Below are 185,462 nucleotides of genomic sequence, written 5' to 3'. Positions count from 1 at the left end.
CTTCCGGGGGCAACACCTGCGGCCCGGCAAAGCCGGTTCCGCGGTGTTCCACGAAAGGTCAGTGGGGCAGCAAAGGCAGCAGCAACAGCTGCCACGCCAGCCCCAGCAGGGCCGAGGCGAGCACCACCGGGATCACACCGGCCTTGAAGCGCAACAGCGCCACGGCGGCGATCAGCCCGATCGCCGCCGATGCCGCGTCGAAGCCCCCGCCGGCTCCCCTGGGCCACAGCACGTGCCAGGCGAAGAACACCGCCAGGTTGACGATCACGCCCACCACCGCCGCGGTGATGGCCGTGAGCGGCGCGGTGAGCTTCAGGTTGCCGTGCGTCGACTCGATGAAGGGCCCGCCCAGCAGGATGAAGAGGAACGACGGCAGGAAGGTGAAAAAGCACACCACCGTCGCCGCCACGGCCCCTGCCGCGAAGAGCGGGTCACCGCCGGAGAGCGCCTGGTTCCAGCCGCCGACGAAGCCCACGAAGGACACCACCATGATCAGCGGCCCCGGCGTGGTCTCGCCGAGCGCGAGGCCGTCGATCATCTGCGTGGCGCCCAGCCAGCCGTAGTGGTCGACCGCGCCCTGGAACACGTAGGGCAGCACCGCGTAGGCGCCGCCGAAGGTCATGAGCGCAGCCTTGGTGAAGAACCAGCCCATCTGCGTGAGCGTGCCCTGCCAGCCGTACAGGGCGACGAGCGCGCCCATGGCACCCAGCCACAGCACGAGGAACACGCCCAGCACGCGCCAGAAGCGGCCCCAGCCGAAGCGCGCGTGCGCGGGTGTGGGCGTGTCGTCGTCGATGAGCGCCGGGCCGATGGCCGCCGCCCCTGCCGCACCATGCCCGCCGCCGCCCGGCGCGAAGCGCTGCGGCGCCACCCGGCTGCCGAAGTAGCCGATGGCCGCCGCCGCAAGCACGATCAGCGGAAACGGCAGCTGCAGCGCGAAGATCGCCACGAACGCCGCCGCGGCGATCGCCCAGAGCCAGGCGTTCTTCAGCACCCGCGAGCCGATGCGCCAGGCCGCGAACAGCACGATGGCCGTGACCGCCGGCTTCACGCCGTACAGCAGCCCCGCCACCGCCGGCACCTGCCCGTAGGCCATGTAGATCCAGGAGAGCGCGATCAGGATGAAGAGCGAGGGCAGCACGAACAGCACCCCCGCCGCGACGCCGCCCCAGGTGCGGTGCATGAGCCAGCCGATGTAAGTGGCCAGCTGCTGGGCCTCGGGGCCGGGCAGCAGCATGCAGTAGTTGAGGGCGTGGAGAAAGCGCTTCTCCGAGATCCAGCGCCGGCGCTCCACCAGCTCCTGGTGCATCAGCGCGATCTGCCCGGCAGGCCCGCCGAAGCTGATGAAGCCCAGCTTGAGCCAGTAGACGAAGGCCTGCCAGAAGCTGACGGGAGCGGGCCGCTCGACGGGATCTTGGGCAGAGGGCATCGGGCGACTTTCTCGTTGCGCTATTTAAGGAATGCGTCGTAGGCGGTCTTCAGAATCAGCGCGCTCACCACCACGATGAACACCACCCGCACGAAGCCCGCGCCATGCCTGAGCGCAACCCGCGTGCCCAGGACGCTGCCGGCCACGTTGGCCACCGCCATCACCAGCCCGTAGTGCCACCAGACGTGGCCCTTGGCCGCCAGCAGGATCAGCGCGGCAGCGTTGGTCAGGGTGTTGATGATCTTGGCCGAGGCCGAGGCGTTGAGGAAGTCGTAGCCCATCCAGCGCACGAAGAGGAACACCAGGAAGCTGCCCGCGCCCGGGCCGAAGAAGCCGTCATACAGCCCGATCGTGAGCCCGATGGTGCAGGCCGCCAGCGTCTCGGCCCGGCCGGTGAAGCGTGGCGCGTGCATGCGGCCCATGTCCTTGCGCGCCAGCGTGTAGAGCAGCACGCCCAGCAGGATGAGCGGCAGCGCCTTGCGCAGGAAGTCTCCGGGGAACATGGTGACGCCCCAGGCGCCCAGCATCGAGCCGGTGAAACCGAGCAGCGCGGCCGGCCACAGCGCACCCCAGCGCATCTGCACCCGCTGGCTGAACTGGGCCGCGGCGGCGGCCGTGCCCCAGATGGAAGCACTCTTGTTGGTGCCCAGCAGGGTCGCCGGCGGTGCACCCGGGAAGACGGCGAACAGCGCAGGCACCAGGATCAGGCCGCCTCCACCCACGATCGAATCGACAAAACCCGCGAGCGCAGAGGCGCCCGTGACCACCAGCATTTCCATAGGGCCTGGATTGTCTCACCCCGGTGCTATCGAAAAAGTAGCTGCGAAGGCCGATGCCCCAAGCCTCCGCGCAAATAAAAAAGGCGCCGACCAGCGGCGCCTTCAAGGTTGGACAGGCATCTCGTACGGAGCCTTTGAAGAATTTTTATTGTTGCTTGGGGGGTTTGTCTCCTCGGACCCTCGGCACACGAGCAGGGCCCGTTCGCGAGTGCGCAGACTTTAGGGGCACGCACCGCCTCAGTGCATAGGGAATTACCCGCTTTGCCTTACCAATAAAGCCCGATCTGCAAACCAAAGTGTTTCTGATAGTTAACAAAGTGGCACGACTTGTGCACGGGGCGCCTGAGTCCACCACTTGAAGAAGAAAGCGACCATGGCCCTGGCACCACAAGCCTCGATCAACGCGGCAGACACCGCATGGATGATGACCTCGACCGCGCTGGTGCTGCTGATGACGCTGCCCGGCATCGCCCTCTTCTATGCCGGCATGGTGCGCCGCAAGAACGTGCTGGCCACCATGGCGGCGGTGGTGGCGATCGCCGCCGCCGTCTCGCTGACGTGGTTCGCGGTGGGCTATTCGCTCGCCTTCACCGAGGGCTGGCCCTGGCTCGGGGGCGCCGGCCGCCTCTGGTTCTCGGGCTTCGACTACCTGAAGGAGGCCGGCCAGCTGGCTGTGAGCCACGTGGCTCCCAACGTGCCCGAATCGGTCTACGCGATGTTCCAGCTGACCTTCGCGATCATCACCACGGCCCTGGTGCTCGGCGCCTTCGTCGAGCGCATGCGCTTCTCGGCGATCCTGTGGTTCGCGCTGCTGTGGAGCGTGCTGGTGTATGCGCCCATCGCCCACTGGGTGTGGGAGCCGGGCGGCTGGCTCGCGCAGATGGGCGCGCTCGACTTCGCGGGCGGCTCGGTGGTGCACGTCAACGCCGGCATCGCGGGGCTGGTGTGCGCCTACGCCCTCGGCTCGCGCAAGGGCTACGGCCGCGAGGCCTTCGAGCCCTACAACCTGGCCTTCACCATGACCGGCGCGGGCCTGCTGTGGGTGGGCTGGTTCGGCTTCAATGCCGGCTCGGCGGTGGCGGCCGACGGGCGCGCGGGGCTGGCGATGCTGGTCACGCACATCGCGGCGGCTGCCGGCGCCATGAGCTGGATGCTCGGCGAATGGATCGTGCGGCGCAGCCCCTCGCTGCTGGGCCTGTGCTCGGGCCTCGTGGCCGGGCTGGTGGCCATCACGCCCGCGGCCGGCTTCGTCACGCCGCCGGCCGCGCTGGCCATCGGCGCCATCGCGGGGCTGGCCTGCTATTGGGGCGCCACCGGCCTGAAGCACCTGCTGGGGGCGGACGACTCGCTCGACGTGTTCGGCGTGCACGGCATCGGCGGTATCGTGGGGGCGCTGCTGACCGGCGTGTTCGCCGACCCGCGCGTCTCCGGCGCCACCGGCGACGTGCTCACGCAGGCGATCGCGGTTGGCAGCGTGGCCATCTTCAGTGCGACGGGCACGGCCGTGGTGCTGTTCCTGGTGCACGTCATCGTCGGCCTGCGCGTCGATGCCGACAGCGAGCTGCTGGGCCTCGATCTTGCACAGCACAGGGAACATCTCGGGAGCAGTTGACCCACCGACGGAGGAAACAAGCCATGTCGCCATCCATGTCCGAAAGCGAACGCATCGCCCTCGCCGCCCGCCTTCACGTGGCGCTGCGGCGAAAGCACGGCCGCGTGACCGACACCGAATGGATGGCGACCAATGCCGAGTACGCCGCCGAGATCGTGCGCATGACCCGCGCGCACGCGGCCGACACCAAGGACGAGGAGCTCTACCTGCTCGCCACCCGGCTGGAGCAGGCGATGGAGCCGCTGGCGCGCGCCGCGCGCCTGGCGGCACGCCAGCCCGACGGCCAGCCGCCCACACCCCCACCCCGGTACGTCGGCGGCCTGCGCTGATACGCAGCCAGTTCGCGGGACACCGCGGAACCGGCTTTGCCGGGCCGCGGGTGTCGCCCCCGGCGAGGGGGTTGGCGAAGCGACACGAAGTGCGCAGAGCCTGGGGGAGAACTTAGCCTCCGCGGAACCGGCTTTGCCGGGCCGCAGGTGTCGCCCCCCGGCGAGGGGGTTGGCGAAGCGACACGAAGTGCACACAGCCCTGGGGGAGTGCTCAGTCCGCCTGAGCGGCCTTGCGGATCGACTGCAGCGTGCTGCCCGGCGTGATGGCCTCCGGGTCCAGCAGGCAGTGCAGGATCGACGGCTTGCCGCTGGCGCGTGCGCGGGCCAGCGCAGGGCCGAATTCTTCGGTGCTGGCCACGCGCTCGCCGTGGCCGCCGAACACCTCGGCGTAGCCGCGGAAGTCGGGGTTCTTCAGCTGCGTGGCACTGATGCGGCCCGGGTAGTGCCTTTCCTGGTGCATGCGGATGGTGCCGTACATGCCGTTGTCCAGCAGCACCACGATGATCGGCAGGCCGTACTGCACGGCGGTCGCGAATTCCTGGCCGTGCATCATGAAGTCGCCGTCGCCGGCGAACACCACCACCTCGCGCTGCGGCCACAGCCGCTTGGCGCCGACGCCGGCCGGCAGGCCGTAGCCCATCGAGCCGCTGGTGGGCGCGAGCTGGCTGGCATACGCGCGGAACGGCCAGAAGCGGTGCACCCAGGTGGCGAAGTTGCCCGCGCCGTTGCAGAAGATGGTGTCGGCCGGAAGCACCTCGCGCAGGTGCTTCATGAGCTCGCCCATCTGCAGCGGGCCCGGAATGCGGACCAGCGACGGGTCGCTCCAGCGCAGGAAGTCTTCGCGTGCGGCCTTCGTCTCCGCCTGCCAGGCCGGCACCTGTGCGGGGCGCAGCGTGGAAACGGCCTCGGCGAAGGCCTGCGGCGTGGCGTGGATGCCCAGCGCCGGGCGATACAGCCTGCCCAGCTCGTCGGCATCGGCATGCACGTGCACCAGCGCCTGCTTCGGCTGCGGGATGGACAGCAGCTCGTAGCCCTGCGAGGGCACTTCCGACAGACGCCCGCCGACCAGCAGGATCAGGTCGGCATTGCGGATGCGCTCCAGCATCCTGGGGTTGACGCCCAGGCCGAGGTCGCCCGCATAGCAGGGGTGATCGGCCGACATCAGCATCTGCCGGCGGAACGAGCAGTACACGGGCAGCGAGAACGCCGCCGCGAAATCCGCGAACTGGCGCGACGCCTTCTCCGACCAGCGGCTGCCGCCCAGGACGACCACCGGCCGCTGCGCCTGCGACAGCCGCTGCTGCAGCTCGGCGAGCTGCGCCGCGCCGGGATGGGTCTCGGTGACGGCGTACGGCTGCGCGTCGGCCACCGTCGCGGCCTCGGTCAGCATGTCTTCCGGCAGCGCGATCACCACCGGGCCGGGCCGGCCCGAGGTGGCGACATGGAAGGCGCGCGACACCAGCTCGGGCACGCGCGCCGGGTCGTCGATCTGCACCACCCACTTGGCCATGGTGCCGAACACCGCGCCGTAGTCCAGCTCCTGGAAGGCCTCGCGGCCCAGCGCGTCGCGCGCGACCTGGCCGACGAAGAGCAGCAGCGGCGTCGAGTCCTGGTGCGCGATGTGCACCCCGGCCGACGCATTGGTGGCGCCCGGCCCGCGCGTGACGAAGCACACGCCCGGCCTGCCGGTGAGCTTGCCCTGCGCCTCGGCCATCATCGTCGCGCCGCCTTCCTGGCGGCACACGGTCACTTCGATGGAAGCGTCGTGCAGCGCGTCGAGCACGGCGAGAAAGCTTTCGCCGGGCACGCAGAAGAGCTGCTCGACGCCGTGGGTGACGAGCTGGTCGACCAGGATCTGGCCGCCGGTGCGGGGTGTTGAAGTCATGCTGTATCCAATGGTCTGAAGGTGTTCGGTATTGCTCCTTCCCCTTCTGGGGGAAGGCGGGGATGGGGGCAAGCGGCGCCGGACGGACCGGCGGCAATGGATGCGCCGCCTGCCCCCACCCCAACCCGCCCCCGGAAGGGGAGGGAGAAAAGCGGAGTCATTCCAGCGCCTCGCAGGCAGCCTGGATGCGCTCGCAGGCCTCCCGCAGCTGCGCCATCGAGGTCGCATACGAGATGCGGAAATACGGCGCCAGCCCGAACACGCTGCCCGGCACCACCGCAACCTCGAAGTCCTGCAGCAGGTAGCGGCAGAAGTCGCTGTCGCTGCGCAGCAGCATTCCGCCGCGGGTGCGCCGGCCGAGCACGCCGGCGCAGCTCGCGAAGGTGTAGAACGCGCCCTCGGGCACGCGGCAGCGCAGGCCCGGCGCGCGATTCAGCGCGGCGACCACGAAGTCGCGCCGCGCCTGGAAGTCGGCGCAGCGCTCGGCCACGATGTCCTGCGGACCGGTCAGCGCCTCGATGGCGGCTGCCTGGCTGACCGACGAGGGGCATGACGTGGTCTGGCTCTGCACCACGGCCATGGCCGCGATCAGCGCTCGCGGACCGGCGCCGTAGCCCACGCGCCAGCCGGTCATCGCATAGGCCTTGGACACGCCGTTCACCGTCAGCGTGCGTTCGCGCAGGCGCGGCTCCAACGCCGCCGGCGTGGCGAAAGCCAGTCCGTCGTAGAGGATGTGTTCGTAGATGTCGTCCGCCAGCACCCAGACCTGCGGATGGCGCAGCAGCACCTCGCACAGCGGTTTCAGCTGGTCCGCGCTGTAGGCGGCACCGCTCGGGTTCGACGGCGAGTTCAGGAACAGCCAGCGCGTGCGCGGCGTGATGGCCGCCTCGAGCTGCGCGGCATCGAGCCGGAAGCCGTTGGCCTCGGTGCCGGCCACGGGCACCGGCACGCCGCCGCAGATCTGCACGATGTCGGCGTACGAGGTCCAGTACGGCGCGGGCAGGATGACTTCGTCGCCCGGGTCCAGGCTGGCCATCAGCGCGTTGAAGATCACCTGCTTGGCGCCTGCGCTCACGCTGATCTCGTCGAGCGCGAAGTCCAGCGCGTTGTCACGCCTGAACTTGAGCTGCACCGCCGCCTTCATCGCCGGGCTGCCGTCGAGCACGGTGTAGCGCGTGTCGCCTCTGCCGATGGCTTGCACGGCAGCGTCGCGCACGTTCTGCGGCGTGTCGAAGTCGGGCTCACCCGCGCCCAGCACGATCACCGGGCGGCCGGCGCGCTTGAGCGCGTTGGCATGGTCGGTGATGCGCAGGATCTCCGAGACGCCGATGGCGCGCACGCGCCGTGCGGGCTCGAAGACGATGGAAGTGGCGGTAGCGGCGGTCACTTGGCGTAGGCCTCCAGCGGCTTGTCGTTGGGTTCGGCGATGAGCTGCTTCAGCGTCGCGCTCATCGGCAGGTTCAGGCTGGTGTTCTTCGGCGGGATGGCCGCCACGAACCACTTGGTGTAGATCTTCTCGAGCTCGCCGCTCTTCATCATGCGGCGCAGCGAATCGTCCACCGCCGACTTGAAGGCCGGGTCGTCCTTGCGGAAGAGCAGCGCGATCGGCTCCGAGCCCAGCGGCTCGCCCACGATGCGGTAGGCCGAGGGGTTCTTCGAGTTCGCGATGATCCCGGCCAGCAGGTTGTCGTCGAGCACGAAGGCATCGGTGCGGCCCGACTCCATCAGGAGGAAGCTCTCGAGGTGGTCCTTGCCGAGCATGGTGTTGTACGAGACGTTCTGCGTGCGCTCGCGCTTGCGCAGCAACTGCACCGCCGTGGTGCCGGTGGAGGCCGACACGTTGCGGCCCGCGAGCTGGTCGAGGTTGGCGATGCCCGAGTCGACCCTGGTGGCCATGCGCACCTCGCTCACGTAGGTGGTGAGCGCGAAGGCCACCTGCTGCTGGCGCGCGGTATTGTTGGTGGTGGGGCCGCAGCCGATGTCGAGCGTGCCGTTCTGCACCAGCGGGATGGTGTTCTGCGCGGTCACGGCCATGTACTCCAGCTTCGCCTGCGGCGCGATCTCCTTCAGCACGCGCTCGCACAGCTCGACGTGGTAGCCCACGTACTTCTCGCCCGCGCCCAGCATGTAGGCCATGGGCGGCGAGGCCTCGCGCACGCCGAGGACCACCTTGCCGCTGGACTTGATCTTGTCGAGCGTGCCGCCGGTGGCTGCCGCGGTCTGCGCGGTCTGCGCGGTGGCGCCGATCGAAAGCGCGAGCAGGCCGGCTGCTGCAATGGTCCTGAAGGGGATATTCATGTGCTCTGTCTCCTGATGGTTGTTTTTGACGGGAGGCGAAGGCCGTCCTGGCCTCGCACGGCCCTTTCGCGGGACATCGCGGAACCGGCTTTGCCGGGCCGCCGATGTCGCCCCCGGTGAGGGGGTTGGCGTAGCGACACGAAGTGCGCCAAGCCTGGGGAGAGACTCAGTCCCCGATGTCGAAGGTCACGCCCTGCGCGAGCGGCAGCGCGGTCGAGTAGTTGATGGTGTTGGTGGCGCGGCGCATGTACGCCTTCCAGCTGTCGGAGCCCGCCTCGCGGCCGCCGCCGGTCTCCTTCTCGCCGCCGAAGGCACCGCCGATCTCGGCGCCGCTCGGGCCGATGTTGACGTTGGCGATGCCGCAGTCGGAGCCCGAGCTCGACATGAAGCGCTCGGCCTCGCGCATGTTCAGCGTGAAGATCGACGACGACAGGCCCGCGCCCACCGCGTTGTGCTGCTCGATGGCCTCGTCGAGCGAGCTGTAGCGCACCACGTAGAGGATGGGCGCGAAGGTCTCGCGCAGCACCGGGCCCTCGTGCGACTTCAGCTCCACCAGCGCGGGGCGCACGTAGTAGGCGTCGCTCGTGCCGATGCCCTCCACGCGCTGGCCGCCGTGCACCTTGGCGCCGATCTCGCGGCTTTCGGAGAGCGCCTTCTGCATGCCGTCGAAGGCCGCGCGGTCGATCAGCGGACCGACCAGCGTGCCGGCCGCGCGCGGATCGCCCACCTGCACGTTGCCATAGACCTTGGCGAGCTTGGGCACCAGCTGTTCGTACACGCTCTCGTGCACGAACAGGCGGCGCAGCGTGGTGCAGCGCTGGCCGGCCGTGCCCATCGCGGCGAAGGCGATGCCGCGCAGCGCGAGGTCGAGGTCGGCCGAGGGCGTGACGATGGCGGCGTTGTTGCCGCCGAGTTCGAGGATGGCACGTGCGAAGCGCGCGGCCAGCTTCGGGCCCACCTGACGGCCCATGGCGGTCGAGCCGGTGGCCGACAGAACGGGCACGCGGTGGTCGTCCACCAGCACCTCGCCGATGTCGCGCTGGCCCAGCAGCAGGCCCAGCAGGCCTTCGGGCGCGTCGCCGAAGCGTTCGAGGGCGCGCTGCGCGATGGCATGCACGGCCAGCGCGGTCAGCGGCGTCTTCTCGGAGGGCTTCCACACCACCGGGTCGCCGCACACCAGCGCCAGCGCCGCGTTCCACGACCACACGGCCACCGGGAAGTTGAAGGCCGAGATCACGCCGCACACGCCCAGCGGGTGCCAGGTTTCCATCATGCGGTGCTCGGCACGCTCGGTGGCCAGCGTGAGGCCGTAGATCTGGCGCGAGAGTCCGACCGCGAAGTCGCAGATGTCGATCATCTCCTGCACCTCGCCCGCGCCTTCGGACGGAATCTTGCCGGCCTCCAGCGTGACGAGGCGGCCCAGGTCGGTCTTGGCGGCGCGCAGTTCCTCGCCCAGCAGGCGCACCAGCTCGCCGCGGCGCGGCGCCGGCACGTTGCGCCAGGCCTTGAAGGCCTCGTGCGCGCGGCCGATGACTGCCGTGGCCTCGGCCGGCGAGGTCTGCGGCACCTGCGCCACCACCTCGCCGCTGACGGGCGAACGCACCGTCAGCTCGCCGCCGGTGTGGGCCGAGCGGGGCACGCCCAGGCGCTGCAGCAGCTGCGCGACTTCGGTGGCGACGGGAAGGGAGGTTTGGGCTTCGGACATGAGCGCTCCGGGGGACAGATGAAGGGAAAGACGGGAAGGCGGCGAGAGGCCTGATCCGCCCAATATCAGCGAATCGAACCCGATCGCCAAATGAAAATATCGAAGGATCTGGTGCGTTTCAGGAAGGACCTCAGCCTTTTGACGTGCGTCTAGCGCACCAACCTGGCTGCCGCCAGGACCCACAGCGCCACCAGCACCCCATTGCTCGCCGCGAACACGCCCAGCCGGTGCAGCACGTGGTTGTAGGTCAGGTGCACCGCGGTGTGCAGCGCCCGCAGCCCCACGTAGGCCCAGGCCAGCCACACCGCCGCGGGCGTCGGCTGCACCGCCACGTAGAAGAGCAGGCACACCACATAGAACAGCACCGGCAGCTCCAGCAGGTTCATGTAGTTGCGGTTGGGGATGCGCACCGCGTCCGGCACCGCCGCCGACTCGCCCAGCCTGAAGTCGGCCGTCCGGACTTCGCGGCGCAGCAAGGCACGCACGCGCGTGAAGGGGATCAGCAGCAGCACCATGCCGGTGAGGGCCGCGAGGGCGAAGACGGGGTAGAGGATCGAGGGGTTGTTCATGGTCGCCTCCCTGCTCAGTCCGGCCGCGAGGCCTCGGGCAGCGGAATCTTCTGCCCCGCCGGCGAGCTCGCCAGGCTCTGCGCCGGCCGCCTCAGGGTCGCATCGAAGGGATTGATCCTCGGCCCGATCGCCGCCGCCTCGCGTTTCAGCAGCTCGACCACGGTCGGCATGCGGTCGGCGTTGAGCCGGTCGGCGATGGTGCCCACGCTCAGCGCGGCCACCGCGCGGCCTTCGCGGTCGAGGATGGGCACGGCCACGCCGGCCATGCCTTCGAGCAGGCCGGTGTTGCGGCCCGCGTAGCCCGCCTGGCGCACGCGCTCGATCTCGGTGCGCAGGTAGACCTCGTCGTACACGCCGTACTCGCGCACCCGCGAAAGGTTGAAGCGGATCACCTCCTCGCGCTCGGCCTCGGGCAGGAAGGCCAGGATCGCCAGCGCGCCCTGCCCCACGCCCAGCGCGATGCGCCCGCCGATGTCGCCGGTGAAGGAGCGGATGGGAAAGGGCCCTTCGCTCCTGTCGAGGCACACGGCGTCGAAGCCGCTGCGCGCCAGAAGGAAGATGCTGTCGCCGAGGCTCGCGCACAGGCGCAGCAGCACGGGCCGGCAGATGGAGCGCAGGTCGCCGGGATTGCCTGCGCTGGCGGCAAGCGCGAAGAAATCGATGCTCAGGCGGTAGAGCTTGCTGCGCTCGTCCTGCTCGACCATGCCTTCGGCCATGAGCGACTGCAGCAGCCGGTGCGTGGTGGCCTGCGTGAGGCCCACGGAACGCGCGATCTGGGTCACGCGGCCGCCCTCGGCCTGCACCGCGCCGAGTGCGCGGATCACCGAAAAGACGCGCGGCACGCCGCCGCTGGCCGCCGCTGCCGCCCCGGCACCGGCCGGGGTGTTCGCCGAAGAGCTCTCCATACCTTCCTCCTGCGGAATTAGATTCATCGATCGAAGCCATGATATTCCATTGAACGGAATAAATTGAAGAAAGATTCTGATTAATGGAATACCCGAGGCGATCTGGCGCAATCGTTGCAATAGAGTGAATTAAGGACAGCAAGCTGTCCATGGCCCGCACCAAGTCGAAGCAAGGTGCCCGGAGCCATCTTTTCGCCCCCGAAGAAAGGCCCGTTCCATGTCATTCCTGCGGCTCACCGACGTGACCAAGTTCTATGGCGCCACCCGCGCGGTGGCGGACATGAATCTCTCGGTGGAAAAGGGCGAGTTCGTCTCGCTGCTCGGGCCCTCGGGCTGCGGCAAGACGACCACGCTCCAGATGATCGCGGGCTTCGAGGCGGTGAGCGGCGGCCGCATCGAGCTCGCAGGCAAGGACATCACGCACGCCAAGGCCAACACGCGCGGGCTGGGCATCGTGTTCCAGACCTATGCCCTCTTCCCGCACATGACGGTGGCCGACAACGTGAGCTTCGGCCTCGAGATGCGCAAGATGCCGAAGGCCGAGCGCACCGAGCGCGTGAAGCAGGCGCTGGCGCTGGTGCATCTCGAGCAGCACGCCGCGCGCTACCCGCGCGAGCTTTCGGGCGGCCAGCGGCAGCGGGTGGCGCTGGCGCGCGCGCTGGTGATCGAGCCGCCGGTGCTGTTGCTGGACGAGCCGCTGTCCAACCTCGACGCCAAGCTGCGCGAGGAGATGCAGTTCGAGCTGCGCCAGATCCAGCGCAAGGTCGGCACCACCACGGTGATGGTCACGCACGACCAGAGCGAGGCCATGTCGATCAGCGACCGCGTGGTGGTGATGGAAGGCGGCCGCGCCACGCAGATCGACCATCCGCAGCGCGTGTACGAGCATCCGGGCACGCGCTTCATCTCCACCTTCGTCGGCAAGGCCAACCTGCTGGACTGCCGCGTGTCCGGCAGCGGCCCCGGGCGCACCTGCGTGGAGGTGGGCGCGCTCTCGCTCGACGTGGACGACACCGGCTTCGACGTGAACGCGGGCGCGCTGCTGAGCGTGCGGCCCGAGAAGCTGCAGCTGGTGGCGCCGGGCCGGGGCCGCATCGACGGCGAGGTGCTGGAGCGCTTCTTCCTCGGCAGCCAGTGGCTCTATCGCGTGGCGACTTCGGTCGGCGAGCTCATCGTGCTGAGCCCCAACGACGGACGCGAGGCGCTCGCGGAAGGCAGCCGCACCGGCCTCGACTGGCCGGCGCACTGCATGCGGCTGCTGCCGGCCGATGAGAAGGCTGTCGCGGCATGAGCACCTCGAAGAGCAAGGCCACGCCCTGGTGGCTCTCCGGCCCCGCGCTGCTGCTGTTCACGGTGCTGCTGGTGGTGCCGCTGGGGCTCACCGCGGTGCTGTCGTTCAACGCCTACGACCCGGCCACCGGACCGAAGACGGGCGAGTTCACGCTCGCGCACTACGCGCTGGTGTTCTCCGACTCCTACTACCTCGGCATCTTCTGGCGCACCTTCTGGGTCTCGGCGCTGGTCACGCTGATCTGCGTGCTGATCGGCGCACCCGAGGCCTACGTGCTCAGCCGCATGCGCAACCCGTGGCGCTCGGCGCTGCTGCTGGTGGTGCTCGCGCCGCTGCTGGTGTCGGTGGTGGTGCGGGCCTTCGGCTGGAGCATGCTGCTGGGCCCCGAGGGCGCGGTGAACGCGCTGCTGCAGCTCGTGGGCATCGGGCCGGTGAAGATCCTCTACACCAACGCGGCGGTGGTCATCGCGCTGGTCCACGTGATGCTGCCCTTCATGGTGATCCCGGTGTGGACCTCGCTGCAGAAGCTCGACCCCGGCGTGGAGAACGCCGCCCTCTCGCTCAACGCCACGCCCTTCACCACGCTGCGGCGCATCGTGCTGCCGCAGGTGATGCCGGGCATTCTCTCGGGCAGCCTGATCGTCTTCGGGCTGGCGGCGAGTTCCTTCGCCATTCCGGGGCTGCTGGGCGGACGGCGGCTGAAGATGGTCGCGACCATCGTCTACGACGAATACCTCAGCGAGCTCAACTGGCCGCTGGGCGCGGCGGTGGCGCTGGTGCTGCTGGTCGCCAATCTTGCGGTGATGCTCAGCTACAACAGGCTGGTCGAAGGCCGCTACAAGAAAGCGCTGGGATGAACATGACCCCCACGCTCCATCACTTCGTGTATTCGCTGCCTCCCGAGGGGGCGCGTGCCTCCCTTGGGACGGCCCGGCGGGAGGCACCATGAACAGGAACGGTCCCATCGCCCTCGCGTTCAACGCGCTCGTCATCGTCTTCATGCTGGCACCGCTGGTGGTGGTGTGCGTGGTGGCGTTCACGCCCGAGAACACGCTGACCATCCCGACCACGCATTTCTCACTGCGCTGGTTCGAGGCGGTGTTCGCGCACCCCGACTTCATGCAGTCGTTCTGGAACAGCCTGTGGCTCGCGCTGAGCTCGGCCACCATCGCGACGCTGCTCGCGGTGCCGGCCGGCATGGCGATCACGCGCTACGAGTTTCCGGGGCGCGACTTCCTCAACGGCCTGTTCCTCTCGCCGCTGATCGTTCCGCACCTGGTGCTGGGCGTGGCGCTGCTGCGCCTGTTCTCGCTGGTGGGCGGCACGGGCAGCTTCGGCTGGCTGGTGCTGGCACATGCGCTCATCGTCACGCCCTACACGCTGCGGCTGGTGGTGGCGGCGCTGGTGGGCTTCGACCGAAGCGCCGAGCAGGCCGCGCTCTCGCTGGGCGCGAGCCAGGCCACGGTGTTCCGCCGCATCACGCTGCCGATGATCCTGCCGGGCGTGACGGGCGGCTGGATGCTGTCGTTCATCAACAGCTTCGACGAAGTGACGATGTCGATCTTCGTCACCTCGCCGAGCACGGTCACGCTGCCGGTGCGCATGTACATGTACGCGACCGAATCCATCGATCCGCTGATGGCCGCAGTGTCGGCGCTGATGGTGGCGGTGACGGCCTTCGCGATGGTGCTGCTCGACCGCGTGTACGGCCTCGACCGCGTGCTGGTGGGGCGCAGATAGATGAAGACGACCATGACCGCACACGCATTGCTCCACCGCGTGGCCGAGAAGACCGGCCGCGCGACGGTGCCCTTCACGCTCGATGGCCAGCCGGCGAGCGCGCTGGCCGGCGACACCGTGCTGACCGCCGTGCTCACGCAGTGCGGCCAGCTGCGCCGCAACGAGTTCAGCGGCCTGCCGCGCGCGGGCTTCTGCATGATGGGCGCCTGCCAGGACTGCTGGATCTCCACCGACGAAGGCGAGCGCCTTCGCGCCTGCTCGACCTTCATCGCGCCGGGCATGGCGCTGGTCACCGGAAGGGACGGCGCATGATCGCCACACCGACAGCGACGTCGACACCGACAGGCGAAGTCCGCCCCGTGATCGTCGGCGCAGGCCCGGCCGGCGTGCGCGCCGCGCAGACGCTGGTGGCGCACGGCCTGAAGCCGGCGGTGATCGACGAGGCCTCGCGCGCGGGCGGCCAGATCTACCGCCGCCCTCCTCCCGGCCTGGCCGCGCGCGACAAGCAGACGCTCTACGGCTTCGAGTCGAAGCGCGCCGACGCGGTGCACACGGCCTTCGACGCGCTGCAGGGCCGCATCGAACACCATGCCGACAGCCTCGCGTGGAACGCGCAGGACCAGGTGCTCGACGTGATGCACAACCCCACGCGCAGCAACCGCCGCGTGCCCTACAGCCACCTGATCGTCGCGACCGGCGCCACCGACCGCGTGCTGCCGCTGCCGGGCTGGACGCTGCCCGGCGTCTACACGCTGGGCGGTGCGCAGGTCGCGCTCAAGTACCAGGGTTGCGCCATCGGGCGCCGGGTGGTGTTCATGGGCACGGGGCCGCTGCTCTACCTGGTGGCTTATCAATATGCCAAGGCCGGCGTGGACGTGGCCGCAGTGCTCGACACGGCGCGCCTCGCCGACCAGATCGCCGCCGCGCCCGCGATGCTGGCGCAGCCGGCCGTGCTCGCCAAGGGCATGTACTACGTGGGCTGGCTGCGCGCGCACGGCGTTGCGCTGCATGGCGGCGTGCGTCCGCTGCGCGTGCTCGGCGACGAGGCTCAGGCCCGCGTCACCGGCGTGGCCTGGCTCGACGGCGAGACGCAGCGCACGATCGACTGCGATGCGGTGGGCTTCGGCTACGCGCTGCGCTCCGAGACGCAGCTCGCCGACCTTCTCGGCTGCCGCTTCGACTACGCGCCGCTGCACCGCGCGCACCTGCCGGTGCGCGACGCGGCGGGACGCTCCAGCGTACGGGGCGTGTACCTCGCGGGCGACGGCGCCGGCATCATGGGCGCGGACGCGGCCGAATGGGCGGGCGAGCGCGCGGCGCTGGCGCTGCTGCAGGACGCGGGCATCGCCTTCGACACCGCGCGTGCATCGGAACTCGAACGCAGGCTCGACAGGCTCGCCGGCTTCCGCCGCGGCCTCGAGCGCGCCTTTCCCGTACCGCAGGACTGGGCCGGGAACGCGAGCGACGACCTCGTGATCTGCCGCTGCGAGAACGTCACCGCCGGCACGCTGCGCCAGACCATCGCCAGCACCGGCGCCGACGAGATGAACCGCCTGAAGGCCCTGTCGCGCGTCGGCATGGGCCGCTGCCAGGGGCGGATGTGCGGCGCTGCGGCCGCCGAGATCCTCGCGCACGCGACGCGGCAGCCGCTGCAGCAGGTGGGCCGGCTGCGCGGGCAGGCGCCGATCAAGCCGATCCCGATCCGGCTCGTGCCGGCCGATGGGAGCGGCGCATGAGCTCGATCAGGAAGCTTCGCACCGACGTCGCCATCGTCGGCGGCGGCATCGTCGGCTCCTCCGCCGCGCTGGCCCTGCGCCGCATGGGCGTCGGCGTGGTGCTGCTGGAGCGCGATCTCTGCGGCTCGCGTTCCAGCGGCGTGAACTACGGTGGCGTGCGCCGCCAGGGCCGGCCGGTGAGCCAGCTGCCGCTGGCGCAGCGCGCGCACCGCATCTGGGGCAACCTGGCCGGGCTGCTTGGCACCGACGGCGAATACATCCGCTCGGGCCACTTCAAGATCGCGCGCAGCGAATCGGACATGGCCTCGCTCGAACGCTACCGCGCGCTGAGCAGCGACTTCGACCTGGGCCTGGAGCTGATCTCCGGCGCGCGCCTGCGCGAGCAATGCCCTTGGCTCGGCATGCGCGCAGTGGGCGGCTCGCTCTGCGCGGAAGACGGGCAGGCCAATCCGCGCCTGGTGTCGCCGGCCTTCGCGCTCGCGGCGCAGCGTGCCGGAGCGCAGGTCTTCGAGCGCCACAAGGTCGACGAGGTCGCGCACGACGGCGCGATGTTCATGGTGCGCAGCGGCAATGCGCTCGAGGTGCAGGCGCCGGTGCTGCTGAACTGCGCGGGCGCGTGGGCCGGCGCCATCGCCAGCCAGTTCGGCGAGACGCCGCCGATGTACGCCCGCAGCCCGCTGATGGCTGTGACCGAGCCGGTGCCGCATTTCATGAAATGGAGCCTGGGCGTGGAAGGCGGCGGCATCTACTGCCGGCAGGTCGAGCGCGGCAACGTGGTGCTGGGCGGCGGCACGGGCATCACGCTCGACGCCGAACGCTCCCGCGCCGAGCGCGAGGGCATCGCCGCGCTGGCGGTGCAGGCCATCGAGCTGCTGCCCGCGCTGCGCCACGCACACATCATCCGCACCTGGGGCGGCACCGAGGGCTACCTGCCCGACCGCGAACCGGTGCTGGGCCCGAGCCGCACCACGCCGGGCCTCTTCCACGGCTTCGGCTTCGCTGGCGCGGGCTTCCAGATCGGCCCGGCCGCCGGCGAGGTGCTGGCCGAGCTCGCACGCGACGGCCGCACCGACACGCCCATCGACGCCTTCGCCATCGAGCGCTTCGACGGCGCCGACGAATCACTCACCGCATCCCCCACCTGAACCTGAATGGAGAGCATCGCCATGTCCCAGAAGTCCTCGATCAGAACCCTTCCGCTGCTGGCCGCGCTGCTCGCGGCCGCCGGCATCGCCGGTGCGCAGACCAAGACCCTCTACATCGGCATGAACGGCGGCACGATGGAGAAGGCGTACACGCAGTACGTCTTCCCGGCCTTCGAGAAGGCCTACGGCGCGAAGGTGGTGGTGGTGCCGGGCACCTCGTCCGACATCCTCGCCAAGGCGCAGGCCAACAAGGACAAGCCGCAGATGCACGTGATGTTCCTCGACGACGGCGTGATGGTGCGCGCCATCGGCATGGGCCTGTGCCAGAAGCAGAAGCCCAGCCAGTCGCTCGGAGAGATCTACCCGGCCGCGCGCTTCAAGGACGACATGGCCAGCGGCGTGAGCCTGGGCATGACGGGCCTGGCCTACAACGCGAAGATGTTCAAGGAGAAGGGCTGGGCGCCGCCCACCTCGTGGATGGACCTGGCCGACCCGAAGTACAAGGGCAAGGTGGTGTTCCAGTCGGTGTCGTCGTCCTCCTTCGGGCTGCACGGCTTCCTGATGTTCAACCGCATCCAGGGCGGCAACGACAAGAACGTGGAGCCCGGCTTCAAGGCCTGGCCCACCACCATCGGGCCGAACGTGCTGGAGTACATCCCGAGCTCGGCCAAGCTCTCTGAGATGGTGCAGACCGGCGAGGCGGCGATCTTCCCGCTCACGCCCACGGCCGTGGCCGCGATGAAGAGCAAGGGCATCCCGGTCGAGTACGCACCGCCCAAGGAAGGCGCGGTGGTGCTCATGGTCGGCCAGTGCGTGATCGCCAACAACACCGAGCCCGAGCTCTCGCAGAAGCTCGCCGAGTTCCTGCTGAGCCCGCTGGCGCAGGCCAACGTGCTGCAGTACGGCGCGCAGATCCCGACCAACCCGAAGGCGCCGGTGGTGGGCGACGGCGTGGCGCAGGTGGCCGACATCAACAAGTGGATGAAGACCGCGGTGACCATCGACTGGGAAAGCATCAACGCGAACCGCCCTGCATGGAACGCGCGCTGGAACAAGACCATCGAGAAATAAGGCTCGCCCCCAGGCTGCGCGCACTTCGTGTCGCTGCGCCAACCCCCGACCGGGGGCAACACCGCAGGCCCGGCGGAGCCGGTTCCTCGGTGTTTCCGGCATCAGACCGAAGTCGGACCTCCGCTACGGCCTGGGAGCCTTGCGCAGCAGCACCGGCATGCACAGCAGGTAGACCACCGCGCCCGCCAGCCACGCGATGCCGGGAAAGCGCAGGCGGAAGGCGAAGTAGAGCTGGCTGATGAGCAGCGGTCCGAACACCGAGGCCAGGCTCGACAGGCTCGCGAGCACGCCCTGAAGCCGCCCCTGCTCGGCCTCGCCCACGCGGGCCGAGAGCATCGACTGCAGCGCGGGCGCGCCGATGCCGCCCGTGCAAAGCAGCGGCAGCAGCGCGAGCGCCATCCAGCCCTGCGTGGCGAAGGCCAGCAGCGCATAGGCGGTGCAGTCGGCCGCGGTGCCGATGGCGATGGCCGCGCGCTCGCCCCAGCGCTCGACCAGCGGCCCCGCCACGAAGCCCTGCATCAGCGCCTGGATCAGGCCGAAGACCGCGAGCGAGACGCCGACCATGGTGCCGTTCCACGCGAACTTGTCTTCGCCGTAGAGCACCCAGGTCGTGCCGGCGACCTCGCCCACCAGCATCAGCACCGTGAACACGCCGAGGATGGGCAGCAGCGCGGGAAAGCTCTTCGCCCAGCGCAGCGGCGCGAGCGGATGCAGCACGCCTCGGTCGAAGGGCTGCGTGGCGAGCTTCGCGGGGCGCGACTCGCGCAGCAGCAGCAGGGCCGCGAGGAAGGTAAGTCCGTTGAGCACGGCGGCGGCGATGAACGGCAGCCGCACGCCGTGGTCGCCGAGCACGCCGCCGAGCGCCGGCCCTGCGATGAAGCCGATGCCGAAGCACGCGCCCATGCGGCCGAACCAGCGCGCGCGCTGGTTCTCGGGCGTGAGGTCGGCGATGGCTGCCGAGGCCACCGCCATGTTCGCGCCCGTCATGCCGGCGATCGCGCGGCCCACGAACAGCATCCACAGCGAGGGCGCGAAGGCCATGAAGAGCGCGTCGACGGCCGCGCCCGCCACCGAGACCAGCAGCACCGGACGGCGGCCGAAGCGGTCGCTGAGCGCACCGAGCACCGGCGCGCAGAGGAACTGCATCAGCGCGTAGAGCGAGAGGAATGCGCCGAAGCGCCAGCCGAGGTCGCCCGTGTGGCCGACTTCGCGCAGCAGGCTGGGCACGATCGGCATGACCAGGCTGATGCCGATCGCGTCGAGCGTGACGATCGCGAGGATCACGGCCTGCGCATGGCGACCGCTCGCGAGGGGGTTTGGAAATGCGTCTGAATTTATCATCGATAAGGGATTATCAGCGATAAATTCCTGGGCGTGAAGTACCCTCCCCGATCGACATCGGCACACACACGCACGCACGCGCGCACATCGGAAGAATGAAACTGGACCGCGAAGTGATCCTCGAGACAGCCCTCACGCTGCTCGACGAGGTGGGAATGGACAAGCTCAGCACGCGGCTCCTGGCCGAGCGGCTCGGCGTGCAGCAGCCTGCGCTGTACTGGCACTTCAAGAACAAGCGTGCGCTGCTCGATGCGATGAACGGCGAGATCCTGCGCCGCACCCACGAGCGCAAGCTGCCGGAGCCCGGCGAGACCTGGGACGCCTTCCTGCGCGAGAACGCACGCAGCTTCCGCCGTGCGCTGCTGGCGCGGCGCGACGGCGCGCGGCTGCATGCGGGCTCGGAGCCCGATCCGGCCGACCTCGACATGGTCGAGGCGCAGCTCGCCTCCGTGGTCCGCCTGGGCCTGCCCGCGCCGCAGGCGATGACGCTGCTGATCGCCCTGGGCCGCTACACCGTGGGCTGCGTGCTGGAACAGCAGGCGACGCCGCCCGACGCGGCCGAGCAGCAGCAGGCGCTCGACGCCGCCGCGGCCTCGCGCCCGCTGCTGGCCGAGGCCTTCGCCAACTACCGCAAGGCCGGGCACGACGCGCTGTTCGAGATCGGCGTCGACCTCATGCTGGAAGGCGCGAAGGCGCGCATGGCGGGCAATGCCCCGGCCGCGCGCCGCCGCGCGATGGCGGACAAGCCGCCCGCAGCACCGCGTCGCTGAAGCCGCTCAGCGGTTGTCCTCGACGATCCAGCCGGCGGCCTTCTCGGCCATCATGAGCGTCGGGCTGTTGGTGTTGCCGCTGGTGATGGTGGGCATCGCGCCCGCATCCACCACGCGCAGGCCCTGCACGCCGCGCACGCGCAGGCGCGAATCGAGCGCCGCCGCCGGGTCGTTGTCGGCGCCCATCTTGGTGGTGCCCACCGGATGGAAGATGGTGGTGGCGATGTCGCCGGCCAGGCGCGCCAGGTCCTCGTCGGTCTGGTACTGCACGCCGGGTTTCCATTCCTCGGGCTTGTACTTGGCGAGCGCGGGCTGCTGCGCGATGCGGCGCGTGACGCGCAGCGACTCGGCCGCCACCTTGCGGTCTTCGTCGGTGCTCAGGTAGTTGGGCGCGATGGCCGGGGCGTCCTCGAAGCGGTTGCTGCGGATGCGCACCGAGCCCCGGCTCGTCGGGTTGAGGTTGCACACGCTCGCGGTGAAGGCCGGAAAGCTGTGCAGCGGATCGCCGAAGGCGTCGAGCGACAGCGGCTGAACGTGGTACTGCAGGTTGGGCCACTCGCGATCGGGCGAGCTGCGCGTGAAGGCGCCGAGCTGCGACGGCGCCATGCTCATCGGGCCGCTGCGCTTGAGCACGTATTCGAGGCCGATCTTGGCCTTGCCGATCATCGACGAGGCCATCACGTTGAGCGTGGGTGCGCCCGCGATCTTGTAGACGGCGCGGATCTGCAGATGGTCCTGCAGGTTGGCGCCCACGCCGGGCGCGTCGAGCACCACGTCGATGCCGTGCTGCCTCAGCAGCTCGGAAGGGCCCACGCCCGAGAGCTGCAGGATCTGCGGCGAGCCGATGGCGCCGGCGCTCAGCACCACCTCGCGCGTGGCGCGCACCGTGACCTTCTCGCTGCCGTTCCACACCTCGGCGCCGGTGCACCGGCGCTTGCCGTCGGGCTGCGTCTCGAAGAGCAGGCGCGAGACCTGCGCGCCGGTCCAGAGCTCGAAGTTGGGCCTGCCGTAGCAGGTCGGGCGCAGGAAGGCCTTGGCGGTGTTCCAGCGCCAGCCGTTCTTCTGGTTGACCTGGAAGTAGCCCACGCCCTCGTTGTTGCCGCGGTTGAAGTCGGTGGAGTGCGGCACGCCGGCCTGCTCCGCGGCCGCGGCGAAGGCGTCGAGGATGTCCCAGCGCAGGCGCTGCTTCTCTACGCGCCACTCGCCCCCCGCGCCATGCATCTCGTCGGCGCCCAGGTAATGGTCTTCGTGCTTCTTGAAGGCCGGCAGCACGTTCTGCCAGCGCCAGCCGTCGTCGCCGGTGAGGTCGGCCCAGTGCTCGTAGTCGCGCGACTGGCCGCGCATGTAGATCATGCCGTTGATGCTGGAGCAGCCGCCCAGCGTCTTGCCGCGCGGATAGCGCAGCACCCGGCCGTTGAGGCCCGCGTCGGGCTCGGTGCTGTAGAGCCAGTCGGTGCGCGGGTTGCCGATGCAGTAGAGATAGCCGACCGGGATGTGGATCCAGTGGTAGTCGTCCTTGCGGCCCGCCTCGATGAGCAGCACGCGCCGGTTCTTGTCGGCGCTCAGGCGGTTCGCCATGAGCGAGCCGGCGGTGCCGGCGCCGATGACGACATAGTCGAAGGTGGTCTCGCTCAAGTGGTTGTCTCCTTCTGCTCGTTCTTGTCTGCATACGGCGCCCAGTGCACCGTTGCCAGTTATCCGTCAGTACCAGTGCTCCCGCGGAACCGGCTCCGCCGGCCCGCCGGGAGCGCCCCCTCGAGGGGGGATGCGAGCGACACGAAGTGCGCGAGAGTCGGGGGTGGACTTATTTTGCAGTGGGCATGACGAACTCGGCGCCCTTGCCGATGCTCTCGGGCCAGCGCTGCATCACCGACTTCTGCTTCGTGTAGAAGCGCACGCCCTCTTCGCCGTAGGCGTGCATGTCGCCGAAGAGCGAACGCTTCCAGCCGCCGAAGCCGTGCCAGGCCATGGGCACCGGGATCGGCACGTTGATGCCGACCATGCCCACCTGGATGCGGCGGCTGAACTCGCGCGCCACGTTGCCGTCGCGGGTGAAGCAGCTCACGCCGTTGCCGAACTCGTGGGCGTTGACGAGGTCGATCGCGTCCTTGAAGTTGGCCACGCGCACGCAGCTCAGCACCGGGCCGAAGATCTCTTCCTTGTAGATGCGCATCTCGGGCGTGACGTTGTCGAACAGCGTGCCGCCCATCCAGAAGCCGTCGCCGCAGCCTTCGCCGGCGGTGTTGCCGTCGAACTTGCGGCCATCGACCAAGAGCTTCGCGCCTTCCTTCTCGCCCAGGTCGATGTAGCCGGTGATGCGCTCGTGCGCGGCGCGGGTGACGATCGGGCCCATCTCGGCCGCGAGGTTCTCGCCGTTGAGCACCTTCAGCGTCTTCGTGCGCTCGACGAGCTTGGGAATGATCTTGTCGGCCACGTCGCCCACCAGCACCGCCACGCTGATGGCCATGCAGCGCTCGCCGGCCGAGCCGTAGCCCGAGCCGATCAGTGCATCCACGGTCTGGTCGATGTCGGCGTCGGGCATCACCACCATGTGGTTCTTCGCGCCGCCCAGGGCCTGCACGCGCTTGCCGTGGCGGGCGCCGGTCTCGTAGATGTAGTTGGCGATGGGCGTGGAGCCGACGAAGCTGATGGCCTTGACGTCGGGGTGCTCCAGCAGCGCGTCGACCGCCGCCTTGTCGCCCTGCACCACGTTGAACACGCCGTCGGGCAGGCCGGCTTCCTTCAGCAGCTCGGCGATGCGCAGCGCGGGCGTCGGGTCGGTCGGGCTGGGCTTGAGCACGAAGGTGTTGCCCGCGGCGATGGCCACCGGGAACATCCACATCGGCACCATCACCGGGAAGTTGAAGGGCGTGATGCCGGCGACCACGCCCAGGGGCTGCCGCAGCGTCCAGTTGTCGATGCCGGTGCTGACCTGGTCGGTGTAGTCGCCCTTGAGCAGCTGCGGAATGCCGCAGGCGAATTCGACGATGTCGATGCCGCGGCTGACTTCGCCCTGCGCGTCGGTGAAGACCTTGCCGTGCTCGGCGGTGATCATGTGGGCGAGTTCGTCCTTGTGCTCGTTGAGCAGTTGCAGGAACTTGAACATCACGCGCGCACGGCGGATCGGCGGCGTGTCGGCCCAGGCCGGGAAGGCGGCCTGCGCGGCGGCGACGGCGGCGCCGACCTGGTCTGCATCGGCCAGGCCGACCTTGCCGGTGACGGCGCCGGTGGCGGGGTTGGTCACGTCCTGCGTGCGGCCGGAGGTGTTGGCGGCGAGCTTGCCGGCGATGAAGTGGTCGATGGAGGTAGGCATGGGGAGAACCCTGATGGAGGCTGTGTCCGGAGGAAGAATGCGGCCAGTTTAGGCAGCGCGTTGTTCCTCGCCTAGTCACGATGCTTGAACTTATTGTTCGCAATGGCGAACAATGTAGGCATGAAACCCCAAAATATCGAGTCGCTCTGGACCCACCTGCACTGGCTCACCGTGCTGGCGCAGCAGGGCAGCTTCACCGCCGCCGCGCTGCGCCTGGGCGTGAGCAAGGCGGCCATGAGCCAGCGCATCGCCGAGCTCGAGCGCGCGGCCGGCGCGCCATTGGTGCAGCGCACCACGCGCAGCGTGCGGCTCACCGAGGCCGGCCAGCGGCTGGTGGACGACATGCGCGGCCCCTTCGAGCAGATCGCCCACAGCTTCGCCGGCGTGCGCGACCTCGCGGGCGTGCCGCGCGGGCTGGTGCGGGTGACGGCGCCGGTGGCCTTCGCGCGCCAGCAGCTGGTGCCCAGGCTGGCCGATTTCCTGCGCGCGCAGCCCGAGGTGCGCATCGAGCTCGACCTGTCCGACCGGCTCAGCTCGCTCGCGATGGAGGGCTTCGACCTCGCCATCCGCCACACCGCCGCCCCGCCCGACACGCACGTGGCCTGGACGCTGTGCGAGACCCGCTCGGTGCTGGTGGCCAGCCGCGCCTACCTGCGCCGCCGCGGCACGCCGCGCGAGCCCCAGGCCCTGGCCGGCCACGACTGCCTGCACTACCCGCGCGCGCAGGAAACGCCGACCTGGCACTTCGAGACCAGGTCTTCGGCGCCGCGCATCACGGTGCCGGTCTCGGGTCCGCTGGTGGCCAACAACAGCGAGGCGCTGCGCGACGCGGCGCTCAGCGGCCTGGGCATCGCACTGGTGCCCGACTTCAGCGCGCAGTCGGCGCTGCAGTCGGGCAAGCTGCAGCAGGTGCTGCCGCAGTGGCGCTCGGTGGGCGCCTTCGGCGAGCGCCTGTACGCCATACGGCCCTACGCCACGCACGTGCCTCAGGCGGTGACGGCCTTCGTGGCCTGGCTGCGCGAAGCCCTGTCCGATGGCTTCGCACCCTGAAGGAAACATGAATAAACGGCGTGGTGCCCTACGCGAACGAAGGGTCTGGCGTACCTTGACCTCGGATGCACGCGGTTACGATGCGCGCACCCGGCCCGGGTTTTGTTAACTTTTCCGCTCACCCGCCTCATTCTTCATCCCGCCATGTCTCCCGCCCCATCGCCTGCCGACGCCTCCGCCGCCGACAGCGCGTGGCCCCGCGTCGCGCAGCGCGAGCAGGACGGCCGCCAATGGACGGTGGCCAGCGGCCGGTGGACCACGCTGGCGATGTCGTCCAAGGCGGCGTGGCAGGCGCTGGCCGACAGCTTGAAGGCGGCCCCGCCCGCCGACGACCGCGCCTGGGACCTCCGGCCCGTCGAGCAGCTCGACCACATCGGCGCGCAGCTCCTGTGGGACCACTGGCGCCACGAGTGGCCCGCGACCATCGAGCTGTCGCCGCAGCACAAGGCCGTGCTCGATCACGTGGCGCAGCACACCGTCGCCACGCCCGACGAGCCCGCGCCCACGCTGAGCGACCGCATCCGCGCGTTCTCGCACAACGGGCCGCGGCTCATGTACGTGGTGCGCGACTTCACCGCGCTGGTCGGGCAGCTCGCCCTCGACCTGTGCCGGCTGGCGCGCGCGCCGCACCGCGGGCCTTGGCGCGATTTCTCCGGGCACCTCTACCAGTTCGGTGCCACGGCGCTGCACATCACGGCGCTGGTCGGCCTGCTGATCGGCGTGGTGCTGGCCTACCTGATCTCGCAGCAGCTGCGCCAGTACGGCGCCGAGACCTTCGTGGTGAACATCCTCGGGCTCTCGCTGATCCGCGAGCTGGGGCCGGTGCTGGCGGCCGTGCTGATCGCCGGCCGGTCGGGCTCGGCCATCACGGCACAGATCGGCGTGATGCGCGTGACCGAGGAGCTCGACGCGATGCGGGTGATGGGCATCCCGCACGGCTTTCGCCTGGTGATGCCGCGCGTGCTGGCGCTGGCCATCGCGATGCCGCTGATCAGCCTGTGGACCTCGATGGCCGCGCTCGCGGGCGGCATGCTCGCGGCCGATGCGGCGCTCGATATCTCGCCGGCCTACTTCCTCTCGGCCCTGCCGCGCGCGGTGCCGATCTCGAACCTGTGGCTGGCCATGGCCAAGTCGGCGGTGTTCGGCATCCTGATCGCGCTGATCGGCTGCCACTTCGGCATGAAGGTGAAGCCGAACACCGAGAGCCTCGGGCGCGGCACGACCTCGTCGGTCGTCACATCGATCACCGCGGTGATCCTGGTCGACGCATTGTTCGCCGTGCTCTTCAAGGGCATCGGCTTCCGTGCATGAACATGACCTGCTCCCCCAGTCTTCGCGCACTTCGCGTCGCTTCGCCAACCCCCTCGCCGGGCGCGACAGCCGCGGCCCGGCAAAGCCGGTTCCGCGTTGTCCCTGGCATCGGCCATGCGGTGTTCACGGATCGCGCACCTCGCTGGCGAAATGGATCAGCCGCATGAGCATGCCCGTGCGCCCCGACACCGACCCCACCGTGGTGGACATCCGCGGCCTTTGGACCGTGTTCGAGAGTCCCGACGGCGAGCAGGTGGTGCACCGCGACCTGCAGCTGCACATCGACCGCGGCGAGGTGCTCTCGCTGGTGGGCGGATCGGGCACGGGCAAGACGGTGCTGCTGCGCCAGATCCTCGGACTGGAGAAACCCACGCGCGGCCACGTCGAGGTGCTGGGCCAGGAGCCCGGCGAGCTCAGCGCCTCGGGCGCGGCCAACGTGGGCATGCTGTTCCAGCACGGGGCGCTGTTCTCGGCCTTCAGCGTGCTGGAGAACATCGCCTTTCCGCTGCGCGAGCTGAAGCTCCTGCCCGACGAGCTCATCCGCCACGCGGCGCTGGTGAAGCTGCAGATGGTGGGCCTGGGCCCGCAGCACGCCAACAAGAGCCCGGCCGATCTTTCGGGCGGCATGATCAAGCGCGTGGCGCTGGCGCGCGCGCTCATCATGGACCCGCCGCTGCTGCTGCTGGACGAACCCACGGCCGGCCTCGACCCCGAGGCCTCCGACAGCTTCTGCAACCTGCTGCGCGGCCTGCACCGCGAGCTGGGCCTCACGGTGGTGATGGTCACGCACGACCTGGACACCCTCTTCGACCTGAGCACCCGCATCGCGGTGCTGGCCGACCAGAAGGTGATCGTCACAGGCGCGGCGCGCGAGGTCATCGCGTATCCGCATCCCTTCATCCACGAATACTTTCTCGGCGGGCGCGGCCAGCGCGCCCTCGAAGCGCTGCATGACAAGCCGGCCCCCGAGCGGGCCGCTGAAAGGTAGGTAGCCACCATGGAAAACAAGGCCCACGCCCTCGCCGCCGGCGCCTTCGTGCTCGGACTGATCGCCGCGCTCGTCGCGCTGGTGGTCTGGTTCACGCGCGACAACACCGTGCGCAACATCTACGAGCTCTCCACCCGCGACGCGGTCAGCGGCCTACAGCCGCAGGCCATGGTGCGCTACCGCGGCATCGCGGTGGGCAAGGTGGCGTCGATCGACTTCGACCCGAAGGTCAAGGGCAACGTGCGCGTGCGCATCACGGTCGACGAGCGCGTGCCGCTCACCACCTCCAGCTTCGCCACGCTGAGCTACCAGGGCGTGACCGGCCTGGCCTTCATCGCGCTGGACGACAAGGGCGAATCGACCGTCTCGCTCAAGCCCAACAACGACGACCCGCCCCGCATCCCGCTCAAGCCCTCGATGCTGGCGCAGCTGCAGGACCGCGGCGAGGCCATCATCAACCAGGTCGAGGAAGTGACCAAGCGCGCCAACCAGCTGCTGAGCGATCCCAACCAGAAGCGCGCCGCCGATGCGCTGGAGAACATCGCGGCGGCCTCGGCCAGCGCCAACACGCTGCTCAAGACGCTCGACAACACGGTGAAGACCGGCCTGAACCCGGCGCTCTCGAAGATGCCCGACGCGCTGGCCTCGGTGAAGAAGGCGGCCGGCGACGTCTCGCGCGTGGCCAACAACTTCAACACCACCGTCGGCCGCCTGAACGCACCCGACGGCCCGGTCGAACGGCTGAGCGACGGCACCAAGGCGCTGGCGCAGGCGGTCGATTCGTTCAACGCCGCCACGCTGCCGCGCGTGAACCGCGTGGCCGACGACACCTCGCACGCGGTGCGCCGGCTGGGCCGCGCGGCGGACAGCATCAACGACAACCCGCAATCGCTGCTGTTCGGCAACGGCGGCGCGGCTGCGGGCCCCGGCGAACCGGGCTTCCAGGCGCCGGCCGCGACGCGGCCCTGATTCCCGACGAAGGGAGGATCACCGACCATGAACGCCATTCGCAAGACCCCTGCCGCCCTAGCGCTCGGCTGCGCCCTGCTGCTGGCCGCCGGCTGCGGCGCGCTGCCCGACAAGCCCGCGCGCGCCACGCTCTACGACTTCGGCCCCGGCCCGGCGATGCCTGCGGCGGCACCCGCGGCGGCCACGCTCCCGACGCTGTCGCTGGCCGAGTTCGAGAGCAATTCCCGCCTCGACGGCACGCAGATCCTCTATCGCCTGGGCTATGCCGACGCCAACGAGTTGCGGCCCTACGGCCAGTCGCGCTGGAGCCTGCCGCCCTCGCAGCTGCTGCGCCAGCGGCTGCGCGACACGCTCTCGGAGCGCCGCATGGTGCTCGGCCCCGAAGAGGCGGCCACCATCTCGCGCGGCCGGGGCCAGGCGCCGGACACGCTGCGCATCTCGCTGGACGAGTTCAGCCACTACTTCGAATCCGCGAGCGCCAGCGTGGGCCTGGTGCGGCTGCGCGCCACGCTCGTGCGCAGCACCGCCGCCGGCGACCGCGTGCTGGGCCAGCGCCTGTTCACCGTGCGCCGCCCCGCGCCCAGCGCCGACGCACCCGGCGGCGTGAAGGCGCTCATCTCCGCCAGCGACGCGGCCGTGGCCGAGGTGGTGCAGTGGGTCGACCAGTTGCAGCAGCAACAGCCGCGGCAGTAACCTGCGGCACCGCACGGAAGGAAGGAGCATCGTCCCATGAACGCAACCCGCATCGTCGGCATCCTGCTGATCGTGGCCGGCATCGCCGCATTGGCCCTGGGCAGCTTCAGCTTCACCAAGGAAACCCACCAGGCCAAGCTCGGGCCGCTGGAGTTCTCGGTGAAGGAGAAGGAAACGGTCAACCTGCCGGTGTGGGCCGGCGTGGCGGTGATCGTGGTGGGCGGGGCGCTGGTGCTGCTGGGCGGCCGGAAGGGCTGAGCCCCCTTCAGGCCCGCTGGCCCGACAGCCCGGCCAGCAACTGCGGCAGCAGGTCTTCGGAAGCACCGCGCAGCACCACGGCCGCCGCGTCGTCCAGGTGCGGCAGCGGCTCCAGGTTCAGCGTGATGAGGCGCGCGCCGTGCGCGAGCGCGGTCTGCGGCAGCTCGGCCGCCGGGTAGACGATGGTGGTGCTGCCCACCACCAAGAACAGATCGCACTCCTGCGCCGCCACCTGCGCGTCGAGCAGCACGCCGGCATTCAGCATCTCGCCGAACATCACCACGTCGGGCCGCGCGTGCGCGCCGCAGCGCAGGCAGCGGTGGAAGGGCCAGGGGCCGCTTCGGTTGCCGCAGCGGTCGCAGCGCCAGCGGCGCAGCGAGCCGTGCAACTCCAGCACGTCCTGGCCGCCGGCCAGCGTCAGCAGGCCGTCGACGTTCTGCGTGACCAGCCGGGTCGCAGGGCGCAGCCGCTGCAGCAGCGCGAGCGCGGCGTGGCCCGGGTTCGGCTGCGCCGACTCGATCGTCGACAGGCGCTGCGCCCAGAACTTCGTGAAGCCCGACGGGTCGCGCTGCAGGTCCTCGGCGTGGGAGAACTGCAGCGCGTTCTGGCTCTTCCACAGTCCGTCGGCATCGCGGTAGGTGGGAATGCCCGAGGCGCGCGACAGGCCCGCGCCCGAGAACACGACGATGCGCCGGGCATTGCAAAGCAGCTCGATGGCCGCGTGGATGGGAGAAGCGGAAGAAGGGATGTCTGTTGTGACTGGCGTCATCGCTCTGGTCTTGGGGAACTGGCTCCGGCCGCGGCCGCCTGCGCCGGCGAGGCGCCGAGCCGCTGCGACACCGTGTCGGCGCAGGCCTTGAGCGCGCGGGCGATCTGGCCGTCCCACGCGGTGTCGAAGATGCCGGCCGGGCCGATGGCGGTGACGGCCAGCACGATGGCGCCAGTGTGGTCGAAGACGGGCGCGGCCATGGCGCTGACGCCCTCGATGACCTCGCCGTCGGAACGGCTGATGCCGTGGTCGCGCACTTCCTGCAGCTGGCGCTCGAAGTCGCTCCATGAAGGCAGCGGCTGCACCGGCGGCATGCCCGCGGGCGGCTGCGGCTCGCCGCCCTTGCGCTGCTTCTGGCGCTGGCGCTCTTCCTCGAGCAGGCTGCGCACCACCTCGGCATCGAGGTAGGTGGCAAAGACGCGGCCCGAGGCGGTGTTGGTCAGCGAGAACACCGTGCCGTGCCGCATGTTCACGTGCACCGGCGAGGGCGACTCGGCCGTGCGCACGATGGTCGCGCCGCGCGCGCCCCACACGGCCAGCGCCACGGTATGGCCGATCTGCTGCGCGAGCTGGCCGATCAACGGGGTGGCGATGTGCACCGGGTCGGCCTGCTGCAGGCTGATGAGGCCCAGTTGCAAGGCGAGCGGGCCGAGCAGATAGTGGCCGCTGGCGCGGTCCTGCTCGATGAGGCCCAGCCGCCCGAAGCTGACCATGTACGGATGCGCCTTGGCCGCCGTCATGTCGGCCTCGCGCGCCAGGTCCTTCAGCGCCATGGGCCGGCCGTGATGCACCAGTGCGCGCAGCAGCTGGCCGCCGACTTCGATGCTCTGGATGCCGCGCTGGGCGCGGTCGCTGTCACTGGCTGCCATGGCCGGCCTCGCCTTCTGGTCGTTCGTTCATGAAGAAGGGATTAGACATTAACTGATCTGCGGCTTACACTGCGGCCATTCGTTAACTGCGAATTCGTTCGACTTAGACGAATTTCAAGATTCCACCCACCGACGGAGACACCCGATGAGCCAAGCCAAGAAATTCGCCAGCCAGGCCGACATGGAAGAGAAGAAGGTCACCTTCAGCCAGATCTCGGAACATGCCTGGGCCTACACCGCCGAGGGCGACCCCAACACCGGCATCGTGATCGGCGACGACTGCGTGCTGGTGGCCGACACCCAGGCCACCCCCGCCATGGCGGCCGACGTGGTGCGCCGCATCCGCGAGGTGACCGACAAGCCCATCAAGTACGTGGTGCTGACCCACTACCACGCGGTGCGCGTGCTGGGCGCGGCGGGCTACGGGGCCGAGCACATCCTGGCCAGCCAGGACACGCGCGACCTGATCGTCGAACGGGGCGAGCAGGACAAGGCCAGCGAGATCGGCCGCTTCCCGCGCCTGTTCCAGAACGTCGAGACCGTGCCGCCGGGCCTGACCTGGCCCACCATGACCTTCACCGGCAAGATGACCCTGTGGCTGGGCAAGCTCGAAGTGCAGCTGATCCAGCTCGGCCGCGGCCACACCAAGGGCGACACCGTCGTCTGGCTGCCGCAGGAACGCACGCTGCTGTCGGGCGACCTGGTCGAGTTCGGCGCCACGCCGTACGCAGGCGACGCCTACTTCAAGGACTGGCCGCAGACGCTGGACAACATCGCCGCGCTCAAGCCCGTGGCGCTGGTGCCGGGCCGCGGCGCCGCGCTGACCACGCCGGCCGAAGTGGCCGAGGGCCTGACGGGTACGCGCGACTTCATCTCCGACGTCTACGCCAGCGTGCAGGAAGGCGTGAAGGCCGGGCGCGACCTGAACGCGGTCTACAAGGAGACCTACGCGAAGCTGCAGCCCAAGTACAGCAAGTGGGTGATCTTCGACCACTGCATGCCCTTCGACGTGAGCCGCGCCTACGACGAGGCCTCGGGCCACGCCGACCCGCGCATCTGGACGGCCGAGCGCGACGTCGAGATGTGGAAGGCCCTCGAAGGCTGATCGAACTGCGCCCTCCCCCTCTGGGGGAGGGTTGGGGTGGGGGCAGGCAGAGCGCCCGAAGTGACGGCAGCCTGCCCCCATCCCGGCCTTCCCCCAGCGGGGGAAGGAGCGAAGACCCAAGACACGGAGACAAGTACGTGATCGACTATCAGAGCCTGCGCTTCGACTACAGGCGCCACGCCGACCAGGACGCGGCGGCACCGGCGCACCACCCCGTCGTGATCGTCGGCGCCGGCCCGGTGGGCCTCACGCTGGCCATCGACCTCGCGCTGCGGCAGGTGCCCGTGGTGCTGCTGGACAACGACAACACCCTCTCGAGCGGATCGCGCGCGATCTGCTTCGCCAAGCGCACGCTGGAGGTGTTCGACCGCCTGGGCTGCGGCGACCGCATGGTCGACAAGGGCGTGTCGTGGAACGTGGGCAAGGTGTTCTTCCACGACGAGCAGGTCTACCGCTTCGACCTGCTGCCCGAGCCCGGCCACGAGCGCCCGGCCTTCATCAACCTGCAGCAGTACTACGTCGAGGGCTACCTCGTCGAGCGCGCGGCGGCGCTGCCGCTGGTCGACCTGCGCTGGAACAACAAGGTCACCGGCATCGAGCAGGGCGACGACGGCGCGGTGCTGACGGTGGAGACGCCCGAGGGCAGCTACAGGCTGCAGGCGGACTACGTGGCCGCCTGCGACGGCTCGCGCTCCAACATGCGCCAGATGCTGGGCCTGGAGGCCAAGGGCCGCGTGTTCCGCGACCGCTTCCTGATCGCCGACATCACGATGGACGCCGACCTGCCCACCGAGCGGCGCTTCTGGTTCGACCCGTCGTTCCACCCCGGCCAGAGCGTGCTGCTGCACAAGCAGGCCGACGGCATGTGGCGCGTGGACTTCCAGCTCGGCTGGGACGCCGACCCGGTGGAGGAGCGCAAGCCCGAGAACATCACGCCGCGCGTGCGCGCCCTGCTCGACAGCATCGGCTTCGAAGGCGTGCAGTTCCGGATCGGCTGGGCCAGCGTCTACACCTTCGCCTGCCAGCGCATGGAGCGCTTCCGCCATGGCCACGTGCTGTTCGCGGGCGACTCGGCCCACGGCGTGTCGCCCTTCGGCGCGCGCGGCGCCAATTCGGGCGTGCAGGACGCCGACAACCTCGCCTGGAAGCTCGCCGCCGTGGTGCAGGGCCAGGCGCCCGATGCGCTGCTCGACAGCTACGCCAGCGAGCGCGAGTACGCCGCCGACGAGAACATCCGCAACTCCACCCGCGCCACCGACTTCATCACGCCCAAGAGCGAGGTGAGCCGCCTCTTCCGCGACGCGGTGCTCGAGCTGACGAAGCGCCACGCCTTCGCGCGCACGCTGGTCAACAGCGGCCGGCTCTCGGTGCCCTCGGTGCTGCGCGACTCGCCGCTGAACACGCCCGACGCCGACGCCTTCTCGGGCGCGATGGTGCCCGGCGCAGCCGCGGCAGACGCGCCCGTGGTGCACGCGGACGGCAGCACCGGCTGGCTGCTGCGCGAATGCCATGTCGAGCAGTTCACCGCGCTGGTGTTCGGCCAGGGCGAGGCGGCAGAGCGCAGCCTGGCCGAGCTGAGCGCCAGCGACCGGCCGCTGCACGTGGTGCGCATGGAAGACGGCGCCCGAGGCAGCGAGCTCGCCGCGCAGCGCTACGACGCCCGGCCCGGCACCGTGTACCTGCTGCGCCCCGACCAGCACGTGTGCGCGCGCTGGCGCGCCCCTTCGGCGGCGCAGGTGCGCAGCGCCGTCGATCGCGCGCTCGGCAAACACTGACACTGATGGGAACGACCCCATGACCGCATCCAACCCCAAGCTGATCACCGAAGCGCACCTCGAGGCGCCCGACGATTTCTACGAGGCGCTGATCGACGCGCACCAGGGCCTGAGCACGGAAGAGAGCAACGCCTACAACGCGCGCCTCGTGCTGGTGCTGGCCAACCACATCGGCTCGCTGGCCGTGCTGCGCGAAGCGCTCGCGGCTGCCAGGTAGGCAGACGAATGCGGACAGCCGGACGCCGGGAGCGTGAAAAGGCAAAGGAAGTCTTTGCAATTCCTTCTGCGTCCTTTGCGAAACCTTCGCGCCCTCTGCGTCCCGAGCCCGCCTTCCTCCCCAATTCAAGTCAATCCATGAGGACCCAATGACCGCCGCAACCTCCTCCACCGAGCGCCGCTACCAGAGTGGCTTCGGCAACGAATACGCCTCCGAGGCCGTGCCCGGCGCACTGCCGCAGGGCCGCAACAACCCGCAGCGCGGGCCCTTCGACCTGTACACCGAGCTGATCTCCGGCACCGCCTTCACCGCGCCGCGCCACGAGAACCGCCGCACATGGCTGTATCGCCGCCAGCCCTCGGTGGTCTCGGGCCGCTACCAGCCGTATGCGCAGCCGCTGTGGACCACCGGCGCCGACCGCGAGATCGCGCTGCCGCCCGAGCCCCTGCGCTGGCACCCGCAGCCGCTGGACGAAGCGGCGGCCAAGGCCGACTTCATCGACGGCATGCGCACCATCGCGGCCAACGGCGACGCCGAGGCGCAGACGGGCGTGGGCTCGCTGATGTACCTGGCGGGCCGCTCGATGGAGCGCCGTGCCTTCGTCAACGCCGACGGCGAGATGCTGGTGGTGCCGCAGCAGGGCCGCCTCGTCATCACCACCGAGCTGGGCGTGCTCGACGTGAAGCCCGGCGAGATCGCCGTGCTGCCCCGCGGCATGGCCTTCAAGGTGGCGCTGCCCGACGGCCTCTCGCGCGGCTACGTCTGCGAGAACTACGGTGCGCACTTCCGCCTGCCAGAGCTGGGCCCCATCGGCTCGAACGGCCTGGCCAATGCGCGCGATTTCCAGGCGCCGGTGGCGGCCTTCGAGACGGAAGAAGGCGGCTACGAGATCGTCAAGAAGTTCGGCGGCCGCTTCTGGCAGGCGCCGATGAAGCAGTCGCCCTTCAACGTGGTGGCCTGGCACGGCAACCTCTCGCCGGTGAAGTACGACACGGCTCACTTCATGGTGATCGGCTCGATCAGCTTCGATCATCCCGATCCGTCGATCTTCACCGTGCTGACCTCGCCCAGCGACACGCCCGGCACGGCCAACTGCGACTTCGTGATCTTCCCGCCGCGCTGGATGGTGATGGAGAACACCTTCCGTCCGCCGTGGTTCCACCGCAACCTCATGAGCGAGTTCATGGGCCTGGTGCTGGGCGAGTACGACGCCAAGCCGGGCGGCTTCAAGCCCGGCGGCGCGAGCCTGCACAACTGCATGGTGCCCCACGGCCCCGACGAGGAAGCCTTCGACAAGGCCACCCACGCCGACCTGAAGCCGCACAAGCTGGACAACACGCTGGCCTTCATGTTCGAGAGCCGCTACCGGTTCATTCCGACGAACTTCGCGCTGAAGAGCCCCGCGCTCGACACCGACTACGCCGACTGCTGGGCCGGCCTCAAGGATCAATTCAAGAAATGAAGCCCACCCCCGTTTCTTGCTCACTTCGTGTAGCCGAATCCCCCCTCGAGGGGGCGACACCAGCGGCCCGGCAAAGCCGGCTCCGCGGTGTCTCCCGAACGGTCTTCGCTTCGCTCGCCGTTGCCGTGGGCGTCGCGCTCGTTTCGCCGGCCACAGCGTTTGCTGCGGACTTCCCCTCAAAGCCCATCCGCTTCATCGTGCCCTACACCCCGGGCGGCACCACCGACCTGGTGGCGCGCACCGTGGGCCAGAAGGTGTCGGAAAAGCTGGGCCAGCCGGTGCTGATCGACAACCGCGGCGGCGCGGGCGGCAACATCGGCATGGATGCGGTGGCCAAGGCCGCGCCCGACGGCTACACCATCGGCTTCGGCGCGATCTCGACCAATGCGCTGAACCCGCACATCTACAAGTCGATGGCCTTCGATCCGCGCAAGGACTTCACCGCCATCAGCCTGCTGGGCACGTCGACCATCGTGCTCGAAGTGCCGGCGGCTTCGGCCATCAAGTCGGTGCCCGACCTGATCGCCGCCGCGAAGAAGAACCCCGGCCTGCCCTACGCCACCGCGGGCGCCGGCACCTCGATGAACCTGGCGGGCGTGATGTTCGCGCAGATGACCGGCACCGAGCTCGTGCACGTCGCCTACAAGGGCAGCGGCCCGGCCATCACCGACATGCTGGGCAACAACATCGGCGTGATGTTCGACAACCTGCCGGCCTCGCTGCCGCACATCCAGGCCGGCAAGCTGCGCGCGCTGGCGGTGGCGGGCCCGACGCGCTCGCCCTCGCTGCCCGACGTGCCGACCATGGCCGAGGCGGGCCTGAAGGGCTACGCGCTGGAGCCGTGGTTCGGCGTGTACGGGCCGGCGAAGCTGCCGGCGCCGGTCGTGAAGGCACTGAACGAGGCTTTCGTGGAAGCGCTCGCGATGCCCGACGTGAAGGCCAAGCTGGCGCAGGCCGGCTTCTCCCCGCGCGGCTCGACCGCGCAGGAGCTCGCGACGCTGACCGAGACCGAATACAAGCGCCTCGGCGAAGTCGCCAAGAAAGCGGGCATGACCGCGGAGTGAAGCTCGCCCCCAGGCTCACCCACTTCGTGTGGCCGCCAACCCCCTTCCGGGGGCGACACCTGCGGCCCGGCGAAGCCGGTTCCGCGGTGTTGCCCGAAAAGTCCGGACCCTTCAGAAAACTTGCTTGAAAGACATCCATGACCGCACTGAACGCCACCCATGACCCCAAGCTGCGCAGCTGGGTCGCATCGGCCAACGAGGCCGGCACCGACTTCCCGATCCAGAACCTGCCCTTCGGCCGCTTCCGCACCGCCGGCAGCAGCGGGGGCTTCCGCATCGGCGTCGCCATCGGCGACCAGGTGCTGGACCTGCGCGCCACGGGCCTGATCGACACCGACGACATGAACGTGCTGATGAACGCCGGCACGAAGGAACGCCAGGCGCTGCGCGCCGCCATCTCCGCCGGCCTCGCCGAAGGCAGCGACAGGCAGGCCGCCTGGTCGAAGGCGCTGCTGCCGCAGGCCAGGGCCGAGATGACCGTGCCCTGCCGCATCGGCGACTACACCGACTTCTACACGGGCATCCACCACGCGACCACCATCGGCAAGCTGTTTCGCCCCGACCAGCCGCTGATGCCCAACTACAAGTGGGTGCCCATCGGCTACCACGGCCGTGCCTCGTCCATCGGCGTGAGCGGCCAGGTCTTCAAGCGCCCGAACGGCCAGACCAAGGCGCCCGACGCGGCCGAGCCGACATTCGGGCCGTCGAAGCGGCTGGACTACGAGCTGGAGCTGGGCTTCTTCATCGGCCGCGGCAACGCGCAGGGCGAACCCATCGCCATCGCCGACGCCGAGGAGCACCTGTTCGGCGTGACGCTGCTCAACGACTGGTCGGCACGCGACCTGCAGGCCTGGGAATACCAGCCGCTCGGCCCCTTCCTGTCGAAGAACTTCGCAAGCACGCTGTCGCCGTGGCTCGTGACGATGGAGGCGCTGGCCCCCTTCCGCTCGAAGTTCGAACGCCCCGCGGGCGACCCGCAGCCGCTGCCGTATCTCGACTCGGCCGCCAACCGCGAGAGCGGCGCGCTCGACATCACGGTCGAGGTGCTGCTGCAGACCGCGAAGATGCGCACCGAGGGCGTGGCGCCCGTGCGCCTCACGCGCGGCAGCGTCGCCGAAGCCGCCTACTGGACCGCCGCGCAGCTCGTCGCGCACCACACGGTGAACGGCTGCAACCTGCAGCCGGGCGACATGCTGGGCTCGGGCACGCTCTCGGGCCCGAAGCCCGACGAGGCGGGCTCGCTGATCGAGCTGACGCAGGGCGGCAAGCAGCCGATCACGCTGCCGAACGGCGAGAAGCGCACCTTCCTGGAAGACGGCGACACGCTGGTGATCCGCGGGTATTGCGAGCGCCTGGGCGCGGTGCGGATCGGGCTGGGCGAGGTTTCCGGCACCGTCGTCTGAGGGTCTTTTTTTCCTCTCCCCAAGGGGAGAGGGAGCAAGACATCAGGGCGCGGTGGCGGGCGTGGCCGAGGCGGCCGGCCAGGCCACCTCGCTCGCCACGCGGGGCTTGCCGATCGGCGCGGTCGCCTTGCCGATCTTGATGGCGGCCATGTCGGCCTCGCTCGGGTATTGGTCGGCGAGCCAGTAGTCGAACACCCGGCGCGCGATGGGCGCGGCCGCGCCGGCGCCCCAGCCTGCGTTCTCCACGATCACCGCCAGGGCGATCTTCGGGTCGTTCACCGGCGCGTAGGCCATGAACAGGGCGTGGTCCCGCTGGTGCTCCTCGAGCGCGCGCGCGTTGTACTTGGTGTTCTGGCCCATCGACACGGCCTGCGCCGTACCCGTCTTGCCGGCCGCCTGGTAGCTCGCGCCTGCGAACACGCCGCGCGCAGTGCCGCTGGTGACCACGCTCGTCAGGCCCTCGCGGATCACCGCGATGTTGGCGGCCGTGAAGCCCAGGTTCTCCGCGGCGGGCTGCGGCAGGGGCACCACGTTGCCGCTGACGGTGTCGCGCGTGGCCAGCGCGAGGTGGGGCTTGTGCTTGAGGCCGCCATTGGCGATGGTGGCGGTGGCCTGCGCCAGCTGCAGCATGGTGAAGTTGTTGTAGCCCTGGCCGATGCCCAGCGAGATGGTCTCGCCCGCGTACCACTTCTTCTGCTCGGGGCGCTTGTAGGTGTTGCGCTTCCACTCGGTGCTGGGCAGCACGCCGCGCACCTCGCCGCCGAGGTCGATGCCGGTGATCTGGCCGAAGCCCAGCGGCTTCATGAAGTCGTGGATCATGTCCACGCCCATCTCGTTGGCCAGCGAGTAGTAGTAGATGTTGCTCGACAGCTGGATCGAGCGGCGCATGTCGACGCCGCCCAGGTTGCCTTCGGGACTGCCGAAGCGGTGGCCGCCGAAGTTGAAGTAGCCCGGGTCGTTCACCACCACGCTGGGGCCGCGCTTGCCGGTCTGCAGCGCCGCCAGTGCCATGAAGGGCTTGTAGGTGGAGCCCGGCGGGTAGGTGCCGCGCAGGGCGCGGTTCAGCAGCGGCTTGTCGATCGACTCGGTGAGCGCCGCCCAGCTCTCGTTGTCGATGCCTTCGACGAAGAGGTTCGGGTCGAAGGTGGGCTTGCTCACGAAGGCGAGGATCTCTCCGGTCTTGGGGTCGATGGCCACCAGCGCGCCGCGGCGGTCTCCGTACATGTCCTCCACCAGCTTCTGCAGCTTGATGTCGAGCGACAGCATGACCGTGTTGCCCGGCGTGGCCGGATGGCTGGCGAGGCGGCGCACGGCGCGGCCGCCGGCGGAGGTCTCCATCTGCTCCACGCCGGTCTGGCCGTGCAGCGTCTTCTCGTAGCTCTGTTCGATGCCGAGCTTGCCGATGTAGTCGGTGCCCTTGTAGTTGGCCTGGTCCTCCTCGTCCCAGTCCTCCATCGCGGTCTTCTCGCGCTGGTTGATGCGGCCGATGTAGCCCAGCACGTGCGAGGCGAGCTCGCCCTGCGGGTAGTTGCGGAACAGGCGCGCCTTGATCTCCACGCCCGGGAAGCGGTAGCGCTGGGCAGCGAAGCGGGCGACTTCCTCGTCGCTCAGGCGGGTGCGGATCGGGATGGAGTCGAAGCTGCGCGAGTCCTCGCGCAGGCGCTTGAAGCGGCGGCGGTCACGCGGCGAGATCTCCAGCACCTGCGTGAGGCTGTCGATGGTCTCCTCGACGTCGCCCACCTTCGAGGGCGTGATCTCCAGCGTGTAGGCCGAGTAGTTGGAGGCCAGCACGATGCCGTTGCGATCGAGGATGAGCCCCCGGTTCGGCACCACCGGCACCACCGCCGTGCGGTTGCTCTCGGCCTGCTCGGCCAGGTCCTCGTGGCGCGTGACCTGCAGGTAGACCAGCCGCGCGCACAGCAGCCCGAATGCGAAGAGCACCGCCAGGCCGATGACGATGACGCGGCGCTTGAAGCGCGCGAGATCGGCGGCGACGTTGCGGATTTCGGTCATGGCGATGGGAGCTTAGGCGCGTGCAGGTGCGAAGGCAAATGGGAGCCGAATGCCGCACGAAAGCAGGACGGATTGACTGGAGGACACCGCGGAAAGGGCTTTGCCCGGCCGCCGGCGTTGCCCCCGGCGAGGGGGTTGGCGAAGCGACACGAAGTGCGAGGAGCCTGTGGGAGAACTCATAGCGGACGGTTCTCGTCCGGTTCCGGGGTGCGGCGTTGAGGGGCCAGCAACAGCGCGGTCGCCAGGGGCCACAGCGCCGCCTCGATGGCCGGCGATGCCAGCACCGTCCAGCCCGGGAACACGCCGCCGCCGATCATCCGCGTGACCACCTCGATCAGCTGCGAGAGCGCGAAGAGCGGCAGCACCTGCAGCGCCTGCGAGGCCACCGGATACCACAGCAGCCGCCGGTGGATGGTGATCGCGAAGAAGCCCAGCGTGGTGTAGGACAGCGCATGCTGGCCCAGCATCGACGACTGGTGCACGTCCATGCACAGGCCGAACACGAAGGCCGCGCCGATGCCCACGCGCGCGGGCTGGTGCACGCCCCAGAACACGATCACCAGCGCCAGCAGGTCGGGCATCCAGACGGCGCGGCCGATCGGGATCATGTTGATGAGCAGCGCCACCACGAGGCTGCTCCACATGAAGACGGGGCTGACGGGCAGCAGCAGCTGCTGCTGGCCTGGACGCTTGATCATGGGCGTGCTCCCGGCTTCTTCTCGTTCTTGCCCGCGCCCGGCTTGCCCTCGGGGCGCTTGCGCTGGGTGACGGCGGGCTGCGCGGGCGGCGGCGCGGCAGGCGTGCCCGTGGGTTCGAGCACCAGCACGTAGCGCGCGGCCGTCACATGGGCCAGCGGCACACAGTAGATGCGGGCGAAGGCGGAATCGGCGCGGCGCTCGATGCGCTCGATCTTCGCCACCGGCAGGCCGGCGGGGTAGATGCCGTCGACGCCGCTGGTGGAGAGCAGGTCGCCCTCCTGCAGGTCGGCGTTGGCGGCCATGAAGCGAAGCTCCAGCCCGCCGCCGTGCGCCGAGGCGTCGCCGAAGGCCACGCTGCGCACGCCGGTGCGGGTGTTCTGCACGGGAATGGAAAGGTCGCGGTCGATCACCAGCGTGACCTCGCTCGTGAAGGGCAGCACCTGCGTGACCTGCCCGAGCACGCCGCGCGCGTCGATCACCGGCGAACCGGGCTGCACGCCCTGGGCCATGCCCTGGTCGACGACGATCTTGCGGGTGTAGGGGTCGGCCGCGTCGTAGAGCACCTCGGCCGCGCGCCCGGGCGTGGTGGTGGTCTGGCGCAGCTCGAGCAGCTCGCGCAGGCGCGCGTTGTCCTGCGCCAGCGTGTCGGCCTGCGCGGCGCGCTCGGCCTGCGCGATCAGCGCCTTGCGGGCGTCGTCCTCGTTGCGCTGGGCAGTCTGCAGGTCTTCGAAGTAGCGCCCGCCGCCGAGCACCGCCTGCACCGGCTTCAGCGCTACCCACTGCACCGGATAGAGCACGGCCCCGATGGCCGCGCGGATCGGCTGCACGATGTGGAAGCGCGCGTCGGCCACCATGAGGAACAGGGAGAGCGCGCCGAAGAAGATCAGCTTGCTGAGTGCCGACTGGCCCTGGTTGAACAGGGGTGGCGCTGTGCGATCGAGCGTGCCCAGGGGCATGAATTCGGCCTAGTTTTCACCGCGCCTTGCGCGAGTTACGGCACAAGAAATTAACACATGACGATGCCAGGAATACCGCGGAACCGGCTTCGCCGGGCCGCTGGTATTGCCCCCTGCAAGGGGGTTGGCGCAGCGACACGAAGTGCGCGAAGCCTGGGGGTGTACCTCGGTTATTCGCTCGTGAAGATGCTGCCCAGGCGGTCCATGCGCTCCAGGGCGATGCCGCAGCCGCGCACCACGCAGGTCAGCGGGTCCTCGGCCACCAGCACCGGCAGGCCGGTTTCCTCGGCCAGCAGGCGGTCGAGGTCGCGCAGCAGCGCGCCGCCGCCGGTCAGCATCATGCCGCGCTCGGCGATGTCGGCGCCCAGCTCGGGCGGCGTCTGCTCCAGCGCGTTCTTCACGGCCGAGACGATGTTGTTGAGCGGATCGGTCAGGGCTTCCAGCACTTCGTTGCTGCTGATGGTGAAGCTGCGCGGCACGCCTTCGGAGAGGTTGCGGCCCTTGACTTCCATTTCCTTGACTTCGGAGCCCGGGAAGGCCGAGCCGATGTTCTTCTTGATGACTTCGGCCGTCGGCTCGCCGATCAGCATGCCGTAGTTGCGGCGGATGTAGTTGATGATGGCTTCGTCGAAGCGGTCGCCGCCCACGCGCACGGAGCCCTTGTAGACCATGCCGCCCAGCGAGATCACGCCCACCTCGGTGGTGCCGCCGCCGATGTCCACCACCATCGAGCCCGAGGCCTCGCTGACGGGAAGGCCGGCGCCGATGGCCGCAGCCATGGGTTCCTCGATGAGGTAGACGGAGGTGGCGCCTGCCGCCTCGGCCGCGTCCTTGATGGCGCGGCGCTCGACCTGGGTGGAGCCGCAGGGCACGCAGATGATGATGCGCGGGCTCGGCGTGAGCAGCGTGCGCGGGTGCACCATCTTGATGAACTGCTTGATCATCTGCTCGGTGATCACGAAGTCGGCGATCACGCCGTCCTTCATCGGGCGGATCGCCTCGATGTTGCCGGGCACCTTGCCCAGCATCGCCTTGGCCTCGCGGCCGACGGCCTGGATCACCTTCTTGCCATGCGGGCCGCCTTCGTGGCGGATGGCGACGACCGAAGGCTCGTCGAGCACGATGCCCTTGTTGCGGGCGAATATCAGGGTGTTGGCGGTGCCGAGGTCGATCGCAAGGTCGGTGGAGAAATACCGACGGAAAGCTCCAAACATGTGCGGAATCCTCTGAGCACGGCCTGCGCGTCGGCAGGTCGTCGCTCTATTTTTTGGGTCGTTTGATGGGGTGAATTGATCGTTTTTGGCGCAAAAGCCGGCGCGTTCGCGGGGGTTGCGGCAAAGGCGGGATAATACCCGAATCCCCTCTGATTCCCGTATTAGCACCGGCTCCGGCGTGCGAATACCTAAGCTTTTCCGGGCCGTTCCGACCTATGTCACTCTCCGCTTCCGATATTGAGCGCATCGCCTCGCTGGCGAGGCTGCAGCTGGCTCCTGATGAAAGCGAGCGCATGCTCAGCCAGATCAACGGCTTTTTCGACCTCGTCGAGCGCATGCGTTCGGTGGACACCACCGGCGTCGAGCCGCTGGCCCACCCCGTCGCCGCCATCGAAGACGTCACGCTGCGCCTGCGCGACGACGTGGTGAGCGAACCGAACAACCGCGAAGCCAACCAGAAGAGCGCCCCGGCCGTCGAAGCCGGTCTGTTTCTCGTGCCCAAGGTAATCGAATGATGAGCAGCAGCGGTGAATTGCACCAATTGAGCGTTGTCGAGCTGGCGAAGGCGCTGGCCGAGCGCAAGGTATCGGCCGTCGAGGCCTCGCAGGCCTTCCTGGGCCGCATGAAGGCGCACGAGGCGCTGGGCACCTTCCTCGACGTGAACGAGGAAGCCACTCTGGCCCAGGCGCGCGCCGCCGACGCCCTCCTCGCCAAGGGCGACGCCCCGGCGCTGGCCGGCGTGCCGATCGCGCACAAGGACATCTTCGTCACCACCGACTTCGCCACCACCGCCGGCTCCAAGATGCTCGCGGGCTACCGCTCGCCCTTCGACGCCACGGTGGTGCGCCGCCTGGCCGATGCCGGCGCGGTCACGCTGGGCAAGCTGAGCTGCGACGAGTTCGCCATGGGCTCGGCCAACGAGAACGTCGCGGTGCCCGCCGTGGGCCACGACAAGGCCGCTCCCGTTCGCAACCCCTGGAACCTCGAGCGCATTCCGGGCGGCTCCTCCGGCGCCAGCGCGGCTGCGGTCGCTGCACGGCTGGCTCCCGCCGCCACCGGCACCGACACCGGCGGCTCGATCCGCCAGCCCGCATCGTTCTGCGGCATCACCGGCATCAAGCCCACCTACGGCCGCGCCTCGCGCTACGGCATGGTTGCCTTCGCCTCGAGCCTCGACCAGGCCGGCCCGATGGCCCGCTCGGCCGAAGACTGCGCGCTGCTGCTGTCGGCCTTCTGCGGGCCCGACCTCGACCGCGATTCCACCTCGCTCGACAAGCCGGCCGAGAACTTCGGCCGCTCTCTGAACGACTCGCTCGAAGGCCTGCGCATCGGCGTGCCGAAGGAGTTCTTCGGCGAAGGCGTGGCGCCCGGCGTGCGTGCGGCCATCGACGCGGCGCTCGCGCAGTACGAGAAGCTCGGCGCGAAGCGCGTCGAGGTCACGCTGCCGCGCACCGAGCTGTCGATTCCCGTCTACTACATCCTTGCCGCGGCCGAGGCCTCGAGCAACCTGAGCCGCTTCGACGGCGTGAAGTTCGGCCACCGCGCCAAGGACTTCATCGACCCCGCGAGCAAGAAGAGCGCGCTCACGCAGATGTACGAGCGCACGCGCGCCGAAGGCTTCGGCGACGAAGTGAAGCGCCGCATCATGATCGGCACCTACGTGCTCTCGCACGGCTACTACGACGCCTACTACCTGCAGGCGCAGAAGGTGCGCCGCATGATCGCCGACGACTTCCAGCAGGCGTTCAAGCAGTGCGACGTGATCGCCGGCCCCGCGGCGCCGACCACCGCCTGGAAGATCGGCGAGCACGGCGACGACCCGGTGGCCGACTACCTTGCCGACATCTTCACGCTGCCGGCATCGCTGGCCGGCCTGCCCGGCATGAGCGTGCCCGCGGGCTTCGACGGCGGCATGCCCGTGGGCCTGCAGCTGATCGGCAACTACTTCGGCGAAGCGAAGCTGCTGAACGCGGCGCACCGCTTCCAGCAAGCCACCGACTGGCATTCGCGCACGCCGGAGGGCTTTTGAGATGAGCGAGACCGTGAACACATTCGAAGCACAGCAACAAGGCCGCCCGACCGGCCCGCTGGTGCGCGGCTATGAAGTCATCATCGGCTTCGAGACGCACGCGCAGCTCTCCACCGCGAGCAAGATCTTCAGCCGCGCCTCCACCGCCTTCGGTGCCGAGCCCAACACGCAGGCCTGCGCGGTCGACCTGGCGCTGCCCGGCACGCTGCCCGTGATGAACAAGGGCGCCGTCGAACGCGCCATCAAGCTCGGCCTGGCGCTGGGCTCGCACATCGCGCCGCGCAGCGTGTTCGCGCGCAAGAACTACTTCTATCCCGACCTGCCCAAGGGCTACCAGATCAGCCAGTTCGAGATCCCCGTGGTGCAGGGCGGCGCGGTGTCGTTCTTCGTGGGCGAGGAGCAGAAGACGGTGCGCCTGGTGCGCGCCCACCTTGAGGAGGATGCGGGCAAGTCGCTGCACGAGGACTTCGTCGGCCAGAGCGGCATCGACCTGAACCGCGCCGGCACGCCGCTGCTGGAGATCGTGACCGAGCCCGACATGCGCTCCACCGCCGAGGCCGTGGCCTATGCGAAGGAGTTGCACAAGATCGTCACCTGGATCGGCATCTGCGACGGCAACATGCAGGAAGGCAGCTTCCGCTGCGACGCCAACGTGTCGGTGCGCCGCCCCGGCGAGAAGCTCGGCACGCGCCGCGAGATCAAGAACCTGAACAGCTTCAAGTTCATGCAGCAGGCGATCGACTACGAGATCCGCTGGCAGATCGACGAGATCGAGGACGGCCGCAAGATCGAGCAGGCCACGGTGCTGTTCGACCCCGACACCGGCGAGACGCGCGCCATGCGCGCCAAGGAAGACTCGGCCGACTACCGCTACTTCCCCGACCCTGACCTGCCGCCGCTGGTGATCGCCGCCGACTGGATCGAGCGCGTGAAGGCCGAGATGCCCGAACTGCCGCGCGCGATGGCCGAGCGCTATGTGCGCGACCACGGGCTGTCGGAATACGACGCCGCGCAGCTCACGCAGAGCGCCGCGCTCGCCGGCTACTTCGACGAAGCCGTGAAGGCAGGCGCCACGCCCAAGCTCGCGAGCAACTGGATCACCGGCGAGATGGCGCGCCGCCTGAACGCCGCCGAGATCGGCATCGAGGCCGCTCCCGTGAAGGCGCAGCAGCTGGCCCAGCTGGTGAAGCGCATCGCCGACGGCACCCTGCCCAACAACGCCGCCCGCCAGGTGTTCGAGGCCCTCTGGACCGGCGAAGGCAGCGACGTCGACGCGATCATCGAGGCCAAGGATCTGAAGCCGATGAACGACGCCGGCGCGCTCGACAAGATCCTCGACGAGGTGATCGCGAAGAACGCGAAGAACGTCGAGGAATACCGCGGCGGCAAGGAGAAGGCACTCAACGCCCTCGTCGGCCAGGTCATGAAGGCCAGCGGCGGCAAGGCCAACCCGGCGCAAGTCACCGAGTTGCTGAAGGCCAAGCTCAGCTAAGTCTTTTCAGGAAACACCGCGGAACCGGCTTTGCCGGGCCGCAGGTGTTGCCCCCCGCAGGGGGGTTGGCGAAGCGACACGAAGTGCGCGCAGCCTGGAGAGTTACTTCGGGTTCCCGCCGTTCTGCGGGGTCCAGAGCGCCTTCAAGCGAATGCGCTCCTCGTCGAAGCGCGCATTCACCCGCTTCTTCTCGTCTTCCTGCTCCGCGATGAAGCGGTTCTGCACCGCCACGCTCTTCGCGTTGTCGTCGATCCTGCGGCGCAGCGCGGCCGGCGCCTTGGTGGGGTCCTGCTTGTAGAACTCCATCTCCTCGTCGATCTTCTTGCGGTCTTCGCCCAGCTCGGAGATGCGTTTCCTCGCCGCTTCCGACACCGCATCGATCTGCGCGAGTGCCTCGGCGCGTTCGCGATCGTGCGTGGCGCTGTTGGGGTAGCGCACCAGCAGCGCACGCTCGCGGCGCCGCTCGTCGGTCTGCCGGGCGGCCACGATCGCGGCTTCGCGGGCGCGGTCCTCGCGCTCCTGGAGTTCGCGCGCGGTGTAGGTCGGCTCCAGCTTGCGGCGGGTCGAGCCGCTCGGGTTCAGCTCGCGCTGCTCGCGGTCGTTGCACTCTGCGATCGGGCGGTCGGCCGTCAGCGTGCGGCCGCGGGCGTCGACGCAGGTGTAGATGCCGGCGGAGGCGCCTTCCACTTTCTGCGGTTGCGCTTGCAGAGCGCCGCAGAAAGAGGAAGCCGTGATGAAAAGGGATGCCGCCGCCAGCAGGCGGAACGTTCGGTCGTGATCGTCGCGTGCGCGGTGCATTCGGCGGCCCCGGTTCAGCTGGCGCCGTAGCGCGCGCGGTAGGCCAGCACGCGTTCGCGGTGCGCGCCAAGGTCGGCCGCGGCATCGCCCGAGAGGTAGCTCAGCAGGTCGTCGAGCGTGGCGATGGCGATCACCGACAGGCCGAGCTGGTTGCGCACGTACTGCACGGCGCTGTGGTCCACGTCGACGCCGTTCTCGGTAGCCTTCTCCTGCCGGTCGAGCGCGATGGCCACGGCATGCGGCGTGGCGCCTGCGGCCTCGATGGCGGCGATCGACTCGCGCACCGCAGTGCCGGCGGACATCACGTCGTCGACGATCAGCACGCGGCCCTTGAGCGGCGCACCGACCAGGTTGCCGCCCTCGCCGTGCGCCTTGGCTTCCTTGCGGTTGTAGGCGAAGGGGTAGTTGCGGCCCCGGCGGGCCAGCTCGGCGGCCACCGTGGCGCCCAGCGGGATGCCCTTGTAGGCGGGGCCGAAGATCATGTCGAATTCGAGGCCGCTCTCGATCAGGCGGTCTGCATAGAATCCCGCGAGCCGGGCGATCTTGGCGCCGTCGTCGAAGAGGCCCGAATTGAAGAAGTAGGGACTCATCCGACCGGCCTTGGTCTTGAACTCCCCGAAACGCAGTACGCCGGCATCCAGGGCGAACTGGACGAAATCCTGGGCGATCGCGCTGCTTTTGCTTTTCTCACCATCTACAGCCATCGGAAATTCCTTGTGTTCAAACTGACCAGTCTCAATCTCAATGGCCTGCGTTCGGCCGCAACCAAAGGCGTGGCCGACTGGGTGGCCGAACTTGCGCCGGATTGTATTTGCATGCAGGAGATCCGCGTCCAGGCCAGCGACATCGAGGGCCGGTTCGAGGAAATGGCCGGCCTCAAGGGCCATTTCCACTTCGCCGAGAAGAAGGGCTACGCCGGCACCGCCATCTACACCAAGCACGCTCCGAGCCAGGTGGTGGTGGGCTGGGGCGACGCCGAGTTCGACGCCGAGGGCCGGTACCTCGAACTGCGCTTCGACACTCCCAAGCGCAAGTTCTCCGTCATCAGTTGCTACTTCCCCAGTGGCAGCTCGGGCGAGGAGCGGCAGGAAGCCAAGTTCCGCTTCCTCAAGGGCTTCTTCCCGCACCTCGTGGCACTCAAGAAGGAGCGCGAGTTCGTGCTGTGCGGCGACATCAACATCGCCCACAAGGAGATCGACCTGAAGAACTGGCGCGGCAACCAGAAGAACAGCGGCTTCCTCCCCGAGGAGCGCGCCTGGATGACGAAGCTGCTCGACGCCGGCGCCGACGGCGCGGGCCTGGTGGACGTCTACCGCATGCTCAAGCCCGACACCACGGGCGAGGCCTACACCTGGTGGAGCAACCGCGGGCAGGCCTATGCGAACAACGTGGGGTGGCGGCTGGACTACCACCTGGCCACGCCGAAGATCGCGGCGCTGGCGCGCACCGAGCAGATCTACAAGACCGTGAAGTTCAGCGACCACGCGCCGATCACGGTGGACTACGACTTCGAGCTGTAGGCATGTGCGCGCCGCTCAGCGCGACAGCTCCGGCAGCGCCTTCTCCAGCGTAGTCACGAAGGCCTGCATGGCCTCGGTTTCATACGCCCCGCGCTTGGTGATGCGGTAGAAGTCGAGCCCGACCTTCGGCTTGGTCAGCACGTCGGTGCGCACGCGATGGCGGCGGCAGGCGGCGAGCGCGAAGGTCGGCATCACGGCGGTGCCGAAGCCGGCCTCCACCATCGCGATCAGCGTGCCGAAGAAGTTGAAGGCGGTGCGCTGCGCGTCGGCGCGGCCGATGGCGGCAAGATGCTGGTCGATCACCTTCTGGATCGGATTGCCCGGCGGCAGCCCGACGAGCTCGGCGCCGCGCAACGCCGACCAAGGTGCAGAGCCCACGCCCCCCGGCTCCCCGTCCCCGGCCTCGTCCATCGGCGCCACCCGCATCAGGTGAAAGCGCCCCACCGGCTCGCGCGCCAGTCCCGGCGCCGCCTTGAAGAAGAAACCCAGCCCCACGTCGGCCTCGCCAGCCGCCACCATCGCCTCCACGTCGCGCAGGTCGGCATCGAACAGACGCAGGCTCACCTGCGGATGCGCTTCGCGGAAGCTGGCGAACACCTGCGGCAGCAGGTTCGACGACACCAGCGGCGTGGCCGCGATTCGCAGCGTCTGGCGCGCAGCGTCGCCCTCGGCGCCCAGCTCGGCGGCCACGTCGTCGAGGTCGGTCACCATGCGCTCGACCACCGGCAGCAGGCGCCGGCCCGCGGGCGTGAGGCTCACCACGCGCGTGGTGCGGTCGAAGAGGCGGCAGCCCAGCTGCCTTTCCATCTCGCGGATCAGGATGCTGAGTCCGGCCTGCGTGATGTGCGCCTGCTCGGCCGCGCGCGTGAAGTTGCCCACGCGTGCCACCTGCAGGAAGGCGCGCAGCTGGCGGGTCGACAGATTCATATGGATTGATGATAAATCCATATCACATCTAAATTTCCCAAATGATCCTTCTGCGTTCCTAATGCGGGCCGAGACAAAGCAAGCAACGCATCGCAAAGACCGATCATCATGAGCAACGAAGTCATCATCCTGGGCGCCGGCATCGGCGGCCTCACCCTCGCGCTGAGCCTGCACCAGGCCGGCATTCCCTGCCGCGTGTACGAAGCCGTTCCCGAGCTCCGGCCGCTGGGCGTGGGCATCAACCTGCTGCCGCATGCGGTGCGCGAGCTCACCGAACTCGGGCTGCTGGAGGCCCTCGACAAGGTGGGCGTGCGCACGAAGGAAGCGGTGTTCTTCACCGAGCACGGACAGCTGGTCTTCCGCGAGGCCGCGGGCCAGCATGCGGGCTACGACTGGCCGCAGTTCTCCATCCACCGCGGCGACCTGCAGACGGTGCTGTACGAAGAGACGCTGAAGCGCCTCGGCCCCGACAGCGTGGTGTGCGGCCGCCGCTGCACGCACGTGGAGCAGGATGCGGACGGCGTCACCGTGCATTTCGCCGATGCGCCGCCGGTGCGCGGCGCCGTTGCCGTGGGCTGCGACGGCATCCACTCCGCGCTGCGCAAGCAGCTCTATCCGGACGAGGGTGCGCCGCGCTACTCGGGCATCAACATGTGGCGCGGCACCGCGCGCTGGAAGCCTTTTCTGTCCGGCGGCAGCATGGTGCGCGCGGGCTGGCTCTCGGTCGGCAAGATGGTGATCTACCCGATCCGCAACAACATCGACGCCGAGGGCAACCAGCTCGTGAACTGGGTGGCCGAGATCCATGCACCGCAGCCCGCGATGCGCGACTGGAGCCGCACGGGCCGCGTCGAAGACTTCCTGCCGGCCTTCGCCGACTGGCATTTCGACTGGCTCGACGTGCCGGCGCTGATCCTCGCCTCCGACACCATCCTCGAATATCCGATGGTCGACCAGGACCCGCTGCCACGCTGGACGCACGGCCGCCTCACGCTGCTGGGCGACGCCGCGCACCCGATGGTGCCGCGCGGCTCCAACGGCGCGGGGCAGGCCATCATCGACGCGCGCTACCTCGCGGGTGCGCTGAAGAAGATGGGCGTCGGCACGGCCGCGCTCGATGACTACGACCGCGTGCGCGTCAAGGCCACCACCGACGTGGTGCTGACCAACCGCAGCAATCCGCCCGACACCATCCTGCGCGAAGTGTTCGAGCGCTCGGGCGGCAAGCGCTTCGACAGCATCGAGGAGGTCGTGCCCGTCGCCGAGCTGCAGGCCATCTCGGACAACTACAAGCGCGTGGCCGGCTACGACCCGGCGGCCCTGAAGGCGCGCGCTTCCTACCTTTGAACAGCCCCCCCAGAAGAACACGGAGACAAGAGACCATGCGATCGCTGATCAAGAAGACCCTCGCCACCCTGCTCGTCGCGGCCAGTACCGCGACTGTCGCCACCAGCGCCTTCGCCTGGCCCGACCAGGCCGTCACGCTGGTCGTGCCCTACACCCCCGGCACCGGCATCGACCTGATCGCCCGCCAGCTCTCGGCGAGGCTGCCCGCCAGGCTGGGCCAACCGGTGATCGTGGAGAACGTGGCCGGCGCCAGCGGCAACATCGGCAGCGAGCGCGTGGCGCGCGCCAAGCCCGACGGCTACACGCTGCTGGTCCAGGTCAACACGCTGGTGATGAACCGCAGCCTCTACCGCTCGCTGAGCTACGACCCGGTGGCCGACTTCGCGCCGGTGTCCCTCACCTCGTGGGGCACGCTGCTGCTGGTGACCAACCCGAACGTGCAGAAGGCCTCGTCGGTGCAGCAGATGGTGAGCGCGGCCAAGGCCGAGCCCGGCAAGCTGACTTACGCCACGCCCGGCGTGGGCACGCCGCACCACCTGTCGATGGCGCTGCTCATGCAGGGCACGGGCACCGAGCTGCTGCACGTGCCCTACAAGGGCACGGCCGGCGCGGTGACCGACCTGCTCGGCGGACGCATCGACTACATGTTCCTGCCGGTGCACGTGGCGCTGCAGCACATCCAGGCCGGCAAGCTCAAGGCCATCGCAACCGGCAGCGGCAAGCGCCTGCCGCAGCTGCCCGACGTGCCCACGCTCGCCGAGGCCGGCGTGACCGCCGACAACGTCGACATGTGGTACGGCGTGCTCGCCCCCAAGGGCACGCCGCCGGACGTGGTGGCGCGGCTCAACAAGGAGATCGCGGCGGTGCTGAAGCAGCCCGAGGTGGCGAAGTCCTTCGAGTCGCAGGGCATGGTGCCGGCGAGTTCGACGCCGGCGGAGTTCGGCGCGTTGGTGAAGAAGGATGCGGACCGCTGGGCCGGCGTGGTGAAGCGCGGGAACATCACTGCCGACTGATCGGCGCGCGAGCCGGCCTACATCGCCTCGAACAGCACGTCCTGGGCGCCCTCCCACAGCACCTTCGTCCCCAGCGCGCGCAGTTGCTCGCGCCCCTGGACGATGGTGAGGAAGTGGTTGCCCGCGAGCGTGCCCATCTTGCTGGCGAAGCTGCATGCGCCGTACGCCAGGATGATCTCGGTCTCGCTGTAGCCGCCGGGGTAGAACAGGATGTCCCCCGCCGACGGGTGGCTGGTGTGGTTCTCGAAGCCCACGCCGAGCTGGAAGTCGCCCAGCGGCACCCAGCATCCCTCGCCGCTCCATCGCACGTGGATGAGCTTCTGCCGGTAGGGCAGCAGCTTCTCGAAGGCCGCCACGGTGAGCGGCGCGTCGGGATGGGTCCGGGCGACGAAGTCGAACCCGCCCGCGACGATGCGGATGTGCCTTTCGCTCATGCCATCACCATCTCGTTCTTGCGCTGCGCCCAGCCGGTCATGCGGCGCTCGGCCAGGGACGACACGGCATACAGCGCCACGCCCATCGCCGCGAGCAGGAAGAGCCCGGCGAACACCATCGGCACGTCGAAGTTGCCGCTGGCGATCATCATCACCGTGCCGATGCCCTTGTTGGCCGCCACCGTCTCGCTGAGCACCGTGCCGACGAAGGCCAGCGTGATCGCGATCTTCAGCGAGGCGAACAGGTAGGGCAGCGTGCGCGGCAGTCCCACGTTCCACAGGATGTCCCGCCTGCGCGCACCCAGCACGCGCAGCACGTCTTCGAGCTCAGGCTCGGTGCTCGCGAGGCCGGTGGCCACGTTGACCACCACCGGGAAGATGCTGATGACCATCGACGTCAGCACGGCCGGCACGGTACCCGCGCCGAACCACACCACGAACAAGGGCACCACCGCCACCTTCGGGATGCTGGAGAAGCCCACCAGCAGTGGGTAGGTCACGTCGTAGGCGAGCTTCGAGGAGCCGATCGCCACGCCGATGACCACGCCGGCCGCCACACCGAGCACGAAGCCCGCAAGCGTCGTGTAGAGCGTCTGCGCGGTGTGCGGCCACAGCAGAGGCATCTTCTCGAACAGCACCTGCGCGACCTGGCTCGGCCGCGGCAGCACCAGGTCCGAGACGCCGCTGGCCAGGCACAGCACTTCCCACAGCACGAAGAAGCCGACGAGCGCACCGGCGCAAAGCAGGCGCTGGCGCAGCACGGGAGAGATCGTCTTCATGCGGCCACCTCCGCGACGGGAAGCGACGCACGCGCCAAGGTCTCGTTCATCGCCGCGCCATCCACGCCTCCATCGCCGCCGCGTGCCTGGGCGATGCGCATGCGAAGCTGCTGCACCAGCGCGGCGAACTCGGGCGCATAGCTGCTCTCCAGTGTCCGCGGGCGGGCGAAGCCGACCTCGCGCGTCTCCAGGATCCGCCCCGGCCGCGCGCTCATCACGCAGATGCGGTTGGCCAGGTAGGCCGACTCGCGCAGGTCGTGCGTCACCAGCAGCACCGTGGGCCGACGCTCGATCCAGAGCTTCTGCATGATGTCCCACAGTTCCTCTCGGGTGAACTGGTCGAGCGCGCCGAAAGGCTCGTCCAGCAGCAGCAGCTCGGGTTCGTGCACCAGCGCGCGGCACAGCGAGGCACGCTGCAGCATCCCGCCCGACAGCTGCCAGGGCCGCCTGTCCCCGAAGCCCCTGAGGCCGACCTGCGCCAGCAGCGCGTCGGCGCGCTCGGCGTATTCGCCTTTCTTCTTTCGCCGGTAGTCCTGGCGGAAGGGATCGACGATCTTCAGCGGGACCATCACGTTCTCGCGCACGGTGAGCCAGGGCAGCATCGTCGGGTTCTGGAACGCAAGGCCGATGCGCAGCCGCGGTGCGGCAGATGCGTGGTTTCCCGCCGGCGGCTGCACGCCGGTGGCGCCCACCTCGCGCCCGCCGGCGATCACGGCGCCGGCACTCGGCCGAAGCAGGCCGGCCACCAGCTTGAGGATGGTCGACTTGCCGCAGCCGCTGGGGCCCACGAGCGCCACGAAGTCGCCCTTGTCGATGTCGAGCGTGGTGTGGTCCAGCGCGATGGTGCCGCCGCCGTAGCGCAGCATCACGTCGGAGAGTTGGATGAATGCCTGTGCCATGGTTGCCTTCACAGTGTTGGATCGGATTCGGCCCGCGCCGCTCCGGCCGGCTCCTCGACGCGGACGATCGCGGCCACCGGCCCGCCTCCCGCCGGCCCCTGGTGCTCGGCGCCGCCGGAGACATACAGCGCGGTGTGGCCGGCCAGCGAAGCCAGCACGCCGCCGACCACCGCCCGCGCATGGCGCGTGGCGTGGATGTCCGAGTCGTTGAGCATGGTGTGGCGCTCGCCGCGCACGCGCCCGTCGGGGCTCGCCTCGGCCTTCGCGAGCAGGTTGACCAGCCGCCGCGAGACGGCCTGCGCATCGCGCTCGGCATCGAGGCCGAAGGCATCCCGAAGCAGGGCACGCACGCTGTGGCCGTCGATCGCATCGCGCATCACGCCATGGGCTATGCGCAGCGCGGAGACGCTCGCGCGCGCTTCGCCAAGCACGATGATCACGTTGCCCTCCAGCTCGATGCCGGCCGATGCAGAGGCGCGCGCCGAGAAGAGGCGCCAGTCGGCCAACACGCTCGCGTCGGCGATCGCCTCGCGCGCCGCCTCGCCGAGCGCGACCGCCACGCCCAGCGCCGAGGCGCCGCGCGAGTAGCCCATCGACTCGTAGCTGTCGTGCGTGGCCGGAGGCGCCCCGCGCGACAGCGCATCCGCCACCTTGGCCGATGTCAGCAGGGGACACTTGACCTGCACGAAGTGCACGTCATCGGCGCTGTCGATCCCCGCATCGCGCATCGCCTCCGCCACCGCCTGCGCGGTGGCGTCGATCTGCGCGGCACGGCCGATCTCCTCGGGCAGGAAGTCGCGCGTGTGCGCGACGCCCACAGCCAGCCGCTTGCCGGCATGCGCCGGCGGCCATGCCGCCTCTGGCTCCCAGCGCCGCGCGAAGACGGTGAAGTGCGGCGACAGCACGCCCTCGGTGCCGCCCGACATCACCAGCGCCACCCGGCGGTGCACCTCGTCGGGCGTGCAGCCGAGCTCGGGCGCGAGCAGCTGGCACCACGCGGCCGATGCGTACTCGCGCGTGAAGTCGTTGACGCAGCCGTTGCCCTCCGTCTTGCCCATCACGGCGACGATCTCCGACGGCACGAGCTCGCCCGTCTCGATCAGCGCCCGCACACCCTCCAGGTCACCGGGTCCGCGGCACGGAATGCGCCAGGCGCTGACCTTCTGGATGCGCGGCACGGTGCTCGACGGGCCGCCTGCGCCTGCGGCGGCGGAATCAGCCCGGGTATTCATGCCGCGTTCCAGTCGAGTTCGCCGGTGGGCACTGCATTGGCTGGCACGCCCGGCGGCGTCTGCAGGATCGCGCTGCTGTAGTGCTCGGTGTTGCGCGGCTTCGGCGCCGGCATGCGCTGCACCGCCTTCACCGAGCGGCCCCAGCCCGCGGCACCGTCCACCAGGCGGCCGTCGCGCATCACGAAGCGGCCACGCAGCAGCGTATGGATCGGATAGCCCTGCACCGTGCGGCCGTTCCAGGGCGAGATCTTGCTGATGCTCTGCAGCCTGTTCTGCGACAGCACGCCGGTGCGGCCCATGTCGACGAAGGCGATGTCGGCATGCGCACCCGGCGCGATCACGCCCTTGGTGCCGTACAGGCCCCAGGCCTTGGCCGGGTTCACGGCGCTCCAGCGCACGTAGTCCATCAGCGTGGCACGCCCCCGGTTGACTTCGGTGAGCATCAGCGGCATCTGCGTCTCGACGCCGGGAAAGCCGCAGTCGCATTCCCAGATGCTCTCGCGCGTCTTCTCTTCCGGCGCATGCGGTGCGTGGTCGGTGGCGATCATGTCGAGCGTGCCGTCCATGAGCGCGTCCCACAGCGGCTGGTTGTGGCGCGGCTCGCGGATCGGAGGGTTCAGCCGCATCACGCCGCCCAGCGTGCGCATGTGGTCGGTGTTCAGCAGCAGGTACTGCGGACAGGTCTCCGCGGTCACGTCGACGCCGCGCTCGCGCGCCTGGCGAAGCAGGAAGAGCGAATCGGCCGCGCTGTGGTGGGCGATGTGCACCCGCGCGCCGGTCCATTCGGCCAGCGCCAGCACGCGGCCTATGGCCTCGATCTCGGCGACCGCCGGTCGCGCCGCCAGATGCGCCATCGCGTCGATGCGGCCGGCGGCCTGCATCTTCTTCTGGCGGCGAAAGAGGATCGACGAATTCTCCGCGTGAACCACCGTGCGGATTCCCAGCGGAGCGAGCTTCTCGAAACCCTCGAGCAGCGCGCCGTCGGTGGGCGCGGGCAGGTTGCCGAAGGTGTTGCCCACGAAGGCCTTGAAGCTGGTCACGCCCGCGTCGAGCAGCTCCTCGAGCCGCTCGACGGTGTCGTCGCCCAGCAGCCCGTGGATGCCGAAGTCCACGTAGGAAGACTCCGCCGCCTTCTGCTTCAGGCGCAGCGCCTCCACGGTGCCGGTGGGCGGATTGGTGTTGGGCATCTCGAACACCGTGGTCACGCCGCCCATCGCCGCAGCGGCCGAGCCGCTCTTCCAGGTTTCCTTGTGCGGGTAGCCCGGATCGCGGAAGTGCACGTGGCTGTCGATGGCCCCCGGCAGCAGGTACAGCCCGTCCGCGCGCATTTCCTGCCGCGCCGGCGGCATGGTGTCGTCATGGCCCACGGCCACGATGTGCTCGCCGGCCACGGCCACGGCGGCCCGGCAGATGCGTTCCGGCGACACCACGCTGGCGCCGCGGATCACGAGGTCGACTTCCTTCGTCATGTCGTCGCCCCCCTCAGAGCATCGCCCAGCCGCCGTCGACGGGCAGGTCGACACCGGTGACCTGGCGCGACACCTCGCTGGCCATGAAGAGGCAGGCGTTGGCCACGTCGGTGTCGCTCGACACGCGGCGCAGGGCGTAGTCGGCGGCATGGCGCGTCATCGCCTCTTCCAGCGTGATGCCGAGCTGGCGGGCCATGTCGGCACAGACCTTCTCGCGGAAGCGCGGGCCGTCGACCATGCCGGGCGCCACGCAGTTCACGTTGATTCCGTAGGGCCCGGCCTCCAGCGCGAAGCTCTTGGTGATGCCGCGCAGGCCCCACTTGGATGCGGAGTAGGCCATGCGGCCGGCCCGCCCGCGCATGCCGAAGGTGCCCCCGACGTTCACCACCTTGCCGCTCCTGCGCTCGATCATCGAGGGCAGCACCGCGCGCATGGTGTTGAAGCAGCCCGTCATGTTGAGCTGCACGATCTCGTCGAACTCTTCGGAGCTGGTCTCCCAGCCGGTCTTTCCTATCGGGCCCGAGCCGCCGGCCACGTTGACCAGCACGTCGATGCGCCCGAAGGCCTCCAGCGCGTGCGCGGCCAGGGCCTGCGTCTGTTCGCCCTTCGTGAGGTCGCAGGGCACCACGACGGCCGCGACACCGAGTGCGCGCGCCTCCGCGGCCACCGGTTCGATCGCTGCCGTGTCGCGCCCCGCGAGCACCAGCTTCGCACCTTCGCGGGCGAAGGCCAGCGTCACCGCGCGTCCCATCCCCTTGGCGGGGCCGGTGATGAGCACCACCTTGTCTTCGAGTTGCAGGTCCATGTGATTCCTTTTCGTCGTCTGTCGTTGTTCGGTCGCTGTTCGTTCGTTCCTGGCTATCGGTCGAGCCGGCCCGGGCCCGCGCTCAGGGCTGCCCCGCCTGCGTGCCCGAGGGCCGCTCGGCGCGCGCGGGCAGGAAGCCGCGGTCGAAGACCTCCTCGGGCGCCGGCAAGCGCGGCAACTGGTTGGCTTCCGCCACGATGGCGATCGCGCGCTTCATGCGCTCGAGGTCGATGTCGCCCAGGCCGATGCGCGCCACCTCGGGGTGGCTCATGTCGTTGCGCAGCGTGGCGAGCAGCTTCTCCTTTTCGACATCGCGCTTGAGCAGCGGCTCTCGCTTCATGACGGCGGCCACGCCTGCATCGGGATCGGCGATCACGTCCTTCACTGCGCGGTTCAGCGCCTTCACGAAGCCCTGCACCGCCTTCGGGTTCTCCTTCGCGAAGCTGCGCGAGAAGAACACGGTGTTCGAATACAGATCCATGCCGTGGTCGCCGTAGCGGATGAAGCGCAGGTCCTTCGCCGGATCGAGGCCCATCGCCTTGGCGCTGAAGCTCACGGTGGTGACGTAGCCGAAGGCAGCGTCGATCTGTCCGCGCGACAGCATCTGTTCGCGCAGGTTGGGCGCCATGTTGGTGATGTTCACCTTGGCGGCATCGACCTTTGCGATCCTGGCGAAGGCCGGGAACAGCTTCAGCGCCCCGTCGTTCGCCGGGCCGCCGATGGTCTTGCCTTCCAGGTCAGCGGGGGTGCGGATCGGGCTGTCCTTCTTCACCACGAGCGTGAAGGGCGGCGTGTTGTAGAGCATGTAGACCGCCACCGGCGCGTCGGCCGGGCGCCTGGCCGAAAGGTCGATCAGCGCGTTGACGTCGCCGAAGCCGGCCTGGTATGCGCCGGCGGCCACCTTGGGAATGGAAGCGGCCGAGCCTTCGCCCTGGTCGATCTCGACATCGAGGCCTTCGGCCTTGAAGTAGCCCCTGTCCTGCGCCAGGAAGAACCAGGCCTGCGGCCCTTCGTACTTCCAGTTGAGCACGAGCTTGACCGGGGTCTGCGCTGCCGCGGGCAATGCCGACGCGGCGAACCCACCGGCGGCGAGCAATGCTGCGGCCAGCAGGCGCGGCAGACGGCAGGGCCTGGAAGCGAAGGGGGTGGAAGAGAGCTGGAATGCGGGCATGTCGGTAACTCCTAGCGAAGGTTCTTGCGTTGGGAAAGCGACGTGCGCAGCGCCTCGGCCGTGGCCACGAAGCCGTGGAGCTGCTGCACTATGAAGTGGATGCCGCGCACGACATACGACGGCGACGGCGTGCCGCAGGCGTCCTTCAGCAGCACGCAGTCGTAGCCGAGGAAGGCCGCGTCCTGCAGCGTGGAGAACACGCAGCGGTCGGTGTTGATGCCGGCGAAGAACAACGTGCCCAGGCCCTGCTGGCGCAGCAGGCTGTCGAGCTCGTTGTCCCAGAAGCCGCTCAGGCGGTGCTTGTGGACGATGAAGTCGGCCGGATCGACCTCGAGTTCGTCGATCACCTGCGCACCCCATTCGCCGCGCACCAGCGAAGGCCCGTGGTCGATGGGCGAGCGCTCCGCATAGCCCACGCCGCGTGCCGTGCGCTTGCCCTTGAAGTGGATGGTCGGGCTCAGGTTGCGCGCATCGGCGCGGATGCCCCAGTTGAGCCACACCACCGCGCCGCCGGCCGCACGCCACGCGGGCAGCAGCCCGGCGATCACGGGAATCGGCTTGCGCGCGGCCTTCACGCCGAGGCCCTTCTGCGCGAACCAGCCCTCGGGGTGGCAGAAGTCGTTCTGCATGTCGACCACCACCAGCGCGCTGCGCGCAAGGTCGAAGGTCACCGGCTGCGGCTCGGCCGCGATGCGCAGCGGCCTGGGCCTCGGCACCGTGCGCACCAGGCTCACGCCCTCGGCGTCGAGCGTCCATGCGTTGTGCGGCGTGGGGCCGAATCGTGCGGCCTGTTCGTCTTTGGTGCGCCGGATGCGGGGGTTGCGGTTCATGCCTGCGAGGCACGCAGCCAACATGCCAAAAGGTGCGTCGTATCCGTACCTTTTCGCGGACTATGCGTTGCCGCAACGGCAACAGTTCATTGGCGCGATTCATGCAACCCGGTGCGGCGATCCGTTCACTTCCGGGCCGAGTCCGCCCCGGCCGCCCTCACCTTACCTCACCTCACCTCGCCTCGCCTCGCCTCGCCATGAACCATCTCCGATTCCTTCGCTACGCCGACGAGGTTGCCCGTGCGGGCTCGATCCGGCAGGCGGCCGAACGCCTGCACGTCGCGCCCTCGGCGGTGAATCGCCGCATCCAGGACATCGAGGAGGAACTCGGCACGCCCATCTTCGAGCGGCTGCCGCGCGGCATGCGGCTCACCACGGCGGGCGAGCTGTTCATCCGCTATGTGCGCGGCCGGTCGGCCGAACTCGATCGCGTGCGCTCGGAGATCGAGGAACTCAAGGGCCTGCGGCGCGGCACGGTGCGGCTGGTGGCCAGCCAGGCGCTGGCCCCGCGCTTCCTGCCGTCGGCCATCCAGGCCTTTCGCGAGAGCCATCCGCTGGTGGCCTTCGAAGCCCGCATCGGCGACCACGTCCAGGCCGCCGATGCGCTGCGCAGCTTCGAGACCGATCTGGCGCTGGTATTCAACCTCGCACCGGAGGCCGACATCGAGCGTGCCGCCGCACTGGAACAGCGGCTGATGGCCATCATGCATGCGCGGCACCCGCTTGCGCAGGCGCCCGGCCTGCGGCTGCGCGACTGCGCCGACTATCCGGTGGTGCTGCCGAACCGCGACACGGGCGGGAGGCAGCTGCTGGAGCGCTTTCTTGCGCGCAGCTCGATCCGCATGCCGGCGATGGTCGAGAGCAACAGCTTCGAGTTCCTGCGCGGCTGCCTGCTCGACCGGCAGTCGATCTCGTTCCAGATGGCGATCGGCGCGCCGACGGACGACAGGGACTTCGTCGCGCGCGAGATCGAAGACCGGGGCTTCCCGCGCGGCGAACTGGTGCTTGCCAGTTTGCGCGGACGTCAGCTGCCGGTCATCGCGTACGCGTTCGCGGAGTTCCTGCGCAAGCGGCTCGCCCAGACCCGCACGGACTGATCCGCCGCGGAGCCTGCCGGCATCAGCGCGTTGACGAGGCCTTCCCCGCGTGCCGCGCCAGATGCACCTGGTGCAGCGTGATCTTGCGCACCTCGGCCTGGCTGGTCTCGATGTGGGCGCGCAGCAGCATCGCGGCCTGGTCGCCGCGGTTCGCGCGCACGGCCTTCAATATCTTCGCGTGCTCGTCGTAGGTGGCGTCGATGCGCGGCTGCTTGGTGAAGTCGAGCCGGCGGATGATGCGGATGCGGTCGGTCACGTCGCCGTGCACGCGCGCCATCTCGGCATTGCCGGCGGCCGCCACCAGCGAGCAGTGGAAGGCCTCGTCCCACTGCGCCACCTGTGCCATGTCGGTGCTGCGCTGCGCCGCGGGCACGAGCCAGATGTCGGCCAGTGTGTCGAGCATGCCGCGGTCGATGTGGCGGTCGGTCTCGCACAGGCGGTGCACCGCGGTGGTCTCCAGCACCATGCGCAGGTCGTAGAGCTGCTCGAACTGGTCGAAGTCGAAGGGCAGCACGCGCCAGCCGCTGCGGAAGAGCACCTCGACGAAGCCCTCCTGCTGCAGCCTGAAGAGCGCCTGCCGCACCGGCGTGCGCGACACGCCGAGGCGGTCGCTGATCTCGCCTTCGGTGAAGCGGTCGCCAGGCACGAGGATGAAGTCGGCCACGTCGCGCTTGAGCTGCGCGTAGACCTCGTCGGCACGCGTGCGGAAGGCGGACGCGTCGGTGGCGGCTGGAGCGGAGGCTTCTGGGCGGGGGCGAACGGTGGACACGGATTGGATGTTAGTCGCTGGCGCGTTCGGCCATGGTCATGGTCATTGCTGCTGCCTGTTCTTCAGCGCCGCGACGAGCGCGGGGCCCGGCGCCGTCCAGCCGACGATGGCGCCCTGCGCGCGCACCATGTCCAGCGTCGCCGCCTTGAAGGCGGGAAAGTAGCTCTCGGTGCAGTCCTCGAGCAGCAGGCAGTCGTAGCCGCGGTCGTTGGCTTCGCGCATGCTGGTCTGCACGCAGACCTCGGTCGTGACGCCGCCGAACAGCAGATGCGTGATGCCGCGCGCCTGCAGCAGCTCGTGCAGGCCGGTGGCGTAGAACGCGCCCTTGCCCGGCTTGTCGATCACGATCTCGCCCTCCACGGGCGCGAGCGCCTCGATGATCTGGTTGCCCGGCTCGCCCGCCACGAGGATGCGGCCCATCGGCCCTTCGTCGCCGATGCGCAGCGTGGGGTTGCCGCGGTTGCGCTTGGCGGGTGGGCAATCGGAAAGATCGGCCTTGTGCGCCTCGCGCGTGTGCACCACGAGGCCGCCCGCCTCCCGCCATGCCTCCAGCACGGTCCTGGTCGCAGGCACGATGGCTTCGAGCAGCGATACGTCGTTGCCCAGCGTCTCGCCGAAGCCGCCGGGCTCGATGAAGTCGCGCTGCATGTCGATCAGCACGAGCGCAGTGCTGGCGATATCGAATTCGTAGGGGAATGGGTTGGCTTGTTCTATGCGCATGCTGGTTCTCAAGAATGTGCCGGCCAACGACGGCCCTCACCCCACGACAGAGCCCGGCGGGCGGTGCGGCGCGGTCGCCCCCTCTGTGCCGCCGAGGAGCGCAGCGTTTCGCTGACAAGGGCTCGCGGCTGTTTGAGCGAAGCGAGTTCTGCGAGACCCCGCGAAACGCGAGCACCGCAGGGCAGCCGCGAAGCGGCCGGCATCGTGGGGGCGGCCGGGCCGGGCCGCTCGCCGGGCTGAGCCGAAAAAGCAGGAAGAGCATTCATGCAGCCACCTAGTGATGCCCACCGCCCATGTGCGCCCCGATCACATGACGCTCGGCGCCAGCAGCCGATGTCTCGAACACGATCCGCCCCTCGCTCATCACGACGATGCGATCCGCCAGCTCGAGCAGCTCGTCGAGGTCCTCGCTGATGAGAAGGACCGCCCCGCCCTTCTCCCGCACCTGCACGATGCGCGAATGGATCTCCGCGACCGCCGCGAAGTCCAGCCCGAACACCGGGTTCGCCGCGATCAGCACATTGATGTCGCCCGCCAGCTCGCGCGCCAGCACCGCGCGCTGCACGTTGCCGCCAGAAAGGCTGCGGATCGGCGCGCCCTCGCCCCGCGTCTTCACGCCGTACTCGGCGATCCACTCGCGCGCCCTGCTGCGCCAGTAGGGAAAGTTCAGCACGCCCGCGCGCGACAGCGGCGGCCGGTCGAAGTCGCGCAGCGCCATGTTCTCCGCGACGCTCAGATCGCCGACGCAGGCATTGCGCAGTGGCTCCTCAGGCAGGCTGCGCACCTTGAGTTCCCGGTTCTCGGCGCGGCGCGCGGCGTAGGGCTGCCCCATCACGCTGACCTTGCCGGCCAAGCGAGGGCGCTGCCCGACGAGCGCTTCGACCAGCTCGCGCTGCCCGTTGCCGGAGACGCCCGCCACGCCGAGGATCTCCCCGGCACGGACCGACAGGCTCAGCCCGTGCAGCGCCAGCGTTCCGCGATCGCCCTGCGCCTGCAGTCCTTCGACCTGCAGAGCCATCGGCGCACCCGTCGACACGGCCCTTCTCGCGACCGCAGCCTGCGCCGGCGAAGCTGCAGCCTGCTCGCCGCCCATCATGGCCTGCGCCAGCTGCGCCGGACTGGTGTCGGCCACGCGGCAATGGTGCACCGCCTTTCCGCGCCTGAGCACCGTCACGCTGTCGGCATACGACATCACCTCGCGGAACTTGTGCGTGATGATCAGCACCGTGCACAGCCCGCTGCGCGCGAACTCGCGCACGTGGCCGAGCACCTCGTCGGCCTCCTGCGGCGTGAGCACCGAGGTCGGCTCGTCGAGGATCAGGAGACGCGGCTTCAGGTACAGCTGCTTGAGCAGCTCCAGCTTCTGCTTCTCGCCGGCCGCGAGCTCCGAAGGCCGAACGTCGAGATCGAGGCTGAACGGCGTGGTCGCCAGGAAGGCCTCCAGCTCCGCGCGCTTGCTCTTCCAGTCGATGACCGCGGGCGTCTTGCCGCCGGCAAGCAGCAGGTTCTCGGCCACCGTCATCCCAGGTGCCAGCGTGAAGTGCTGGTAGACCATGCCGATGCCCAGCGCACGCGCCACGATCGGGTTGGCGATGTCCTGTTCGCGCCCGTCGATCAGGATGCTGCCCTCCTCCGCGCGCTGGAAGCCGGCCACGCACTTCACCAGCGTGCTCTTGCCCGCCCCGTTCTCGCCGAGCAGCGCATGCACCGTGCCGGGTTCGACGTGCATCGTCACGCGGTCCATCGCCGTGAAGTCGCCGAAGCGCTTGGTGAGCTCGTAGGTGTCGAGCGCGAGCGCGCCGCTGCCCACCGGCAGGCCGCCGATGGCGCGGGGGGAGGAAGACGAGGCGCCCATCGCGGTCAGCCGAGCGCGGCCAGCAGCGCCTGCGATGTGGCGTGCGCGCCGAACACGCCGCCCTGCATCGTGATCATCTTCAGCGCGGCGAGGTGGTTGCCGCAGTCCGTGGCGGCCGTGCAGTCGGACAGCAGCAGGCACTCGAAGCCGCGGTCGTTGGCATCGCGCATGGTGGTGTGCACGCACACGTCGGTGGTGATGCCCGCGAGGATGATGTTCTCGATGCCGCGCGTGCGCAGGATCAGCTCGAGGTCGGTCGCGTAGAACGAGCCCTTGCCGGGCTTGTCGATGATCACCTCGCCCGGCAGCGGTGCCAGCTCCGGAATGATCTCCCAGCCCGGCTCGCCGCGCACCAGGATGCGCCCGCAGGGCCCGTCGTCGCCGATGCCCACGCCGTTCGCGCCGATCTGCCGCGAGCGCCATCGCTTGTTGGCCGGCAGGTCGCCGAGGTCGGGCCGGTGGCCCTCGCGCGTATGGATGACGTGATAGCCCAGCGGCCGCAGCGCCGCCAGCGTGCGCGCGATCGGCTGGATCGGCGCCTGCACCAGCGACAGGTCGTAGCCCATCACGTCGACATACCCGCCCTTGCCGCAGAAGTCGGTCTGCATGTCGATGACGATGAGCGCGGTGTTGTCGGGGCGCAGCGCGCCGTTGTAGGGCCAGGCGTAGGGCTCGGCGGCGACGTGGCGTTCGGTGGTATTGGCGATGGAAGTGGTCATGGGTTCATCCTGCGTAGTTGCGCTGCGGCGGCGCGAAGCCGCAACTCGTACCGTCGGTCACCTTCACCTCGGCGCTCCACGGCAGCCTGTAGGTGCCAGCGGCCATGTCGTGCATGTAGGTGTAGGGGCAATCCTGCGCGCCGCCCTTCACCGCGACGTATCCGCGGTGGTAGAGCTGGTAGATGTTGTTCTCCACACCCCAGCCCGTGCGGGCCTCGCGCACGAGGTCGGGGCGCAGTTCGGCGGTGATGATCTCGTCGACGCGGCCGCCGCCCTCGACCAGCACCGTGCCGTCGAAGTTGCAGAACATGCCCTCGCCCATCGAGTCGAAGCTGCCGTCGCTGCCGCACAGGCACACGCTCGCGGTGTAGGCGAGATTGCAGAAGGCGTTGGCCTGGTTGGTGATCTTCCAGGCGTGGCGGATGGGCGCGGTGTAGCCGGCGGTGCGCAGGATGATGTCCGCACCCTTGTACGCGGCCTCGCGCGCCATCTCGGGGAACATGCCGTCATGGCAGATGATGAGCGAGAGCTTGCTGCCGTTGGGTCCATCGCATACCGGAATGCCGAGGTTGCCGGGCTCCCATGGCTCGACCGGCACCCACGGGTGCAGCTTGCGGTAGTAGAGCCTGATCTCGCCATGGTCGTCGATGATCAGGCCGCTGTTGTACGGGTTGCCGCCGGGGTTGGCCTCCATGATGGAGAAGCAGCCCCAGATGCGGTGTTCGATGCAGGCACTCCTGAAGGCCGACACTTCCGGGCCGTCGAGCGTGCACATGATCTCCGGGTTGGTGTCCATCGAGAGCCCGTGCAGCGCGTACTCCGGGAACACCACCAGGTCCATGGTCGACTGGTTGCGGCGCGCCTTGCCCACCATCTCGCAGATGCGCTGCGCTTGTGCGCGGAGATCGGCCGGTGTCTTCACGTTGGGCAATTGCAGTTGCACGAGCCCGACGACGACGCCGTGCGGCGATTTGTTGAGGCCTCCGAGACCGCTCATGAGGTTCAGCTCCTTGTCGATGAAAGTTCGCCGGGGCTGCCGGCGGCGGCGCTGCCCGGCCTGCAGGTGAGCACGAGGATCACCAGCGTGAGCACATAGGGCACGGTGTTGAAGAGGTGGTAGCCCCAGCCGATGCCGATGGACTGCAGCGCCGGCCCGATGGCTCCGGCCCCGCCGAAGAGCAGCGCGGCGCCCACGCAGCGCAGCGGGCTCCAGCGCGCGAAGATCACCAGCGCCACCGCGATCAAACCCTGGCCGCTGGAGATGCCTTCGTTCCAGCTGCCCGGATAGAAGAGCGTGAGCGATGCACCGCCCAGCCCCGCGATGAAGCCGCCCGCCGTGGTGGCCGCGATGCGCAGGCCCGAGACCGAGTAGCCGAGCGCACGAGTCGCCTGCGCCGAGTCGCCCGCCATGCGCACCAGCAGACCGGCGCGCGTTCGGGCGAAGCCCCACCACAGCAGTACCGCGAGCGCCACGCCCACCGGCACCAGCGCATTGAGCTGCAGGGCCGAACGCACGACGGGGTTGTCGCTCCAGAAGCCCAGCGGGATTGCCGGGATCTGCGGCGCCTGCGGCTGGATCAGCGGCTTGCCGAGATAGAACGCGAGCCCCGTGCCGAGCAGCATCAGCGCGATGCCGGTCGCCACGTCGTTCACACGGTCGAGCGAGCACAGCAGCCCGTGCAGCAGCGCGAGCGCGGCGCCGGCCACCGCGCCGATCAGCACGCCGAGCCACGCGGAGTCGGTGAGGTACGCGCCGCCGAAGGCCGCCATGGCCGACAGCACCAGCACGCCTTCGAGGCCGAGGTTGATGCGGCCCGACTTCTCGGTCAGGCACTCGCCCAGGCTCACGAAGAGGAAGGGCGCGCCCACGCGCAGCGCACCGCCGACGATGCCTGCGATCAGCGCGATCCACTGGTCGGCGGTCATGTGTAGCTCCTTGCCTCGGGCAGCATGCGGTCGCCGAACTTCTTCCAGTTGACCGTGCGCAGGCCCTCGCTCGCGAGGATCAGCACGAAGGCGATGCCCTGCAGCACCAGCACCGACGCATCGGGCAGGCCGAGCCGCCGCTGCAGCAGGCTGCCCGCCGCGCCGAAGCCGCCGAACAGGATGGCCACCGGCACGATGGCCCCCGGGTTGTGCCGCGCGATGAAAGAGACGAGGATGCCCGCGTAGCCATAGCCCGCGATCAACGAGGCGTTCGCATTGGTGTGCACTGCCGCCACCTCGATGGCGCCCGCGAGCCCCGCGCATGCGCCGCCGAGCCCGCAGGCCGAAAGAATCAGCCGCGTGGCCGGCAGTCCCACGAGCTGCGCGGTGCGCGGATTGCCGCCCACCACCCGCACCGAGAAGCCCGAGGCCGTGGCGCGCAGCCACCAGCCGAGGCCCAGGCAGGCCACCACGCCGACCACCAGGCCCCAATGCACGTCGGAGCCGCCGATGCCGCCGATCAGCAGCCCGTCGTTCAGCGCGTAGGTCGATGGCTTGTTGAGGCTGGCCGGATCGCGCAGCGGCCCTTCGACCAGGTGCTTGAAGACGCCGATGGCGATGTAGGCCAAGAGCAGGCTGCTGATGGTCTCGTTGATGCCGCGGTACTGGCGCAGCCAGCCCGCGAGCACGATCCACAGCGCGCCGATGACGGCGCCCGCGATGCAGACGATCGCCGTGCCGACGGCGTTGCCGGGCAGCGGCACCGCATGCGCCAGCGCCGCGCAGGCCAGCCCGCCCAGCACCAGCGCGCCCTCGCCGCCGATCACGATGAGGCCCGCGCGCGCAGGCAGCGCCACGCACAGCGCGGTCAGCATCAGCGGTGCCGCGCGCTGCAGCGTGTTCTGCCACGAGAACCAGTCGCCGAACGCGCCCTTGAACAGCGTGGCCCACACCTCCGCCGCGTCGATGCCGGCGAAGGCCACCACCAGCCCGAACAGCAGCAGCGCCGCAGCGATGGCGAACACCGGCAGGGAGAACTCCTTGAGGACACTGCGCATGATGAGGTTTGCTTTCAGGCCAGGGCTGTCGCGGAACCGGCTTCGCCGGGCCGCTGACAGCGCCCTCTTGCAACGGGGGTGGGCGAAGCGCCGCGCAGTGCGCGAAGCCGGGGCGATGTCATCCGATGCTTCCCAGGACGCCTTCGACCAGGTAGTTCATCTTCTCGAGTTCCAGGTCGGTCTGCTTCAGGACCTTGCCCGCGGGCACGACGACCGCGCCCTTGTTGTCCTTGATGCCGTCCTTGAAGATGTCGAAGCTGCCGGCGATCATCTTCGCCTTGATCTCGTCGGCCTGCTTCTTCGCGGCGTCGGGCACCATGGGGCCGTAGGCCGACATCTTCACGTAGCCCTCCTTCAGGCCTCCGCGCAGGAAGTTGGGGTGCGGCTTGCCGGTCTGTGCGGCCTCGATGACGGTCTTGTAGGCAGTGAGCCAGTTCCACTCGGCGCCCGTGAGGTACGCATTGGGCGCCAGCTTGGCCTGACTCGCGTGATAGCCGCAGACCATCTTGCCGCGCTTTGCGGCCGTCTCGACCACCACCTTGGGGCCGTCCACGTGCATGGTGAACACGTCGCAGCCCTGGTCGGCCAGGCTGTTGGTGGCCTCGGCCTCCTTCACCGCCATCGACCAGTCGCCCGTGAAGATCACGCTGCAGGTGATGTTCGGCTTGACCGAGCGCGCGCCGAGCGTGAAGGCGTTGATGTTGCGCAGCACCTGCGGAATGGGCTTGGCGGCGACGAAGGCGATCTTGTTGCTCTTCGTCATGTGCGCGGCGATCACGCCGTTGAGGAACTGGCACTCGTCGATGTAGCCGAAGAAGCTGCCGACGTTCTTCGGATGCTTGCCTTCGGTCCAGAGGCCGCCGCAGTGCGAGAAGCGCACGTCGGGGTTCTTGGGCGCCACCGCGAGGATGTGCGGATCGAAGTAGCCGAACGAGGTGGGAAAGAGCAGGCCCGCGCCGTCCTGCGAGATCATGCCGGTCATGGTCTTCTGCACCGCGGCGGTCTCGGGCACGTTCTCTTCCTCGACTACCTTCACACCGGGCAGCTTCTTGATCTCGGCGGCGGCCATGGCGTGCGCCTGGTTGTAGCCGTAGTCGTCGCGGGCGCCGACGTAGATCACGCCGACGGTGAGCGGCTTGGGCTTGGCCTGGGCGGCGGCGAGCGCACTCCAGCTTCCGAGGCTGCCGGCGGTGCCCAGCGCGGCAAGTGTCTTGAGCGAATCGCGGCGATTGAGATGGCGGGTCATGGCGTTCTCCGTTACAGGTTGGGGTGCAAAAAACGTGCCCTTGCGAGGGCTCAGCCGAGCAGACTCACGTGGGCGGCGACCACGCGCCAGCCTTCGTGCGTGCGCATCCAGGTCTGGCTCTGACGGCCGGTCTGGAAGCTGCCCTCGCGGCGGAATTCGACGTTCGCGGTCGCGAAGTCGCGGCCGTAGGTGGTGATGACGGTGCGCAGCAGCTCGCGCGGCGGGCTCTGCACGGGCAGCGAGGCGCGGAAGGCCGCGATGTCGGCGTGGCCGTAGTGGTTCTCCGAGAAGCCGTAGCGCAGCGTGTGCGGGCTGTCCCAGAACAGCTCGTCGAGCGTCGCACGGTCGTTGCCGACGAGCGCCGCCTCGTAGCGCGCGAACACGGCCTGAACTTCGGCGAGCACCTCGGGAATGTTGATCTCGGGCGTCATGACCCATCCTTTCCAGAAATACCGCGGAACCGGCTTTGCCGGGCCGCTGGTACTGCCCCTGCAAGGAAGGCGCGAGCGACACGAAGTGCACGAAGACTGGAGGTGGGTTTCATGCTACCTGCGGACCTCGCGCTGGAAGATGTCGAGGCTGAGCTTCTTCATCGCGACGAAGCTCTCGGTGCTGAGCGTGTCGACGGTGCGCGGGCGCGCGTCGCCGTAGCGCAGGATCTCGGCCACTCTCGTGGGCCGCTTGGTCAGCAGCAGCACCTCGTCGGCGAGGTACACCGCCTCCTCGAGATCGTGCGACACCAGCAGCATCGTGGTGCCGGTCTGCATGAAGACCTCCTGGAGCTTCTCGCGGATGAAGAGCGTCATCTCGAAGTCGAGCGCCGAGAAGGGCTCGTCGAGAAACAGCACTTCGGGGTTGGGCGCGAGCGCACGCATGATCGACGCGGTCTGCTGCTGGCCGCCCGAGAGTTCGTACGGGTAGCGCGCGAGGTCGAACTTCACGTCGAAGGAAGCCACCAGTTCCTCCATGCGCCGGTCGACCTCGGCCTTGCTGCGCCCTTCGAGCTTCAGCGGATAGGCGATGTTGTCGATGGTGCGCATCCACGGGAACATCGCCTCGCGGTAGTTCTGGAACACGTAGCCGATCTTGGTGTCCTTGCGCTGCTTGCCGTCGAACAGGATCTCGCCCGAGTCGATGGGAATGAGCCCCGCGATCATGTTGATGAGCGTGGACTTGCCGCAGCCGTTGGGGCCGAACACCGAGACGATCGCGTGCTTGGGGATGTCGAGGTCGAAGTTCTCGTACAGCGGCCAGCCCGCGAAGTACTTGGTGAGCCCGCGGATGGTGATGTGCGTGCCTGCGGGGCCGGGTTTGAAGGCCGGCTTCGGCACGTCGGCGTACACCGGGCCGTTGAGAACGATTTCGGATGAAGCTCGCATGGATACGCTCCTGTGCTGATCAGTACATGGGCCGACGCGGAACCGGCTTTGCCGGGCCGCAGGCGGCGCCCCCTTGCACGGGGTTGGCGGCTACGCGAAGCGAGCAGGCCTGGGGGTGGTCCATTACCTTCCGCTCCAGTGCACGATGCGGCGTTCTGCGACCAGGAAGAGGATGTTGAGCGCGTAGCCCAGCGCACCCGCCGAAAGGATCGCCGCGTACATGCTCTTCACGTTGAGCACCTGCTGCGCGTCGATGATCCGGTGGCCCAGCCCGGTGTCGGAGCCGATGAACATCTCGGCCACGATGACGATCACCAGCGCCATCGACACCGCCGAGCGCAGGCCCACGAAGCTGGGCTGCAGGCTTTCCCACACCAGCACGTCCTTGAAGATCTGCCAGCGCGAGGCGCCCATGACGCGCGCCGCCATCACCCGCTGCTTGCGTGCGTTGATGACGCCGTAGGCGCTGTTGAACACCACGATGAGCAGCGCGCCGAAGGCCGCGATGGCCACCTTGTTGACGTCGCTCACGCCGAAGATCAGCAGGAACAGCGGAATGAGCGCCGACGACGGCGTGGAGCGGAAGAAGTCGATCAGGAACTCCACGCTGCGATAGGCCTTCTCGTTGCTGCCCAGCAGCACGCCCAGCGGCACGCCGACGACCGCCGCGATGACGAAGGCCTGCACGGTGCGCCACACGGTCATGGCGAAGTCGGTGAGCAGCGGTCCGCCGGCCAGGCCGGTGACGAGCGCGGAGACGGTGTCGGCGGGCGTGGGCAGCAGGATCGGCTTGATGAAGCCGAGCCGCACCACCAGGTCCCACACGATGAACAGCACCACCGGACCGATGAAGGGCAGCATGCGGTCGCGCAGCGGCGGCTTCGGCGCAGCAGTGGCCGTGCCGGCCGGCGGGGTCCACGGCGCGGCCGTGGTCGAGCTTGCGTCGGCCATGGTCTCAGGCCTTGTAGAGCAGGCCGTCCACCGCCACCTTCTTCTCGAAGATGCCTTTCTCGGTGAACAGGTCGTAGAACTTCTGGAAGTACGCGACGTCGCTCGGCTTGAACTCGTTGTAGAGCATGTACGACGCGAGCGGCACCTCGGCAGTGAGCTTGCCCTCGATGGCGGTGTAGCCCTTCATGAACTGGCGCGCCTCGTCGGGCTTGCTGCGCACCAGCTCCACGCCGCGTGCATAGGCGGCGATGTACTTCTTCGCGACCTCGGGGTTCTTCTTGATGAAGTCACTGGTGAGGCTGGCCGCGCCGCCGTGCCACGGGGCCATCGGGTCGCCGAGGATGTATTTGGCGACCACGCCGGCCTCGACGACGCGCGTGGTGCCGTTCATGCGGCCCACGGTGCCGGTGGGCTCCAGCGTGTAGCAGGCGTCGACCTGGCCCGCGACCAGCGCGGCCACGTGCTGGCCGATGGGCAGCTCGCTCACGGTCGCGCCCTTGGCGCCCGCGCGCTCCAGCATGGTCTTGCACAGGGTGACGTTCTGGATGCCGGGGCCCGACGCGACCTTCTTGCCGGCCAGCTCGGCCACGCTCTTGACGGGGCTGTCCTTGGCGACGATGAATTCGTCGAGCACGTACTTCGCGTTGCTCGGATTGGTGCAGAAGATCTTGAACAGGCCGGGCTGTGCGATCTCGCCGATGGCGAGGTTGGCCGAGCCGGTGCCGTTGGCGCTGCCGTCGCAGCGGCCGGCGAGCATGCCTTCCATCACCTGCTGCGCACCGGCGAACTTCAGCGGCTCCACATCGAGGCCTGCTTCCTTGAAGTAGCCCTTGTCGACCGCCGCGAAGAACGGCAGGCCGGCGGCCACGGGCCAGAAGCCGATGCGCAGCTTCGCAGTCGCGCCCTGCGCGCGCACGATGGCGGGTGCCGCCAGCACGGCCAGGCCCGCAGCACCGGCCTGCAGCAGCTGGCGTCGCTGGCGTGCGGCGGGAGAGTTTTGTTGGATGCTCATCGGAACTCCTCTGATCAGTTGGAACTCGGGGTGGCGCGGCTCGCGACGTAGGCGCGCCAGCCGCCGTGATGGGTCACGTCCTGCGCGCCGGCCAGCGCACGGCCTTCGCAGATGAATCCCTTCACCCAGCTGCCGTCGGCCAGCTCGACGCTGCCGAGGCCCAGCGGTGGCGGGATGAGCGCGAGGAAGCTGCCGACCTGCGCGAGCGGCACGGCCCACACCTCCAGCGCGATGGCGGCGCCTTCATCGCCTTCGGCCACGCGCCGCAGTCCGGGCTTGGGCGGCACGGTGCCCGGCAGCGCGTGGAGCCTGTAGGCCGGCGTGGTGGTGGTGGCGCGCATCAACGTGGCGCCGCGCTCGGTCAGCTGGCTGTTGAGCGGCATGCCCGAGAGATGCGCGCCGACGACGGCGATCGGCAAGATGCCGGCGTCCGGCGCCGCGAGCCCCGGAATGGCGCGCGGCGACGGCAGAGGCTGGCCTGTCGCGCCTTGCGCAAGGCCGGTGGCATGGTGAAAGCGCTGGCCCAGCTCGGCCAGCGCGAGGTCGCTGCCGCAGGGGCCGATCAGCGTGATGCCGAAGGGCAGGCCGTCCGCGCGCAGGCTGCTGGGCACCGAGAGCGCTGCGTAGTCGAGCAGGTTGACGAAGTTGGTGTAGGCGCCGAGGTTGCGGTTGAGCGCGACCGGATCGGCGCGCATCTGCTCGCGCGTGTAGTGCGTGGGCGCGGTGGGCACGAGCAGCAGGTCGATGTCGCGCCACATCGGCTCGACCTTCTGCGCGATGGCGCGCAGCCGCGCCTGGGCCTCGAACACGTCGGCGGCGTCGTACTGGCGGCCGCTCGCGAGGATGCCGCGCACGGGCTCGACGACGTCGTCGGCGTGCGCGTCGAAGAACTCGCGCACCGCGGCGTAGCGCTCGGCGACCAGGGCGCTCTCGTAGAGCATCCCGGCGGCTTCCGCGAGCGGCGCATAGGCGATGGTGACGGGCGTGCCGCCCATCGCGAGCAGCCGCGCGACCGCATCGCCGAAGGCCTGCTCGGCGGCGGCGTCGCCGAAGAAGCTCAGCCGGTCGGGCACGCCGAAGCGGAAGCGCGCGGGCAGCGGCTCGCGGCGCAGGTCGATGTCTCTCGAATACGGATCGCGCGCGTCGTGGCCCGCGGCTGCGAGCAGCACGTCGACCGCGGTGGCGACGGTGCGCGCGAAGATGGAGACGCAGTCGGCGCTCTGTGCAGCGGGCACCACGCCGAAGGCGCTCAGCAGCCCGCGCGAGGGCTTGAGGCCGACGATGTTGTTGAGCCCGGCCGGCACGCGGCCCGAGCCGGCGGTGTCGGTGCCCAAGGCGAAGTCGACCTCGCCCGTGGCCACGACGTAGGCCGATCCCGAACTGGAGCCGCCCGACACGTAGCGCGCGTCGAAGGCGTTGGGCACCTCGCCATAGGGAGAGCGAGTGCCGTTCAGTCCGCAGGCGAACTGGTCGAGATTGGTCTTGCCGGCCAGCGATGCACCGGCTTCGAGCAGGCGCTGCACCGCGCCCGCATGCACTTCGGGCAGGCGCTCGAAGGCCGGGCAGGCGGCGGTGGTGGGCACGCCGGCCACGTCGATGTTGTCCTTGACCGCGAAGCGCAGCCCGGCGAGCGGCAGGGCGAAATCCAGCGCCACCGCGGCGTGCGTGTGCGCCAGGGGCGAGGCGAACCTGGCGATCCAGGCGGCGTCTGGCGTTCCGCTTTTCGGGTTTTCTTCGTGCACCATCTTCAGGCATCCAAACATGTGTACAAGTTGAGATGCAAGCGGCATGCCAGCGCAAAAGCCGGGAGGGCGCGGATGAGGAACGTGTTCGGATTGGCTCCCTCTCCCCGTGGAGAGAGGGTTGGGGCGAGGGCAGATGCGCAGAATGAAGCGCGGCTTCTATCTGGAGGCCGTCACCCTCACCCCGGCCCTCCCCCCAGGGGAGAGGGAGCAGGAAGCTCAGCTCTTCCTAGCGTCGCGGTAGAGCTTCTCGACCTTGGGCAGGTTCGCCTCGAGCTTCGCGATGCGATCCGGCCCGCTGGGGTGCGTCGACAGGAAGCTCAGGCCGCCCTGGTTCTTCGACGCCGTGGCCATCTTCTGCCACAGCGACACCGATGCCTTCGGGTCGTAGCCCGCGCGCGCCGCGAGTTCGAGTCCCACGAGGTCGGCCTCGGTCTCGTCGCTGCGGCTGAACTTGAGCGTGAGCAGCTGCGTGCCGGCGCGCGCTGCCAGGTCGCCCACCTGCCCCCATCCGAGCAGCTGCGCACCGATCGAGAGCGCCGCGCCCGTGCCCGCGCTCTTGGCCAGGCGGGCGCGTGCGTGCTCGCGCAGGGCGTGGGCCATCTCGTGGCCCATCACCATCGCGACCTCGTCGTCGGTGAGCTTGAGCTGATCGAGGATGCCGGTGAAGAAGGCGATCTTGCCGCCGGGCATGCAGAAGGCGTTGATCTGCTTGCTGCCGATCAGGTTGACCTCCCACTTCCAGTCGCGCGCGCGTGCGTTCCACGGCGTCGCGAACGGGATGAGCCGCGCGGCGACGGCCCGCAGGCGCTGCAGCTGCGGATTGCCGTCGCCCGCGAGCGCCCCCTTGGCGCGGGCCTGCGCGAGCAGCTGGCCGTACTGCTGCACGCCGGCCGTCTCGACCTGCTCGACCGGCACGATGTTGCGCGCCACCGAGGCCTTGCCCACGTCGACCTGCGCGAGGGCGGGCTTCGCGAGCACCGCCCCGGCCGCCGCCAGCAGGAAGGCGCGCCGCGGATTCCACGCGGAAGCCACGGAGGGAACGGGAACGGCGGAAAAGGGGCGATCGCATCGTGTGCACATAGGAGCGGGATGATAGGAACAAATGAAGACAAGAACCCCGGGAACCCGGGCCGTCGCTCATGGACAATCCGGGGCACATGTCCGCCTCGCCCGCAGAAACCCCCACGCCCCCCTCACCGCCCTGGCGCGACGCGCTGAAGGTCTACCTGGAACCCGCCACCCTGCGCATGCTGGCGCTGGGCTTCTCGGCCGGGCTGCCGCTGCTGCTGGTGCTGGGCACGCTGAGCTTTCGCCTGCGCGAGGCGGGCATCGACCGCACCACCATCGGCTACCTGAGCTGGGTCGGGCTCGCCTACGGCTTCAAGTGGGTCTGGGCGCCGCTGGTCGACCGGATGCCGCTGCCGCCGCTGACCACCTTGCTGGGGCGCCGCCGCGGCTGGCTGCTGCTGGCGCAGTGCATGGTCGTCGCGGGGCTGGCGGGCATGGCGGTCAACGACCCGCGCCACGGGCTCACGCCGCTGGTCTGGTGCGCGCTGCTGGTGGCCTTCGGCTCTGCCACTCAGGACATCGCGCTGGACGCCTTCCGCATCGAATCGGCCGAGCCGCGCAAGCAGGCCGCGCTGGCCGCCGCCTACCAGACGGGCTACCGGCTCGCGATGATCTGGGCCGGCGCCGGCGTGCTGTGGGTCGCGGCCTGGGCCGAGGTGGCGCCCGCTGCAGCAGCGGCGGCAGCCACGGGTGCCGCGGCCTACCAGAACGGCGCCTGGAAGACGGCCTACCTGGTCATGGCCGCCTCGATGGCCGTCGGCGTGGTCACGGTACTGCTGTCGCCCGAGCCGGTGCCCGGCGCGCCGCCCAAGGCCCGCAGCGCCGCCGAGTGGCTGCGCAACGTGCTGGTCGAGCCCTTTGCCGATTTCATCCGCCGCTACAAGTGGCAGGCCGTGCTGATCCTCTCGCTGATCGCCATCTACCGCATCAGCGACGTGGTGATGGGCATCATGGCCAACCCGTTCTACGTGGACATGGGCTTCACCAAGGACGAGGTGGCCTCCGTCAGCAAGATCTACGGCGTGATCATGACGCTGGTGGGCGCCTTCGTCGGCGGCGTGCTGTCGATGCGCCTGGGCGTGATGCGCGTGCTGATGATGGGCGCCGTGCTCAGCGCGGCCAGCAACCTGCTCTTCGCCTGGCTGGCCACGCGCGGGCACGACCTGACGGCGCTGATCGCGGTGGTTTCGGCCGACAACCTGGCCGGCGGCATCGCCTCGGCGGCCTTCATCGCCTACCTGTCGAGCCTCACCAACATCAGCTACTCCGCCACGCAGTACGCCCTGTTCAGCTCGCTGATGCTGCTGCTGCCGAAGTTCCTGGCCGGCTACTCGGGCGCCTTCGTGGACGCCTACGGCTACAGCAGCTTCTTTGTCGGCACCGCCCTGCTGGGCGCGCCGGTGCTGGTTCTGGTGGCGCTGGCCTCGCGGCTGACGGCGACGGCAAGCCCCCAGGAGCGCCGATAGCGCCCGGCCGTATAGGAAACGGCCGACGCCGCGCCGGCCGCGCTGCTGTTAGGCTGTACCGGTATACATTCGTTTCTTTCAATATCCTTTCCTTCCCGTCGCGCCCCTGCCGTACGCCGCGCGCCGACCGACAGCCCAACACCCCTACAAGATCGTGCCGTCCAGAATCTCTCCTCTTCAGATAAGCGCCTACACGGCCACCAGCGCCGTCGGTGTCGGCAAGGAAGCGCTGGCCGACGCGCTCGCGCAGTCGCGCAGCGGGCTGCGCGCCAACGACTTCGGCGATGCGCCGCTGCCCACCTGGATCGGCCGCGTCGACGGGCTCGAGGAGGCCCGGCTGCCCGAGCCGCTCGCGCAATGGGACTGCCGCAACAACCGGCTGGCCTGGGTGGGCCTGCAGGCCGACGGCTTCATCGAGGCCGTGGCCGCGGCGCGCGAGAAGTACGGCGCCTCGCGCATCGCGCTCGTGCTGGGCACCTCCACCGCCAGCATCGGCGAGACCGAGCTGGCCTACACCCAGCTCGACGAGCAGGGCATGTTCCCGCCCTACCAGCGCCGCGCGGCAGTGCACACGCCGCACTCGCTGGCCATGTTCACGCAGCAACTGCTGGGCATCAGCGGGCCCAGCGAGACGATCTCCACCGCCTGCTCCTCCAGCGCCAAGGTGTTCGCGTCGGCCGAGCGGCTGATCCGCCTGGGCCTGGCCGACGCGGCCGTGGTCGGCGGGGCCGACACGCTGTGCGGCAGCGTGCTGTTCGGCTTCAACTCGCTCGAGCTCGTGTCCGCCGAGCCGTGCCGGCCCTTCGATGCCGACCGCAAGGGCATCAGCCTGGGTGAGGCCGCGGGCTTCGCGCTGGTGGAGCGCGTGCAGGCCGGCGCCGACGCGTCGCCGCTGCTCCTGCTGGGCTACGGCGAGGCGAGCGACGCGCACCACATGTCGACGCCGCACCCCGAGGGACTGGGCGCCGAGCGTGCGCTCGACGATGCGCTGGCGCGCGCCGGCCTCGCGCCCGAGGCGATCGACTACATCAACATGCACGGCACCGCGAGCCAGAAGAACGACGAGGTCGAGGGCGCGCTGGTGGCGCGCCGCTTCCCGGCGCGCACGCACGCCAGCTCGACCAAGGGCTTCATGGGCCACACGCTGGGCGCCGCGGGCATCGTCGAGGCCGTCATCAGCCTGCTGGCCATCGAGCGCGGCCTGATGCCCGGCACCGTCAACACGAAGACGCTGGACGAGGGCTTCGGCCCGCAGATCCGGCTGGAGCCGGCACGCGGCGAGGTGCGCTACGCGCTGAGCAATTCCTTCGGCTTCGGCGGCAACAACTGCTCGCTGGTTTTCGGCAAGGCGCAAGCATGAAGCTCGCCCCCAGGCTCCGCGCACTCCGTGTCGCTCCTCCGCCCTCCTTCCGGGGGCAACACCAGTGGCCCGGCAAAGCCGGTTCCACGGTGTTCCGCGAGAAGGCAATCCAATGACAACCACGACAAGCGCGCCCACCCGCCCCACCCTCTACATCGAAGGCCCCGCCTTCTGGACTCCCACGCTGCCCGGCTGGGACGCCGCGCGTGCGGCCTTCCGCGGCGAAGGCGCGCTGGCCGATCCGCCCGTGAAGCGGCCCTCGCCGCAGGTGCTGGCCCCGGCCGAGCGCCGCCGCGCGCCCGACACGGTGGCGCTGGCGCTCGAGGTGGCCGCGGCCTCCCTCGCCGCCTCGGGCCGCAACGCGGCGGACGTGCCCTGCGTGTTCACCTCGGCGCATGGCGACCTGGCGATCAACGACTACATGTGCAGCACGCTCGCGAACGACCCGAAGATGCTGTCGCCCACGAAGTTCCACAACTCGGTGCACAACGCGGCCGTCGGCTACTGGACCATCGGCACCGGCTGCACGGCGGCGAGCAACGCGGTCTCGGCCTTCGAGCACAGCTTCGCCTCCGGCCTGCTGGAGGCGGCGGTGCAGTCCGCCTGCGACCAGGAACCGGTGCTGCTGGTGGGCTACGACGCGCCGTCGGTGGGCGCCGTGACCTCGGTCACCGACAGCCGCGGCCTGCTCGCGGTGGCGCTGGTCATCGCCAGCGAGCCCAGCGAGCGCACCGTGGCGGTGCTCGACTGGTCGCTCGCCAGCGATGACGGCAAGGCGCCGGCGGCCACGCCGCCGCGCTCGGAAGCGGCGAAGTCGCTGGCCGAGATCAATCCCATGGCCCTGTCGCTGGGCCTCTTCGAATCGCTGGCCCATCTCGATGACGGCAGCGGCGACGGCGCGGGCACGCCGGTCGACCTGCCGGTTTCCGCGTCCCTGTCGCTGCGGCTGCAGTTGCGGCCGTTTGCGCGGGGCTGAGCCCACGGCCGCTACAACCGGCGCTATGCTTTTCGCAGCACGGCCGGTTGACAGGGGTTGCCGAGGTTTACCCAACTTTACGGAGCGTTCAAGCCCGCTTGCTCCCGGTGGACGACCATGAAGCGCATGAGCACCCCCCAACTCCTGATGATCGAAGACGACGCCCGCCTGGCGCAGATGGTGGGCGAGTACCTGACGCAGTCGGGCTTCGCTTTCAACCATGCCGGCGACGGCGCCACCGGGCTCGAGCAGCTGCAGCAGCATGCGCCCGACCTGGTGATCCTCGACCTGATGCTGCCGGACACGGACGGCCTCGAGGTCTGCCGCCGCATCCGCGCGCTGCCCGGTCCGCTGTCGAAGGTGTCGGTGCTGATGCTCACGGCCAAGGGCGACCCGATGGACCGCATCATCGGCCTGGAGATCGGTGCCGACGACTACCTGCCCAAGCCCTTCGAGCCGCGCGAGCTGCTCGCGCGCATCCGCGCCGTGCTGCGCCGCCGCTCCGAGAGCGCCACCGAGGCCGAGGCCTCGTCGGTGATGCGCTTCGGCACGCTGGAGATCGACCGCAACGCGCGCACCGTGTCGGTGGGCGGCGCGGTGGCCGACCTCACCTCCTACCAGTTCGACCTGCTGACCGCGATGGCCGAGCGCGCGGGCCGCGTGCTCACGCGCGACCAGATCATGGAAGCCGTGCGCGGGCGCGAACTCGAAGCCTTCGACCGCTCCATCGACGTGCACATGGGCCGCATCCGCGCCGCCATCGAGGTCGATGCGAAGAACCCCAAGCGCATCCTGACCGTGCGCGGCGTGGGCTACGTCTTCGCCAAGCAGCAGGACTGAAGCGGGAACGCAGGAAGGGTTCCGGCAGATGCTGCGCAACCTCTATTCGCGCCACCTCTACGTGCGCATCTGGCTCGCGGTGGTGGGCGGCGTGGTCATCCTCACGCTGATGGCCAACTGGATCGTGCGCGAGGCCGCCGAGGCCGAGCGCGAGCGGCTCGCGCCGGTGCCGCGCAACGTGGTGGTGCTGGACGCCCAGGACAAGCCCATCGGCGCGGGCACCGCGCTGCGCGTGCCGGGCCAGGGCCTGGAGTTCGACGTGACGCTCAGCGACGGCAAGGCCATCACGCTGCGCGTGGCGCCGCGCGAGCGGCCCACCGGCACCGGCGGCTTCGCGCCGTGGCGCACGCCCTTCGGGCTCGGCTGGATGATCGCGCTGGTGGGCGTGGCGGTGGCGCTGGGCGTGTACCCGATCGTGCGGCGCATCACGCAGCGGCTGGAGTCGCTGCAGCGCGGCGTGCAGCGCTGGGGCGAGGGCGACCTCTCGGTGCGCGTGACAGAAGAAGGGCAGGACGAAGTGGCTGATCTATCCAAACGATTCAACGCGTCGGCCGAACGCATCGAGCAGCTGGTGCGTTCGCACAAGTCGCTGCTGGCCAACGCATCGCACGAGCTGCGCTCGCCGCTCACCCGCATCCGCATGGGGCTGGAACTGATGGGCGAGCATCCGAGCCAGTCGGCGCGCGAGGAGATATCGCGCAACATCGGCGAGCTCGACCAGCTCATCGACGAGATCCTGCTGGCCAGCCGGCTCGACGCCAGGGAGGCCGACATGGGCACCATCGAGCCGGTCGACCTGACCGGCCTCGCGGCCGAGGAATGCTCGCAGGTCAACGCCGAACTCGACCTGGCCGAGGGCACCGACAACGCCAGCCTCACGGTGCCGGGCGTGTCGCGCCTGCTGCGCCGCGCCATCCGCAACCTGCTGGAGAACGCGCGCCGCTACGGCGCCGGCGAGATCGCGGTGGAACTCGGCAGCGCCAACGGCTATGCCACGGTGCGCGTGAACGACCGCGGCCCGGGCGTCCCGCCCGCCCTGCGCGAACGCATCTTCGAGCCCTTCTACCGCCTGCCCGGCGCCAGCGAGCGCAACGGCGGCGTGGGCCTGGGTCTGGCGCTGGTGAAGTCGATCGCCGAGCGGCACGGCGGCACCGTGCGCTGCGAGGACCGCCCCGGCGGCGGCGCCAGCTTCGTGATCCGCCTGCCGGCGGCCGCGCGCAGCCACTGACAACCCGTTCGCCGATGGTCCCTGCTCCATTCGGGGACGCTGCGGAACCGGCTTCGCCGGGCCGCAGGCGTCGCCCCCGGTGAGGGGTTGGCGCAGCGACACGAAGTGCGCGAAGCCCTGGGGGAGAGCCAGGTCAGGTTGGCTGCGGGGGCGCCAACCTAAAATCCCGCCCCTATGCAGAGATCGCACATCGTTCGGCCCGCGGCCATGTTCTGGGGGCTGGTGGTGTTCATGCCGGTCGGCGTCACCTATCTTTCGGCCATCGTGCTGCTGCTCACCATGCTGGTGGCAGGCGGCCTCGGCGAGCGCTATGCGCGGCTGCGCGCCAACCCGCTGTGGTGGCCGGTGATGGCCTACTTCGCATGGACCTTCATCGTGCTGGCCATCGGGCAGCACTATCCCGAGACCGGCTCCAACCTGTTCCACGGCATACGCATCGGCCTCACGATGCTGATGGCGATGGCGCTCACGCGCGAGGAGGCCGTCTGGGCGCTGCGCGGCTTCCTGCTGGTGGCGGCGCTGAACATCGTGCTGGTCATCGTCTTCTACGCGGTCGGCGGCTTCAACATCTGGTCGCCGCTGCGCGCGGTGGTGATGGAGGTGGGCAACAAGTCGATCAGCAATGCGCTGCTGTTCAGCGTGGTGGCCTCCACCGCCGCCGTATGGGGCATCGCGCAGATTGCCGCCCACAGGCCTCTGCGCGCCATTCCGGCGTTCGTGCTGATGCTCGGCCTGGGCCTGGTGGTGGCGCTGCCGCTGACCTCGCGCACCTCGGTGCTGGCGCTGCTGCTGGTGATCCCGGTGGTGTGCGTCCACCAGTGGCGCAACCACCTGAAGATGCTGGTGGGCGCGCTGGTGCTGGGTGCCGTGGTGATGGGCGCCGGGCTCTACCAGCTGCCGCAGCTGCAGCACAAGGTCGAAGTGGGTGTGCAGGAACTCGAGGAGGCGCAGGCCGGCGCGGTCTTCAAGGGCAGCTGGGCCATCCGCTACTACATGTACCGCGACACCGGCCTCATGATCGCCGACCGACCGCTCACCGGCTGGGGCATCGGCGGCTGGACCGACCAGTGGCACAAGCGCGGCCCCGCCCTGCTGGCCGACTCGAACATGCCGCACAACGACTTCCTGTGGGTCGGCGCGCAAGGCGGCCTGCCCGCGCTGCTGAGCCTGCTCTTCATCATGGTCGCCGCCGTCTGGCAGGCATGGAAGCGGCCCGACATCGCCGGCCGCTACGCGCTGGCCGCGACGCTGATCGCGCTGATCGCCTCGAGCGTGAACTCGGCCATGCGCGATGCGCAGATCGGCCTGGCGCTGCTGTTCATCTCGATGGTCTACCTGCGGCTCGCGCAGGAGAAGAACGATCCGAATCCGTGGCGCGGACTGCTCTCCTCGCGCCTGAAAGGCCTGGAGAGCCTGGAAAAAGACCCCGCCCGCCCGGCTGCCTGAAGAGGCATCGGACGGCCGGGGCCGTTCGGTTCAGCGGCGCTGGGGCTCGCCGGGCTCAGTGCCGCGCCGACACCGCCTCGCCGGCCTTCAGCCGGTACACCGTGCCGCAATACGGGCACTTGGCCTCGCCGGTGCGCGCCACGTCGAGGTAGACCTTCGGGTGGCTGTTCCAGAGCTTCATGTCGGCCTTGGGACTGGGGCAGAAAACGCCGCCCTGATGATTGAGCTCCTTGGCCAGGAGTTCGACTACTGCATTGGTGGACATGGGATCGTTCTCTTCTGCTCAGACTTTCGTGAGCCAGTGTGCGTACTTGGGATTCTTGCCGTTCACGATGTCGAAGAAGGCCGCCTGGATCTTCTCGGTGATCGGGCCGCGCGCGCCGCCGTCGCCGCGGTTGCCGATCTCGATGCGGTCGAGCTCGCGGATCGGCGTGACTTCTGCGGCCGTGCCGGTGAAGAAGGCTTCGTCGGCGACGTAGACCTCGTCGCGCGTGATGCGCTTCTGCACCAGCTCCAGGCCCAGGTCCTTGCAAACGTGCAGGATGGTGTTGCGGGTGATGCCGTTGAGCGCGCCGGCCGACAGGTCGGGCGTGTAGACCACGCCGCCCTTGACCACGAAGATGTTCTCGCCCGCGCCTTCCGACACGAAGCCGCTCGCGTCGAGCAGCAGCGCCTCGTCGTAGCCGTCGTCCAGCGCTTCCATGTTGGCCAGGATCGAGTTGGTGTAGTTGCTCACCGTCTTGGCCTGCGTCATCGTGATGTTGACGTGGTGGCGGGTGTAGCTCGAGGTCTTCACGCGGATGCCGCGCTTCATGCCCTCTTCGCCCAGGTAGGCGCCCCAGGACCAGGCCGCGACCATGGCGTGCACCTTGTTGCCCTTGGGGCTCACGCCCAGCTTCTCGGAGCCGATCCAGATCAGCGGGCGCAGGTAGCAGCTCTCGAGCTTGTTCTCGCGCACCACCTGCTTCTGGGCCTCGTTGAGCTGCTCCTGCGTGAAGGGGATCTTCATGCGCAGGATCTTGGCGCTGTTGAACAGGCGCTCGGTGTGCTCGGCCAGGCGGAAGATCGCGGTGCTGCCGTCGGCCGTCTTGTAGGCGCGCACGCCCTCGAAGGCGCCGCAGCCGTAGTGCAGCGTGTGGCTCAGCACGTGGATCTTGGCGTCGCGCCAGTCCACGAGTTCGCCGTCCATCCAGATCTTGCCGTCACGGTCGTCCAGCGAGGGGGGGATCGAGCTCATTTCCTGATTCCTTTGGGATCGGTGTGGGGGTGCGACAGGAAGGGAAGTCGCAAAAGCTTGCGATTTTACGGCGCCGGGCCGAACAGGCTGCCCGACAATGGCCGGCTGTCCAAACCGTTGGAAAAAGGGTTTCCGTGTCCGTATTCAAGAACGTCATCGTCTATCGCATCGAACCCGCCTGGTCCCAGACACTGGCCGAGGCGGAGGAAGGCCTGGGCAGGCAGCGCTTCGAGCCCTGCGGCCCCTCGCAGGAGAAGTCCGCCGGCTGGATCGAGCCGCGCGGCGAAGCCAACGGCCCATTGATCGAATCCATCGACGGCCAGTGGCTGGTCGAATACATGATCGAGAGCAAGCAGGTGCCCGGCTCGGTCGTGCGCCGCAAGGTCGACGAGCGCTGCGCCCACATCGAGGCCACCACCGGCCGCAAGCCCGGCAAGAAGGAAAAGAAGGAGCTCAAGGAAGACATCACCCTGGAACTGCTGCCCATGGCCTTCACGCGCACCGCCCGCGTGACCGTGTGGATCGACAAGGCCGAGAACCGCCTGGTGATCAACACCGGCAACGCCTCGCGCGCCGACGAAGTGGTCACCAGCCTCGTGAAGTCGCTCGACGGCTTCGCGGTGGCCCTCATCAACACCCAGGTCGAGCCTGCCGCCGCCATGGCCAACTGGCTGCTCACGCAGGAGCCGCCGGCCGGCTTCACCATCGACCGCGAGTGCGAGCTCAAGGCCAGCGACGACTCCAAGGCCGTGGTGCGCTACGCCAAGCACCCGCTGGACATCGACGAGGTGAAGCAGCACATCACCGACGGCAAGCGCCCCACCCGCCTCGCGCTGACCTGGGACGACCGCGTGTCCTTCGAGCTCACGCACGGCCTGCTGATCCGCAAGATCGCCTTCCTCGAAGGCACGGGCGACGGCGCGGCCGGCGGCAAGAAGGAAGACAACTTCGACGCCGACGTGGCCATCGCCACGGGCGAGCTGGGCCAGCTGGTGCCCGCGCTGCTCGATGCGCTGGGCGGCGAGGCGGCTTTCTCTGCAGCAGCGCCGGACGAAACACCCAAGCCCGCTGCTGCAGCCGCGCCCACGACGACCGTGCCGGCCGATGCGCCCGAGGAAGAAGACGCGCCGTTTTAGGTCTTAGATCAAGGCGCACCGAAGGCGTGAGGAAGCCGTAGCGAGCAGCCCCAGCTTGCGTCGAGGACCGGAACCGTACTTGCGTGCGGTGAGGACCGCAGATGCGAGACCGGGTTGCGCAGCAGGTTTGTTCACGTCTTCGCCAGGTAGGTCTGCGCCAGGCGCACCCAGCAGGCGGCACCCAGCGGCAGCACTTCGTCGTTGAAGTCGTAGCCGGGGTTGTGGACCATGCAGCCGCCGAATTCGCCCTCGCCGTTGCCCAGCAGCAGGTAGCAGCCCGGCAGTTCGGAGAGCATCCAGGCGAAGTCCTCGCTGCCCGAGAAACCCTTGGGCGCCTGCCTGACGACGTTCTCCTCGCCCACCAGCTCGGCGCACACCTGCGCCGCAAGCTCGGTCTCGGCGGCGGTGTTGACCACCGGCGGCACGAGCTGGCGATAGTCGATCTCGGCTTCCACGCCGTGCGCCTGCGCGGTGAGGCTCACGATCTCGCGGATGCGCTGCTCGACCAGCGCGCGCGTTTCGGGCCGCGCCGCGCGCACGTTCAGGCCCAGCGACACCGACTGAGGGATCACGTTGTGCGTGGCACCGCCGCGGATGAAGCCGACCGACACCACCGCCGTGTCGTCGGGCGCCACGTTGCGCGCCACCACCGTCTGCAGGGCCGTCACCACCGCCGCGGCGGCCGCGACCGGGTCGCGCGCGCGGTGCGGCATGGCGCCATGCCCGCCCACGCCCTTGATGGTCACGTCGGCCACGTCGGACGACAGCGTGACCGGGCCTTCGATCGCCATCATCGTGCCCACCGGCACGCCGGGCGCGTTGTGCAGCGCGTAGACCGCGTCGCAGGGGAAGCGCTCGAACAGGCCGTCCTCGATCATGGCGCGCGCGCCGCAGAGGTTTTCCTCATCGGGCTGGAAGATCAGGTTCAGCGTGCCGTCGAAGTTGCGCGCCTTTGCCAGCGCCCTGGCCGCTGCCACCAGGATGGCCGTGTGGCCGTCGTGCCCGCAGGCGTGCATGCGCCCGGCGTTGCGGCTGGCGTACGGCAGGCCGGTGGCCTCGGTGATGGGGAGCGCGTCCATGTCGGCGCGGATGCCCAGGCGGCGCGTCCCGCTGCCGAGCCTGAGCTGCGCCACGATGCCGGTGCGGCCGATGCCGGTGTGCACCTCGTAGCCCCAGCTGCGCAGCAGGTTCGCGACCAGCTCGCTGGTGGCGTTCACCTCGAAGCCGAGCTCGGGGTTGGCGTGGATCTGCCTGCGGATGTCGACGAAGGCCTGCGTGTCGACGTCGGCCTGCGGCAGCAGGCGCGACAGGAGCTTGTGGGTCTGGGGGCTGAGTTGGCGGGTCATTCGTGGAGCTTCCTGCTTGTGATCGTCGTGAGGTTCATGCCGCCTTGCGTTCGCGCAGGCTCAGCAGCGCGCAGAGGCTGATCACCCCGCAGGCCATCATGTAGAAGGCCGGCGAGAGGGGGTTGCCGGTCTTGGCGAGCAGCCAGGTCACGATGAACTGCGAGGAGCCGCCGAACACCGTCACGCCCACGCTGTAGATCACCGAGATGCCGCTGGCGCGCACGCCGGCCGGCAGCATCTCCAGCAGCATCAGGAACATGGGCGTGGTGCCGATGTTCACGCTCGCGGTGAGCAGCGCAGAGAGTGCCAGCACCAGCGGCACGCTCGGGTACTGCCCGATGAGCCAGAACACCGGGTACACCGCGATCGCGCTGAAGAGCAGCGAGCCGACCACCAGCGGCTTGCGGTTCGGCAGCCGGTCGGCCAGCCGGCCCGCCACCAGCGACACCGCGAACAGCGTGATGCCCGTGACGCAGCCCGACAGCAGCGAGAGCGATGGCGGCATGTGCAGCACGCGGATCATGTAGGTGGGCATGAAGAACACCACGAGGTACATCGTGGCCGTGCCTGCCGTGGTCGCCAGGATGCCCTTGAGCACCAGTCCGCCGTGCTCGCGCAGCAGCCGGCCCATGGGGCTCGATTCGTGGCTCTCGGCGACATGCGTTTCCTCCAGGTGCGAGCGGATGTAGAGCCCCACCGGCGCGATCAGCAGCCCCAGCAGGAATGGCAGCCGCCAGCCCCAGCTCTCCAGCGAGGCCTGCGGCAGCGCGGCATACAGCGCGGCGCCGGTGAGTGCGCCCAGCAGCGCCGACACGCCCTGGCTCGCGAGCTGCCAGCTCACGCGGAAGCCGCGGCCCTTCACGCCGCCCGCCTCCATCAGCATCGACGTGGCAGCGCCCACCTCGCCGCCGAGCGAGAAGCCCTGCAGCAGCCGGCCCGCGAGGATCATCAGCGAGCCGAACACGCCGGCCGATGCATACGGCGGCGCGAACGCGATGCACAGCGTGCCGAGCACCATCAGGCCGATGGTCAGCGTCATCGCGGCCTTGCGGCCCTTGCGGTCGGCGTAGTTGCCGATGATCACGCCGCCCAGCGGCCGCATCACGAAGCCGATGCCGAAGGTGGCGACGGCCAGCAGCAGCGAACCGTAGGGGCTGTCGGAGGGGAAGAACAGCTTGCCGATCAGCAGCGAAAAGAAGCTGTAGACGGTGAAGTCGTACATCTCCAGCGCGTTGCCCAGCGAGCAGGCGGCGATCAGGCGGAACTGGCTCTGCTTTGCCTTGCCGTGCACCGCGGCGCCAGTTGAAGAAGAGCCCAGGATCGGGCTTGCGGGCAATGCGGCTTCGCTCATTTAATGTCACTCCAACGTACAGGTTGCGGTGGGCCTCCGCATCGACCGTCGGCCCGTTCGCGGCGGAGTATTCAGGCAAAGCGCTGCGGCGAAGAATCACAAATTTTCATGCTGATAACCAAACGGCATCCCCGTCATAAACAGGCGCCCGAAGCCATCGGGACAAGCCCCAGGAAGCCACTTTTCGAAAGCGCCGCACCACGATGAAGCTGCAACAGTTGCGCGTACTGCTGGCCGTGGCGCAGCACGGCAGCATCCACGAGGCCTCCCGCAGCCTGCACACCACCCAGCCTGCGCTGTCGAAGACCATCTCGGAGCTGGAGCGCGAGCTCGGCGTCACGCTGATGTCGCGCTCCACGCGCGGCGTGAGCCTCACGGCCTACGGCGCGGCGCTGGTCAAGCGCGCGAGCGTGGTCGAGCAGGAGCTGCGGCATGCGCTGGAAGACATCGAGGCGATCCGCGGGCACGACGAGGCGCAGCTCAACATCGGCTTCACCGCCGTGGCCTCCAGCGGCCCGCTGCCCGATGCGATGGCCTCGTTCCGCAGGCGCTTTCCGAACGTGGCGCTGCGCGGCTTCGAGCTGCGGCCGCAGCAGATCTTCGAGGGCCTGCGCGAAGGCCGGCTCGACCTGGGGCTGGTCTCCACCTGCAACGGTCCGGGCACCAACGCGTTCCAGTGGGAGCCGCTGTTCTCGGTGGCCATGCACCTGTCGGTGCGCGCCGGCCATCCGCTGCGGCGCGTGCGCAGGCTGCAGCCGCTGGTGGACGCCGACTGGCTGGTGCTCGACCCCATCGACGATGCGGGCAGCCCGCTGGTGAGCATGATGAACATGCACGGGCTGGAGATGCCCAGGCGCATGGTGCACAGCGCCTCGAACCTGCTGGGCCTGCAGCTGGCCACGCAGACCGACCTGATCAGCATGTGGTCGGACTTCGTGTTCCACGGGGCGGGGCCGCTGCGGCTGCAGCCGCACCTGCTGGAGAAGCTGCCGATCACCGACGAGTTGCCGGACTTCGACGTGTTCCTGGTCTACCGCTCGGCCGACCTGATGACGCACGCATGCGCCGAGTTCGCTAAGGAGGCGCGGCACCAGGCGAAGGCCAATCCGCCCTGGCGGCAGCCCGGGCGCAAGGGGAGCGCAGCCTAGGCCGCGGTGTTGTTGCCCTCGTCGTCGGCCGGCGTCTCGGGGCGGGTGAGGGTCCAGCTCTGCAGCTTGCCGCCGTTGAACACGGTGTCGACATACGAGCCGCCGCCGTCGGTCCAACGGTAGTGCTCAGGCTGTTCGTCCTTGGGCGAGCGCAGTTCGCCGAGGGCGCGCGTCATCGCGATCACGTGCATCAGCGTCACGCCCGGCTTGAGCTTGGCGTTGAGCATCACGGCGCTGGCCACGTAGCCCACGGGCCGCTCGGCCGCTCGCTTGAGCACCTGCATGGCGCGGTTGAAATGGAGCAGCAGGAACATCACGATCGCGCCGCCGGCCAGGGCGACACCGCCCCATCCACCCGCGCGCCAGGCCAGCGCCATGACGACGATGGCGCCCAGAGGCAATAGAAAGTTCTTGAAATTCATGGCGCGCATTGTCGCCGCCCCTCGAGTGCCCCTTCGAAGTAGCCACCCCGACTACCGCAAGGGGCGAAAAACGGTACTCGGCTTCAAAAGCGATCCGCACCGGCGCATCGGCAGGCACATTTCGCCGCACGGGCATCTGCCCGGGCCACCGAAAAGCGTATGACCATTCCGCGCTCCGTCACATTCGTTCGTCTCACCCTCGCCGCCACGCTCACGGCCGCCGCGCTCAGCGGCTGCTACGTCGTGCCGCTCGGGCAACCCGCTCCGGCAGCGCCGCCTTCGCAGGCCTACGCCGTCGCACCGGGCCCGGTCGCACAGACATTCGCCGCGCGGCTGTATCCGTCGAATGCCGAAGCCTCGCGCTACGGCGTCGTCGCCGGCACCGTGACCAACGACATGAACGGCCGCGGCCACTTCAACGCGCAGATCGGTGGAGAACAGTTTCAGGGAGAGGCAACCCGGGTCGCCGGCTCGCGGGTCAACGGCGTGGCGAACGCCACCGGCAGCCGCGGCGGCAACCTGAGTTGCCAGTATTCGATGAATTCGGCCACGCTGGGCAGCGGCCAGTGCGTGCTCAACAGCGGGCCGGCGTTCACGATGCACATCGGGGGATAGGGAGGGTAGGCCCGGCGCGCCATCGCGCGCCGGGTCATTTTTTCCCAGTTTCAGTCGAGGCGGCGGACGACGTCCATCGCCTCCTCGATGCGGTCCACGGCGTGGATCGTCAGCCCTTCGATTTCCTTCGCGCCCTTTTTGGGCGCGTTCGCCTTCGGCACCACCGCCACGCTGAAGCCCAGCTTGGCGGCCTCGCGCAGACGCTCCTGCCCGCGCGGCGCGGGGCGCACCTCGCCGGCCAGGCCCACTTCGCCGAATGCGATGAAGCCCTTGGGCATGGGCTTGCCGCGCAGGCTCGAGGTGATGGCCAGCATCACGGCCAAATCGGCCGCGGGCTCGCTGATGCGCACGCCGCCCACCGCGTTCACGAACACGTCCTGGTCCATGCACGCCACGCCCGCGTGGCGGTGCAGCACCGCCAGCAGCATCGCGAGGCGGTCGCGGTCCAGGCCCACCGAGAGGCGGCGCGGGCTGGGCCCGCCGTTGTCGACCAGCGCCTGGATCTCCACCAGCATCGGGCGCGTGCCTTCCAGCGTGACGAGCACCACGCTGCCCGGCACCGGCTCGGCATGCTGGCTCAGGAAGATCGCGCTCGGGTTGGTTACGCCCTTCAGGCCGCGCTCGGTCATGGCGAACACGCCGATCTCGTTGACCGCGCCGAAGCGGTTCTTGATGGCGCGCACGAGACGGAAGCTCGAATGCGTGTCGCCCTCGAAGTACAGCACCGTGTCGACCATGTGCTCGAGCACGCGCGGGCCGGCGAGCGCGCCCTCCTTCGTGACGTGGCCCACCAGCACCACGGCCGTGCCGCTGGTCTTGGCGAAGCGCGTGAGGTGCGCGGCGCATTCGCGCACCTGCGCGACGGAACCGGGCGCCGAGGTCAGCTGGTCGGAATACACGGTCTGGATCGAGTCGATCACCGCGATGGCCGGGCGCGTGGCGTCGAGCGTGGCGATGATCTTCTCGAGCTGGATCTCGGCCAGCACCTGCACCTGCGAGTGGTCGAGGCCCAGCCGCCTGGAGCGCAGCGCCACCTGCGAGCCGCTCTCCTCGCCGGTGACATAGAGCGCGTTCTGCCCTGCGTGCTGCAGCGCATCGACCGCCTGCAGCAGCAGCGTCGACTTGCCGATGCCCGGGTCGCCGCCGATCAGCGTGACGCCGCCCGAGACGATGCCGCCGCCCAGCACGCGGTCGAGCTCGTCGATGCCGGTGGGCGTGCGCGCGACGTCGGTCGCCTCGATCTCCGAAAGGGTCGCGAGTTCCGATGCACCCGCGAGCGATGCGAACTGGGTGCCGAAGCGGTTGTTGGCGGGCCCGCTGCCCGCGCCCGCGACCTGCTCGACGAGCGTGTTCCATGCGCCGCAGCTGGGGCATTTGCCCAGCCACTTCGGGCTGGTGCCGCCGCATTCGCTGCAGACGAAAAGTGATTTGTCCTTGGCCATCCTTCGAGTGTAGGTGGCCGTGCGCGGCGCATCGTCAGTCGTTGGCCTGGAAGTTCACCGCCTTCATGACGGCCGCCCATCGCGCGGTGTCCTCGCGCATGGTCTTCAGCAGCGCCTCGGGACCGTCACCGACCGGGTACATGCCGTTCTGCAGCAGCTGCTGGCGTACCTCGCGCGAGTTCACCGCGCGCGTGAACTCGTCGCGCAGCTGGTCGAGCACCGGCTTCGGCGTCTTCTGCGGCGCGTAATAGGCGAACCAGGCAGTCGCCACCACGTCCTTGAACCCGCTCTCGACGAAGGTGGGCAGGTTCGGCATCAACGGCGAGCGCTTCTCGCCGCTGGTGGCGAGCACCTTCACGCGGCCGCCGGGCACCATCTGCAGCGCGCCGCCCACGGTGTCGAAGTAGGCGGGCACGGTGCCGCCCATCACGTCCTGGCGCGCCGGCGTGGAGCCGCGATAGGGCACGTGCACCATCGACAGCCCCGCCGCGCGGTTGAGCATCTCGCCGAGGAAGTGCGAGGGCGTGCCTGCGCCGTACGACGCGAAGCTCACCCCGCCCGGCTGCTTCCTGGCCCAGGCGATGAATTCGGCCACCGTGTTGGCCGGCACGTCCTTGTGCACCACCAGCGCGAGCTCGAAGCGGGCCGCGTTGATGATCGGCTGGAAGTCCCTGATCGGGTCGTAGCTCAGGTTCTTGTACGCGCTCGGGAACATGGTCATCATGCTCGCGGCACCCAGCAGCAGCGTGCGGCCGTCGGGCGCGGCGGTCTTCACTGCCTCGACCGCAATGCGCCCTGCGGCGCCCGAGCGGTTGTCGACGATGAGCGGGCCGAGCGACTCGCGCACTTCCTGCGCGATGGCGCGCGTGAGCACGTCCTGCGTGCCGCCGGCGGGCACGCCGATCAGCACGCGCACCGGCGTGCCGCGCGGGATGGTCTGCTGCTGGGCCTGCACCGCCACGGACATCGGCGCGAGGGCCATGCCGCCGAGCGCTGCCAGCATGCGGCGGCGCCCTGGAAGCTGCAGGGAGTGCGGGTCTGTCGTCATCTGTCTTGTCTCCGTTGCTTGCTGTCTGCGCAGCGCCATGGGTCGCGGCCACTGTAGAGCGCCGACAATTGGTTCATCTAATCAATCATTGCCCGGGCAAACCCCTATGCCGATGCACGCGCAGCCCCGCACGCTCGACGACCTGCTGCTCTACCGCACCAGCCGGCTCCTGTCGGTGGCGGGCAGCATGGTGATCCGGCTGTGCGAGGGCCGCTTCGGCATCACGCGGCGCGAATGGCGCCTCATCGCCACGCTCGCGGGGCACGGTGCGCTGGGCTCGTCGCAGCTGGCCGAGCATGCGCAGCTCGACCGGGCACGCACCTCGCGCGCGGTGAGCTCGCTGGTCGACAAGGGCCTGGTCTCGCGCGAGCAGCCCGCGGGCGACCGCCGCCACGTGCGCCTGCGGCTGACCGCGCGAGGCACGAAGCTCCATGCGGAGCTCTATCCGCTGGTCTGCGCGATCAACACCGAGCTGCTCGGCGTGCTGAGGACCGACGAAGTGGCGCTGCTCGACGACATGCTGCAGCGCCTGCACGCGCGCGGAGAGGCGATGGTGGCTGCCGCGGCCGACCTCCCCAAGGCCGACCGGCGCCGCCGCGAGACATCCGCCGCGCGCTGAAGCCCGCCGCACGGCTCATCCGTGCATACCCTAGGTTTGCGAATCGATCGCGCAATCGGCTAGGAAAGCGGCGACGATTCATTTAACATGTTAAGTAATTTCGGAAGAGACAAGCCTTGAGCACCACATTCACTCATCGCAACCTGCCGCGGCTGCTGCTGCAGGCGCGCGAGGCCGTGATGGCCCACACGCGGCCCAGCCTGCGCGAGCACGCGCTGTCCGACCAGCAGTGGCGCGTGCTGCGCGTGCTGGGCGAGCACGGCGCGGTCGACACCGGCCGCGTGGCGCGCGAGGCGTTCATCCTCGGGCCCAGCCTCACCGGCGTGCTCGCGCGCATGGAGCGCGACAACCTCATCACCCGTTCGCGCGATCCGGCCGACCAGCGCCGCACCGTGGTCGAGGCCACGCCGCACGGCATGAAGCTGGTGAAGCGGCTCGGAACCAGCATCGAGGCGCACTACGACTGGATGGAAAAGTCCCTCGGCAAGGCCAAGCTCGCGCAGCTCTACGGGCTGCTCGACGAACTCATCGCACTGGAGCAACCCTCGCCATGAGCAGCACTCCCCATTTCCTGCCCACGGGCACGGTGTACGGCAGCCTGCTCAACTTCCGCGCGGAGGTGGAGGCGCTCGTGCCGCAGATGACGCAGCCGCCCTACAAGGCCCCGCCGAAGGCGCCGGTGCTCTACGTGAAGACGGCCAACACCTGGAGCCCGAACGGCAGCGCCATCATGGTGCCGGCCGGCGTACCTGAAGTCGAAGTCGGCGCGAGCATCGGCATGGTGATCGGCGCAGAGGGCGACGTCGAAGGCTTCGTGCTGATGAACGACCTGTCGATCCCGCACGCGAGCTTCTTCCGCCCGCCGGTCAAGTTCAAGTGCGTCGACGGCTTCCTCGGCATCGGCCCCGTGCTGCGCGACGCGCAGGAAGTGGCCGATCCCGCGGGCTTTCGCGTCGAGGTTCGCATCAACGGCGAGCTGAAGCAGTCGCTCGACTTCTCGCAGCTTGTGCGACCTGCGCAGCAGTTGCTCGCCGACGTCGGCGAATTCATGACGCTCGCGCACGGCGACGTGCTGATGCTCGGCTGCGGCCCCGACCGCCCGCTGGCACGTGCGGGCGACCGCATCGACATCTCCGCACCGGGGTTCGAGACCCTGAGCAACACGCTGGTGAAGGAAGCCACGGCATGAAGCACGCACGCGTCATCTTCGAAGGCCGCGAGCACACCGGCACCAGCCACGAGTTCGACGGCCGTCCCGACGCCGCGGTGCGGCTGGACGACGGCCGCGTCGTGCCGCAGGAGCAGCTGGTGTGGCTGCCGCCGCTCGCGCCCACCTCGCGCCCGCGCACCATCCTCGCGCTGGGCCTCAACTACGCCGACCATGCCAAGGAGCTGGAGTTCAAGGCGCCCGAGGAGCCGCTGGTGTTCGTCAAGGGCCAGAGCACGCTCATCGGCCATCGCCAGCAAACGCACCGCCCTGCCGGCGTGCAGTTCATGCACTATGAATGCGAGCTCGCCATCGTGGTCGGCAGGACCGCGAGGAACGTGAAGCGCGAGGACGCCTACGACTTCATCGGCGGCTACACGGTGGCCAACGACTACGCCATCCGTGACTACCTCGAGAACTGGTATCGCCCCAACCTGCGCGTGAAGAACCGCGACACCTGCACGCCGCTGGGCCCGTGGTTCGTGGACGCGGCCGACATCGCCGACCCGATGTCGCTCGCGCTGCGCACCACCGTGAACGGCACGGTCACGCAGCAAGGCAACACGCGCGACATGATCTTCGACGCGCCCTTCCTCATCGAGTACTTCAGCCGATTCATGACGCTCTCGCCGGGCGACCTGATCCTCACCGGCACGCCCGACGGCGTGGTCGACTGCAGGCCGGGCGACGTGGTCGTCACCGAGATCGAGGGGGTGGGCGCGCTGGTCAACACCATCGCGGCCGCCTGAGCTTGCGCGTCACCTGCCCGCCGCTTCGGCACGCACCGCGACGCTCCTTCCTTTCATTGCCACATCCACAACCAGATCAGCGGAGACAACACGACATGATCACCGGCAGAAAGCTCCTCCAGTCCACCGCGGCCGCGCTGGCCCTGGCCGTCTCGGCCGTGGCCCTCGCGCAGACCGCCTACCCCGCCAAGCCCGTGCGCTGGGTGGTCGGCTACCCGGCCGGCGGCGGCACCGACTTCCTCGCGCGCACCGTGGGCGCGCAGGTCTCGCAGCAGCTGGGCCAGCCGGTGCTGGTGGACAACCGCCCCGGAGCAGGCGCGATCATCGCGTCGGAGAACGTGGCGCGCTCGCCGGGCGACGGCTACACCGTGTTCTCCGCCGACAACGGCGTGCTGGTCTACAACCCCGCGCTCTACAAGAAGCTGCCCTACGACGCGGAGAAAGACTTCGCGCTCGTCGGGATGATGGGCCGCTCGCCGCTCATCATCACCGCCGCGCCCAACGCGGGCATCGCCGATGCGAAGGCGCTGCTGGCCGCGCTCAAGGCCTCGCCCGGCAAGTACAGCATCGCGACGCCGGGCACCGGCAGCCCGCACCACCTCGCCTACGAACTGTTCCAGCGCGAGGCCGGCGTATCGATGCTGCACGTGCCCTACAAGGGCGGCGCCCCCGCCCTGCAGGACCTGATGGGCGGCCAGGTCGCGCTGATGATGCTCGACCTGCCCAGCGGCGTGAGCGCGATCAAGGCCGGCAAGGTGATCCCGCTGCTGGCCATGTCGGGCGAGCGCGTGCCGCAGCTGCCCAACGTTCCCACGGCCAAGGAGCTCGGCTTCGCCAACGTCGAGGCCTACACATGGCAGGGCCTCGTGACGCCCGCGGCCACGCCCAAGGAAGTGCAGGCGAAGCTGGGCAGCGAGCTGCAGAAGGCCATGGCCGACGCCGGCGTGAAGCAGAAGCTCTACGACGCCGGCTGGGAGGCACGCCCCGCCGAAGCCGCCGAAATGACGCGCTACGCCGATTCGGAGCGCAAGAAGTGGCACGCCCTCATCAAGGCGCGCGACATCAAACTGGACTGACAGATCCGGACCCTTTTTGGACCTTTTCCATGCAACAGATCGACCATCTCATCGGCGGCAAGTCCGTCAAGGGCTCGGACTACTTCGAGACCGTCAATCCCGCCACGCAGGAAGTGCTGGCCGAAGTCGCCTCGGGCGGCGAAGCCGAGGTCAACGCCGCGGTGGCCGCCGCGAAGGAAGCCTTTCCCAAGTGGGCCGGCATGCCCGCGCCCGAGCGCGCGAAGCTCATCCGCAAGCTCGGCGACCTCATTGCGAAGAACGTGCCCGAGATCGCGCAGACCGAGACCAACGACTGCGGCCAGGTCATCGCGCAGACCGGCAAGCAGCTGGTGCCGCGCGCGGCCGACAACTTCTACTACTTCGCCGAGATGTGCACGCGCGTGGACGGACACACCTACCCCACGCCCACGCACCTGAACTACACGCTGTTCCATCCGGTGGGCGTGTGCGCGCTCATCAGCCCGTGGAACGTGCCCTTCATGACGGCCACCTGGAAGGTCGCGCCCTGCCTGGCCTTCGGCAACACCGCCGTGCTGAAGATGAGCGAGCTCTCGCCGCTGACGGCCGCGCGCCTGGGCGAACTGGCGCTGGAAGCCGGCATTCCGCCCGGCGTGCTGAACCTGGTGCACGGCTACGGCAAGGAAGCCGGAGAGCCGCTGGTGAGCCACCCCGACGTGCGCGCCATCTCGTTCACCGGCTCCACGGCCACCGGCAACCGCATCGTGAAGAGCGCGGGCCTGAAGAAATTCAGCATGGAGCTCGGCGGCAAGAGCCCCTTCGTGATCTTCGAGGACGCCGAACTCGACCGCGCGCTCGATGCGGCCGTGTTCATGATCTTCAGCAACAACGGCGAGCGCTGCACGGCCGGCTCGCGCATCCTGGTGCAGCAGTCGATCTACGCCGACTTCGCCGCGAAGTTCGCGGAGCGCGCGAAGCGCATCACGGTGGGCGACCCCCTGGACGAGAAGACCATCGTCGGCCCGATGATCTCGCAGGCCCACCTGGCCAAGGTGCGCAGCTACATCGAGCTGGGCCCGAAGGAAGGCGCGACGCTGCTGTGCGGCGGGCTGGACGCCCCGTCGAACCTGCCCGAGCGGGTGAAGAAGGGCAACTACGTGGTGCCCACCGTCTTCGCCGACGTCGACAACCGCATGAAGATCGCACAGGACGAGATCTTCGGACCCGTCGCCTGCCTCATTCCGTTCAAGGACGAGGCGCACGCCATCGAGCTGGCCAACGACATCCAGTACGGCCTCTCCAGCTACGTGTGGACCGAGAACATCGGCAAGGCGCACCGCGTGGCCGCCGCCGTGGAAGCCGGCATGTGCTTCGTCAACAGCCAGAACGTACGCGACCTGCGCCAGCCCTTCGGCGGCACCAAGGCCTCGGGCACCGGCCGCGAAGGCGGCACCTGGAGCTACGAAGTGTTCTGCGAGCCGAAGAACGTGGCGGTGTCGCTGGGCTCGCATCACATTCCGCACTGGGGCGTGGCGTGAGCCACGATCCAACAGCCGTGCAGAGGCGTGGCGTGAGCCACGATCCAACAGTCGTGCAAGGGCGTGGCGCGAGCATGCAACGCCGCACGCTGCTGCAAGGCGCGGCCGCCCTCGCGGCCCTGCCCTCGCTCGCACGCGCGCAGGGCACATGGCCCGCCAAGCCGATCCGCGTGATCGTGCCCTTCACACCCGGCGGCACCACCGACTTCGTCGCACGCCTCGTCGGCACGGAGCTGTCGAAGACGCTGGGCCAGCCGGTCATCGTCGACAACAAGCCCGGCGCGGGCACGGTGATCGGCGTCGACGCCGCGGCCAAGGCCGCGCCCGACGGCTACACCTTCGTCTGCGTGGCCAACAGCTTCACGGCCAACCAGACGCTGATCCGCAAGCTGCCCTACGACACGCAGAAGGACCTGCGCCCGGTCGCGCTCATGGGCATGTCCGAGCACGTGCTGGCCACGCATCCGGGCAGCGGCCTGAAGACGCTGGCCGACCTGCGCAACGCCGCCAAGGCGAAGCCCGGCACGCTGAGCTTCGCTTCCTTCGGCAACGGCACCTCGGCCCATCTCTCGGGCGAGATGCTCAGGCTGCAGATGGGGCTGGACATCGTGCACGTGCCCTACAAGGGCCAGGGCCCCGCGCTCACCGACCTGCTCGGCGGGCAGGTGACGATGATGTTCGGCAACTGGCCCGAGTTCCGCGGCCACATCCAGAGCGGCAAGCTGGTGGCGCTGGGCATGGCGACCGCCCAGCGCTCGCAGTACGCACCGTCCATACCCACACTGGCCGAACAGGGCGTGGCCATCGAGTCCAATTCGTGGAACGGACTGCTGACGCCCGCCGGCACGCCCGACGCCGTCGTGCAGCGCATGAACGCCGAGGTGAACCGCGCGCTCGCGGGCCCTGCAGTGGCCGATGCCTTCCAGAAGGGCGGCATCGCGTCGCTGTCGGGCACGCCGGAGCGCTTCGCGGCCTTCATCCAGAGCGAGATCGCGAAGTACGCCGAGGTGATCCGCAAGGCCAACATCCAGATCGAAGGCTGAACCATGAGCCTCTATGCGATGCAGAAATTCCTCTTCGCGCTCAACCGCGAGCCCGAGGTGCAGCGCCGCTATGCCGAGGGCGGCGAGACGCGCGCGGCACTGCTGGGCGCCTACGACTTCACCGAGGAGGAACGCGAGGCCATCGACACCGGCGACATCGGCAAGCTCTACGTGCTCGGCTGCAACGGCCAGCTGCTGATGCACTTCGCGCCGCTGCTGGGCATTCCGTGGGCCGACTACCTCGAGGCCATGCGCGAGGGCGTGCGCAAGTACGGCCCGGTGCGCGCGGGCATCTACGCAATGACAACGGGCACGGACGAAAAGGTGGCAGGAATATGAAGACCCCCACGCTCCCCACTTCGTGTGGTTCGCTGCCCCCCGAGGGGGCGCTCGATGCCCTTCGGGCGGCCGGGCGGGCATCGATATGAGCCTCGTATTCGCAGGCGTGTGCAGCCACGCCCCCGGCATCACCGGCCGCGCGCATCTTGCCGACCCGGCCGTGAAGGACGAGTTCCACGCGCAGTTCCATCGCTTCGGCGAGGCGATGCGCGCGACGAAGCCCGACGCGGTGATCGTGATCGCCGCCGAGCACTTCGCGAACTTCTTCATGAACAACATGCCGGCCTACGCGATCGGCATGGCCGACAGCTACGAAGGCCCGATCGAAGACCCGAAGTGGCTGGGCATCGAGAAGCACCGCATCCCCGGCGACGCCGCGCTGTCGCAGCGGCTGATCCGCGAGGTGATGCAGACGGTGGACGTGGCCTACGCGGAGGAGTGGAAGTTCGACCACGGCATCATGGTGCCGCTGAATTTCCTCACGCCTGCGTTCGACACCAAGGTCATTCCCGTGAACATCAACTGCCAGGGCCCGCCGCTCACGCCGCTGCACCGCGCGTGGGCCTTCGGCGAGGCGCTGCGCCGCGCCTGCGACAAGCTGCCCGAGCGCATCGCACTGGTGGGCACGGGCGGCATCTCGCACTGGCCGGCCACGCCCGACTCGGGCAAGGTCAACGCCGAGTGGGACGCCGAGTTCATGCGCCGCTGGTGCGCCAACGACCGCGACGCGCTGCTCTCGCAGGACGACTACGGCGACGAGGCCACCTACCGCGAAGCGGGCCAGGGCGGCTTCGAGATCCGCACCTTCATCAGCGTGGCGGCCGCCGCGCGCGGCAAGGGCGAGATCTTCCACATGAAGGCGATCCCGATCTTCGCTGTGACCTGCACGGCCGCGACGATGTCGGTCGAATGAACCGGAGGAAGCGACGATGCCCCACCTGGTGATCCTCTACACGCCGAACATCGAGGCCGAGACCGACATGTCGGCCCTGTGCCGCACGCTGGCCGACACCATGCTCGCGCAGCGCGACGAGGCCGGCAAGGCGGTGTACCCCACCGGCGGCACGCGCGTGCTGGCCTACCCGGCAGCGCACTTTGCAGTGGCCGACGGCAAGGCGGACTACGCCTTCGTCTACCTCAACCTGCGCATGGCCGCGGGCCGCTCCGAGGCGGTGAAGAAGAAGGCCGGCGACGACCTGCTGGCGGCCGTGCGCGCGCACTTCGCGCCGATCTTCGAAAAGCGCCACATCGGCATCACGCTGCAGATCGACGAAAGCCCCGGACAGGTGTACGACGGCAAGCACAGCAACCTGCATCCGCTGTTCAACAAGAGCTGAACGACAGGAAAAGAACGGACCCACATGCTCTCCCAAGCCACCATCGCCCAACTGGCCGCCGAGCTGCACGAAAGCGAGAAGTCGCGCGTGCAGGTCGAGCACTTCTCCAAGCGCTTTCCCGAGATGACCATCGAGGACGGCTACGCCATCTCGCGCGAATGGGTGAAGGCCAAGATCGCCGAGGGCCGCACCGTCAAGGGCCACAAGATCGGCCTGACCTCGCGCGCGATGCAGCAGTCCAGCCAGATCGACGAGCCCGACTACGGCACGCTGCTGGACGACATGTTCTTCGAGCAGGGCGGCGACATCCCGTTCAAGCGCTTCATCGCGCCGCGCATCGAGGTGGAGCTGGCGTTCGTTCTGGGCAGGAAGCTGCAGGGCCCGAACGTGACGATGTTCGACGTGCTGGCCGCCACCGACTACGTGGTGCCCGCCATCGAGATCATCGACGCGCGCATCGAGCAGTTCGACCGCCACACCAAGGCGCCGCGCAAGGTGTTCGACACCATCTCCGACAACGCGGCCAACGCCGGCATCGTGATGGGCGGGCGGCCGGTGAAGCCCGACGCGGTGGACCTGCGCTGGGTGAGCGCGCTGCTGTTCAAGAACGGCGTGATCGAGGAATCGGGCGTGGCCGCCGCCGTGCTCAACCACCCGGCCAACGGCGTGGCCTGGCTCGCGAACAAGCTCGCACCGTGGGACGAGTGCCTGGAAGCCGGCGAAGTGGTGCTGGGCGGCTCGTTCACGCGGCCCACGACGGCCGTGCCCGGCGACACTTTCCACGCCGACTACGGCCCGCTCGGCTCCATCTCATTCCGCCTTGTATGAAGCTCGCCCCCAGGCTTCGCGCACTTCGTGTCGCTTCGCCACCCCCCTACCGGGGGCAACACCTGCGGCCCGGCAAAGCCGGTTCCGCGGTGTTCCACGAATAGAGACACCCCCTTTCCCTCCCAGGACTGAACATGCACACACCCATCAACACCTTCAAGCAGGCCCTCGCGGCCGGCAAGCCCCAGATCGGCCTGTGGGTCGGGCTGGCCGACGGCTACGCGGCCGAGATCCTGGCCGGCACCGGCTACGACTGGCTGCTGGTCGACGGCGAGCACGCGCCCAACGACGTGCGCTCGGTGCTCGCGCAGCTGCAGGGCATTTCCAGCGCGTGGTCGGCGCAGGCCGAGGCCGACCGCTCGCATCCCATCGTGCGCATCCCGGTGGGCGACACCACGCTGATCAAGCAGTACCTCGACATCGGCGCGCAGACGCTGCTGGTGCCGATGGTCGACACCGCAGAGCAGGCCGCGCGCCTGGTGCAGGGCATGCGCTACCCGCCCGAGGGCATCCGCGGCATGGGCAGCGCGCTCGCCCGCGCCTCGCGCTGGCAGGCCTACCCCAACTACCTGCACGAGGCCAATGCGCAGACCTGCCTGCTGGTGCAGGCCGAGACGGTGGAGGCGATGAAGAACCTCGACGCCATCGCGGCCACGCCGGGCGTGGACGGCGTCTTCATCGGCCCGGCCGACCTGTCGGCCTCGATGGGCTTCGTGGGCCAGCCCAACCACCCGGAGGTGCAGGCGGTGATCGCCGATGCGATCGCGCGCATCCTCAAGGCGGGCAAGGCGCCGGGCATCCTCTCGACCACCGAGGAGCAGGCGCGCAAGTGGCTCGCGGCCGGCGCGCTGTTCGTGGCGGTCGGCGTGGACACCATCGTGCTGGCGGCGGCGGCGAAGCAGCTGCTGGCCAGGTACAAGGCGGCGCCCGGCGCGGCCTCACCCAACGGCTACTGACAACGGCCACCGATCCTCTTCAAATGGGAGCACCTGCAATGCAACGCACCACCCTCGCCGCGATGGCCGCGGCCGCCACCCTGTTCCTCGCCGCCTGCGCCCCCATGGGCGGCGGCAAGCCCGGAACCACCGCCCAGCAGGAGGCGAACCGCCAGGCGGTGCTCGCCTTCTACGAGAAGGGCCTGAACCAGAAGGACGCCGACGCGGCCCTGCAGTACGTGGGCAACCGCTACGTGCAGCACAACCCCACGGCGGCCGACGGCCCCGAGGGCTTCCGCAAGTTCATCGCCTTCCTGCGCGAGAAGTTCCCGAACTCCAGGAGCGAGATCAAGCGCAGCTTCGTCGACGGCGACTACGTGATCCTGCACGTCAACGCGATCCGCGAGCCGGGCACGCGCGGCAGCGCCATCGTCGACATCTTCAAGCTCGAGAACGGGAAGATCGTCGAACACTGGGACGTGGTGCAGCCCGTGCCCGAGACCGCCGCGAACAGGAACGGCATGTTCTGACCGCCCTCCTTGCGCAACACAACCCGCCAGCCGACGCCAGCCCGATGACCAAGCCCGACGACACGAACGACAGCCGCAGCAACGACAGCAGCAGGCGCTTCCGCTCCGCCACCATCCGCGAGGGCACGATCCGCGCGACCACGCGCAGCTTCCTGCACGCGCTGGGCCAGGACGACGAGGACATCGCGCGCCCGCACGTCGGCGTGTTCCACACCGGCGGCGAGATGAGCCCGTGCAACCTCAACCTGCGCGAGCAGGCGCAGCACGCCAAGACCGGCATCTACGCCGGCGGCGGCACGCCCCACGAGTGCCCGGTGGTGTCGATCAGCGACGGGCTGACGATGGCGCACTCGGGCATGCGCTTCTCGCTGATCTCGCGCGAGCTCATCGCCGACAGCGTGGAAGCCTCCACGCGCGGCCACCAGTGGGACGGCATCTTCGCCATCGGCGCCTGCGACAAGAACCTGCCGGGGCTGATGATGGGCATGGTCCGCTGCAACGTGCCCAGCGTGTTCGTGCACGGCGGCTCGGCGCTGCCGGGCCAGATGCCGGGCCCCGACGGGCAGGACCTCAACGTGGTCGACACCTACGAGACCATCGGCAAGGTGCTGGCCGGCACCGCGACGCACGACGAGCTCGACGCCATGAGCCGCGCCTGCCTGCCCACGGCCGGCGCCTGCGCGGGGCAGTTCACGGCCAACACCATGGGCATGGTGTCGGAGGCGCTGGGCCTGGCGCCGATCGGCTCCAGCATGGTGCCCGCCGTGTTCAGCGAACGCGCGCCGCTGATGCGCCGCGCCGCGAAGCAACTCATGAAGGCGGTCATGGGCGACGGCCCGCTGCCGCGCGACATCGTCACGCGCAAGGCGCTGGAGAACGCCTGCGCCATCGTGTCGGCCACGGGCGGCTCGACCAACGCGGCGCTGCACCTGCCGGCCATCGCGCACGAGGCGGGCATCAGGTTCCACCTCGACGACGTGGCCGAGATCTTTGCCCGCACCCCGCTCGTCGCCGACCTGCGCCCGGGCGGCAAGTACCTGGCGCGCGACGTGTTCTACATCGGCGGCGCGGGCGTGATCCTGCGCACGCTGCTGGAGCAGGGCTTCCTGCACGGCGACGCGCTCACCTTCACCGGCCGCACCATGGCCGAGGAACTGGCCGGCGCGCTGGCTCCGGACGGCCGCGTGGTGCGCGAGGCGGGCAACCCGATCACGCGCGACGGCGGGCTGGCGGTGCTCAAGGGCAACCTGTGCCCCGACGGCGCGCTGCTGAAGACGGCCGGGCTGAAGACGCTGGTGCACCGCGGCCCGGCGCGGGTCTTCAATTCCGAGGAAGAGGCGCAGGCCGCCGTGCAGAACCGCCGCTACGAGGCGGGCGACGTGATCGTGATCCGCAACGAAGGGCCCAAGGGCAGCCCGGGCATGCGCGAGATGCTGGGCATCACCGCCCTGCTCTATGGCCAGGGCATGGGCGACAAGGTGGCGCTGCTGACCGACGGGCGCTTCTCCGGCGCGACGCGCGGCCTGTGCATCGGCTACGCCGGGCCCGAGGCGGCGGACGGCGGCCCTATCGCGGCGCTGCGCGACGGCGACATGGTGTCCATCGACGCGCGCGCGCAGGCGCGCTCGATCACGGTCGACCTGACGGCCGAGGAAATCGCGTCGCGGCTTGCCGGACGTGAGGTAAACGCGGGGGTCGCGCGAGGCGGCCTGCTGGAAAAATACGCGCTCACCGTGCGCCCTGCCCACCAGGGCGCCGTGACCCACTCGGGCGCGGTCACCTGGCTGCGCGACGAGTCTTGATCGACCCCTCCACAACCACCGTCCGGAGAGAGACACCATGAGCTTCACGCGCCGCCAGATCCTGCAGACCACCAGCGCATCCGCCCTGATCGCCAGCCTCGGCCAGAACGTCTTCGCGCAGGCGACGACCAACCTCGAGACCGCCACCATCGTCACCGGCTTCGCGGCCGGCGGCACCTCCGACACCACCTGCCGCCGCCTGGCGACCAAGCTCGGCGGCGACTACGCGAAGACCGTGGTCGTCGACAACCGCACCGGCGCAGGCGGGCAGATCGCCGTGGGCTACGTCAAGGGCCGCCCGGCCGACGGCAGCACCATCCTGCAGACGCCGACCTCGATCCTCACGATCTACCCGCACATCTACAAGAAGCTGCCGTACGACCCGATGGTCGACATCACGCCGGTGAGCCTGGCGTGCATCTTCGACTTCGGCTTCGCGGTGGGCCCCGCGGTGCCGGCCAGCGTGAAGACCGTGCCCGAGTTCCTGGCCTGGGCCAAGGCGAACCCGGCCGGCGCCAACTACGGCTCGCCGGCCGCGGGCTCCACGCCGCACTTCATCGGTGCGCTGCTGGGCAAGAAGGGCGGCGTGGAACTCAAGCACGCGGCCTACCGCGGCACGCAGCCGGCCATGCTCGACCTGCTGGGCGGCAACATCTCGGCGGTCTCGGGCCCCATCGGCGACATCACGCAGCACCTGCCCACGGGCAAGGTGCGCATCCTGGGCGTGTCCGGCGCCAAGCGCAGCCGCTTCGCGCCCGAGGTGCCCACCTTCGGCGAACAGGGCCTGAAGGACATGGCGCACAGCGAATGGTTCGCCTTCTTCCTGCCGGCCAAGGCCTCGCCCGAACTGGTGGCGAAGCTGAACGCGGCGATGAAGAACGCGCTCGTGCAGAAGGACGTGATCGACGGCCTCGGCACCTTCGGGCTGGAGGCGATGTCCTCCACCCCGGCCGAGCTGACCGAACTGCTGAAGAAGGACACCGCCAAGTGGGGGCCGATCGTGAAAGAGGTCGGCTTCACCGCGGAGGGATAGACCACCCCCGTTCCTCGTTCACTTCGTGTAGCCGAATCCCCCTCGAGGGGCAACACCGGCGGCCCGGCAAAGCCGGTTCCGCGGTGTTCCCTTCTAAGGGCAGAGGCCGACGCGGTGGGCGAGCCATCCAGATAGAAGGAACTGCCATGAACGCAATCGCCACCGCCGCGCCGTCTTCCACGTCTGCGCTTGTCCATCCCTCGATCCATCCGGACGAGCGCGCCGCGCGCGAACAGCTCGCGGCCTGCTATCGCGTGTTCGCGATGCTGGGCTGGACCGAGATGATCTACAACCACATCACGGTGCGGCTGCCCGACAGCGTGACCGGCGGCGAGAAGCAGTTCCTCATCAACCCCTTCGGCCTGCACTACAGCGAGGTCACGGCCAGCAACCTGGTGAAGATCGACCTGCAGGGCAATGTGCTCGACGGTTCGTCGTACCCGGTGAACCCGGCCGGCTTCACGGTGCATGCGGCCATCCACGACGGGCTGGAGGGCGCGCACTGCGTGATGCACACGCACACCACGGCCGGCGTGGCCGTGGCCTGCCTGCAGGGCGGCCTGCAGCAGACCAATTTCTATACGGCGCAGCTGCACGACATGGTGGCGTACCACGACTTCGAGGGCATCACGATCCATGCCGATGAAGGCCCGCGCCTCCTGAAGAGCATCGGCGACCGCAACGCGGTGATCCTGCGCAACCACGGCCTGCTGGCCTGGGGGCAGACGCTGCCGCAGACCTTCGCGATCCTGTGGACGCTGCAGCGCGCCTGCGAGATCCAGATGGCGACCTTCTCCATGGGCCAGGCCATTCCGGTGAGCGAGGAGATCGCGCGGCGCTGCACGCGCGACGCGCTGCAGTTCAGCCCCGAGCACGGCGCGGGCCAGGACGTTTTCAACGCGCTGGTGCGGCAGGTGGACCGCATCGACGCCTCGTACCGCAACTGAACCGAAGCGACCGAGCTCATGAAGATCTGCATTTACGGCGCCGGCGCGATCGGCGGATGGATCGGCGTCGGCCTCGCCCAGGCGGGCGAACGGCTGAACGTGGTGGCACGCGGCGCCACGCTCGAGGCCCTGCAACGCGACGGCCTGTCGCTGATGCGCGGCAGCGCGGGCGGAGAGGTGCGCACGCGCGTGCCGGTCAACGCGGTGGCCGACCCGGAGTCGCTCGGCGTGCAGGACCTGGTGGTCATCGCGGTGAAGGCACCGGCGCTGGCCGGCGTCGCGGAGCGCATCGGGCCGCTGATCGGCGCCGACACCATCGTGCTGGTGGCGATGAACGGCGTGCCGTGGTGGTTCCTGGAAGGCGGCTTCGGCGGCCCGATCAGCGGCCACCGGCTCGCGGCGGTGGACCCCGAAGGCGCCATCGCGCGCGCCATTCCCTCGCGCAACGTGGTCGGCTGCGTGGTGCACGCGAGCTGCTCGCTCGACGCGCCGGGCGTGGTGCGGCACCACTTCGGCAACGGGCTGATCATCGGCGAGCCCTCGGGCGAGGCCACGCCCCGCGTGCAGAAGCTGCTGGCGCTGCTCAACAGGGCCGGCATCGACACCACGCTGTCGCCGCAGATCCAGAAGGACGTGTGGTTCAAGCTCTGGGGCAACATGACGGTGAACCCGATCAGCGCCCTCACCGGCTGCACCACCGACCTGATCATGGGCGACGACTACGTGCGCGGCTTCATCTCGGCGGTGATGCTGGAGGCCAAGGAGATCGGCCGGCGCATCGGCATCGAGATCACCCAGAGCCCGGAAGACCGGCACGAGATCACCAAAAAGCTGGGCGCCTTCAAGACTTCCATGCTGCAGGACGTGGAGGCCGGGCGCTCGGTGGAGCTCGACGCGCTGGTGACGGTGGTGCGCGAACTGGGCGAGCTGACCGCCGTGGCCACGCCGTTCACCGACGCGCTGCTGGGACTGGCGCGGCTGCGCACGCGGCAGCTCGGGCTCTACTGAGCACCGGGCCACCGGCCAGAGTCAGGCCGCGCACAGGTTCGGCCCGCAGACTGAAAAGAGACGGGGGTGGGGATTGCGGGGGCCGCAAACCCTGTACCTGCGCCTTTCTTCTTGGGCTATCCTCTCGCCACTCAAAAATGCACGTAGCGATTTATTACACACCACCAAGGCTGCATGCATGTCCGAGCACAAGGGGAGACGGATGCGTTTGATCTTCATCGAGCTGCTGGTGGCGCTGGTGCTGCTGCCCATCAGCGGCCTTTTCTGGTGGTGGGCCTTCGGCATGGGCGGCCTCGCGGTGGCCGGCTTCGTGGTGGTGGCCGGCGGTGCCCTCTATCTGGTGGTGCGGGGCGTGCGCTCCGCCAAGAAGCAGCTCGGCCACCCGGGCGACGATCGCGAAGAATAGACAAAGCCGGGCCTGCAACGGGCCTGGACGCCACGGCCGTGGCGCAGAAACATTCGCATTCAATTCGCCGGCGATCGGCACCGGATTTCTCCTCGATTCGTACACCCCGCGCCATCTCATGGGGCGCGGATGAACTCTTTTTACTGATTTATTTCGATCGCGACAGCCATTACGCACGTTTCAATGATCGAAATATGAAACACATCCTGGCGCCCAAAAGCACCAAGCTCAAAAGGCAATACGAAAGTTTTGTCCGCATCGAAGAAATTCCGAACCTGCACGAAATAGCCGTCCAATTAGGCTGAAATCACTCTTCGGCCGAATGGAACGTCATTGCACGTACTTGGTGATTTCAGCCCCGACACGGGGCGTCCCCGCTTCGGGATTAATCAGAAAACCGTAATTCCAGAGCGGCCCAGGGGGATGGAGCGCCGACGAGACCACCCCACGATGCACTGTCGCCTCCAGCAGGCAAGTTGATGCTCCCGGCCCACGCCTTGTCGGTCGATTCCTACTTCGATACATCTCATTACAAAATCGAACGCAATATCAAAAACCCTATGGGACCTGACTTTGTGGAACGAAAACCACAATCTCCCGACGGTGCGGGGTAATAAATAGGTCGCAATTTAGCGGCTGCGGAAGTGCCTGCAAAACGGGCAGTGCACACCCCCTTTTCCGAGTGAAAAACGCACTCCGCAGGCCATGTTCCGGCATGACCCTGTGGCCGGCGTGGTCGACGCACGAATAGACACGTCATTTGCGTCTACTCCACCAAAAAGTCGCCTCGCGAAGGCAGCGAGAATTCGCGCTCCTGCAGGCCTGCCGATAAATCGACGGGGCCCCGGTCAATTCGAATTCATCAAAAAGAATTAACCGGTGCAATCGAGCAATTTCAGGCTCGGGCTTTGCATGTGGAATCGCAGTTTTTGAAATAACCCAAGTTCGCAATGGAGTTCCATTTGTCACGCTACCTGTACCTGACGGGTTGGAGTGCCGCCCTGGTTGGGGCGTTGGCGCTTCAGGGCTGCGCGCCGGGCTTCGGCTCGGTGGCGGCCTACGAGCCCGACCGGAGTCCGGCGCCGGCACTGGCGGCTGACGGCATGCCGGCCGAGGGCGGGCTGGTGCCGATCTCGCCCAGCCTCATCAGGGCCATGTCCGACGCACGGCCCACGGCGGTGCCGCCGGACGTGAAGGCGCTGTTCGGCGAAGCGCCGCCCTACACGATCGGCCCGGGCGACGTGGTGGGCGTCATCGTCTACGACCATCCCGAGCTGCTGCCGCATGCCGGCGCCGTGATCTCCCAGCAGGTGGACCCCACCGGCATCAGCGTCGCGCCCGGCTTCATCGTCGACGCCTCGGGGCAGATCAGCTTTCCCTACATCGGACGCGTGAAGATGCAGGGCCTCACCGAGATCGAGGCCTCCGACCTGATCGCCAGGCAGATCGCCAGGTACATCAAGGACCCGCAGGTGACGGTGCGCATCCAGTCCTTCCGCAGCCGCCGCGCCTTCGTCGAGGGCGAGGTGAACTCGCCGGGCCTGCAGATCTTCACCGACGTGCCGATGACGCTGGCCGAGGCGCTCAACCGCGCGGGGGGCATCACGGCCGCGGGCGACCGCTCGTTCATCACGCTCACGCGCGGCGACAGGACCACGCTGATCGACCTGCCGAGGCTGCAGGACATCGGCATCGGCGCGAGCCGCATCCCGCTGCACAACGGCGACGTGGTGCAGGTGCGCAACCGCGACGAGAGCAAGGTGTTCGTGATGGGCGAGGTGCTCAAGCCCTCGGCGCTGAACATGCACAACGGCCGGCTCAGCCTCAACGAGGCGCTGGGCGAGGCCGGCAGCGCGAACCTGGGCACGGCGAACACGGGGCAGATCTACGTCGTGCGCAACAACCGCAACGGCGAGGGCACCGATGCGACGAGCACGCCTTCGGTCTTCCACCTGAACGCGAAGAACCCGGCCGCGCTCGCACTGGCCGACCGCTTTCCGCTGCAGCCGCGCGACGTGGTCTACATCGACTCCGTGCCGCTGGCCAGCTGGAACCGCGTGGCCAGCCTGATCCTTCCCGCAGCGCAGGTGCTCGACATCGGCGACCGCGTCTACATGAACCACCGATGAGATCCGTGCTGACAGTCTGCATCGGCAACATCTGCCGAAGCCCGATGGCGGAAGGCCTGCTCGCCGCAGGCCTGCCGCAATTGCGGGTGTTCTCGGCCGGCACGGGCGCGCTCGTCGGCCGGCCGGCGGACGCCACCGCGCGCAGGCTCATGCAACTGCGCGGCATCGACATCTCGGGCCACGTCGCGCAGCAGGTGAGCCAGCTGCTGTGCCGGCAGGCCGACCTGATCCTGGTGATGGACCGCGACCAGCGCCGCCATCTGGAGACGGCCTACCCCTTCGTGCGGGGCAAGGTGTTCCGCATCGCCGAGTTCGAGGGCCACGACGTGCCCGACCCCTACGGCAAGGACGAGGCTGCGTTCGAGCATGCCCTGGCGCTGATCGATGCCGGCGCGCGCGCGTGGATCGACCGCATTCTGAAAATCACGAAACCCGAGCAGCAACCGACATGAACGCAACCCAGCAAGCCGCGCTGCCGCTGCAAGCCATGGAAGAGGATGGTGATGGCATCAACCTGGCCGAGTACCTCGACATCCTGATCGACAACCGCTGGCTCGTCGCGGCCGTCGCCCTCGTGGCGGTGCTGCTGGGAACGGCCTACGCCTTCCTCGGCAAGCCGGTCTACGAGGCCAATCTCGCGGTGCAGGTGGAGGACAGTGGCAACTCCGCGGGCAGCTTCCTCGGCGATGCGGCCTCCTCGCTGCTGAGCGTGAAGACGCCGGCCGCGGGCGAGATCGAGATCCTGCGATCGCGCGCCATCCTCGGCAAGGCGGTGGAGAACACCAAGCTCTACATCAGCGCACGGCCGCGCTATGCGCCCTTCGTGGGCAGCTGGCTCGCGCGCCGCGCGACCGGGCTTTCGGAGCCCGGCTTCATGGGACTGTCGGGCTACGTGACGGGCACCGAGAAGATCCTCGTGCCCCGCTTCGACGTGCCCGCCGACTTCGAGGACAAGCCGTTCACGCTGACCCTGGGCACCGACGGCAGCTACGAACTGAGCAGCGCCGACATCGAGACGCCTTTGAAGGGCATCGTCGGCACGCTGCTGGAGGCGAAGCTGCCCGGCGTCGCCAACGGCAACCTGAGCCTGATGGTGAGCAGCATCGAAGCCAGGCCCGGCGCGCAGTTCGTGCTGGTGCGCTCTTCCGCGCAGCTCACGCTGCTGGCGCTGCAGGACGCGCTCAAGGTGGTCGAGAAGGGCAAGCAGTCGGGCGTGCTCGACGTGAGCTGGAAGAACCCCGACCCCGAGAAGCTGACGCAGCTGCTCAACGAGATCGGCCGGCTCTACGTGCGGCAGAACATGGAGCGCAAGGCGGCCGAGGCCGAGAAGACGCTGGGCTTCCTCGACGGCGCGTTGCCCCAGTTCAAGAAGCAGCTCGAGCAGTCCGAAGACATCTACAACCGCTACCGCAACCAGAACGGCACCGTGAGCCTCGACGACGAGGCGAGGAACGCGCTGGCCCAGACGGTGGACCTGCAGTCCAAGCTGCTGGAGGCCGAGCAGAAGCGGCGCGAGCTCACCTCGCGCTTCACGAACGAGCACCCGAGCGTGCAGACGCTCGACGCGCAGGTCGCCGCATGGAAGAGCGCGCTGGCCGCCGTCGACGCACGCATCCGCAAGATGCCCGAGCTGCAGCAGAACACGGTGCGCATGCAGCGCGACATCAAGGTCAACACCGACCTCTACGTGTCGCTGCTCAACAGCTCGCTGCAGATGCGGCTGGCGAAGGAAGGCAAGGTCGGCAACGTGCGCCTGCTCGACGAGGCCATCGTTCCCGAAGAGCCGGTGTGGCCGAAGCGGCCGCTGGTCATCGCGCTGGCGGCGATCCTCGGGCTGGCGGCGGGCCTGGGCGCGGCGATCGCGCGCAGCTCGTTCTTCGGCGGCATCCGCAACCCGGCGGAGATCGAGAGCCACACCGGCCTCAACGTCTACAGCAGCGTCCCGCTGAGCACTGCGCAGCGCACCATCGACAGGAACATCGAGAACAAGGTGGCAGGCAAGCACGTGCTCGCGCACCTGCAGCCGGAAGACCCGGCGGTGGAGAGCCTGCGCAGCCTGCGCACCGCGCTGCAGTTCGCGATGCTGGAGGCGACCAACAACCGCCTGCTGATCTCCGGCGCGACGCCGGGCGTGGGCAAGACCTTCGTCTCGGTGAACTTCGCGGCGATCAGCGCGGCCACGGGCAAGCGGGTGCTGCTGGTCGACGCCGACCTGCGCAAGGGCCGGGTCAGCCAGTTCTTCTCGATCCCGCGCTCCGCGGGGCTGTCGGAGCTGATCGCCGGCACGCTGAGCCTCGAGCAGGCCATCCGCCCTGCCGTGCTGCCCAACCTGGACGTCATCACCACCGGAGTGCTGCCGCCCAACCCGGCGGAGCTGCTCACCAGCGAGTCGTTCGTGGAGGTGCTGGAGAAGCTGTCGCCGCTTTACGACCTCGTCGTGATCGACACGGCCCCGGTGCTGGTGGCCGCCGACACCGCCTCGGTGGCGCCGCTGGCCAGCACCCTGCTGCTGGTGGCGCGTGCCGAGAAAACCCAGCTCGGCGAATTGAACGAGACCGTCAGAAGGCTCGCCCATGCAGGCAGGAGCGTAAATGGCGTAATTCTGAATGCTATTGATTTAAGCCGTAGGCATGCTGGAAGCGGCGGCTACAAATATGGCGCTTACAAACAGTTGCAATACACATACAATACCAACAGGGATTCCACTTAGACCGTCTGAATTGGAGTTAAATTCAAAATCATGCGACGGATTTCGGTCTCTCACATCGATTGGATACTCAAATAGTATTCGGCATCAAAAGGCATTACAAATGATCGTTAATTCATTCGTATTGCCTTCATCGAGTCATTTGGCCGCGCAATAGTGCGTGCATACGCAGGCACCAAGAGGCATTTGTGCGGATAGTGTCGGCCAAAAAAACAGGGCCATAACCGAGGATCTGCGGGCAATTGCCCGCATGAGGAAAGGTGCGTCAAAAAATGAAAGCATTTCGACGGGAAATATTGTCGCGCTTCAAATCCGGATGGAAAGATCCCGTGGAAAACCTCCATTCGGAGGAGTCGCTCGTACCGCAGGGCTGGGACATCGACGCAGGCGCCGGCATGTCGCGCGGCCGATCTCGATCAGGGTCGCAATCCGGAATCAACCATTCGCCATTGCTGAAAGTCGCGAAAAGATCGGTGGACATCAGCGCCGCCCTTTTCTTCTTCATCGCCTTCGGCTGGCTTTTCGTGCTGCTGGGGCTTTGCGTCTTCGCGAGCTCGGGTGCGCCGGTGCTCTATTACCAGCCGAGGTACGGCAAGAACGGGCGCGTATTCCGCTTCTACAAATTCCGCTCGATGATCGCCAATTCGGCGCAGGTGCTGGAGGAACACCTGAAGAACGACCCCGAGGCGCGGCGCCAGTGGGACGAATACCAGAAGCTCGACCACGATCCGCGCATCACACGTTTCGGCAAATTCATCCGCAAGACCAGCCTGGACGAATTGCCGCAATTCTGGAACGTGCTGGTGGGCGACATGAGCCTGATCGGCCCGCGTCCCTGCATGCTGGAGCAGAAGGAGCTCTACGGCCAGAGCTGGTCGCACTACTGCGCGGTGCGGCCCGGCATCACCGGCCTCTGGCAGGTCAGCGGGCGCAACCAGCTGACCTACAACGCGCGCGTCGCGCTCGACGTGAGGTATGTCGAAACCCTTTCCGTCGGGAAGGACCTCGACATCTTCTTCAGGACCATCTGGGTGGTCGCTGCCGGTCACGGGTCGCGGTGAGTTCCGCCGTCCCCTGCTGACCGGCTGCCGGCTCCGGCCCCGCCGGCCGGAGCAAGTCTTTCACGCAGTCCACGCCGCAAGGCCCGACAGACCTTCCTTCGCTTTGGAATCGATCGGATCGGAATCCACATGCCGATGAGCCACGCCATTGCAGCGCCGGCCGCGCAAGCACGCCCCCCGATGACCACGGGAAGAAGGGGCTCGCGCCGCTTCAACCCGTATTCCGTGGCGGGAGTGCTGATCGTGCTCGTGTACGTGGTCATCTACGCGTTCTTCAGGGAGATGCTTCCCGAGAAATGGAGCGTCGACTCGGCCAAGATCCTCGAGATCCTGAATTACGGCGGCACGGACGAAATGGACAATTCGTTCGCCGTGACGGCTGCGCTTTTCAGCATCATCGGATCGAACAATCTCGACGTATTCACCTGCGCCAGCAGCGCGGTATTTCTTTTCTTCGCGACGCGCAATATCCGCCGGGCCGGCGATTTCTTTTCCAGGCTGCTGCTGATCGCGCCCTGCATCATGCTGAACATGTTTGCGCCGTCGAAGGAGACGGTGGTGCTCATCATGACCATGTGCATCACGGTGACGACGATCTATTTCCGGACATCGAAATTCCTCACCATCGGCGCATTCCTGGGCCTTTACGCGATCTACGGTGTTTTCGTCCGGAATTACTATCTCCTGATCGTCGGCGCGTTCTTCGCCGTGCATTGGCTCTGGCGGCGGCCGCTCAAATACCATTTACTGGCCGCGATCCTGGCCGCCGGCGCCATCATGGCGGCGCCTTCCAATCTCCTGCAGACGCTGCAATCGCCGCGCGACACCTCCAATGCGTACGCGGAGCAGATCGGCAGCGACAACCGCACGGCATTCACCAATATCGCCTCGCCCGCCACCGGTCCCGGTTTCCTGGTGAATTACGTCTATGCGGCGACGGTGCTGATCACGCCCGTCATCTATTTCCACACGCCGAGCGATGCGTTCATGCAGATGATGATCGTGGCGATGCTGCTCATCCTCTACAAGGCTCGGCGAAGGTCGAGGCGGAATCCGGGGGAATTCGAGCCCCGTTTCTTCGGCAGCCTTTTCGTCGCCCACATCCTCGTCCAATTGATATTCGAACCGGACCTCGGCAGTTTCACCCGGCACCTGACCTCGGTGATGCTTTATCTGATCGCCATCAAGGTTTCCGGAAATCAGAGACCTGTTGCAGGTATTCCAAGATGAAAAAGATCCTGATCTGCGCTGTGCCCTTCAGCGACAACCTGGGCGACGGCGTCATCGCGGCGTCGCTGGCCCACATCGCGGCCATGAAGTACCCGGAGGCGAAGGTCGAGTTCCTCGACATCGCCGGGCGCGTGGGCTTCGACGAATCCAACCTGCGCGGCGGCGGCGCCTTCGGCATCTTCCAGAAGCTGCCCTCGCTGCTGCGCTCCGCCATCGTCTTCGCCTACTGCCTCAAGAACTACCTGCTGAGCTGGCGCCGGCAATGGCAGGCGGCGGTGGCCGATGCCGACCTGGTGCTGATCGGCGGCGGCCAGCTCTTCTGCGACGTGGCGCTGAACTTCCCGTCGAAGCTCTTCTTCCTGGGCAGGCTGCTGCGAGGAAAGCGGGTGGCGGTGGTGTCGGTCGGCGTCACGGGCAGGTGGTCGTTCTGGGGAAGGCTGCTTGTGGGCAAGTTCTTCCAGAACGCCGCGCCGGTCTACTACGCCACGCGCGACGTGGACTCGGCCAACAACCTGCACGCGTTCTTCCGCATCCCGCGCAGCCGCATCAGCGTGGTGCCCGATCCGGCACTGGTCTGCGCGAGCGCCTTCTCCGAGGAACTGTCGCCCGAGAAGAAGTGGGACGTGGGCATCTGCGTCAGCAGCCTCGACGCGCTGGTGATGAACTCCGAATACGGCAGCAAGCGCGCCGGCGGCTCGGCCGAGTTCTTCTCGGGCCTCGCGCAGGCCTTGCGGGCCGAGGGCGCGCGGGTGCTGTACTTCACCAACGGCGCGGCGGAGGACAACCGCGTGCTCGCCGAGATTTCCGAGCGCACCGCGGCGGCGGACGATTTCTCCTTCGCCGTGCCGAAGCGCCCCGACGACCTGGTCGCGCTGATCAGCGCCTGCTCCTGCATCGCGGCGCATCGGCTGCACGCGAACATCGTCGCCTACAGCCTGAGCATCCCGTCCATCGGCATGAACTGGGACAAGAAGGTCGAGTCCTTCTTCCGGCTCACGAACCGCACCGAGTTCCTGTTCGGCCTCTCGCCGCGCCATGACGAGCTGAAGGCCAGCGTGCTGAACCTGCTTCGGCAGCGCAACGACCCGCACCGGCTGGGCGAGCTCCAGTCCGAAGTCATCGCCGGCACCCACGCACTGATCTGAGCAGCGAGGAGCGAGAAAGCCATGAAAGTCCTGCACGTCGCGGAAACGCTCAAGGGCGGGCTGGAGACCTATCTCCGGATCGTCTCGAACTTCCAGCGCAACTCGCCGGAGATCAGCCAGGTGAAGTTCATCCTGCCCGGGCAGGTCGACTGGCTGAGCCCCGAGAGCGCGCACGTGGTGCCCACCGCGCGCAGCCCGCTGTCGCTGGTGGGCTACGCCAAGCGGGTGAAGAAGATCATCGAGTCGGAGCGGCCCTCGGTGCTGCACCTGCACAGCTCGATCGCCGGCGGCATCGTGCGCTCGATGGCGCTGCTGGGCCAGATCCCGCGCGAGGTGAAGATCGTCTACTGCTCGCACGGCTGGGCCTTCGACCAGGCAGCGTCGCGCTACAAGAAGTCGGCCTACCGCTGGATCGAGCGGCTGCTGTCCTCGCGCAGCGACGCCATCATCTGCATCAGCCGCCACGAGGTGCGGATCGCGGCCGAGTCGGGCATACGGCGCTGCACCTGCATTCCCAACGGCATCGATGCCGTGAGCACCGACGCGGCCCCCGCGCCCGAGCCGCAGCCGCCCGAGGGCGCCGGCAGGCCTGCGCCGCGCACCATCCTGTTCGTCGGCCGGCTCGACCGGCAGAAGGGCATCGACCTGCTGCTGGACGCCTACGCCCGCGTGCGGCCCGACTTCAGGCTGATCGTGGTCGGCGACGCGGTGCGCAAGGACCTGCAGCTCGCCCAGCCCGAGCGCGTCGAGTTCAAGGGCTGGCTAGAGAAGGACTCGCTAGACGCGGTCTACCAGTCGTGCGACGCCATCATCGTGCCCTCGCGCTGGGAAGGCTTCGGGCTGGTCGCGGTCGAGGCGATGGCCAGGAGCAAGGCGGTGTTCGCATCGGCCGTCGGCGGCCTGGTCGACATCGTCGAGAACGGCCGCAGCGGCCGGCTCTTCGAGCTGGAGCACATCGACCAGCTGCTGCGCGAGATCGACCGCATGCCCATCGAGACCCTGCGCGAGATGGGCCGGACCGGCCGGCGGATCTTCGAGGAGAAGTTCACCTCGCAGCGCATGAACGCCGCCATCGTCGACCTGTACAAGGAGTCGGTACTGCCATGAAGAAGAAGACCCTCGCCAGCCTGCTGGGCGCCCTGCTCTTCGCGGCCGCCTCGGTCGTGCCGGCCGCTTCGGCACATGCCAGGGGCATCGGCACGCTGAGTTCGGAGTACCCGGTCTCCCTGAGCGTGCAGATCGATCCCGCGACCATCACCGACGACGACCTGCGCGAAATCCGTGCGGCCGGCTTCGAGTTCGTGCGCTTCGGCGTGCGTCCGCCGATCAGGAGCGTGAATCCGGGGCTCACCGACTATTCGAAGCTGATCCAGCGCGTGCGCAAGGCCAGGCTCGATGCCATGGTCACGCTGTTCGGCGGCAAGGAGATCTGGGGCCACGAGCCTGGCGACATGCGCGGCAGCGGTGGCGGCAGCGGCAGCAAGGAAGACCGCTTCGCCGACTTCGCGGCCGACTTCATCAAGGCGCACTCGGCCGACGTCGCCATCTGGGAAGTGTGGAACGAGCCCGACAACAAGACCTTCCTGCAGCCCGCTCTGGTGCGCGACTTCGGCGCGGCCACCTCGGCGCTGTGCGAGCGGCTCGCGCAGCGGCAGATCCGCCCGGACATCATCGTCGGCTTCGGCTTCGCGAAGCTGCCCTTCGTCGGCGGCGGAGGAGGCGGCGGTAGGGGGAAGGTACCCTCGGAGCTGGAAGACGCCTTCGTCTCCGCCGCGCGCAGCGACTGCCTGACGGACATCTCCATCCACCCCTACCGCTCGGTGCCCGAGACCGCGCTGGCCGACTACCAGAGGCTGCGCGCGCAGCTCGACAGGCGCCAGCTGAACAAGACCGGCATCGTCGCCTCCGAATGGGGCTACGCCTCGTACATGCCGGTGCGCAACCAGGGTGCGCAGGCTTCGCTGATCTTCAGGGAGTACCTGATCAACGTCGCGGCCGGCATCCGGCTGCTGAACCTGTACTCGTGGCGCGACCGCGGCCAGTCGTACTTCTCCAAGGAAGACAACTTCGGGCTCATGTCGATGTCCGGCGAGAAGAAGGAGGCCTACTCGGCGCTGACCGAGTTCCTGAAGATCGCGCGGCACTCGCAGAAGGTCTCCTACGACGACGCGCGCGGCGCGAGCCGGCTGGTGCTGCGCCGCGGCGAGTCGATGCTGCACGTGGTCTGGACGCAGGGCGCGGAGCAGAGCGTGTCGGTGCCCGCGGCCGCGGGCGCGAAGTGCACGCGCGTCGACTTCTTCCCGCAGATGCGCGAAGGCAGCTGCGGCAGCCGTTCGGGCGAGGGCTTCAGCGTGAAGGCGACCTCCAGCCCGGTGCTGCTTTCCATCTCGGGCTAGGTGGATGAAGCAACGGCTCTCCGGACTCGGCAAACGCCTCGGCGGTCCCATCTATGCCGTCGCCGACCAGTGCATCTACAGCGCGAGCCAGCTGCTGCTCAGCTTCGCGCTGGCCCGCGTGCTCTCGCCCGCGGACTTCGGCGTGGCCTCCGCGTTCCTCGCGGTGATCAGCTTCCAGTACATCCTGCACATGGCGATGGTGCACGAGCCCCTGCTGATCCGGCGCCACTACGCCGACCGCTCCTCCGCCTGGCTGACCTGGGCGCTGGTGGTGCTGTTCTCGCTGCTGGGCTTCCTGGCATGGCAGATCGCCGCGTTCCCGGGGCAGCTGCACTGGGTGGGCGTGGCGCTGATCGTGGGCTACGAGATCTTCTGGATCTCGCGCAGCCTGCTGCTCGCGGGGCGGCGCTACGGCGTGCTGTGCATCTCGGGCGCGCTGATCTCGGTGGGCTACGTCGTCGTGCTGAATGCCGCCAGGCCCGCGGGCTGGAAGGAGGCGCTGCTGCTGGTCTCGGTGCTGCAGCTGCCCTTTCTCTTCCTGGTGCTCGCGAACACGCGCCACACCGTCCTTCCGCTGCCGGCCGCGAAGGACGCCCACGGCCTGACGGCGCGCGAATCGATGGCCTACGGCTGGAAGGCCAGCCTCTCGCAGTTCATGAGCTGGATCATGACCGGCGGCGCCATCCTGCTGCTGGGCTCCTCGGCCGATGCCGAGCAGGGCGGCCTGCTGAAGATCTACATCACCTTCCTGCTGCCGATGCAGTACGTGCTGTCGGCGCTGGGCTACTACCTGCTGCCGCAGCTGGCGGCCAACTGGAAGTCGGCGGACGACGCCAGGAGGAAGAAGTCGCTGCGCGACTTCACCGGCTTCGTGCTGCTCGGCTTCGTGGTCGCCGAGGCCGTGGGCGTGGCGCTGGGCCTGCTGGGGCCGCACCTCGTGGTGCTGGCCTTCGGCGCGAACTACCGGGGCATGGACTTCTCGCCCTTCTTCTACGCGCCCGCGATCTTCGGGCTCACCATGTGCCTGCGCACCGGCTTCAGGGCCGCGTCGCGGCCGGGCGCCCTGCTGCTGTGCTCGATGGTGGGTGCGGTGGTGTTCGCGGTCGCGATGCTCGCGGCCGGACGGCCCGTCTCCTACATCCAGACCATCCACGCCATGACGTGGGGCTTCGCCTGCATGGCCGCGCTGATGGTCGGCTGGCTGTTCTTCCTGGTGCGGGCGAGCGGGGCTGACGGGAACAAAGGGGAGCAACGCGCCTGAAGCCCCAAGGGCCGGCGCCGGACGAGGAGATCCTGATGAGCAACCCACTGCTTCGCGGCGTGAGCTTCGACGAGCGCCTCCGGTTCCTGCGGGATGGCGTCGTGTGCCTGCGCGGGATCGTCTCGCCCGAGTGGATAGAGCTGGCGCGCGACGGCCTCCGACAGCGGCGCGACGGCCTGCTGCTGCAGCACCTAGTGTCCGAATCGGGCGCCAGCGAGATCGCCGGCCAGCTGACGGTGAACCGCCGGCTGGGCTGGACCTGCGACGAACTGCTCTTCGACAAGGACGTGAGCGCCGCGACCGCTGCGCACTGGCACCAGGACGTGTCCTGCGGGCTGGCCGACAGCCACCGCATCGTCCACCTGTGGATGCCGGTGGACCACATGCCGCGCGAGATCGCGCCGGAGGTGGTGCGCGGCTCCCATCTCTGGAAGACCGGCTACCGGATCGCAGGCCAGTCCGGTGAAGCGCCGGCCATCGATCTGCCCGACATCGAATCCAACCGCGGCGCCTTCGACATCGTGGGCTACGAGGTCGACCCGGGCGACGTGGTGGCCTTCAACCACCGTTCGCTCCACCACTCGGGCCCGGTCATGAGCTTCGGCGAGAAGCACCGCGCCTTCGCGATCCTGTGCGCCGACGACGAGCTTCTGGCGCTGGCGCTGGGGCTGAACCGGCAGCCCGCGGCCATGCAGGCGTTCCGCGCGGCCTAGGACGCGTTCACCAGAACTTCTCGGGCGTGGCCGAAAGCGTCTCGGTGCAGCGCGCCACGGCCTTGGCGCGCTCCTCGCGCAGCCGCTGCCAGTTGTCGGCCTGCCACTCGTTCCATGCGACCGGCTCCGACTGATAGAAGCACGCGGCCGGCGGACGCATGAAGCCCGCGCGGCCGAGCTCGGCGCCGAACTTCAGGCGATACAGCTCGTCCGAGCCGGTCAGGTTCTCGTAGACCAGGTGCCAGGAGCCCGGAAGCAGCGGCGTGTCCGCCACCGCCTGCACCTTGCGCGCCTCCTCGATCTCCTCGGGCGTGGAGCCGTCGGTCAGGGCCGTGGCGTAGGCCGCCTCGGCGCGCTTGCGGTAGATGTCGGTGGCGACCTTGCTGAGCGCATCGTTCAGCTCGCTGATGGCGGGGTTGACGCCCAGCGGGTCGTCCTTGAGCGCCTCCAGCGTGGTGCCGCCGAGGTCGTCCTTCGAGAAGCCCTGCGCGCCGACGCTCACGCCGCCCGCGATGACCGACAGCGCGATGTTCAGCGCCACCTGCCCCGCGATGTTGTTCATCGTGTTCTCGCGGCGGACCACACGAAGCTGTTCGATCCCGGGCTTGTACATGCCCCGGCTGAAGCGCACGCGGGTCTGAGGTGCCGCTGGCGCGGCAGCTGCGACCGCTTCGACAGGTGCGGCGGGCGATATGGGTGCGACAGGCACGGCCGGCGCGCCTGCGACGGCCTCCGTGGCTTGCGATCGCTGCGGGTCCGCGGATGCCGCCGCGTCGGTTTCGGCGTGCGCCGAGACAGCGGCGACCGCCAGCGCGATGCCGCATGCGCGCCAGGCGGCGCGCGCTCCCTGTTTCTTCGAAATCATGTGAACGAAATTCCTCCCGGCGCGGATTGTCTCCGAGCCCCGGGGGCCAGCGTCCGCAGCACGGCATCGAGCACAAGCCCGTGGTCCCGTGGCCGGGACTGGAGCCAGTCGTGCAGCTTGTGCCCCGCGCCTTCGAGCCGCACGACCTCGACGGACTCGGCCCTGCGGGCCCTGCGCTCGTACTGGTCGAGGACCTGCGCGGGAATCACGGCGTCCTGCGTTCCGTGGACCAGCAGCAGGCGGCCTTCGAAGCCTTCGAGCGCCGTGAAGGCCGGCGAGCTCGCGTAGTCCACGGTCGAGCGCAGGATCTGCTGGAAGCTCGGGCCGAAGGGCGCGTCCTGGGCCGGGGCCGCATAGGCTGCCGGGCAGAAGAGCACCAGCGCGGGCGGCTGCAGCCGCTCGATCAGGGAGCACGCGACGTGGCCGCCCATGCTCGTGCCGATCAGCGAGAGCGGCCGCCCCGGCGCCACGTGGCCGGCCACGGCCAGCGCCTGCGACATGCGTTCGTTCAGGCTGGAGCCTTCGACCTGGCCGGTGCTGTCTCCGTGACCGGAGAAGTCGAAGGAGGCGCTCGCGACGCCATCGCGCGCCAGAGCCGAGAGAAGGTACTGGATGCCGCGCCGCGAGGACTGGCCGCCGCCGTGCAGAGCCAGCACGCTCGGCGCGTCGCCAGCGGCGTTGCCGGTGACCGTGCCGCGCAGCGTTTGATCGGCCGCATCAACGGAGAAGTCGTCGTTCATCGCGCGAGCATGACACGGCCCGCCCGCCCTTTCAGGCGGCATCGCCGGCGACAACGCGGCCCGAAGCCTCCCTCGCCGGCATCGTCACCCACCACGCCGCGCAGACGATCAGCAAGCCCCCTGCCCAGCCCCACGGCCCGATGCGCTCGCCGAAGCCGCAGGCCGCGATCAGCGCGCCGAACACCGGCTCGCTGCCCATCAGCAGCGACACGCGGCTCGGGCTCGAACGCGAGGCCGCATGGTTCTGCGCGAAGAAGGCGAAGACGGTGCACAGCAGCACGAGGTAGGCCATGCCCCACCAGAAAGAGGCCGTGGCAGGCGGAACGTGCCATGCGCCGCCGGCCGGCGCGGCGACGAGCGCGAGCGCCCCCGCGCCGAGGGCCATCACGCCCGACTGCACCGCCGTCAGCGTCAGCGCCGGCATCGCATGGTGCCCGGCGAGCCGTCGCGTCATGCAGACCATCACGGCGCGCAGGAAGGCCGCGATCACCATCAGGCCGTCGCCCCAGCCCACCGAGAGTTCCGCGGGCGAGGTGGCCGAGAGCATCGCCGCGCCCAGCGCCGACAGGCCGGCAGCCCGGAACATGCGCCGCGCCGGCCGCTGGCCCAGCAGCCACCATTCGACGAAGGGCGTGAGCGCGACGCACAGGCTGATGAGGAAGGCGGCATTGCTGGCCGTGGTGAGCGACACGCCGAAGGTCTCGCAGACGAAGATCGCCAGCAGGTTCGCACCGAGCAGGCCGCCGACGGCGAGGCCCCTCTGCCACTCGACGCCGAACAGCGGCTTCAGCGCGGGCAGCAGCACGAGGAAGGTCAGCCCGAAGCGCAGCGCGATGAACTCCAGCACCGGCAGCTGCTGCGTCGCCTGCTTGGCCACTGCGTAGCTGCCGCCCCACACCGCCGCCACCAGCAGCAGCATGACCTCGGCGAGGCCGATGCCCGCCGACCTCTTCGTCTTTGAATCCATACTTCGCTTGCGCCGTCCGTGAACATTTCCGAGAACCCGACGCATCCGTCGTGCATGGAATTGTTCCGGGCATCATCCGGGCCGCACAGGCGTCGGCCGGAACAGGACTATTGCGTCGTGGGAACGAATTCATTTCTCAAGGTGCTGCCGGAGATGGTGACCTTCGTGCGGGTCGCCGAGCTCGGCAGCTTCTCGGCCGCGGCCGACCTGCTGGGCATGACGCCTTCGGCAGCGAGCCGGCAGGTGAAACGGCTCGAGAAGGAGATCGGCGTCCAGCTGCTGCAGCGCACCACGCGCCAGCTGCGGCTGACCGAGCCCGGCGCCGAGGCCTTCGCGCGCTGCCGCGAGCTGGTGCTGGCGGCGCAGGGTGCGATGGAGATCGGACAGCAGTTCGCCGCGGGCCCGAGCGGGCTGGTGCGAATCAGCGCGCCCAAGGCCTTTGCGCGGCGCGTGCTGCATGCGCACGTCCTCGAGTTCCTGCGGCGCTACCCCGACGTGGACGTGCAGCTCATCGTGGCCGACCGCGACGTCGATCCGATCCGTGAAGGCGTCGATCTGGTGGTCCGGCTGACGACGAAGCCGCCCGAGGGGCTGGTGGCGCGCCGGCTGATGCCGGTGGCGCACATCCTCTGCGCCTCGCCGCGCTACCTGGCGGCGCATGGCCCCATCGAGCACCCGCGCGACCTCGCGGCCCACAGCTGCCTTTCGCTGGGCGAGCACGAGCGCGACAACCACTGGCGGTTCGGCAGGGAAGAAGGAGGCAAGAACAAGGAGGAGGACGAGGAAGCGGAAGTCATCGTGCGCGGCCGCTATGTCTCGAACCACAGCGAAGTGCGGCTCGAAGGCGCGCTGGCGGACCTGGGCGTGGCCGTGGTGCCGGCCTTCGTCGCGCAGCAGGCGCTGGATGCGGGCAGCCTCGTGCGCGTGCTGCCCGGCTGGGAGTACCGCGGCAACTACCGCGGGCACGCGTACATCCTGTACCCGCCCAACCGCTTCATGGCGCCCAAGTGCAGGGCGCTGGTCGATCACCTGGTGAGCGCGCTCAGTGCTTCTTCAGCAGGACGCGCACAGCCTCCGGCAGGGAGTTGACCTGCGGCATGAAGTGGTCGAGCAGCGCGCCCAGCGCCACCGCGCAGATCACCGCGCCGAGCAGCGGCTTCCAGGTGAGCCGCACGGCGGCCATGAGCCAGCCCTCGCGCGCCACGCGCACCGCCGCGCGCGCCGACACGTAGGAGAACGCGATCTCGATGGCCACGGCCAGCAGCGCGTCCCAGCTGAAGTACAGCAGCACCAGCGAGCCCGCGCCGAACAGGATGGCCGCGCAGATCAGGAAGACGGCGATCACCGGGATGACGACCACCGCGCCCTCGTCCGCACCGCCGGCCACGTCGAGCGCGCCGCTGGCGACGTCGGAGAGGCCGCTGCCGCTGCCGCCACCCCCGCCATCGCCCGGGGCCTTGCCGATGCCGGTGTGGCTGTGCGAACTGCCGCCGCGTCCGCCGCCGAACTCGAAGTCGGGCGCGTCGACGTCGAAGTCGAGCCCTCGCTCCTCGACGAGGCGCTTCGCCCACCAGCGCAGCACCAGGAGATAGCCCAGGTACCCCACGCCCAGCGTGAGGAAATAGCGCACCGCGAGCGAATCGACGTGCAGCAGGTGCATCTGCAGCGCAGAGACGCCCCACATGAGCAGCAGCGTGAAGCTGCCGATGAGGATGCCGTGCGTGCGCAGGCTGTACTTGCGGTGCAGCTCGCGCTCGAGCTGCGTTTCCCACAGGCGCACGGAGCGCCAGTTGGAAAGGATCTTCACGGCCTCAGGCGGGTTCCGGCTCGGCGAAGGGCACGCGCGGCGCCACCGCGCACATGAGTTCGTAGCCGATGGTGCCGCCGGCCTTCGCGACCTCGTCGATGGGCAGCACGGCGCCCGTCCTGGCCGACTTGCCCCACAGCGTGACCTCGCTGCCGAACTGCGCGTCGGGCACGCCCGTGAGGTCGACGGTGATCATGTCCATGCTCACGCGCCCGACCATGCGGGTGCGCACGCCGTTGACCAGCACCGGCGTGCCGGTGCCGCAGTGGCGCGGATAGCCGTCGGCATAGCCGACCGCCGCCACGCCGATGGTGAGCGGCCCCTCGGCCGTGAAGTTGGAGCCGTAGCCGACGGTGTCGCCGGCCTTCAGGGTCTGCACCGACAGCAGCCTGGTCGACAGCGTCATGGTGGGCTGCAGCTGCCAGTGGGCCGCGTCGTGCTCGGGGTAGTCGGGCGCGACGCCATAGAGCATGACGCCGGGGCGCACCCAGTCGCCGCGCGTGCGGTCGGGGTGGCGCAGCGTGGCGGCGCTGTTGGCGATGGAGCGCTCGCCCGGCAGGTCGCGGGTGGCGCGCTCGAAGGCTTCCAGCTGGTGATCGATGCCGCGCTTGCCGTCGGCATCGCTGAAGTGGGTCATGAGGGAGATCTCGTCGACCTGGGTAAGCGCGTTGAGGCGGGTCCAGGCGGCGCCGAAGCGCTCGGGCGTGAAGCCCAGGCGGTTCATGCCGGAGTTCATCTTGAGGAACACGCGCTGCGGCTTGAGGGTCTTGTGGGCGGCGAGCATGTCGATCTGCTCGTCGCAGTGCACGGTGTGCCAGAGGTCCAGACGCGAGCACAGCTCCAGGTCGCGGGCCTCGAACACGCCTTCCAGCAGCAGCACCGGGCCGCGCCAGCCGAGGGCGCGCACGCGCTCGGCCTCGGCCAGGTCGAGCATCGCGAAGCCGTCGGCGCCTCGCAAACCCTCATAGACCCGCTCGATGCCGTGGCCATAGGCGTTGGCCTTGACGACGGCCCAGACGCGGGATTCGAGGGCCGAGCGGCGCGCCCGCTCGAGGTTGTGGCGCAGGGCTTCGGTATGGACGGTGGCGAGGATCGGGCGCGGCATGAAGGGTTTCCGGAGAGGGCTCGGCAGGAGGCCGGGACAATGCAGACCACGTTTTAGCATCTTCGGGAATGGGGTCGAACACGGTGGGGATGCAGGATTGCGCGTCGCACCCCCGTGCTATAACCGCCCATTCGCCCTCTACGCGACACTTTTTCACTACCGCCAGCAGACCTGATGCACGTCTCTGGCCAGCCAGCCCATCGATGAAGCGCGGTTTCTACACGATCATGTCGGCCCAGTTCTTTTCGTCGCTGGCCGACCAAGCGCTTTTCGTTGTTGCGGTCGATCTCATGCGGAGTTCGGGCGCACCCGAATGGCAGCGCGCGGCGCTGGTGCCCATCTTCGCTGTCTTCTATGTGGTGCTGGCCCCGCTGGTGGGCGCCTTCGCCGACGCCCTGCCCAAGGGCAAGGTGATGTTCATCAGCAACGCCATCAAGGTGCTGGGCTGCCTGATGATGCTCTTCGGCTCGCACCCGTTGCTGTCGTATTCGATCGTGGGGCTCGGCGCCGCGGCGTACTCGCCGGCCAAGTACGGCATCCTCACCGAGTTGCTGCCGGCATCGCAGCTGGTCAAGGCCAACGGCTGGATCGAGGGCCTGACCATCGCGTCGATCCTGCTGGGCATCGTCCTCGGCGGCACGCTGGTGGGGCATGCGGTCTCCAGCAAGCTGCTGGCCTTCGACCTGCCCCTCATCGACACCGGCATCGACACGCCGGCCGAGGCGGCGCTCACGGTGCTGATCTTCGTCTACATGCTGGCGGCCTGGTTCAACACGCGCATCCCGCACACCGGCGTCGAGATGCGTCCGCTGCGCTCCAATCCCGAGCACGGCCTGATGCGCAACGTCGCCGCCCTGCTGCCCGACTTCTGGCACTGCAACGCCCGCCTGTGGCGCGACCGCCTGGGCCAGATCTCGCTGGCGACCACCACGCTCTTCTGGGGCGCGGGCGGCAACCTCAAGTACATCGTGCTGGCCTGGGCCTCGCTGGCGCTGGGCTACAACACCACGCAGGCCTCGGCGCTGACGGGCGTGGTGACCATCGGCACCGCCGTGGGTGCGATCGTCGCCTCGATGCGCATGCGGCTGGACATGGCCACGCGCGTGATCCCCATGGGCATCGCGATGGGCCTGATGGTGATCTGCATGAACTTCATCGGCAACGTGTGGCTGGCGGTGCCCTTCCTCATCCTGCTGGGCGGCCTGGGCGGCTTCCTGGTGGTGCCGATGAACGCGCTGCTGCAGCACCGCGGCCACAACCTGATGGGCGCGGGCCGTTCCATCGCGGTGCAGAACTTCAACGAGCAGGCCTGCATCCTCCTGCTGGGCGGCTTCTACAGCGTGTGCACGGGCCTCGGACTCTCGGCCTACGGCGCCATCAGCGCCTTCGGCCTCGTGGTGGCGGGCTGCATGTGGATCATCAAGCGCTGGCACGAGAACAACCTCAAGAAGTATCCCGAGGAAGTGGAGCACCTGCTCGCCATCGCCCGCAGCGACAAGCACCACTGACTCCCCCAGGCTGCGCGCACTTCGTGTCGCTGCGCCAACCCTCGCCGGGGGCGGCACCGGAGGCCCGGCGAAGCCGGTTCCTCGGCGTCCCTTGAACAACTCGCGCCCCAATGCCTGCACTTGCCCTGCTACTGAACGCCTTCGTCTGGGGCGTCTCCTGGTTCCCCTTCCGACAGATCGCGGGCCACGGCCTGCATCCGCTGTGGACCACCTGCCTGATCTACACGGCCATCGCCGTGCTGATGGGCGTGCTGCGTCGGCATGCCTGGAAAGGCTTCGCGGCCTTCCCGATGCTGGCGGTGCTGGGCCTGGCGGCAGGCTTCACCAACGTGGGCTTCAACTGGGCCGTGACGCAGGGCGACGTGGTGCGCGTGGTGCTCCTTTTCTACCTGATGCCGCTGTGGAGCGTGCTGCTGGCCTGGCTGCTGCTCGGCGAGCGGCCCACCGGCGGTGCGCTCGCGCGGGTGGCGCTTGCGCTCACGGGCGTGGCGGTGGTGCTGAAGGCACCCGGCGCCGACTGGCCGGTGCCGTCGAGCCTGCCCGACTGGCTGGGCGTGGCGGCGGGCTTCGGCTTCGCCGTCACCAACATCGCGCTGCGCCATCTGCGGCAGGCGCCCGGCGAGTCGCGCGCGCTGGCGATGTTCTGCGGCTGCGCCTTCGTGGCCGGTGTAGCGGCGATGGGCGGCACGGCGCTCGGCGCGTTCGATTCGCCGCTGCGCGCCGCGCCGGGCTGGCTGGGCTGGGCCGCGCTGCTGGGCACGGCCTTCGTCCTCGCCAACGTGTGCCTGCAGTACGGTGCGGCGCGGCTCACGGCCTCGGCGACCTCGGTGATCATGCTGTCGGAGGTGCTGTTCGCAAGCGTCTCCTCCGTGGCACTGGGCGCGGCCGCGATGGACTCGCGCATCCTCGTGGGTGGCTCGCTGATCGTGCTCGGCGCGGTCTGGGCGGCGTTTGCGCGAACGCCCGTGCGGCGCGATGATCGCGCCACTTCGTCTCCCACCTGAGGAAAAACAGCATGGCCAGCGTCTACGATTTCGAAGCCAACCTGATCGACGGCAAGCCGGTGAAGCTCTCCGCCTTCAAGGGCAAGGTGCTGCTGATCGTCAACACCGCCAGCAAGTGCGGCTTCACGCCGCAGTTCGCGGGACTGGAGGCACTGCACGAGAAGTACGCCGACAAGGGCCTCGCAGTGCTGGGCTTCCCCTCCAATCAGTTCGGCGGCCAGGACCCGGGCACCAACGAGGAGATCGGCGCCTTCTGCATGAAGAACTACGGCGTCAGCTTCCCGATGATGGAGAAGATCGACGTGAACGGCGCGAACGCCGCGCCGCTCTACAAGTGGCTCACGAAAGAGAAGCCGGGCCTTCTGGGCAGCACGGCCATCAAGTGGAACTTCACGAAGTTTCTCATCGGCCGCGACGGCACCGTGATCAAGCGCTACGCGCCGCTGGACACGCCGGCTTCGCTGGAGCGCGACGTCGAGGCCGCGCTGGCCGCGGCCTGAGCGGCCATCCGCTGCTGCGTCAGAACCTGAAGTCGGCCGTCTTCGGCCCGCCGCCCACCGTCACGGTCTGGCTCTTCACCGCGCCGCCGGGCGCCGCGACGTCGATCACGTAGCGCCCGTTGGGCACGTCGACCAGGCAGACCGGGCCGCTCGCGCGGAACGCCAGCGCAGCGGCGCTGCCGGCGTCGCCGCCCTTGATGGTCACGTCCACGTTCGCCATGTAGGCGCCGTCGGCGCGCGCGAACAGCAGCGCGAGCGGATGCTCCTTCATGGCCGCGCGCATCGCCGTCGATTCGTCGGAGCCGATGCCGCCGCAAACGTAGCGCGCCGACCCTGCGCCCTGCCACTGGGGCATGGCGCCCTGGGCCTGCGCGGCCATCGCGCCGCCCGCGCAGAGGCAGGCCAGCAGGACGCGACGCAGCGTGGCGGAGGTAGTGGATGCGGGCAGAAGGTGGGACATGGCGCTTTCTCCTTGCAGATTCGGTGCGGCGATGATGCGCCGCGGACCGGCGCCGCGCGAGTCGGACCAGCCCCCTCCCGCTTGTCCGACGGCGCCTGCGATCAGCCCTTGCCAGGCGCCAGCGCCGCGTCCAGCAGCTCGACCCAGTGCCGCACGGGCGTGTCCTCGCTGCCGCTTTGCAGATGGGTGATGCAGCCGATGTTGGCCGAGGCGATCACCGACGGACGAAGCTGCTTCAGGTGGCCCAGCTTGCGGTCGCGCAGCGGGTAGGCCAGCTCGGGCTGCAGCACCGAGTAGGTACCGGCCGAGCCGCAGCACAGGTGCGATTCGTTCATCGCCACGCGCATGTCGAAGCCCAGCGCGCGCAGGTGCGCCTCGACGCCGCCGCGCAGCTTCTGGCCGTGCTGCAGCGTGCACGGCGGGTGGTAGGCCACCACGCCCTCGGGCGCCTTCACGCGCGCCTTCAGCGCGGGCACGATGTCGGGCAGCAGCTCGCCCAGGTCGCGCGTGAGTTCGCTGATGCGCGCGGCCTTCAGCGCATAGGCCGCGTCGTGCTGCAGCATGTGGCCGTACTCGCGCACGGTGACGCCGCAGCCCGAGGCGTTCATGACGATGGCCTCGACCTCGTTGCGCTCCACGAGCGGCCACCACGCGTCGATGTTGGCGCGCATCTGGGCCTTGCCGCCCTCCTGGTCGTTCAGGTGGAACTTCACCGCGCCGCAGCAGCCGGCCTCGGGCGCGATCACCGCCTGGATGCCGGCCGCGTCGAGCACGCGCGCGGTGGCGGCGTTGATGTTGGGCATCATCGACGGCTGCACGCAGCCCGCGAGCATCAGCACCTTGCGCGCATGCGTGGCCGTGGGCCATGCGCCGGCCTCCTGCTTCGCCGGCACCTTGGCCTTCAGCGCCTCGGGCAGCAGCCCGCGCACCGACTGGCCCAGCTTCATCGCGGGGCCGAAGAGCGGCGACGGCAGGCCTTCCTTGAGCACCCAGCGCTGTGCGGACTCCATCGCGGGCCGAGGCACCTTCTCGTCGACGATCCTGCGGCCGATGTCGACCAGGTGGCCGTACTGCACGCCGCTCGGGCAGGTGCTCTCGCAATTGCGGCAGGTGAGGCAGCGGTCGAGGTGCAGCTGCGTGCTGCGCGTCGGCTCCTTGCCCTCGAGCACCTGCTTGATGAGGTAGATGCGCCCGCGCGGACCATCGAGCTCGTCCCCGAGCAGCTGATAGGTCGGGCAGGTGGCGGTGCAGAAGCCGCAGTGCACGCACTTGCGCAGGATGGCCTCGGCCTCGCGGCCTTCGTCGGTGCCTTTGAATTCGGGGGCGAGCTCGGTTTGCATGTCTTCTGTTCTTGTTCTCAGTGGGCGGGCAGCAGGCGGCCGCGGTTGAAGATGCCGTGCGGATCGAACTCGCGCATCAGCGCGCGCTGGATGCGCTCGACGGGTGCGCTCAGCGCGTCGAAGCGCGGCGCGACGGCCCCCGGCGCGCCAGTGCCCGGCATGCGGAACAGCGTGGCATGGCCGCCCGCCGCGCGCGCGATCTCGCGGATGCGCGCGGCCTGCGAGGGCGGCGCCTTGTACCAGCGCTGGCCGCCGTGCCATTCGATCAGCGGCGCGGCACCGTCGATCGACAACACCGGCGCGGTCTGCGGCACCGACACGCGCCAGAGCGCATCGGGCCCCTCGCCGGTGGCGAACCACGGCAGCTGCTGGTCGCGCAGCGATTGCCAGTCGGCGGCGGCGCGCGCGTTGTCCTTGCGCTCGCCGCCCAGGTGTTCGCACGCGGCTTCCACGGCGGCGACCGCACCGCGCAGCCGCAGGTAGAGCGCGCCCGCCCCGGCGTATTCGAACCAGCAGCTCGCGTTCAGCGGCAGCGGCCGGCCGCCCCATTCGTTGAGCAGCCGCAGCGCATCGGCCTGGGTACAGGCGAACTCCAGCGTGGCCTCGGCGGGCGGTACGGGAAGCACCTTGAGACTGACCTCGGCGATCACGCCCAGCGTGCCGAGCGAACCGGCGAGCACGCGCGAGACGTCGTAGCCCGCGACGTTCTTCATCACCTGGCCGCCGAAGCTCAGCACCTCGCCGCGGCCGTTGACCAGCGTGGCGCCGAGCACGTAGTCGCGCACCGAACCGACGCTGGCGCGCGCGGGGCCGCTGAGTCCGGCAGCGACCATGCCGCCCACCGCGCCGCCGCTGCCGAAGCACGGCGGCTCGAAGGGCAGGCACTGACCCTTCTCGGCGAGTGCGGCTTCGAGTTCGGCCAGGAGGGTGCCCGCGCGAACGGTGACGACCAGCTCGCTCGGTTCGTAGTTCGTGATGCCGGCGAGGTCCGCGGTGCTCAGCACTTCGCCTTGCGGTATCTCGCCATAGAAGTCCTTCGTGCCGCCGCCGCGAATGCACAGCGGCTCGGCTTCTGCAGCTGCGGCACGAATTCGCTCGACCATGTGGTTCAGTGCGGTGTCGATGCTCATCGTGGGCTCTGTATTTGATGTCGTTGTTCGGGGTGCGTGCACAGGCCACCGGGTGCTCCCCTCAGCGAATGTCCCCCGTCGGGGTGATCGCGCCGCGAAAGAGAAAAGCCGGCCTTCATCAGAACCTCGGCAGATCGGGATGCGGCAGCCTGCCGCCACGCACCACCTGCTTGCCGTACTCGGCGCAGCGCTGCAGCGTCGGAATCACCTTGCCGGGGTTGAGCATGCCCTCGGGGTCGAAGGCGCGCTTCACGCCGAACATCTGCTCGTTCTCTGCGGCGGTGAACTGCACGCACATGCTGTTGAGCTTTTCCACGCCCACGCCATGCTCGCCCGAGACGGTGCCGCCCATCGCGACGCTGGTCTCCAGGATGTCCGCGCCGAAGAGCTCGCAGCGGTGCAGCTCGTCGGGGTCGTTGGCGTCGAACAGCACCAGCGGATGCAGGTTGCCGTCGCCCGCGTGGAAGACGTTGCAGCAGCGCAGGTCGTACTTCTTCTCCATCTCCTGGATGGCCAGCAGGATGTCGGCCAGGCGCTTGCGCGGGATGGTGGAGTCCAGGCACATGTAGTCGGGGCTGATGCGGCCCGAGGCGGGGAAGGCGTTCTTGCGCCCGCTCCAGAACCTCATGCGCTCTTCCTCGCTGCTGCTGCAGGCGATGGCGGTGGCGCCCGAGGCACGCAGCACGGCGGTCATGCGACCGATCTCTTCCTCCACCTCCTCGGGCGTGCCGTCGGATTCGCACAGCAGGATGGCGGCGGCGTCGAGGTCGTAGCCGGCGCGCACGAAATCTTCGACGGCGGCGGTCATGGGCTTGTCCATCATCTCCAGCCCGGCGGGGATGATGCCGGCCGCGATCACCGCGGCCACCGCGTCACCGGCCTTCCGCACGTCGTCGAAGCTGGCCATGATGCAGCGCGCGAGCTGCGGCTTGGGTACCAGCTTGACGGTGACCTCGGTGGTCACGGCCAGCATGCCTTCGCTGCCGATGACCAGCGCGAGCAGGTCGAGCCCCGGCGCGTCGAGCGCCTCGCCGCCGAACTCGATCGCCTCGCCCTCGGCGGTGAAGCCGCGCACCCGCATCACGTTGTGCAGCGTGAGCCCGTACTTGAGGCAGTGCACGCCGCCCGAGTTCTCGGCCACGTTGCCGCCGATGGTGCAGGCGATCTGGCTCGACGGATCGGGCGCGTAGTAGAGGTTGAAGGGTGCGGCCGCCTCGCTGATGGCGAGGTTGCGCACCCCGCACTGGACCACGGCCGTACGGCTGACCGGGTCGATCTTCAGGATGCGGTTGAACCTGGCGAGCGACAGCGTCACGCCCATGGTGTGCGGCATGGCGCCGCCAGAGAGTCCGGTGCCCGCGCCGCGCGCCACCACCGGCACGCCGAGCTGGTGGCAGGTCTTGAGCACGGCGGCCACCTGCGCCTCGGTCTCGGGCAGGGCCACCACCAGCGGGCGGGCGCGGTAGGCGGTGAGGCCGTCGCACTCGTAGGGGGTGGTGTCCTCGTCGTGCCAGATCAGCGCGTGGGCCGGCAGGTGAGGCTGCAGCGCTCGCACGATCTGCGACTGGCGCTCCGTTTTCTGTAGCGAATCGTGTTGCGTGGGGGTCAGCGGCGCGTTCATGCGGCGGCCTCTTTCTTTATTTCTTGCTCGCGGGATGTCTCGTGTTTACCGCACTCTACGGACATTCCGGCCGAGCCGGGTTGATGGTTTTTCGCCGGCAGCTTGAAAGAACTTCGCGCCGGCTGTCCGGTTCAGCGCAGGCTCTGCCCCAGCCAGTCGGCGAAAGCCGCGCACTCCCAGCGCTCCAGCGTGCCCGGCTGCCAGCAGATGTAGTGCCGGTGCGGCGAGACCACCGCCTGGTCGGACAGCGCCACCAGCCGCCCCGACTCGAACCACTCCGCACCCAGCTTCTGCCGCACCAGCGCCACGCCGAAGCCGCTCGCGGCCGCGTCGTACATCAGCCCCAGGTCGTTGAACTGCGAGCCGATGGCGGGCTCGGGCTGGTCGATGCCGCAACTGGCGAACCAGGTGCCCCAGGGTTCGAGCGGGCTGCGGATCAGGCGCGCGGCTGCGATCTCGGCCGCGCTGCGAAAGCCCGTGAAGGGGCCGAACTCGTTGAGGTAGCTCGGGCTGCAGGCGGGCACCACCTGCTCTTCGATCAGCAGCCGGTGCTCGCAGTCGGCATAGCCGCCGGGGCCGTAGCGCACCTCGAGGTCGGCCTGCTCGGCCGTCACGTCGAGCAGCGGGATCGACACCTGCAGCACCAGCTCGATGTCGGGATAGATGTTGCGGAACAGCTCCAGCCTCGGCATGAGGAACTGCCGGCTGAAGGTGGGGGTGACCGCGATGCGCAGCCGCGTGGCGCGCTGCGCGGCACTGCCGCCCAGGGGCGTGGCCTGCAGCGCCGCGAGCCCCGTTCGCACGTTCGCGAGATAGGCAGCACCGTCGGCCGTGAGGCTGAAGTCGCCGCGGCCGAAGAGCTTGAAGCCGACATGCGATTCGAGCTGCCGGATGCGGTGGCTCACAGCGCTGGGCGTGACGCACAGCTCGTCGGCCGCGCGGCCCGCATGGCGCAGGCGCGCCACGGCCTCGAAGGTCAGCAGGCACTGGATCGGCGGGATGTGCTGCAGGGCCATGCGTGGCGCCGGTGCTGCGTTCTCGGTTCGGCTCGGCTCAGTCTTCGAAGAAGCTGACCGGCAGCCCGGGCGTGTCGACGCGCATCGAGATCACCGTGCCCGAGGCGGGCCGCTGCGCGATCTCGGCGGCGGGCCTGCCCTTGCGGCCGCTGGTGACGAACAGCGTCTTCAGGTCGTCGTCGCCGAAGCAGGGCATGGTCGGGCACTGCACGGGCACGGGCACCGCGGCGACGATCTCGCCCGTGGGCGCGAAGCGCAGCAGCTGCGCGCCTTCGAACATGGCGACCCAGTAGTGGCCCTGCGCGTCGACGGTGGCGCCGTCGGGGCGGCCCTGGTAGCCCAGCGGCGCATCGACGGTCCAGCCCTCGGGCTTGGCGTCGAACTGGTGGAACACGCGGGCGTGCGAGAGCGAGTTGGCCTCGGCATCCCAGTCCCATGCGCAGACCACGTGCGCGGCGGTGTCGGCCCAGTAGAGGGTGCGCGCATCGGGCGAGAAGGCCAGGCCGTTGGCGGTGGTGGACTCGTTGGCCATCTGCGTGAGCGTGGGCGAGACGCCTGTGCCGGGGCGCGCGTCGAAGCAATAGAGCGCGGCGTTGGCGCGGTCCTTCGCCTCGTTGAGCGAGCCGCCCCAGAAGCGGCCCAGCGGGTCGCACTTGCCGTCGTTGAAGCGCATGGTGCGCACGTCGTGCTCGACGCGCGCCATCGCGGCCAGCTCGCCACCCCATTCGCGCGCACGGTAGATGCCGTCGCGCAGCGCGATCACCAGGCCGCCGCTGCGCGCGGGCGCCATGCAGCCGGGTTCGGTGGGCAGGGGCCAGCGCTCGACCTTCGCGCCCGGCGACCCGATCTCGCCGCGCGTGCGCAGCACTGCACGGCCCGGAATGTCGAGCCAGTAGAGCGATCGTTCTTCGGGATGCCAGAACGGCGATTCGCCGAGCTCGCAGAGGCTGTCTTCGATGGAGGTCCACATGGTGGCGAGATTTTGCTCCCGCCCGCCGGGGCCCCGGACAAAAAAAAGCCCGCTGGCGCCGAAGCGCTCGCGGGCTGAACATCCAAAGGAGACCTCGCTTGAAACTTTTTCTTCAGTCGGGGAACACCGCGGAACCGGCTTTGCCGGGCCGCTGGTGTTGCCCCCTGCAAGGGGGAAGGCGCGCGCGACACGAAGTCGCGAAGCCTGGGGGTTTACCTGTTGTATGCGGTCTCGCCGTGCGAGGAGATGTCGAGGCCTTCGCGCTCTTCTTCTTCCGACACACGCAGGCCGAGGGTCAGGTCGGCGATCTTGTAGGCGATGAAGGCCACGACGCCAGACCACACGATCGTGAGCAGCACGCTCTTGATCTGGATCCAGACCTGTGCGCCCATCGCGAAGGTGTCGGGGGTCGCGCCGCCGGTGCCGCCGAGGCCCTTGGCAGCGAACACGCCGGTCAGGATGGCACCGAGGATACCGCCCACGCCGTGGACGCCGAACACGTCGAACGCGTCGTCGGCACCGAGCATGCGCTTCAGGCCGCCCACGCCCCACAGGCAGACCAGGCCGGCCAGCAGGCCCAGCACGATCGAACCCATCGGGCCGACGAAGCCGGCGGCGGGCGTGACGGCCACCAGGCCGGCGACGGCACCGGATGCTGCACCCAGCATCGAGGCCTTGCCCTTGTGCAGGCTCTCGCCCAGGATCCACGACAGGGCCGCGGCGGCGGTGGCGAGCACCGTGTTCACGAAGGCCAGGCCGGCGACGGCGTTGGCAGCACCGGCCGAGCCGGCGTTGAAGCCGAACCAGCCGACCCACAGCAGCGAAGCGCCGACCATGGTGAGCGTGAGCGAGTGAGGCGTGAAGGCTTCCTTGCCGTAGCCGACGCGCTTGCCGACCATGTAGGCGCCGACCAGGCCGGCCACACCGGCGTTGATGTGCACCACGGTGCCGCCGGCGAAGTCCAGAGCGCCGTCCTTGCCCAGCAGGCCGCCGCCCCACACGATGTGGGCGATCGGCACGTAGCTGAAGGTGAACCACAGCACCGAGAACAGCAGCACGGCCGAGAACTTGGCGCGCTCCGCGAAGGCGCCGACGATCAGCGCCACGGTGATGGCCGCGAAGGTGCCCTGGAAGGCGACGAACACGTATTCGGGAATCGTGGTCAGCGCGCCGAAGGTCTCCTGCGTGATGCCCTTCATGAAGATCTTGTCGAATCCTCCGAAGAAGTTGCCGTCACCCGAGAAGGCCAGGCTGTAGCCGTAGACGGCCCACAGGATGCTGATCAGCGAGAAGATCACGAAGACCTGCATCAGCACCGACAGCATGTTCTTCGAGCGGCCCAGGCCGCCATAGAACAGCGCGAGGCCGGGGATGGTCATCAGGATCACGAGAAGGGTCGAAGTCAGCATCCAGGCGGTGTCGCCGGAGTCGATCTTCGGAGCGGGGGCCGCGGCGGGCGCAGCAGGAGCTGCATCGGCGGCGGCCGGGGCTGCCGCTGCGGGAGCAGCAGCCGGGGCGGGCGCGGCGGCAGCGGGTGCCGACGCGGCCGGAGCCTCGGCGGTTGCCGCGGCGGGAGTCTGCGCGAAGCCGGTGGTACCGGCAGCCAACACGCTCAAGCCGAGCGCAAGAGAGACAAGCAGTTTTTTCATAGTCGTTGTTCTTTCGGGCCAGGACTCGATCAGAGGGCTTCGCGGCCCGTTTCGCCGGTGCGGATGCGAACGACCTGTTCGAGGTTGTAGACGAAGATCTTGCCGTCGCCGATCTTGCCGGTGCGCGCAGCGCCTTCCACCGCCTCGATCACGCGATCGACGAGGTCGTCGGAGACGGCCGCTTCGATCTTGACCTTGGGCAGGAAGTCGACCACGTATTCAGCGCCGCGGTAGAGCTCCGTGTGGCCCTTCTGGCGGCCGAAACCCTTCACCTCGGTGACGGTGATCCCCTGCACGCCGATGGCCGACAGCGCTTCGCGCACTTCGTCGAGCTTGAACGGTTTGATGATGGCTGTGACCAGCTTCATGAGTTTTCTCCTTCGGATGGAAATGAAGTGGCGCGGCAGCTTGGGCCACGCCTCGTTGTTGTATGGCTTACAGCGTCTTCGTCAGCGTGACGATGAAGCGGGCCTTGTTCGGCGAGTAGTAGGTCGTGCCGAAGGTGCCGAAGCCGAAGTCGACGCCCGGGTTGCTCACCGCGAGGTACGAGTTCTTCTTGTTGGCGCCCTGGACCGAGCCGGTCAGCGACAGGCCGTTGCCGAAGTCGTAGCTCGCGCCGATGTTGTAGTCGACGTAGCTCTTGTAGCCCAGGCTGCGGATGTCGCTGGACATGTTGGTGAAGCCCACGGCAGCCTTCAGCGTGACCTTGGGCACGATCTCCTTGCTGTACGACAGGTTCAGGTAGCCCGTGTTCGTGCCCTTCAGGCCCGAGCCGGCCTTGTTGCCTGCGTAGCCGAAGTAGTCCTTCGACACGGTGTGCGAGTACTTGGCGGTGAAGGAGCCGAAGCTGTCGTTCGCGTAGGTGGCGCCGACGTACAGCTCGGTGGTGTTGCCCGAGGAGTTGCCCGGGTAGATGTAGGTGAGCGCACCGACGTCCATGTCCAACGGGCCGGCCTTGAACTTGTAGCCGCCGTAGACGTCCATCTCGATGCTGTTGCCCTTGAGCCAGTTGACGCTGGAGTTCCAGTTGCCGACGTAGAAGCCGCTGTCGCCGAAGGCGTAGTCCAGGCCGCCCTGGATGGCGGGCTTGAAGCCCTTGGTCTTGGCGTAGTCGTTCTTGCCGATCATGTCCTGGTCCTGGCCACGGAACTTGTAGTTCGTGGTGATCGACACGTTGCCCGTGAGGTTCGGTGCGGGTGCCGCAGCCGGTGCTGCTGCGGCGTCGGTCGTTGCAGTCTGCGCCAGGGCCGCGCCGGACGCGGTCAATGCGGTGGCCAGAACGATCAGCGCCTGGGCGGCGGTACGGTGCGTCATCAGGGAACTCCTCGAAGGTGTGTTGTGGGACCGAGGGGTTCAAAGCAGGGAGCGTGCCAAAGTGCACGAATGCCTCCTCTCGCAACCGCCCCCACGTCGTGGTTGAGAGCCAAATCGTTACAACACCTGTTGCGAGTGGTTGCAGATGCACGGTGCGCCGCACCACCGCGGGAACGCCCAAAAAGTGCGCACCATCTTGGGGAGAGGGAGAGGAATGGGACTGTCTTTGGTGCAAAGCCGCGCCTTGCTGGGTCTTGAAGCGGCCAGTGTCACGGTAGAGGTGCATCTGGCGAACGGTTTGCCCAGCTTCACGCTGGTCGGACTGGTCGAAACGGAGGTCAAGGAGGCGCGCGAGCGCGTGCGCTCTGCGCTCCAGAACGCGGGGCTGGAATTCCCCAATAACAAACGCATCACGGTCAACCTCGCGCCGGCCGACCTGCCGAAGGACTCCGGGCGCTTCGACCTGCCCATCGCGCTGGGCATCCTCGCCGCCAGCGGCCAGATCGACGACGCGAAGCTCGCCGGCCACGAGTTCGCCGGCGAGCTCTCGCTGTCGGGTGAGCTGCGGCCCGTCCGCGGCGCCCTGGCCATGGCGCTCGCCCTGCACACGCGCGGCGTCGCGACCCGGCTGGTGCTGCCCCTGGAGAGTGCGCTGGAGGCGGCCCTGGTGCCGGGCGGCGAGGTCTACGGCGCGAAGCACCTGCTGGACGTGGTGCGCCAGTTCGTGGCGACCGACGAGGAAGCCTCCCAGCTGCCCGACACCGCGGACGACGGCTGGGCCCGCATCCACGCCGCGCCCGACGTGGCGCCACCCCGCTACGCCGACCTGGCCGAAGTCAAGGGCCATACCGGCGTCAAGCGCGTGCTCGAGATCGCCGCGGCGGGCGGCCACAGCCTGCTGATGGTGGGCGAGCCCGGCTCGGGCAAGTCGATGCTGGCCCAGCGCTTCGCCGGCCTGCTGCCCGCGATGCAGATTGACGAGGCACTGGAGAGCGCCGCAGTGGCCAGCCTGGGCGGGCGCTTCGCGACGCAGCGCTGGCGCGTGAGGCCTACCTGCGCGCCGCACCACACTGCGAGTGCCGTGGCGCTGGTCGGCGGAGGCTCGCCGCCGCGCCCCGGGGAAATCTCGCGCGCGCACCATGGCGTCCTCTTCCTCGACGAATTCCCCGAGTTCGCCCGATCCGCCCTCGAAGCGCTGCGCGAGCCGCTGGAGACCGGCACGATCACCATCGCGCGCGCCGCGCAGCGCGCCGAATTCCCCGCGCGCTTCCAGCTCGTCGCCGCGATGAACCCCTGCCCCTGCGGCTATCTCGGCTCCTCGGCACGGCCCTGCCGCTGCACGCCGGAACAGGTCTCGCGCTACCAGGGAAAGCTCAGCGGCCCGTTGCTCGACCGCATCGACCTGCACATCGAAGTGCCGCCGGTCTCGGCCCAGCTGCTGCTCGAAGCGCCTGCGGGCGAATCGACCGACAGCATCCGCGAACGCGTCGTCGCCGCGCGCGAGCGCGCGATGCAGCGCCAGGGCCACGCCAACCAGTCGCTGCACGGCGCGGCCATCGACCGCCACGCGGCCCTCGACGACACGGCCCGCGCATTCATGTTCAACGCCGCCGCCAAGCTCGGATGGTCCGCGCGCAGCACGCACCGGGCGCTGAAGGTGGCGCGCACGATTGCGGATCTGGCGGGGTCGGAGGCGGTGCAGGTCGGGCACCTGGCGGAGGCGGTGCAGTACCGAAGGGCGCTGCGCGGGGCTGCCTAGAAGTAGAAGAAGAAAAAGAAGAAGAGCTTCTCGACCCGCCCCTCAGCTCACCAGCGAATCGATCCACTGCGCTGCCTGAGTCCCGCTCTGCTCGAAGTAGTGGGTGTGCGCGCCGATGCCCATGCACACGTCGTGCTCCGATCCGTAGGGCCCCGGCGCGAAGGCCGGCGCCGGGTTCCAGAGCGTCGCATGGCCGCCCACGGTGTCGATCGCAGGAGGCGGGTCGCACCATAGCCAGCGGCCGACGTAGTCGCCGGTGGTGTACAGGTTGACCCAGCGGTTGGCGCCGACGTCGCAGGCGAGCGGGCCGCTGTTGGCCGGCGTCCTGGCCCGCCCCACCCATTCGTAGAGGAGCGGAAAGCGCGCCGCGTAAAGCTGCCGCAGCGGGCAACCCGCGGTCAGCAGGTGAAGCTTGCCCTGCAGCTGCGGCCACAGCCGCGTGACGCGGTCCTCAATGCCGGCATCGGCCTGCCATTGCGCGCGGTGCTGCAGGTAGCGCAGGAGTTCGGTGGAGATCACCGTGCCCTGGCTGTGCGCCACGATCACGATACGGTCGTACTGTTGCGCCACGAGGTGTTCGAGCAGCGCCACGTAGCGCGAGAAGATCCGGGCGCGCGGGATGGCGTGGCGCGGGAACTCGCGGAAATGGTTGTCCACGTCCAGTGCCACGTCGAGCGGCAGCCGCAGCCAGGGCACGTAGCGGGACAGCACCCCGCCGAAGGCCGAGAGCGCCGCGGCCGCGGTGGCGGCACTGAGTACCAGGGGCTTGAGCACGCTCTCCGACAGAGGCCCGAACCATTCGATGTACGCGCCGCCTATCAGGTCCTTCGGCAAGATGCCGCAGCGCGCCAGCAGCAGCACGACGCCGACGACGGCAGCCACCACCACGCTGGTTGCCGCAAGCCCGGTGACGACGGCTTCGAGCCGGCGGTAGCCGCCGCTGAGCCAACGCCCCAGATCCTGCGCCGTGCCTACGCCGTTCCTGATTTCGGCGAGCACGCTGGGCACGAGCACCACGATCATGTAGAGCAGCAGCGCCAGCGTAAGGCCTGCTGCGAGCACGAAGGTCTCGGTGCTGCGGAGATAGCGCTGGTGCAGGAAGTTGGAGCCCTTGTCGAAACAGCCCGAGGCCACGTCGAAGATCAGCGGGCAATACGAAGTGCCCTCTGCGCCGAATTCCACCAGCGTGGTGAGCAACGCCCAGATCGCCATCGAGAGAGCGACGAAGGAAGCCATGGACACCATCAGCCCCAGCCGCCCGGTCGCCACGCTGCCGCGCGCGGCATCGCCGTCACGAGCCGCGATCTGTCCAAGGACGAACCACAGCAGGAAGGGCACGACCGCCGCGGCCCACCAGATCACGATGCCCAGCAGCATGAACTCGAATGCGCGCATGCCGGCGCGCACCCAGTCGTGCAGGTCGACCGCTTGCGCCCTGGACGCGAACGTGGCCGACACCAGGTGCCCCAGCAACAGCAGCGTCGTGGCCGCGAGGAAGGCGAGCCCCACCGCGCGCATCGCCGGGAAGCGCGCGGCCGCCACCCGCAGGACGTAGTCGAACAGCAGTCCGAGCAGCGCCAGGCAGCCCAGGCCCACCACCCAGTGCGCCGGCACCCAGTGCAGCAGCGCCGTGGCGGCTATCGCGCAGGCTGCCGCAGCGAAGCGGTTCGCAGGCCGCGCACCATACCGGTAGCAGTACCACCACAGCGCGAGCGCCGGCGCTGCCACGGCCAGCACTGTGCGCAGCACGGCGGTGTGCGGCTGCGCTACGCCCCAGGCGACGATCAGCAGCCCGATGAGCAGCAGCTGCGAGAACAGGTTGGCCAGCAGGTTGGAAAAGGCCCAGTCCAGCCCTCGCTGCAGGTTCGCCAGCCATTGCCAGCGGCGCGGCGGCTTGCCGTCCGGCTGCCGCAGCCCGGCCTCGGCACTGGCACGATCCACTGCATCGCGCCCCAGCAGCGAGAGGCGGAACACGACGGTGAAGAGTTCGGTGACGATGCGCGGCAGCACACCCGACAGCCGCGACAGGTCGGCCCAGTACATCTCGTGCACGTCCACCTGCTGCGGCGATGCGCCCGAAGCGGTTGAGGTGCGGGTCATGCGGATGCGAGCGGCTTCGTAGGCCTCGTTGTCGGCGCCCTTCCACTTGGAGAGCAGGTAGTCGCTGAAGGCGATGCCCGCGTCGGCCGAGACCATGGCCCTCGGCGTGGGACCGCGGTTCCTGGCGCCAGCGGAAGCATCCAGCCTGCCCTTGCCGACGATCCACTCATCGCGCAAGAAGTCCGAGCGCAGCGATTGCTCGAAGGCCTTTCCCATCGAGTCGGGCGCCTGCATCGATGGCTGGACGCGCCGCGTCGAGCCCGGAGGCAGCGGCTTCGACGAGCGGTTGCCGGCCATCGCCTTCAGCGGCGGCACCGCCACGATGAAGCTGTTGCAGTCGCCATGGCTGTAGCGAGCCGACGGCGTGCCGGCATTCACCATCAGCGAGGCGATGGCGCGCGCAGTGTCGCCGGATTTCTGGTCGGCGACGCCATGGATGGCGACAACGGCCACGCGCTCCGAATGGCGCGCAGCGGCAGTCCCGGGCCGCTCTTCCTCTTCGCTGCTTGTCGTAGCGCTCATGGTCGTCCTCCTGCTCGCCGATGGCCGGCTGCGGTGACACCCACGGGAAGGCGGACTGGCCGAGAGAGAAAGAGAAAGAAAGAAGAGATCAAGCCGGCTTCGCGCGGGAGCGACGCATTCTTCCCGCGCGGCCACGCGCTGCGCCATCCCGCAAAAGCAGGATGCGGACTATGGCCAAAGCCCTGTCGGGCCGCCGGATCCGGCTACTTGAACTCGTGACTCACCACGGGCGCCGACTTGCTGTCCTGCACCGTCACGCGCTGCCGGTACACCTCGAGATCGCCGTTGCGCACCTCGATGTTGTAGATGCCCGGTCGCAGCGACAGCGACTTCAGCGGCGGGCTCACGCCGCGGTCCGCGCCGTCGACGAACACCTGGCCCCAGGGCCGGACGTTGAACAGCACGCGGCCCATGCCGGGCGCTGCCGCCGGCGCGGTGGTCGTGGCGCCCGGGGTGCCGGGAGCGGCACCTGCGACGGCGGTTCCGGGCGGCTGCGTGCCGGGAGCGACGGGCACCGAGGGCGGGGAGACGCGGTTGATCTCGGCGATGGCGTTGCGCGCCTCGCGGGCGTGCAGGCCGCGGCGGTAGCGGCGCAGGTAGGCCTCGTAGCCTTCGCGCGTGTTCTCGCTCTGCGCGAGGTTCCAGTCCTCGGCCTCGGCGGTGGCGAGCGCGGATTCGGGCGGGGTGACCGGCGTGGCGGGCGTTGCTGGCGTCGTCGGCGTCGCCCCGGACGTGGAGGCCGGCACGTTTTCGAGCGGCGTCAGCGGCGCGGCGCCTGCGACGGGCGCGCTGGCCGCCGCAGCTGGAGCCTAAGCGGCAGCGCCGCCGGCCACGGCCGGCGGCACGCCGTCGGCGGCGGAAGGCGTGGCGCCGGTGTTGGCCGCGGGCGGCATCGCGGCCGGCGGCGCGGTGTTGCTCGACATCGGCTCGCTCGGCGGCGGCACCGGCACCATCGCGGTCTTCTGCTCCTGCGGCTGCATGCCCGAGGTGAGGCGCAGGCCGATCCAGGCGCCCACGGCGACCAGGGCTATCAGCAGCATGCCGACCATCCCCCATGGCGGGCGCTTGAGCTTCTGCTTCGGTGCTGGCGCGGCAGCCGCGCCCTTCTGCGCGGCCTGGGCCTTGGCGCGGGCGCCGCGATCCTCCTGCGCCGCGCGCGGTGCCGGCGCTGGCGCGGGAGCGCGCACCGGTTCAGGGACGGCCACCGGCACCGGTGTCGCGATCGGCTCCAGCGGCGCGGGCGCCGACACCGGAGAGAACTGCTGCGGCGTCAGTTGCGGAGGCGGCGGCGTGGCCGATACGGGCGCGGCGGGAATGATCACCGCCGGCACGCCCATGCCGCTCACGTAGATGTCGCCCAGCTTCACCAGCCCGAGCTCGGCGGCGAAGGCGGCCACGGTCTGCGTGCGGTCCTTGCTGTGAACGGCCAGCGTGTGGTCGATGGCGGCGCAGAAGGCCGGGCTCAGGTCGTCGCGGCCCATGGACGACAGCGGCACGTAGGCGTCCTGCACGCTGCGCACCACGGCCGAGGGCGGCGGGTGCCCGGTGACCGCGCGGTACAGCACCGCGCCCAGCGCGTAGAGGTCGGTCCAGGCGCCCTGCAGCAGCGTGTTGTCGTCGGCGTACTGCTCGATGGGCGAGTAGCCCGACTTGACCATCACCGCCACCTCGTCGACGAGGTCGGCGATCGACTTGCGCGCCGCGCCGAAGTCGAGCAGCACCGGCATGTCGTCCTGCTGGATGAAGATGTTGTCGGGAGCGATGTCGCGATGGAAGCACTGGCTGCGGTGCAGCGTCTCCAGCGCGCCCAGCAGCGGTCCCAGCATGCCCAGCAGCCAGGGCTCGGTGATCCTGCCGGGCTCCTCCTCGGCCAGACGGCGCAGCGTGCGGCCCTTGTAGAGCTGGATCGCCATGTAGGCGGTGGAATTCGCCTCCCAGAAGCGATGCACGCGCACCAGCGCCGGGTGGCTGAACTGCGCGAGGGTGCGGGCCTCGTTGATGAAGCTGCGCAGGCCCGCCTGGAAGGTGGCGGTAAGGCGCTCCGAGCGCACGTGCACGCTGTTGTCGCCCACGCGGCGCGCGAGCATGGCGGGCATGTATTCCTTGATCGCGACCTCGCGCTGCAGCGAGTGGTCGTAGGCGCGGTAGACGATGCCGAAGCCGCCCTCGCCGATCACCTCAAGCAGTTCGAACTCGTCGAGGCGATGGTTCACGCCCAGCGGATGCGGGCGCTCGTCCTGCGCGTCGGCCGCCGGGCTTCCGATGCCGTGCGTGGTCGTCATGCTTGCGTTCCTCCTGCGGGACGACCCACCCCATGACCCTCATGGCCCCCCTGGATCGATCGGCCGACCTGGCTCTTCTTGTTCATGCCCATGGCACATGTCCCTGCGAAAACAACTTGGAAAACAGCGGCGTGTTGAGCCCTCCGCCATGGGCGGCTGTGCGCAACGGCGACCCGTCGGCCTGGTTGGTCCACCAGTAGCTGGTGCTGCCGAAGGGGTCGAAACACAGTGGAAGCTCCGGCCAGCCCAGGCGCTGCTGGGCGCTGGCGCCACCGGCCGTAGGCCCGAGGATCGAAAGGATGTCGTCCGAGCCGCCGCTGGCAGTCTGGAAGCCCGCACGGCCGGCCGCCAGCACCTGGCTGTCGAACTGGTCCGGCGCCACGCCGTGGCGGATGGCCTGCAGCATCGCGGTGCCGCACTGCCAGTACCACTCGGCCGAGCCTTCGAGCACCGAGGGGCGGTAGCTGCGCGCGGCCACCTGCAGGGTGATGCATACGGGGTAGTAGCGGCCCACCCGGTCGCAGCTCGGCGCGATGCAGCCGAACTGGACCGCGTCGACGCCCTGCGTGGCGGGGATCGCGAAATTCCACACCGGTGCCACCGCGTAGTGGCGCGTCATGGCGTCGGGCCAGCGCTTGAAGCTGCCCAGGCCGTTCTGCATCCAGCGGTCCCACCAGGCCTGGAGTTCGCGCGGCATGCGGCGATAGAGGAAGTCGCCGGCGGCGGGCAGCTTGCCGTACCAGCCGATCTGCTCGTCGACGGGCACCCAGGCCTGCGGAGGAATGCTGCTGTTCATCTCAGGACTTCCCCGGGCACGAGAAGCTGTTCATCTGCGGCAGGCGCAGCGGGTTGTAGACGCTGTTGGCCGTGACCGCGAGCACCACCTTCTTGCCCTGCAGGTCGAAGCTGGCATTGAAGGACTCGGGCGAGCTGCCCGCGGAGATCGAGGCCTTGTCGAAGAGCCGGTGCAGCGCCCAGGGGCCTTCGGTCACGATGCCGCCTGCCGGCGTGCCGTTGGCGGTGGTCACCTGCAGGCGCACCTGGTTGCTGTTGCGCGGGCCCGGCCACTTGATGGTGCTGGGCGCCTGCGGGCCGTGTGCGTAGCGCACCGTCTGGCCGTCGACGTCGAGCGTGAACTGCGTGAGCGCCGCGTCCATGTCCTCGGGCCGGATGTCGATGGTGAACGAGGGCGTGCGCCCGCCCGCCATGCCCGAGAAGAACACGTCGCGGATGGCCTGCGCCTTCTGGAACGAATCGAGGTACGCCGAGCGCCCGGTGGCGCTGCCGTCCACGCCGCGCTTGAAGGCCCACGGATTGACCGAGGTGTCGACCTGCGTGATGAGGTTCTTCTGGAAGAAGTCGTCCATCATCCCGCCCGGCGCGAACAGCTGCGCGAAGTCGCCCGAGGCCACGTCGCGGTTCGATCCGCGCGTGAACGGGTAGCGCCCCGCGATCGCCTGGTTGCAGAAGGTGCCGATGCTGGCCGCCGCGCTCTGCCCGATGTTCTGCCGCGTCACCGCCGCAGCCTTCGACGAGGCGGTGGCGGAAAGGTCGTTCAGCATGCCCTGGAAGGGCACCGGCAGGCGCCCCGCTTCGGCCTGCACCTTGGTGACGGCGTCGCTGGTCGGCGGGATGTTGCCGCTGCGCAGCGCGGTGTCGGTGGCGGTGAGGAAGTTGTAGAGCTCGTTGATGAGCGCCGCCGTCGCGTCGATCGGCGCCTGTCCGCCCTGCTTGGGCGCGGTGACCATGCGTCGCAGCGGCTCGAAGTGGTTGTCCACCAGCGACTCGGGGCGGTCCACGCGCGTGTTGCGGCGCTGGCTGCCGTCGGGCTGGCCGATGAGCTGCTCGATGCGCTCGCGCGTGCTCTGCACGCGGTTCTGCGCCTGGTCGAGCAGGCTGCGCGCGGCCTCGTCATGATTGCGCAGCAGGTCGGTCTCGCGCGCGGCGCCGCGGATGATGCGCGACATCGGCGACTCGGCGGTCGACAGCACGCGCGTCATCTGGATGCTCTGCAGCAGCGAGCGGCTGTCGGCCAGGCGGATGTCGACGAGGTAGTCGTCCCACACCTTGATGTAGTCGGTGAGGTAGAGCCGGCGCACCTCGCGCAGCAGCAACTCGCGCGAGGTGATGTCGGCGATGCCGGGCGCGCGGATCTGGAGCACCCAGCGGTCTTCCTGCTCGAGCGACAGCGTGGTCTCGGCCATGCGCTTGTCGAAGATGTCCCAGTAGCCGCGGTAGGTGAAGAGCGTGGGAATGCCGTCGGTCAGCGGCTTGCCGCTCGCGCGCCTGATGACCAGCGCCGACTCGGCGCCGCCCGCCTCGGCGATGCTGAACGCGTTGGGCGGACTGGTCTGCAGCAGGATGCGGCGCAGCCGCGCGTACGAGCGCTGCGCCAGCGGCACACCGGCCAGGCGCTCGCGCGTCTGCGTGATGAGCCTGTCGTCCTTGGCGAAGGGCGAGGTCACCACGCGGCCCGAGAACAGCGCCTTCAGGTGCGACTCGAGGTTGGCGCGCTGCTCGCGCGTGAGCGATGCGCCGATCTTGCGGTCGACGTCGGTGAGCAGCCAGGCCTGCAGGAAGTCGGCGTCGTAGCGCTCGGCGTCGTACAGCATGAGGTAGGCCTTGAGCGCCTCGTAGCTGTATTCGGCGTCGTTCTTCGCGGCTTCGCGCAGCGACTGCTCCACGCGCTGCGCGGCCTGCGGCAGCAGCACGGTCTCGAGGGCGCGCTGGTAGACACCGTCGGTCGCGGCCTGCAGCTTCTCGCCCTGGTAGAGGCCGAAGCGGTAGGAGGTGGGCGGATCGCCGATGTCGAAGTGGCTGGACTTCGGCAGATCGCGCAGCCTGTCGAGGATGAGCAGCGAGCTCGCGATGTCGCCGCTGGTGTCGACCACCGTGGGCAGCTCGCCGCGCGCTGCCGCCTTGTTGAAGGCCTTGGCGTTGGTGTCTACCTCGGCCACGTAGTCCTTGTTGTTGCGCCAGCTGTTCACGCAGGCGCCCAGCAGCAGCACCAGCAGCACGCCGATCACGCTGTAGCCCGCGATGTCGATGGCCCGCTTGCGCCGGTACCAGCGCAGGTTGGTGCCTGCCACGCCCGCGTCGCGGAAGATCACCTGCTGCAGCAGGTCCTTCAGGAAGTAGCTCTTGCCCGGGCCCGGCGGCGGTGCCGGCGGCGCATTGACCTGCAGGTAGCGCTTGATGGCGCCCATCACGCGGTCGAAGGCCGTGCCCTCTTGAGTGCCGCTGGTGAAGTACACGCCGCGCAGCATCGACGCGGCCTCGAACTTCGACGGATTGAACACGTCGGCCAGGAAGGTGCCGAGGATGTCCTCGAAGCTCGCGAACTGCTGCGGCAGCAGGTAGGCCTGAGCGCGGCGCATCGGGTCGGACTCGGCCGCCAGCAGCTCGGGCAGGCGCTCGTCCAGGCGCTGGTGCAGCAGCTTGTATTCCTGGTGGAAGCGCTCGCGCAGGTCGGCACCCACGGGCGCCGCGCCCTTGTTGCCCTTACCGGCCTTCGCCGGGTTGCCCTGGATCGGGAAGGTGAAGCCCCACACCTGCTGACGCTCGGTGCGGCCCAGCGAGCCGAAGTATTCGTTGAAGCCGGCCAGCAGGTCGGTCTTGGTGACCAGCACGTACACCGGGAAGTCGATGCCCAGGTCGTTGCGCAGCTCCAGCAGCCGCTTGCGCAGCGCCATCGCGTGGCGCGCGCGCTGGGCGTCGTCGGCCAGCGGCAGGTCGGCGATGCTGATGGTGAGGATCGCGCCGTTGATCGGCTGGCGCGGGCGGAACTTCTTCAGGAGTTCGATGAAGCCCTTCCACTCGCTCTCGTCGGTCTCGCGGTTGCTTTCGTGCGTGGTGTAGCGCCCGGCGGTGTCGATCAGCACTGCCTCGTTGGTGAACCACCAGTCGCAGTTGCGCGTGCCGCCGATGCCGCGCACCGCGGCCTTGCCGAGCTGGTCGGCCAGCGGGAAGTCGAGGTCGGAGTTGACCAGCGCGGTGGTCTTGCCCGAGCCCGGCGCGCCGATGAAGATGTACCAGGGCAGCTGGTAGAGATACTGCCGGTCGAACAGCGAGAAGCGGCTGGCGGGCTTGCCGTCGGCATCCGCGCCGAAGCGCATGTTCTTCAGGATGTTCGTGGCGTCGGTGAAGCCGCTCTGCAGCTCCTTGATCTCGGGCGCGTCCTCGGGCTTGGCTTCCTTCTCGCTCTTGGAGGGCGTGCGCAGCTGGTTGAGCAGCTGCGCGTTGAGCCGGCGCTCGCGCCATTTCCGGTAGATGACGCGCACGATCCAGATCGTGAACATCAGCACGATGACCACGATGCGCACGATCTCGTCCTCGAGCGGACGGTAGCGGCCCACCGCGATGGCCGGGCCGATGACCCAGATCAGGAAGGCGAGCGCGACCAGGCCCAGGAAGACCCACAGGTCGCGGCTGATGAGAAAACGGAAGACGGCGCGCAGCATCAGCGGTTGCCTCCGGAGCGCGGTGCGGGCACGGGTGCGGGTGCGGGCGCAACGAGAGGCGCGGGAGCCACCGGCGCCACCAGCAGCGTCACCTCGACGCGGCGGTTGCGCGCGCGGTTGGCGGGGGAATCGTTGGGCACGATCGGGTCTGCGTCGCCGCGACCTTCGGCGCGCAGGCGTTCGGGCCGCGCAAGTCGCGCTGCGATCATCTTCTTCACCGCGTCGGCGCGGGCCTGGGAAAGTTGCCAGTTGGAGGGGAAGCGCACGCTGCGGATCGGCTGGTCGTCGCTGAAGCCGCTGACCAGCACGTTGCCTTCCACGGAATTGAGCGCATCGGCCACGCGCACGAGCACGGGCGCATAGCGGTCGAGCACGCGGTCGGAGCCCGAGGCGAAGAGGCCGTCGCCGCGCAGCACCACGACACTGCGATCCGCCTCGTCTCGCACGGTCAGCAGGCCTTCGCGGATCTCGGGCTCGAGGAAGCGCTGCAGGCGCGGCACCGGCGCCGGCATGACGACCGCGCGCTCGGCCTGCGGCAGGCGTACCGCGTTGACGGCCGCGAAGGCGCCGTCGGAGTGGCCCGCGAGATTGAAGGTGAGGAACGCGAACACGCCCATCAGCAGCACCGCCGCCACCGCACCCACCGCCCACACGGGCAGCCAGTTGCGCGAACGGCGTACGGGGGCGCTGCCGTCCTGCCAGTGCGGCGACAGCGGAACCGGGATCTCGCCGCGCGTCTGCCGGATGATCTGCAGCAGGCGCTGCTTGAGCGTCTCCAGCTGCGATCGGCCGTTGTCGATGACGCGGAAGCGCCCCTCGAAACCCATCGCCAGGCAGAAATAGATGAGCTCGATCAGGTGCAGGTGCTGCTGCGGGTTCTGCACCAGGCGCGACAGGAGCTGGAAGAACTTCTCGCCGCCCCAGGTCTCGTTGTGGAACATCACCAGCAGGCTCTGCGACGACCAGATGCTGCCGCCCCATGGCGTGAGCGCGGCGGCCTCGTCGACCGCGGTGCACAGGCAGTAGCGCGCGCCGATGATGACCTCAGGCGCGATGCCCGCCTGCTGTGCGCGCGTCTCGAAGCGGCGGACCTCGTCGACGAGATGCTCGCGCAGCTGAGAGGGCGCGGGATGGTGGCCGGTGGCGCGGATCTGCGGGATCAGGTCGAGCAGCGGGTTGGCCGCGGCCACGAGCGGGTTGTTGCCCGCGAGCGCCGTGTCGCCCGCATGCGGGCGCCGCGCGTCATGCCAGGCGGTGAAGGAATCGGGCTGCGCGCCCAGGCCGCCCATGCCGGCACCGCGCGAGGCGGGCGGCATGCCGCCCATGTCGCCATTGGCGTTGCCGCCGCCGGGATTCGGCGGCACGAAGCCTCCCGGACCGACGGCCATGTCGTTGACACCGTTCATAGAGTCCCTCACGGACGGATGGCCCAGAACTCCATGGCCAACCCGGGAAAGTCACCGGCCAGGTGCATCGCCACACCGCCCGACTTCTCGAGCTGGCGCCACATGTCGCCGCTCTTGTCGAGTTCGAAATAGTGGTAGCCCGCGTTGTACGGAATCTGCCGCGGCGCAACCGGCAGCGGACGCACCACCACGCCCGGCAGCTGCAGCTGCACGAGGTCGCGGATGCGCTCGACGGAGCCGATCTTCACCTGCGTCGGGAAGCGCTGCTGGATCGCATCGGCCGGAAGGTCGGCATGCACCGCGAGCACGAAGCCGGCGTTGCGCACCAGCACCGGGTCGGGCATGCGGCCCACGCGCACGCCGTGGCTGCGCTCTTCGAGTTCGATGGCGATGGCGCTCTGCTCGAGCACGGCCGACAGCGAACGCCGGAGCTCTTCGAGCAGCGGGCGGATGCACTCGTTGAGGTTGTCGTGGTCGTAGATCGGCCACAGCACCGGACGGCGCGTGGGCGAGGTGTGCGTGGCCAGGTGGCAGGCCAGCTTGAGCCAGTCGACGAAGAGCTCCTCGGGGTGCACCTGAACGGCCTGCTGCGCATGCCAGGTGAGCGCGAGATAGCGGTTCACCAGTTCGAGCAGCAGGAAGTCGGAGACCTCGCTCACGCCGCCGCGGCCCGGCTGCGAGAGGCGCGAGGCCAGAGCCTCGGAGCGCTGCGTGAGCAGGCCATGCAGTTCCGCGATCATGCTGCGCAGCATGGGGTGCGCGGAGGCGTCGAGCACCGGCGGTATGTAGTTGGCGTCGACCACCAGCTTGTGGTCGGTGCGCCGCTCGATCACGCGCACGGCGCCGATGGATTGCCACTCGGCGGTCAGCGAGGAAGCGCGTGCGAGGCGCAGGCGAGGCGCGGCGAGCTGCAGCACCGCCGGACCCAGCGCGACGGCATTGCCGTCGTTGACCTCGCGCTCGATCACGCCGAAGCGCGCGGCCGAGCCCTCGTCTTCCGAGAAGATGACCTCCTCGCTGCCCGGCCTGCGCAGGGGCAGCGCCAGAACGATGAGTTCGTCGGTGAGTTCGCTGGGCACTTCGTAGGGAGGCGGCGCGTCTTCGGCGCCGAACGAGAACGGCGTGCCGTCGGGCATCACGCCCGCGCCGCCGAGCAGCGACACGCGGCCCAGCGCGAAGGCGTCGCGGTCGATGTCCAGGTGCAGCCAACCCCAGTAGGCGCCTTGCAGGCCCGCGGTGCGCCGCGTCACGTACTGCTCGACATAGCGTTCCAGTTGCTGGAAGTGCTGGGGGCGCAGGTACATGCCCTCGGACCACACAACGCGATTCGCCAATGCCTGCGGATGGGCGCCATTTCTTGCAGCGCCCGGATTGCGAACTGTCACCAAAAAAAGACCTCCTGGGGAGTGCTCACGCCGGAGCGGGAGATGCGCGGGAGAGCGGCCTCCCGGTCCACTTGTTTTGATCTCGATGCTACACGTCGCTTCTTACGTTTTGCACCGCATTTATCTTATGAATTCTTCGCACTTTGGTACTAGTCATTGAGTACCTTCAGTGCAAAGTTAACGACTTGGTAGCAGCTCGATGCCCGTCTTGCGCACGGCGACCTGCACGGCCTGTTCGCTCGGCGAGAACTGCCACACCTTGTACAGGTTCGTCTGCTTCGGTTCCTTCAGCGGCAGCACGATGCGCCAGCGAGCGGCTTCCAGCTTGCGATAGCCCGCGATGATGCCGATGGCGCGCGAGTCGAGACCGGCCTCGCGCTTGAACACGCGCTCTTCGCCGCTGCGCATGATGGCCTGGTCCGCATTGACGAGTTCGGTGCTCAGCGTCTCTCTGTCACGGTCCTGTAATGCAAAGTAGTCTGCCGTCTCGAAGTTGCCGGAAGATTTCAGCTCGAAGACCTTGACGAGGATCGGAGCGGCCTGCCCCCGACCGTCGGGATTGACGCCTTCGTCGATCCTGATCGTGACCGCGTAGGGCGTGGGCATGGACTTGGCCGTCGATGCGCATCCGCTGATGAGGCCCGCCCACAACGGTGTGGTTGCAAGTGCGCCTTGTAGCAAGCTTCTTCGATGCATTGAAATCTCCCAGGGGTTCGCGGCTTATATTATCGAAGTCATACGCCCTACGATGGCGCATCGCGTGCATGCCGCAATCAAGCGGCACACCTTCCAAGCATTGCCTGTTCATTGCCTTCTGCAAAGTAGGAGAGAAGATTGAAGTCATGTCTGCCTGCTCTGGCGTTAGCTCTTCTTGTGGTCGCCGGCTGCACGACCACGCCGCCGCCCGAGCCCGCGCCCCAACCCGAACGCCTGAGCCAGCAAGTGGCCCGCACCACGCTCGAGAAGGCGCAGCAGGCCTATGACGAAGGCGACTATGCCAAGGCGCTCAGCACGCTCAAGAGCGGCGGCGTGTCGGTGTTCGAAGGCGCGGAACCGGCCACGCGCCTCGATGCGATGAAGCTCGAGGCCTTCAGCTACTGCGTGGCCAACCAGATCCCCGAGTGCCGGCTGCAGTTCCGCAAGATCCTCGATGCGTTCCCGACCTTCGAGCTCAACGTGGCGGAGCGCAAGCACCCGGTGTGGGGCCCCGCCTTCGAGGCCGCCAAGCGAATGAAGCGTTGATGAAGAACATCGCGGCCGCGCAGGCACAGCGGCGCGAGAAGACCAACACGGAGAAGCCATGCGTTGGACAGTGATCGAACACGCAGGCAGGCCGGTGGCCACGGGCCCCTCGGCATTGCTTGCCGCGCCCGGAGGAACGATCGGACGCAGCCCCGACAACAACCTCGTGCTGCCCGACGAGCAGCGGCAGATCTCCCGGCTGCAGGCGACCGTGCGCTACGACGACGACGGCGTCGCCGTGCTGCGCAACATGAGCGCGGTGCTGCCCATCAGCGTGAACGGACGCGCGCTCGCGCATGACCAGGAATCGCGCGTGGCGGACGGCGACAGGGTGACGATCGGCAGCTACGTGCTGGAGGCATCGAGCGCGCAACATGCCGCGCGCCCGATTTCTCCGGTGCCGCCGCCTGCGTCCCCGGTGCAGCCTTATCCCGCACAGCCCGCGCCGGCGCCCTACATGCCGCCGCCGACGATGGCCGCGCCGCCGCTGCAGGCAGCGGCAGGCCCCATCGACGCGCTGCTGCCTTCTTCCGGCGCCTCCGATGTCTTCTCCGATTTGTTCGGCGAAGGCGCCCTGCCCATCGGCGACATGCAGCCCACGGTGGCCATGCCACCGCCCCCGCGCCAGACGGCGCCAGTGCCGGTGCCGCCGCCACCAGCTGCTTTCGCACCGCCATCGCCCGGCACCGCCTTCGTTGCGCCCTTGCAGCAGCCTTACCAGCAGCCGCCTGCACCGGCGCCGCAGCAGCTCGACCCCTGGGCCGCGCTCGCGCCATCGGCACCGCCGAAGCAGGGCCCCAGTCCGGCACCGGCCACGAACACAGGTTCGTCGCAGATGCCTTCCGCAGCGGACTGGGACGCCATCCTCGCCAATGCGCCGCGCCGCGTCGACAGCACGCCCGCGCCCATGCCCGACCCGATGGCGCACGAGCCCTTCGAGCTGCCGTCGCAGGCACGCCGCAATCCCGTCGATCCGCTCGCAGAGCTGAATCCCGATTCGGCCAGGGACATGTCGGACGTGGCGCTCAAGCGCGGCGTCGATCCGCTGTCCTTCTTCGCCTCCGACGAGAGCGCGCACTCGCCGCTCTCCGACCCCCGTCCCACCGCACTGCCCCACACCGATCCGCTGCTGCCGGGCGACACGCACCCGGCGGTCGACCTGCTGCAGAACAACCGGCCGGCGGTGCAGGGCTACAGCCACTCGAACCACACGCGCGAAGTGGCGGCGCAATTCCGCCCGCCGAATCCTGTGGCCATGCCTGCACCGGTGCCGGCACCAGCACCCGTCGTCGAACCGCCGAGGGCGGAGGCGCCGCCGCCCGCACCGGTTCCACCACCGCCTCCCCCGCCGCCTCCTCCACCTCCTCCCGCACCGCCGCCTCCGCCAGCCGTGCAGGAGATCAGGCCCGAGCCATCTCCCGTCGTGGAACAGCCTGCGGTCGCATTGCCTGTCGCAGCGCCCGTAGCGGCACCGACGCAAGCCGCTGCACCGACACAGACGCAGACACCATCGCCCGCACCGACAGAGACCGCAGCGGTCTCATCGTCATCGGCGGAAGCCCTCTTCAAGGCCTTCCTCGAAGGCGCCGGCGTGCCCGAAGTCGCCGGCCAGCAGCCGATGGACATCGAGGCCATGCAGCGGCTCGGCCGCATCATGCGTGCCTTCACCGACGGCACGATCGAGCTGCTGTCCTCGCGCGCCATGCTCAAGCGCGAGGTGCGCGCCGAGATCACGATGATCGTGGACGAGGAGAACAACCCGTTCAAGATCCTGCCGAACGGCCGCGCCGTGCTGATGCAGATGTTCGGAGCGCGCATGCCCGGCTTCCTGCCGCCCGAGGCTGCCGTGCACGACGCGCTCGGCGACCTGCAGTCGCACCAGCTCGGCATGGTCGCAGGCATGCGCGCAGCGCTGCTCACGCTGCTGAAGCGCTTCGACCCCGCCGCCCTCAGCCGCGAGACCCCGCACGACGGCGGCCTCGGCGAGAAGCTGCTGCCCGGCGGGCGCGAGGCCCGCCTGTGGCGCCAGCTTCAGCAGCTGCACACCGAGACCACGGCGGCCGTCGAGGACGACTTCCAGGCCGTGTTCGGCCGCGCTTTCCAGCAGGCCTACGACAAGGAAATGGAAAGGCTGAAGGAGATGCGCCGTGCTTGAAGCCACACGCTCCTCGTCCTCCGCTTCCTTCGCAGTGCCGATCTCGACATCGCAGTTCTCCTGCGTGGGCGAGCGCAGCGGCAACCAGGACGCCATCGGCTACCACCTCGACGAACGCAACGGCTGCTTCGTGGTGAGCGACGGCGTCGGCGGCAACGCAGGGGGCGAACTCGCTTCGCGCATCGCTGTCGACACGGCACTCAACACCTTCGTGGCCGGGCCTTCCCTGGCCGCCGACAACATCCAGCGCTGCGTGAAGGCGGCGAACGACGCCATCCTCGCCAAACAGCGCGAGCTCACCGAACAGAGCCGCATGAGCGCGACCTTCGTGTCGCTTTTCGTCGACCGCATCACCAACCAGGCCTGCTGGGCCCACGTGGGCGACAGCCGCCTCTACTGGTTCCGCCGCGGCGCCCTGATGCAGCGCACCGAGGACCACAGCCTCTCGGAGCGCTCGGGCGATGCCGCCGCGAGCCGGCACCACGGCGGCGAGCGCCTGGTGAAGACCAACCTGCTGTACCGCGCGCTCGGTGCGCGCGCGACGGCCGAGGCGACGATCACCGCGCCGCAGCGGCTGGCCGATGGCGATGCGTTCCTGCTTTGCACCGACGGGCTCTGGCAGCTGATTTCGCAGCAGGTGATGGAACGGTCACTGCAACTGGCCGACAGCGCCGAGGAATGGCTGGCGCTGATCCGCCGCGCAGCGGAAGCCAAGGCCGATGATTCGCAGGACAACTACTCGGCGCTGGCGGTGTGGGTGGGGTTTCCGCAGCAGGTGACGCTGGCGGGGACGGCGGCAGTCGCCAGGGCCGACTGAAGCCTCCGATCTTCGGACCGCTTTCAGGCCATCAGCACCAGGATCTTGGGCTGGCTCGGCACGATCCGCATGCCCATCGCATTGCCACGGTTCTGGCGCGTCATGCTCGTCAGGCGCGTCTGCGCGGAGCCTTTGATCAGCATGGTGAAAGCGCCCAGCGTGTGCCGTGACTCCCCCATCACGCTCTGCACCGCCACACCCAGGCCGATGCCCGCGTTGTCGCCGAAGGTGAGCGGCGTGCGCGTGGCCAGGTTGTGTGCGGGGGTGCACAGGTAGAGGATGTTCCAGGCCTTCGGGATCGCGGTGGGGCCCAGTGCGAAGTTGGGGTACGGGATCGGTATGGCCGGCGACTTGCAGACGTCGGGGAATGCCAGGTCGATTCCCATCAATTGGCAGTTGGCGAACATGCGGTGTCTCCTTTGATGGTTTTCGGGAATGTGCGGCTCGTTCAGCCCATGTGGATCTGGCTGGCGTCCGCCTTGATCAGGTCCTGTGCCGTGACCACGGTATTCTTGCCGTGCAGCCTGGCCATCTCGGTAGCCTGGTAGTCGATGTGGGAGGCGCGCACCTGATCGATGCCCTCGGTCATGCGGAATGCCGTCTTGCTCAGATGCACAAGCCGCTCGACGATCGCCTCGTAGACGCGGCCGATCACGCGAATGCCGAGCACCCTGACCTCGGCTTCTTCGCCGCTGTATGCCAGCCGACCCACGCGGCAATCGGCCGTATTGGCGTCGATCTCCAGTTGCGGCGCATCCATGCGCACGCCCTCGCGACCTCGCAGCGAAAGCTGCGTCGCGCTTTCGATGCTGACCGCGCCGCGCTCGGAGGCCAGGGTCATGTCGCCGCTCACGTCCAGGCGCGATGTCCGTGCGTCGGCCTGTTCGGCAACGGCCGTGAGATAGAGACGGCTCGAATCGGGCCCGCTCACGAGCACCAGATCACCGATCTCCGGCCGCAGCAGGCAGCTGGCAGCGCGCTGGCAATGCAGCACGCGCCCGTCGCTCTCGACGCTGTAGAGACCGCCGGGCAGCGCCGAGACGACGGTGCCGAGCGCATTGACTGCGCCGCTTTCCGGGCCCGTACGGTGTTCCGCCGGGGTTGGCTGGGACATGGGGGATCGCAGGGAAGCAACGTTCATGGGCAACCTCGATGTACTCGTCAGGGTCTGGCTCCGCGCGCCGAGAACTCCTCGGCCGCGAAAAGATCGGGATCGTTCGGCAGCAGGCCGCCTTTATCAGAGAAACGCGTGCCTTCGGTCAGCGCGCGGTGCATCTTCGTGCGCATGAACGTGGCGCCACCGAAATCGGCGTCGTGCAGGTCGGCGTACGAGAAATCGGCATAGGTCAGCACCGATTCGCTGAACCTGGCCTTGCTGCAGCGCGCACGATGGAAGACGCACTGCTCGAGATCGGCACCCGCGAAATCGGCGCCCTCCAAATCCGCGTCGATCCAGATGCTCTGGGTGAAGACGCCGCCCGTGCACGCCACGCCCTTCATGTGCACCTGCGGGAACAGGCTTTGCGGTGCGTGCACGCGCCGCATGCTGCCGCCTTCCAGCTGTGCGCCCTTGAAGTTGCAGCGCAGGAGCGTGGCACCTTCGAAGTCGCAATCGCGCAGGTCGGCGTCCGTGAACTGGCAGTTCTCGAAAGACTGGCCGCGAAATGCCTGCCCGGTGAGCTTCGATTCGATAAAGATGGTCTTGTCGTAGCTGCAGCCGGCGAACACCGCCGAGCGCAGATCGGTCCGATAGAAGGTGGCCTGCACCCGCACGCGCGAGAAGTCGACACGCAGGAGCGAGCCGCCGTGTACGCTGAGCTTCTCCAGGCGAACGTCGGCGAACGAGGCGTCGTCCAGGATATCGTCGGCGAACGAGGCATGGCCCAGGTCGGCGCCGGAGAAGTCCACGCCGGCCATGTTGCAGCTCTCGAACATGACGCCGTCGAGCGACGCGCCGGGCATGCGCGCGCCAGGCAACTCGCACCGGCTGAAGACGCATTCGACGAGCGAGGCCGAGGCCAGGTTCGCGTCGGCGAAGCGGCACTGGTTGAACATGCTGCCTTCGAGCTTCGCACCCGACAGATCGGCATCGGTGAAATCGCACGACAGAAAGACGCCGCCCGACAGGTCGAAGCCGCGGAAGTTCAGGCCCTTCAGGTTCTTCTCGCGGATTTCGTCGCCCCGCTGGACCATGGATCGAATGCGTGTGGGCGTCATGGCGTGTCCTGCTCGGGTGCGCGCTTGGGCACGGTCTTGACCTGCTCGGTATAGGCCTCGTCGAACCGGGTGAACCTGTCGATCAGGCACTGGCCCAGGTCGGCCTGGAACAGGTTCGCGCGATGGAGGTTCGCCGAACCCAGCAAGGCCTTCTGCAGGTTCGCGCCGATCAGGTTTGCACGGACGAGCGTTGCGCCCGTGAGGTCGGTGCGCACGAAGCTCGAGTCCCGCGCATCGGCGCCCACCAGCGTGGCCTTGCGCATCGAGGCGTTCGAGAAATCGGTGCCGTCCATCCGGGCATCGGTGAAGTCGGCGGCATCGAGCACCGCGTCGCGCAGGTTGCAGTCGATCAGCACGGCGCGCTGGAAGTTGGCTCCCCCGAGCTTGCTGCTGCCGACAAAGCAAGTGCTCTCTACGCGCGCGTCGGAGAAGTCGATGCCGCCGTGGCATTCGCTGTCGGTCCAGTCGCAGGTGTCGAGTGCGGCGCCTGCAAAAATCATTCCCGAGACGGCGCAGTTGTACCAGGAGACTTTTCGCAGGCGCGCATGATCGAAGCGGACACGGTGCAGTTCGCTCTCGTCCAGGAAATCCACCGAGGAAAGGTGCGCCCGGTCGAACCTGCAGTCGCTCAGGCGGGCCTTGTCGAGGGTCAGGTCGACCAGCTTCGCGTCCGAGAAATCACAGCCCTGCGCCCGAAGCTCGTCGAGCTGGGTCTGATCGAACCGTGCCCCGGAGAAATCGGTGTTTTCGCACACGGCGAGCACCATGTTGGCCTTGGCCAGATCGGCACCTCGCAGCGAGGTGTGCGAGAAATGGGCGCGCACGAGCAACGCCTCGCCGAAGTCCGCGTCGTCGAGCGTGCAACCGCTGAAATCGGCGCTCTCCAGCAAGGTACGCCGCCATCGCGTGCCGCGCAGATCCATGCCCGAAAAATCGGCACCCGTGAGATCCAGGTCGGAGAAATCGCGCCGATCGGCCAGGATGCGCTCGGCCTGCGCACGCGCCTGCGCTGCAGCCTCCGGCGTCATCGGATCGGCTGCATCCTGATGCTGCGCGGTGCGCCGGTAGTTGGCGATGAGCTGATCGCCGGCCATGTGCGACAGCCGCTTCAATTCGTCAGCCGCCTGCTGCGGCATGGGCGTCGCCCCTGCCGCAGCGGAAGATTGCCGCTGCCTCTCGATGCGCGCCCAGGCGTCGACCTTCGGCGGGCCTTTCTGTTTCGTCGACGTGCTCTGCTCCATGAGCCTGGAGGTGTCGAAGCCAGCCTTGCGCGACTCGACCGCATTGGCTTCGGCTGCGGCCGCCATCTCGGCGCGCACCTGCTCGATCTTCGTGCGCTGTTCTTCGACCATCGCCCGCGTCTTCGCGATGTACTCAGGCAACTCGCGCATCGACGTGGGCGGCTTGTGCGGCGGGATCTCGCCTTCCTCTGCTTCGAAGCGGCTCATGTCGACGCCGTCCGCCCTGGCTTTCTCGCGCACTTCCGAACGCATGCGTTCGGCGCGCACCTCCATGTTGCGGCGCATGGGCGACGGCGGCAGAGCGGACATGTCCAGGTCGGGCCACGGGGCCAGGATGTGCTCGGGCATCAGTTGCTCGTCATGCAGCAGATAGAGCGCACGATCTTCCGCCTCGCAGCGGATCACCAGCACCTCGCGGTAGTCCGAAACCGGCAGCGGCGGCGCACTGCCCTCCTCCATCGCCATCATGGCGTGGCTGATGTCGTCCGCGTCGTCCTCCGCGATCTCGGTCACCCCGTGATAGATCAGCCCCAGGCGCTCAAGGTGCGGGAAGAACCATGCAGTGCTCAGATGCAGCGGCAGGTCTTCGAGCACCGCACCGTCGAGGCTGTGCAGGTGATGCTTGCCACGAACCACGAAGCCGCGGGCCCGCCAGCCGGGGATGCGACCGCGCTGCACCCGATGGTCGGGATGCATGTTCGTGATCTCGAACTCGGCGCCGGCCAGTTCGCCGTCACCGGGCACGAGCCACTGGTCGGGCGGCGCGGCGTTGAAGTAGCTCCACTCCATGTCCAGCGCATAGCCCGGAAAGATGTTCTGCTTCCAGTGCTCGTCGTATTGCTTTCCGAGTCGCTGCGCGCGCGAGGGCCGCTCGATGCCGACCATACCGAATCCCGCAGGCTCTACCTGCTGGTCTCGACGGCGCAGCATCGCATGCGGCAGTTCGATGTTGGGCAGCCGTCGCGTTTGCAGGCCGTTGACGATTTCGTCGGAATGGCCGATGCCGACCGGGTTCTCGGCGAATCCGGGGCCGCCGAACGCGTGTTGCCAGTCGAGCCGCATCATGTCGAACGGTTGCGGCGCGCTGGAACGGCCGTCGACCCAGAAGCGATCGCCGAACACATGCAGCGCCTTGGTGCGCCGGCCGACCCGCACCGCTACCGCACTCTGCGTGCGATCGGCGTGATGGCACGTGTAGGCGTTGCCCGTCACCAGGAACTCGGGATTCGCCTTGGGCATGCCGAGATCGATGGAAAACTCCTCGCCGAGTTCGGTGGCGAAGGTCTTCCAGCAATCAGGCTCGGGCACCAGCTTCGCATCGAGGCCGAAGCCGTCGGTCATGACGATCGCCGTCATCCCCAGCCAGTGGCGTCGATCCTTGATGAAAGAGCGGGTGAGCATGCTCATGCGCAGCGGCTTGACGATCTTCATGCGGCGGTCGTGCTCGGGATTTCAACCTGTGTGCGATCGCGATCGATCGCCACCATCGGAGGCTCGGCGTCGGAATACAGCACATGCACCTTGCTACCCCTGACGAAAGTCGATAGCAGGTCTTCGTCGATGAAGGTCCTCACGGTGGCCTGGCGCAGTTCGCCCCGCTCATCGCGCCAGGCCAGACGCAGCTCTGTGGCCGTCATGCCGGCGCCATGTCGGCTGCGCTTGGTGAGTTGGCCCGGCGGACGGGCGAGTCCGAGCACCTCGGCCTCGGCATGCCGCGCATGACCCCGCAGCTGCAGCCAGTGCCGCTCCTCCTGCTTGTATTCGGAGTTGGTGGTCACGGTGCTCCACACCAGGAAGACGGACAGGACCACCGTCGCGGCGATCGCGATCGCGCCCACCGATCCCAGTACTATGTCAGACCACGACATTCGATGTTCTTCCTTCGCGAGGTGCCCGCGTCATTCCGTGACATTCAGGTCGCCGGTCTGTGTTTCCTGCAAGGCCACGTCGACCTCCACCGCCTTGGTCTTCTTCAGCTTGATGACGATGTTCTCCTTGCGCCAGACCCAGTCGATGAAGTTGACAAGCGACAGGTTCACGAAAACACCTGAATTGATCGAGTTGAGACCGCAGGTCAGGACCTTGAAACCGTACAGGTCGTAGGACCCCAGCGTCGCCGTGACCTGAAACCCGGTCCCTTCCTTCACGTTGCGCTGATACCAGGTCTGGTTGTCGGCATTCACCTCCTGCCTGGGCGTGTTGTAGGTCGTCACTTTCGTGTTGATCGTGAAATTGGTGGTGTTGACCTTGTGATCGGTGCTCGTGTAAGTGATGTCGGGCGCAGTGACTGTCTTGGTGCCCGTGACCACGGTGTTGTCGGGGCCGAGCACCAGCTTGCCGTCGAAGGCATTGATGATCTCGACCCGCCCGCTGCAGGTGATGCGGATGTCCGATCCCGCCACGAGCCGCAGCACCGAGCCGTTGACCGTGACGACCACGTCCCCGTTCACGGTCTCGAAGATGCCATCGTTGACCACGCGTTTCTCGCCGCCGCTGATGATCTCTGTCGCTCCGCCGGTGATGGTTCGGATCTCTCCACCCGACACCGTTTCGATCGCTCCGTCGTGCACGGTTCGCGTCTCGCCGCCATCGATGGTCTCGACCGCGCCGGCGGTGATGTGGCGCTCCTCGCCCGACTCGAAGGTGGACGACTCATGGCCCTTGATGAGCGTGGTACGCGTCTTCTCGGTGGTGTGCGTTTCGTCGCCTTCCACTTCGGTGTCGAGATTGCGCTCGGCATGCAGCAGCATCTGCTCGGCCCCCATGCGATCCTCGAACACGATCGCGTTGGCGTTCGCCACGGAGCCACCCTTGGTCGAGCGCGACACGATACCGCTCCTGGCATCTTCCGCTGGCAGATCGAATGGCGGCATCTGGTCGGCGTTGTAGACGCGACCGATCACGATCGGACGGTCGATGCGCCCGGAGATGAAGTCGACGATCACCTCCTGGCCGATGCGCGGCACGTGCACCGTGCCGAAGGAGTCTCCCGCCCATGCCTGCGAGACACGCACCCAGAACGAACTGTCCTGATTGTTCTGTCCGACGCGATCCCAGTGGAACTGCACCTTCACGCGGCCATACTCGTCGGTCCAGATCTCCTCGCCCTCGGGGCCGACGACCGTGGCCGTCTGCGGACCGCTGGTCCGCGGCATCGGCGTACGCCGCGGTGCGCGAAACGGCCTGTCGGCAGGTTGCACGACGAACCCGTGGCCGAAGGATGAGCCGCCCGGCGCATCTGCCGTGGTTGCGTAGCCACCTTCGCGCCAGTCGTAGCTCACCGACACCAGGAGGTAGTCCCGGTTGTCGTCGTCGCGCGGGGAGCCGCGCATGTTGAAGCGATATCCCGGCGCCAGGCCCCGCACGGTGGCATGGCCGGCGCTGCGATCGGCGAGCGACTGTGCCTCCTCGAGCCGCACGCGCGCATAGTGCTCGCCGTCTCCGGCTGCACCGTAGTCGCCGATCCATTCGTACATGTCGTAGTCGGCGTTGTCGGTGGCCAAAGGCTGCACCCGCGTGCCCGAAAGATCGGCCTTGGGCGTGGTGAAGTTGAAGTCGTCGACCGTATAGCTGCCCGAACGCACCTCTGCCGTCACCTGCCAGTCGTCGATCACCTCGATGTCGTCCGTGATGGCGCGATCGCTGGCGAAATAGTCGATGCACGCGTAGCCGGGAAGTTCATCATGGGCCGAGGCATCGTCTGCGAGCACCAGCGTGTGCTGGTTCCTGTCGTGCCTGAACCAGTAGTAGATGCCTTCGAGCTCCATCAGCCGGCTCACGAAAGCGAAGTCCGATTCCTCGTACTGGGCGCAGAAGTCCCAGGCCCTGTAGCTGCCGCTGAGCTTTTTCTCGTAGGCATAGCCGTAGGCGCCGAGCACTTCCTCGATCATCTCGACCGCGGTGCAGCCCTGGAAGGTACGGCTGTGGCTCGAGCGCGTGAGGTACCACAGCCACGGCCGCACGGTGGCCCTGTAGACCGTGTGGCGCACCGTGCCGCCTTCGCGGCCCGTCCGTGCAAAGCGCGTGACCTCGCCATGAAGGAAGCGCGCATCGGCCGCAGTCTTCATTTCCAGCGCCATCGACTTGCCCAGCAGAGCCCTTGCATCGATGGAAGGATCGGGGCTGAGCATCTCGACCTCGAACTCGAACAGTTCCGACAGCGTTTCGCTGCCGTGCATCGCGCGAAACAACAGCTGGTCTTCGGCGAGCGGCGTGTGGGCACGGACTACTCTTTCCATGACGCGCCTTTCCTTTCTGTTCCGGCAGCGCTCATTTCTTGTTGCGCTTCAGATTGACGGTGACCACGAACGGCCCTCTTTTCTGGACGGTGCTCGTGGCAAAGCGACTCTTCACATTGACCTTGATGTTGATGAGCGCGTCGAGCCAAAAGAGGTACGACCAGTTTGCAAAGACGCCGCTGAGCATGGTGTTCACTCCCGCGACCTGCAGCTTGGCCCCGAAAAAGTCCGCGGAACCGATGAACAGCTTGACATGCCGGTTCGACACGATGTCCTTCTGCTGGTCGATCCATCCCTGGTCGGCAGCATTGCCGGTATAGCCCGGCGTGTTGAGGACGGCGACGTCTGCGTTGAGCGTGTAGTTGGTGGTGTTGACCGTGTAGTTGGTGCTGTTGTAGACCATGGTCGGCGCCGAGACCGTCTTCGTTCCGGTCACCGCGGTCGCATGCGGGCCGAGCACGAGCTTGCCGTCGAGGGCGTTGATGATCTCCAGCCGGCCCGCCGCCGTGATGCGGACGTCCGCCCCCGTCACGAGACGCATCGTGCTTCCGTTGACCACCAGCAGCACGTCTCCGTTGTCGGTCTCGACGATGCCGCCATTGACCACCCGCGTCTCCCCCCCGCTGATCGTCTCCGTCGCCCCACCCGTGATCGTGCGCGTCTCCCCGTCGGTCACCGTCTCCGTCGCACCGCCCGTCACCGTGCGCTCCTCGCCCCCGTCGATCGTCTCCACCGCACCCTGCGTGATGTGCCGCTCCTCGCCAGACTCGTACGTCGCCGACTCGTGACCCTTGATCAGCGTCGTGCGCGTCTTCTCGGTCGTGTGCGTCTCGTCCCCCTCCACCTCCACGTCCAGGTTGCGCTGCGCGTGCACCAGGATCTGCTCCGCGCCCATCTTGTCCTCGAACACCAAGGCATTGGCCGTCGCCTCCGAGCCACCCTTCGACGACCGCGTGACGATCCCGCTCTTGGTCGCCTCCCCGGGCAGCGCGAACGGCGGCATCTGGTCCGCGTTGTACACACGCCCAACGATCACCGGCCGGTCCGGCCGCCCGCCGATGAAGTCGACGATCACCTCCTGACCGATGCGCGGCGTGAACACGCCCCCGAACCTCTCCCCCGCCCAGATGTGCGACACCCGCACGAAGCGCGAGCTGTTCTCGTTGCGCTGCCCATACCGGTCCCAGTGGAACTGCACCTTCACCCGCCCGTACTGGTCGGTCCAGATCTCCTCGCCCTGCGGACCGACGACCGTCGCCGTCTGCGGACCGCTGGTGCGCGGCACCGGCGTCTGCCTGGGCGCCCTGAACGCCAGCGCCGTGGGCTGCACCACGAAGTCGAAGTCGTAGGTGCCGCGCTCCGAGCCCGTGGCATACCCCCCCTCGCGCAGCGCGTACGACACCGACACCGCCAGGTACTCCTGGTTGTCGTCCGACCTCGGCGAGTTGCGCATCGTGAACTTGTAGCCCGGCGCCATGCCCCGCACGGTCGAGTGCCCGCTGCTGCGCTGCGCCAGCGACTGCGCCTCCTCCAGCCTCACCTTCGCGTAGTGCTCGCCGTCTCCCGCGGCCGGGTAGTCGCCCAGCCACTCGTACACCTCGTAGTCGGCGTTGTCGTGCCCCCGGGGCTGGCTGCGCACGTTGATCAGGTCGCCCTTGGGCGTGGTGAAGTTGAAGTCGTCCACCGTGTAGCTGCCCGAGCGCACTTCCTCGCTGGGCTGCCACTCCCGGATGACTTCCATGTCCTCGGTGATGTCACGGTCGGACGCGAAGTAGTCGATGGTCTCGTACCCGGGCGTCGCCTCGTGCGCACCGATGTCGTCGGACAGCACCAGCGTGTGCTGGTCCTTCTCGTGCCTGAACCAGTAGTAGATGCCCTCCAGCTCCATCAGCCGGCTCACGAAGGCGTAGTCACTCTCGTTGTACTGCACGCAGTATTCCCAGCTGCGGTAGCTGCCAGAGAGCTGCTTCTCGAACGCGAAGCCGTAGTCACCGAACACCTCCTCCAGGATCTCCACCACGCTCTTGTCCTGGAAGATCTTGTTGTCGCTCGAGCGCGTGAGGTACCACAGCCACGGCCGCACGCTGGCCCGGTACACCGTGTGGCGTTCCGTATCGCCCTCCCGCCCGATCATCGAGAAGCGGATCACCTGCCCGTTGAGGTACCTCGGCCCGCTGCCCGCCGTCTGGATCTCCAGCGTCAGCGGCTTGCCCAGCATCGACTTCAGATCCAGCGACGCGCTCGGACTCAGCAGGTCCACCTCGAATTCGAACAGCTGCGACAAACCCTCCGTGCCCCGCATCGAGCGGAACACCAGCTGGCTCTCGCCCAGCGGCGTGTGGGCTTTTACGACCCTCTGCATGAAGCAAGTCTCCTGTTGGTTTTTTTGCAGGCTCAGGGAGCCCGGAGGAAGAATGCGCCCCTCACCTCCTTGAACTTGAACTTCACGAGCTTCGAGACCACGAAGCCAAGATCACCTATCGCCACGTTCTTCTTGATCCGGTTTTCGTTGTCGTTCAGCAGCGCGAGGTTGATGAAGATGCCGTTGATCGACGTGAAGGTCGATGCGGTCACCATCACCTTCGCGGCATAGAAATCGAAGGCGAGGGGCGTCCAGAGGTTCGCCTTGCCCCATGTCGCTGCGAAATTGGTCCAGCGCCAGTGACCGTGATCGTCCGTGGTCACCGTCTGGCGCGGCGTGTTGTAGACGATCACGTTCGCATTGAGCGTGTAGTGCGTGTTGTTGAGCGTGTAGTTGGTGGCGTTGTGCACGATGGTCGGCGCGCCTACCGTCTTCGGGCCGGTGACCACCGTGGTATCGGGACCGATCACCAGCTTGGTGTCGACGGCATTGACGATCTCGATGCGCCCACCGCCGACGATGCGGATGTCGGCTCCGCTCACCAGGCGCACGACGGTTCCGTTCACGGTCAACGAGACGCTGCCGTTGACGGTTTCATCGATGCCGCCATTGACCACCCGCGTCTCCCCCCCGCTGATCGTCTCCGTCGCCCCACCCGTGATCGTGCGCGTCTCCCCGTCGGTCACCGTCTCCGTCGCACCGCCCGTCACCGTGCGCTCCTCGCCCCCGTCGATCGTCTCCACCGCACCCTGCGTGATGTGCCGCTCCTCGCCAGACTCGTACGTCGCCGACTCGTGACCCTTGATCAGCGTCGTGCGCGTCTTCTCGGTCGTGTGCGTCTCGTCCCCCTCCACCTCCACGTCCAGGTTGCGCTGCGCGTGCACCAGGATCTGCTCCGCGCCCATCTTGTCCTCGAACACCAAGGCATTGGCCGTCGCCTCCGAGCCACCCTTCGACGACCGCGTGACGATCCCGCTCTTGGTCGCCTCCCCGGGCAGCGCGAACGGCGGCATCTGGTCCGCGTTGTACACACGCCCAACGATCACCGGCCGGTCCGGCCGCCCGCCGATGAAGTCGACGATCACCTCCTGACCGATGCGCGGCGTGAACACGCCCCCGAACCTCTCCCCCGCCCAGATGTGCGACACCCGCACGAAGCGCGAGCTGTTCTCGTTGCGCTGCCCATACCGGTCCCAGTGGAACTGCACCTTCACCCGCCCGTACTGGTCGGTCCAGATCTCCTCGCCCTGCGGACCGACGACCGTCGCCGTCTGCGGACCGCTGGTGCGCGGCACCGGCGTCTGCCTGGGCGCCCTGAACGCCAGCGCCGTGGGCTGCACCACGAAGTCGAAGTCGTAGGTGCCGCGCTCCGAGCCCGTGGCATACCCCCCCTCGCGCAGCGCGTACGACACCGACACCGCCAGGTACTCCTGGTTGTCGTCCGACCTCGGCGAGTTGCGCATCGTGAACTTGTAGCCCGGCGCCATGCCCCGCACGGTCGAGTGCCCGCTGCTGCGCTGCGCCAGCGACTGCGCCTCCTCCAGCCTCACCTTCGCGTAGTGCTCGCCGTCTCCCGCGGCCGGGTAGTCGCCCAGCCACTCGTACACCTCGTAGTCGGCGTTGTCGTGCCCCCGGGGCTGGCTGCGCACGTTGATCAGGTCGCCCTTGGGCGTGGTGAAGTTGAAGTCGTCCACCGTGTAGCTGCCCGAGCGCACTTCCTCGCTGGGCTGCCACTCCCGGATGACTTCCATGTCCTCGGTGATGTCACGGTCGGACGCGAAGTAGTCGATGGTCTCGTACCCGGGCGTCGCCTCGTGCGCACCGATGTCGTCGGACAGCACCAGCGTGTGCTGGTCCTTCTCGTGCCTGAACCAGTAGTAGATGCCCTCCAGCTCCATCAGCCGGCTCACGAAGGCGTAGTCACTCTCGTTGTACTGCACGCAGTATTCCCAGCTGCGGTAGCTGCCAGAGAGCTGCTTCTCGAACGCGAAGCCGTAGTCACCGAACACCTCCTCCAGGATCTCCACCACGCTCTTGTCCTGGAAGATCTTGTTGTCGCTCGAGCGCGTGAGGTACCACAGCCACGGCCGCACGCTGGCCCGGTACACCGTGTGGCGTTCCGTATCGCCCTCCCGCCCGATCATCGAGAAGCGGATCACCTGCCCGTTGAGGTACCTCGGCCCGCTGCCCGCCGTCTGGATCTCCAGCGTCAGCGGCTTGCCCAGCATCGACTTCAGATCCAGCGACGCGCTCGGACTCAGCAGGTCCACCTCGAATTCGAACAGCTGCGACAAACCCTCCGTGCCCCGCATCGAGCGGAACACCAGCTGGCTCTCGCCCAGCGGCGTGTGGGCTCGAACGACTCTGACCATGGGGGTTGTCTCCTTCTATTTTTTTACGCTTCGGAAAACTCGTAGCGGAAGTCGTCGTCCGCAGCGCTGAGCTGCACGCCCGCAAGCTTGCGCGCACTGACCGTGGCCCCGATGACTTCCTCGCTCAGCCTCGGAAGGATCGTGTGCGTGAGGATCGCGTCGATCATCCGGCCGCCCGATTCGATGGCGGTGCAGCGGCGTGCGACGAGTTCGACGGCGCTGTCGTCGTAGGCCAGTGCGATGCCGTGGTTCGCCTGCAGGCGCGCCGCGATGCGATCGAGCTGCAGTCGGATGATGCGGTGCAACGCCTCCGCGTGCAACGGGTAATAAGGCACTACAACCAGCCGGCCCAGCAGCGCGGGCGCGAACACCTTCAGCAGCGGTTCGCGCAACGCGGCGGCCAGCGGTTCGGGGTCGGGGCGCAGGGTCGGGTCTTCGCACAGCTGCATGACCAGGTCGGTGCCGACGTTGGAGGTCATGATGATCACGGTGTTGCGGAAGTCGATGTGGCGGCCTTCGCCGTCTTCCATCCAGCCCTTGTCGAAGACCTGGAAGAAGATCTCGTGCACGTCGGTGTGCGCCTTCTCGATCTCGTCGAGCAGCACCACGCTGTAGGGCCGGCGGCGCACGGCCTCGGTCAGCACGCCGCCTTCGCCGTAGCCCACGTAGCCGGGCGGAGCGCCCTTCAGCGTCGAGACGGTGTGCGACTCCTGGAACTCGCTCATGTTGATGGTGACGAGGTTCTGCTCGCCGCCGTACAGCGCCTCGGACAGCGCCAGCGCCGTCTCGGTCTTGCCCACGCCCGAAGGACCGCAGAGCAGGAACACGCCGACGGGCTTGTTGGGGTTGTCCAGCCGCGCGCGCGCGGTGCGGATGCGGCGCGAGATGGTCTCCAGCGCATCGGGCTGCGCGACCACGCGCGCCGAGAGGATCTCGCCGAGCCTGAGCACCGACTGCGCGTCGTCGCGAACCATCCGGCCGATGGGAATGCCGGTCCAGTCGGCCACTACAGTGGCGACGGCCTGTGCGTCGACGGCCGCGAGGATGAGCGGCGATTCGCCCTGCAGCTGCGAGAGCTTGTCCTGTGCCTCGTTGAGTTCGGCGCGGATCTCGTCGGGCGTGCGCTGGGGTTCGGCGGAAGGTGCGTCGGGATCGACGTCGACGTCGACTTCGACGTTCGCCGTTGCGTCAGCGTCCTCGGCTTCCGATGCCCCGGCCTGCGTCTGCGCCTGGGGCACCGCTGCCGGCGAAAGCTGCTTGCGCAGCGCGACGATGCGCTCGACCAGCGCGCTTTCTTCCACGCGCCGCCTCTCGAGCACCTCAAGCTCTGCCTTCGCCTGCGCGACCTGCGCCGCGATGTCTTCGACGCGCTGCGACTCGCCCACGCCGATCGCAGCCTCGCGCTCCGCGATGCCCGATTCGATACCGAGCACCTCGATGCGGCGCTGGAGATCTTCGATGGCAGCCGGCAGTGCATGCTGGCTCAGCGCGACGCGCGCGCATGCGGTGTCGAGCAGGCTCACGGCCTTGTCGGGCAGCTGGCGCGCGGGGATGTAGCGGTGCGACAGGCTGACGGCCGCCTCGAGCGCGGCGTCGAGGATGAGCACGCTGTGGTGCTTCTCGAGCTCGGCCGAGATGCCGCGCAGCATCAGCACCGCCTTGGGCTCGGTGGGCTCGTGCACCTGGATGGTCTGGAAGCGCCGCGTGAGCGCCGGGTCCTTCTCGATGTACTTCTTGTACTCCGACCAGGTGGTCGCGCCGATGGTGCGCAGCCGACCGCGTGCAAGCGCAGGCTTGAGCAGGTTGGCCGCGTCGCCGGTGCCGGCCTGGCCGCCCGCACCGACCAGCGTGTGCACCTCGTCGACGAAGAGCACGATGGGCTTGGGACTCTTCTCGACTTCGTCGATCACCTGCCGCAGCCGCTGCTCGAACTCGCCCTTCACGCCCGCGCCGGCCTGCAGCAGCGTGGGGTCGAGCACCCACAGCGACACGTCCTTCAGCGAAGGCGGGACATCGCCCGCGGCGAGGCGCGAAGCCAAGCCTTCGACCACCGCCGTCTTGCCGACGCCGGCCTCGCCGGTCAGCAGCGGGTTGTTCTGGCGGCGGCGCATGAGGATGTCGATGATCTGGCGGATCTCGTCGTCGCGGCCGTAGACCGGATCGAGCTCGCCCGCGCGCGCCTTGGCGGTGAGGTCGCTCGCGTACTTGGCGAGCGCCGAGCCGCCGGCCGCGGGGCCGTCGCCCTGGTGATGCGCCAGGGCCGGTGCGCCGCCTGCTGTGCTGGCCTCGGCGGCGTCGAAGTCGTCCTCGGGCGAGCCCTCGGTCCACGGGGCCAGCTGCGCCACCAGCACGTCGGGCACGATCTTGTCGAACTCCCGCGAGATGCCAGAGAGCACCTGCCGCAGCCCCGGCGTCTTGATGATGCCCGCAAGCAAATAGGCGCCGCGGATCGAGGTGGCCTCGAAGCGCAGGCTCGCATAGACCCATGCGCGCTCGACGGCGTTGTCGACGTGCTCCGAGATGTCGCTGATCGAGGTGGCACCGTGCGGCAGCCTGTCGAGGGCGCGCACGAGGTCCTGCTCGACGGCATCGAGGTTCAGCCCCGCGCGCTTGATGATGCGCAGCAAGTCGCTGTCCTGCTGCTGCAGGATCTGATGGAGCCAGTGCACCAGCTCGACGTAGGCGTTGCCGCGCAGCTTGGCGAAGGCGGTGGCGGTCTCCAATGCCTTGTAGAGCATCGGATTCAACTTGGAGAACAGAGAGACGCGGCGGATGTCGGTCATGGAACTAAGCTAACCCCCAGTCTTCGCGCACTTCGTGTCGCTACGCCGCCCCCCTTGCGGGGGGGTAACACCGGTGGCCCGGCAGGGCCGGTTCCACGGTGCTTCCCGAAAAGACCATGAGGTGGTCATGTCGTGGGCGTCTCGCGCGAGGTCGCGGAAGACCGGGTAAGGGATGCATCGGAAGAAGCCGCCGATGCGGAACGGGAAAACAGTGCCTCGGGCTGGAACAGCATGTCGCCGGCGTCGGTGTCGGACATGCGCGTGCCCAGCCAGCTGCCCCAGCCCAGTCGCTGGTTGCTGTTGAGCCGCATGCCGTGCGCATCCTCTTTCCTGAGCACCAGCCGCAGCTCCCAGGCGAACTCGATGCCGACGTACTGCCGCACCCAGTCGACCACCTGCTGCAGCCGCTTGCTACCGGGAAGGAACTCGCGGTACTGCTCCTGCGAGAGCGGCCCGAGCTCGAGGCGGAACTTGCTTTGAGCGTCGCGCACCGCCAGGCCGATGGTGGCGCCGCCGCCGAGCCTGTGGTTGCGCCCGAGCTGGCCGATGCGGCTGACCTGACGCTCGTCAATCATCACCCAGTCGCTCACGAACTCGTCGACGCGCACCGGCACGTCGAAGTACAGCCGCAGGATCTGGATCAGCCCCTCGGGGTTGCGCGTCTGGCGCACGAGGTGGCCCGCCATGAAGGTACGCGCATGGTCGGCGATGCGGTCACGCCCCTTGAGGCCGGGCTGCCCCATGTTCATGAGGCTGGCGACGTAGTCGACGAAGCGATGGCCGTCGGTGCGGTCGAGGCTGTTGACCGACTGCGCGTCGGCCCAGGCCCGGTAGAACAGCAGGATGAGCCGATGATGGAACAGGTCGGCGAACGCGCTGATGGTGTTGTCGGCGTGGTGCCGCTTGCGCTCGCGCGCGTACTCCGTCAGGTGCAGCGGCAGCGGGCCGTTGGGGCCGAACAGGCCGAAGCCGTAGATCGAGATGCGCGGCGGCCCGTCGCCAGCGGCCTCGACGCCCGACACGTTCGAGGGCGCGAAGGCCATCGAGGGCTCCTGTCCGAGGCGCAGCGGCTCGTCGGTCGGGCGCGGCGCGCGGCCCAGCAGCGGGTGGTCGTCCTGCGCGTCGAGGCGGCGCAGCAGCATGAAGAGGTCGTGCTCGAAGGGTTGCTCGAGCAGCCTGGCCCAGAGCACCGGATCGGCCTGTTCGATGCCGCGGGCAGGCGCCGAGCCGGCGCGCGCAGCAGGCGGCACGGCCTCTTCACGGTCGACGGCCTCCACCGTGTGCATCACCTCGCCCTGCGCAAGCTCGGCCGGCACGGCCTCCTGCGGCTCCTGGTGCTGCTGCACCGCGTCGGTGATGCCGATGTCGCTCATACGGCGGGGCGGCGTCCCACGCGCGGAGTCCAGCGCGCGATCTCGCCGCGCTGAAGGCTGGTCAACGCGAATTCGGTGAACGCATTGAGCGACACGTGGCGGCTGAAGAACTGCTCGAGCACCGCGCCGAAGAGATACGGGCTCGCGCCTGAGAATGCGACCTCGTCGATCTTGAGCGCGATCTCCACGCCGCGCCCGAACACGATCGGCCCGGGCTCGGGCAGGCGACGGAACACCGGCGCCAGCGCCATCGAGCGCACTCCCTGTATCTGGCGTCGCACCGCGGGATCGGCGAGGTTGCCGTACAGGTCGAGCATCTCGCGCAGCGCTGCCGCGCCCTGTGCGGGATCGACGTCGGTGAGGCTCAGGTAGTTGAGGCCGAGATGGCTGATGAGGCGCCACGTGAGCGCGCCTTCGGCCAGCGCGGGGTACGGCCGCGAAGGCCCGCGCAGGATGCGGATGGAGCGCACGGGCGCGGACACGCGCAGCGTGAAGTCCGATTCGAGCCCCGTCGGCAGCAGCAGCGGCAGGTCGCGGTTGGTGCACAGCGCGTCGAGCGTGATGTGGCGCAGGCTGTGCGGGAACGGCGCGTCGTGCTGGTCGACGAGCGACACGTAGATCTCGCTGCCGGTGTAGCTGGTGCGCGTGCCCTGGGCGCGCGCCCGGTCGGACACGAGGCGCGGCTCGCGGCGCAGCGAGAAGTAAGCGCCGAAGTCGCCGTCGTCGGCCGCGAAGGAGCCGAGGAAGGGCCTGAACTCGCGCTCCTCGGAGCCGTTGGCCATGTGGCCGGTGACACGCTCGACGGTGAAGATCTCGAAGTCGCGCGGCCGCGTGCGGTCGATCACCGCATGGTGCTCGTGCTGGCCCGGTCCCACCGGAATGCGGTCGCTGCGGCGCGGCACGAGGTTGATGATGGGCGTGCAGAACAGCGAGAAGTGCTTGGCGTCCACCAGCCTTTCGAGGTCGGCATCGGCGCGGTCGAGCAGGATCACGATCTCCATCGTGGTGCCGCTCATCGCCGCTGCCGCCGCGCGCATCTTGTTGATGCTGAAGAACAGGTAGCGGTCGGGGAAGGCGAAGTACTCGTGCAGCAGGCGGTAGCCCTGGAACGAGCGCGCGTCGTAGGGGAGCAGCGACTGGTCGGGCTCGAAGCCCTCGTGCCTGATGGCTTCGTCGCCCAGCGGCACGATCCGCGCCGCGGTGCCAGGACCGCTTCGGCACACCACGCCGACGCTGTGGTGCACCGCGAGTTCGAGCACGCGCAGGGCATGCAACTCGGCGCCGGAAAGGAAGAATTCGAGCCGGTCCAGCGGCATGTCGGCGAAGCGCGCGCCGCCCACCGCTTCCAGCTTGATGGTGATGGCGCTCTTCGCCTGCCGCGCGACCGCGGGCATCGCATGCGCGATCTCGGCAGGCACCGGACCGATGCCGGCTTCTGCGATGCGGATCGGCCACAGCGTGACGGCATGGCCGGTGCGGAATTCGCAGGCCGTCTGTTCGCCCTTGATCATGCGCCCGCGCAGGATGGTGTGGCGCGGCAGCTCGTAGCCTGCCTTCAGCGACCCTTCGTTGAGGTTGCCGTCGATCTGAACCACGGCCATGGCGGGCAGCGGCGCGAGGAAGTTGGGGTACACCACTTCGAGCAGGCGCTGCGAGAAGCGCGGGAACTCGGCATCCATCTTGAGCTGGATGCGTGCGGTGAGAAAGCTGAAGCCTTCGAGCAGCCGCTCCACGTAGGGGTCGCTGACCTCGATGCCGCGCATGCCCAGGCGCCCCGCGATCTTCGGATAGCGCTGCGCGAACTCGGCCCCGAGCTCGTGCATGTAGGTGAGCTCGCGGTTGTAGTAGTCGAGAAGCCGGGCATCCATCAGAGGCTAACCCCCAGGCTTCGCGCACTTCGTGTCGCTTCGCCAACCCCCTTGCAGGGGGCAACACCCGCGGCCCGGCAAAGCCGGTTCCGCGGTGTTCCACGGCAAGAGAATTCCGTCATCAGAGTCCTCCCGTCGGCCGCAGCACCATGTGCCCGCTTTCCAGGTCGAGCTCGGAACGCAGGATGAATTCGATGGGGTACGGCACCGACCACAGCGTGCCGCGGATCTCCAGCGCGAGCAGGTTGTGGTGTTCGAGCTCGGTGGCGTCGGTCACGCAGCGGACGTCGATGCTGTCCTTCATGATGCGCGGCTCGAAGTCGATGATGGCTGCGCGGATGGCCGCTTCGACGTCCGCGAAGTCGACCTCCGACATGCGCCCGCCGGCCCAGCCGCGAACGCCGAAGTTCACGACCGAGCGACGCGCGCGGGGCATGGTGTTGATGTCGTGGTCAGCGCCGAAGTTGGTGGTGTTGAGCAGCCACTGCAGGTCGCGCAGCACCGAGTCGCGCAGCAGCCTGCCGCTCATGAGGAAGGAACCCGCGCGCTCCTGCCGGACCTGCGGCGCCTTGTCGGTGAGGCGGTCGAGCAGCACCGGCTGCAGGCGGTCGCGTGCGACGCTTTCCTGCTGGTCGCCGTCGGCGTCCATCATTGCACTCATCAGGCGGCGCCCTCTCGCGAGAACTCGATCAGCCGCAGGTCTAGCAGCGAATGGTCGCCTGCCTCGCTGATCAGGGTGCGCTGGCCCAGGCCCGCGTACTGTTCTTCGCCGGCCAGGGGCAGCCAGTCGGTGCGGCGGCCCAGTGCGGCCTCGTCGTCGAGGCCTTCCAGCCGGCCCGGGTAGCGCACGGGCACTAGGCCATTGAGCGCGCGACCGTCATGCAGCTCGAATTCGGTGGGAGCCCACAGCAGGTCGACCAGATGCTGCGGCCGCGAGAACTTGGCGCGGCGCACCTGCGTCAGCGGCAGCCAGGCATAGCCGGAAGGCGTGAGCAGTTCGAACACGGGGCCGATGCGGACGTCGCCGTCGCAAAGCCAGTCGAACTCGCTGTTCTGCACCGGCTCGCCATCGAGGGCCTGAACGGCGCGGGAATCGGTGCGGTCCACGCTGGTGAGCTTGCCGTGCAGCGCGGGTGCGGCCTGCCGCGCGCTCTCGCGCAGTGCCGCAGCCTCTTCGGCGCGATCGGCCGGCAGCGTGGCCGCTGCAATCAGTTGCTCGACCCATTCGGCGTTGCCGCCGACGATGGCCGGCGCACGTCCGCCCGACCAGAAGTCGCTGCGATGGCGTTCGCCCGAAAGCGCCATCGAGCACGTGACGCTGGCGGGCGTGAAGGTGGGATCGAGCTTGGTGGCGAGCTTGAGCTGGTCTTCGGCCCGCTGCCACTCTCCACGCAATGCCAGAAAGTGGCACAAGGCCAGGCGCAGCCCTGCGTTCTGGGGATTGGAGCGGATCTGCCGCTGTACCCATTCGGTGTGCTCGGCCACTGAGCGATCGCCCAGTACTGCAAACCCATCACCCATGAAGCTTCCTCGCTGACTGGCTGGCACGCGGCGATCGTCGAGAAGGCCGCTGTGCGAAGGACGGCCGTGGCGGCCGTCGGGAAAAACGTCGCGGCCGGCCCGAGAGGCCGGCCGCGCATCGGGAAAAGGAAATCAGGCTTCCTTGTTTTCCTTGATGTTCCAGGCCAGAACCGTCTCGGCGCCCTTGCCGCCCTTGTCGGTCTGCTCCCAGTACTGCTGCTTCACCTTGGCGGCCTGGAAGGCGTATTGCACGAACACGGCGTCCGAGCCCTGCTCGGCCGTGTACTGCACCGAGGTGACCAGCACTTCCTCGAGCGTGACGCGGGTGTATTCGATCTGCGAGCCGCCGGCCTTGCACACCGACACTTCCACCTTGCTCAGGTGCTTGCCGCTCGCGCAGTTCTTCAGCACCGACGGTGCCGCCTTGTCGATGCGCGCCAGCACCTGCAGGTCGTTGAAGCTGGCCTTGCCGACGCCGCCGCCGCCACCGCTGACCATGTTTCCAGGCTGCGTTGCACCCCACGCAAACGACTTGATGTCCGTCCACTCCTTGTGGTTCGAGTCCTTCGATTCGCCGTTCGCGCCTTCAACGCGCATGAACATGTCTACTGCCATGATTTAAACCCCCAGAGTTATTTGCGCCCGATTCCGGAACGCCGTTGAATTAGCTGCTGTCCTTCTTGTTGGATGGCAGCTTCGAAACCAGCCGCAACGACACCGTCAGCCCTTCGAGCTGATAGTGCGGCCGGAGAAAAAACTTGGCGGCGTAGTAGCCGGGGTTGTCCTCGATGGCTTCCACCTGGACTTCCGCCGCCGCCAGCGGCTTCATCGCCTTGGTGTCCTGCGAAGAGGTGCCAGGGCTGCCGTCGACGTAGTTCATGATCCAGTCGTTGAGCCAGCGCTCCATGTCCTCGCGCTCGCGGAACGAACCAATCTTGTCCCGCACGATGCACTTCAGGTAATGCGCAAAGCGGCAGCATGCGAACAGGTACGGCAGGCGTGCCGCCAAGTTCGCGTTGGCCGTGGCGTCGGCGTCGTAGTACTCGGCCGGCAGCTGGAGCGACTGCGCGCCGATGAAGGCCGCGAAGTCGGAGTTCTTGCGGTGCACCAGCGGCATGAAGCCGTTCTTGGCGAGCTCGGCCTCGCGGCGGTCGCTGATCGCGATCTCGGTCGGGCACTTCATGTCCACGCCGCCGTCGTCGGTCGGGAAGGTGTGCGTGGGCAGGTTCTCGACCGCGCCACCGGATTCGACGCCGCGGATCGAGGTGCACCAGCCGTATTGCTTGAACGAGCGGTTGATGTTCACGCCCATCGCGTAGGCCGAGTTGGCCCAGGTGTAGCGGTTGTGCGCCGCCGAGTCGGTCTCTTCCTCGAACTCGAACTCGTCGACCGGGTTGGTGCGCGCGCCGTAGGGCAGACGCGCGAGGAAACGCGGCATCGCCAGGCCGATGTAGCGCGCGTCTTCCGAATCGCGCAGCGAACGCCACGCGGTGTGCTCGGTGTTCTGGAAGATCTTGGTCAGGTCGCGCGGATTCGACAGTTCCTGCCACGAGTCCATCTGCATCACCGTGGGCGATGCGCCCGCGATGAACGGGCAGTGCGCCGCCGCGGCGATCTTGGCCATCTCGCCCAGCATCTCGACGTCGGGCGGGCTGTGGTCGAAGTGGAAGTCGCCGATCAGCGCGCCGAACGGCTCGCCACCGAACTGGCCGTACTCGGCTTCGTAGATCTTCTTGAACAGCGGGCTCTGGTCCCAGCCGATGCCCTTGTGGCGCTTGAGCGAGCGCGCGACCTCGCGCTTCGATGCGCACATCACGCGGATCTTGAGCTGTTCGTCGGTCTCGGTGTTGTTGACCAGATAGTGCAGCCCGCGCCATGCGCCTTCGAGCTGCTGGAACTCCTCGTGGTGCAGGATCTGGTTGATCTGCTCGGAGAGCTTGCGGTCGATCTCGGTGATGATGGCCTGAACGGTGCGATATGCATCGTTGGAGACGGTGACGGTGCTCTCCAGCGCCTGCACGGCCAGCGTCTTGACGGCGTTCTCCACCGCCTCTCGGGCCTGGTCGGTCTTGGGCTTGAACTCGCGCTGCAGCAGGTTCGAGAACTCGTTCGGCTCCAGCGTCTCGACGGAGGCCGGTGCGCGCGCGGTGGTCTGTTTCGGTGCGGTGCTCATGATGATGGCGGTCCTTGCTGCTGCTCGCGCTTACTCGGAAGACGTACCGGGATTGCCGGCCTTTTCATTCGCGGCTTCCACCGCCTTGGCAACGGCCGGGTTGGGCGCCGAAGCCAGCGACTTCAGGAGTGCGGGGTTCTGCAGTGCCTGCGCGATCAGCTGTTCGGCACCGTTCTTGCCGTCCATGTACGAAAGCAGGTTCGACAGCTCGGTGCGCGCCTCGAGCAGCTGCTGCAGCGCACCGACCTGACGGGCGATGCGCGCGGGCGAGAAGTCGTCCATGCTCTCGAACGTGATGTCCACGTTCATCTGCCCATCGCCGGTGAGCGTGTTGGGCACCTGGAAGGCGACGCGCGGCTTGATGGCCTTCATGCGGTCGTCGAAGTTGTCGATGTCCACGGGCATGAACTCGCGCTCGGCGAGATCGGGCATGGGGTCGACCTGTTTGCCCGCGAGATCGGCGATGACGCCCATCACGAAGGGCAGCTGGATCTTGCGTTCGCTGCCGTAGATTTCGACGTCGTACTCGATCTGCACACGCGGTGCGCGATTGCGCGCAATGAACTTCTGACCACTGTTTCTGACACGGTTGTCTGCCATAAGCTTCCTCTTGAATCTGTAATGCGTGTGGGCGCGACCCGGGCCGGCCGGCTCGCGAGGCCCGCAACGGCCTTCGTCTCGTTACTCCGCGCTGCTCCCGTTCAACGGACGTCCTGCAAGGCTTTCTATCTTTTGCAATCCCTCTGGCACGAGCTCTTCGATGATCTGGAAGAAGTTGAGCTCCATCAGCCGCTGCGCTCTGCGTATGAGCATGGGCGCCGGATGGCTGGGCTCCGTGCGCTCCATGAACTGGCAAGCCTTCTCGAGCAATACCTGCACATCTTCACGGCTCGATATTTCAATATCCTTAATAAGTACTTGACGTAGGCCGGTACCGCTATTTGCTGCAGTACCGCCCACAGCGCCGTTCGCCACTGCCGCGCTCACTCCCCCGTGCTGCACATCGGCGGCCGCAGGAGCTTCGCCGGCTGCCACCGTCGGTGTCTGCGGCTGTTCCGGCAGCAGCTGCGCCACGGTGCGCAGCGAACGCTCGAGACGCGAGAAGTCGGGCGCCCAGCTCTGGCCGAGCGCGCGCTCGCAGGTCTCACGGATGCGCTGCAGCAGCTCCAGTGCCGCGCGCAACGCCACCACCGGCGGTGCCGCCTTTTCCTGCGCGCGCCGCACTGCATCCTTCAGCCGGCCGATACCGCCCGGGTAGTCGATCTGATGGTCGGCCTTGCTCGAATCGAGCAAGGCCTCGACCTGGCGCAGGGTCATCGATGCGCCGCTTTCGTCGAGCAGGCGCGCGTCGCGCACGCTGCGTCCGAGTCCCTCGGCTTCGGCCAGTGCGGCCAGCGCATTCATGCGTGGCAGAGGATCCTCGAAGCCGTCGTCGACAACGCGCGGATGCACGTCGTCCCAGAATTTCTGAAGCACAACGTCGACGAGCTGCAGGCCTTCCACATAACCGGGCAGGCCGCGGTTCTCGGTCCAGGCCAGCGTGAGAGGCACCAGCACGCGCAGGTCGCGCGTCCGCGTGCAAAGCTGCTTCGCGATGCGCTCCACGCGGGCCCAGTCGGGCGGTTCGGCGGGAATGATCGTCGAGCCGAACTGCTGCTCGCGCTTGCCCGCTGTCGCCTGGTGCAACGCCATGAAATCGGGGTCGTACTCCAGGTCTTCACCGCAAGGTAGCGGGCCTTCTACAGGCTCCTGCAATAGATCGATCTCGGTCTGCGCCAACCTCTGCTCCCCTTGTTCAAACGTTTCCTAACAACAGCAATCTTGAGGGGAACAAGTGATGCGGTCAACAGCAACAGATTGCAACACGACGCGTATGAATTACTAAGAAGTACAACCTCTTTTGAAATTCAAACAGAACGACTACACGTCGTTCACAGCAGATCGCGAGCAGCCAAATTGCGCATCAACGCACTGATACCAAAAGTCCACATCGGCGCCTTGTCCGCGTGTACCACGCGATTCACCAGCGCACCGAGTTCCGGTGCGGCAATGCGCACGCGGTCTCCCACGACATGGGTGAATCCTTGTCCCGGCCCATGACGATCTTGTGTCGGCGCGAACATCGTCCCGAGAAACAACATGAATCCGTCGGGGTAACCGTGATTTTTTCCTACTGTTTGGGCCACGAGGTCGAGCGGATCGCGGCTGATCTTCGACAGCGAACTCGATCCCTCGAGCGTGAAGCCCTCCGGCCCCGTCACTTCCAGTTCGACGGTGATGCGCCGCACGTCGGCGATGCCGAAGTGCTCGTCGAAGAGGCGGATGAACGGACCGATCGCGCAGGACGCGTTGTTGTCCTTCGCCTTGCCGAGCAGCAGCGCGCTGCGGCCTTCGAAGTCACGAAGGTTGACATCGTTGCCCAGCGCCGCGCCCCAGGTTTCGCCGCGGCTGTTGACAGCGAGCACCACCTCCGGCTCGGGGTTGTTCCACACCGAGCCCGGATGAATGCCGATATCCGCGCCGGTGCCGACGGCCGACAGCACCGGTGCCTTGGTGAAGATCTCCGCGTCCGGTCCGATGCCGACCTCGAGGTACTGCGACCACGCACCCTGCGCGATCAGCACTTCCTTGACCTTCATGGCCTCGGGCGAGCCGGGCACGATGTCCGCGAGGTTGTCGCCGAGCACGCTGCCGATGGCCGCGCGCGTGGCTTCCGCCTTCGACGCATCGCCGCGCGCCTGTTCCTCGATCACGCGTTCGAGCAGGCTTGCAACGAATGTGACCCCGCTGGCCTTGATGGCCTGCAGGTCACAGGGCGCGAGAAGCCAAGGCCTGCTCGCATCGCGCGCAGTCTCGTCGCTGTTGGCAAGGGCTTCTTCGAGCGATGCGATGCGGGGTGCGGCTTGCAATGCACGGCGGACGGCCTGTGCGGGCGCCTCCTTGCCTTCGAGCAGATCGCTCATGGTGGGCGCAAGCTTCGACAGGTCGTGCAGGCCACCTTCGTGAACGGCCACCAGCACGGGGCCGACACCGGGCTGCCAGAGGCGCCCGACAAGAGTGGCGCGTTCGGCGTCGCGGGGCAGGCTGGAAGTGGTGGAAAGATCGAGCGGCATGGCGGTTGTCTCCGTGGTGAATGTGGCTGCTACGTCGAATCGTAGCGGCGCCCGAAGAAAACAGCCTGCGCGGCCGCCCGGTCCTCCTGGTTTACGGCCTCAATGCTTCGATGCGCGCACGCGCGCCACCTCGGCAGGCAGGTCGGTCCACGCCGGCTCCTGCGGCGCGAAGCGAGCGCGCATGTAGCCTGCGAGTTCGGCGATCTGCCGGTCGTCGAGCACCTCGCGGAAGCCCGGCATGAAGCCGATGTCGCGGCTCGCGGGTTCGCGCACGCCGTCGAGGATGGTGCGCAGCAGGTTGTCGGGCCGCGCGCTGGTGAGGTTGCTGTTGAGCGCGAGCGGCGTGTTGACGCCCAGCAGCGTGGGGCCGTTGCCGTCGTGGTGGCAGGAGGCGCAGGCGCTGTCGAACATGCGCTGTGCGGGGCCCAGCAGCTGCCCTTGGGTGCTCGCCGCGGCGTTCACGACCTGCTGCGCCGCCAAGCCGGGATCGGCGGCCGGTTTCGGATTGAACGAGCCGAGATAGGCGGCCATCGCACGGATGTCCTCGTCGGGCACCTGCGCGAGCTCGCGCACGACCTCGGCCATCGGCCCGCCCGCGATGCCGTGGCGCTGCGTATGGCCGTGACGCAGGTAGCGATAGAGCTCGTCGGCATCCCACGGCACCGCCGACTTCGACGCCAGCTGCGTGAGCGCCGGCGCCTCCCATCCATCGACCATCGCGCCCGAAAGGAAGGCGCTGCCACCCTGCTCCGCGCCCAGCGCGTTGCGTGGCGTGTGGCAGGCGCCGCAATGCCCCAGGCCGTTGACGAGGTACGCGCCGCGGTTCCACTCCGCGCTCTGCGCGGCCACGGGCTGCATCGGCGACGGATCGTGGAAGAGCGCGTTCCAGCCGGCCATCAGCGGCCGGATGCTGAACGGGAACTTGAGCTCCGACTTCGGCGTTTCCGCGCGCACCGCGGGCAGCGACATGAAGTACGCATACAGCGCCTGCAGGTCGTCGTCGCTGGTCTTGGCGAAGGCGGTGTAGGGAAACGCGGGATACAGGTGATGGCCGTCGCGCGAAATGCCCTCGCGCATCGCGCGCTGGAAGGCGCTGAACGACCAGCGCCCGAGGCCCGTCTCCGCGTCCGGCGTGAGGTTGGTGGTGTAGAGCGTGCCGAAGGGCGTTTCCATGGCGCGGCCGCCCGCGTTGGCCGTGCCGCCGGGCGCGGTGTGGCACACGGCACAGTCGCCCACCGCGGCGAGCACACGGCCGCGTTCGATGGTGGCCTGGCTGTAGACCGGCGCGGTGAGCGACACCGGCGCGATGGCCGAGCGCCAGCCGAGCAGTCCAGCGATGACGCCGATGCCGCCGACGACCAGCGCCGCGCCCGTCGCCCACACGCCCTTGCGCCGAGGCCATGGCGCATCGCTCCTTCCCCTTTTGGGGGAAGATCGGGATGGGGGCACGGCAGCGTCGCCATCCGGGCGCCGCATGCCCCCACCCCCGCCCTCCCCCAGAGGGGGAGGGAGCAGACCCCGGTTCAACTCCGCAAGCACCGTCTCCGGCGTGAACGGCGGTGCCCTGAAGCGCACGCCCGTCGCATCGAAGATCGCGTTCGCGATCGCAGCCGTGCCAGGCACCGAAGACGACTCGCCCGCACCCAGCGACGGCTCGCCGGGCCGCGGCATGTGCATCACCTCGATCACCGGCACTTCGCGGAAGTTGATGATCGGGTAGCTGCCCCACTCGCGGCTCGCGACCACGCCGGAAGGCAGCACGCCCGGCAGCTGCGCGTCCGCCGCCGTGCCTTGCTGTTGCTGCTGTTGCGGTGCGAACTGCACCTGCTCCTTGAGCGCCCGGCTCGTCGTCTGGATCACGTTGCCGTGCACCTGGTGCTCGACACCCGCCGGGTTGATCATCAGGCCGGCGTCATGCCCCACCACCACTCGGCGCACGTGCACCTCGCCGGTCTTGCGGTTGACCTCCACGTCGGCCACCCACGCGGCCCACGCCGCGCCGAAACCAGGCCACTTGCTGTGGATGTATCTCGCATAGGCGAAGCCCTGGCCGAAGAGGATGTCGCCGCCCTCGCCCAGTCCGCCATCGGCGTTCTCCTGCGGCCCGGTGCGCATGCGCCAGCCGGCCTTCTGCGCGGTGGCCTGAACGAGCTCGACGGCGCGCGGGTCCTGCAGGTGCCGAAGCCTGAACTGCACCGGATCGACACCCGCAGCCGTCGCCAGCTCGTCGATGTACGACTCGTGCGCGAACGAACTCGGCAGCGCCGACACGCCGCGCAGCCATGACGCGCGCACGATCGGCGCCATGTCGTTGACCTTCACGCGCAGGTTGTCGTAGCTGTAGGGCGGACGCGCGGTGCGGTCGCCCATCTCGAAGGCCTGCGCGACCGGCTCGATGGTGCGCGTGAGCAGCAGCGCGAGCGTTGGCGCGCCATTCGACGGGTAGGAGGTCTCGAAGTCGTAGGCTGCGACGCTGCCGTCGGCCATGAGGCCGCCGTCGATCTCCATGAGCTGCGCTGCGCCCTTGGGCTCCCACGCATGCTCCTGCTCGCGCGTGAGCTGCACGCGCACCGGTGCGCCCGCCGCGCGCGCGAGCAGCGCCGCGTCGGCGGCCACGTCGTCGGCGCCGTTGCGGCCGTAGCAGCCGGCAGCCTCCATGCGGACCACGTCGACCTGCACGTCCTCCACGCCCATGAGCCTGGCGAGATCGGCGCGCAGCACGTGCGGGTTCTGCGAGCCGGCCCAGCATCGCAGTTGCATGCCGCTGCCGTCGGCGGGCTGCCATTCGGCCAGCGCGCACGACGGGCCGATGGACGCATGCATCTGGTAGGGCCACACGTAGGTGCGGTGCATGGGCTGCGCGGCCGCTTCGATGGCGCCGTCGACGTCGCCTTCATCGACCAGCAGCCGCTGTGTCGAGGGGTTGTCGCGCAGGGCCTGCGCGAGATCGCCGAGGTCGGGCATGCCGGGCCATGGCTTCCACTTCACGCGCAGCTCGCGCAACGCCTGCTCGGCGTGCTCCTCGCGCTCGGCCACGATGCCGACGAAGTCGCGGATGACCACCACCGCGCGGATGCCGGGGATGTGTGCGATCGACGACTCGTCGACCGATTCCAGCGTGTTGCCGATGAACTCGCCATGGTCCGCACCCGCGTACGGCGGGCGCACCACGCGGCCGTGCAGCATGCCGGGCACGCGCATGTCGTGCACGAAGACGAGTTCGCCCGCGAGCTTGGCCGGGATGTCGACGCGCGCCTGGCGCGTGCCGACCACGCGATAGTCGGCCGGGTCCTTGGGTCTGGCCTGCGGATCGAGCTTGAGCACGGTGCGCTGGCCCGCGACGAGGTCGGCGTAGCTGACATGCCGGTCGGGCGCCTCCGCAACGCGCACCACGCCGTTGCGCACCTGCAGCGCGTCCTCGGTCACTCCCAGGCGTTCGGCCGCGCGCGCCAGCAGCCATGCGCGCGCCTGCGCCGCCGCAAGGCGCAGCGGCTGCGCATGGATCTGGATCGACGCGCTGGCGATGGTCGCGCCCTGGTTGGGCGCGCGCGCGGTGTCGCCGAGCATCACGCGCACGCAGGGCATGCCGAGATCGAGCTCCTCGGCCACGATCTGGCCGAGCGCCGTCTGGATGCCGGTGCCTAGGTCGACGTGTCCGTTGAGCGCGGAGGCGCTGCCGTCGTCCCACACGGCGAGCAGCACCTCGTCGCCCTCGGCGGGGTTGCTGGCGATGAAGGCAGGCTGGCCCTTGGCCGGGGGCGGCGGCGGGGGGGTCTCGCGCAGCACCAGCAGCACGCCGGTGGCGGCAAGGAACTCGGCGCGCGTGCGCGGCAGGTCTGCGCGGCGCATCATGGCATTTGCTCCCTCTCCCGCTCGCGGGAGAGGAGACAAGACCAGCGGCTCATGGGTTGAGCTCCTCGCGCATGCGCACTGCCGCGAGCTGCACCGCGTCGAGGATCTCGATGTGCGTGCCGCAGCGGCACAGGTTGCCCGACAG

General features: G+C 68.6%; 166 protein-coding genes (1 of these 166 only partly in view). 75 read left to right on the top strand and 91 right to left on the bottom strand.

Annotation, left to right across the window (positions count from 1 at the left end; all coding sequences use genetic code 11):
* Positions 1-58 precede the first annotated feature (58 nt).
* Both chrA and ACTJLF_RS18080 read right to left on the bottom strand, forming a co-directional pair.
* Entirely contained in the window at positions 59-1,429 is a 1,371-nt protein-coding gene (gene chrA / locus ACTJLF_RS18085; protein WP_440883627.1) for a chromate efflux transporter, read from the bottom strand.
* A gap of 20 nt (positions 1,430-1,449) precedes the next feature.
* Entirely contained in the window at positions 1,450-2,208 is a 759-nt protein-coding gene (locus ACTJLF_RS18080; RefSeq protein ID WP_132751925.1) for a sulfite exporter TauE/SafE family protein, read from the bottom strand.
* Positions 2,209-2,581: 373 nt separating this feature from the next.
* Here ACTJLF_RS18080 and ACTJLF_RS18075 point away from each other — a divergent pair, with 373 nt between their 5' ends.
* Positions 2,582-3,820, top strand: a complete 1,239-nt coding sequence (locus ACTJLF_RS18075) for an ammonium transporter (RefSeq protein ID WP_132751924.1) — start codon at positions 2,582-2,584, stop codon at positions 3,818-3,820.
* 23 nt (positions 3,821-3,843) lie between these two features.
* Positions 3,844-4,149, top strand: a complete 306-nt coding sequence (locus ACTJLF_RS18070; protein ID WP_019655447.1) for a hypothetical protein — start codon at positions 3,844-3,846, stop codon at positions 4,147-4,149.
* Positions 4,150-4,360: 211 nt separating this feature from the next.
* Here the strand turns inward: ACTJLF_RS18070 and ACTJLF_RS18065 are convergent, their stop codons facing one another.
* The 6 genes from ACTJLF_RS18065 to ACTJLF_RS18040 all read right to left on the bottom strand — a co-directional run bounded on the left by ACTJLF_RS18065 (position 4,361) and on the right by ACTJLF_RS18040 (position 11,511).
* The gene (locus tag ACTJLF_RS18065) at positions 4,361-6,034 is read right to left on the bottom strand and encodes a thiamine pyrophosphate-binding protein (RefSeq protein ID WP_440883626.1); all 1,674 of its coding nucleotides are present in this window, start codon (positions 6,032-6,034) and stop codon (positions 4,361-4,363) included.
* A gap of 157 nt (positions 6,035-6,191) precedes the next feature.
* On the bottom strand, positions 6,192-7,421 hold the full coding sequence (locus tag ACTJLF_RS18060) for a pyridoxal phosphate-dependent aminotransferase (protein ID WP_440883625.1): 1,230 nt from the start codon (positions 7,419-7,421) through the stop codon (positions 6,192-6,194).
* Positions 7,418-8,332, bottom strand: a complete 915-nt coding sequence (locus tag ACTJLF_RS18055; protein WP_126184094.1) for an amino acid ABC transporter substrate-binding protein — start codon at positions 8,330-8,332, stop codon at positions 7,418-7,420. The genes ACTJLF_RS18060 and ACTJLF_RS18055 overlap by 4 nt, the downstream gene beginning before the upstream one ends.
* A 166-nt stretch (positions 8,333-8,498) precedes the next feature.
* Positions 8,499-10,037, bottom strand: coding sequence for an L-piperidine-6-carboxylate dehydrogenase (gene amaB / locus ACTJLF_RS18050; RefSeq protein ID WP_126184095.1), 1,539 nt, complete (start codon positions 10,035-10,037; stop codon positions 8,499-8,501).
* A gap of 149 nt (positions 10,038-10,186) precedes the next feature.
* Positions 10,187-10,606 (bottom strand): MAPEG family protein, encoded by a 420-nt coding sequence (locus tag ACTJLF_RS18045; protein ID WP_132800089.1) that lies wholly within the window; start codon positions 10,604-10,606, stop codon positions 10,187-10,189.
* A gap of 14 nt (positions 10,607-10,620) precedes the next feature.
* Positions 10,621-11,511, bottom strand: a complete 891-nt coding sequence (locus ACTJLF_RS18040) for an IclR family transcriptional regulator (protein WP_019655441.1) — start codon at positions 11,509-11,511, stop codon at positions 10,621-10,623.
* Positions 11,512-11,728: 217 nt separating this feature from the next.
* On the opposite strand from ACTJLF_RS18040, the gene ACTJLF_RS18035 reads away from it, so the two are divergent.
* From ACTJLF_RS18035 to ACTJLF_RS18005, 7 genes are all read left to right on the top strand, one after another.
* Positions 11,729-12,802 carry an ABC transporter ATP-binding protein gene (locus ACTJLF_RS18035; protein WP_132800094.1) on the top strand — a complete coding sequence of 358 codons (1,074 nt, stop codon included), beginning with the start codon at positions 11,729-11,731 and terminating at the stop codon, positions 12,800-12,802.
* Entirely contained in the window at positions 12,799-13,659 is an 861-nt protein-coding gene (locus tag ACTJLF_RS18030; RefSeq protein WP_019655439.1) for an ABC transporter permease, read from the top strand. The genes ACTJLF_RS18035 and ACTJLF_RS18030 overlap by 4 nt, the downstream gene beginning before the upstream one ends.
* A gap of 88 nt (positions 13,660-13,747) precedes the next feature.
* On the top strand, positions 13,748-14,542 hold the full coding sequence (locus tag ACTJLF_RS18025; protein ID WP_440883624.1) for an ABC transporter permease: 795 nt from the start codon (positions 13,748-13,750) through the stop codon (positions 14,540-14,542).
* Positions 14,543-14,554: 12 nt separating this feature from the next.
* Positions 14,555-14,854 (top strand): (2Fe-2S)-binding protein, encoded by a 300-nt coding sequence (locus tag ACTJLF_RS18020; RefSeq protein ID WP_020723150.1) that lies wholly within the window; start codon positions 14,555-14,557, stop codon positions 14,852-14,854.
* Positions 14,851-16,278, top strand: coding sequence for an FAD-dependent oxidoreductase (locus ACTJLF_RS18015; protein ID WP_440883623.1), 1,428 nt, complete (start codon positions 14,851-14,853; stop codon positions 16,276-16,278). Before ACTJLF_RS18020 ends, ACTJLF_RS18015 begins: the two co-directional genes overlap by 4 nt.
* Complete coding sequence (locus tag ACTJLF_RS18010; protein WP_126184100.1) at positions 16,275-17,423, top strand: NAD(P)/FAD-dependent oxidoreductase; 1,149 nt, start codon at positions 16,275-16,277, stop codon at positions 17,421-17,423. Before ACTJLF_RS18015 ends, ACTJLF_RS18010 begins: the two co-directional genes overlap by 4 nt.
* A gap of 21 nt (positions 17,424-17,444) precedes the next feature.
* On the top strand, positions 17,445-18,494 hold the full coding sequence (locus tag ACTJLF_RS18005; RefSeq protein WP_126184101.1) for an ABC transporter substrate-binding protein: 1,050 nt from the start codon (positions 17,445-17,447) through the stop codon (positions 18,492-18,494).
* Positions 18,495-18,617: 123 nt separating this feature from the next.
* Here ACTJLF_RS18005 and tet read toward each other — a convergent pair whose 3' ends face one another.
* Positions 18,618-19,835, bottom strand: a complete 1,218-nt coding sequence (gene tet / locus ACTJLF_RS18000; RefSeq protein WP_354425984.1) for a Tet(A)/Tet(B)/Tet(C) family tetracycline efflux MFS transporter — start codon at positions 19,833-19,835, stop codon at positions 18,618-18,620.
* Between the two features lie 95 nt (positions 19,836-19,930).
* On the opposite strand from tet, the gene tetR reads away from it, so the two are divergent.
* Positions 19,931-20,605: a tetracycline resistance transcriptional repressor TetR gene (gene tetR, locus ACTJLF_RS17995; protein ID WP_440883622.1), complete on the top strand. Its 675-nt coding sequence runs from the start codon at positions 19,931-19,933 to the stop codon at positions 20,603-20,605.
* A 6-nt stretch (positions 20,606-20,611) separates the two neighbouring features.
* Here tetR and ACTJLF_RS17990 read toward each other — a convergent pair whose 3' ends face one another.
* Positions 20,612-22,240: a GMC family oxidoreductase gene (locus ACTJLF_RS17990; protein WP_440883621.1), complete on the bottom strand. Its 1,629-nt coding sequence runs from the start codon at positions 22,238-22,240 to the stop codon at positions 20,612-20,614.
* A 169-nt stretch (positions 22,241-22,409) separates the two neighbouring features.
* A complete protein-coding gene (locus ACTJLF_RS17985) occupies positions 22,410-23,918 on the bottom strand; it encodes a CoA-acylating methylmalonate-semialdehyde dehydrogenase (RefSeq protein WP_132800112.1) in 1,509 nt (502 codons plus the stop codon).
* Between the two features lie 120 nt (positions 23,919-24,038).
* Here ACTJLF_RS17985 and ACTJLF_RS17980 point away from each other — a divergent pair, with 120 nt between their 5' ends.
* From ACTJLF_RS17980 to ACTJLF_RS17955, 6 genes are all read left to right on the top strand, one after another.
* Entirely contained in the window at positions 24,039-24,968 is a 930-nt protein-coding gene (locus ACTJLF_RS17980) for a LysR family transcriptional regulator (RefSeq protein WP_026346472.1), read from the top strand.
* 144 nt (positions 24,969-25,112) lie between these two features.
* Complete coding sequence (locus ACTJLF_RS17975; RefSeq protein ID WP_019655428.1) at positions 25,113-26,279, top strand: MlaE family ABC transporter permease; 1,167 nt, start codon at positions 25,113-25,115, stop codon at positions 26,277-26,279.
* A gap of 163 nt (positions 26,280-26,442) precedes the next feature.
* The gene (locus ACTJLF_RS17970) at positions 26,443-27,267 is read left to right on the top strand and encodes an ABC transporter ATP-binding protein (protein ID WP_019655427.1); all 825 of its coding nucleotides are present in this window, start codon (positions 26,443-26,445) and stop codon (positions 27,265-27,267) included.
* A 9-nt stretch (positions 27,268-27,276) separates the two neighbouring features.
* Positions 27,277-28,236 carry an MlaD family protein gene (locus ACTJLF_RS17965; RefSeq protein WP_019655426.1) on the top strand — a complete coding sequence of 320 codons (960 nt, stop codon included), beginning with the start codon at positions 27,277-27,279 and terminating at the stop codon, positions 28,234-28,236.
* A 27-nt stretch (positions 28,237-28,263) separates the two neighbouring features.
* Positions 28,264-28,929, top strand: a complete 666-nt coding sequence (locus tag ACTJLF_RS17960) for an ABC-type transport auxiliary lipoprotein family protein (RefSeq protein ID WP_019655425.1) — start codon at positions 28,264-28,266, stop codon at positions 28,927-28,929.
* A gap of 36 nt (positions 28,930-28,965) precedes the next feature.
* Positions 28,966-29,187: a hypothetical protein gene (locus ACTJLF_RS17955; protein ID WP_019655424.1), complete on the top strand. Its 222-nt coding sequence runs from the start codon at positions 28,966-28,968 to the stop codon at positions 29,185-29,187.
* A 7-nt stretch (positions 29,188-29,194) separates the two neighbouring features.
* On the opposite strand, the gene ACTJLF_RS17950 is transcribed toward ACTJLF_RS17955, so the two are convergent.
* A complete protein-coding gene (locus ACTJLF_RS17950) occupies positions 29,195-29,956 on the bottom strand; it encodes an SIR2 family NAD-dependent protein deacylase (protein ID WP_440883620.1) in 762 nt (253 codons plus the stop codon).
* Entirely contained in the window at positions 29,953-30,825 is an 873-nt protein-coding gene (locus tag ACTJLF_RS17945) for an IclR family transcriptional regulator (RefSeq protein ID WP_132800115.1), read from the bottom strand. Before ACTJLF_RS17945 ends, ACTJLF_RS17950 begins: the two co-directional genes overlap by 4 nt.
* A gap of 145 nt (positions 30,826-30,970) precedes the next feature.
* On the opposite strand from ACTJLF_RS17945, the gene ACTJLF_RS17940 reads away from it, so the two are divergent.
* The 6 genes from ACTJLF_RS17940 to fahA all read left to right on the top strand — a co-directional run bounded on the left by ACTJLF_RS17940 (position 30,971) and on the right by fahA (position 37,851).
* Entirely contained in the window at positions 30,971-31,930 is a 960-nt protein-coding gene (locus tag ACTJLF_RS17940) for an MBL fold metallo-hydrolase (protein WP_019655421.1), read from the top strand.
* A 137-nt stretch (positions 31,931-32,067) separates the two neighbouring features.
* On the top strand, positions 32,068-33,705 hold the full coding sequence (locus tag ACTJLF_RS17935; protein ID WP_019655420.1) for an FAD-dependent oxidoreductase: 1,638 nt from the start codon (positions 32,068-32,070) through the stop codon (positions 33,703-33,705).
* A 19-nt stretch (positions 33,706-33,724) separates the two neighbouring features.
* Positions 33,725-33,922, top strand: a complete 198-nt coding sequence (locus ACTJLF_RS17930) for a DUF2783 domain-containing protein (protein WP_019655419.1) — start codon at positions 33,725-33,727, stop codon at positions 33,920-33,922.
* Positions 33,923-34,070: 148 nt separating this feature from the next.
* The gene (gene hmgA, locus ACTJLF_RS17925; RefSeq protein WP_019655418.1) at positions 34,071-35,384 is read left to right on the top strand and encodes a homogentisate 1,2-dioxygenase; all 1,314 of its coding nucleotides are present in this window, start codon (positions 34,071-34,073) and stop codon (positions 35,382-35,384) included.
* 125 nt (positions 35,385-35,509) lie between these two features.
* A complete protein-coding gene (locus tag ACTJLF_RS17920) occupies positions 35,510-36,448 on the top strand; it encodes a Bug family tripartite tricarboxylate transporter substrate binding protein (RefSeq protein WP_126184110.1) in 939 nt (312 codons plus the stop codon).
* Positions 36,449-36,585: 137 nt separating this feature from the next.
* Positions 36,586-37,851: a fumarylacetoacetase gene (gene fahA, locus ACTJLF_RS17915; protein ID WP_132800119.1), complete on the top strand. Its 1,266-nt coding sequence runs from the start codon at positions 36,586-36,588 to the stop codon at positions 37,849-37,851.
* 42 nt (positions 37,852-37,893) lie between these two features.
* On the opposite strand, the gene mrdA is transcribed toward fahA, so the two are convergent.
* The 4 genes from mrdA to ACTJLF_RS17895 all read right to left on the bottom strand — a co-directional run bounded on the left by mrdA (position 37,894) and on the right by ACTJLF_RS17895 (position 42,732).
* Positions 37,894-39,864, bottom strand: a complete 1,971-nt coding sequence (gene mrdA, locus ACTJLF_RS17910) for a penicillin-binding protein 2 (protein ID WP_019655415.1) — start codon at positions 39,862-39,864, stop codon at positions 37,894-37,896.
* Positions 39,865-40,040: 176 nt separating this feature from the next.
* Positions 40,041-40,562 (bottom strand): rod shape-determining protein MreD, encoded by a 522-nt coding sequence (gene mreD, locus ACTJLF_RS17905; protein ID WP_019655414.1) that lies wholly within the window; start codon positions 40,560-40,562, stop codon positions 40,041-40,043.
* A complete protein-coding gene (gene mreC, locus ACTJLF_RS17900; RefSeq protein ID WP_019655413.1) occupies positions 40,559-41,518 on the bottom strand; it encodes a rod shape-determining protein MreC in 960 nt (319 codons plus the stop codon). Before mreC ends, mreD begins: the two co-directional genes overlap by 4 nt.
* A gap of 170 nt (positions 41,519-41,688) precedes the next feature.
* Positions 41,689-42,732, bottom strand: a complete 1,044-nt coding sequence (locus ACTJLF_RS17895; RefSeq protein WP_007833435.1) for a rod shape-determining protein — start codon at positions 42,730-42,732, stop codon at positions 41,689-41,691.
* A gap of 215 nt (positions 42,733-42,947) precedes the next feature.
* On the opposite strand from ACTJLF_RS17895, the gene gatC reads away from it, so the two are divergent.
* From gatC to gatB, 3 genes are read left to right on the top strand one after another with little or no spacing between them, the layout of a single operon-like run.
* Positions 42,948-43,247, top strand: a complete 300-nt coding sequence (gene gatC / locus ACTJLF_RS17890) for an Asp-tRNA(Asn)/Glu-tRNA(Gln) amidotransferase subunit GatC (RefSeq protein WP_019655412.1) — start codon at positions 42,948-42,950, stop codon at positions 43,245-43,247.
* A complete protein-coding gene (gene gatA / locus ACTJLF_RS17885; RefSeq protein WP_019655411.1) occupies positions 43,247-44,761 on the top strand; it encodes an Asp-tRNA(Asn)/Glu-tRNA(Gln) amidotransferase subunit GatA in 1,515 nt (504 codons plus the stop codon). The genes gatC and gatA overlap by 1 nt, the downstream gene beginning before the upstream one ends.
* A 1-nt stretch (position 44,762) precedes the next feature.
* Positions 44,763-46,253 (top strand): Asp-tRNA(Asn)/Glu-tRNA(Gln) amidotransferase subunit GatB, encoded by a 1,491-nt coding sequence (gene gatB, locus ACTJLF_RS17880; protein WP_440883619.1) that lies wholly within the window; start codon positions 44,763-44,765, stop codon positions 46,251-46,253.
* Positions 46,254-46,355: 102 nt separating this feature from the next.
* Here the strand turns inward: gatB and ACTJLF_RS17875 are convergent, their stop codons facing one another.
* Both ACTJLF_RS17875 and pyrE read right to left on the bottom strand, forming a co-directional pair.
* Complete coding sequence (locus tag ACTJLF_RS17875) at positions 46,356-47,051, bottom strand: DUF4124 domain-containing protein (protein WP_132751912.1); 696 nt, start codon at positions 47,049-47,051, stop codon at positions 46,356-46,358.
* A gap of 14 nt (positions 47,052-47,065) precedes the next feature.
* Positions 47,066-47,755, bottom strand: coding sequence for an orotate phosphoribosyltransferase (gene pyrE / locus ACTJLF_RS17870; RefSeq protein ID WP_019655408.1), 690 nt, complete (start codon positions 47,753-47,755; stop codon positions 47,066-47,068).
* Between the two features lie 12 nt (positions 47,756-47,767).
* Here pyrE and ACTJLF_RS17865 point away from each other — a divergent pair, with 12 nt between their 5' ends.
* Positions 47,768-48,571 carry an exodeoxyribonuclease III gene (locus ACTJLF_RS17865; RefSeq protein ID WP_126184115.1) on the top strand — a complete coding sequence of 268 codons (804 nt, stop codon included), beginning with the start codon at positions 47,768-47,770 and terminating at the stop codon, positions 48,569-48,571.
* Between the two features lie 15 nt (positions 48,572-48,586).
* On the opposite strand, the gene ACTJLF_RS17860 is transcribed toward ACTJLF_RS17865, so the two are convergent.
* A complete protein-coding gene (locus tag ACTJLF_RS17860; protein ID WP_019655406.1) occupies positions 48,587-49,498 on the bottom strand; it encodes a LysR family transcriptional regulator in 912 nt (303 codons plus the stop codon).
* Between the two features lie 108 nt (positions 49,499-49,606).
* On the opposite strand from ACTJLF_RS17860, the gene ACTJLF_RS17855 reads away from it, so the two are divergent.
* Together ACTJLF_RS17855 and ACTJLF_RS17850 are read left to right on the top strand one after the other, a co-directional pair.
* Positions 49,607-50,845, top strand: a complete 1,239-nt coding sequence (locus ACTJLF_RS17855; protein ID WP_440883618.1) for a flavin-dependent oxidoreductase — start codon at positions 49,607-49,609, stop codon at positions 50,843-50,845.
* Between the two features lie 35 nt (positions 50,846-50,880).
* Positions 50,881-51,858, top strand: a complete 978-nt coding sequence (locus tag ACTJLF_RS17850) for a Bug family tripartite tricarboxylate transporter substrate binding protein (RefSeq protein WP_019655404.1) — start codon at positions 50,881-50,883, stop codon at positions 51,856-51,858.
* Positions 51,859-51,875: 17 nt separating this feature from the next.
* On the opposite strand, the gene ACTJLF_RS17845 is transcribed toward ACTJLF_RS17850, so the two are convergent.
* From ACTJLF_RS17845 to ACTJLF_RS17810, 8 genes are all read right to left on the bottom strand, one after another.
* Complete coding sequence (locus ACTJLF_RS17845) at positions 51,876-52,292, bottom strand: DUF3830 family protein (protein ID WP_126184118.1); 417 nt, start codon at positions 52,290-52,292, stop codon at positions 51,876-51,878.
* Positions 52,289-53,071: an ABC transporter permease gene (locus tag ACTJLF_RS17840; RefSeq protein ID WP_440883617.1), complete on the bottom strand. Its 783-nt coding sequence runs from the start codon at positions 53,069-53,071 to the stop codon at positions 52,289-52,291. The genes ACTJLF_RS17845 and ACTJLF_RS17840 overlap by 4 nt, the downstream gene beginning before the upstream one ends.
* The gene (locus ACTJLF_RS17835) at positions 53,068-53,970 is read right to left on the bottom strand and encodes an ABC transporter ATP-binding protein (protein WP_440883616.1); all 903 of its coding nucleotides are present in this window, start codon (positions 53,968-53,970) and stop codon (positions 53,068-53,070) included. The genes ACTJLF_RS17840 and ACTJLF_RS17835 overlap by 4 nt, the downstream gene beginning before the upstream one ends.
* A gap of 8 nt (positions 53,971-53,978) precedes the next feature.
* Complete coding sequence (locus ACTJLF_RS17830) at positions 53,979-55,202, bottom strand: ring-opening amidohydrolase (protein WP_126184121.1); 1,224 nt, start codon at positions 55,200-55,202, stop codon at positions 53,979-53,981.
* On the bottom strand, positions 55,199-56,671 hold the full coding sequence (gene allB, locus ACTJLF_RS17825; RefSeq protein WP_126184122.1) for an allantoinase AllB: 1,473 nt from the start codon (positions 56,669-56,671) through the stop codon (positions 55,199-55,201). The genes ACTJLF_RS17830 and allB overlap by 4 nt, the downstream gene beginning before the upstream one ends.
* Positions 56,672-56,684: 13 nt before the next feature.
* Positions 56,685-57,476, bottom strand: a complete 792-nt coding sequence (locus ACTJLF_RS17820) for an SDR family NAD(P)-dependent oxidoreductase (protein WP_440883615.1) — start codon at positions 57,474-57,476, stop codon at positions 56,685-56,687.
* Between the two features lie 82 nt (positions 57,477-57,558).
* Entirely contained in the window at positions 57,559-58,647 is a 1,089-nt protein-coding gene (locus tag ACTJLF_RS17815; RefSeq protein ID WP_440883614.1) for an ABC transporter substrate-binding protein, read from the bottom strand.
* Positions 58,648-58,658: 11 nt separating this feature from the next.
* Positions 58,659-59,477, bottom strand: coding sequence for a cysteine hydrolase family protein (locus tag ACTJLF_RS17810; protein WP_126184125.1), 819 nt, complete (start codon positions 59,475-59,477; stop codon positions 58,659-58,661).
* A 197-nt stretch (positions 59,478-59,674) separates the two neighbouring features.
* Here ACTJLF_RS17810 and ACTJLF_RS17805 point away from each other — a divergent pair, with 197 nt between their 5' ends.
* Positions 59,675-60,574 carry a LysR family transcriptional regulator gene (locus ACTJLF_RS17805; RefSeq protein ID WP_126184126.1) on the top strand — a complete coding sequence of 300 codons (900 nt, stop codon included), beginning with the start codon at positions 59,675-59,677 and terminating at the stop codon, positions 60,572-60,574.
* A 22-nt stretch (positions 60,575-60,596) separates the two neighbouring features.
* Here the strand turns inward: ACTJLF_RS17805 and ACTJLF_RS17800 are convergent, their stop codons facing one another.
* From ACTJLF_RS17800 to ACTJLF_RS17735, 14 genes are all read right to left on the bottom strand, one after another.
* A complete protein-coding gene (locus tag ACTJLF_RS17800; RefSeq protein ID WP_126184127.1) occupies positions 60,597-61,343 on the bottom strand; it encodes a GntR family transcriptional regulator in 747 nt (248 codons plus the stop codon).
* Between the two features lie 42 nt (positions 61,344-61,385).
* The gene (locus ACTJLF_RS17795) at positions 61,386-62,063 is read right to left on the bottom strand and encodes a cysteine hydrolase family protein (RefSeq protein WP_126184128.1); all 678 of its coding nucleotides are present in this window, start codon (positions 62,061-62,063) and stop codon (positions 61,386-61,388) included.
* A gap of 274 nt (positions 62,064-62,337) precedes the next feature.
* Positions 62,338-63,918 carry an ABC transporter ATP-binding protein gene (locus ACTJLF_RS17790; RefSeq protein WP_440883613.1) on the bottom strand — a complete coding sequence of 527 codons (1,581 nt, stop codon included), beginning with the start codon at positions 63,916-63,918 and terminating at the stop codon, positions 62,338-62,340.
* A gap of 5 nt (positions 63,919-63,923) precedes the next feature.
* Positions 63,924-64,637, bottom strand: a complete 714-nt coding sequence (gene biuH, locus ACTJLF_RS17785) for a biuret amidohydrolase (RefSeq protein ID WP_354327393.1) — start codon at positions 64,635-64,637, stop codon at positions 63,924-63,926.
* A gap of 4 nt (positions 64,638-64,641) precedes the next feature.
* Positions 64,642-65,634, bottom strand: coding sequence for a formamidase (locus tag ACTJLF_RS17780; protein ID WP_019655399.1), 993 nt, complete (start codon positions 65,632-65,634; stop codon positions 64,642-64,644).
* A gap of 5 nt (positions 65,635-65,639) precedes the next feature.
* Positions 65,640-66,563: an ABC transporter permease gene (locus tag ACTJLF_RS17775; RefSeq protein WP_019655398.1), complete on the bottom strand. Its 924-nt coding sequence runs from the start codon at positions 66,561-66,563 to the stop codon at positions 65,640-65,642.
* Positions 66,560-67,621 (bottom strand): ABC transporter permease, encoded by a 1,062-nt coding sequence (locus ACTJLF_RS17770; RefSeq protein ID WP_354327390.1) that lies wholly within the window; start codon positions 67,619-67,621, stop codon positions 66,560-66,562. Before ACTJLF_RS17770 ends, ACTJLF_RS17775 begins: the two co-directional genes overlap by 4 nt.
* A gap of 118 nt (positions 67,622-67,739) precedes the next feature.
* Complete coding sequence (locus ACTJLF_RS17765) at positions 67,740-68,867, bottom strand: BMP family ABC transporter substrate-binding protein (protein WP_184605852.1); 1,128 nt, start codon at positions 68,865-68,867, stop codon at positions 67,740-67,742.
* 50 nt (positions 68,868-68,917) lie between these two features.
* Positions 68,918-69,298 carry an oxalurate catabolism protein HpxZ gene (hpxZ, locus tag ACTJLF_RS17760; protein ID WP_126184133.1) on the bottom strand — a complete coding sequence of 127 codons (381 nt, stop codon included), beginning with the start codon at positions 69,296-69,298 and terminating at the stop codon, positions 68,918-68,920.
* Between the two features lie 114 nt (positions 69,299-69,412).
* A complete protein-coding gene (locus tag ACTJLF_RS17755; protein ID WP_019655394.1) occupies positions 69,413-70,246 on the bottom strand; it encodes an ABC transporter ATP-binding protein in 834 nt (277 codons plus the stop codon).
* A gap of 123 nt (positions 70,247-70,369) precedes the next feature.
* Positions 70,370-71,197 (bottom strand): ABC transporter permease, encoded by an 828-nt coding sequence (locus tag ACTJLF_RS17750; protein WP_019655393.1) that lies wholly within the window; start codon positions 71,195-71,197, stop codon positions 70,370-70,372.
* Positions 71,198-71,201: 4 nt separating this feature from the next.
* The gene (locus ACTJLF_RS17745) at positions 71,202-72,209 is read right to left on the bottom strand and encodes an ABC transporter substrate-binding protein (protein ID WP_440883612.1); all 1,008 of its coding nucleotides are present in this window, start codon (positions 72,207-72,209) and stop codon (positions 71,202-71,204) included.
* A 14-nt stretch (positions 72,210-72,223) separates the two neighbouring features.
* On the bottom strand, positions 72,224-73,954 hold the full coding sequence (gene atzF, locus ACTJLF_RS17740) for an allophanate hydrolase (RefSeq protein ID WP_440883611.1): 1,731 nt from the start codon (positions 73,952-73,954) through the stop codon (positions 72,224-72,226).
* A gap of 216 nt (positions 73,955-74,170) precedes the next feature.
* Positions 74,171-75,034: a M48 family metallopeptidase gene (locus tag ACTJLF_RS17735; RefSeq protein ID WP_354327388.1), complete on the bottom strand. Its 864-nt coding sequence runs from the start codon at positions 75,032-75,034 to the stop codon at positions 74,171-74,173.
* Positions 75,035-75,093: 59 nt separating this feature from the next.
* Between ACTJLF_RS17735 and ACTJLF_RS17730 the strand changes: the two genes are divergently transcribed.
* From ACTJLF_RS17730 to ACTJLF_RS17705, 6 genes are all read left to right on the top strand, one after another.
* A complete protein-coding gene (locus ACTJLF_RS17730; protein ID WP_019655388.1) occupies positions 75,094-76,488 on the top strand; it encodes an AmpG family muropeptide MFS transporter in 1,395 nt (464 codons plus the stop codon).
* Positions 76,489-76,642: 154 nt separating this feature from the next.
* A complete protein-coding gene (locus tag ACTJLF_RS17725) occupies positions 76,643-77,848 on the top strand; it encodes a beta-ketoacyl-[acyl-carrier-protein] synthase family protein (protein ID WP_184605855.1) in 1,206 nt (401 codons plus the stop codon).
* A 112-nt stretch (positions 77,849-77,960) separates the two neighbouring features.
* Entirely contained in the window at positions 77,961-78,824 is an 864-nt protein-coding gene (locus tag ACTJLF_RS17720) for a beta-ketoacyl synthase chain length factor (RefSeq protein WP_019655386.1), read from the top strand.
* A 117-nt stretch (positions 78,825-78,941) separates the two neighbouring features.
* Complete coding sequence (locus ACTJLF_RS17715) at positions 78,942-79,664, top strand: response regulator transcription factor (protein WP_019655385.1); 723 nt, start codon at positions 78,942-78,944, stop codon at positions 79,662-79,664.
* A gap of 28 nt (positions 79,665-79,692) precedes the next feature.
* Positions 79,693-80,892 carry an ATP-binding protein gene (locus ACTJLF_RS17710; protein WP_126184139.1) on the top strand — a complete coding sequence of 400 codons (1,200 nt, stop codon included), beginning with the start codon at positions 79,693-79,695 and terminating at the stop codon, positions 80,890-80,892.
* Positions 80,893-81,066: 174 nt separating this feature from the next.
* Positions 81,067-82,338, top strand: a complete 1,272-nt coding sequence (locus ACTJLF_RS17705) for an O-antigen ligase family protein (RefSeq protein WP_440883610.1) — start codon at positions 81,067-81,069, stop codon at positions 82,336-82,338.
* A 55-nt stretch (positions 82,339-82,393) separates the two neighbouring features.
* On the opposite strand, the gene ACTJLF_RS17700 is transcribed toward ACTJLF_RS17705, so the two are convergent.
* Both ACTJLF_RS17700 and ACTJLF_RS17695 read right to left on the bottom strand, forming a co-directional pair.
* Positions 82,394-82,603: a zinc-finger domain-containing protein gene (locus ACTJLF_RS17700; RefSeq protein ID WP_013538728.1), complete on the bottom strand. Its 210-nt coding sequence runs from the start codon at positions 82,601-82,603 to the stop codon at positions 82,394-82,396.
* An 18-nt stretch (positions 82,604-82,621) separates the two neighbouring features.
* On the bottom strand, positions 82,622-83,575 hold the full coding sequence (locus ACTJLF_RS17695) for a branched-chain amino acid transaminase (RefSeq protein ID WP_019658018.1): 954 nt from the start codon (positions 83,573-83,575) through the stop codon (positions 82,622-82,624).
* Between the two features lie 134 nt (positions 83,576-83,709).
* Here ACTJLF_RS17695 and ACTJLF_RS17690 point away from each other — a divergent pair, with 134 nt between their 5' ends.
* Positions 83,710-84,711 carry a recombination-associated protein RdgC gene (locus tag ACTJLF_RS17690; protein WP_019658017.1) on the top strand — a complete coding sequence of 334 codons (1,002 nt, stop codon included), beginning with the start codon at positions 83,710-83,712 and terminating at the stop codon, positions 84,709-84,711.
* Between the two features lie 131 nt (positions 84,712-84,842).
* Here ACTJLF_RS17690 and ACTJLF_RS17685 read toward each other — a convergent pair whose 3' ends face one another.
* Positions 84,843-86,057, bottom strand: coding sequence for a M20 aminoacylase family protein (locus tag ACTJLF_RS17685; RefSeq protein ID WP_440883609.1), 1,215 nt, complete (start codon positions 86,055-86,057; stop codon positions 84,843-84,845).
* Between the two features lie 34 nt (positions 86,058-86,091).
* Positions 86,092-87,408, bottom strand: a complete 1,317-nt coding sequence (locus ACTJLF_RS17680; protein WP_440883608.1) for an MFS transporter — start codon at positions 87,406-87,408, stop codon at positions 86,092-86,094.
* A 203-nt stretch (positions 87,409-87,611) separates the two neighbouring features.
* On the opposite strand from ACTJLF_RS17680, the gene ACTJLF_RS17675 reads away from it, so the two are divergent.
* A complete protein-coding gene (locus ACTJLF_RS17675; RefSeq protein WP_019658014.1) occupies positions 87,612-88,556 on the top strand; it encodes a LysR family transcriptional regulator in 945 nt (314 codons plus the stop codon).
* Here ACTJLF_RS17675 and ACTJLF_RS17670 read toward each other — a convergent pair.
* Positions 88,553-88,987 carry a glycerate kinase gene (locus ACTJLF_RS17670; protein WP_126184143.1) on the bottom strand — a complete coding sequence of 145 codons (435 nt, stop codon included), beginning with the start codon at positions 88,985-88,987 and terminating at the stop codon, positions 88,553-88,555. The genes ACTJLF_RS17675 and ACTJLF_RS17670 overlap by 4 nt on opposite strands.
* Positions 88,988-89,137: 150 nt before the next feature.
* Here ACTJLF_RS17670 and ACTJLF_RS17665 point away from each other — a divergent pair, with 150 nt between their 5' ends.
* The gene (locus ACTJLF_RS17665) at positions 89,138-89,593 is read left to right on the top strand and encodes a hypothetical protein (protein WP_019658012.1); all 456 of its coding nucleotides are present in this window, start codon (positions 89,138-89,140) and stop codon (positions 89,591-89,593) included.
* Between the two features lie 50 nt (positions 89,594-89,643).
* Here the strand turns inward: ACTJLF_RS17665 and radA are convergent, their stop codons facing one another.
* Both radA and ACTJLF_RS17655 read right to left on the bottom strand, forming a co-directional pair.
* Complete coding sequence (radA, locus tag ACTJLF_RS17660) at positions 89,644-91,035, bottom strand: DNA repair protein RadA (RefSeq protein WP_126022430.1); 1,392 nt, start codon at positions 91,033-91,035, stop codon at positions 89,644-89,646.
* A gap of 34 nt (positions 91,036-91,069) precedes the next feature.
* Positions 91,070-92,083, bottom strand: coding sequence for a Bug family tripartite tricarboxylate transporter substrate binding protein (locus ACTJLF_RS17655; RefSeq protein WP_440883607.1), 1,014 nt, complete (start codon positions 92,081-92,083; stop codon positions 91,070-91,072).
* Positions 92,084-92,195: 112 nt separating this feature from the next.
* Here ACTJLF_RS17655 and ACTJLF_RS17650 point away from each other — a divergent pair, with 112 nt between their 5' ends.
* From ACTJLF_RS17650 to ACTJLF_RS17510, 29 genes are all read left to right on the top strand, one after another.
* Positions 92,196-92,702 carry a MarR family winged helix-turn-helix transcriptional regulator gene (locus ACTJLF_RS17650; protein WP_440883606.1) on the top strand — a complete coding sequence of 169 codons (507 nt, stop codon included), beginning with the start codon at positions 92,196-92,198 and terminating at the stop codon, positions 92,700-92,702.
* Positions 92,703-92,818: 116 nt separating this feature from the next.
* A complete protein-coding gene (gene hpaR, locus ACTJLF_RS17645) occupies positions 92,819-93,256 on the top strand; it encodes a homoprotocatechuate degradation operon regulator HpaR (RefSeq protein WP_019658008.1) in 438 nt (145 codons plus the stop codon).
* The gene (locus ACTJLF_RS17640) at positions 93,253-93,891 is read left to right on the top strand and encodes a fumarylacetoacetate hydrolase family protein (protein ID WP_440883605.1); all 639 of its coding nucleotides are present in this window, start codon (positions 93,253-93,255) and stop codon (positions 93,889-93,891) included. The genes hpaR and ACTJLF_RS17640 overlap by 4 nt, the downstream gene beginning before the upstream one ends.
* Positions 93,888-94,658 (top strand): fumarylacetoacetate hydrolase family protein, encoded by a 771-nt coding sequence (locus ACTJLF_RS17635; protein ID WP_440883604.1) that lies wholly within the window; start codon positions 93,888-93,890, stop codon positions 94,656-94,658. The genes ACTJLF_RS17640 and ACTJLF_RS17635 overlap by 4 nt, the downstream gene beginning before the upstream one ends.
* Before the next feature lie 95 nt (positions 94,659-94,753).
* Positions 94,754-95,734 (top strand): Bug family tripartite tricarboxylate transporter substrate binding protein, encoded by a 981-nt coding sequence (locus ACTJLF_RS17630; RefSeq protein ID WP_126184148.1) that lies wholly within the window; start codon positions 94,754-94,756, stop codon positions 95,732-95,734.
* A 29-nt stretch (positions 95,735-95,763) separates the two neighbouring features.
* The gene (hpaE, locus tag ACTJLF_RS17625; RefSeq protein ID WP_440883603.1) at positions 95,764-97,230 is read left to right on the top strand and encodes a 5-carboxymethyl-2-hydroxymuconate semialdehyde dehydrogenase; all 1,467 of its coding nucleotides are present in this window, start codon (positions 95,764-95,766) and stop codon (positions 97,228-97,230) included.
* Between the two features lie 74 nt (positions 97,231-97,304).
* Entirely contained in the window at positions 97,305-98,273 is a 969-nt protein-coding gene (locus tag ACTJLF_RS17620; protein ID WP_440883602.1) for a tripartite tricarboxylate transporter substrate binding protein, read from the top strand.
* A gap of 3 nt (positions 98,274-98,276) precedes the next feature.
* Positions 98,277-98,612 carry an aromatic ring-opening dioxygenase subunit LigA gene (locus ACTJLF_RS17615; RefSeq protein ID WP_019658002.1) on the top strand — a complete coding sequence of 112 codons (336 nt, stop codon included), beginning with the start codon at positions 98,277-98,279 and terminating at the stop codon, positions 98,610-98,612.
* Positions 98,613-98,697: 85 nt separating this feature from the next.
* The gene (locus ACTJLF_RS17610; protein ID WP_440883601.1) at positions 98,698-99,525 is read left to right on the top strand and encodes an extradiol ring-cleavage dioxygenase; all 828 of its coding nucleotides are present in this window, start codon (positions 98,698-98,700) and stop codon (positions 99,523-99,525) included.
* 16 nt (positions 99,526-99,541) lie between these two features.
* Entirely contained in the window at positions 99,542-99,949 is a 408-nt protein-coding gene (locus ACTJLF_RS17605; protein WP_019658000.1) for a 5-carboxymethyl-2-hydroxymuconate Delta-isomerase, read from the top strand.
* 24 nt (positions 99,950-99,973) lie between these two features.
* Positions 99,974-100,777, top strand: coding sequence for a 2-oxo-hept-4-ene-1,7-dioate hydratase (gene hpaH / locus ACTJLF_RS17600; RefSeq protein WP_019657999.1), 804 nt, complete (start codon positions 99,974-99,976; stop codon positions 100,775-100,777).
* Positions 100,778-100,911: 134 nt separating this feature from the next.
* Positions 100,912-101,733, top strand: a complete 822-nt coding sequence (gene hpaI, locus ACTJLF_RS17595; protein WP_019657998.1) for a 4-hydroxy-2-oxoheptanedioate aldolase — start codon at positions 100,912-100,914, stop codon at positions 101,731-101,733.
* A 38-nt stretch (positions 101,734-101,771) separates the two neighbouring features.
* Complete coding sequence (locus tag ACTJLF_RS17590) at positions 101,772-102,242, top strand: nuclear transport factor 2 family protein (protein WP_126184153.1); 471 nt, start codon at positions 101,772-101,774, stop codon at positions 102,240-102,242.
* Between the two features lie 44 nt (positions 102,243-102,286).
* The gene (gene ilvD, locus ACTJLF_RS17585; RefSeq protein WP_019657996.1) at positions 102,287-104,044 is read left to right on the top strand and encodes a dihydroxy-acid dehydratase; all 1,758 of its coding nucleotides are present in this window, start codon (positions 102,287-102,289) and stop codon (positions 104,042-104,044) included.
* Positions 104,045-104,081: 37 nt separating this feature from the next.
* The gene (locus ACTJLF_RS17580) at positions 104,082-105,077 is read left to right on the top strand and encodes a Bug family tripartite tricarboxylate transporter substrate binding protein (RefSeq protein ID WP_019657995.1); all 996 of its coding nucleotides are present in this window, start codon (positions 104,082-104,084) and stop codon (positions 105,075-105,077) included.
* Between the two features lie 146 nt (positions 105,078-105,223).
* Positions 105,224-106,024 carry a class II aldolase/adducin family protein gene (locus tag ACTJLF_RS17575; protein ID WP_132800198.1) on the top strand — a complete coding sequence of 267 codons (801 nt, stop codon included), beginning with the start codon at positions 105,224-105,226 and terminating at the stop codon, positions 106,022-106,024.
* 18 nt (positions 106,025-106,042) lie between these two features.
* The gene (locus ACTJLF_RS17570; protein WP_126184155.1) at positions 106,043-107,032 is read left to right on the top strand and encodes a 2-dehydropantoate 2-reductase; all 990 of its coding nucleotides are present in this window, start codon (positions 106,043-106,045) and stop codon (positions 107,030-107,032) included.
* 202 nt (positions 107,033-107,234) lie between these two features.
* The gene (locus ACTJLF_RS17565) at positions 107,235-107,438 is read left to right on the top strand and encodes a hypothetical protein (RefSeq protein WP_026346788.1); all 204 of its coding nucleotides are present in this window, start codon (positions 107,235-107,237) and stop codon (positions 107,436-107,438) included.
* A gap of 38 nt (positions 107,439-107,476) precedes the next feature.
* Positions 107,477-107,743, top strand: coding sequence for a hypothetical protein (locus ACTJLF_RS17560; protein WP_157773833.1), 267 nt, complete (start codon positions 107,477-107,479; stop codon positions 107,741-107,743).
* Positions 107,744-108,388: 645 nt separating this feature from the next.
* Entirely contained in the window at positions 108,389-109,567 is a 1,179-nt protein-coding gene (locus tag ACTJLF_RS17555; RefSeq protein ID WP_019657990.1) for a polysaccharide biosynthesis/export family protein, read from the top strand.
* Complete coding sequence (locus ACTJLF_RS17550) at positions 109,564-110,019, top strand: low molecular weight protein-tyrosine-phosphatase (RefSeq protein WP_019657989.1); 456 nt, start codon at positions 109,564-109,566, stop codon at positions 110,017-110,019. Before ACTJLF_RS17555 ends, ACTJLF_RS17550 begins: the two co-directional genes overlap by 4 nt.
* Positions 110,016-112,277: a polysaccharide biosynthesis tyrosine autokinase gene (locus ACTJLF_RS17545; protein WP_440883600.1), complete on the top strand. Its 2,262-nt coding sequence runs from the start codon at positions 110,016-110,018 to the stop codon at positions 112,275-112,277. Before ACTJLF_RS17550 ends, ACTJLF_RS17545 begins: the two co-directional genes overlap by 4 nt.
* A gap of 392 nt (positions 112,278-112,669) precedes the next feature.
* Entirely contained in the window at positions 112,670-113,335 is a 666-nt protein-coding gene (locus ACTJLF_RS17540; protein ID WP_038116462.1) for a sugar transferase, read from the top strand.
* Between the two features lie 135 nt (positions 113,336-113,470).
* Positions 113,471-114,565 carry a hypothetical protein gene (locus tag ACTJLF_RS17535; protein WP_440883599.1) on the top strand — a complete coding sequence of 365 codons (1,095 nt, stop codon included), beginning with the start codon at positions 113,471-113,473 and terminating at the stop codon, positions 114,563-114,565.
* The gene (locus ACTJLF_RS17530) at positions 114,562-115,710 is read left to right on the top strand and encodes a polysaccharide pyruvyl transferase family protein (protein ID WP_132800204.1); all 1,149 of its coding nucleotides are present in this window, start codon (positions 114,562-114,564) and stop codon (positions 115,708-115,710) included. The genes ACTJLF_RS17535 and ACTJLF_RS17530 overlap by 4 nt, the downstream gene beginning before the upstream one ends.
* Before the next feature lie 21 nt (positions 115,711-115,731).
* Positions 115,732-116,817, top strand: coding sequence for a glycosyltransferase (locus tag ACTJLF_RS17525; RefSeq protein WP_132800207.1), 1,086 nt, complete (start codon positions 115,732-115,734; stop codon positions 116,815-116,817).
* Entirely contained in the window at positions 116,814-118,106 is a 1,293-nt protein-coding gene (locus ACTJLF_RS17520; RefSeq protein ID WP_132800210.1) for a hypothetical protein, read from the top strand. Before ACTJLF_RS17525 ends, ACTJLF_RS17520 begins: the two co-directional genes overlap by 4 nt.
* Before the next feature lie 4 nt (positions 118,107-118,110).
* Positions 118,111-119,367, top strand: a complete 1,257-nt coding sequence (locus ACTJLF_RS17515; RefSeq protein ID WP_440883598.1) for an oligosaccharide flippase family protein — start codon at positions 118,111-118,113, stop codon at positions 119,365-119,367.
* Positions 119,368-119,402: 35 nt separating this feature from the next.
* Entirely contained in the window at positions 119,403-120,080 is a 678-nt protein-coding gene (locus tag ACTJLF_RS17510; protein WP_440883597.1) for a phytanoyl-CoA dioxygenase family protein, read from the top strand.
* 7 nt (positions 120,081-120,087) lie between these two features.
* Here the strand turns inward: ACTJLF_RS17510 and ACTJLF_RS17505 are convergent, their stop codons facing one another.
* From ACTJLF_RS17505 to ACTJLF_RS17495, 3 genes are read right to left on the bottom strand one after another with little or no spacing between them, the layout of a single operon-like run.
* Entirely contained in the window at positions 120,088-120,945 is an 858-nt protein-coding gene (locus tag ACTJLF_RS17505) for a hypothetical protein (protein WP_440883596.1), read from the bottom strand.
* Positions 120,942-121,685 (bottom strand): alpha/beta hydrolase, encoded by a 744-nt coding sequence (locus ACTJLF_RS17500; protein ID WP_354327371.1) that lies wholly within the window; start codon positions 121,683-121,685, stop codon positions 120,942-120,944. The genes ACTJLF_RS17505 and ACTJLF_RS17500 overlap by 4 nt, the downstream gene beginning before the upstream one ends.
* Before the next feature lie 31 nt (positions 121,686-121,716).
* Positions 121,717-122,652 (bottom strand): DMT family transporter, encoded by a 936-nt coding sequence (locus ACTJLF_RS17495; protein ID WP_440883595.1) that lies wholly within the window; start codon positions 122,650-122,652, stop codon positions 121,717-121,719.
* A 117-nt stretch (positions 122,653-122,769) separates the two neighbouring features.
* Here ACTJLF_RS17495 and ACTJLF_RS17490 point away from each other — a divergent pair, with 117 nt between their 5' ends.
* Positions 122,770-123,741 (top strand): LysR family transcriptional regulator, encoded by a 972-nt coding sequence (locus ACTJLF_RS17490; protein ID WP_440883594.1) that lies wholly within the window; start codon positions 122,770-122,772, stop codon positions 123,739-123,741.
* Here ACTJLF_RS17490 and ACTJLF_RS17485 read toward each other — a convergent pair.
* Together ACTJLF_RS17485 and alr are read right to left on the bottom strand one after the other, a co-directional pair.
* Positions 123,695-124,459: a hypothetical protein gene (locus tag ACTJLF_RS17485; protein WP_132751871.1), complete on the bottom strand. Its 765-nt coding sequence runs from the start codon at positions 124,457-124,459 to the stop codon at positions 123,695-123,697. The genes ACTJLF_RS17490 and ACTJLF_RS17485 overlap by 47 nt on opposite strands.
* 4 nt (positions 124,460-124,463) lie before the next feature.
* A complete protein-coding gene (gene alr, locus ACTJLF_RS17480) occupies positions 124,464-125,564 on the bottom strand; it encodes an alanine racemase (protein ID WP_019657975.1) in 1,101 nt (366 codons plus the stop codon).
* A gap of 203 nt (positions 125,565-125,767) precedes the next feature.
* Between alr and lplT the strand changes: the two genes are divergently transcribed.
* From lplT to ACTJLF_RS17465, 3 genes are all read left to right on the top strand, one after another.
* Entirely contained in the window at positions 125,768-127,072 is a 1,305-nt protein-coding gene (lplT, locus tag ACTJLF_RS17475; RefSeq protein ID WP_019657974.1) for a lysophospholipid transporter LplT, read from the top strand.
* Positions 127,073-127,182: 110 nt separating this feature from the next.
* Entirely contained in the window at positions 127,183-128,076 is an 894-nt protein-coding gene (locus tag ACTJLF_RS17470; RefSeq protein ID WP_132751870.1) for a DMT family transporter, read from the top strand.
* An 11-nt stretch (positions 128,077-128,087) separates the two neighbouring features.
* Positions 128,088-128,576, top strand: coding sequence for a glutathione peroxidase (locus ACTJLF_RS17465; RefSeq protein ID WP_019657972.1), 489 nt, complete (start codon positions 128,088-128,090; stop codon positions 128,574-128,576).
* Between the two features lie 19 nt (positions 128,577-128,595).
* On the opposite strand, the gene ACTJLF_RS17460 is transcribed toward ACTJLF_RS17465, so the two are convergent.
* From ACTJLF_RS17460 to ACTJLF_RS17420, 9 genes are all read right to left on the bottom strand, one after another.
* Complete coding sequence (locus ACTJLF_RS17460; protein WP_019657971.1) at positions 128,596-129,036, bottom strand: carboxypeptidase-like regulatory domain-containing protein; 441 nt, start codon at positions 129,034-129,036, stop codon at positions 128,596-128,598.
* Between the two features lie 101 nt (positions 129,037-129,137).
* Positions 129,138-130,376 carry a glycolate oxidase subunit GlcF gene (glcF, locus tag ACTJLF_RS17455; RefSeq protein ID WP_019657970.1) on the bottom strand — a complete coding sequence of 413 codons (1,239 nt, stop codon included), beginning with the start codon at positions 130,374-130,376 and terminating at the stop codon, positions 129,138-129,140.
* A gap of 17 nt (positions 130,377-130,393) precedes the next feature.
* A complete protein-coding gene (gene glcE, locus ACTJLF_RS17450; RefSeq protein ID WP_440883593.1) occupies positions 130,394-131,506 on the bottom strand; it encodes a glycolate oxidase subunit GlcE in 1,113 nt (370 codons plus the stop codon).
* A 118-nt stretch (positions 131,507-131,624) separates the two neighbouring features.
* Positions 131,625-133,127, bottom strand: coding sequence for an FAD-linked oxidase C-terminal domain-containing protein (locus tag ACTJLF_RS17445; protein ID WP_126184167.1), 1,503 nt, complete (start codon positions 133,125-133,127; stop codon positions 131,625-131,627).
* Between the two features lie 131 nt (positions 133,128-133,258).
* The gene (locus tag ACTJLF_RS17440; protein WP_126184168.1) at positions 133,259-134,143 is read right to left on the bottom strand and encodes a LysR substrate-binding domain-containing protein; all 885 of its coding nucleotides are present in this window, start codon (positions 134,141-134,143) and stop codon (positions 133,259-133,261) included.
* Positions 134,144-134,180: 37 nt separating this feature from the next.
* On the bottom strand, positions 134,181-135,113 hold the full coding sequence (locus ACTJLF_RS17435) for an SMP-30/gluconolactonase/LRE family protein (protein ID WP_440883592.1): 933 nt from the start codon (positions 135,111-135,113) through the stop codon (positions 134,181-134,183).
* Between the two features lie 212 nt (positions 135,114-135,325).
* Positions 135,326-136,762, bottom strand: a complete 1,437-nt coding sequence (locus ACTJLF_RS17430; RefSeq protein WP_026346784.1) for an ammonium transporter — start codon at positions 136,760-136,762, stop codon at positions 135,326-135,328.
* Between the two features lie 29 nt (positions 136,763-136,791).
* Positions 136,792-137,130, bottom strand: coding sequence for a P-II family nitrogen regulator (glnK, locus tag ACTJLF_RS17425; RefSeq protein WP_007833403.1), 339 nt, complete (start codon positions 137,128-137,130; stop codon positions 136,792-136,794).
* 67 nt (positions 137,131-137,197) lie between these two features.
* On the bottom strand, positions 137,198-138,076 hold the full coding sequence (locus ACTJLF_RS17420; RefSeq protein ID WP_019657965.1) for a TorF family putative porin: 879 nt from the start codon (positions 138,074-138,076) through the stop codon (positions 137,198-137,200).
* Between the two features lie 214 nt (positions 138,077-138,290).
* Between ACTJLF_RS17420 and ACTJLF_RS17415 the strand changes: the two genes are divergently transcribed.
* Complete coding sequence (locus ACTJLF_RS17415) at positions 138,291-139,835, top strand: YifB family Mg chelatase-like AAA ATPase (protein ID WP_132800237.1); 1,545 nt, start codon at positions 138,291-138,293, stop codon at positions 139,833-139,835.
* A gap of 42 nt (positions 139,836-139,877) precedes the next feature.
* Here ACTJLF_RS17415 and ACTJLF_RS17410 read toward each other — a convergent pair whose 3' ends face one another.
* From ACTJLF_RS17410 to tssJ, 8 genes are all read right to left on the bottom strand, one after another.
* Positions 139,878-142,457, bottom strand: a complete 2,580-nt coding sequence (locus ACTJLF_RS17410; protein WP_440883591.1) for a hypothetical protein — start codon at positions 142,455-142,457, stop codon at positions 139,878-139,880.
* A 203-nt stretch (positions 142,458-142,660) separates the two neighbouring features.
* Positions 142,661-143,203 (bottom strand): hypothetical protein, encoded by a 543-nt coding sequence (locus ACTJLF_RS17405; protein ID WP_440883590.1) that lies wholly within the window; start codon positions 143,201-143,203, stop codon positions 142,661-142,663.
* Between the two features lie 63 nt (positions 143,204-143,266).
* Complete coding sequence (locus ACTJLF_RS17400) at positions 143,267-144,739, bottom strand: serine/threonine protein kinase (RefSeq protein WP_440883589.1); 1,473 nt, start codon at positions 144,737-144,739, stop codon at positions 143,267-143,269.
* A gap of 82 nt (positions 144,740-144,821) precedes the next feature.
* Entirely contained in the window at positions 144,822-145,535 is a 714-nt protein-coding gene (tagF, locus tag ACTJLF_RS17395; RefSeq protein WP_019657944.1) for a type VI secretion system-associated protein TagF, read from the bottom strand.
* A gap of 1 nt (position 145,536) precedes the next feature.
* A complete protein-coding gene (tssM, locus tag ACTJLF_RS17390; RefSeq protein WP_132751862.1) occupies positions 145,537-149,199 on the bottom strand; it encodes a type VI secretion system membrane subunit TssM in 3,663 nt (1,220 codons plus the stop codon).
* The gene (locus ACTJLF_RS17385; RefSeq protein ID WP_126184174.1) at positions 149,199-150,605 is read right to left on the bottom strand and encodes a DotU family type VI secretion system protein; all 1,407 of its coding nucleotides are present in this window, start codon (positions 150,603-150,605) and stop codon (positions 149,199-149,201) included. The genes tssM and ACTJLF_RS17385 overlap by 1 nt, the downstream gene beginning before the upstream one ends.
* Before the next feature lie 8 nt (positions 150,606-150,613).
* Complete coding sequence (gene tssK, locus ACTJLF_RS17380) at positions 150,614-151,909, bottom strand: type VI secretion system baseplate subunit TssK (RefSeq protein ID WP_240650024.1); 1,296 nt, start codon at positions 151,907-151,909, stop codon at positions 150,614-150,616.
* Between the two features lie 258 nt (positions 151,910-152,167).
* Positions 152,168-152,686: a type VI secretion system lipoprotein TssJ gene (tssJ, locus tag ACTJLF_RS17375; RefSeq protein ID WP_019657940.1), complete on the bottom strand. Its 519-nt coding sequence runs from the start codon at positions 152,684-152,686 to the stop codon at positions 152,168-152,170.
* 138 nt (positions 152,687-152,824) lie between these two features.
* On the opposite strand from tssJ, the gene ACTJLF_RS17370 reads away from it, so the two are divergent.
* The 3 genes from ACTJLF_RS17370 to ACTJLF_RS17360 are packed head-to-tail and all read left to right on the top strand — an operon-like array spanning position 152,825 to position 156,204.
* Positions 152,825-153,232 carry a TssQ family T6SS-associated lipoprotein gene (locus ACTJLF_RS17370; RefSeq protein ID WP_440883588.1) on the top strand — a complete coding sequence of 136 codons (408 nt, stop codon included), beginning with the start codon at positions 152,825-152,827 and terminating at the stop codon, positions 153,230-153,232.
* A gap of 58 nt (positions 153,233-153,290) precedes the next feature.
* Positions 153,291-155,387, top strand: a complete 2,097-nt coding sequence (gene tagH, locus ACTJLF_RS17365; RefSeq protein WP_440883587.1) for a type VI secretion system-associated FHA domain protein TagH — start codon at positions 153,291-153,293, stop codon at positions 155,385-155,387.
* Positions 155,380-156,204, top strand: coding sequence for a PP2C family protein-serine/threonine phosphatase (locus ACTJLF_RS17360; protein WP_440883586.1), 825 nt, complete (start codon positions 155,380-155,382; stop codon positions 156,202-156,204). Before tagH ends, ACTJLF_RS17360 begins: the two co-directional genes overlap by 8 nt.
* 23 nt (positions 156,205-156,227) lie before the next feature.
* On the opposite strand, the gene ACTJLF_RS17355 is transcribed toward ACTJLF_RS17360, so the two are convergent.
* The 20 genes from ACTJLF_RS17355 to ACTJLF_RS17260 form a co-directional block, all read right to left on the bottom strand.
* The gene (locus ACTJLF_RS17355) at positions 156,228-156,611 is read right to left on the bottom strand and encodes a DUF4150 domain-containing protein (protein ID WP_019657936.1); all 384 of its coding nucleotides are present in this window, start codon (positions 156,609-156,611) and stop codon (positions 156,228-156,230) included.
* A gap of 41 nt (positions 156,612-156,652) precedes the next feature.
* Positions 156,653-157,345 carry a DUF3540 domain-containing protein gene (locus ACTJLF_RS17350; RefSeq protein ID WP_440883585.1) on the bottom strand — a complete coding sequence of 231 codons (693 nt, stop codon included), beginning with the start codon at positions 157,343-157,345 and terminating at the stop codon, positions 156,653-156,655.
* A 20-nt stretch (positions 157,346-157,365) separates the two neighbouring features.
* A complete protein-coding gene (locus ACTJLF_RS17345) occupies positions 157,366-158,421 on the bottom strand; it encodes a pentapeptide repeat-containing protein (protein WP_440883584.1) in 1,056 nt (351 codons plus the stop codon).
* Entirely contained in the window at positions 158,418-161,093 is a 2,676-nt protein-coding gene (locus ACTJLF_RS17340; protein ID WP_440883583.1) for a DUF2169 domain-containing protein, read from the bottom strand. Before ACTJLF_RS17340 ends, ACTJLF_RS17345 begins: the two co-directional genes overlap by 4 nt.
* Positions 161,090-161,530, bottom strand: coding sequence for a hypothetical protein (locus tag ACTJLF_RS17335; protein WP_020723378.1), 441 nt, complete (start codon positions 161,528-161,530; stop codon positions 161,090-161,092). The genes ACTJLF_RS17340 and ACTJLF_RS17335 overlap by 4 nt, the downstream gene beginning before the upstream one ends.
* A 30-nt stretch (positions 161,531-161,560) precedes the next feature.
* Entirely contained in the window at positions 161,561-163,900 is a 2,340-nt protein-coding gene (locus ACTJLF_RS17330; RefSeq protein ID WP_184605887.1) for a type VI secretion system Vgr family protein, read from the bottom strand.
* 31 nt (positions 163,901-163,931) lie between these two features.
* Positions 163,932-166,262, bottom strand: coding sequence for a type VI secretion system Vgr family protein (locus ACTJLF_RS17325; protein WP_440883582.1), 2,331 nt, complete (start codon positions 166,260-166,262; stop codon positions 163,932-163,934).
* Positions 166,263-166,294: 32 nt separating this feature from the next.
* Positions 166,295-168,634 carry a type VI secretion system Vgr family protein gene (locus ACTJLF_RS17320; protein WP_440883581.1) on the bottom strand — a complete coding sequence of 780 codons (2,340 nt, stop codon included), beginning with the start codon at positions 168,632-168,634 and terminating at the stop codon, positions 166,295-166,297.
* A 23-nt stretch (positions 168,635-168,657) separates the two neighbouring features.
* Positions 168,658-171,417 (bottom strand): type VI secretion system ATPase TssH, encoded by a 2,760-nt coding sequence (tssH, locus tag ACTJLF_RS17315; RefSeq protein WP_440883580.1) that lies wholly within the window; start codon positions 171,415-171,417, stop codon positions 168,658-168,660.
* 125 nt (positions 171,418-171,542) lie between these two features.
* The gene (gene tssG / locus ACTJLF_RS17310; protein ID WP_132751852.1) at positions 171,543-172,790 is read right to left on the bottom strand and encodes a type VI secretion system baseplate subunit TssG; all 1,248 of its coding nucleotides are present in this window, start codon (positions 172,788-172,790) and stop codon (positions 171,543-171,545) included.
* Positions 172,787-174,658: a type VI secretion system baseplate subunit TssF gene (tssF, locus tag ACTJLF_RS17305; RefSeq protein WP_019658411.1), complete on the bottom strand. Its 1,872-nt coding sequence runs from the start codon at positions 174,656-174,658 to the stop codon at positions 172,787-172,789. The genes tssG and tssF overlap by 4 nt, the downstream gene beginning before the upstream one ends.
* A gap of 121 nt (positions 174,659-174,779) precedes the next feature.
* Entirely contained in the window at positions 174,780-175,307 is a 528-nt protein-coding gene (tssE, locus tag ACTJLF_RS17300) for a type VI secretion system baseplate subunit TssE (protein WP_020723435.1), read from the bottom strand.
* An 11-nt stretch (positions 175,308-175,318) separates the two neighbouring features.
* The gene (locus ACTJLF_RS17295) at positions 175,319-176,179 is read right to left on the bottom strand and encodes a type VI secretion system accessory protein TagJ (protein WP_132800273.1); all 861 of its coding nucleotides are present in this window, start codon (positions 176,177-176,179) and stop codon (positions 175,319-175,321) included.
* A gap of 132 nt (positions 176,180-176,311) precedes the next feature.
* Positions 176,312-176,794: an Hcp family type VI secretion system effector gene (locus ACTJLF_RS17290; protein ID WP_019658414.1), complete on the bottom strand. Its 483-nt coding sequence runs from the start codon at positions 176,792-176,794 to the stop codon at positions 176,312-176,314.
* A gap of 49 nt (positions 176,795-176,843) precedes the next feature.
* Positions 176,844-178,352, bottom strand: a complete 1,509-nt coding sequence (gene tssC, locus ACTJLF_RS17285; protein WP_019658415.1) for a type VI secretion system contractile sheath large subunit — start codon at positions 178,350-178,352, stop codon at positions 176,844-176,846.
* A 30-nt stretch (positions 178,353-178,382) separates the two neighbouring features.
* A complete protein-coding gene (gene tssB, locus ACTJLF_RS17280) occupies positions 178,383-178,952 on the bottom strand; it encodes a type VI secretion system contractile sheath small subunit (protein ID WP_019658416.1) in 570 nt (189 codons plus the stop codon).
* An 81-nt stretch (positions 178,953-179,033) separates the two neighbouring features.
* Positions 179,034-180,131, bottom strand: coding sequence for a type VI secretion system protein TssA (tssA, locus tag ACTJLF_RS17275; RefSeq protein ID WP_440883579.1), 1,098 nt, complete (start codon positions 180,129-180,131; stop codon positions 179,034-179,036).
* A 152-nt stretch (positions 180,132-180,283) separates the two neighbouring features.
* Complete coding sequence (locus ACTJLF_RS17270; protein WP_354425838.1) at positions 180,284-181,465, bottom strand: fumarylacetoacetate hydrolase family protein; 1,182 nt, start codon at positions 181,463-181,465, stop codon at positions 180,284-180,286.
* 99 nt (positions 181,466-181,564) lie between these two features.
* Entirely contained in the window at positions 181,565-185,317 is a 3,753-nt protein-coding gene (locus ACTJLF_RS17265) for a molybdopterin cofactor-binding domain-containing protein (RefSeq protein WP_440883578.1), read from the bottom strand.
* A 49-nt stretch (positions 185,318-185,366) separates the two neighbouring features.
* Positions 185,367-185,462, bottom strand: partial view of a (2Fe-2S)-binding protein gene (locus ACTJLF_RS17260; protein WP_440883577.1) — the 3' portion only. The gene runs 405 nt beyond the window's last position; only the last 96 of its 501 coding nucleotides appear in the window; its start codon lies off the right edge, out of view — the gene reads right to left on this strand; its stop codon occupies positions 185,367-185,369.

This window comes from Variovorax sp. 22077 (assembly GCF_052044195.1).
GTDB lineage: Bacteria > Pseudomonadota > Gammaproteobacteria > Burkholderiales > Burkholderiaceae_C > Variovorax > Variovorax atrisoli.
The sequence above is the reverse complement of the archived record's forward strand: the minus strand, read 5'-3'. Positions and strand labels throughout refer to the sequence as shown.

Coding starts and splice junctions, on each gene's coding strand:
- chrA (WP_440883627.1), bottom strand. CDS start 1,429: ATGCCCTCTGCCCAAGATCCCGTCGAGCGGCCCGCTCCCGTCAGCTTC.
- ACTJLF_RS18080 (WP_132751925.1), bottom strand. CDS start 2,208: ATGGAAATGCTGGTGGTCACGGGCGCCTCTGCGCTCGCGGGTTTTGTC.
- ACTJLF_RS18075 (WP_132751924.1), top strand. CDS start 2,582: ATGGCCCTGGCACCACAAGCCTCGATCAACGCGGCAGACACCGCATGG.
- ACTJLF_RS18070 (WP_019655447.1), top strand. CDS start 3,844: ATGTCGCCATCCATGTCCGAAAGCGAACGCATCGCCCTCGCCGCCCGC.
- ACTJLF_RS18065 (WP_440883626.1), bottom strand. CDS start 6,034: ATGACTTCAACACCCCGCACCGGCGGCCAGATCCTGGTCGACCAGCTC.
- ACTJLF_RS18055 (WP_126184094.1), bottom strand. CDS start 8,332: ATGAATATCCCCTTCAGGACCATTGCAGCAGCCGGCCTGCTCGCGCTT.
- amaB (WP_126184095.1), bottom strand. CDS start 10,037: ATGTCCGAAGCCCAAACCTCCCTTCCCGTCGCCACCGAAGTCGCGCAG.
- ACTJLF_RS18045 (WP_132800089.1), bottom strand. CDS start 10,606: ATGAACAACCCCTCGATCCTCTACCCCGTCTTCGCCCTCGCGGCCCTC.
- ACTJLF_RS18040 (WP_019655441.1), bottom strand. CDS start 11,511: ATGGAGAGCTCTTCGGCGAACACCCCGGCCGGTGCCGGGGCGGCAGCG.
- ACTJLF_RS18035 (WP_132800094.1), top strand. CDS start 11,729: ATGTCATTCCTGCGGCTCACCGACGTGACCAAGTTCTATGGCGCCACC.
- ACTJLF_RS18030 (WP_019655439.1), top strand. CDS start 12,799: ATGAGCACCTCGAAGAGCAAGGCCACGCCCTGGTGGCTCTCCGGCCCC.
- ACTJLF_RS18025 (WP_440883624.1), top strand. CDS start 13,748: ATGAACAGGAACGGTCCCATCGCCCTCGCGTTCAACGCGCTCGTCATC.
- ACTJLF_RS18020 (WP_020723150.1), top strand. CDS start 14,555: ATGACCGCACACGCATTGCTCCACCGCGTGGCCGAGAAGACCGGCCGC.
- ACTJLF_RS18015 (WP_440883623.1), top strand. CDS start 14,851: ATGATCGCCACACCGACAGCGACGTCGACACCGACAGGCGAAGTCCGC.
- ACTJLF_RS18010 (WP_126184100.1), top strand. CDS start 16,275: ATGAGCTCGATCAGGAAGCTTCGCACCGACGTCGCCATCGTCGGCGGC.
- ACTJLF_RS18005 (WP_126184101.1), top strand. CDS start 17,445: ATGTCCCAGAAGTCCTCGATCAGAACCCTTCCGCTGCTGGCCGCGCTG.
- tet (WP_354425984.1), bottom strand. CDS start 19,835: ATGATAAATTCAGACGCATTTCCAAACCCCCTCGCGAGCGGTCGCCAT.
- tetR (WP_440883622.1), top strand. CDS start 19,931: ATGAAACTGGACCGCGAAGTGATCCTCGAGACAGCCCTCACGCTGCTC.
- ACTJLF_RS17985 (WP_132800112.1), bottom strand. CDS start 23,918: ATGCCTACCTCCATCGACCACTTCATCGCCGGCAAGCTCGCCGCCAAC.
- ACTJLF_RS17980 (WP_026346472.1), top strand. CDS start 24,039: ATGAAACCCCAAAATATCGAGTCGCTCTGGACCCACCTGCACTGGCTC.
- ACTJLF_RS17975 (WP_019655428.1), top strand. CDS start 25,113: ATGTCTCCCGCCCCATCGCCTGCCGACGCCTCCGCCGCCGACAGCGCG.
- ACTJLF_RS17970 (WP_019655427.1), top strand. CDS start 26,443: ATGAGCATGCCCGTGCGCCCCGACACCGACCCCACCGTGGTGGACATC.
- ACTJLF_RS17965 (WP_019655426.1), top strand. CDS start 27,277: ATGGAAAACAAGGCCCACGCCCTCGCCGCCGGCGCCTTCGTGCTCGGA.
- ACTJLF_RS17960 (WP_019655425.1), top strand. CDS start 28,264: ATGAACGCCATTCGCAAGACCCCTGCCGCCCTAGCGCTCGGCTGCGCC.
- ACTJLF_RS17955 (WP_019655424.1), top strand. CDS start 28,966: ATGAACGCAACCCGCATCGTCGGCATCCTGCTGATCGTGGCCGGCATC.
- ACTJLF_RS17950 (WP_440883620.1), bottom strand. CDS start 29,956: ATGACGCCAGTCACAACAGACATCCCTTCTTCCGCTTCTCCCATCCAC.
- ACTJLF_RS17945 (WP_132800115.1), bottom strand. CDS start 30,825: ATGGCAGCCAGTGACAGCGACCGCGCCCAGCGCGGCATCCAGAGCATC.
- ACTJLF_RS17940 (WP_019655421.1), top strand. CDS start 30,971: ATGAGCCAAGCCAAGAAATTCGCCAGCCAGGCCGACATGGAAGAGAAG.
- ACTJLF_RS17930 (WP_019655419.1), top strand. CDS start 33,725: ATGACCGCATCCAACCCCAAGCTGATCACCGAAGCGCACCTCGAGGCG.
- hmgA (WP_019655418.1), top strand. CDS start 34,071: ATGACCGCCGCAACCTCCTCCACCGAGCGCCGCTACCAGAGTGGCTTC.
- fahA (WP_132800119.1), top strand. CDS start 36,586: ATGACCGCACTGAACGCCACCCATGACCCCAAGCTGCGCAGCTGGGTC.
- mrdA (WP_019655415.1), bottom strand. CDS start 39,864: ATGACCGAAATCCGCAACGTCGCCGCCGATCTCGCGCGCTTCAAGCGC.
- mreD (WP_019655414.1), bottom strand. CDS start 40,562: ATGATCAAGCGTCCAGGCCAGCAGCAGCTGCTGCTGCCCGTCAGCCCC.
- mreC (WP_019655413.1), bottom strand. CDS start 41,518: ATGCCCCTGGGCACGCTCGATCGCACAGCGCCACCCCTGTTCAACCAG.
- ACTJLF_RS17895 (WP_007833435.1), bottom strand. CDS start 42,732: ATGTTTGGAGCTTTCCGTCGGTATTTCTCCACCGACCTTGCGATCGAC.
- gatC (WP_019655412.1), top strand. CDS start 42,948: ATGTCACTCTCCGCTTCCGATATTGAGCGCATCGCCTCGCTGGCGAGG.
- gatA (WP_019655411.1), top strand. CDS start 43,247: ATGAGCAGCAGCGGTGAATTGCACCAATTGAGCGTTGTCGAGCTGGCG.
- gatB (WP_440883619.1), top strand. CDS start 44,763: ATGAGCGAGACCGTGAACACATTCGAAGCACAGCAACAAGGCCGCCCG.
- ACTJLF_RS17875 (WP_132751912.1), bottom strand. CDS start 47,051: ATGCACCGCGCACGCGACGATCACGACCGAACGTTCCGCCTGCTGGCG.
- pyrE (WP_019655408.1), bottom strand. CDS start 47,755: ATGGCTGTAGATGGTGAGAAAAGCAAAAGCAGCGCGATCGCCCAGGAT.
- ACTJLF_RS17860 (WP_019655406.1), bottom strand. CDS start 49,498: ATGAATCTGTCGACCCGCCAGCTGCGCGCCTTCCTGCAGGTGGCACGC.
- ACTJLF_RS17855 (WP_440883618.1), top strand. CDS start 49,607: ATGAGCAACGAAGTCATCATCCTGGGCGCCGGCATCGGCGGCCTCACC.
- ACTJLF_RS17850 (WP_019655404.1), top strand. CDS start 50,881: ATGCGATCGCTGATCAAGAAGACCCTCGCCACCCTGCTCGTCGCGGCC.
- ACTJLF_RS17845 (WP_126184118.1), bottom strand. CDS start 52,292: ATGAGCGAAAGGCACATCCGCATCGTCGCGGGCGGGTTCGACTTCGTC.
- ACTJLF_RS17840 (WP_440883617.1), bottom strand. CDS start 53,071: ATGAAGACGATCTCTCCCGTGCTGCGCCAGCGCCTGCTTTGCGCCGGT.
- ACTJLF_RS17835 (WP_440883616.1), bottom strand. CDS start 53,970: ATGGCACAGGCATTCATCCAACTCTCCGACGTGATGCTGCGCTACGGC.
- ACTJLF_RS17830 (WP_126184121.1), bottom strand. CDS start 55,202: ATGAATACCCGGGCTGATTCCGCCGCCGCAGGCGCAGGCGGCCCGTCG.
- allB (WP_126184122.1), bottom strand. CDS start 56,671: ATGACGAAGGAAGTCGACCTCGTGATCCGCGGCGCCAGCGTGGTGTCG.
- ACTJLF_RS17820 (WP_440883615.1), bottom strand. CDS start 57,476: ATGGACCTGCAACTCGAAGACAAGGTGGTGCTCATCACCGGCCCCGCC.
- ACTJLF_RS17815 (WP_440883614.1), bottom strand. CDS start 58,647: ATGCCCGCATTCCAGCTCTCTTCCACCCCCTTCGCTTCCAGGCCCTGC.
- ACTJLF_RS17810 (WP_126184125.1), bottom strand. CDS start 59,477: ATGAACCGCAACCCCCGCATCCGGCGCACCAAAGACGAACAGGCCGCA.
- ACTJLF_RS17805 (WP_126184126.1), top strand. CDS start 59,675: ATGAACCATCTCCGATTCCTTCGCTACGCCGACGAGGTTGCCCGTGCG.
- ACTJLF_RS17795 (WP_126184128.1), bottom strand. CDS start 62,063: ATGCGCATAGAACAAGCCAACCCATTCCCCTACGAATTCGATATCGCC.
- ACTJLF_RS17790 (WP_440883613.1), bottom strand. CDS start 63,918: ATGGGCGCCTCGTCTTCCTCCCCCCGCGCCATCGGCGGCCTGCCGGTG.
- biuH (WP_354327393.1), bottom strand. CDS start 64,637: ATGACCACTTCCATCGCCAATACCACCGAACGCCACGTCGCCGCCGAG.
- ACTJLF_RS17780 (WP_019655399.1), bottom strand. CDS start 65,634: ATGAGCGGTCTCGGAGGCCTCAACAAATCGCCGCACGGCGTCGTCGTC.
- ACTJLF_RS17775 (WP_019655398.1), bottom strand. CDS start 66,563: ATGACCGCCGACCAGTGGATCGCGCTGATCGCAGGCATCGTCGGCGGT.
- ACTJLF_RS17770 (WP_354327390.1), bottom strand. CDS start 67,621: ATGCGCAGTGTCCTCAAGGAGTTCTCCCTGCCGGTGTTCGCCATCGCT.
- ACTJLF_RS17765 (WP_184605852.1), bottom strand. CDS start 68,867: ATGACCCGCCATCTCAATCGCCGCGATTCGCTCAAGACACTTGCCGCG.
- hpxZ (WP_126184133.1), bottom strand. CDS start 69,298: ATGACGCCCGAGATCAACATTCCCGAGGTGCTCGCCGAAGTTCAGGCC.
- ACTJLF_RS17755 (WP_019655394.1), bottom strand. CDS start 70,246: ATGCGAGCTTCATCCGAAATCGTTCTCAACGGCCCGGTGTACGCCGAC.
- ACTJLF_RS17750 (WP_019655393.1), bottom strand. CDS start 71,197: ATGGCCGACGCAAGCTCGACCACGGCCGCGCCGTGGACCCCGCCGGCC.
- ACTJLF_RS17745 (WP_440883612.1), bottom strand. CDS start 72,209: ATGAGCATCCAACAAAACTCTCCCGCCGCACGCCAGCGACGCCAGCTG.
- atzF (WP_440883611.1), bottom strand. CDS start 73,954: ATGGTGCACGAAGAAAACCCGAAAAGCGGAACGCCAGACGCCGCCTGG.
- ACTJLF_RS17735 (WP_354327388.1), bottom strand. CDS start 75,034: ATGTGCACACGATGCGATCGCCCCTTTTCCGCCGTTCCCGTTCCCTCC.
- ACTJLF_RS17730 (WP_019655388.1), top strand. CDS start 75,094: ATGGACAATCCGGGGCACATGTCCGCCTCGCCCGCAGAAACCCCCACG.
- ACTJLF_RS17720 (WP_019655386.1), top strand. CDS start 77,961: ATGACAACCACGACAAGCGCGCCCACCCGCCCCACCCTCTACATCGAA.
- ACTJLF_RS17715 (WP_019655385.1), top strand. CDS start 78,942: ATGAAGCGCATGAGCACCCCCCAACTCCTGATGATCGAAGACGACGCC.
- ACTJLF_RS17710 (WP_126184139.1), top strand. CDS start 79,693: ATGCTGCGCAACCTCTATTCGCGCCACCTCTACGTGCGCATCTGGCTC.
- ACTJLF_RS17705 (WP_440883610.1), top strand. CDS start 81,067: ATGCAGAGATCGCACATCGTTCGGCCCGCGGCCATGTTCTGGGGGCTG.
- ACTJLF_RS17700 (WP_013538728.1), bottom strand. CDS start 82,603: ATGTCCACCAATGCAGTAGTCGAACTCCTGGCCAAGGAGCTCAATCAT.
- ACTJLF_RS17695 (WP_019658018.1), bottom strand. CDS start 83,575: ATGAGCTCGATCCCCCCCTCGCTGGACGACCGTGACGGCAAGATCTGG.
- ACTJLF_RS17685 (WP_440883609.1), bottom strand. CDS start 86,057: ATGACCCGCCAACTCAGCCCCCAGACCCACAAGCTCCTGTCGCGCCTG.
- ACTJLF_RS17680 (WP_440883608.1), bottom strand. CDS start 87,408: ATGAGCGAAGCCGCATTGCCCGCAAGCCCGATCCTGGGCTCTTCTTCA.
- ACTJLF_RS17675 (WP_019658014.1), top strand. CDS start 87,612: ATGAAGCTGCAACAGTTGCGCGTACTGCTGGCCGTGGCGCAGCACGGC.
- ACTJLF_RS17670 (WP_126184143.1), bottom strand. CDS start 88,987: ATGCGCGCCATGAATTTCAAGAACTTTCTATTGCCTCTGGGCGCCATC.
- ACTJLF_RS17665 (WP_019658012.1), top strand. CDS start 89,138: ATGACCATTCCGCGCTCCGTCACATTCGTTCGTCTCACCCTCGCCGCC.
- radA (WP_126022430.1), bottom strand. CDS start 91,035: ATGGCCAAGGACAAATCACTTTTCGTCTGCAGCGAATGCGGCGGCACC.
- ACTJLF_RS17655 (WP_440883607.1), bottom strand. CDS start 92,083: ATGACGACAGACCCGCACTCCCTGCAGCTTCCAGGGCGCCGCCGCATG.
- ACTJLF_RS17650 (WP_440883606.1), top strand. CDS start 92,196: ATGCACGCGCAGCCCCGCACGCTCGACGACCTGCTGCTCTACCGCACC.
- ACTJLF_RS17640 (WP_440883605.1), top strand. CDS start 93,253: ATGAGCAGCACTCCCCATTTCCTGCCCACGGGCACGGTGTACGGCAGC.
- ACTJLF_RS17635 (WP_440883604.1), top strand. CDS start 93,888: ATGAAGCACGCACGCGTCATCTTCGAAGGCCGCGAGCACACCGGCACC.
- ACTJLF_RS17630 (WP_126184148.1), top strand. CDS start 94,754: ATGATCACCGGCAGAAAGCTCCTCCAGTCCACCGCGGCCGCGCTGGCC.
- hpaE (WP_440883603.1), top strand. CDS start 95,764: ATGCAACAGATCGACCATCTCATCGGCGGCAAGTCCGTCAAGGGCTCG.
- ACTJLF_RS17620 (WP_440883602.1), top strand. CDS start 97,305: ATGCAACGCCGCACGCTGCTGCAAGGCGCGGCCGCCCTCGCGGCCCTG.
- ACTJLF_RS17615 (WP_019658002.1), top strand. CDS start 98,277: ATGAGCCTCTATGCGATGCAGAAATTCCTCTTCGCGCTCAACCGCGAG.
- ACTJLF_RS17610 (WP_440883601.1), top strand. CDS start 98,698: ATGAGCCTCGTATTCGCAGGCGTGTGCAGCCACGCCCCCGGCATCACC.
- ACTJLF_RS17605 (WP_019658000.1), top strand. CDS start 99,542: ATGCCCCACCTGGTGATCCTCTACACGCCGAACATCGAGGCCGAGACC.
- hpaH (WP_019657999.1), top strand. CDS start 99,974: ATGCTCTCCCAAGCCACCATCGCCCAACTGGCCGCCGAGCTGCACGAA.
- hpaI (WP_019657998.1), top strand. CDS start 100,912: ATGCACACACCCATCAACACCTTCAAGCAGGCCCTCGCGGCCGGCAAG.
- ACTJLF_RS17590 (WP_126184153.1), top strand. CDS start 101,772: ATGCAACGCACCACCCTCGCCGCGATGGCCGCGGCCGCCACCCTGTTC.
- ilvD (WP_019657996.1), top strand. CDS start 102,287: ATGACCAAGCCCGACGACACGAACGACAGCCGCAGCAACGACAGCAGC.
- ACTJLF_RS17580 (WP_019657995.1), top strand. CDS start 104,082: ATGAGCTTCACGCGCCGCCAGATCCTGCAGACCACCAGCGCATCCGCC.
- ACTJLF_RS17575 (WP_132800198.1), top strand. CDS start 105,224: ATGAACGCAATCGCCACCGCCGCGCCGTCTTCCACGTCTGCGCTTGTC.
- ACTJLF_RS17570 (WP_126184155.1), top strand. CDS start 106,043: ATGAAGATCTGCATTTACGGCGCCGGCGCGATCGGCGGATGGATCGGC.
- ACTJLF_RS17565 (WP_026346788.1), top strand. CDS start 107,235: ATGCGTTTGATCTTCATCGAGCTGCTGGTGGCGCTGGTGCTGCTGCCC.
- ACTJLF_RS17555 (WP_019657990.1), top strand. CDS start 108,389: ATGGAGTTCCATTTGTCACGCTACCTGTACCTGACGGGTTGGAGTGCC.
- ACTJLF_RS17550 (WP_019657989.1), top strand. CDS start 109,564: ATGAGATCCGTGCTGACAGTCTGCATCGGCAACATCTGCCGAAGCCCG.
- ACTJLF_RS17545 (WP_440883600.1), top strand. CDS start 110,016: ATGAACGCAACCCAGCAAGCCGCGCTGCCGCTGCAAGCCATGGAAGAG.
- ACTJLF_RS17540 (WP_038116462.1), top strand. CDS start 112,670: ATGTCGCGCGGCCGATCTCGATCAGGGTCGCAATCCGGAATCAACCAT.
- ACTJLF_RS17535 (WP_440883599.1), top strand. CDS start 113,471: ATGAGCCACGCCATTGCAGCGCCGGCCGCGCAAGCACGCCCCCCGATG.
- ACTJLF_RS17530 (WP_132800204.1), top strand. CDS start 114,562: ATGAAAAAGATCCTGATCTGCGCTGTGCCCTTCAGCGACAACCTGGGC.
- ACTJLF_RS17525 (WP_132800207.1), top strand. CDS start 115,732: ATGAAAGTCCTGCACGTCGCGGAAACGCTCAAGGGCGGGCTGGAGACC.
- ACTJLF_RS17520 (WP_132800210.1), top strand. CDS start 116,814: ATGAAGAAGAAGACCCTCGCCAGCCTGCTGGGCGCCCTGCTCTTCGCG.
- ACTJLF_RS17515 (WP_440883598.1), top strand. CDS start 118,111: ATGAAGCAACGGCTCTCCGGACTCGGCAAACGCCTCGGCGGTCCCATC.
- ACTJLF_RS17510 (WP_440883597.1), top strand. CDS start 119,403: ATGAGCAACCCACTGCTTCGCGGCGTGAGCTTCGACGAGCGCCTCCGG.
- ACTJLF_RS17505 (WP_440883596.1), bottom strand. CDS start 120,945: ATGATTTCGAAGAAACAGGGAGCGCGCGCCGCCTGGCGCGCATGCGGC.
- ACTJLF_RS17500 (WP_354327371.1), bottom strand. CDS start 121,685: ATGAACGACGACTTCTCCGTTGATGCGGCCGATCAAACGCTGCGCGGC.
- ACTJLF_RS17495 (WP_440883595.1), bottom strand. CDS start 122,652: ATGGATTCAAAGACGAAGAGGTCGGCGGGCATCGGCCTCGCCGAGGTC.
- alr (WP_019657975.1), bottom strand. CDS start 125,564: ATGCCGCGCCCGATCCTCGCCACCGTCCATACCGAAGCCCTGCGCCAC.
- lplT (WP_019657974.1), top strand. CDS start 125,768: ATGAAGCGCGGTTTCTACACGATCATGTCGGCCCAGTTCTTTTCGTCG.
- ACTJLF_RS17470 (WP_132751870.1), top strand. CDS start 127,183: ATGCCTGCACTTGCCCTGCTACTGAACGCCTTCGTCTGGGGCGTCTCC.
- ACTJLF_RS17465 (WP_019657972.1), top strand. CDS start 128,088: ATGGCCAGCGTCTACGATTTCGAAGCCAACCTGATCGACGGCAAGCCG.
- ACTJLF_RS17460 (WP_019657971.1), bottom strand. CDS start 129,036: ATGTCCCACCTTCTGCCCGCATCCACTACCTCCGCCACGCTGCGTCGC.
- glcF (WP_019657970.1), bottom strand. CDS start 130,376: ATGCAAACCGAGCTCGCCCCCGAATTCAAAGGCACCGACGAAGGCCGC.
- glcE (WP_440883593.1), bottom strand. CDS start 131,506: ATGAGCATCGACACCGCACTGAACCACATGGTCGAGCGAATTCGTGCC.
- ACTJLF_RS17445 (WP_126184167.1), bottom strand. CDS start 133,127: ATGAACGCGCCGCTGACCCCCACGCAACACGATTCGCTACAGAAAACG.
- ACTJLF_RS17440 (WP_126184168.1), bottom strand. CDS start 134,143: ATGGCCCTGCAGCACATCCCGCCGATCCAGTGCCTGCTGACCTTCGAG.
- ACTJLF_RS17435 (WP_440883592.1), bottom strand. CDS start 135,113: ATGTGGACCTCCATCGAAGACAGCCTCTGCGAGCTCGGCGAATCGCCG.
- ACTJLF_RS17430 (WP_026346784.1), bottom strand. CDS start 136,762: ATGAAAAAACTGCTTGTCTCTCTTGCGCTCGGCTTGAGCGTGTTGGCT.
- glnK (WP_007833403.1), bottom strand. CDS start 137,130: ATGAAGCTGGTCACAGCCATCATCAAACCGTTCAAGCTCGACGAAGTG.
- ACTJLF_RS17420 (WP_019657965.1), bottom strand. CDS start 138,076: ATGACGCACCGTACCGCCGCCCAGGCGCTGATCGTTCTGGCCACCGCA.
- ACTJLF_RS17415 (WP_132800237.1), top strand. CDS start 138,291: ATGGGACTGTCTTTGGTGCAAAGCCGCGCCTTGCTGGGTCTTGAAGCG.
- ACTJLF_RS17410 (WP_440883591.1), bottom strand. CDS start 142,457: ATGAGCGCTACGACAAGCAGCGAAGAGGAAGAGCGGCCCGGGACTGCC.
- ACTJLF_RS17400 (WP_440883589.1), bottom strand. CDS start 144,739: ATGACGACCACGCACGGCATCGGAAGCCCGGCGGCCGACGCGCAGGAC.
- tagF (WP_019657944.1), bottom strand. CDS start 145,535: ATGAACAGCAGCATTCCTCCGCAGGCCTGGGTGCCCGTCGACGAGCAG.
- tssM (WP_132751862.1), bottom strand. CDS start 149,199: ATGCTGCGCGCCGTCTTCCGTTTTCTCATCAGCCGCGACCTGTGGGTC.
- ACTJLF_RS17385 (WP_126184174.1), bottom strand. CDS start 150,605: ATGAACGGTGTCAACGACATGGCCGTCGGTCCGGGAGGCTTCGTGCCG.
- tssK (WP_240650024.1), bottom strand. CDS start 151,909: ATGTACCTGCGCCCCCAGCACTTCCAGCAACTGGAACGCTATGTCGAG.
- tssJ (WP_019657940.1), bottom strand. CDS start 152,686: ATGCATCGAAGAAGCTTGCTACAAGGCGCACTTGCAACCACACCGTTG.
- tagH (WP_440883587.1), top strand. CDS start 153,291: ATGCGTTGGACAGTGATCGAACACGCAGGCAGGCCGGTGGCCACGGGC.
- ACTJLF_RS17355 (WP_019657936.1), bottom strand. CDS start 156,611: ATGTTCGCCAACTGCCAATTGATGGGAATCGACCTGGCATTCCCCGAC.
- ACTJLF_RS17350 (WP_440883585.1), bottom strand. CDS start 157,345: ATGAACGTTGCTTCCCTGCGATCCCCCATGTCCCAGCCAACCCCGGCG.
- ACTJLF_RS17345 (WP_440883584.1), bottom strand. CDS start 158,421: ATGACGCCCACACGCATTCGATCCATGGTCCAGCGGGGCGACGAAATC.
- ACTJLF_RS17340 (WP_440883583.1), bottom strand. CDS start 161,093: ATGAAGATCGTCAAGCCGCTGCGCATGAGCATGCTCACCCGCTCTTTC.
- ACTJLF_RS17335 (WP_020723378.1), bottom strand. CDS start 161,530: ATGTCGTGGTCTGACATAGTACTGGGATCGGTGGGCGCGATCGCGATC.
- ACTJLF_RS17330 (WP_184605887.1), bottom strand. CDS start 163,900: ATGGAAAGAGTAGTCCGTGCCCACACGCCGCTCGCCGAAGACCAGCTG.
- ACTJLF_RS17325 (WP_440883582.1), bottom strand. CDS start 166,262: ATGCAGAGGGTCGTAAAAGCCCACACGCCGCTGGGCGAGAGCCAGCTG.
- ACTJLF_RS17320 (WP_440883581.1), bottom strand. CDS start 168,634: ATGGTCAGAGTCGTTCGAGCCCACACGCCGCTGGGCGAGAGCCAGCTG.
- tssH (WP_440883580.1), bottom strand. CDS start 171,417: ATGACCGACATCCGCCGCGTCTCTCTGTTCTCCAAGTTGAATCCGATG.
- tssG (WP_132751852.1), bottom strand. CDS start 172,790: ATGAGCGACATCGGCATCACCGACGCGGTGCAGCAGCACCAGGAGCCG.
- tssF (WP_019658411.1), bottom strand. CDS start 174,658: ATGGATGCCCGGCTTCTCGACTACTACAACCGCGAGCTCACCTACATG.
- tssE (WP_020723435.1), bottom strand. CDS start 175,307: ATGGACGCCGACGGCGACCAGCAGGAAAGCGTCGCACGCGACCGCCTG.
- ACTJLF_RS17295 (WP_132800273.1), bottom strand. CDS start 176,179: ATGGGTGATGGGTTTGCAGTACTGGGCGATCGCTCAGTGGCCGAGCAC.
- ACTJLF_RS17290 (WP_019658414.1), bottom strand. CDS start 176,794: ATGGCAGTAGACATGTTCATGCGCGTTGAAGGCGCGAACGGCGAATCG.
- tssC (WP_019658415.1), bottom strand. CDS start 178,352: ATGAGCACCGCACCGAAACAGACCACCGCGCGCGCACCGGCCTCCGTC.
- tssB (WP_019658416.1), bottom strand. CDS start 178,952: ATGGCAGACAACCGTGTCAGAAACAGTGGTCAGAAGTTCATTGCGCGC.
- ACTJLF_RS17270 (WP_354425838.1), bottom strand. CDS start 181,465: ATGCCGCTCGATCTTTCCACCACTTCCAGCCTGCCCCGCGACGCCGAA.
- ACTJLF_RS17265 (WP_440883578.1), bottom strand. CDS start 185,317: ATGATGCGCCGCGCAGACCTGCCGCGCACGCGCGCCGAGTTCCTTGCC.